Source organism: Microbacterium koreense, assembly GCF_042677105.1.
Classification (GTDB): Bacteria; Actinomycetota; Actinomycetes; order Actinomycetales; family Microbacteriaceae; genus Microbacterium; species Microbacterium koreense.
This window is the reverse complement of record NZ_JBHTIM010000001.1, coordinates 1,762,861-1,990,097: the sequence shown is the minus strand read 5'-3', so window position 1 is coordinate 1,990,097 and position 227,237 is coordinate 1,762,861. Positions and strand designations below refer to the sequence as shown.

General features: G+C 67.2%; 215 protein-coding genes, 10 tRNA genes and 2 pseudogenes (2 of these 227 only partly in view). 73 read left to right on the top strand and 154 right to left on the bottom strand.

The window, feature by feature from the left end; all coding sequences use genetic code 11:
• The 4 genes from ACFQZV_RS09330 to ACFQZV_RS09315 form a co-directional block, all read right to left on the bottom strand.
• A protein-coding gene (locus ACFQZV_RS09330) for a bifunctional 3'-5' exonuclease/DNA polymerase (RefSeq protein WP_378751897.1) crosses the window boundary here: on the bottom strand, nt 1-1,474 show its 5' portion. It extends 239 nt beyond the left edge of the window; 1,474 of the gene's 1,713 nt are visible here — the first part of the coding sequence; the start codon lies at nt 1,472-1,474; the stop codon falls past the left edge of the window.
• 3 nt (nt 1,475-1,477) lie between these two features.
• On the bottom strand, nt 1,478-2,209 hold the full coding sequence (locus ACFQZV_RS09325) for a zinc ribbon domain-containing protein (protein ID WP_378751895.1): 732 nt from the start codon (nt 2,207-2,209) through the stop codon (nt 1,478-1,480).
• A gap of 37 nt (nt 2,210-2,246) precedes the next feature.
• Nucleotides 2,247-3,593, bottom strand: a complete 1,347-nt coding sequence (mgtE, locus tag ACFQZV_RS09320; protein ID WP_378751893.1) for a magnesium transporter — start codon at nt 3,591-3,593, stop codon at nt 2,247-2,249.
• Between the two features lie 39 nt (nt 3,594-3,632).
• Nucleotides 3,633-3,705 (bottom strand) — tRNA-Val (locus ACFQZV_RS09315).
• 161 nt (nt 3,706-3,866) lie between these two features.
• On the opposite strand from ACFQZV_RS09315, the gene aceE reads away from it, so the two are divergent.
• The 6 genes from aceE (at nt 3,867) to ACFQZV_RS09285 (ending at nt 11,462) form a co-directional block, all read left to right on the top strand.
• Nucleotides 3,867-6,596 carry a pyruvate dehydrogenase (acetyl-transferring), homodimeric type gene (gene aceE, locus ACFQZV_RS09310; protein ID WP_378751891.1) on the top strand — a complete coding sequence of 910 codons (2,730 nt, stop codon included), beginning with the start codon at nt 3,867-3,869 and terminating at the stop codon, nt 6,594-6,596.
• Nucleotides 6,597-6,604: 8 nt separating this feature from the next.
• Nucleotides 6,605-7,816 carry a PucR family transcriptional regulator gene (locus ACFQZV_RS09305; RefSeq protein WP_378751889.1) on the top strand — a complete coding sequence of 404 codons (1,212 nt, stop codon included), beginning with the start codon at nt 6,605-6,607 and terminating at the stop codon, nt 7,814-7,816.
• A 104-nt stretch (nt 7,817-7,920) separates the two neighbouring features.
• Entirely contained in the window at nt 7,921-8,835 is a 915-nt protein-coding gene (locus tag ACFQZV_RS09300) for an ACP S-malonyltransferase (RefSeq protein ID WP_378751887.1), read from the top strand.
• On the top strand, nt 8,832-9,833 hold the full coding sequence (locus tag ACFQZV_RS09295) for a beta-ketoacyl-ACP synthase III (RefSeq protein WP_378751885.1): 1,002 nt from the start codon (nt 8,832-8,834) through the stop codon (nt 9,831-9,833). Before ACFQZV_RS09300 ends, ACFQZV_RS09295 begins: the two co-directional genes overlap by 4 nt.
• Before the next feature lie 75 nt (nt 9,834-9,908).
• Nucleotides 9,909-10,157, top strand: coding sequence for an acyl carrier protein (locus ACFQZV_RS09290; RefSeq protein WP_378751883.1), 249 nt, complete (start codon nt 9,909-9,911; stop codon nt 10,155-10,157).
• 66 nt (nt 10,158-10,223) lie between these two features.
• Complete coding sequence (locus ACFQZV_RS09285; protein ID WP_378751881.1) at nt 10,224-11,462, top strand: beta-ketoacyl-[acyl-carrier-protein] synthase family protein; 1,239 nt, start codon at nt 10,224-10,226, stop codon at nt 11,460-11,462.
• 138 nt (nt 11,463-11,600) lie between these two features.
• On the opposite strand, the gene ACFQZV_RS09280 is transcribed toward ACFQZV_RS09285, so the two are convergent.
• Together ACFQZV_RS09280 and ACFQZV_RS09275 are read right to left on the bottom strand one after the other, a co-directional pair.
• The gene (locus ACFQZV_RS09280; RefSeq protein ID WP_378751879.1) at nt 11,601-12,104 is read right to left on the bottom strand and encodes a DUF3145 domain-containing protein; all 504 of its coding nucleotides are present in this window, start codon (nt 12,102-12,104) and stop codon (nt 11,601-11,603) included.
• Nucleotides 12,105-12,295: 191 nt separating this feature from the next.
• Nucleotides 12,296-13,069, bottom strand: coding sequence for a hypothetical protein (locus tag ACFQZV_RS09275; protein ID WP_378751877.1), 774 nt, complete (start codon nt 13,067-13,069; stop codon nt 12,296-12,298).
• 197 nt (nt 13,070-13,266) lie between these two features.
• Here ACFQZV_RS09275 and ACFQZV_RS09270 point away from each other — a divergent pair, with 197 nt between their 5' ends.
• The 3 genes from ACFQZV_RS09270 (at nt 13,267) to ACFQZV_RS09260 (ending at nt 18,161) form a co-directional block, all read left to right on the top strand.
• Nucleotides 13,267-15,270 carry a DUF262 domain-containing protein gene (locus ACFQZV_RS09270; protein WP_378751875.1) on the top strand — a complete coding sequence of 668 codons (2,004 nt, stop codon included), beginning with the start codon at nt 13,267-13,269 and terminating at the stop codon, nt 15,268-15,270.
• Between the two features lie 106 nt (nt 15,271-15,376).
• Nucleotides 15,377-16,900: a DUF5979 domain-containing protein gene (locus ACFQZV_RS09265; RefSeq protein ID WP_378751873.1), complete on the top strand. Its 1,524-nt coding sequence runs from the start codon at nt 15,377-15,379 to the stop codon at nt 16,898-16,900.
• Between the two features lie 208 nt (nt 16,901-17,108).
• Nucleotides 17,109-18,161 carry a hypothetical protein gene (locus tag ACFQZV_RS09260; protein ID WP_378751872.1) on the top strand — a complete coding sequence of 351 codons (1,053 nt, stop codon included), beginning with the start codon at nt 17,109-17,111 and terminating at the stop codon, nt 18,159-18,161.
• Between the two features lie 251 nt (nt 18,162-18,412).
• Here ACFQZV_RS09260 and ACFQZV_RS09255 read toward each other — a convergent pair.
• A tRNA-Ile gene (locus ACFQZV_RS09255) sits at nt 18,413-18,486 on the bottom strand.
• 58 nt (nt 18,487-18,544) lie between these two features.
• Entirely contained in the window at nt 18,545-19,639 is a 1,095-nt protein-coding gene (locus ACFQZV_RS09250) for a DMT family transporter (RefSeq protein WP_378752037.1), read from the bottom strand.
• A 54-nt stretch (nt 19,640-19,693) separates the two neighbouring features.
• Between ACFQZV_RS09250 and def the strand changes: the two genes are divergently transcribed.
• Entirely contained in the window at nt 19,694-20,260 is a 567-nt protein-coding gene (def, locus tag ACFQZV_RS09245) for a peptide deformylase (protein WP_378751869.1), read from the top strand.
• A 73-nt stretch (nt 20,261-20,333) separates the two neighbouring features.
• Here def and ACFQZV_RS09240 read toward each other — a convergent pair.
• The 5 genes from ACFQZV_RS09240 to dusB all read right to left on the bottom strand — a co-directional run bounded on the left by ACFQZV_RS09240 (nt 20,334) and on the right by dusB (nt 25,647).
• A tRNA-Asn gene (locus tag ACFQZV_RS09240) sits at nt 20,334-20,406 on the bottom strand.
• Nucleotides 20,407-20,468: 62 nt separating this feature from the next.
• A complete protein-coding gene (locus ACFQZV_RS09235; RefSeq protein WP_378751867.1) occupies nt 20,469-21,254 on the bottom strand; it encodes an ATP-binding cassette domain-containing protein in 786 nt (261 codons plus the stop codon).
• 43 nt (nt 21,255-21,297) lie between these two features.
• Nucleotides 21,298-23,157: a DNA primase gene (gene dnaG / locus ACFQZV_RS09230; RefSeq protein ID WP_378751865.1), complete on the bottom strand. Its 1,860-nt coding sequence runs from the start codon at nt 23,155-23,157 to the stop codon at nt 21,298-21,300.
• Nucleotides 23,157-24,470, bottom strand: a complete 1,314-nt coding sequence (locus ACFQZV_RS09225; protein ID WP_378752035.1) for a deoxyguanosinetriphosphate triphosphohydrolase — start codon at nt 24,468-24,470, stop codon at nt 23,157-23,159. Before ACFQZV_RS09225 ends, dnaG begins: the two co-directional genes overlap by 1 nt.
• A gap of 10 nt (nt 24,471-24,480) precedes the next feature.
• Nucleotides 24,481-25,647 (bottom strand): tRNA dihydrouridine synthase DusB, encoded by a 1,167-nt coding sequence (dusB, locus tag ACFQZV_RS09220; protein WP_378751863.1) that lies wholly within the window; start codon nt 25,645-25,647, stop codon nt 24,481-24,483.
• 62 nt (nt 25,648-25,709) lie between these two features.
• Here dusB and ACFQZV_RS09215 point away from each other — a divergent pair, with 62 nt between their 5' ends.
• Nucleotides 25,710-26,216: a glutathione peroxidase gene (locus ACFQZV_RS09215; protein WP_378751861.1), complete on the top strand. Its 507-nt coding sequence runs from the start codon at nt 25,710-25,712 to the stop codon at nt 26,214-26,216.
• A gap of 4 nt (nt 26,217-26,220) precedes the next feature.
• On the opposite strand, the gene ACFQZV_RS09210 is transcribed toward ACFQZV_RS09215, so the two are convergent.
• Genes ACFQZV_RS09210 through recO form a run of 3 tightly spaced genes read right to left on the bottom strand, consistent with a single transcriptional unit; the run spans nt 26,221 to nt 28,477 of the window.
• Nucleotides 26,221-26,898 (bottom strand): DsbA family oxidoreductase, encoded by a 678-nt coding sequence (locus ACFQZV_RS09210; RefSeq protein ID WP_378751859.1) that lies wholly within the window; start codon nt 26,896-26,898, stop codon nt 26,221-26,223.
• Nucleotides 26,899-26,942: 44 nt separating this feature from the next.
• Nucleotides 26,943-27,746, bottom strand: a complete 804-nt coding sequence (locus ACFQZV_RS09205; RefSeq protein ID WP_378751857.1) for an isoprenyl transferase — start codon at nt 27,744-27,746, stop codon at nt 26,943-26,945.
• Nucleotides 27,743-28,477, bottom strand: a complete 735-nt coding sequence (gene recO, locus ACFQZV_RS09200; RefSeq protein WP_378751855.1) for a DNA repair protein RecO — start codon at nt 28,475-28,477, stop codon at nt 27,743-27,745. Before recO ends, ACFQZV_RS09205 begins: the two co-directional genes overlap by 4 nt.
• Before the next feature lie 183 nt (nt 28,478-28,660).
• Here recO and ACFQZV_RS09195 point away from each other — a divergent pair, with 183 nt between their 5' ends.
• The gene (locus ACFQZV_RS09195; protein ID WP_378751853.1) at nt 28,661-29,347 is read left to right on the top strand and encodes a trimeric intracellular cation channel family protein; all 687 of its coding nucleotides are present in this window, start codon (nt 28,661-28,663) and stop codon (nt 29,345-29,347) included.
• A 32-nt stretch (nt 29,348-29,379) separates the two neighbouring features.
• Here ACFQZV_RS09195 and leuA read toward each other — a convergent pair whose 3' ends face one another.
• The gene (gene leuA / locus ACFQZV_RS09190) at nt 29,380-31,140 is read right to left on the bottom strand and encodes a 2-isopropylmalate synthase (RefSeq protein WP_378751850.1); all 1,761 of its coding nucleotides are present in this window, start codon (nt 31,138-31,140) and stop codon (nt 29,380-29,382) included.
• Nucleotides 31,141-31,367: 227 nt separating this feature from the next.
• Here leuA and ACFQZV_RS09185 point away from each other — a divergent pair, with 227 nt between their 5' ends.
• Both ACFQZV_RS09185 and ACFQZV_RS09180 read left to right on the top strand, forming a co-directional pair.
• Nucleotides 31,368-31,991, top strand: coding sequence for a hypothetical protein (locus tag ACFQZV_RS09185; protein WP_378751848.1), 624 nt, complete (start codon nt 31,368-31,370; stop codon nt 31,989-31,991).
• 165 nt (nt 31,992-32,156) lie between these two features.
• Nucleotides 32,157-33,038, top strand: a complete 882-nt coding sequence (locus tag ACFQZV_RS09180) for an Ltp family lipoprotein (protein WP_378751846.1) — start codon at nt 32,157-32,159, stop codon at nt 33,036-33,038.
• A 96-nt stretch (nt 33,039-33,134) separates the two neighbouring features.
• On the opposite strand, the gene era is transcribed toward ACFQZV_RS09180, so the two are convergent.
• From era to lepA, 11 genes are all read right to left on the bottom strand, one after another.
• Nucleotides 33,135-34,022 carry a GTPase Era gene (gene era, locus ACFQZV_RS09175; protein WP_378751844.1) on the bottom strand — a complete coding sequence of 296 codons (888 nt, stop codon included), beginning with the start codon at nt 34,020-34,022 and terminating at the stop codon, nt 33,135-33,137.
• The gene (locus ACFQZV_RS09170; RefSeq protein ID WP_378751842.1) at nt 34,019-35,344 is read right to left on the bottom strand and encodes a hemolysin family protein; all 1,326 of its coding nucleotides are present in this window, start codon (nt 35,342-35,344) and stop codon (nt 34,019-34,021) included. Before ACFQZV_RS09170 ends, era begins: the two co-directional genes overlap by 4 nt.
• Nucleotides 35,341-35,808, bottom strand: coding sequence for an rRNA maturation RNase YbeY (ybeY, locus tag ACFQZV_RS09165; RefSeq protein ID WP_378751840.1), 468 nt, complete (start codon nt 35,806-35,808; stop codon nt 35,341-35,343). Before ybeY ends, ACFQZV_RS09170 begins: the two co-directional genes overlap by 4 nt.
• Entirely contained in the window at nt 35,805-36,833 is a 1,029-nt protein-coding gene (locus ACFQZV_RS09160) for a PhoH family protein (RefSeq protein WP_378752033.1), read from the bottom strand. Before ACFQZV_RS09160 ends, ybeY begins: the two co-directional genes overlap by 4 nt.
• 46 nt (nt 36,834-36,879) lie before the next feature.
• Complete coding sequence (locus ACFQZV_RS09155) at nt 36,880-37,227, bottom strand: HIT domain-containing protein (protein ID WP_378751838.1); 348 nt, start codon at nt 37,225-37,227, stop codon at nt 36,880-36,882.
• 48 nt (nt 37,228-37,275) lie between these two features.
• On the bottom strand, nt 37,276-38,007 hold the full coding sequence (locus ACFQZV_RS09150; RefSeq protein WP_378751836.1) for a 16S rRNA (uracil(1498)-N(3))-methyltransferase: 732 nt from the start codon (nt 38,005-38,007) through the stop codon (nt 37,276-37,278).
• Nucleotides 38,008-38,009: 2 nt separating this feature from the next.
• On the bottom strand, nt 38,010-39,119 hold the full coding sequence (gene dnaJ / locus ACFQZV_RS09145; protein ID WP_378751834.1) for a molecular chaperone DnaJ: 1,110 nt from the start codon (nt 39,117-39,119) through the stop codon (nt 38,010-38,012).
• A 57-nt stretch (nt 39,120-39,176) separates the two neighbouring features.
• Nucleotides 39,177-40,217 carry a heat-inducible transcriptional repressor HrcA gene (gene hrcA, locus ACFQZV_RS09140; RefSeq protein WP_378751832.1) on the bottom strand — a complete coding sequence of 347 codons (1,041 nt, stop codon included), beginning with the start codon at nt 40,215-40,217 and terminating at the stop codon, nt 39,177-39,179.
• 77 nt (nt 40,218-40,294) lie between these two features.
• The gene (hemW, locus tag ACFQZV_RS09135) at nt 40,295-41,512 is read right to left on the bottom strand and encodes a radical SAM family heme chaperone HemW (protein ID WP_378751830.1); all 1,218 of its coding nucleotides are present in this window, start codon (nt 41,510-41,512) and stop codon (nt 40,295-40,297) included.
• A gap of 1 nt (nt 41,513) precedes the next feature.
• On the bottom strand, nt 41,514-42,164 hold the full coding sequence (locus tag ACFQZV_RS09130) for a DUF1990 family protein (RefSeq protein ID WP_378751828.1): 651 nt from the start codon (nt 42,162-42,164) through the stop codon (nt 41,514-41,516).
• A 10-nt stretch (nt 42,165-42,174) separates the two neighbouring features.
• Complete coding sequence (gene lepA / locus ACFQZV_RS09125; protein ID WP_378751826.1) at nt 42,175-44,037, bottom strand: translation elongation factor 4; 1,863 nt, start codon at nt 44,035-44,037, stop codon at nt 42,175-42,177.
• Nucleotides 44,038-44,103: 66 nt separating this feature from the next.
• On the opposite strand from lepA, the gene ACFQZV_RS09120 reads away from it, so the two are divergent.
• Nucleotides 44,104-44,853 (top strand): alpha/beta fold hydrolase, encoded by a 750-nt coding sequence (locus ACFQZV_RS09120; RefSeq protein WP_378751824.1) that lies wholly within the window; start codon nt 44,104-44,106, stop codon nt 44,851-44,853.
• Between the two features lie 129 nt (nt 44,854-44,982).
• The gene (gene rpsT, locus ACFQZV_RS09115) at nt 44,983-45,243 is read left to right on the top strand and encodes a 30S ribosomal protein S20 (RefSeq protein WP_378751822.1); all 261 of its coding nucleotides are present in this window, start codon (nt 44,983-44,985) and stop codon (nt 45,241-45,243) included.
• 577 nt (nt 45,244-45,820) lie between these two features.
• Here rpsT and holA read toward each other — a convergent pair.
• The 6 genes and pseudogenes from holA to pabB form a co-directional block, all read right to left on the bottom strand.
• Nucleotides 45,821-46,858 carry a DNA polymerase III subunit delta gene (gene holA, locus ACFQZV_RS09110; protein WP_378752649.1) on the bottom strand — a complete coding sequence of 346 codons (1,038 nt, stop codon included), beginning with the start codon at nt 46,856-46,858 and terminating at the stop codon, nt 45,821-45,823.
• Nucleotides 46,859-47,111: 253 nt separating this feature from the next.
• Nucleotides 47,112-48,650 (bottom strand): annotated as a pseudogene (locus ACFQZV_RS09105) (ComEC/Rec2 family competence protein); the annotation flags it as partial.
• Between the two features lie 652 nt (nt 48,651-49,302).
• Nucleotides 49,303-49,842 (bottom strand): YaeQ family protein, encoded by a 540-nt coding sequence (locus ACFQZV_RS09100; protein WP_378752651.1) that lies wholly within the window; start codon nt 49,840-49,842, stop codon nt 49,303-49,305.
• Nucleotides 49,843-49,861: 19 nt separating this feature from the next.
• Nucleotides 49,862-50,461: a helix-hairpin-helix domain-containing protein gene (locus tag ACFQZV_RS09095; protein ID WP_378752653.1), complete on the bottom strand. Its 600-nt coding sequence runs from the start codon at nt 50,459-50,461 to the stop codon at nt 49,862-49,864.
• Nucleotides 50,462-50,552: 91 nt separating this feature from the next.
• Nucleotides 50,553-53,141: a leucine--tRNA ligase gene (leuS, locus tag ACFQZV_RS09090; RefSeq protein ID WP_378752655.1), complete on the bottom strand. Its 2,589-nt coding sequence runs from the start codon at nt 53,139-53,141 to the stop codon at nt 50,553-50,555.
• Nucleotides 53,142-53,193: 52 nt separating this feature from the next.
• The gene (gene pabB, locus ACFQZV_RS09085; RefSeq protein WP_378752657.1) at nt 53,194-54,474 is read right to left on the bottom strand and encodes an aminodeoxychorismate synthase component I; all 1,281 of its coding nucleotides are present in this window, start codon (nt 54,472-54,474) and stop codon (nt 53,194-53,196) included.
• A gap of 41 nt (nt 54,475-54,515) precedes the next feature.
• Between pabB and ACFQZV_RS09080 the strand changes: the two genes are divergently transcribed.
• The 3 genes from ACFQZV_RS09080 to ACFQZV_RS09070 are packed head-to-tail and all read left to right on the top strand — an operon-like array spanning nt 54,516 to nt 56,974.
• Nucleotides 54,516-55,184 (top strand): DedA family protein, encoded by a 669-nt coding sequence (locus ACFQZV_RS09080; protein WP_378752659.1) that lies wholly within the window; start codon nt 54,516-54,518, stop codon nt 55,182-55,184.
• A 4-nt stretch (nt 55,185-55,188) separates the two neighbouring features.
• Complete coding sequence (locus ACFQZV_RS09075) at nt 55,189-56,226, top strand: App1 family protein (protein ID WP_378752661.1); 1,038 nt, start codon at nt 55,189-55,191, stop codon at nt 56,224-56,226.
• Nucleotides 56,227-56,254: 28 nt separating this feature from the next.
• The gene (locus tag ACFQZV_RS09070) at nt 56,255-56,974 is read left to right on the top strand and encodes an SOS response-associated peptidase (RefSeq protein WP_378752663.1); all 720 of its coding nucleotides are present in this window, start codon (nt 56,255-56,257) and stop codon (nt 56,972-56,974) included.
• On the opposite strand, the gene ACFQZV_RS09065 is transcribed toward ACFQZV_RS09070, so the two are convergent.
• Nucleotides 56,975-58,189 (bottom strand): glycoside hydrolase family 3 N-terminal domain-containing protein, encoded by a 1,215-nt coding sequence (locus ACFQZV_RS09065; RefSeq protein WP_378752665.1) that lies wholly within the window; start codon nt 58,187-58,189, stop codon nt 56,975-56,977. It abuts the gene before it with no gap.
• A 43-nt stretch (nt 58,190-58,232) separates the two neighbouring features.
• Entirely contained in the window at nt 58,233-59,915 is a 1,683-nt protein-coding gene (locus ACFQZV_RS09060) for an acyl-CoA dehydrogenase family protein (protein WP_378752667.1), read from the bottom strand.
• 116 nt (nt 59,916-60,031) lie between these two features.
• Here ACFQZV_RS09060 and ACFQZV_RS09055 point away from each other — a divergent pair, with 116 nt between their 5' ends.
• Genes ACFQZV_RS09055 through ACFQZV_RS09035 form a run of 5 tightly spaced genes read left to right on the top strand, consistent with a single transcriptional unit; the run spans nt 60,032 to nt 63,178 of the window.
• A complete protein-coding gene (locus ACFQZV_RS09055) occupies nt 60,032-60,736 on the top strand; it encodes a WXG100-like domain-containing protein (protein ID WP_378752669.1) in 705 nt (234 codons plus the stop codon).
• Between the two features lie 2 nt (nt 60,737-60,738).
• On the top strand, nt 60,739-61,455 hold the full coding sequence (locus ACFQZV_RS09050) for a hypothetical protein (RefSeq protein WP_378752671.1): 717 nt from the start codon (nt 60,739-60,741) through the stop codon (nt 61,453-61,455).
• 6 nt (nt 61,456-61,461) lie between these two features.
• Nucleotides 61,462-62,049 carry a hypothetical protein gene (locus ACFQZV_RS09045; protein ID WP_378752673.1) on the top strand — a complete coding sequence of 196 codons (588 nt, stop codon included), beginning with the start codon at nt 61,462-61,464 and terminating at the stop codon, nt 62,047-62,049.
• Nucleotides 62,046-62,633, top strand: coding sequence for a GAD-like domain-containing protein (locus tag ACFQZV_RS09040; protein ID WP_378752675.1), 588 nt, complete (start codon nt 62,046-62,048; stop codon nt 62,631-62,633). Before ACFQZV_RS09045 ends, ACFQZV_RS09040 begins: the two co-directional genes overlap by 4 nt.
• A gap of 5 nt (nt 62,634-62,638) precedes the next feature.
• Nucleotides 62,639-63,178 carry an SMI1/KNR4 family protein gene (locus tag ACFQZV_RS09035; RefSeq protein WP_378752677.1) on the top strand — a complete coding sequence of 180 codons (540 nt, stop codon included), beginning with the start codon at nt 62,639-62,641 and terminating at the stop codon, nt 63,176-63,178.
• Nucleotides 63,179-63,282: 104 nt separating this feature from the next.
• On the opposite strand, the gene ACFQZV_RS09030 is transcribed toward ACFQZV_RS09035, so the two are convergent.
• The 10 genes from ACFQZV_RS09030 to rplU all read right to left on the bottom strand — a co-directional run bounded on the left by ACFQZV_RS09030 (nt 63,283) and on the right by rplU (nt 70,204).
• A tRNA-Ala gene (locus tag ACFQZV_RS09030) sits at nt 63,283-63,355 on the bottom strand.
• A gap of 69 nt (nt 63,356-63,424) precedes the next feature.
• Nucleotides 63,425-63,802, bottom strand: coding sequence for a ribosome silencing factor (gene rsfS / locus ACFQZV_RS09025; RefSeq protein WP_378752679.1), 378 nt, complete (start codon nt 63,800-63,802; stop codon nt 63,425-63,427).
• Nucleotides 63,802-65,007, bottom strand: coding sequence for a hypothetical protein (locus ACFQZV_RS09020; protein ID WP_378752681.1), 1,206 nt, complete (start codon nt 65,005-65,007; stop codon nt 63,802-63,804). Before ACFQZV_RS09020 ends, rsfS begins: the two co-directional genes overlap by 1 nt.
• The gene (nadD, locus tag ACFQZV_RS09015; protein ID WP_378752683.1) at nt 65,004-65,600 is read right to left on the bottom strand and encodes a nicotinate-nucleotide adenylyltransferase; all 597 of its coding nucleotides are present in this window, start codon (nt 65,598-65,600) and stop codon (nt 65,004-65,006) included. The genes ACFQZV_RS09020 and nadD overlap by 4 nt, the downstream gene beginning before the upstream one ends.
• 11 nt (nt 65,601-65,611) lie before the next feature.
• Nucleotides 65,612-65,833, bottom strand: coding sequence for a hypothetical protein (locus tag ACFQZV_RS09010; RefSeq protein ID WP_378752685.1), 222 nt, complete (start codon nt 65,831-65,833; stop codon nt 65,612-65,614).
• A gap of 54 nt (nt 65,834-65,887) precedes the next feature.
• Nucleotides 65,888-67,147 (bottom strand): glutamate-5-semialdehyde dehydrogenase, encoded by a 1,260-nt coding sequence (locus tag ACFQZV_RS09005; protein ID WP_378752687.1) that lies wholly within the window; start codon nt 67,145-67,147, stop codon nt 65,888-65,890.
• 2 nt (nt 67,148-67,149) lie between these two features.
• Nucleotides 67,150-68,001, bottom strand: a complete 852-nt coding sequence (proB, locus tag ACFQZV_RS09000; RefSeq protein ID WP_378752689.1) for a glutamate 5-kinase — start codon at nt 67,999-68,001, stop codon at nt 67,150-67,152.
• The gene (obgE, locus tag ACFQZV_RS08995) at nt 67,998-69,506 is read right to left on the bottom strand and encodes a GTPase ObgE (RefSeq protein WP_378752691.1); all 1,509 of its coding nucleotides are present in this window, start codon (nt 69,504-69,506) and stop codon (nt 67,998-68,000) included. The genes proB and obgE overlap by 4 nt, the downstream gene beginning before the upstream one ends.
• A gap of 113 nt (nt 69,507-69,619) precedes the next feature.
• The gene (gene rpmA / locus ACFQZV_RS08990; protein ID WP_378752693.1) at nt 69,620-69,877 is read right to left on the bottom strand and encodes a 50S ribosomal protein L27; all 258 of its coding nucleotides are present in this window, start codon (nt 69,875-69,877) and stop codon (nt 69,620-69,622) included.
• A gap of 18 nt (nt 69,878-69,895) precedes the next feature.
• Nucleotides 69,896-70,204, bottom strand: a complete 309-nt coding sequence (gene rplU / locus ACFQZV_RS08985; protein ID WP_378752695.1) for a 50S ribosomal protein L21 — start codon at nt 70,202-70,204, stop codon at nt 69,896-69,898.
• Between the two features lie 240 nt (nt 70,205-70,444).
• On the opposite strand from rplU, the gene ACFQZV_RS08980 reads away from it, so the two are divergent.
• On the top strand, nt 70,445-70,714 hold the full coding sequence (locus tag ACFQZV_RS08980) for a DUF4031 domain-containing protein (protein ID WP_378752697.1): 270 nt from the start codon (nt 70,445-70,447) through the stop codon (nt 70,712-70,714).
• A gap of 6 nt (nt 70,715-70,720) precedes the next feature.
• Here ACFQZV_RS08980 and ACFQZV_RS08975 read toward each other — a convergent pair whose 3' ends face one another.
• The gene (locus ACFQZV_RS08975) at nt 70,721-73,171 is read right to left on the bottom strand and encodes an Rne/Rng family ribonuclease (RefSeq protein ID WP_378752698.1); all 2,451 of its coding nucleotides are present in this window, start codon (nt 73,169-73,171) and stop codon (nt 70,721-70,723) included.
• Between the two features lie 285 nt (nt 73,172-73,456).
• Here ACFQZV_RS08975 and ACFQZV_RS08970 point away from each other — a divergent pair, with 285 nt between their 5' ends.
• Nucleotides 73,457-74,059, top strand: a complete 603-nt coding sequence (locus ACFQZV_RS08970; RefSeq protein ID WP_378752699.1) for a vitamin K epoxide reductase family protein — start codon at nt 73,457-73,459, stop codon at nt 74,057-74,059.
• 3 nt (nt 74,060-74,062) lie between these two features.
• Here the strand turns inward: ACFQZV_RS08970 and ndk are convergent, their stop codons facing one another.
• From ndk to ileS, 4 genes are read right to left on the bottom strand one after another with little or no spacing between them, the layout of a single operon-like run.
• A complete protein-coding gene (gene ndk / locus ACFQZV_RS08965) occupies nt 74,063-74,476 on the bottom strand; it encodes a nucleoside-diphosphate kinase (RefSeq protein ID WP_378752700.1) in 414 nt (137 codons plus the stop codon).
• Nucleotides 74,477-74,496: 20 nt separating this feature from the next.
• On the bottom strand, nt 74,497-74,889 hold the full coding sequence (locus tag ACFQZV_RS08960; RefSeq protein WP_378752701.1) for a DUF4233 domain-containing protein: 393 nt from the start codon (nt 74,887-74,889) through the stop codon (nt 74,497-74,499).
• Nucleotides 74,886-76,238: a bifunctional folylpolyglutamate synthase/dihydrofolate synthase gene (locus tag ACFQZV_RS08955; RefSeq protein ID WP_378752702.1), complete on the bottom strand. Its 1,353-nt coding sequence runs from the start codon at nt 76,236-76,238 to the stop codon at nt 74,886-74,888. Before ACFQZV_RS08955 ends, ACFQZV_RS08960 begins: the two co-directional genes overlap by 4 nt.
• On the bottom strand, nt 76,231-79,623 hold the full coding sequence (ileS, locus tag ACFQZV_RS08950; RefSeq protein ID WP_378752703.1) for an isoleucine--tRNA ligase: 3,393 nt from the start codon (nt 79,621-79,623) through the stop codon (nt 76,231-76,233). The genes ACFQZV_RS08955 and ileS overlap by 8 nt, the downstream gene beginning before the upstream one ends.
• 271 nt (nt 79,624-79,894) lie before the next feature.
• Between ileS and ACFQZV_RS08945 the strand changes: the two genes are divergently transcribed.
• From ACFQZV_RS08945 to ACFQZV_RS08935, 3 genes are all read left to right on the top strand, one after another.
• Nucleotides 79,895-80,560, top strand: a complete 666-nt coding sequence (locus ACFQZV_RS08945) for a pentapeptide repeat-containing protein (RefSeq protein ID WP_378752704.1) — start codon at nt 79,895-79,897, stop codon at nt 80,558-80,560.
• 67 nt (nt 80,561-80,627) lie between these two features.
• Nucleotides 80,628-83,207, top strand: coding sequence for a valine--tRNA ligase (gene valS / locus ACFQZV_RS08940; RefSeq protein ID WP_378752706.1), 2,580 nt, complete (start codon nt 80,628-80,630; stop codon nt 83,205-83,207).
• Nucleotides 83,207-83,455 (top strand): hypothetical protein, encoded by a 249-nt coding sequence (locus ACFQZV_RS08935; RefSeq protein WP_378752708.1) that lies wholly within the window; start codon nt 83,207-83,209, stop codon nt 83,453-83,455. The genes valS and ACFQZV_RS08935 overlap by 1 nt, the downstream gene beginning before the upstream one ends.
• 10 nt (nt 83,456-83,465) lie before the next feature.
• Here the strand turns inward: ACFQZV_RS08935 and ACFQZV_RS08930 are convergent, their stop codons facing one another.
• Genes ACFQZV_RS08930 through ACFQZV_RS08920 form a run of 3 tightly spaced genes read right to left on the bottom strand, consistent with a single transcriptional unit; the run spans nt 83,466 to nt 85,629 of the window.
• Nucleotides 83,466-84,815, bottom strand: coding sequence for an MFS transporter (locus ACFQZV_RS08930; RefSeq protein WP_378752710.1), 1,350 nt, complete (start codon nt 84,813-84,815; stop codon nt 83,466-83,468).
• Nucleotides 84,812-85,006, bottom strand: coding sequence for a hypothetical protein (locus tag ACFQZV_RS08925; protein WP_378752712.1), 195 nt, complete (start codon nt 85,004-85,006; stop codon nt 84,812-84,814). The genes ACFQZV_RS08930 and ACFQZV_RS08925 overlap by 4 nt, the downstream gene beginning before the upstream one ends.
• Entirely contained in the window at nt 85,003-85,629 is a 627-nt protein-coding gene (locus ACFQZV_RS08920) for an ArsR/SmtB family transcription factor (protein WP_378752714.1), read from the bottom strand. The genes ACFQZV_RS08925 and ACFQZV_RS08920 overlap by 4 nt, the downstream gene beginning before the upstream one ends.
• A gap of 92 nt (nt 85,630-85,721) precedes the next feature.
• Here ACFQZV_RS08920 and ACFQZV_RS08915 point away from each other — a divergent pair, with 92 nt between their 5' ends.
• The gene (locus ACFQZV_RS08915) at nt 85,722-87,773 is read left to right on the top strand and encodes a M3 family metallopeptidase (protein WP_378752716.1); all 2,052 of its coding nucleotides are present in this window, start codon (nt 85,722-85,724) and stop codon (nt 87,771-87,773) included.
• Between the two features lie 480 nt (nt 87,774-88,253).
• On the opposite strand, the gene clpX is transcribed toward ACFQZV_RS08915, so the two are convergent.
• The 5 genes from clpX to ACFQZV_RS08890 form a co-directional block, all read right to left on the bottom strand.
• The gene (gene clpX / locus ACFQZV_RS08910) at nt 88,254-89,522 is read right to left on the bottom strand and encodes an ATP-dependent Clp protease ATP-binding subunit ClpX (protein ID WP_378752718.1); all 1,269 of its coding nucleotides are present in this window, start codon (nt 89,520-89,522) and stop codon (nt 88,254-88,256) included.
• A gap of 157 nt (nt 89,523-89,679) precedes the next feature.
• Nucleotides 89,680-90,351, bottom strand: a complete 672-nt coding sequence (locus ACFQZV_RS08905) for an ATP-dependent Clp protease proteolytic subunit (RefSeq protein ID WP_378752720.1) — start codon at nt 90,349-90,351, stop codon at nt 89,680-89,682.
• Nucleotides 90,352-90,382: 31 nt separating this feature from the next.
• Nucleotides 90,383-90,967 (bottom strand): ATP-dependent Clp protease proteolytic subunit, encoded by a 585-nt coding sequence (locus ACFQZV_RS08900; protein ID WP_378752722.1) that lies wholly within the window; start codon nt 90,965-90,967, stop codon nt 90,383-90,385.
• 185 nt (nt 90,968-91,152) lie between these two features.
• Nucleotides 91,153-92,520 carry a trigger factor gene (gene tig / locus ACFQZV_RS08895; protein ID WP_378752724.1) on the bottom strand — a complete coding sequence of 456 codons (1,368 nt, stop codon included), beginning with the start codon at nt 92,518-92,520 and terminating at the stop codon, nt 91,153-91,155.
• A 71-nt stretch (nt 92,521-92,591) separates the two neighbouring features.
• Nucleotides 92,592-92,665 (bottom strand) — tRNA-Pro (locus ACFQZV_RS08890).
• Nucleotides 92,666-92,917: 252 nt separating this feature from the next.
• On the opposite strand from ACFQZV_RS08890, the gene ACFQZV_RS08885 reads away from it, so the two are divergent.
• Nucleotides 92,918-92,991, top strand: a tRNA-Gly gene (locus tag ACFQZV_RS08885).
• 140 nt (nt 92,992-93,131) lie between these two features.
• On the top strand, nt 93,132-94,418 hold the full coding sequence (locus tag ACFQZV_RS08880; RefSeq protein WP_378752726.1) for a hypothetical protein: 1,287 nt from the start codon (nt 93,132-93,134) through the stop codon (nt 94,416-94,418).
• Between the two features lie 52 nt (nt 94,419-94,470).
• Here ACFQZV_RS08880 and ACFQZV_RS08875 read toward each other — a convergent pair whose 3' ends face one another.
• The gene (locus ACFQZV_RS08875) at nt 94,471-95,007 is read right to left on the bottom strand and encodes a gamma carbonic anhydrase family protein (RefSeq protein WP_378752728.1); all 537 of its coding nucleotides are present in this window, start codon (nt 95,005-95,007) and stop codon (nt 94,471-94,473) included.
• Complete coding sequence (locus tag ACFQZV_RS08870) at nt 95,004-97,148, bottom strand: acyltransferase family protein (protein WP_378752730.1); 2,145 nt, start codon at nt 97,146-97,148, stop codon at nt 95,004-95,006. Before ACFQZV_RS08870 ends, ACFQZV_RS08875 begins: the two co-directional genes overlap by 4 nt.
• Nucleotides 97,149-97,310: 162 nt before the next feature.
• Between ACFQZV_RS08870 and ACFQZV_RS08865 the strand changes: the two genes are divergently transcribed.
• Both ACFQZV_RS08865 and ACFQZV_RS08860 read left to right on the top strand, forming a co-directional pair.
• Nucleotides 97,311-97,790 carry a Dps family protein gene (locus ACFQZV_RS08865; protein WP_378752732.1) on the top strand — a complete coding sequence of 160 codons (480 nt, stop codon included), beginning with the start codon at nt 97,311-97,313 and terminating at the stop codon, nt 97,788-97,790.
• A gap of 95 nt (nt 97,791-97,885) precedes the next feature.
• Nucleotides 97,886-99,175 (top strand): ion channel protein, encoded by a 1,290-nt coding sequence (locus ACFQZV_RS08860; RefSeq protein WP_378752734.1) that lies wholly within the window; start codon nt 97,886-97,888, stop codon nt 99,173-99,175.
• Between the two features lie 34 nt (nt 99,176-99,209).
• Here the strand turns inward: ACFQZV_RS08860 and ACFQZV_RS08855 are convergent, their stop codons facing one another.
• From ACFQZV_RS08855 to ACFQZV_RS08840, 4 genes are all read right to left on the bottom strand, one after another.
• Nucleotides 99,210-100,706, bottom strand: a complete 1,497-nt coding sequence (locus tag ACFQZV_RS08855) for an amidohydrolase (protein ID WP_378752736.1) — start codon at nt 100,704-100,706, stop codon at nt 99,210-99,212.
• An 81-nt stretch (nt 100,707-100,787) separates the two neighbouring features.
• A complete protein-coding gene (locus tag ACFQZV_RS08850) occupies nt 100,788-101,786 on the bottom strand; it encodes an Fpg/Nei family DNA glycosylase (protein ID WP_378752738.1) in 999 nt (332 codons plus the stop codon).
• On the bottom strand, nt 101,786-102,322 hold the full coding sequence (locus tag ACFQZV_RS08845; protein ID WP_378752740.1) for a ribose-5-phosphate isomerase: 537 nt from the start codon (nt 102,320-102,322) through the stop codon (nt 101,786-101,788). The genes ACFQZV_RS08850 and ACFQZV_RS08845 overlap by 1 nt, the downstream gene beginning before the upstream one ends.
• A gap of 21 nt (nt 102,323-102,343) precedes the next feature.
• Entirely contained in the window at nt 102,344-103,534 is a 1,191-nt protein-coding gene (locus ACFQZV_RS08840) for a ferrochelatase (RefSeq protein ID WP_378783306.1), read from the bottom strand.
• Between the two features lie 128 nt (nt 103,535-103,662).
• On the opposite strand from ACFQZV_RS08840, the gene pepN reads away from it, so the two are divergent.
• The 4 genes from pepN (at nt 103,663) to ACFQZV_RS08820 (ending at nt 109,563) form a co-directional block, all read left to right on the top strand.
• Complete coding sequence (gene pepN, locus ACFQZV_RS08835) at nt 103,663-106,230, top strand: aminopeptidase N (RefSeq protein ID WP_378752744.1); 2,568 nt, start codon at nt 103,663-103,665, stop codon at nt 106,228-106,230.
• Nucleotides 106,231-106,305: 75 nt separating this feature from the next.
• Nucleotides 106,306-107,400 (top strand): mechanosensitive ion channel family protein, encoded by a 1,095-nt coding sequence (locus ACFQZV_RS08830; protein ID WP_378752746.1) that lies wholly within the window; start codon nt 106,306-106,308, stop codon nt 107,398-107,400.
• A 26-nt stretch (nt 107,401-107,426) separates the two neighbouring features.
• Nucleotides 107,427-107,870 (top strand): globin, encoded by a 444-nt coding sequence (locus ACFQZV_RS08825; RefSeq protein ID WP_378752838.1) that lies wholly within the window; start codon nt 107,427-107,429, stop codon nt 107,868-107,870.
• 28 nt (nt 107,871-107,898) lie between these two features.
• Nucleotides 107,899-109,563, top strand: coding sequence for an FAD-binding dehydrogenase (locus tag ACFQZV_RS08820; protein WP_378752748.1), 1,665 nt, complete (start codon nt 107,899-107,901; stop codon nt 109,561-109,563).
• 7 nt (nt 109,564-109,570) lie between these two features.
• Here the strand turns inward: ACFQZV_RS08820 and ACFQZV_RS08815 are convergent, their stop codons facing one another.
• Nucleotides 109,571-110,242, bottom strand: a complete 672-nt coding sequence (locus tag ACFQZV_RS08815; protein WP_378752750.1) for a hypothetical protein — start codon at nt 110,240-110,242, stop codon at nt 109,571-109,573.
• Between the two features lie 128 nt (nt 110,243-110,370).
• Between ACFQZV_RS08815 and ACFQZV_RS08810 the strand changes: the two genes are divergently transcribed.
• Nucleotides 110,371-111,219 carry an acyl-CoA thioesterase gene (locus ACFQZV_RS08810; protein WP_378752840.1) on the top strand — a complete coding sequence of 283 codons (849 nt, stop codon included), beginning with the start codon at nt 110,371-110,373 and terminating at the stop codon, nt 111,217-111,219.
• A 14-nt stretch (nt 111,220-111,233) separates the two neighbouring features.
• On the opposite strand, the gene ACFQZV_RS08805 is transcribed toward ACFQZV_RS08810, so the two are convergent.
• The 4 genes from ACFQZV_RS08805 to ACFQZV_RS08790 all read right to left on the bottom strand — a co-directional run bounded on the left by ACFQZV_RS08805 (nt 111,234) and on the right by ACFQZV_RS08790 (nt 114,635).
• A complete protein-coding gene (locus ACFQZV_RS08805; RefSeq protein WP_378752752.1) occupies nt 111,234-111,728 on the bottom strand; it encodes an acyl-CoA thioesterase in 495 nt (164 codons plus the stop codon).
• Nucleotides 111,721-113,400, bottom strand: a complete 1,680-nt coding sequence (gene ettA / locus ACFQZV_RS08800; protein WP_378752754.1) for an energy-dependent translational throttle protein EttA — start codon at nt 113,398-113,400, stop codon at nt 111,721-111,723. The genes ACFQZV_RS08805 and ettA overlap by 8 nt, the downstream gene beginning before the upstream one ends.
• A 145-nt stretch (nt 113,401-113,545) precedes the next feature.
• Nucleotides 113,546-114,067, bottom strand: a complete 522-nt coding sequence (locus tag ACFQZV_RS08795) for a DUF6993 domain-containing protein (RefSeq protein ID WP_378752757.1) — start codon at nt 114,065-114,067, stop codon at nt 113,546-113,548.
• Between the two features lie 43 nt (nt 114,068-114,110).
• The gene (locus tag ACFQZV_RS08790) at nt 114,111-114,635 is read right to left on the bottom strand and encodes a single-stranded DNA-binding protein (RefSeq protein WP_378752759.1); all 525 of its coding nucleotides are present in this window, start codon (nt 114,633-114,635) and stop codon (nt 114,111-114,113) included.
• A 268-nt stretch (nt 114,636-114,903) separates the two neighbouring features.
• Here ACFQZV_RS08790 and ACFQZV_RS08785 point away from each other — a divergent pair, with 268 nt between their 5' ends.
• Entirely contained in the window at nt 114,904-115,161 is a 258-nt protein-coding gene (locus ACFQZV_RS08785) for a hypothetical protein (protein WP_378752761.1), read from the top strand.
• Nucleotides 115,162-115,163: 2 nt separating this feature from the next.
• Here the strand turns inward: ACFQZV_RS08785 and yczR are convergent, their stop codons facing one another.
• The gene (yczR, locus tag ACFQZV_RS08780; RefSeq protein ID WP_378752763.1) at nt 115,164-116,588 is read right to left on the bottom strand and encodes a MocR-like transcription factor YczR; all 1,425 of its coding nucleotides are present in this window, start codon (nt 116,586-116,588) and stop codon (nt 115,164-115,166) included.
• Nucleotides 116,589-116,650: 62 nt separating this feature from the next.
• On the opposite strand from yczR, the gene yczE reads away from it, so the two are divergent.
• Entirely contained in the window at nt 116,651-117,274 is a 624-nt protein-coding gene (gene yczE / locus ACFQZV_RS08775; protein WP_378752765.1) for a membrane protein YczE, read from the top strand.
• A 21-nt stretch (nt 117,275-117,295) separates the two neighbouring features.
• On the opposite strand, the gene ACFQZV_RS08770 is transcribed toward yczE, so the two are convergent.
• Nucleotides 117,296-117,499, bottom strand: coding sequence for a methyltransferase (locus tag ACFQZV_RS08770; protein ID WP_378752768.1), 204 nt, complete (start codon nt 117,497-117,499; stop codon nt 117,296-117,298).
• A gap of 124 nt (nt 117,500-117,623) precedes the next feature.
• On the opposite strand from ACFQZV_RS08770, the gene ACFQZV_RS08765 reads away from it, so the two are divergent.
• The 6 genes from ACFQZV_RS08765 to ACFQZV_RS08740 all read left to right on the top strand — a co-directional run bounded on the left by ACFQZV_RS08765 (nt 117,624) and on the right by ACFQZV_RS08740 (nt 119,680).
• Nucleotides 117,624-117,696, top strand: a tRNA-Arg gene (locus ACFQZV_RS08765).
• 40 nt (nt 117,697-117,736) lie between these two features.
• Nucleotides 117,737-118,363, top strand: a complete 627-nt coding sequence (gene orn, locus ACFQZV_RS08760; RefSeq protein ID WP_378752770.1) for an oligoribonuclease — start codon at nt 117,737-117,739, stop codon at nt 118,361-118,363.
• 37 nt (nt 118,364-118,400) lie between these two features.
• Nucleotides 118,401-118,473 (top strand) — tRNA-His (locus tag ACFQZV_RS08755).
• 93 nt (nt 118,474-118,566) lie between these two features.
• Nucleotides 118,567-118,914, top strand: a complete 348-nt coding sequence (locus tag ACFQZV_RS08750) for a metallopeptidase family protein (RefSeq protein WP_378752772.1) — start codon at nt 118,567-118,569, stop codon at nt 118,912-118,914.
• On the top strand, nt 118,911-119,198 hold the full coding sequence (gene clpS / locus ACFQZV_RS08745) for an ATP-dependent Clp protease adapter ClpS (protein WP_378752774.1): 288 nt from the start codon (nt 118,911-118,913) through the stop codon (nt 119,196-119,198). Before ACFQZV_RS08750 ends, clpS begins: the two co-directional genes overlap by 4 nt.
• Complete coding sequence (locus ACFQZV_RS08740; RefSeq protein ID WP_378752776.1) at nt 119,195-119,680, top strand: DUF2017 family protein; 486 nt, start codon at nt 119,195-119,197, stop codon at nt 119,678-119,680. Before clpS ends, ACFQZV_RS08740 begins: the two co-directional genes overlap by 4 nt.
• Nucleotides 119,681-119,682: 2 nt before the next feature.
• On the opposite strand, the gene ACFQZV_RS08735 is transcribed toward ACFQZV_RS08740, so the two are convergent.
• From ACFQZV_RS08735 to gatC, 6 genes are read right to left on the bottom strand one after another with little or no spacing between them, the layout of a single operon-like run.
• Nucleotides 119,683-120,195: a hypothetical protein gene (locus ACFQZV_RS08735; protein WP_378752778.1), complete on the bottom strand. Its 513-nt coding sequence runs from the start codon at nt 120,193-120,195 to the stop codon at nt 119,683-119,685.
• A 58-nt stretch (nt 120,196-120,253) separates the two neighbouring features.
• Nucleotides 120,254-120,574, bottom strand: a complete 321-nt coding sequence (locus tag ACFQZV_RS08730) for a hypothetical protein (RefSeq protein ID WP_378752780.1) — start codon at nt 120,572-120,574, stop codon at nt 120,254-120,256.
• 26 nt (nt 120,575-120,600) lie between these two features.
• Entirely contained in the window at nt 120,601-121,839 is a 1,239-nt protein-coding gene (locus tag ACFQZV_RS08725) for a DNA polymerase IV (RefSeq protein WP_378752782.1), read from the bottom strand.
• A gap of 40 nt (nt 121,840-121,879) precedes the next feature.
• The gene (gene gatB / locus ACFQZV_RS08720; RefSeq protein ID WP_378752784.1) at nt 121,880-123,418 is read right to left on the bottom strand and encodes an Asp-tRNA(Asn)/Glu-tRNA(Gln) amidotransferase subunit GatB; all 1,539 of its coding nucleotides are present in this window, start codon (nt 123,416-123,418) and stop codon (nt 121,880-121,882) included.
• The gene (gene gatA, locus ACFQZV_RS08715) at nt 123,418-124,941 is read right to left on the bottom strand and encodes an Asp-tRNA(Asn)/Glu-tRNA(Gln) amidotransferase subunit GatA (RefSeq protein WP_378752786.1); all 1,524 of its coding nucleotides are present in this window, start codon (nt 124,939-124,941) and stop codon (nt 123,418-123,420) included. The genes gatB and gatA overlap by 1 nt, the downstream gene beginning before the upstream one ends.
• Nucleotides 124,938-125,237, bottom strand: a complete 300-nt coding sequence (gatC, locus tag ACFQZV_RS08710; protein ID WP_378752788.1) for an Asp-tRNA(Asn)/Glu-tRNA(Gln) amidotransferase subunit GatC — start codon at nt 125,235-125,237, stop codon at nt 124,938-124,940. Before gatC ends, gatA begins: the two co-directional genes overlap by 4 nt.
• A gap of 56 nt (nt 125,238-125,293) precedes the next feature.
• On the opposite strand from gatC, the gene ACFQZV_RS08705 reads away from it, so the two are divergent.
• Nucleotides 125,294-126,994 (top strand): long-chain-fatty-acid--CoA ligase, encoded by a 1,701-nt coding sequence (locus ACFQZV_RS08705; protein WP_378752790.1) that lies wholly within the window; start codon nt 125,294-125,296, stop codon nt 126,992-126,994.
• Nucleotides 126,995-127,128: 134 nt separating this feature from the next.
• On the opposite strand, the gene ACFQZV_RS08700 is transcribed toward ACFQZV_RS08705, so the two are convergent.
• The 15 genes from ACFQZV_RS08700 to ACFQZV_RS08630 all read right to left on the bottom strand — a co-directional run bounded on the left by ACFQZV_RS08700 (nt 127,129) and on the right by ACFQZV_RS08630 (nt 142,529).
• Nucleotides 127,129-128,157 (bottom strand): MBL fold metallo-hydrolase, encoded by a 1,029-nt coding sequence (locus tag ACFQZV_RS08700; protein WP_378752792.1) that lies wholly within the window; start codon nt 128,155-128,157, stop codon nt 127,129-127,131.
• 142 nt (nt 128,158-128,299) lie between these two features.
• A complete protein-coding gene (locus ACFQZV_RS08695; protein WP_378752794.1) occupies nt 128,300-129,076 on the bottom strand; it encodes an enoyl-CoA hydratase-related protein in 777 nt (258 codons plus the stop codon).
• Nucleotides 129,073-129,996, bottom strand: coding sequence for a 3-hydroxyisobutyrate dehydrogenase (gene mmsB, locus ACFQZV_RS08690; RefSeq protein WP_378752797.1), 924 nt, complete (start codon nt 129,994-129,996; stop codon nt 129,073-129,075). Before mmsB ends, ACFQZV_RS08695 begins: the two co-directional genes overlap by 4 nt.
• Complete coding sequence (locus tag ACFQZV_RS08685) at nt 129,993-131,048, bottom strand: enoyl-CoA hydratase/isomerase family protein (RefSeq protein WP_378752799.1); 1,056 nt, start codon at nt 131,046-131,048, stop codon at nt 129,993-129,995. The genes mmsB and ACFQZV_RS08685 overlap by 4 nt, the downstream gene beginning before the upstream one ends.
• Nucleotides 131,045-132,178: an acyl-CoA dehydrogenase family protein gene (locus ACFQZV_RS08680; protein ID WP_378752801.1), complete on the bottom strand. Its 1,134-nt coding sequence runs from the start codon at nt 132,176-132,178 to the stop codon at nt 131,045-131,047. The genes ACFQZV_RS08685 and ACFQZV_RS08680 overlap by 4 nt, the downstream gene beginning before the upstream one ends.
• Before the next feature lie 19 nt (nt 132,179-132,197).
• Entirely contained in the window at nt 132,198-133,697 is a 1,500-nt protein-coding gene (locus ACFQZV_RS08675) for a CoA-acylating methylmalonate-semialdehyde dehydrogenase (RefSeq protein WP_378752803.1), read from the bottom strand.
• Nucleotides 133,698-133,745: 48 nt separating this feature from the next.
• On the bottom strand, nt 133,746-134,924 hold the full coding sequence (locus ACFQZV_RS08670; protein WP_378752806.1) for a thiolase family protein: 1,179 nt from the start codon (nt 134,922-134,924) through the stop codon (nt 133,746-133,748).
• 27 nt (nt 134,925-134,951) lie between these two features.
• Nucleotides 134,952-135,713 (bottom strand): 3-hydroxyacyl-CoA dehydrogenase, encoded by a 762-nt coding sequence (locus tag ACFQZV_RS08665; RefSeq protein WP_378752808.1) that lies wholly within the window; start codon nt 135,711-135,713, stop codon nt 134,952-134,954.
• Between the two features lie 32 nt (nt 135,714-135,745).
• Nucleotides 135,746-136,921 (bottom strand): acyl-CoA dehydrogenase family protein, encoded by a 1,176-nt coding sequence (locus ACFQZV_RS08660; RefSeq protein WP_378752810.1) that lies wholly within the window; start codon nt 136,919-136,921, stop codon nt 135,746-135,748.
• Complete coding sequence (locus tag ACFQZV_RS08655; RefSeq protein WP_378752812.1) at nt 136,918-138,087, bottom strand: thiolase family protein; 1,170 nt, start codon at nt 138,085-138,087, stop codon at nt 136,918-136,920. The genes ACFQZV_RS08660 and ACFQZV_RS08655 overlap by 4 nt, the downstream gene beginning before the upstream one ends.
• Nucleotides 138,084-138,479, bottom strand: coding sequence for a Zn-ribbon domain-containing OB-fold protein (locus ACFQZV_RS08650; protein ID WP_378752814.1), 396 nt, complete (start codon nt 138,477-138,479; stop codon nt 138,084-138,086). Before ACFQZV_RS08650 ends, ACFQZV_RS08655 begins: the two co-directional genes overlap by 4 nt.
• An 8-nt stretch (nt 138,480-138,487) precedes the next feature.
• The gene (locus ACFQZV_RS08645) at nt 138,488-139,282 is read right to left on the bottom strand and encodes an SDR family NAD(P)-dependent oxidoreductase (RefSeq protein ID WP_378752816.1); all 795 of its coding nucleotides are present in this window, start codon (nt 139,280-139,282) and stop codon (nt 138,488-138,490) included.
• Complete coding sequence (locus tag ACFQZV_RS08640) at nt 139,279-140,811, bottom strand: class I adenylate-forming enzyme family protein (protein WP_378752817.1); 1,533 nt, start codon at nt 140,809-140,811, stop codon at nt 139,279-139,281. Before ACFQZV_RS08640 ends, ACFQZV_RS08645 begins: the two co-directional genes overlap by 4 nt.
• A gap of 58 nt (nt 140,812-140,869) precedes the next feature.
• Nucleotides 140,870-141,748, bottom strand: a complete 879-nt coding sequence (locus ACFQZV_RS08635) for an SDR family NAD(P)-dependent oxidoreductase (RefSeq protein WP_378752819.1) — start codon at nt 141,746-141,748, stop codon at nt 140,870-140,872.
• A 1-nt stretch (nt 141,749) separates the two neighbouring features.
• Complete coding sequence (locus ACFQZV_RS08630; RefSeq protein WP_378752821.1) at nt 141,750-142,529, bottom strand: crotonase/enoyl-CoA hydratase family protein; 780 nt, start codon at nt 142,527-142,529, stop codon at nt 141,750-141,752.
• 104 nt (nt 142,530-142,633) lie between these two features.
• Between ACFQZV_RS08630 and ACFQZV_RS08625 the strand changes: the two genes are divergently transcribed.
• Together ACFQZV_RS08625 and ACFQZV_RS08620 are read left to right on the top strand one after the other, a co-directional pair.
• Nucleotides 142,634-143,530, top strand: coding sequence for an enoyl-CoA hydratase-related protein (locus ACFQZV_RS08625; RefSeq protein ID WP_378752823.1), 897 nt, complete (start codon nt 142,634-142,636; stop codon nt 143,528-143,530).
• A 23-nt stretch (nt 143,531-143,553) separates the two neighbouring features.
• Nucleotides 143,554-144,180: a TetR/AcrR family transcriptional regulator gene (locus tag ACFQZV_RS08620; RefSeq protein ID WP_378752825.1), complete on the top strand. Its 627-nt coding sequence runs from the start codon at nt 143,554-143,556 to the stop codon at nt 144,178-144,180.
• 158 nt (nt 144,181-144,338) lie between these two features.
• Here the strand turns inward: ACFQZV_RS08620 and ACFQZV_RS08615 are convergent, their stop codons facing one another.
• On the bottom strand, nt 144,339-144,791 hold the full coding sequence (locus ACFQZV_RS08615; RefSeq protein ID WP_378752827.1) for a VOC family protein: 453 nt from the start codon (nt 144,789-144,791) through the stop codon (nt 144,339-144,341).
• A gap of 101 nt (nt 144,792-144,892) precedes the next feature.
• On the opposite strand from ACFQZV_RS08615, the gene ACFQZV_RS08610 reads away from it, so the two are divergent.
• On the top strand, nt 144,893-145,870 hold the full coding sequence (locus tag ACFQZV_RS08610) for a helix-turn-helix transcriptional regulator (RefSeq protein ID WP_378752829.1): 978 nt from the start codon (nt 144,893-144,895) through the stop codon (nt 145,868-145,870).
• A gap of 130 nt (nt 145,871-146,000) precedes the next feature.
• Here the strand turns inward: ACFQZV_RS08610 and ACFQZV_RS08605 are convergent, their stop codons facing one another.
• The 4 genes from ACFQZV_RS08605 to ACFQZV_RS08590 all read right to left on the bottom strand — a co-directional run bounded on the left by ACFQZV_RS08605 (nt 146,001) and on the right by ACFQZV_RS08590 (nt 151,647).
• The gene (locus ACFQZV_RS08605; RefSeq protein ID WP_378752831.1) at nt 146,001-146,858 is read right to left on the bottom strand and encodes an aldo/keto reductase; all 858 of its coding nucleotides are present in this window, start codon (nt 146,856-146,858) and stop codon (nt 146,001-146,003) included.
• 113 nt (nt 146,859-146,971) lie between these two features.
• Nucleotides 146,972-149,158 carry an NAD-dependent DNA ligase LigA gene (gene ligA, locus ACFQZV_RS08600; protein ID WP_378752842.1) on the bottom strand — a complete coding sequence of 729 codons (2,187 nt, stop codon included), beginning with the start codon at nt 149,156-149,158 and terminating at the stop codon, nt 146,972-146,974.
• Nucleotides 149,159-149,342: 184 nt separating this feature from the next.
• Nucleotides 149,343-150,440: a tRNA 2-thiouridine(34) synthase MnmA gene (gene mnmA / locus ACFQZV_RS08595; RefSeq protein ID WP_378752833.1), complete on the bottom strand. Its 1,098-nt coding sequence runs from the start codon at nt 150,438-150,440 to the stop codon at nt 149,343-149,345.
• A 43-nt stretch (nt 150,441-150,483) separates the two neighbouring features.
• The gene (locus tag ACFQZV_RS08590) at nt 150,484-151,647 is read right to left on the bottom strand and encodes a cysteine desulfurase family protein (RefSeq protein ID WP_378783303.1); all 1,164 of its coding nucleotides are present in this window, start codon (nt 151,645-151,647) and stop codon (nt 150,484-150,486) included.
• A gap of 53 nt (nt 151,648-151,700) precedes the next feature.
• Here ACFQZV_RS08590 and glgX point away from each other — a divergent pair, with 53 nt between their 5' ends.
• Genes glgX through glgB form a run of 3 tightly spaced genes read left to right on the top strand, consistent with a single transcriptional unit; the run spans nt 151,701 to nt 158,091 of the window.
• Nucleotides 151,701-153,788 carry a glycogen debranching protein GlgX gene (glgX, locus tag ACFQZV_RS08585; RefSeq protein ID WP_378749748.1) on the top strand — a complete coding sequence of 696 codons (2,088 nt, stop codon included), beginning with the start codon at nt 151,701-151,703 and terminating at the stop codon, nt 153,786-153,788.
• Nucleotides 153,789-153,841: 53 nt separating this feature from the next.
• Complete coding sequence (locus ACFQZV_RS08580; protein WP_378749750.1) at nt 153,842-155,917, top strand: maltotransferase domain-containing protein; 2,076 nt, start codon at nt 153,842-153,844, stop codon at nt 155,915-155,917.
• Nucleotides 155,914-158,091 carry a 1,4-alpha-glucan branching protein GlgB gene (glgB, locus tag ACFQZV_RS08575; RefSeq protein WP_378749752.1) on the top strand — a complete coding sequence of 726 codons (2,178 nt, stop codon included), beginning with the start codon at nt 155,914-155,916 and terminating at the stop codon, nt 158,089-158,091. The genes ACFQZV_RS08580 and glgB overlap by 4 nt, the downstream gene beginning before the upstream one ends.
• Before the next feature lie 9 nt (nt 158,092-158,100).
• Here glgB and ACFQZV_RS08570 read toward each other — a convergent pair whose 3' ends face one another.
• Entirely contained in the window at nt 158,101-159,033 is a 933-nt protein-coding gene (locus ACFQZV_RS08570) for a tetratricopeptide repeat protein (protein ID WP_378749754.1), read from the bottom strand.
• Nucleotides 159,030-160,907, bottom strand: coding sequence for a glycosyl transferase (locus ACFQZV_RS08565; protein WP_378749756.1), 1,878 nt, complete (start codon nt 160,905-160,907; stop codon nt 159,030-159,032). The genes ACFQZV_RS08570 and ACFQZV_RS08565 overlap by 4 nt, the downstream gene beginning before the upstream one ends.
• A gap of 164 nt (nt 160,908-161,071) precedes the next feature.
• Between ACFQZV_RS08565 and ACFQZV_RS08560 the strand changes: the two genes are divergently transcribed.
• The gene (locus ACFQZV_RS08560) at nt 161,072-162,142 is read left to right on the top strand and encodes an AI-2E family transporter (protein WP_378749758.1); all 1,071 of its coding nucleotides are present in this window, start codon (nt 161,072-161,074) and stop codon (nt 162,140-162,142) included.
• A gap of 6 nt (nt 162,143-162,148) precedes the next feature.
• Here ACFQZV_RS08560 and ACFQZV_RS08555 read toward each other — a convergent pair whose 3' ends face one another.
• From ACFQZV_RS08555 to rpsB, 9 genes and pseudogenes are all read right to left on the bottom strand, one after another.
• On the bottom strand, nt 162,149-162,871 hold the full coding sequence (locus tag ACFQZV_RS08555) for an alpha/beta hydrolase (RefSeq protein WP_378749760.1): 723 nt from the start codon (nt 162,869-162,871) through the stop codon (nt 162,149-162,151).
• A 1-nt stretch (nt 162,872) separates the two neighbouring features.
• The gene (locus ACFQZV_RS08550; RefSeq protein WP_378749762.1) at nt 162,873-163,157 is read right to left on the bottom strand and encodes a hypothetical protein; all 285 of its coding nucleotides are present in this window, start codon (nt 163,155-163,157) and stop codon (nt 162,873-162,875) included.
• 11 nt (nt 163,158-163,168) lie between these two features.
• Complete coding sequence (locus ACFQZV_RS08545) at nt 163,169-163,774, bottom strand: aggregation-promoting factor C-terminal-like domain-containing protein (RefSeq protein WP_378749764.1); 606 nt, start codon at nt 163,772-163,774, stop codon at nt 163,169-163,171.
• 171 nt (nt 163,775-163,945) lie between these two features.
• Nucleotides 163,946-164,527, bottom strand: a complete 582-nt coding sequence (locus ACFQZV_RS08540) for a DivIVA domain-containing protein (RefSeq protein WP_378749766.1) — start codon at nt 164,525-164,527, stop codon at nt 163,946-163,948.
• Nucleotides 164,524-165,573 carry a phosphatidate cytidylyltransferase gene (locus tag ACFQZV_RS08535; protein ID WP_378749767.1) on the bottom strand — a complete coding sequence of 350 codons (1,050 nt, stop codon included), beginning with the start codon at nt 165,571-165,573 and terminating at the stop codon, nt 164,524-164,526. Before ACFQZV_RS08535 ends, ACFQZV_RS08540 begins: the two co-directional genes overlap by 4 nt.
• A 9-nt stretch (nt 165,574-165,582) precedes the next feature.
• Nucleotides 165,583-166,137, bottom strand: a complete 555-nt coding sequence (gene frr, locus ACFQZV_RS08530) for a ribosome recycling factor (protein WP_378749769.1) — start codon at nt 166,135-166,137, stop codon at nt 165,583-165,585.
• Nucleotides 166,138-166,205: 68 nt separating this feature from the next.
• Nucleotides 166,206-166,925: a UMP kinase gene (gene pyrH / locus ACFQZV_RS08525; protein ID WP_378749771.1), complete on the bottom strand. Its 720-nt coding sequence runs from the start codon at nt 166,923-166,925 to the stop codon at nt 166,206-166,208.
• Between the two features lie 92 nt (nt 166,926-167,017).
• Nucleotides 167,018-167,845 (bottom strand): translation elongation factor Ts, encoded by an 828-nt coding sequence (gene tsf / locus ACFQZV_RS08520; protein WP_378749773.1) that lies wholly within the window; start codon nt 167,843-167,845, stop codon nt 167,018-167,020.
• Nucleotides 167,846-168,148: 303 nt separating this feature from the next.
• Nucleotides 168,149-168,911, bottom strand: a pseudogene (gene rpsB, locus ACFQZV_RS08515) (30S ribosomal protein S2); the annotation flags it as partial.
• 296 nt (nt 168,912-169,207) lie between these two features.
• Between rpsB and ACFQZV_RS08510 the strand changes: the two are divergent.
• A complete protein-coding gene (locus tag ACFQZV_RS08510; RefSeq protein WP_378749775.1) occupies nt 169,208-169,741 on the top strand; it encodes a murein hydrolase activator EnvC family protein in 534 nt (177 codons plus the stop codon).
• Between the two features lie 23 nt (nt 169,742-169,764).
• Here ACFQZV_RS08510 and ACFQZV_RS08505 read toward each other — a convergent pair whose 3' ends face one another.
• The 9 genes from ACFQZV_RS08505 to ACFQZV_RS08465 form a co-directional block, all read right to left on the bottom strand.
• The gene (locus ACFQZV_RS08505; protein ID WP_378749777.1) at nt 169,765-170,667 is read right to left on the bottom strand and encodes a tyrosine recombinase XerC; all 903 of its coding nucleotides are present in this window, start codon (nt 170,665-170,667) and stop codon (nt 169,765-169,767) included.
• Between the two features lie 73 nt (nt 170,668-170,740).
• Nucleotides 170,741-171,922 (bottom strand): DNA-processing protein DprA, encoded by a 1,182-nt coding sequence (gene dprA, locus ACFQZV_RS08500; protein ID WP_378749779.1) that lies wholly within the window; start codon nt 171,920-171,922, stop codon nt 170,741-170,743.
• On the bottom strand, nt 171,919-173,448 hold the full coding sequence (locus ACFQZV_RS08495) for a YifB family Mg chelatase-like AAA ATPase (protein WP_378749781.1): 1,530 nt from the start codon (nt 173,446-173,448) through the stop codon (nt 171,919-171,921). The genes dprA and ACFQZV_RS08495 overlap by 4 nt, the downstream gene beginning before the upstream one ends.
• The gene (locus ACFQZV_RS08490; protein WP_378749783.1) at nt 173,445-173,813 is read right to left on the bottom strand and encodes a YraN family protein; all 369 of its coding nucleotides are present in this window, start codon (nt 173,811-173,813) and stop codon (nt 173,445-173,447) included. The genes ACFQZV_RS08495 and ACFQZV_RS08490 overlap by 4 nt, the downstream gene beginning before the upstream one ends.
• A gap of 98 nt (nt 173,814-173,911) precedes the next feature.
• Nucleotides 173,912-174,235 (bottom strand): DUF2469 family protein, encoded by a 324-nt coding sequence (locus tag ACFQZV_RS08485; RefSeq protein WP_378749785.1) that lies wholly within the window; start codon nt 174,233-174,235, stop codon nt 173,912-173,914.
• A 41-nt stretch (nt 174,236-174,276) separates the two neighbouring features.
• Nucleotides 174,277-174,936, bottom strand: coding sequence for a ribonuclease HII (locus ACFQZV_RS08480; protein ID WP_378749786.1), 660 nt, complete (start codon nt 174,934-174,936; stop codon nt 174,277-174,279).
• Nucleotides 174,933-175,688, bottom strand: coding sequence for a signal peptidase I (lepB, locus tag ACFQZV_RS08475; protein ID WP_378749788.1), 756 nt, complete (start codon nt 175,686-175,688; stop codon nt 174,933-174,935). The genes ACFQZV_RS08480 and lepB overlap by 4 nt, the downstream gene beginning before the upstream one ends.
• A 156-nt stretch (nt 175,689-175,844) precedes the next feature.
• Nucleotides 175,845-176,192, bottom strand: coding sequence for a 50S ribosomal protein L19 (gene rplS, locus ACFQZV_RS08470; protein ID WP_378749790.1), 348 nt, complete (start codon nt 176,190-176,192; stop codon nt 175,845-175,847).
• Nucleotides 176,193-176,369: 177 nt separating this feature from the next.
• A complete protein-coding gene (locus ACFQZV_RS08465; RefSeq protein WP_378749792.1) occupies nt 176,370-176,957 on the bottom strand; it encodes an MFS transporter permease in 588 nt (195 codons plus the stop codon).
• A 28-nt stretch (nt 176,958-176,985) separates the two neighbouring features.
• Here ACFQZV_RS08465 and map point away from each other — a divergent pair, with 28 nt between their 5' ends.
• Nucleotides 176,986-177,768 (top strand): type I methionyl aminopeptidase, encoded by a 783-nt coding sequence (gene map / locus ACFQZV_RS08460; protein WP_378749794.1) that lies wholly within the window; start codon nt 176,986-176,988, stop codon nt 177,766-177,768.
• 9 nt (nt 177,769-177,777) lie between these two features.
• Here map and trmD read toward each other — a convergent pair whose 3' ends face one another.
• Genes trmD through rpsP form a run of 4 tightly spaced genes read right to left on the bottom strand, consistent with a single transcriptional unit; the run spans nt 177,778 to nt 179,762 of the window.
• On the bottom strand, nt 177,778-178,470 hold the full coding sequence (gene trmD / locus ACFQZV_RS08455) for a tRNA (guanosine(37)-N1)-methyltransferase TrmD (RefSeq protein WP_378749796.1): 693 nt from the start codon (nt 178,468-178,470) through the stop codon (nt 177,778-177,780).
• 2 nt (nt 178,471-178,472) lie between these two features.
• Nucleotides 178,473-179,120, bottom strand: coding sequence for a ribosome maturation factor RimM (gene rimM / locus ACFQZV_RS08450; protein ID WP_378749798.1), 648 nt, complete (start codon nt 179,118-179,120; stop codon nt 178,473-178,475).
• A complete protein-coding gene (locus ACFQZV_RS08445; protein ID WP_378749800.1) occupies nt 179,120-179,350 on the bottom strand; it encodes an RNA-binding protein in 231 nt (76 codons plus the stop codon). Before ACFQZV_RS08445 ends, rimM begins: the two co-directional genes overlap by 1 nt.
• A gap of 4 nt (nt 179,351-179,354) precedes the next feature.
• The gene (gene rpsP, locus ACFQZV_RS08440; protein ID WP_378749802.1) at nt 179,355-179,762 is read right to left on the bottom strand and encodes a 30S ribosomal protein S16; all 408 of its coding nucleotides are present in this window, start codon (nt 179,760-179,762) and stop codon (nt 179,355-179,357) included.
• A gap of 201 nt (nt 179,763-179,963) precedes the next feature.
• On the opposite strand from rpsP, the gene ACFQZV_RS08435 reads away from it, so the two are divergent.
• Nucleotides 179,964-181,127, top strand: coding sequence for a glutamate--cysteine ligase (locus tag ACFQZV_RS08435; RefSeq protein ID WP_378749804.1), 1,164 nt, complete (start codon nt 179,964-179,966; stop codon nt 181,125-181,127).
• On the opposite strand, the gene ACFQZV_RS08430 is transcribed toward ACFQZV_RS08435, so the two are convergent.
• From ACFQZV_RS08430 to ACFQZV_RS08415, 4 genes are all read right to left on the bottom strand, one after another.
• Complete coding sequence (locus ACFQZV_RS08430) at nt 181,128-182,813, bottom strand: glycosyltransferase (RefSeq protein WP_378749806.1); 1,686 nt, start codon at nt 182,811-182,813, stop codon at nt 181,128-181,130.
• Nucleotides 182,810-183,976, bottom strand: a complete 1,167-nt coding sequence (locus ACFQZV_RS08425; RefSeq protein ID WP_378749808.1) for a hypothetical protein — start codon at nt 183,974-183,976, stop codon at nt 182,810-182,812. The genes ACFQZV_RS08430 and ACFQZV_RS08425 overlap by 4 nt, the downstream gene beginning before the upstream one ends.
• 112 nt (nt 183,977-184,088) lie before the next feature.
• Nucleotides 184,089-185,648: a signal recognition particle protein gene (ffh, locus tag ACFQZV_RS08420; protein ID WP_378749810.1), complete on the bottom strand. Its 1,560-nt coding sequence runs from the start codon at nt 185,646-185,648 to the stop codon at nt 184,089-184,091.
• A 119-nt stretch (nt 185,649-185,767) separates the two neighbouring features.
• Entirely contained in the window at nt 185,768-186,757 is a 990-nt protein-coding gene (locus ACFQZV_RS08415) for a TetR family transcriptional regulator (RefSeq protein WP_378749812.1), read from the bottom strand.
• An 84-nt stretch (nt 186,758-186,841) separates the two neighbouring features.
• On the opposite strand from ACFQZV_RS08415, the gene lipB reads away from it, so the two are divergent.
• Entirely contained in the window at nt 186,842-187,480 is a 639-nt protein-coding gene (gene lipB / locus ACFQZV_RS08410) for a lipoyl(octanoyl) transferase LipB (protein ID WP_378749814.1), read from the top strand.
• On the top strand, nt 187,477-188,496 hold the full coding sequence (lipA, locus tag ACFQZV_RS08405; protein WP_378749816.1) for a lipoyl synthase: 1,020 nt from the start codon (nt 187,477-187,479) through the stop codon (nt 188,494-188,496). The genes lipB and lipA overlap by 4 nt, the downstream gene beginning before the upstream one ends.
• 48 nt (nt 188,497-188,544) lie before the next feature.
• Here the strand turns inward: lipA and ACFQZV_RS08400 are convergent, their stop codons facing one another.
• The 3 genes from ACFQZV_RS08400 to smc are packed head-to-tail and all read right to left on the bottom strand — an operon-like array spanning nt 188,545 to nt 193,513.
• Nucleotides 188,545-189,045, bottom strand: a complete 501-nt coding sequence (locus tag ACFQZV_RS08400; protein ID WP_378749818.1) for a DUF2004 domain-containing protein — start codon at nt 189,043-189,045, stop codon at nt 188,545-188,547.
• Between the two features lie 49 nt (nt 189,046-189,094).
• A complete protein-coding gene (ftsY, locus tag ACFQZV_RS08395; protein ID WP_378749820.1) occupies nt 189,095-189,967 on the bottom strand; it encodes a signal recognition particle-docking protein FtsY in 873 nt (290 codons plus the stop codon).
• A 9-nt stretch (nt 189,968-189,976) separates the two neighbouring features.
• A complete protein-coding gene (gene smc, locus ACFQZV_RS08390) occupies nt 189,977-193,513 on the bottom strand; it encodes a chromosome segregation protein SMC (protein ID WP_378749822.1) in 3,537 nt (1,178 codons plus the stop codon).
• Between smc and ACFQZV_RS08385 the strand changes: the two genes are divergently transcribed.
• The 3 genes from ACFQZV_RS08385 (at nt 193,512) to ACFQZV_RS08375 (ending at nt 195,363) form a co-directional block, all read left to right on the top strand.
• Nucleotides 193,512-193,649, top strand: coding sequence for a hypothetical protein (locus tag ACFQZV_RS08385; protein ID WP_378749824.1), 138 nt, complete (start codon nt 193,512-193,514; stop codon nt 193,647-193,649). The genes smc and ACFQZV_RS08385 overlap by 2 nt on opposite strands.
• 306 nt (nt 193,650-193,955) lie before the next feature.
• Nucleotides 193,956-194,216, top strand: a complete 261-nt coding sequence (locus tag ACFQZV_RS08380; protein WP_378749826.1) for a hypothetical protein — start codon at nt 193,956-193,958, stop codon at nt 194,214-194,216.
• A gap of 58 nt (nt 194,217-194,274) precedes the next feature.
• Complete coding sequence (locus tag ACFQZV_RS08375; RefSeq protein ID WP_378749828.1) at nt 194,275-195,363, top strand: GNAT family N-acetyltransferase; 1,089 nt, start codon at nt 194,275-194,277, stop codon at nt 195,361-195,363.
• Here the strand turns inward: ACFQZV_RS08375 and mutM are convergent.
• The 6 genes from mutM to ACFQZV_RS08345 are packed head-to-tail and all read right to left on the bottom strand — an operon-like array spanning nt 195,353 to nt 200,465.
• Nucleotides 195,353-196,273 carry a bifunctional DNA-formamidopyrimidine glycosylase/DNA-(apurinic or apyrimidinic site) lyase gene (gene mutM, locus ACFQZV_RS08370; protein WP_378749829.1) on the bottom strand — a complete coding sequence of 307 codons (921 nt, stop codon included), beginning with the start codon at nt 196,271-196,273 and terminating at the stop codon, nt 195,353-195,355. The genes ACFQZV_RS08375 and mutM overlap by 11 nt on opposite strands.
• Nucleotides 196,266-196,958 (bottom strand): ribonuclease III, encoded by a 693-nt coding sequence (rnc, locus tag ACFQZV_RS08365; protein ID WP_378749831.1) that lies wholly within the window; start codon nt 196,956-196,958, stop codon nt 196,266-196,268. The genes mutM and rnc overlap by 8 nt, the downstream gene beginning before the upstream one ends.
• A gap of 16 nt (nt 196,959-196,974) precedes the next feature.
• A complete protein-coding gene (gene rpmF / locus ACFQZV_RS08360; RefSeq protein WP_050721097.1) occupies nt 196,975-197,184 on the bottom strand; it encodes a 50S ribosomal protein L32 in 210 nt (69 codons plus the stop codon).
• 2 nt (nt 197,185-197,186) lie between these two features.
• Entirely contained in the window at nt 197,187-197,759 is a 573-nt protein-coding gene (locus ACFQZV_RS08355; protein WP_378749833.1) for a YceD family protein, read from the bottom strand.
• A 29-nt stretch (nt 197,760-197,788) separates the two neighbouring features.
• A complete protein-coding gene (gene coaD, locus ACFQZV_RS08350; RefSeq protein ID WP_378749835.1) occupies nt 197,789-198,286 on the bottom strand; it encodes a pantetheine-phosphate adenylyltransferase in 498 nt (165 codons plus the stop codon).
• A 19-nt stretch (nt 198,287-198,305) separates the two neighbouring features.
• Entirely contained in the window at nt 198,306-200,465 is a 2,160-nt protein-coding gene (locus ACFQZV_RS08345; protein ID WP_378749837.1) for an ATP-dependent DNA helicase RecG, read from the bottom strand.
• A 51-nt stretch (nt 200,466-200,516) separates the two neighbouring features.
• Here ACFQZV_RS08345 and ACFQZV_RS08340 point away from each other — a divergent pair, with 51 nt between their 5' ends.
• Nucleotides 200,517-201,077 (top strand): RsmD family RNA methyltransferase, encoded by a 561-nt coding sequence (locus ACFQZV_RS08340; RefSeq protein ID WP_378749839.1) that lies wholly within the window; start codon nt 200,517-200,519, stop codon nt 201,075-201,077.
• 5 nt (nt 201,078-201,082) lie between these two features.
• Here ACFQZV_RS08340 and thiL read toward each other — a convergent pair whose 3' ends face one another.
• On the bottom strand, nt 201,083-202,069 hold the full coding sequence (gene thiL, locus ACFQZV_RS08335) for a thiamine-phosphate kinase (protein ID WP_378749841.1): 987 nt from the start codon (nt 202,067-202,069) through the stop codon (nt 201,083-201,085).
• A 57-nt stretch (nt 202,070-202,126) separates the two neighbouring features.
• On the opposite strand from thiL, the gene ACFQZV_RS08330 reads away from it, so the two are divergent.
• Nucleotides 202,127-202,624: a DUF3515 family protein gene (locus tag ACFQZV_RS08330; RefSeq protein WP_378749843.1), complete on the top strand. Its 498-nt coding sequence runs from the start codon at nt 202,127-202,129 to the stop codon at nt 202,622-202,624.
• Nucleotides 202,625-202,634: 10 nt separating this feature from the next.
• On the opposite strand, the gene ACFQZV_RS08325 is transcribed toward ACFQZV_RS08330, so the two are convergent.
• From ACFQZV_RS08325 to ACFQZV_RS08295, 7 genes are all read right to left on the bottom strand, one after another.
• Nucleotides 202,635-203,726, bottom strand: coding sequence for a D-alanine--D-alanine ligase family protein (locus ACFQZV_RS08325; RefSeq protein ID WP_378749845.1), 1,092 nt, complete (start codon nt 203,724-203,726; stop codon nt 202,635-202,637).
• The gene (locus ACFQZV_RS08320; RefSeq protein WP_378749847.1) at nt 203,632-204,762 is read right to left on the bottom strand and encodes an NAD(P)H-dependent glycerol-3-phosphate dehydrogenase; all 1,131 of its coding nucleotides are present in this window, start codon (nt 204,760-204,762) and stop codon (nt 203,632-203,634) included. The genes ACFQZV_RS08325 and ACFQZV_RS08320 overlap by 95 nt, the downstream gene beginning before the upstream one ends.
• A complete protein-coding gene (locus ACFQZV_RS08315) occupies nt 204,752-205,555 on the bottom strand; it encodes a lysophospholipid acyltransferase family protein (RefSeq protein WP_378749849.1) in 804 nt (267 codons plus the stop codon). Before ACFQZV_RS08315 ends, ACFQZV_RS08320 begins: the two co-directional genes overlap by 11 nt.
• The gene (gene murA / locus ACFQZV_RS08310) at nt 205,521-206,885 is read right to left on the bottom strand and encodes a UDP-N-acetylglucosamine 1-carboxyvinyltransferase (RefSeq protein ID WP_378749851.1); all 1,365 of its coding nucleotides are present in this window, start codon (nt 206,883-206,885) and stop codon (nt 205,521-205,523) included. The genes ACFQZV_RS08315 and murA overlap by 35 nt, the downstream gene beginning before the upstream one ends.
• Nucleotides 206,886-206,934: 49 nt before the next feature.
• Nucleotides 206,935-207,531, bottom strand: a complete 597-nt coding sequence (gene leuD, locus ACFQZV_RS08305) for a 3-isopropylmalate dehydratase small subunit (RefSeq protein WP_378749853.1) — start codon at nt 207,529-207,531, stop codon at nt 206,935-206,937.
• Between the two features lies 1 nt (nt 207,532).
• Nucleotides 207,533-208,987 (bottom strand): 3-isopropylmalate dehydratase large subunit, encoded by a 1,455-nt coding sequence (gene leuC, locus ACFQZV_RS08300; RefSeq protein ID WP_378749854.1) that lies wholly within the window; start codon nt 208,985-208,987, stop codon nt 207,533-207,535.
• Nucleotides 208,988-209,137: 150 nt separating this feature from the next.
• Entirely contained in the window at nt 209,138-210,244 is a 1,107-nt protein-coding gene (locus tag ACFQZV_RS08295) for a TerC family protein (protein WP_378749856.1), read from the bottom strand.
• A gap of 279 nt (nt 210,245-210,523) precedes the next feature.
• On the opposite strand from ACFQZV_RS08295, the gene ACFQZV_RS08290 reads away from it, so the two are divergent.
• Together ACFQZV_RS08290 and ACFQZV_RS08285 are read left to right on the top strand one after the other, a co-directional pair.
• Nucleotides 210,524-211,072: an RNA polymerase sigma factor gene (locus ACFQZV_RS08290; protein WP_378749858.1), complete on the top strand. Its 549-nt coding sequence runs from the start codon at nt 210,524-210,526 to the stop codon at nt 211,070-211,072.
• Nucleotides 211,069-212,145, top strand: a complete 1,077-nt coding sequence (locus ACFQZV_RS08285) for a DUF4349 domain-containing protein (protein WP_378749860.1) — start codon at nt 211,069-211,071, stop codon at nt 212,143-212,145. The genes ACFQZV_RS08290 and ACFQZV_RS08285 overlap by 4 nt, the downstream gene beginning before the upstream one ends.
• A 62-nt stretch (nt 212,146-212,207) precedes the next feature.
• Here the strand turns inward: ACFQZV_RS08285 and ACFQZV_RS08280 are convergent.
• Nucleotides 212,208-212,283: transfer RNA gene (locus ACFQZV_RS08280), tRNA-Glu, on the bottom strand.
• A gap of 96 nt (nt 212,284-212,379) precedes the next feature.
• Here ACFQZV_RS08280 and ACFQZV_RS08275 point away from each other — a divergent pair.
• Complete coding sequence (locus ACFQZV_RS08275; RefSeq protein WP_378749862.1) at nt 212,380-213,018, top strand: MBL fold metallo-hydrolase; 639 nt, start codon at nt 212,380-212,382, stop codon at nt 213,016-213,018.
• 78 nt (nt 213,019-213,096) lie between these two features.
• Here the strand turns inward: ACFQZV_RS08275 and ACFQZV_RS08270 are convergent, their stop codons facing one another.
• Genes ACFQZV_RS08270 through ACFQZV_RS08255 form a run of 4 tightly spaced genes read right to left on the bottom strand, consistent with a single transcriptional unit; the run spans nt 213,097 to nt 217,174 of the window.
• Nucleotides 213,097-213,366, bottom strand: coding sequence for an HPr family phosphocarrier protein (locus ACFQZV_RS08270; RefSeq protein WP_378749864.1), 270 nt, complete (start codon nt 213,364-213,366; stop codon nt 213,097-213,099).
• A gap of 18 nt (nt 213,367-213,384) precedes the next feature.
• Entirely contained in the window at nt 213,385-215,427 is a 2,043-nt protein-coding gene (locus tag ACFQZV_RS08265) for a PTS fructose transporter subunit IIABC (RefSeq protein WP_378749866.1), read from the bottom strand.
• A gap of 35 nt (nt 215,428-215,462) precedes the next feature.
• The gene (locus tag ACFQZV_RS08260) at nt 215,463-216,398 is read right to left on the bottom strand and encodes a 1-phosphofructokinase family hexose kinase (protein ID WP_378749868.1); all 936 of its coding nucleotides are present in this window, start codon (nt 216,396-216,398) and stop codon (nt 215,463-215,465) included.
• Entirely contained in the window at nt 216,395-217,174 is a 780-nt protein-coding gene (locus ACFQZV_RS08255) for a DeoR/GlpR family DNA-binding transcription regulator (RefSeq protein WP_378749870.1), read from the bottom strand. Before ACFQZV_RS08255 ends, ACFQZV_RS08260 begins: the two co-directional genes overlap by 4 nt.
• Nucleotides 217,175-217,435: 261 nt before the next feature.
• Here ACFQZV_RS08255 and ACFQZV_RS08250 point away from each other — a divergent pair, with 261 nt between their 5' ends.
• Entirely contained in the window at nt 217,436-217,798 is a 363-nt protein-coding gene (locus ACFQZV_RS08250; protein ID WP_378749872.1) for a hypothetical protein, read from the top strand.
• Between the two features lie 85 nt (nt 217,799-217,883).
• Here the strand turns inward: ACFQZV_RS08250 and ACFQZV_RS08245 are convergent, their stop codons facing one another.
• Nucleotides 217,884-218,561: a DUF2461 domain-containing protein gene (locus ACFQZV_RS08245; protein WP_378749874.1), complete on the bottom strand. Its 678-nt coding sequence runs from the start codon at nt 218,559-218,561 to the stop codon at nt 217,884-217,886.
• 55 nt (nt 218,562-218,616) lie between these two features.
• Entirely contained in the window at nt 218,617-219,327 is a 711-nt protein-coding gene (locus ACFQZV_RS08240; RefSeq protein WP_378749876.1) for a lysophospholipid acyltransferase family protein, read from the bottom strand.
• Nucleotides 219,328-219,376: 49 nt separating this feature from the next.
• Between ACFQZV_RS08240 and ACFQZV_RS08235 the strand changes: the two genes are divergently transcribed.
• Complete coding sequence (locus tag ACFQZV_RS08235; RefSeq protein WP_378749878.1) at nt 219,377-220,348, top strand: aminoglycoside phosphotransferase family protein; 972 nt, start codon at nt 219,377-219,379, stop codon at nt 220,346-220,348.
• Nucleotides 220,349-220,365: 17 nt separating this feature from the next.
• Here ACFQZV_RS08235 and ACFQZV_RS08230 read toward each other — a convergent pair whose 3' ends face one another.
• Nucleotides 220,366-221,001 carry a TetR/AcrR family transcriptional regulator gene (locus ACFQZV_RS08230; RefSeq protein WP_378749880.1) on the bottom strand — a complete coding sequence of 212 codons (636 nt, stop codon included), beginning with the start codon at nt 220,999-221,001 and terminating at the stop codon, nt 220,366-220,368.
• Between the two features lie 62 nt (nt 221,002-221,063).
• Between ACFQZV_RS08230 and ACFQZV_RS08225 the strand changes: the two genes are divergently transcribed.
• Together ACFQZV_RS08225 and ACFQZV_RS08220 are read left to right on the top strand one after the other, a co-directional pair.
• On the top strand, nt 221,064-222,164 hold the full coding sequence (locus ACFQZV_RS08225) for an ABC transporter permease (protein WP_378749882.1): 1,101 nt from the start codon (nt 221,064-221,066) through the stop codon (nt 222,162-222,164).
• Nucleotides 222,161-223,951: an ATP-binding cassette domain-containing protein gene (locus ACFQZV_RS08220; RefSeq protein ID WP_378749884.1), complete on the top strand. Its 1,791-nt coding sequence runs from the start codon at nt 222,161-222,163 to the stop codon at nt 223,949-223,951. The genes ACFQZV_RS08225 and ACFQZV_RS08220 overlap by 4 nt, the downstream gene beginning before the upstream one ends.
• A gap of 84 nt (nt 223,952-224,035) precedes the next feature.
• Here ACFQZV_RS08220 and ACFQZV_RS08215 read toward each other — a convergent pair.
• From ACFQZV_RS08215 to ACFQZV_RS08205, 3 genes are all read right to left on the bottom strand, one after another.
• Nucleotides 224,036-224,107, bottom strand: a tRNA-Gln gene (locus ACFQZV_RS08215).
• 69 nt (nt 224,108-224,176) lie between these two features.
• The gene (gene gltX / locus ACFQZV_RS08210) at nt 224,177-225,691 is read right to left on the bottom strand and encodes a glutamate--tRNA ligase (RefSeq protein WP_378749886.1); all 1,515 of its coding nucleotides are present in this window, start codon (nt 225,689-225,691) and stop codon (nt 224,177-224,179) included.
• A gap of 11 nt (nt 225,692-225,702) precedes the next feature.
• A complete protein-coding gene (locus ACFQZV_RS08205; RefSeq protein WP_378749888.1) occupies nt 225,703-226,662 on the bottom strand; it encodes a LysR family transcriptional regulator in 960 nt (319 codons plus the stop codon).
• Nucleotides 226,663-226,744: 82 nt separating this feature from the next.
• Between ACFQZV_RS08205 and ACFQZV_RS08200 the strand changes: the two genes are divergently transcribed.
• A protein-coding gene (locus ACFQZV_RS08200; protein ID WP_378749890.1) for an aminotransferase class V-fold PLP-dependent enzyme crosses the window boundary here: on the top strand, nt 226,745-227,237 show its 5' portion. It continues 596 nt past the right edge of the window; only the first 493 of its 1,089 coding nucleotides appear in the window; the start codon lies at nt 226,745-226,747; its stop codon lies off the right edge, out of view.

Genomic DNA, 227,237 nt, shown 5'->3' with positions numbered 1-227,237 from the left:
TCGCGTCCAACCGTCGCCTGATCTCGGCCAGCCAGACCGCCGCCCACTCCGCGGCCGTGCCCTGGACGATGAAATTACGCGTGAATCGACCCTGGTCGCGTGCCGCGCGACGCGCCCGCTCGACATCGGACGCCGAGGCGCCCTGTTCTGACGCGCGGGCTTGAAGGTGCCGCCATCGATCATCGGGGGGCGGCGAGCTACGGCCGAGCCAGGTCGTCACGACACCGCCGTCTTCGCCCACGCGGGCGGCATCGTCGACGAGCCTCATCGCCACCGGAAACGTGCGTCGCAGCGGAACGACGAGCCGACCAGCCTCCCCTGTCGTCGCCCCGTACATCGCCCCGAGCATCGCGACCTTCGCGTCCGCTCGCGTGGAGGCTGCTCCGCGGACGACGACTCCCGAGTACAGGTCGGTGCCACGCGCGGCGTCGGCCAGTGCCTCATCGCGCGACATCGCGGCCAACGCGCGGGGTTCGAGTTGTGCAACGTCGGCGAGGACGAAGGTCCAACCGGCATCGGCGCGCACGGCCGAACGCAGCTGTCGAGGGATCTGCAGTGCTCCCCCGCCCGATGATGCCCACCGACCCGTGACGACACCGGCCGGCACGTACAGCGGCCGGAAACGACCGTCTGATACCCAATGGTCGAGCCAGTTCCACCCGTTCGCGGTGAGCAGGCGCGACATGCGCTTGTACGCCAGCAGCGGTGCGATCACCGGATGATCGTGTTCGGCGAGTTCCCATCTGCTGGTCGTGTCGACGAACACGCCCGCCCGGTTCAGGGCGCGCACGAGCTTCGGCGCGGAATCGAGGCTGACCGCGCCATCTCCGAGCGCCTCTCGGACGCGATCTGCCGCGTCGCGCATGCGCGTCGGAAGCGCACCTGCGGTGGGGCGGGCGCCCAGCGTTTCCGACAGGATGCGATCGTGGTGCTCGGCGTCCCACGGCACCCCAGCCGCTGTCATCTCGACGGCGACCAGGGTTCCTGCCGACTCTGCGGCGGTGAGCAGTCGCAGCCGCCCCGGGTCCGTCGACCGGGCGATCGCGGCACGCTGCCGCGCGTACGCCGTCAGCGCCGACTGGATACCCGTCGGCGGACCCGAAGGATCATCGACCTCGAAGAGTGTGTCTCCCGCGTGAGTGGCGGGGAGCGCACGACCCCAGGACGCGTCACCGGGGTCGTATCCGCCGGAACGAGCGAGCATGCTGCCCTCCAAGACGATGTGCGTCGATCGCAACTCGTGGCAGCGCGCCACGCGCACGCCGGCGTCGAGGACCGTGCGGTACCAGCCGGGTGTGTCGCTCCACACCCACCGCGGGCTGTGGTCGGCCTCGTGCCGTGCCACCCAGTCGGCGATGTCGCCTGAGCCGAGCTCCGCGCGTCCCGTCTCTGTGCCCGAGGCGTCAAGATCGACGGCGACGATTCCCGCGGACGCTCTCCCGAGGACGGTCGAAGCGACGCCGTCACGCGGCATGGTTCAGAGTCCGGACTCCTCCGTGCGCACCAGGATGCAGCCGCATTCGGGGCACGTGACGACCGCGTCGTCCGACGCGGTACGCAACTTCTCGAGATCCGTGCCCGACAGCTCCATGCGGCACCCCTCGCACGTGCGGCGCCGAAGGAGCGCGGCCCCCGTGGTGCGCGCCGCGACCCGCTCGTACATCGCGAACAACGCCTCCGGTACCGACGCGCGGACGACGTCGCGATCTCTCGTCGCGGCATCGATGACCGCGTCGGCGTCGGCGACGAGACGCTTCGCCTCGGCCGAGAGTTCCGCACCCTCGGCGTTGGTCGCCGTGATCAGTTCTTCTTGTTCGGCGACCGCGGCCTCCGCCTGTTCGAGGCGGTCCATCGCCTCGAGTTCCGCGTCCTCGAGAGTGCTCTTGCGACGGGCCAGCGCCTGCAACTCGCTCTCGAGCCCCTGTGCTTCTTTCGGGCTGGTGCTCGCCGCGAGCCGAGATTCGTCACGTGTCCGGCGCGCATCGACGACGGCGACATCGGATTCGATCCGTGCGATCTCGGTCCGCAGATCATCGCGGATGCCGAGGCGCACCGTCAGCTCCTGCGACAACCGCTGTCGTTCGCCCAGGAGCTCCCTGACTCGAGCTGCCTGGGGCGGGTTCGCCCGAGCATGCTGCGCACGGCTGATTCGAGCATCGAGGTCGGCGAGGTCGAGGAGCCGAAGCTGATCCGCGGGACTGGCATTCACCCGACAAACCTACCGCGAGCAGCGACCGCGAACGGTGTCAGAGCTGAAGGATCCACGTGGCGACCGCGAAGTAGATGATGAGGCTCGTCGCATCGCAGAACGTCGAGATGAACGGGGTGCTGAACACCGCCGGGTCCGCGCGGACCACGCGAGCGAGCATCGGCATGACCCCACCGACCGTGGCTGCGAGGGTGCAGATGCCGAGAAGGGTGAGTCCGATGACAGCGCCCAGCGGTAGTCCGAAGACGATGCTTGCCAGCGCGAAGCCCAGCAGCCCCAGCAGACCGCCGAGGAGCGCGCCGACGCGCACTTCGCGCCAGGCGACGGCAAGCGCATCCCGGGCGCTCACGTCACCCACCGCGAGGGCGCGCGTCACCGTCGTCGCAGCCTGCGCGCCCGTATTGCCTGCGGTCCCCGTCAGGAGCGGAACGAAGAGCGCGAGGGTGACGACCTTCTCGAGCGACTCCTCGAAGAAGCCGAGAACGCCGACCGTGAACAGTGCCGAGACAGCCAGGACCAGCAGCCAGACCACGCGCGAGCGCACGATGCGCAGGACGGGAGTCGTCAGGTACGGACGTCGGAGCGGTTCCGACGCCCCCTGACGTGCGGCGTCCTCATCATCGGCTTCCTCGAGGATGCGGGCAGCATCGTCGACCGTCAGAAGCCCGAGCAGTCGGTCCTCGCTGTCGACGACGGGTGCGGCCAGCAGCTGCGCATTGACGACGGAACGCGCGGCGGGTTCCGCGTCCTCGTTTGCATGGACGTGACGCGCATCTGTCATCACGTCTTGGACGAGCCGATCACCCGCGCCCATGACGAGATCGCGCAAACCGACGACGCCGAGCACACGACGCTGCGCGTCGGTGACCGGAAGCGTGTAGATGGTCTCCGCACCTGCTCCTCGATACCGCACATGGGTCAGGGCATCACCGAGGGTGAGGTGGGGCTGTAGCCGGACGTACTCGGTGCTCATGAAGCGCCCGATGCTGCCGCGCGGATACCCCAGGATGGGCGCGGTGAGCTCGCGCTCACGCGCCGAGAGCCCCCGCATGAGCTTCTGCGCGACGCCCGCGGGAAGCTCATCGACGAGCTGTGCGCGGTCGTCGGGATCGATCGCTTCGAAGACGCGGGCGACGTCTTCTCCCTGAAGACTTGCGAAGAGCTCGGTACGCATGGTGCCGTCGAGGAGTTCGAAGACTTCCAGGGCCTGGTCGCGGGCAAGCAATCGATAGAGCACAGCTCGATCGGCATCGTCTTCACGCTCGAGCAGACGCACGATCTCCGGCGCGTCCTGCTCACGAACGATCTGCCGCAGAGCAGTCAGGTCATGGGAGCGCAGCGCTGGCGTGATGCGCTCGAGGAGCAGTTCGAACTCGTCGTCCATGGGCGCATCTTTGCAGACGATGTTGACGCGATGCTGTTGTGGGCCCTGCCGGGATCGAACCGACGACAACCTGGGTGTAAACCAGGTGCTCTACCAGCTGAGCTAAAGGCCCGTGCGACGAGTCTACGGCGTCGACGAACCGTTCCGGACTGCGCGCCGCACCGCGGCCGAGTGAGTAGGCTAGCCACCGGTGCTTTGTGCGTGAACGACAACGTGGCGCCGCATCTGTTGCGAATACCTGGCATGACCTGCCAGAACGACGAAAGGTCTCGCGTGACTGTCAACGACCAGGACCCGTACTCGCAGGAGCCGCTGGACAGCGACCCCGAAGAAACCTCGGAGTGGCGCGAGTCACTCCAGGATCTCGTGAAGGCTCGCGGTCACGAACGCGGCCGGGAGATCATGCTGAGCCTTCTGCAGACCTCGCGTGACCTGCAACTGAACGTCCCGCAGGTGCCGACCACCGACTACATCAACACGATCTCCCCCGATGCCGAGCCCGCCTTCCCCGGAGACGAAGAACTCGAGCGTCGCTACCGGCGCTGGATCCGCTGGAACGCCGCGATCACGGTCCACCGCGCGCAGCGACCCGGAATCGGGGTCGGTGGACATATCTCGACCTACGCATCGTCGGCTTCGCTCTATGAAGTCGGCTTCAACCACTTCTTCCGAGGCCTGGACCACCCCGGCGGCGGCGACCAGATCTTCATCCAGGGGCACGCCTCGCCCGGAATCTATGCACGGTCGTACCTCGAGGGCCGCCTCTCCGAGGCGCAGCTCGACGGGTTCCGTCAGGAGAAGTCGGCCGCTCCGAACGGCCTGCCCTCGTACCCGCACCCCCGCCTCATGCCCGACTACTGGCAGTTCCCGACCGTGTCGATGGGTCTGGGACCGATCAATGCCATCTATCAGGCGATGACCAACAAATATCTCACCAACCGGGGCATCAAGGATGCATCGGACTCGCACGTCTGGGCATTCCTCGGCGACGGCGAGATGGACGAGGTCGAGAGCCGCGGGCAGTTGCAGGTCGCGGCGAACGAGGGACTGGACAACCTGACCTTCGTCATCAACTGCAACCTGCAGCGCTTGGACGGCCCGGTGCGCGGCAACGGAAAGATCATCCAGGAGCTCGAGAGCTACTTCCGCGGCGCGGGGTGGAACGTGATCAAGGTCGTGTGGGGTTCGGGGTGGGATGACCTGCTCTCCCGCGACACCGACGGCGCGCTCGTTCGACTGATGAACACGACACCGGACGGCGACTTCCAGACCTACCGTGCGGAGGACGGCGGCTTCATCCGCGAGCACTTCTTCGGCCGCGACGAACGAACGGCTGCTCTGGTGAAGGACTGGAGCGACGACGAGATCTGGGGCAACCTGCGTCGCGGGGGTCTCGATTACCGCAAGGTGTACGCCGCCTACAAGGCTGCCGCCGAGCACAAGGGTCAACCCACGGTGATCCTCGCCAAGACGATCAAGGGATACGGCCTCGGGCACCACTTCGAGGGGCGCAACGCGACCCACCAGATGAAGAAGATGACGTTGGAAGACCTGAAGCACTTCCGCGACTCCATGCGCATCCCGATCTCGGACGCACAGTTGGAGGAGAACCCGTACCTGCCGCCGTACTACAACCCCGGTGACGCGGACGAGACGATCCAGTACATGAAGGAACGTCGCGAGGCGTTGGGTGGATACCTTCCCGAGCGCCGCACCCACCATGTGGGACTCGATCTGCCGGACGACTCCGCATACGCCTTGCCCAAGAAGGGGTCGGGCACGCAGGAGATTGCCACCACCATGGCGTTCGTCCGTCTGCTCAAGGACCTCCTGCGCGCGAAGGGCTTCGGCAACCGCATCGTGCCGATCATCCCGGACGAGGCACGCACATTCGGGATGGACGCCTACTTCCCGACCGCCAAGATCTACAACCCCCACGGTCAGAACTACACCTCGGTCGACCGCGAGCTGCTCCTGGCCTACAAGGAGAGCCCTCAGGGCCAGATCATGCACGTCGGTATCAACGAAGCGGGCGCGGTCGCCGCGTTCACCGCGACGGGTACGTCCTACGCCACCCACGGCGAGCCGCTGATCCCGGTCTACATCTTCTATTCGATGTTCGGTTTCCAGCGCACGGGCGACGCCCAGTGGGCAGCCGGCGACCAGATGGCGCGTGGCTTCATCATCGGTGCGACTGCAGGACGCACGACTCTCACCGGCGAAGGCCTCCAGCACGCCGACGGTCATTCGCACCTCCTCGCGGCGACCAATCCGGCGACCGTCTCGTACGACCCTGCATACGGATACGAGATCGCCCACATCGTCCGGTCGGGTATCGAGCGGATGTACGGCGGAGAACACCCCGATCCCAACGTCATGTACTACCTCACGGTGTACAACGAGCCGCTCGTGCAGCCCGCAGAGCCAGAGGGTGTCGACGTCGACGGCATCGTGCGTGGCATCCACCGCGTCTCGCAGTCGGAGGGGGACGGCCCGCGCGCCCAGCTGCTCGCATCGGGCGTGGGTCTGCCGTGGGCCATGGAAGCGCAGCAGCTGTTGCGCGACGACTGGGGAGTGCATGCGGATGTCTGGTCGGTCACCTCGTGGACCGAGCTGCGCCGCGACGGTCTCGACGTCGATCGTCACAACTTCCTGCACCCGCAGGAACCGCCACGCACGGCGTACATCACCGAGAAGCTGCGGGGCACCCCGGGACCGGTCGTCGCTGTCAGCGACTTCATGAACGCCGTCCAGGACCAGATTCGCCCGTGGGTCGAGCACAATTTCTGGACGCTCGGCGCGGATGGATTCGGGTTCTCGGACACGCGCGCGGCGGCGCGTCGGTTCTTCACCATCGACGGCCCGTCGCTCGTCGTCCGCACCTTGCAGGCCCTGGCTGCCGAAGGCACGGTCGACGGCGCGCTCGCGGCCCAGGCGATCGAGAAGTACCGCTTGCACGATGTCTCGGCCGGCACCAGCGGGAACGCCGGCGGCGAGAGCTGATCGGCGCCATGGCCGGCACCAGCGCGGCGGACAAGGCCGAGACCCTCGCCTGGTTGAGACGGATCTCGGGGGATATCGCGACCGTCACGATCAAGCGACTGGAGGACACGCTCCCCTGGTACGCGGACATGCCCCCGGCGCGGCGCTCAGCCGTGGGGCTCGTCGCCCAGGCGGGCATCACGTCCTTCATCCAGTGGTACGACGACCCGACATCCACACCGTGGATCGCCGCGGACATCTTCGCCGCGGCCCCGCGTGAGCTGCTGCGCAGCGTCAGCCTCCAGCAGACGCTGCAGTTGATCCGCGTCACGGTTGCGGTGACCGAGGAGCGGGTGGCGGGAAAGGGCGACGATCTCCGCGAGGCGATCCTGCTCTACTCCCGCGACGTCGCGTTCGCCGCGGCAGACGTCTACGCGCGGGCGGCCGAGGCCCGCGGGTTATGGGATGCACGCCTCGAGGCGCTGGTTGTGGATTCCATCCTCACCGGCGGAGCGGATGAAGAACTGCCGAGCAGGATCGCCGCACTGGGCTGGCACGGTCACGGCGAGGTCGCCGTCCTCGTCGGAACGACGCCACCCCAATTCGATGTCGACCAGTTGCGCCGCACCGCACGAAAGCTCGATGTCGATGTTCTGATCGGCGTGCAGGGTTCGCGGCTCGTCCTGGTGGTGGGACGCGCCGAAATGGCGAAAGGTGAGGATTCCCCGGCCGAGCTGCCCTTCGCCGAGATCGCCAAGCGCCTCGAGCCCGGATTCGGACCCGGACACCTCGTCTTGGGCCCGCCGGTACCGGCATTGGTCGACGCCGGCCAAAGCGCCCGCGCCGCGCTGGCAGGCTTTGCGGTCGCACGCGCCTGGCGCCACGCACCTCGCCCGGTCGAGGCAGACGATCTCCTTCCCGAGCGCGCGCTGGCGGGGGATCCTTTGGCGAAGCACACACTCGTCGAGCGCATCTATCGCCCTCTCCAGGCGCACAGCACCGATCTCGTCACGACGCTGTGGAGCTACCTCGACAACGGGCGCTCGCTCGAAGCGACTGCCCGCGAGCTCTTCGTCCACCCCAACACGGTGCGGTACCGCCTCAAGCGCGTCTCCGAGGTGATCGGTTGGGATGCGACCGGTCCGCGCGAAGCGTTGATCCTGCAGACGGCGCTGATCCTGGGATCGATCGGCACCGACACGACCCGTCGTCGGCCGAAGCCGCGGCGCCCCACAGGCTGAGGCATCCGACACACTCATGCCTTGTACGCCACGGACAAAGCTCACCGGCATTCTTTTGCGGATGACGCCAGAAATCGCGCACCTATGATTGGCAGGATGGACGAGTGATCATTGCCGTCTTCCCCGGACAGGGTTCCCAGTCCCCCGGTTTTCTCACCCCGTGGCTCGACGTCGACGGCGCCCGCGAGCGTCTCGCCCGCTACAGCGAGTGGAGCGGGATCGACCTTCTGGCAGCGGGAACCGAATGGGATGCGGACCGCATCCGGGATACGCACGTGGCTCAGCCCCTCATCGTCGCGGCGAGCCTGGTGTCGTGGAACGCGCTCCCCGGGCGCAACGCCGTCGCGGGCGTCGCCGGACACTCTGTCGGTGAGTTCGCCGCCGCCGCTGCAGCCGGCATCCTCTCCGAAGAAGACGCCATGCGCCTCGTCTCGCTCCGCGGTCGAGCGATGGCCGAGGCCGCCGCATCGGTCGAGACCGGGATGTCCGCTGTCATCGGCGGCGACGAAGCGGCCATCATGGCGAGGCTCGAAGCCCTCGATCTCGCGCCGGCGAACCACAACGGCGGCGGCCAGCTCGTCGTCGCCGGAGCCGCCCCGAATCTTGCGGCGCTGGCAGCAGACCCCGTACCGGGGACGCGCGTCATCCCGCTCCAGGTCGCCGGCGCCTTCCATACACAGTTCATGGCGCCTGCCGTCGAGGCACTCCGCGAAGCGCTCTCCGATGTGACGACGGCGGATCCGAACGTCACCGTCTGGACCAACAACGACGGGTCGCCTGTCGACACAGGTGAGGCCATGGCGCGACTGCTGGTCGAGCAGGTCGCATCTCCGGTGCGATGGGATCTGTGCATGACATCGTTCGCCGCGGCGGGCGTCACCGGCATCATCGAACTCGCACCCGCGGGCACCCTCGTGGGGCTTGCAAAGCGTGCGTTGCGCGGTGTCCCCACGGTCGCAGTGAAGACCCCGGGCGACGTCGCCGCCGCCGAAGCCCTCGTGACAGGAGAATCCGCATGATACCGACGCTCGTTCAGCCCGCAGGGCCCGCGCACACCCGGATCTATTCCTACGGTGCCTCACGCGGAGAGAACGCGGTCCCCAACGACGATCTCGTCGCCGCGATCGACTCGAGCGACGAGTGGATCAGGCAGCGAACGGGCATCGTGACGCGCGCGCGTGCGGTCGCCGAGACCACCGCGATCGATCTGGCCGCAGCCGCCGCCGCGGAGGCCGTCGAGCGCTCGGGCGTCGATCCGACCCAGATCGACGCAGTCATCGTGGCGACGATCTCCAACCCGAAGCAGACTCCGTCCGTCTCCGCGATCGTCGCCGACCGCATCGGGGCGAACCCGGCGGCGGCCTACGACCTCAACGCGGCATGTGCAGGCTTCGCGTACGGCGTGGCACAGGCCGATGCCCTCATCCGTGGGGGAATCTCGCGCTACGCCGTCGTCGTCGGAGCTGAGAAGTTGAGCGACGTTGTGGACCCCACCGACAGGAGCATCTCGTTTCTTCTCGGAGACGGGGCTGGGGCTGTCGTCGTGGGGCCGAGCGACACGCCGGGTATCGGACCGACTGTCTGGGGCTCGGACGGTTCGAAGGCGGACGCCGTCGGGATGAACGCCACACTCACCCAGTTCCGTGACGGAGAAGTCCCGTGGCCGACACTGCGCCAAGAGGGCCCCACAGTGTTCCGATGGGCCGTCTGGGAGATGGCGAAGGTCGCCCGCGAAGCACTTGATGCCGCCGGAGTCACCGCATCCGATCTCGCCGCGTTCGTGCCCCACCAGGCGAACATGCGCATCATCGACGAGTTCGCCAAACAGCTGGGACTGCCCGATACCGTCGTGATCGGGCGCGACATCGAGACGACGGGGAACACCTCGGCGGCATCGATTCCTCTCGCCACACACCGCCTTCTCGAAGAACACCCCGAGATCAGCGGCGGTCTCGCCCTGCAGATCGGCTTCGGCGCCGGCCTCGTGTTCGGCGCGCAGGTGGTCGTCCTTCCGTGAGGATGCCGCCGGCAACCCTAGACTGACAACCGGCCCGAACCGGGTCCGCGAACCCCGAAGAAACAGGAGATACCCATGGCATTCAGCAACGACGAGGTCCTCGCCGGACTCGCCGAGCTCATCACCGACGAGACGGGCATCGCGGCCGAAGAGGTCGCGCTGGAGAAGTCGTTCACGGACGACCTCGACATCGACTCCATCTCGATGATGACGATCGTCGTCAACGCCGAGGAGAAGTTCGAAGTGACCATCCCCGACGACGAGGTCAAGAACCTCAAGACGGTCGGCGACGCCGTCACCTTCATCACGTCGAACCAGGCGTAAGCGCATCACCTTCGGTGGGGGCCTGAGGGCCCCCACCGGCTTCATCCCACGAGGAACGCTAACCACATGACCACGTCACGCATCGTCGTCACCGGAATCGGGGCGTCATCCCCCATCGGTGGAACCGCATCCGAGAGCTGGTCCGCGCTGCTGGCCGGAGCCTCGGGCGCCCGCACGCTCGAGCACGAGTGGGTCGAGCAGTACCAGCTGCCGGTCACCTTCGCCGCCGAAGCGCAGGTGCGTCCCGAGACCGTTCTCGAGCGCCCCATGGCCAAGCGCCTCGACCCGTCGTCCCAGCTGGCGATGGTCGCCGCCCTCGAGGCGTGGGCCGACGCCGGCAGCCCCGACGTCGAGCCCGAGCGGCTCGGTGTGGACTTCGCCACCGGGATCGGCGGCGTGTGGACGCTGCTCGACGCCTGGGACACTCTGCGCGAGAAGGGTCCGCGGCGCGTCATGCCGATGACGGTTCCCATGCTCATGCCCAACGCGGCGTCCGGCAACCTCTCGCTTCACTTCGGCGCGAGGGCCTACGCGCGCACCGTAGCCAGCGCGTGCGCGTCGAGCACCGAATCGATCGTCAACGCCGTCGAACACATCCGCGCCGGCTACGCCGACGTCGTGATCGCCGGGGGGACCGAATCGGCGATCCACCCGATCACGATCGCTTCGTTCGCCTCGATGCAAGCCCTGTCACGGCGAAACGACTCCCCCGAGACTGCGTCACGCCCCGGCTCCATCGATCGTGACGGCTTCGTCATGGGCGAAGGCGCGGGCGTGCTCGTACTCGAGACCGAGGAGCACGCGAAGGCTCGTGGAGCCAAGATCTACGCCGCGGTCGTGGGCGGTGGCGTCACGGCCGACTCGTACCACATCACCGCCAACGATCCTGAAGGTGCCGGCGCGGCGCGCGCGGTACGCATGGCGCTCGAGATGGCCGATGCCGCACCCGACGACGTCACCCACGTCAACGCCCACGCCACGTCGACGCCCGTCGGCGACCCCAACGAGTACGTGGCACTGCACAGCGTGTTCGGCGATCGTGTGCGTGAGATCCCGGTGTCGGCGACGAAAGCGTCCACGGGGCACCTTCTCGGGGGCACGGGCGCGCTCGAGGCGATCTTCACGGTGCTCGCCCTGCGAGACCGCGTGGCGCCCCCGACCATCAACATCACGGAGCCGGACCCGGCCGTTCCGTTCCTGCTGTCCGGCGACCCGCAGCCTCTCGGGGCCGGCCCCCAGCTGGCGATCTCGAACTCGTTCGGGTTCGGCGGACACAATGCCGTTGCGGCGTTCGCTTCGGCCTGATCCCCCGCACACGACGATGCCCCCGGCTGGTACCGGGGGCATCGGTGGTTTCGGACGACGGGTATTCGCTTTCTCAGCTCCGGGAGTCCTCACCGGTCGCCGTTAATCACGCCTTCCCGTCGCCCAAGTTCTCTGCGGTCATCCGACCTTGTGGAGCCAGACGACAGGAGCCTCATCACTGGCGTGGCGGAAGGGCTCAAGTTCCTCGTCCCATGCGGCACCGAGAGCAACGTGCAGCTCACGCTGCAACTCCATCGCATCACCGGCGGCGACCTCCATCGCGTAACGGAGTCGCTCCTCACCGATGACCGTGTTGCCTGCAGCATCGGTCTGCGCGTAGTGGATGCCGAGGCTCGGCGTGTGCATCCACCGGCCGCCGTCGCTACGCGGCGTGGGGTCTTCGGTCACCTCGAAGCGGAGGTGTTCCCACCCGCGGATCGCGGTCGCCAGTGCGGCACCGGTACCGGCCGAGCCGTCCCAGTAGAACTCCGCACGCCTACTGCCCGCGAGGACCGGCTGATCGGCCCACTCGAAGTTGACGGCCCGTCCGAGGGCACGCCCGACAGCCCACTCAAGGTGTGGGCATAGTGCGCGTGGCGCAGAGTGGACGTAGACCACTCCCCGCGCTTGCGGTGTCGCCATGATCTCTCCGTTTCATCAGGTGCGTCTTCCCCTACGACCTGATAAGCGGGATCTGGCATGTTCGGTTGTCTGCGGCCATTATCACCCAGGCCGCCTCGTAATGACAAGCGTGTCATTCGCGCGTGTCGCTGTCTGCCTCGGACAACCAGACGGGCGCGGGAGCCGAAGCCCCCGCGCCCTCGAGGGTCACGTCAGGCTTCGCTCATGACGTTGACTGCGGCCTGACCCTTGGCGGCGTAGTAGGCCGCCCGGGCCGCGTCCTTGCGCGCCTGCTCGGCGTACCCCGCGTCGAGCACGTCTTGCGGCACGTGCACGTTCTCGACGTGCGGCACACCGTTGTACTTCTCGATGTACGCGTCGAGCTCCGGGCCCGAGGTCCAGGAGGTGATCAGGCAGTAGCGCGGCTCGTCACCGTTGTGGGTGGCCGCGTGCCACAGCCGCTGGGTGTCGACGATCAGCTGCGCTCCCGCGGGAAGCGCGATGCGCACCTCCCCCTCGGGGTCGGTGCGGTTCTCGCGCAGGACGAAGTAGCTGTCCTTGTCGTCGGTGAGGTTGAAGAACCCCCGCACGACCCAGCCGGTGCCGTCCGGATTCAGACGGTTGTTGTCATCCTGGTGGAGGTTGTAGAGGCAATCGCCGTACGGGGTCGGCTGGAGCTCGATGACACGGCAGCGACCCACGTTCGCACCGGGCTCCTGAGCGCGGCGCGTGAGGATCGGTGCCTTCTCGACCTGCGAATCGATCCACACACCGTCTTTGTCGGTGCGCGGCGGCTTGTGGTTCCAGAAGCCGTTGCACTCGATGTCACCGAAAGCACTCGCGAGGGGCGCGAATCGGGTGTCACCGGAGGACTTCCAGTCGTTGTACTCGATGTCGAGCCATTCTTTCGGATCGAGTTCCTGGTTGTAGCTGTCGAGGACGACATAGCCGGTCTCTTCGAGAGCGGCGGACTTGATGTAACCCATGAGGTGGATCGGCCTTTCTTTCGGGGCCAGCGCGTTTTTACAGGCCCAACTAAGGCAAGCCTATCTCGGCGCCCGCGGGGTGCCCAGGAGGCACCCCGCCCACGGCTGAGCTCTGACCCGGCGACTACACTCGACCCCGTGGCGTCGGGGCTGTCTTCCCGGCGCCTGCACACGTGACGAGAGGTGAGCGACGCGAAATGTCGACGGCGACCAACATCGATGCCACGGCGGTCAACACGATCGAATGGCTCTCGTCTCCCGACACGTCGATCGTGATTCCGGTCTATCAACGGCAATATCGCTGGGACATCGGGGGGTGCGAGCAGCTGCTGGCCGATGTGCGCTCCGTTGCGGGAGCGACCGGCAGCGAGATGCACTTCATCGGCTCGATCCTCGCTTCGCACGACGACACCGCCGGCGACGATCTGATCCTCATCGACGGACAGCAGCGCATCACGACGCTCATGCTTCTCGTCGCAGCCCTTCATCACACGATTCGCGAGACGGATTCGGAATTGGCGTCGGAACTTGCCGCCGTCCTCACGCGCGCCGGTGACCCCGGGCAGACAAAGCTTCGTCCACACGAGGCCTGGGCGGAGCTGTATCGGGACGTGGTGCTCGATCAGCAACGCGAGTCCTCCGATGCGCGTGAGTCGCGGTTCGCTGACAACTATGCCTTCTTCCGCAGCCAGGTCGGGCCCGACGAGGCTCCGGCGATCTGGCAGGGCCTTCGTCGGCTCGAACACGTGGCGATCACCCTCGGCGGCGGCGCAAACGCTCAACAGATCTTCGCGAGCCTGAACTCCACCGGCGAGCCGCTGCGCGACCACGAGCTCATCCACAACTACGTCCTCATGGGACTGTCGCACACCGAGCAGACCGAGATCGAGGAGGAGTTCTGGCTGCCGATCGAAGAGGCGACCGGGAACGCGATCGGAAGCTTCTGGCGCCACTACCTGGTGATGCTCACCGGTCGCGAGGTCGCCGTCGCGGGCGAGCACGGCGTGTACAGCGCGTTCCGGGAACGCTTTCCCCGCATCGACGTCGACACCCTCCGCGCCCACGCGCGCGAGTGGCGCTCGTTCGCCGAGGTGTACGGCATGCTCTTGGACCCGTCCACCGCCGAGACCGCCGTCGTATCCACGCACGTGCGCTACCTGAACACCTTCGGACGCGCCGCGTATCCGCTCGCACTGCGCGCCGTGCACGATCATCGCACCGGCATCATCGGCGACGATGACCTCGTTGAAACCCTCGAGCAACTGCAATCGCTCTTGCTCCGACGCACCATCGTCGGGGTGGGCAACGAACGACTCATCGCACGACTCTGCCGAGCGCGTGCGCAAGGGCGGGACAGTTTCGTCCACGCCATCTCTCGGATCACACCGTCGGATGAGCGCGTCCGCGTGTCGCTGAAGTTCCGCGATCTTCCGCACGCTGCCTACGTCCTCGGCCGCCTGGCCGGCGCCGAGACGCCGAGCGGGTTGGACGTCGAGCACATCTTTCCCCTCGCGCCGGGTGACGCGTGGACCGGTGGCGGGGAACGGACGTGGCGCGACTACACCGACGACGAGCAGAACAGCCACCGCGCTCTGGCGCAGACGCTCGGGAACCTCGCGCTCCTCGAGGAACCGCTTGCCGAAAGCGTCATCGACGTCTCGTTTCCGCAGAAACGCGGTGCCTACGCGCAGAGCGCGATCCCCGATACGCGCGACCTCGCCGCGCTCCCGGAGTGGGGAACGGCGGCGATCGCCGCGCGAACAGCCGCACTGACCGAGCGGATGCTCGAGATCTGGCGCCGTCCCGCACGCGTGGCCATCGACGACGACGGGTTGACGCCCATCCTCGACGCCGTTCGCCGACGAGGATGGCCGCGTGGCTGGGACCGTGAGTTCGACTACACGGAGTACCGCGGCGAACACTGGGAGGTGCACGACGTCAAGTACCTCTTCCATCGTGTCTTCTCGAGGCTGTGGGCTGACTCACGCGAAAGCGTCGAGCGGTTCAACGAGAAGCGCGGTGGCCCGATCTACCCCCGCCGTTCGTGGAACGGTCAATGGGATCAACTCGACGACGAGCACCACTTGTACATGGGTTGGGACTCGAGGTACATGCTCGCCGCGGTTCAGGGTGTTCTCGAAGAGGCGGGTATCGCCCACGAGGTCTTCGTCAAGTATTCCTACATCGCCGCCGCGATGTAGTCGAGTCACGAGTATCGGGGCACCGGAAGCGAGGTGATACGATTCGCTCGCGGACCGGCCATCTGGGGACTCGGACGAATCCGCACGTGTGGTCGGGGGGAACCGCATGCGAACTTCATTGCGTCGATTCTGCGCGCTCATCGGAGCATCCGCACTCGTCAGTGTCTTGGCCGTCGGCGCACCGATGCCAGCGCACGCCATCGTCATCGAACCGGTGCTCACCGGGGCCCACTTCGCACATGTCGAGGACGACGGCAGCCTACGCCCGGCAACCGCCGAGGATCCGATCCTCAAGGAGAGCACGTTCGGTCTCACCCTGGACTTCACCCTGCCGACGGGATTGCAGCCGGGTGACACCTTCGGATTCGAGTTCCCGCTGTACGTCATGGCCCCCGCAGTGGCGCCGTTCACCCTTGTCACCGATGCCGGGGTCGTCGTCGGGACGTGCACGACCTGGCGCGACGTCGGTGTGCCCGCACCGAGCGGTGTCGACTGCGAGCTGACGAATGCCGTGGTCGCGACCTGGGAGCGCATCGAACCGTTCCATATGTTCCTTCGCGCGAGTGCCACGCAGGAAACGACTGAAGAGACGATCAGTTTCACCACGACCTCGGGGACGGTGTATTCGATCCCGATGCCACCGGGTGGCATCGCGCCCGCGGCCGGAACCGCCTACCCGACGTCACCGTACAAGGCGGGGTGGACGAACCAAGGCCTTCCCGGATACATGACCTGGGTCGTTTACATGCCAGCCACGACCGCCCCTTCCATCACGATCACTGACACGCTCGATGATGGAGGGCTCACGCACGCGCCGGAGTTCCTCAGGGTGTATCGCACCGCCGAGTGGAACTCGGCGGACATCTACGCGCTTCCGACCATCACGTACACGAACGAAGAACTCGACCTCGCGGTCTCGGGTGACCTGAGTTCGTTCACGCTCACCTTCCCGACCTACCCCGACGAAATTCCCACAGGTGGCGCGTACTGGGTCATGTACGAGACAGCGGTTCCTGAGGGAACGCAACGCGGCACCGAGTTCGGCAACACGGTCACAGGGTTGCAAGAGGTGCTCACTTCCACGGCCGTCTACACATCAGACGCCGGCGGCACCGGTGGTGGATCCGCGCTCCCCGACCTCACCATCACCAAGAGATCCTTGAACGAACCTGAAGCGGTCACGTACCAGTTCGACGTCGCGTGCACCGATCCCGAAGACGGACGCTCTCTCGAGTTCACCGCAGAAGCGATGACCGGCGCGTCGGTGACGGTTCGCGATATCCCCCTCGGCTCGGCATGCACGGTCACGGAACGCGATTCCCACGGCGCGGACGTGACATACTCACCGGCCCAGACGGTCGTGTTGAGCTCACCGGAGGGCGCTTCGATGACTGTCACCAACTCGTTCGCTGCGGTAGACCCCGAGACTCCAGTGGAGCCCGAGATACCGGTCGAGCCGCAGACTCCCGCCGAGCCCGAAGGTGGGGGGCCTGCCGCTTCGGTGACACCAGCAACCTTGCCCGCAACCGGCGGAGCATCGAGCATCGCCTCGACCATCGGCGTGGCGCTGGCGTTGATCGCAGCCGGGTTCGTGGCGGTTGGATCGCGCAGACGCACGAGCAGGACGTGAGCGAACTTCACGAGCAGTAGGGCAGATGGCACTCGAGCCCACCCACGTTCACCGCCATCACGCCCGAGTCTTGACACTCCTGCGTGCCATCTTGGCACGCACCTGCGCCAAGACGGCATGAGACCCACATTGAACAACAACAATCGCTTGCAGGCAGCGCGTTGACGCGAGGCCGCAAGCTCACCACCGATGCGATGGAGGCATCACCGTGAAACTGACCAACCCCGTCGAGGACTGTCTCCTCGCTACCACCGGCAACGATATGGACGTCGCGCTCCTCGTCGCACTCGGCGTGCTCCTCGTCGGTGGCGGAATACTCGCCCTCGTGGCTCGAGGACGCAACAAGCGTCTCGGAACCGTCGTCGCCGTCGCCGCCGCGCTCATCGTTGCGCCGGCGTTCGTGAGCGCCCCCGCACACGCGGCCGCCGGCGACGACTGCCAGCCCACGGCCACCCAGCCAGCGCAACCGGCAACGGACATCACTCCGGCCCCTGTGCCCGAACCTGAGCCGGAGCCCGAACCGGAGCCGGAGCCTGAGCCGACGTGTGACGCTCTGACGTTCGACTTCGTCGCGGAGCGGAGCGACGACTATGGCCGCGCCATCATGTACAGCGGTAACCCATGGGATGAGTACTACTCCGCCGGCGGGATCGACCCGATGCTGTTGCAGAACACCTGGAACACCCGCGTGCTGTTCACCGCGATGAGCCCCACCAACGTTGAGCTTCAGACCGAGCGATTCAACGACGAGGGCATCGTGCTCGGGGGCATGGAGGTCCGCAGCTGGGGCCTCGACATCGACGGCGAGGGCGCTTTCACGGCGCTCGACGACTACATCGAGCGTGCCGAAGAGTTCGGTGAGTCCATTCCGGGTACGGAGTACGTCGGCATTTCCGTGCGATACGAGCGCGTCGCAACCGTGCAGTTCGGCTACGTCGACGACTGCGGCACGCACGAGTTCGTGGTGGACGCGAGCGTGAACACCCGCGACGACGAGTGGCGCACCGACGTTCCCATCGTCGGCAATGACGACAACGACGACCGTGGCGTCGGCCCTGGCAACGACGACGCCGGTCCCATCGAAGATGAGAACGACGACACCGTTCCCAGTAACGGTGACGACGGTCGCGGAAACGACGACGAGAACGACGACATCGTTACCGATGGCGGAAACGACGACGCCGGTCCGATCGAGGACGAAAGCGACGACGTTGCGCCCGGCAACGACGACGAGAACGACGACCACAACGACGACCGATAAGGTCGGCCGAACCGGTCGCTTCACACACGCGATCAGGGGCGGGGTTCCATGCGCGACGCATGAACCCCGCCTCTGTCGTGCCTCCCTCCGACCGCAATCGTCTGGAACGCGGCGAGCCATGACTTCCGGCACCGCTGGCGCGACGCACTCGGAGCTTCCGCCCGACATCGAACGAGGTAGTGGTATTCAGAGCCCGGAGCTGAATCTCAGCCTGAATCCGAGGAGCCCGTCGCGCCGAGCATTGATTGTTGTAGGGCGGGTGGGACTTGAACCCACGATCGTCGGGTTATGAGCCCGCTGCCTTGACCAGCTTGGCCACCGCCCCCTGTCGACAACGAGCCTACCGGGCGCGTCACGCACCGCGATCCCCTCGTCGGGGCGCGTCAGTGATGCGGCCCGTCCGAGCGGGGTGGGAGGTCATCGTCATCGTCGACCGGTGGGTTCGGCCACACCTTGGCGACCGCCTCGGTGACGCGGACCGAGCCGGTCGTGGGGTGCGCGATGTCTGCTCCGCTGCTCCCCCGCTGGATCGGAAGCTCCTGACTCTCGCTGACTACCTGCGGATGGTTGCGTGCGAGGTCGTAGACACCGATGACGGCGATGATGCCCGCGATCCCGAATCCGATGTACGCCCACAGCGGTGCGTTCGCCGCCTCACCGAGCACGAACAGTCCGATCATGATCGCCACGATCGGATCGATCACCGTGAGCCCGGCGATCACGAGGTCGGGCGGCCCGGACGAATAGGCGGACTGCACGAAGTAGGCGCCGACCGCGGTGACGATCAGCAGCGAAGCAAGGCACAGCAGCGTGAGCCATTCGAAATCACCGCTCTGGATGCGGCTGATGACGACCTTCGCGAGGGTCGCGACGAACCCGTACATCACGCCGGCGCCGACGATGTAGAACAGCGCCTTCATGCCATGGCGAAGCCACAGCCACAACCCGCCGAAGATCACCATCACGACGGCGAGGATGATCAGGATGGTGATCAGTTGGCCGTCGCTGACGGGCCGGTCGGTTGCCACCAGCGCGGCGATCGTGACGAAGATGAAGATACCGCCGGTGCATTCGATGATCGCGCGCACGGAACGTTTCGTCGGCCGGTGTCCGCTGATCCGCGCGTTCAGGAGCGTGGTGATCACGAGGGCGATCGCGCCGAGGGGCTGCACCACGATCAGTGGCGCGAATGACATCGCCGCCAGCTGGCAGACGATCGCCAACCCCAGCATGACCGACCCGGCAACCCAGGACGGGCGCGTCAGGAGCCTCCCGAGCTGAGCGAGCGTCAGACCTCCCGACGTTGCTCCCCCGTGCAGCTGCTCGACCTTCGTCACGCCGCGATGTTGATACTGGGCCCCGAAGGACATGAACACGGCACCGAGGAGCGCGAGAGGGATGCCGATCAGCAATGAGGGGTCAGCGAACACACCCGCCAGCGCGTTTCCGACATCGCTGAGGTTGTCGATCTCACCCATCACCCACGTCACCCTAAGAGGCTACTCGGACAGGTCGCGGACTAGGCTCAAGGCGTGGCTGTTCTCCCGATCCGCATCATGGGCGATCCCGTCTTGCACGCCCCCGCTTCACGCGTCGAAGTCGTCACCGATGAGATCCGTTCTCTCGTCGATGACATGTTCGAGACGATGGATGCCGCGCCCGGGGTCGGCCTTGCCGCCCCGCAGGTCGGCGTTCCCTTGCGGATCTTCACTTATGCGTACGAGGACGATGAGGGGGCGCCGTGGCGGGGTGTCATCATCAACCCGGAACTGTGGATGCGTCCTCTCGAGCCGGGCGCGCCTGACCCGGACGAGGAGTCCGAAGGGTGCCTGTCGTTTCCGGGCGAGCGCTTCCCTCTGCGCCGCTCGGATGCTGTGCTGGTGACAGGAACGGATGTCGACGGCGCGGATATGCGCCTCGAAGTCGACGGGTGGCGAGCGCGCATCCTGCAACACGAGTTCGATCACCTCGACGGCATCCTCTACATCGATCGCGTGGGCGACGGTGACTGGAAGACGGCGCAGAAGATCGCGCGAAAGCGCGGCTGGGGGCGGCCCGGAAACTCGTGGATGCCCGGGGTCGACGATCTGGACGCCTGACGGCACGAGAAAGGCCCGGGGTGGAAGCCCGGGCCTTCGGTGAGAGTCGCGGTAGATGAGCGCGGATCTCTCGCTCCCCGGCTTGGACTCGAACCAAGAACCTATCGGTTAACAGCCGATTGCTCTGCCAATTGAGCTACCGAGGAAGAGCCCCGCTCGCGCGAGGCAACCTGACCATCTTAGCAAAGGCCGAGGCGTGCTCGCGACGTCAGGTAGAGATCAGTCGACGATCTGCGCCGCTGCCGGGGGTCCACAGCAGATCGTCCACGCTCGGACCGTACGCGACGGCATGTCCCGCGCGCAGAACCAGCACGTGGGCGTCCAACTGTGTGGCCGTTTCGGCCTCGTTGGTGACCAGGAGGGTCGACATGCCGTAGTCGCGTCGCCGCCGCACGATGGCTTCGCGCACCGCTTCGCGCACCTCGATGTCGAGATTCGCGAACGGTTCGTCCGCGATGAGGACGCGCGGCTGAAGGACGAAGCTACGCGCGATCGCGACGCGCTGCCGCATGCCGGCGCTCAGTTCGTAGGGGTACTTGTTCGCCGCACCGAGTGGCAGCATGAGTTCGTCGAGCAGGGATGCGACCCGCACCGCGAGCGCCCGTTGATTGACGTTGCGATCGCGGCTGGTGATCGGATCACCGATGACCTCCGACACGGTCTGGCGTGCCGGCAGTGCCGCGCCCGCCGACTGCGGCAGATAGCCGGCCACATAGGTGAGCACGCGATGACGCCGACCGGGTCGGCGCACGGAGATCCCCTCGACCCATGCATCGCCACCGACGACGGCGAGACCTGCGTCGGTCACGCCGGCGAGCGTCTTGGCCAGGCTGGACTTGCCAGAGCCCGTTGGGCCCATCAACGCGAGGGTCCCGGCGGACTCAACCTCGAACGTCGCACCGTCGACCACTCGTTCGGAGCGCGGTCGACCCGCCCGAGCGATGGAGAGATCGACGACCCTGATCGGGCGGGGTGTCTCTGTCATGCCGCTCATCCCGCCATCCTGCCGGTTCCGGCCCCTGGTCGCCACCGAAGACTCACGACTCTTCAGAGAGTCGTCTGCGAGCAGCATCGATCTCGCGCAGTCGCACACGGATGTCGCGGCCCTCGGCCGACTCCGGGAGGACGCGCTGGATGGCGCCGAGCAATTCGGTCTTCTCCGACTCCAGCGCGCGACCGATCAAGCGTCGTGCGAGATCGGTGGTCGACGACAACGCGGCTTCGTCTGTGAGCGCGGGAAAGTCGGCGGCGAGCAGCTCGCCTCCCAGAGACCGATACGGCTCGCGAACCGCGGAGATGGCGGCCATCGCCCAACCCACCCGCTCACGATCGGGCGCCGCCGCGATCGCCTGGCGAACGGCATCCAGCGCCGGATGCCGGAACGGTGCCTCGATTGCGCGGTCCACCAGCTCGGTGTCGAGCCGGTGACCGAACTGTAGGAACCCCATGAGCGCATCGCGTTCGAGGGCGACATCACGCGACCGCGGCAGGGACGCCACGGTGACCCGCTCGAGCGGCGTTTCGGGGCCGGCAGACGACGAGTGTTCCCGACGCTGCGGGGTCTCAGCGCGTCGCCCCTGCTCACGCCCGACGCGTTCCACCTCACGACGCACGTCCTCGGTGTCCATCCCGAGGCGGCGTGCCAGAACGCGCACGTACTGTGGCTGGACGAGGCGGTCGCGCAGATCGGCGACCACCGGGGCCGCCGCACGCAGCGCGCCGACACGTCCTTCGACGCTCGACAGGTCGTATCCCGCGATCCGCTGGTCGAGCACGAACTCGACCATCGGCGACTTCGTCTCCAACAGTCCCCGCACGGCGCCGTCGCCGCGCTGCAATCGCAGATCACACGGATCCAGTCCCTGCGGGCCTGTCGCCACATATGTCTGAGCGTTGAACCGCTTGGCATCGGCGAACGCGCGCAGCGCGGCCTTTTGACCTGCGGCATCCGGATCGAAAGTGAAGACCACTTCGCCCGCCGTCGTGTCATCGCCCATCACCCGGCGCAGGACGGTGATGTGGTCGGCGCCGAACGCCGTGCCACATGTCGCCACGGCGGTCGTGACACCGGCCAGGTGGCACGCCATGACATCGGTGTAGCCCTCGACGACGACCACCTGGTGTCCGCGCGAGATGTCTCGCTTGGCGAGGTCGAGCCCGTACAGCACCTGAGCCTTCTTGTAGATGGTCGTCTCGGGCGTGTTGAGGTACTTGGGGCCGTTGTCGTCATCGAACAGTCGGCGCGCGCCGAACCCGATCGTCTGGCCCGTGACGTCGCGAATCGGCCAGACGAGACGGCCGCGGAACCGGTCGTACACGCCACGCTGCCCCTGCGAGACGAGACCCGCCGCGCTCAGCACTTCGTCGGTGAAGCCGGCACCACGCAGCACAGAGAGCATCCCCGACCAGCCACGAGGCGCGTACCCCACGCCGAAATGCGCGGCGGCACCGGCATCGAACCCCCGCTCGCCCAAGAAACGGCGCGCCGTCTCGGCCTCGGGAGTCATCAACTGGCTACGGAAGAACTCCGCTGCGGCGGCGTTGGCCGCGTACAGGCGCGTACGTCCTGTCGTGTCCGGTGCCGCACCGCCGTCCTCGTAGTGCAGTTCGTACCCGATCTTGGCGGCTAGCCGCTCGACGGCCTCCTGGAAACTGACGTGGTCCATGGCACGCAAGAACGAGTAGACATCACCAGACTCCCCGCATCCGAAGCAGTGGTAGAAGCCGTGTTGGGGACGCACATTGAAGCTGGGGCTTCGTTCATCGTGAAACGGGCACAACCCCTTGAGCGAACCGACACCGGCCGCTTTCAGCGCGACACGCTCACCGATCACATCGGCGATGTTGGTGCGCGCCTTGACCTCGTCGACGTCCGCCTGCCGGATGCGTCCGGCCATCAGTACGGCCCGACCGAGGGGTCCGGCACCCGAGACCCCGGGCTCCAGACTCCGATCGATGCGGCATCGACCTCGCCGACGAGCCTGCCGTGCCAAGCGATCGCGATCTGGTCCGTGAGGCTCGCCACCTGGTCGACGACGACGCGTCGGCGCTCGATGTCGGACTCCGCGTGTGCGAAATCGACCCGGTACATCGCATCGAGAGCGTCAGGCGACTCCCACAGCGCCGTCGCGAGGCGCTTCAAAACCCGTCGCTGCTCCTTGTAGAGCGACTTCCTGCCCTCGATGGAGACCACGGACGCGCCGATGATGCCCTTCAGCACCGCCATTTCGGCTTCGATCACACGCGGGACGACCACGTGAGCACGGTACCGCGTGAGGACCGGGACGGAGTAGGCCTCGCGCGTCGCCGTGGTCGCAGCCCGTGCGAAGCGCCCGATCAGATCCGAGGTGAGGTTCTTCAGGCGGGCATGCGCAGCACGGGTGCCGTCGAACGCGGTGATCCATTCCGGCATCCGCATGAGCCGGTACAGCGCGTCGGCGAGTTCGTCGCGGGCGAAGTCGTATCCGACCCACGACTGGATCGCGGTGAGCAGCATCTCGTGCTGCGGTGAGTCCACCAAGTCGGCCGGATCGAGATAACCGTTGACCACCGCGTCTTCGAAGTCGTGGACGGAGTAAGCGATGTCATCCGACAGGTCCATCACCTCGGCCTCGATGCACCGCACGCGCCCGGGGGCTTCCTCGCGCATCCAGTGGAAGATCGGCTCGTCGTCCGGGTAGACCCCGAACTTGAGGCGTCCGCCAGGGTCGGGCAGCGGATGATCAGCGGTCCACGGGTATTTGCACGTCGCGTCGAGACTCGCGCGGGTCAGGTTCAGCCCGAAGGTCTCGCCTCGGTCGCCGACGACCTTCGGTTCGAGTCTCGACAGGATCCGCAGGGTCTGGGCGTTGCCCTCGAATCCTCCGATGTCGTCGGCCCATTCGTTGAGGGCGCGTTCGCCGTTGTGGCCGAAGGGCGGATGTCCGAGATCATGACTCAGGCACGCGGTGTCGACGACGTCGGGCGAGAGGTGCAATGCGGTCGCGAGCTCGCGACCGACCTGAGCGACCTCAAGTGAGTGGGTGAGCCGATTGCGGGCGAAGTCCACCGGGCTGGCCGGGCTCAGCACCTGGGTCTTCGCTGCAAGCCGACGCAATGCCGCCGAATGCAGTACGCGCGCGCGATCGCGGGCGAAGTCGTCTCGCTGAGATCTGTGTCGCTCGGAGTGGAACCGCTCCGCATCCGCGTCGTCATACCCACCGGGACGCATCGTGACCGACTCACCCGCCACTGTGGTCGAGCTCCGCTTCAGAAAGATCACGGGATGCGGCATCGCCGAGGACGCGCGAGTCCAACCATCCGTCGGGCAGCGCGGTGCGCTTGGGGGAACCTGCACGCCCGCGCTGCCCCTCGGCCGCCTCGCCCGGGTAGGGCGCATCCAGATCGAGCGTCGACAGGATCTCGTCGATCTCAGCCAGGCTTCCGACCGTCGCGAGCCTGGCGCGCGTGTCGCCGCCCACGGGATAGCCCTTGAAGTACCACGACGCGTGCTTGCGGATGTCGCGGCATCCGCGATCTTCATCCTCGAAGAACTCGACGAGCAACTCGGCGTGCCGACGGAAGGCGTTCGCGACGAACCTGAGGTCAGCGTCCACGGGATCGCCGATCGCGGCATCCCGCCTCCCGAGCCTGCGGGCGAGGTCCCCGAACAGCCAGGGCCGCCCGAGGCAGCCACGACCGACCACGACGCCGTCGCAGCCGGTTTCGAGCATCATCCGTGCTGCGTCTTCGGCCGACCAGATGTCGCCGTTACCGAGCACCGGGACACTCGTGACGGCTTCCTTGAGACGCGCGATGGCCTCCCAGTCGGCAGTACCCGAATAGAACTCCGATGCCGTACGGGCATGCAGAGCGACCGCCGCGACGCCGGCGTCCTCCGCGATCCGCCCCGCGTCGAGATAGGTGAGGTGATCACGGTCGATGCCCTTGCGCATCTTGACGGTGAGTGGAATGTCGCCGGCGGCGCGAGCCGCACGCGTGACGATGTCGCGGAACAGACCGAGCTTCCACGGAAGTGCTGCTCCCCCGCCCTTGCGTGTGACCTTGGGCACCGGGCACCCGAAGTTGAGGTCGATGTGGTCGGCACGGTCTTCCTCCACGAGTACACGCACCGCGGATTCCACCGTGCTCGGGTCGACACCATAGAGCTGGATCGAGCGGGGTGTCTCGGACTCGTGGTGCGTGATGAGCCGCATCGTGACGGCATTGCGCTCCACCAACGCACGCGACGTGATCATCTCGCTCACGTAGAGGCCCGCCCCGTACTCGCGGCACAGCCTCCGAAACGCGGTGTTGGTGATGCCTGCCATCGGCGCGAGGACCACCGGCGCATCGAGCTGGATCGGCCCGATGCGCAGGGTGCGTGCAGGGGCAAGGGCGGTACTCACCCCGCCATTCTCCCATTACCGCCAGGCCCGCGGCCGCCCGCACACGGCTTACGCTGGAGACCATGACCGACCAGACCACGCCCGACCTGCGCAGCATCCCGTTTCAGACCGCCGAAGGCACCACGTCGACGCTGGCCGAGTACGGCGAGGACACCGTTCTGCTCGTCGTCAACGTTGCGTCCAAGTGCGGTCTGACCCCCCAGTACGAACAGCTCGAGCAGCTCCAGAAAACCTACGCCGAGCGGGGCTTCAGCGTCGTCGGATTCCCGTGCAATCAGTTCATGGGCCAGGAGCCCGGGTCGATGGAAGAGATCCTGGACTACTGCGCGACCACGTGGGGCGTCAGCTTTCCCGTCAACGACAAGGTGAAGGTCAACGGGCCCGGCTCTGCCCCCCTGTACCGGGCGCTGAAGAAGGCGCACGACGAAGAGGGCAAGAAAGGCCCGGTGCTGTGGAATTTCGAGAAGTTCGTGCTGACGCCTTCGGGCGACGTGCACCGCTTCCGGCCGAAGACCACGCCCGATGACCCCGAAATCGTCGCGGTCATCGAGCGCAACCTCCCGCGCTGAGTGGCTATTCGGCGTCGACGGGCGCCTGGTGCTCGGCCCAGACCTGCCTCACGATCTGGCTGAATGCTTCGGCCGGCTGGGCGCCGGACACGCCGTACTTGCCGTCGATGACGAAGAACGGCACGCCGTTGATGCCGTAGGCCGCAGCCTGCGCCTTGTCGGCCTGCACGGCGTCGAAGAACCGACCGGATTCGAGCGCCTCGCGCGCGGCGTCGGCGTCCAAGCCCGCGTCGGCGGCCAGCGCCACAAGCTCATCGCTCTGCCCGAGGTGGCGCCCCTCGGTGAAGTAGGCCGACATCAGCCGCTCGGCGAGTGCGTGTTGCGCGCCGTTCTCCTTCGCGAAGTGCAGCAGCTCGTGGGCCTTGACGGTATTCGTGTGCTTGAGAAGGTCGAAGCGATACTCCAGCCCCGCGTCGGCGGCGACACCGGTCACGCGCGTGAGCATCTCCTGAGCCTGCGCCTCGGACACACCCTTGTGCTGTGCGAGGTACTCGACCTCACCTCCGTCGAAGTCGACGGGGGTGTCCGGAGCGAGTTCGAACGAGTGGTACGTCACCTCCACGCGAGGGGCGTCCTCGTCGCCGTCGGTGGCGGCGACCCCGTTCTCGAGGTTGCGCTTGCCGATGTAGCACCATGGGCAGGCAATGTCGGACCAGACGTCGATCTTGATGGTTTCAGTCACGACAACCCGAAACGGTCAGGATCCCGCGGGTATTCCTCGGCCGTTCACCCGGCCGGAGTGTCGACGGCGCCCCCGAAACGTCGATCGCGGTCGAGATAGCGCGAGATCGCGTCCCACAGGTCGGTCCGCGAGAAGTCCGGCCACAGCCGGTCGAGAAAGACGAACTCCGCGTACGCGGATTCCCACAGAAGGAAGTTCGATGTCCTCTGCTCGCCGGACGATCGAACGAAGAGGTCGACGTCGGGCATGTCGGGAACGTACAGGCGTCGCCGGATGAGCTTTTCCGAGATCGCGCTCGGCGACAGGCGTCCTGCCTTGACGTCCTCCGCGATCGACCGCATGGCATCGACCAACTCGACCCGCCCGCCGTAGTTGACGCACATCGTGAGCGTCAGCACATCGTTGTCGCGGGTCAACTCTTCGGCGAAGCGAAGCTCCTTGATCACCGAGCGCCACAGTCGTGGTGTGCGTCCCGCCCATCGGACGCGCACGCCCCACTGGTTGAGCTGATCGCGTCGGCGATGCAGCACGTCGCGATTGAACCCCATGAGAAAACGCACCTCGTCGGGTGAACGCGCCCAGTTCTCGGTTGAGAAGGCATAGACGGAGATGTGCTTCACACCGGCTTGGATCCCCCCGGCAACCACGTCGAGCAGTGCGGCTTCTCCCGCCTTGTGCCCTTCGATCCGCGTGAGTCCTCGGCGGTTGGCCCAGCGTCCGTTGCCGTCCATCACGATGGCGACATGGTCGGGAACCGCGCCCTTCGGAAACTCCGGCGGGTAGATCCCGGTCCAATCGACGGGTCGATAGGGCACCGCGTCACGATGGGTGTAAGGCTTGGACGTCATCGAGCTCCTCCTGCGCCGACGTGACCGAGCGAGCGGATGCCGCGCTCGAGGTGCCATTGGGCGTACGCGGCGACCAGCCCCGATGCCGCGGCCGTCGCCGCGGGGCTCGCGGCATCCACGTCTTCCCACTCCCCCGCCATCAGAGCGCGCAACAGGGCCACCGCGGGCGCTGCAACGCGGGCGGATCCGGTCGGCGCGCACTCGGCGCACACGACGCCCCCCAACTGGGCGACGAACGCGTCATGCGGACCCGGGCGCCCGCAACGCGCGCATTCGCCCAGACCCGGCGCCCATCCCGACAGCGCCATGGCCCGAAGCAGGTAGGAGTCGAGGATGCTGCGCGCCGCATGGTCGCCGCGCGAGAGAGCCCGCAGTCCACCGACGAGCAGGAGGTACTGCTCCGGTGTGGCTTCGGCCTCATTGAGGCGATCGGCTGCCTCCACCATCGCGTGGGCTGCGGTGTAGCGCTCGTAGTGGGCGGCGATGTCGGCACCATATGAACCGAGTGACTCCGCCTGCTGCACGATGTCGAGCGAGCGTCCTCGGTAGAGCTGCACATCGGCGACCATGAACGGTTCGAGCCGGGCACCGAATCGCGAGGACGTCCGCCGGATCCCTTTGGCCACGGCGCGCACCTTGCCGTGGCGGCGGCTCAGCATCGTGACGATCCGGTCCGCCTCACCGAGTTTGTGGGTGCGAAGGACCACGACGTCATCGCGATACGTGGGCACCCGACCATTATCCCGCTGCCCGTCGTCACCGGCCCCGTCGACACACGTTGCCCGGTCGCCGTCGCCGCATCCGCCGCGCCTAACTGCGGACCTTTCAGACGACACGCCGGATGCGGCAGCCCGTGCACGGCGTGTCGCCTCCGCGCCCCGTCATTGTGCACGTCCGGGGCCACAATGGAGGGCGTGAACGAGCCGCTCTTCGTCATCCCGCTGTGGGCCGACCTCATCGCCGTCGGACTCGGCGGCGTCCAGGGCGCGCTGTTCGCCTCCGGCTTCCAGGGTGAGCGGCGTCTGGACCTGCTCGGTGTGGCCATCATCGGCATCATGATGGGCATGGGCGGGGGCCTCATCCGCGACCTTCTCCTGAACGTCGCCCCCGCGACCCTTCAGAGCAACTGGTACCTCGTCACCGCCACGCTCGCAGCCCTGGTCGGCATGCTCCTCGCGGGTATCTTCCACCGGCTCAACGCCGCGATCGTCGGGCTGGACGCGGTCGTGATCGGGCTGTTCGGAGCGTTCGGCACTGGCAAAGCGCTCGCCCTCGGACTCCCGGTGGTCCCGGCGGTGTTCGTCGGTGTCTGTTCAGCGGTGGGCGGCGGCATTCTCCGCGACATGATGATGGGCATCCCCGTCGCGATCATGCACGTCGGATCGCTCTACGCCGTAGCAGCCGGCGCCGGGTGCGCAGTTCTCGCCGGCGCACACGCTCTCGGTGCGCCGATCGTCATCGCCTCCATCGCCGGCATCGCGGTGACCACGGTGATCCGGCTGCTCGCGGTCGTGTTCGACATCTCGCTGCCCGAGCAGCGGGCGCTGCATCGACGCAAGGTGGCGATCGAAACCTCGACGATCCCGATCATCAAGCCCTGACCGGATGCCGGTGGGCACCCGGTCAGAGGTGGTCAGACGCCGGCGAGCTGGGGCGAGTGGGTGCGCATACGGATCGCGCGATTCACACCCGACACGATGGCCTTGAGGGATGCCGTCGAGATGTCGTTGTCGATGCCGACACCCCACAGGCGCACACCGTCGACCTGAAGCTCGACGTAGGCGGCGGCCTGCGCATCGCCGCCGGCGCTGAGGGTGTGCTCGACGTAGTCGTAGAGAACGATCTCGTAGCCGCGTGAACGGACGACCTCGAGGAATGCCGCGATCGGTCCGTTGCCGTGACCGGTCGCCTCGTGGACGTCATCGCCGTCACGCAGGCGCACCTCGAGCGCGACGTCGCCTGACATGTCGCTCTCGGTGCGGGTGCCGAACAGCTCGAAGCGGCCCCAGCGGTCGTCGGCTGCATCGGCCGGCAAGTATTCGTCCGAGAAGATCGACCAGATCTGCGTGCTGGTGACCTCGCCGCCTTCGGAGTCGGTCTTGGCCTGCACGACCCCCGAGAACTCGATCTGCAAACGCCGCGGCAGGTCGAGGGCGTGATCGGTCTTCAGCAGGTACGCCACACCGCCCTTGCCGGACTGCGAGTTGACGCGGATCACCGCTTCGTACGAGCGCCCGAGGTCCTTCGGGTCGATCGGCAGGTACGGCACCGCCCACTCGACCTCATCGACGGTGACACCGGCGGCCTCAGCACGCGCGTCGAGAGCCTCGAACCCCTTCTTGATGGCGTCCTGGTGAGATCCGCTGAACGCCGTGAAGACCAGGTCGCCGGCCCACGGGCTGCGTTCGTGGACGGGCAATTGATTGCAGTATTCGGCCGTGCGCTTGATGTCGTCGATGTCGCTGAAGTCGATCTGCGGGTCGATGCCCTGCGTCAGCAGATTGACGCCCAACGCCACCAGGTCGACGTTTCCGGTCCGCTCGCCGTTGCCGAAGAGGCACCCCTCGATGCGGTCGGCCCCCGCCATGTAACCCAGCTCGGCGGCGGCGATCGCCGTCCCGCGATCATTGTGCGGATGCAGTGAGAGGATGACGTTCTCGCGGTGGTTCAGGTGGCGCGACATCCACTCGATCGAGTCGGCGTAGACGTTCGGCGTGGCCATCTCGACGGTTGCGGGCAGGTTGATGATGACCTTGCGCTCCGGCGTCGGTTCAAGGATCTCGAGCACCTGGTTGCAGATGTCGGCGGCGAACTCGAGTTCGGTGCCGGTGTACGACTCGGGCGAGTACTCGTAGAAGACCTGCGTCTCGGGAATGCGCTTCTCGAACTCGCGACACAACCTCGCACCCTCGAGGGCGATGTCGACGATCCCCTGCTGGTCGGTGCGGAAGACGACCTCGCGCTGCAGCACGCTCGTGGAGTTGTAGAGGTGCACGATCGCCCGCTTGGCGCCGGCGATCGACTCGTAGGTGCGCTCGATGAGGTGTTCGCGCGCCTGCGTCAGCACCTGGATCGTCACATCGTCGGGGATGGCACCCTCGTCGATCAGCTGACGGACGAAATCGAAGTCGGTCTGGCTCGCGCTCGGGAACCCGACCTCGATCTCCTTGTACCCCATGCGCACGAGCAGGTCGAACATGATCCGCTTGCGTTCCGGACTCATCGGATCGATGAGCGCTTGGTTGCCGTCTCGGAGGTCGACCGCGCACCAGCGTGGGGCGGTGGTGATCCGCGCGTCCGGCCATGTGCGGTCGGGCAGATCGACGCGGATCTGCTCGTGGTACGGCCGATACTTGTGGATCGGCATGCCGGAGGTCTTTTGGGTGTTCTCCATGATTTCGTCGCTTCTTTTCTCTGCCGAATCGGATGCGGTGGCCCGATCGGGGCTTGGCTGAGTGCCGGATTGTTGCGGACCAACGACAACTGCCGCGACGAGGAAGGTCCTAGAACGAGGACTCGTCGCGGCGGCTAAGAAGGAGAAGCCCGCCGAAGCGCATGGGTCGATGGTAGCAGGCATGCCGAACCGGTGAGACGATCCGCCGGACTGGGACACTCGAGGGTATGACCTCTCGATCGCGCCTTCGCCTTTCCGTCGTCGCGGCCGGCATCCTCGCCCTCGGGGTTGCGGGCTGCGCCACGCCGTCACCGGATGCGCCCGGCGGACTCCCGTCGTCGACGGTTCCCGCCCCACCGATCGGCGAGGTCATCGGTCAGGGCACGGTGCTCGACGACGGTGAGGGCGCCGAGTTGTGCCTCGGCGCCGTGATGGCGTCGAACCCGCCCCAGTGCAGCGGCATCCCGCTCGTGGATTGGTCGTGGGATGCCGTCGACGGCGAAGAGACCGCGTCGGGGACCACGTGGGGCACATACGCGGTGCAGGGCACATACGACGGTCGCTCGTTCACGGTCACTCGCACGCCGATCATGCTGGCGCTCTACGACCCGATGGCTCCGGCCGATCCCACCGGAGGGCGCCCCGGCGCGGGTACCGAGGCGCAACTTCAGGAGATACAGGACGAGGTGCCGGCGCTCTTCGGAGACGCAGCCTTGTCTTCGTACGCCGACGACGGGTGGCTCTGGATCGACGTCGTCTGGGACGACGGCACATGGCAGGACGCGATGGATGCCGCCTACGGCGACGACGTCGTCATCGTCCGCTCGGCGCTCCAGCCGGCCGGCGGCTGAACTCCGAGTCGCCGCTCCTCTCGGCGCGCGACTGTGCGGTGCCGTCGCGCGATGCCGACGCCCGGTGTGCGACGGAATGTCCGAGGTCTGTGATGTCCTGTCCGACTGGCCATCGGCTGGTGGTGCTCGAGGAGAGAGCACCTGGTTCGACCAGAAGGTTCTGACATGTCAGACATCAACAGCAACGACGACACGACGACGACCGGCACTCTGCCGCCCGCAGGGTGGTATCCCGATCCGGCGAACGCGTCGGTGCAGCGATATTGGAGCGGAACCGCCTGGACCGAGGTCACGGGCGCGCCGGATGCGGTGACCACCCCGGCAACGAGCCGGGACACGGCGGCGAGGGTGTCTGCTACCGGAACACCCCGTCGCGGCCTGCGGTGGTGGCACTGGGTTCTCATCGCTGTCGGGGCGATCGTGTTGGCCGGCATTATCGGCGGTGTCCTCGGTGGTGGAAGCGAGAACGACGCGGATGCCGCAGACGGCGCCCAGCCAGCGGATGTTCAGGAGACGTCCGAGCCCCTCGCAGATGAGGTCGACACGACCGTGGACGTCCCTGACGTCATCGGGCTGACCGTCACGCAGGCACGCGTCGCGTTGGAATCCGCCGGGTTCGTCTTCAGGATCGATGACGGCGCGGGTGAGGACTGGATCGTCGTCACGCAGGGCCCCGACGGAGGCGCCGCTGAGCTGGGCACGAACGTTTCGGTGCTCGCCGAGGCCCCGCAACCTGAGTACACACTGGCGCAGGAAAACGCGCTGCGTGCCGCCGAGTCATACCTCGAATTCTCTTCGTTCTCTCGTCAGGGTCTGATCGATCAACTCTCAAGCGAGTATGGTTCGGGCTTCACCGTGGAGGACTCGACGTGGGCCGCCGACGCCGTCGGCGCCGACTGGAACGCCGAAGCCGTCGAGGCGGCCACCTCATACCTGGAGTTCTCGTCGTTCTCCCGCCAGGGTCTATACGACCAGCTCACGAGCCCGTACGGCAGTCACTTCACCCCCGAGCAGGCGAGCCACGCGCTCGCGGCAGTCGGGTACTGACGCCTCACAGACCGCGGGCGGTCGGCGCGGGCATTCTGGGGAGATGCCTCGCACCGAGGGGGCCGGAGCCGGCCGCCCGCACCGGAGTCGCACCGGTCAGAACCCGAGACGCCCGAGCTGTTTGGGATCGCGCTGCCATTCCTTCGCCACGCGCACGTGCAACTTCAGAAAGACCTTGGTCCCGACGAGAGGTTCGATCTGCGCACGGGCGCGGGCGCCGACGTCTCGCAGGCGCGATCCCTTGTGCCCGATGATGATCGCCTTCTGGCTGTCACGTTCGACCACGAGGTTCGCATAGATGTCGGTCATCGACCCCGTCTCGCGCTCGGCGATGTCATCGATCGTCACCGCGATCGAGTGCGGCAACTCGTCACGCACGCCCTCGAGGGCGGCCTCGCGGATGATCTCGGCGATACGGTCCTCGAGCGACTCGTCGGTGACGACATCCTCCGGATACAGCGCCGGCCCCTCGGGCATGAGCTCCAGCAGTTCGTCGGTGAGCACGTCGAGCTGTTCGCGGGTGAGCGCCGACAGCGGGATCACCGCGGCCCAGTCCTCGCGCAGCGCGTCGACCTCGATGAGCCGGTCAGTGATCTGCTCGCGTGTCGCGGCATCCGTCTTCGTCACGATCGCGACCTTCTTCGCACGCGGGTATCCCGAGAGCGACCGCGCGATCCGGCGATCGCCCGGGCCGACCTTCTCGGTCGCGGGAACGCAGAACCCGATCACGTCCACGTCTCCCAACACCGACTCGACGAGATCGTTGAGGCGCTGCCCGAGGAGCGTGCGTGGTTTGTGCAGGCCGGGCGTGTCCACGATCACGAGCTGACCCGCCGGCCGATTGAGGATGCCTCGGATTGCTCGGCGCGTCGTCTGCGGTTTGTCGCTGGTGATCGCGACCTTCTCACCCACCAGAGCATTCGTCAACGTGGACTTGCCGACGTTCGGACGACCGACGAACGTCACGAAACCTGAGCGGCTCACGAGCGTTTCTCCTTCTGTGTCGGCACCTGGATCTCGCCGGTGCGCGGATTCGCGGCGTCCTCGTCGTCCGGGTCGGCCCGCTCGACGAAGACCGTCGCAAGGCCCCGCCCACGCCCGCGCGACGCTCCTCCGGTCATAACGATGCCTTCATATCGCGCCGTTGCGCCGGGCTGCGGGATGCGTCCGAGCAACTTTCCAAGAAGGCCACCGATCGAATCCACGTCCTCGTCCTCGAGATCCAGGCCGAACATGTCACCGACCTCGTCGAGGCCCATGCGTGCGCTGACCCGGAACTTCCCCGGCTCCAGTTCGGTGACCTCGTCCGCAGGCGCGTCATACTCGTCGGCGATGTCGCCGACGAGCTCCTCCAGCAGGTCCTCGAGGGTGACCAGCCCCGAGACGCCCCCGTACTCATCGACGACCAGGCACAGGTGCACCGAGTCCCGCTTCATCTGCTGTAGCAGCGTCTCCGCCTTCATCGACTCGGGCACGAAGACCGCGGGCCGCGTGATGCGTGTCACCGGAGCATCCCCCCAGCCGGGTTCGGATCCGAACCCGAACTGCACGAGATCCTTCAGGTAAATGACCCCGGCGACGTCGTCGGCATCCTCGTCGACGATCGGCACGCGCGATACCCCCTTCTCGAGGAAGATCGCCATCGCTTCACGTGCCGTCGTCGTGGAATCCACCGTGACGATATCCGTCCGCGGGATCATCACCGCGCGGACGTACGTGTCGGTGAAATCGAACACCGAGTGGATGAGCTCCCGGTCGTCCTCTTCGATCACCGAGTTCTCTGTGGCTTCATCGATGATGCTGAGCAGCTGTTCCTCGGACGCGAAAGACGCGCTGCGCGCGACCCCCGGCGTCACTCGGTTGCCGATCACCACCAGCCCGTGCGCCAGCGGTCCCAGGACGATCCGCGCGCCGCGGATGACCGGCGCCGTCGCCCGCAGGAGTGCGGTCGCATGAAGCCTGCCCCACGAACGCGGGCTGGCACCGACGACCACGAACGAGATACCGGTCATCAGCACCGCCGCGGCGAGCATCGCCCACCAGATGTTCTCGAACAGCAACGTGAACGCGACGGTCACGAGCACCGCGGCGCTCGTCTCGACGAGCACGCGGATGAACACGACCGCGGTCGCATGCGCGACCGGGTCGTGGGCGACCTTGCCGAGGGCCCCCGCATTGCGCCCGGACTCACCCAACTCGGCCATGTCCGCGCGCGACGTCACCGAGAGTGCGGCGTCGATCGCTGTCATCAGACCACCGAACGCGACGAGCAACAGCGCCGCGACGAGCAGAAGTGCTTCGGTCATGCGCGTCGACGACGTTCGGCCGTGCTGAAGCTGAGGATCAGTTCACGTTGCAGACCGAACATCTCCCGCTCCTCCGCCGGCTCAGCATGGTCGAACCCGAGCAGATGAAGCAACCCGTGGGTGGTGAGCATGATGAGCTCATCCATCGTCGAGTGCTTCGCCGCGACTGCCTGCGTCTCGGCCACCTGGGGGCACAGCACGATGTCACCGAGCAGCCCCGGCGGAGTGGGTGACTCCTCCGTCCCGGGTCGGAGCTCGTCCATCGGAAAACTCAACACGTCGGTCGGTCCGGGCTCGTCCATCCACTGCAAATGCAGGGCCTCCATCGCACCCTCGTCGACCAGCAGCAACGCCACGTCGGCATCCGGGCTCACGTGCAGCTCGGCGAGGTTGTGGTCGACCAGGCGCAAGAGGACCGTCTCGTCGACCGGCACGCCGGATTCGTTGCCGATCTCGATCGTCATGAACGTCCTCGCTTCGGGAGTCGGTCGCGGGGCCCGGATGGGCGTGACCCGCCCCGGCGTTCGGCGCGGTTGGCCAGTTCGCTGGCTTCATCGCGCTCGCGCCGCGCGGCCATCCGCCGCTCGTCGTACTCGCTGTAGGCGTCGACGATCCGCCCGACGAGCGTGTGTCGGACGACGTCATCACTCGTCAGGGTCGCGAAGTGGATGTCGTCGATGTCCTTCAGCACTCGCGTGACCAGTCGCAAGCCCGACGCACCTTCCGGCAGATCGATCTGCGTGATGTCGCCGGTGACCACCATGCGGGTACCGAACCCCAGACGAGTGAGGAACATCTTCATCTGCTCGGGCGTGGTGTTCTGAGCCTCGTCGAGGACGACGAACGAGTCGTTGAGCGTCCTGCCACGCATATACGCGAGCGGCGCGACCTCGATCGTCCCGGTCGCCATGAGTTTCGGGACGAGGTCGGGGTCCATCATCTCGTTGAGTGCGTCGTACAGCGGCCGCAGGTAGGGGTCGATCTTGTCGGTGAGGGTTCCCGGCAAGAATCCCAGCCGCTCCCCCGCCTCGATCGCGGGACGGCTGAGGATGATGCGGCTGACTTCCTTGCGCTGCAGCGCCTGGACGGCCTTCGCCATCGCCAGGTAGGTCTTGCCGGTTCCGGCAGGACCGATGCCGAAGACGATGGTGTTCTCCTCCATCGCGTCGACATAGGCCTTCTGCCCCAGCGTCTTGGGGCGGATGACCTTGCCCCGCGATGACAGGATCGCCTCGCCGAGCACCTCGGAGGGGCGCAGGCCCGCATCCGTTCGAAGGATCCGACTCGACGACGTGACATCCGCCGGCTCCAGGCGCTGGCCCGCCGCGGTCATGGCGAGCAGCTCGTCGACCAATCCCCGCGCGGCGGTGACGGCATCCGGCTCGCCCGTCAAGGTGATCTCATTGCCTCGCACATGCACGTCCACCGCGGGGTGCTCACGTTCCACCACGCGCAGGAGACGATCCTGGGGGCCGAGAAGCTGCACCATTGCAACCCCGTCCGCGAAGACGCGCTCCGTCGTCGTCTCGGCCTCGTCAGCCACCGACACTCCCCTCGTCAAGGCCGCCGGCCAGCACGTGCGCGTGCACGTGGAAGACGGTCTGCCCGGCGCCGGCGCCGGTGTTGAACACCAGCCGGAAGTCACCGTCGGCATGCTCGGATGCGAGAGTCCGTGCCATGTCGACCATCTCGGTCAGAAGCGCCGGATCTGCCGCCGCGAGTTCGGTGACATCGCGGTATGCCTCTGTCTTCGGGATCACGAGCAGATGGACGGGCGCCCGCGGCGCGATGTCGCGGATCGCGAAGACATTGTCGGTCTGCGCGAGGATTTCCGAAGGGATCTCACCGCGCAGGATGCGGGTGAACACCGATGCGTCGCTCATCGTCCCAGTCTAGCCAGCGGTGTTCCCCACCAGCCCGGTGCCCGGCGGTCACCAGCGGCCGAGCCGCACATTCACGACCGACAGTGCGGCGGGCCCCGCGGTCGAGGTCCGCAGGACTGTCGACCCGAGGCGCACAGCCGCCGCACCGGCCTCGGTGAGCTCTGCAACCTCGGCGTCGGTGATCCCACCCTCCGGCCCCACCACCACCACGATCTCACGGGCATCGGCGACATCGATATCGGTCAGCGCCGTCTCTGCATCCGGGTCGAGCACGAGGACGACGGACGCCGCCGCCCGCGCGGCGAGGTCCTTCGTCTTCACCGGGTCGGCCACGGACGGCACCCACGCGCGATGCGCTTGCTTGGCCGCCTCCCGGACGATCGCCGACCAGCGAGCCACGCCCTTGGCGGCCTTGGCGGCATCCCACCTGCTGACGCTGCGCGCGGCCTGCCACGGCAGGATCTCGTCGACGCCGAGTTCAGTGGCTGCCTGCACCGCGAGTTCGTCGCGGTCGCCCTTGGCGAGTGCTTGCGCAAGCACAAGCCGCGGCGCAGCCGCCTTCTCCTCACGACGTCGCTGGATCTGGACGACCACTTCGCGCGGTGAGACGGATATGCACTCCCCGGTGACGACGACACCCCGACCGTCACCGACCGTCACCGTCTCTCCGACACGGACACGGCGCACGGCCGCAGCATGATGGGCTTCGGAGCCCGTCAAGTGCACGTCGTCGCCGGGCTGCGCCGTCACCGGCGCGTCGAGCAAGAAGTGCAGCGCCACGGTCAGCCGCGGAAGCGATCGCGGAGCTTCGCGAACAGCCCCTGGTGGAACTCGGCGAGCTTGGGCCCGGGCGCCTTCGTCCGCTTGGCGAAGTCTTCGATGAGGGCGCGTTCCTTACCGTCGAGTCGCGTCGGCGTCACGACGTGCACTCCGACCTTCAGATCACCCCGTTGGGTTCCGCGCAGCGGCGTGATGCCGCGCCCCTTGATCGTGAGCACGTCGCCGCCCTGCACCCCCGGGCGGATCTCCAGGTCGACCGGGCCGTCGAGGGATTCGATCGTCGTGGTGGCCCCGAGGATCGCGTCCGGCATCGACACGTCCAATGTCGCGAGGATGTCGTCGCCGTCGCGGCTGAAGACGGGGTCGGGCGAGACGGAGACCTCGACGTACAGGTCACCGTTCGGGCCGCCTGCGGGGCCGACCTCACCGGATCCGGGCAACTGCAGGCGCAGCCCGCTCTCCACACCGGCGGGGATGTCGAGCGAGACCGTGCGCCGCGAGCGGACACGCCCCTGACCCTGACACGTCGCGCAAGGGTAGGGAATGGTCGTGCCGTAGCCGTGGCACACATTGCAGGGCTGAGTCGTCACGACGTTGCCGAGGAGGCTGCGCACCTGGCGCTGCACGTGACCGGTGCCGTGACAGATGTCGCACGCGACCGGCGAGGTGCCGGGCTGACAGCACGAGCCCTCGCACGTCTCGCACACGACAGCAGTGTCGACGTCGATGTCGCGATGCACGCCGAAGACGACGTCCTTGAGATCGAGGGTCACCCGCACGAGGGCATCCTCACCCCGCTCGCGCCGCGAACGCGGGCGGGCGCCGCGACCGCCTCCTCCTCCACCGAAGAAGGTCTCGAAAATGTCACCGAAGCCACCGAAGCCGGCTCCGCCGAAGGGCGACTCGTCGCCGCCGCGGTCGTAGCGCGCACGCTGTTCCGGGTCGCTCAGCACGTCGTAGGCGTGAGTCACGAGCTTGAAGCGTTCAGAGGCGTCCTCACCCGGGTTCACGTCGGGGTGCAGTTCGCGTGCGAGGCGTCGATACGCCTTCTTGATCTCTTCGGGTGTCGCCTCTCGCGAGACACCGAGGACCTCATAGTGGTCAGCAGCCACAATCGCCTTCCCGTCCGCGCCGAGGCGCAGAGTCGTATCTTCGTCGCCGGTTCCGCCTCAGCGGCCGGCCTCGTCTTCTTCGAGCAGCCGCGTGAGGTAACGGGCGACAGCCCGCACCGCGGCGAGGTTCGTGGGGTAGTCCATGCGGGTCGGGCCGAGCACTCCGACGCGCGCCCGCGCGCCCGTCGCGTCGTAATCGCTGGCGACGACGGATGCCTCGGTGAGGCCGAACTGTTCGTTCTCGCGGCCGATGCTGGCGGCGAGGCCCTGATCGTCGGGCACCATCTCGCTCATCAGCTTGAGCAGTGTGACCTGCTCTTCGATCGCCTCGAGCAGCGGGTAGATGCTTCCGCGGAAATCCGACTCGCTGCGGGCGAGGTTGGCGGAGCCTGCCAGCACGAGTTTGTCCTGGCGGAACTCGTCGAGCTCTTCGACCACCACCTGCGCGAGCGTTGTGAGCGCTTCGGGCAGCGGGCCCGGATCGGGCGCGAGCGATGCGAGGTGACTCTCGGCGCGCTGCATGCCTTTGCGGACGGTCCGGCCGACGAAGAGGGATCCGAGTTCTGCGCGGATCCGCGCGAGGTCGGCGTCGTCGAACTCGTGGCGGACGATCGTGAGGCGCTGGGAGACCCGCCCTGTGTCGGTGACGACCACGACCAGCATCCGGCCGCCACCGAGCTGAACGAGTTCGACGTGGGTCACCGTGGCTCGCGCGAACGACGGATACTGCACGATCGCCACCTGACCGGTGAGCCGCGTGAGTCCACGCACGGTGCGCATGAGCAGGTCGTCGAGGTCACCGGAGCCATCGAGCAACGCCGCGATCGCGTTGCGTTGCGAACCGCTGAGCGGGCGCAGTTCAGCGAGGTGGTCGACGAAGACGCGATACCCCTTGTCGGTCGGCACCCGACCCGACGAGGTGTGCGGCGCGGCGATCAGGTCCTCATCTTCGAGTTGCGCCATGTCGTTGCGGATCGTCGCGGCCGACACCCCGAACGCGTGGCGTTCGACGATCGCTTTACTCCCGACCGGCTCGCGCGTGTCGACGTAGTCCTGCACGATCGCCTGGAGAACCTGGAGCCCTCGCTCGCTGACCATGTCGCCTCCCCACGCTGCTGGCACTCGACTGACCGGAGTGCCAATTCTAGCCGATCGTGCCGGCGGGCGCCGCGCGATCAGCCGGTGAGCCGTCGCACCACCGCATCCGCGAGGAGCCGTCCCCGCCGTGTCAGCACGATTCGTCCGCGAAACGCATCGCCGGGTTCCACGAGCCCGTCGGCGATGAGTCCGGCGACGGCATGACGACCGGCATCCGTCACTTCGGAGACCGCGAGCCCCTCGCGGACGCGGCTGCGCAGGAGCACGTTCTCGAGGTCGCGAGCGGTGGCATCGGGCCGCTCGCGGCCCGCGGCCGGCGACTCCCCCGCCGCCAGGCGCTGGGCGTAGGCCGCGGGGTGTTTGACGTTCCAGAAGCGCGTTCCGGCGATGTGGCTGTGCGCGCCGGGGCCGAAACCCCACCAGTCGGCGCCCGTCCAGTACGAGAGATTGTGACGCGAACGATGCTGCATGCCGCGCGCCCAGTTCGACACCTCGTACCAGTCGTACCCAGCGGCGGCCAGTTCGTCGTCGACGAGCTCGTACATGTCCGCCTGGAGATCATCGTCGGGTGCGGGCAGCTCGCCCCGGCGAATGCGACGCTCGAGCTTGGTCCCCTCTTCGATGATGAGCGCGTACGCCGACAGGTGGTCGGGCTCCAGCTCCACCGCCGACTTCACGGAGGTGGTCCAGTCTTCGAGACTTTCACCGGGTGCGCCGTAGATCAGGTCGAGACTGACAGACAGCCCGGCCGCCCGCGCGGACGCAACGGCCGTGGCGACGTTCGCGGGATCGTGGGTGCGATCGAGCGTGGCCAAGACCTGCGGGACGGCCGACTGCATCCCGATCGACAGCCGAGTGACACCGGATGCGGCGAGCTGCTGCGCGATCGCATCCGTCACCGTGTCGGGGTTCGCCTCGACAGTCACCTCGACGTCGTCTGTGACGCCGAACGCCTCCCGCACGCCTGCCAGCATCCGAATCAGGTCGTCTCCGGGAAGGAGAGTCGGCGTCCCACCCCCGAAGAACACCGTCGCCGCCTGTCGCACCGGCCCCGCCTCGCCGAGGACCGTCCGCGCGAGGGCGACCTCGTCGAGGAGCGTGTCGGCGTAGGTGTCGCGCCGTGCGCCCCGCAATTCCGACGCCGTGTAGGTGTTGAAGTCGCAGTATCCGCACCGCACGCTGCAGAACGGCACGTGCAGGTACACCCCGAAGGGGACGCGGTCATCGATCACCGTGGCCGTCGGCAGTCTTCCGTTGCGCGGTGCCGCCTCACCGATCGGCAGTGCGCCGGCCATATCAGGCGGGCGCCGTGTACAACGGCGAGATCGCGCGCAGGTACCGCACGAACAGCTCACGCCGACGACGTCGCACGAGGCCGGGGAACACGCGGTACGCGAGGGCGACCGGAGCGTCGAAAGCGCGCACGCTGAACCACACCTCGTCGTTGTCCAGCCAGTCGAGCATGAACGACTCTTCGCCGCTGACGACGGACCCGCCGACGGTGCCCAGGGCGAAGCCGATCCGGCGCGCCTCTTCGACCACGAAGATCACCCGCACCTCCGCGTCCGCGCTGGCGCCTCCGACCCGACCGGCGATGCGCGCGGTTGTTCCGCCGGCGACATAGGGCGTACCGTCGGCGTCGAACCGCTGCTCAGTCTCGGTCTTGCTGGGCGAGATGGGGTTGCCCTCGGCGTCGAATCCCACACCCGAGTACATCGGGCCGGGCGCGGGTCGCACATCCGACACGGTCAGTCCGCCGTCGCGCAACGCCGACCACGACAGCAGGGCGTCGGCGGACGTGCGGAAACGCTCTTCGCCGCTGCCGATGCGCCAGGACTGCTCGGCCGGGATGCTGCGCTCGGGCGGATACTGCAGGAGGTCGGCGGCTTGGGTCGCGCCGACCGCGGCATAGTCGACGGTTCCGTCTCGGAAGGTTCCGCGGCGCATGGCAGACAGCCTACTTCGCGGCCTTGCCGTCGGTGTCGCCCGAGAGCGCAGCGATGAACGCCTCCTGCGGCACCTCGACCCGGCCCACCATCTTCATGCGCTTCTTGCCTTCCTTCTGCTTCTCGAGCAGCTTGCGCTTTCGGGTGATGTCACCGCCGTAGCACTTGGCGAGCACGTCCTTGCGAATCGCACGGATGTTCTCGCGGGCGATGATGCGGGCACCGATCGCGGCTTGGATCGGCACTTCGAACTGCTGCCGAGGGATGAGCTTGCGCAGGCGCTCCGTCATGAGGGTTCCGTAGGCGTAGGCCTTGTCACGGTGGACGATCGAGCTGAACGCGTCGACCTTGTCACCCTGCAGCAGGATGTCGACCTTCACGAGGTCGGCCTCCTGCCGTCCTGACGGTTCGTAGTCGAGGCTCGCATAGCCCTGCGTGCGGGACTTCAGCTGATCGAAGAAGTCGAACACGATCTCACCGAGCGGCATGCTGTAGCGAAGCTCGACGCGGTCTTCGCTGAGATAGTCCATACCGAGCAGGCTTCCGCGACGCGACTGACACAGCTCCATGACGGTACCCACGTAGTCCTTCGGTGTCAGGATGGCCACCTTCACGACCGGCTCGCTGACCGAGGCCACGCGCCCGTCGGGATACTCCGAAGGGTTGGTCACCGTGACGCTCTCGCCGGTGTCGGTCGTCACCTCGTAGACCACCGAGGGCGCCGTGGTGATGAGGTCGAGACGGAACTCGCGTGAGAGCCGCTCGGTGATGATCTCGAGGTGGAGAAGCCCCAGGAAACCACAGCGGAATCCGAACCCGAGCGCTACCGACGTCTCAGGCTCGTACTGCAGGGACGCGTCTGACAGCTTCAGCTTGTCCAGCGCCTCACGCAGGTCCGCGTAATCGCTCCCGTCGATCGGGTAGATCCCCGAGAAGACCATCGGTTTCGGGTCGGTGTAGCCCGACAGCGCTTCGGCGGCAGGCTTGCGCGCGTTGGTGATCGTGTCGCCGACTTTCGATTGGCGGACGTCTTTCACACCGGTGATCAGATAGCCGACCTCGCCGACACCCAATCCCTTGGTGGCCGTGGGCTCGGGGCTGGAGACGCCGATCTCGAGCAACTCGTGCGTCGCCGTGGTCGACATCATCTGGATGCGTTCGCGCGGTTCGAGCTTTCCGTCCACCATGCGCACGTAGGTGACGACTCCGCGGTACGTGTCGTAGACGGAGTCGAAGATCATCGCGCGGGCCGGAGCATCCGCCTGCCCGGTGGGCGGCGGGATCTGCTCGACGATACGATCGAGGAGTTCCTCGACGCCCATCCCCGTCTTGCCACTCACCCGCAGCACGTCCTCGGGGCGCCCGCCGATGAGGTTGGCCAACTCGGCGGCGAATTTGTCGGGATCTGCCGCAGGCAGGTCGATCTTGTTCAGCACCGGAATGATGTGCAGGTCGTTCTCAAGCGCCAGATACAGATTCGCGAGGGTCTGCGCTTCGATCCCCTGCGCGGCGTCCACCAGGAGGATCGCGCCCTCACACGCGGCGAGTGACCGCGACACCTCGTAGGTGAAATCGACGTGTCCGGGCGTGTCGATCATGTTGAGCGCGTAGGTCTGCGCACCCGCGGGCGATTCCTGTGCCCACGGCATCCGCACCGCCTGGGACTTGATCGTGATGCCGCGCTCGCGCTCGATGTCCATGCGGTCGAGATACTGCGCGCGCATGTCGCGGTCGGCGACGACGCCGGTGACCTGCAGCATCCGATCTGCCAACGTCGACTTGCCGTGGTCGATGTGGGCGATGATGCAGAAGTTGCGAATGAGCTCGGGCGGCGTGGCGGCGGGCGCGAGCGGCGTGTGTGCGCGCGGTGACATATCCCGACGATTCTACGGGGCGGGATGCCGTGAGCCGATCGGATGCGGTCGCACTACCCTGATCCTGTGACGGTCCAGGTGGTGTTGGTGCACGGCATCCGTACTTCCGCGACCATGTGGCGCGCGCAGGCGGACCATCTGCGCAGCCGAGAAATCCCGGTCACGGCCATCGACCTTCCCGGGCACGGCTCACGCATGGACGAGGAGTTCACCCTCGAAGGCGCGCTGCAGACGATCGACCTCGCCGTACGGCGCGCCGCTGCGAACGGCCCGGTGGTGTTGGCGGGACACTCGATGGGCGGCCTCGTGTCGATCGAGTACGTGGGCGCCGAGGACCGTCCACCGGTGGATGCCTTCATCGCCGCGTCGTGCACGGCCATCCCCCGGGGTGTGGGCCTGTCGACGTACCGCATGCTCGCGCGGGGGTTCGATTCCCTTCCCGATCGCGGCATGTGGCTGACGAACCGCGTTCTCGATGCCACACTCCCCCTCGAAACGCGGGCGGACTTCGGCGCCGGCGGCTACGCCTTCGATGCGCAGGACACCGCGTTGAAGAGCCTCTCGGTGCTGGATCTGCTGGCAGCACTGCGCCGCATTGACGTGCCGACGTGGTTCGTCAACGGGCAGTACGACCAGCTCCGCCTCAACGAGCGTCTGTTCCGACGTATGAGCCCCGACGCCGAACTCATCGTCGTTCCCCGCACGTCGCACCTGGTCACCGCGATGCGTCCACGCGTGTTCAACGCCCTGCTCGACCTCGCGATCGCGACCGTGGAGCGCGGCGGCACGCAAGCGGGAGCCTCGCCAGATTCGTGACGCCCAGGCGCGCCTGCTAAGATCGTCTCTTGGCTTGCGTGTGGAGTCCCACCTCCTCACGACGCCGCGAGCGGCCCCTCTACCGTAACGCGGCACGTCCCGCATCCATCTACTGAAAGCAGCGTCCACGTGGCGAACATCAAGTCGCAGATCAAGCGCAACAAGACGAACGAGAAGGCGCACGAGCGCAACAAGGCCATCAAGTCGGCCCTGAAGACCGAGGTGCGTCGCACCCGCGAGGCCGTCGCCGCCGGCGACAAGGCTGCCGCGGAGAAGGCACTCGCCAAGGCCACGAAGAAGCTCGACAAGGCCGTGAGCAAGGGCGTCATCCACGAGAACCAGGCGGCGAACCGCAAGTCGGCCATCGCCAAGCAGGTTGCCGCTCTCTGAGCAGATAGCGCACATCGGCCCGTCCCGTCACCGGGGCGGGCCTTTTGCATGCCCGCACGTGGTGCCGCCGCTTCGCCGCCGTTCCTGGGGTCGGGGGCCGAGCACGACAGGTTACGGCGGTCACAACTGCGGGGCCGCGGAGGGAAACGCCGGTGTCGGATGCCGCTGGCCGGCGTGTCGTCTCCTCGGCCCGAAGTTGTGCACGCCGAACCTGCTGCACGCCGGGCACCCACGTCCGACGCTGCCCGCCACCGCGACCCGGCGTCGGGCGTCGACGACCTGGAGGGCGGTCCATACTTCGCCGCGCTGCTCCCCTGACCTCCCCCGCTTGCACCCGTCCTGACCCCGCGAGAATCAGACGTGAGCGCGAGAATCGCCCGTAGCAACTGGCTCTGGGCGCCGCAGCCAATTCTCGCCGGGGTGAGCGGGTCGGGGTAGCCGGGGTTGGGCGGGCTTGGCGCGGCTGCGCGGCGCAAGCAGGCGCGGCGCGGCCGCGCGCACCGCGGGCAGGTATGGGCGAGCGGGAGCGCGGCGGCGCGGCCGGAGGCCAGACGTCGGCCGAGCGGATGCGGGGAGCTCAGGCGCCGTACGGCGCGCGCGTCGCGATCACCGTCACGAGGCGTTCGAGCGCGAAGACGGGATCGCGCGAGCCGCCCTTGACGTCGACGTCGGCCTGCGCTGCCGTCTGGATCGCACGCCCGAGCGATTCTTCGTTCCACCCCGCCAGGTCGCGGCGGGCACGATCGACCTGCCAATCCTTGAGTCCGAGGCGTGCCGCGATCGCCGACGAGGACTCCCGGTGTCCGGCAACCCGGGCCATCGTCCGTAGCTTCGAAGCGATCGCGGCGACCAGCGGCACAGGATCAGCGCCGGAGGCGAGGGCATGCCGCAGTGCGACGAGTGCCTCACCGTAGCGTCCAGCGATCGCCGTGTCGGCGACGGTGAACGCCGAGGTCTCCACCCGTCCGCCGTAGTACCGCTCGACGACGGCATCGGTGATGTCTCCGTCGACATCGGACAAGAGCTGCTGGCAGGCGCCCGCCAATTCGGTGACGTCGTCGGCGAAGGCCGACACGAGCGTGCGAAGCGCCGTGGGCGCGATGCGGCGTTGCGCTTGCTGAAATTCACCGGAAGCGAAGTCGAAGCGGTCACTGTCGCGTTTGATGGCCGCACACGCGACCTCGGCTCCCCCGCCCTGTCCTGCGCGAATCGCGTCGAGAAGCTTCTTACCGCGCACCGAAGACCCGGTGTGGCGGAGGATCACCGTCGCCCCATCCTGCGGCCCAGCAAGGTAGGAGAGCGCTTCGGCGAGGAAGCTGTCGGAGCATTTCTCGACCCCGCTGACTCGCACGAGGCGTGGCTCGCCGAACAGCGAGGGCGAAGTGACCGAGAGGAGCGTGCCCGCCGCGTAGTCATCGGCGCGCACGTCCGAGACTTCGAGGCTCGGATCCTCGGCCCTGAGGTAGTCCCGAATCCCCGCGATGGCGCGCTCGGCGCAGACCTCTTCGGGGCCCGACACGAGAACGATCGGCGCCGGCTGCGGGTTGCGCCAAGACATCTGCGGGATGGCGCTCTTGGCAGCCGGCGATGCGCGTCGTCGGGGTGCCGGGGCCATGCCTCCAGCCTACCGACGGGCACCGACGTCGCCGACGCGGCGCGGAGCCGCGTTCCCGCCAGACTGCGAGCCGTCCCTCGTCGGGGGTGATGATCACGACGCCGTCGCGATCCGTGCGGGCGACGACACCGCTTCGCTGCACGACCTCGAGGATCTCGGCGCGTGGATGTCCGTAGTCATTCGTGCCGACGGTCACCACCCCGACTCGGGCTGCGGCCAGTTCGTACAGTGCCGAGTCCTGATCGGCGCTGCCGTGGTGGGCAACTTTGACCATCGCGTAGGGCGGACGCAGCTCTCCGGATGCGCGCAGCATCCGTTGTGGGGCCGCAGACAGGTCGCCGAGGAGAAGAACCGGCGGCACTCCCCCTCCGCGCACGTCGAGGACGACGCTCGAGTCGTTGCCGGGGGTGAACGCTCGACTGCCGTGGAGGGGCCAGAGGACTCGCCACCGCGCCTCGCCGAGGGCTCCCTCATCCCCGACGGACACGGGCCGCACGACCGCCCCCTGCGCGGCCAGATCTGCCAGCACGGCTGTTCGCTCCGTGTCTCCGGCGGGCCCGTGTATCACCGAGCTGACCCGCCCCACGACTGCCGCGGCGCCACCGACGTGGTCGTGGTCGAAGTGGGTGAGTACGAGGATGTCGATGTGTGAGACCCCCATCCTCCGAAGGCAACCGTCGAGGGCGTCGACGTCGGGGCCGGTGTCGATGAGCATGACGCGATCGGCAGAGCGGACGAGCACCGCATCCCCCTGGCCGACATCGCACGCGGCAAGGACCCATCCCGACGGCACCGACACGTGACCGAGCACGCTTGCCGATACGGCGGTGCCGATGACGATCCCCATGACCGTCGCCAGCGCGCCCCCGACGACGACACGGATGCCGCGCGCCCTGCGCGTCACCGAGGGGCGGAGCCCGATGACCAGTCCGATCATCAGTCCGAGCACCGTGAGTGCAGCCGCACCCCACCACCCTTCAGCCCACGTCAGCGCGTTGCCCGGGAGGGTCGTGAAGGTCTCGGCGGTCGCCGCGATCCAGGATGCAGGCACCCACGCCAGTGCGGTCAGCCCGTCCTGCACCCACGGCATCGGTGCGGCCAGGCACGCGGCCAGCCCGATGACCGTCGCCAACGGCGCGGCGGGGGCGGCGAGCAGATTCGCGATGACGCCATAGATCGGGACAGACGGCTCGATCAAGATGAGCAACGGCCCGCATGCGAGCTGCGCAGCCAAGGGCACCGACAGTGCGAGAGCGAGCGACCGCGGCAGCATCCATGCCATCCCCTCGGCCAGTGGACGCGCGAAGAGCAAGAGGGATGCGGTGGCCGTCGCAGAGAGCGCGAAGCCGAGCGATGTCGACAGCCACGGATCGAGGATGAGCAGGAAAGTGACGGCGAGCGACAGGATCGCCAGCCCGACGCCCCTTCGTCCGAGAAGGAGCGCGAGCATCGCGATCGCCGACATCGCTCCCGCCCGCACGACGCTGGGTTCAGGCGTGACGAGCAGGACGAATCCCGCCAGTGCCACGACTCCGACGAGCACGCGAGTCCGCCGCCCCATCCCGAGAGCGGCGGCGGCAAGGAACGCCAGACCGACGACGAGCGCGCAGTTGGCACCGGACACCGCGGTGAGGTGAGACAGCGACGATGCCTTCATGGCGAGGTCCAGGTCTCCGTCGACTGCCGAGGTGTCTCCGACCGAGAGTCCGGGAATGAGTCCCGCTCCCGGGCCCGGCAACGATGAAGACGCGCTGACCAGTCCGCGACGCAGCTGCGAGGCGACCGCGAGCATGCCGGAGGGTGGAGCACGCACGGTGACGTCGTCCGCGCGAATGCGCGAGACAGCGCGGTCGCCGGGAAACGGGTCGACCGCGGTGCCGCTCACATCGACGCGTGCGCCGACGTCGAGGTGCCCGGCGGTGTCATCGATGTCGGTGGGTGCCACCTCGACCTGGACGGGTGCGGAAACGGCCGAGCGGGACGCGCGGGCCGCCTCGGTGATCGCGTCGAACGCCCATGCGCCATCCGCGCGAAGCGCGGGCTTGCCGACGACCACGGCTGAGACCTGCGCCGCCCGGCCCCCGTCGGCGATGAGGTCGGCGGGGGCCTCCCGCGTGGATGCCGTGACGGCGACGTGACCGGCGACGGCGAACGCGGCGATCGCGGCAAAGGCAGCGATCGCCGCCGGTCGTTTGTATCGCGCGGCAGCGATCACCGCCGCTGCCGTCGCGGTGCCGGCGACGACCGCCACAGGTACCGCCGTCTCGGGAATGATCGTCACCAGTGCGGCGGCGCCCCACGCCAGCGCGACGACCGGCAGAAGGCGCAGACGCGCGCCGAGGGAGGACATACGCGCACGGTACGGGCCGGCGCCTCGTCGGTGCCCTGCCTACCCCGATCATGGGGAACGCATCATCGCGATGCCTGCCGGGGAGGAGCCGTGCTCAGACGATCGGTTCGCGATGCAGGGGGGACGAGAGGGAACGACCGTTGATCTCGAGGTAGGCCTGGCCCTCTGTCACCGAAAGCGTCGCGGTATTGCGGCGCTCAAGCGTCTCGACGGCCGAATCGATGAACCCCGGATCGAAGCTCGTGAGCACGATCTCCTCGGCACGGTGGATCTTCTTTCCGGCGAGGGCCGCGCGCACCTTCCGGGGGTCGCGGTGGGTGTAGACCGCGACCCGCTCGGCGCTCTTGCTGCCGGTGTGCAGGCGCGCGGCATCGGGTGCGCCGACCTCGATCCACGCCAGCGCGTGCCCTGTCGCATCCATGATGGATACCGCCGGCTTGTCGGTCGCGGCGATTCCGTCACTGAGCGCGATGCCCTCGTCGTACTCGAGGCAGTAGGCCAGCAGACGTGTGAGCAAGAATGCGTCTGTCTCGGACGGATGCCGCGCGAGCCGCACGGTCAGATCCTCATACACGCCGCGGTCGATGTCGGCGAGAGTGACGTCGAACACGTGGACGGTTGCACCGATGGCCATGGGGATCGAGCCTACGCGTTCACACGAAGACCAGCTCACGAAGGCTCTCGAACATCTTGTCGCCGATTCCCGAGACGGCCAGAAGGTCTTCCACCACCCGAAACCCCCCGTTCGCTTCACGCCATTCGACGATCCGTTGCGCGAGCGCCGGCCCGATGCGAGGGAGCGTCTCGAGCGCGGCGATGTCGGCGGTGTTCAGATTGACCCGCCCATCGGCGATGACTCCGCCCGCACCCCCGGCGTCGATGGTCTCCTCACCGACCCGCGGAACCACGAGCAGCTCGCCGTCGTTCACCGCGCGAGCGAGGTTGACCCCACCCTCTTGCGCGTCCGGCGCGAACCCCCCTGCCGCGGCGATCGCATCGACGACCCGCTGATCCCGTTCCAGTGCGTAGAGGCCCGGATTCACGACCGCCCCGGAAACATGGACGAACACCTCATTATCGCTCGCGGGAGGAGAGGACGCGGGCGTCGCCTCGTAGACCACGTGCTCCATCGGCGCGGTTGCCGAACGCACGACGCCGATCGCGACGGTGACGGCGAGCACACCGAGCACCAGCACGACGGCGGCACCGAAGCCGAGACGACGTCTCGGTGAGGTGGGGTCGCCGGGTGTCATGGCGTCAGGCTATGACCGCGCGGTGTCACGTCATAGGCGTCGCTCACCCGAGCGTAAACCCCGACGCCGGGCGGCCCTGGGGAGGGTGCGATCAGCGGGTGCTGAAGCTCACGATCTTCGGCGCGCGCACGATCACCTTCACGATCTCGCGATCGCCGAGCGCGCGCTGGACGCGCTCATCGGCCCGTGCCAGACGTTCGAGTTCGTCGGACTCGATCCGTGCAGCGACGTCGATCTTCGCCCGCAGCTTGCCGTCGATCTGCACGACCGCGGTGACCGATTCGTCGACGAGCAGCGTCGGGTCGGCGGCTCGCCATGTCGCCAGGCCGACGAAAGGCTCATAGCCGAGCATCTCCCACATCTCCTCGGCGGTGTGGGGCGCGAAGAGATCGAGGATCATCGCGGTGGCTTCTGCGGCTTCGCGCACCGCAGGGTCCTCGGGCCCGGCCCCCGTGTCGATCACCTTGCGGGTCGCGTTCACAAGCTCCATCAGGCGTGCCACGACGACGTTGAACTTGGTCTGCTCTACCAGCGTGGGCGCATCCGCGAGAAGCCGATGGGTCACGCGGCGCAGTGCCGGATCTCCGTCCTTCCACACCACGTCGGTCTCGCTGGTCACGTCCTTCGCGACACGCCACGCGCGGGCGAGGAACTTCTGTGCCCCGGTCGTCGAGACGTCGTTCCAGTCCTTGTCGTCCTCTACCGGACCGGCGAAGGCGAGCGCCACGCGGAGCGCATCAGCGCCGTGCGCGTCGAGCTCGTCCTGGAACACCACCAGGTTTCCCTTGCTCTTGGACATCTTCGCGCCACCGAGGATGATCATCCCCTGGTTGATGAGGCTCGAGAACGGCTCGGTGAAGTCGACCATTCCCATGTCGTAGAGCACCTTGGTGATGAAGCGCGCATACAGCAGGTGGAGGATCGCGTGTTCGACGCCGCCGATGTAGAAGTCGACCGGGGCCCACTTCCTGGCCTCGGCGGGCGAGAACGCCTCCGAGGGGTCCCCGGGTGAGAGGAAGCGCAGGAAGTACCACGAGCTGTCGACGAAGGTGTCCATCGTGTCAGGGTCCCGCCGTGCCGGCTGCCCAGTCTCAGGGTCCGTCGTCGTGATCCAGTCTGTGGCAGCGCCCAGCGGCGAGGTGCCCTTCGGCTTGAGGTCAAGCCCCTGAGCGTCTGGCAGCGTGAGCGGCAACTGGTCCTCCGGGACGGGCACGATCCGGCCGTCCTCGGTGTGGATCATCGGGATCGGCGTGCCCCAGAAGCGCTGCCGTGAGATCAGCCAGTCGCGCAGACGGTAGGACTTCGCCGCGCCACCGAGCCCCTTGGCTTTCAGTTCCTCGGTGATCCGCGCGATCGCGTGGCGCTTGGAGAGACCGTCGAGGGAGCCGGAGTTGATCATCCGCCCGTCGTCGGTGAGGGCGACACCCGTCTTCGCGGGATCAAGATCATCCAGGGCCGGATCGTCGCCACGCGGATCGATCGGTACCCCGTCTTCGTCGAGCTCGATCACGGGAATCGCGCCGGTGATCGGCGCGGTCGTGTCGACGACGACCTTGACGGGAAGGTCGAAGGCGCGCGCGAAGTCGAGGTCGCGCTGGTCGTGCGCGGGGACGGCCATGACCGCGCCATGTCCGTAGTCGGCGAGCACGTAATCCGCTGCCCACACCGGAAGGCGCTCGCCGTTGATCGGGTTGATGGCGTGGCGACCGAGGAAGACACCGGTCTTTGGCCGGTCGGTGCTCTGCCGCTCGATGTCGGTCTGCTTCTGCACCTTGTCGAGGTATGCGGCGAAGCGCGCCTGCACCTCTGCATCGGCTCCCGCGACGAGCTCGGCGGCCAGGTCGCTGTCGGGGGCGACGACGAAGAACGTCGCCCCGTGGAGCGTGTCCGGGCGGGTGGAGAACACCGTGACCCGCTCGTCGCGCCCCTCGATCTCGAACTCGATGTCGGCACCGACAGAGCGTCCGATCCAGTTGCGTTGCATGCGGATGACCTTCTGCGGCCAGAAACCTTCGAGTTGATTCAGGTCATCCAGCAGACGATCGGCGTAGTCGGTGATCTTGAAATACCACTGCTCGAGTTTCTTTTTCACCACCACGGCGCCGCTGCGCTCAGATGTCCCGTCAGGGAGCACCTGCTCGTTCGCAAGAACGGTCTGGTCGACCGGATCCCAGTTGACCGACGCGTCCTTACGATATGCGAGCCCCCGCTCGTGAAGCTTCTGGAAGAGCCATTGATTCCACTGGTAGTAGTCGGGGTCGCTGGTGTGCAGTACCCGATTCCAGTCGAAGGACACACCGTAAGACCGGAAGCCCGCCTTCTGCTGTGCGATGTTGTCGTACGTCCACTCGCGCGGGTCTGCGCCGCGCTTGATGGCGGCGTTCTCTGCCGGCAGACCGAAAGAATCCCAGCCGATGGGATTCAGCACGTTGTACCCGCGGTGACGCCAGAAACGCGCGACGATGTCGGAATACAGGTAGTTCTCCGCGTGACCCATGTGCAGGTCACCCGATGGATAAGGGAACATCGCCAGGACGTACTTGCGCGGACGTGTGTCGCCCTCGCCACCGGCGCGGAACGGATCCGCTGTCTCCCAACGCTTCTGCCACTTCTGCTCGATGGCGTGGGCGTCGAACCCGTCGCCGGGCGCGGTGGTGTCGGAGGGCGCAGTCTGACTCACGTGAAGGACCAATCGTGGGATGCCGGAGGGGCGCGGAGCGCCATCCTCCAGGTTAGCCGAACAGCCGCGACTGCCAGCCCGTCGGGAGTTCGGCGCCGAGCGCACGGAGGGGACCTGCCGCCTTCACGGCGACTTCGGCGACTTCGGATGCGGCATCCGATCTCCACGTGATGCCCCCACCCGCCCCGACGTACGCACCGCCGGGGTGGGTGACGATCGAGCGGATCACCATCGCGAGATCCAGCGCGCCGTCGTCGCCGACCCAGCCGAAGGCGCCCGCGAAGACCCCGCGGGGCGCCTTCTCGAGCCCATGGAGGATCGTCATCGCCGAGAGCTTGGGGGCACCGGTCATGCTGCCGGCGGGAAACGTCGCTGCGAGCAGATCCCCCACTGTCGTCTCGGGCCGCGCACGCCCCGAGACGGTAGAGACGAGCTGATGGACTGCCGGGTAGGACTCGATGTCGAGAAGGGACTCGACGGCGACCGAGGCAGGGGCGCAGATACGCGACAGGTCGTTGCGCATCAGATCGACGATCATGACGTTCTCGGCGCGCTCTTTCTCGCTCTCACGCAGTTCGTCCGCCAGCCGCGCATCCGCGTCCGCGTCGGCGCCCCGGGGACGCGTGCCCTTGATCGGACGGGTGCGCACCGTGCCGTCGGACACCTCGAGGAAGCGTTCCGGGCTCGCGCTGACCAGCGCCGTGTCGCCCGCGATGACGACCCCGCCGTGATGCGCAGGAGTGGCGCGACGCAGTCGAGAGTAGACCGCCACGGGATCGACGTCACCGTCCACGGTGAACCGCGTCGTCAGGCACAGCTGGTAGGCATCCCCCTCGCGGATCGCAGCGCGACACCGCCCGATCAGTGCTCCGTACTCATCAGGCGTGTGGCGCGCCGACGCCTGCCGGGATGCGCCGTCGACGTCATCGAAATCGAACGGGGCTTGAGGCAGCGGCCCCCCGAACGACCAGACCTTCCGCGCACGGTGGTCGAACGCGACGAAGCGCGTCACCCTCACCCAGGTCGCAGCCGTCGCCTCGTCACTGGGAAATGCCGGGGCACCCGCACGGGTCGCGGCATCCTCGTATCCGAGCCAGCCGACCCATCCACCACGGAACGGCCCTCCGCGGCGCGGCTCCTGCGTCCGATCGATCCGGACGGCACGGACCCGCTCCGGATCGTGCTCAGGTGTTCCGATCCCGACCCAGCTCCACCCCTGCATCGCCTCGGGTCCGGCGTCGAGCCAGAACACGTGCGCGCTGATGCGCGCGAAGGCGGCGAACACGCGCGCGGGATCCACCCACGCGCGCACGGGCACGACATCCAGCGGCACGCTCTCAGGCTAGGGCCAAGCGAGACCTTTAGGCTCATGGCGTGAACGATCTGCTGTCGACGCTCCTGGACGCGGTCCAGGGCGTGGATCCTGTCGTTCGCACGCTCATCGCCGGGCTGGCGATCATGCTCGAGACCAGCGTGCTGATCGGGCTCATCGTGCCCGGCGACACCGTCGTGATCGTCGCGGGCACCGCCGTCGGTTCGGTGTGGGAGGGCGTTGTCCTGGGCATCGTCGTAGTCGTCGGCGCTCTCGCCGGCGAGAGCATCGGATTCTGGCTCGGGCGCCTCCTCGGACCCCGCATCCGCGCGTCCCGAATCGGCGGATGGATCGGACGCGACAACTGGGATCGGTCCGAACGCTATGTGCAGCGTCGCGGTGGTCCCGCGATCTTCCTGTCGCGCTTCCTTCCCGTCCTCCACTCACTCGTTCCGCTCACGGTCGGCATGAGCGAGTACTCCTACCGCCGGTTCCTCGCGTGGACGACGCCGGCGTGCGTGCTGTGGGCGGGTCTGTACATTTCGGTCTCGTCGCTGGCGGCGGGGACGTATCGCGAACTGGCCGACCAGCTTCACTACGCCGCCTACATCTTCGTCGCGGTCATCGTGGTGTTCTTGATCGTCGTGCTCGTCGGCAAACGCATCATCCACCGCCTCGAGCGTCGACACCTCGAACACGCCGAGTCCGCACACGACGACGTGGAACACTAGAGGCGTGCCCGAGACGACACGAGAGAGCCCTCGCCCGAAGATCCTGTGGCTCGCCCGCCTCGAGTACCACCTCCATGCGTGGCGCGAGCGACGCGCACGCGCCCGCGGGTTGACCCCCAGCGTCACACCGTTCCCGAGCTACGGCGGGAGCGGATGGGTGCGGGTTCTGGGTCGCGTGCTGATCGTGCCGCCCATGCCACAGCGCAACCCCGGCGAGTACTCCAGCGTGCGCGGATGGCGCAGCTTCGCCTCCGTCCCGATCGGGTACGCGCAGGTCACCGTCACGATCGGCGACGTCACCCACGAGGTCGTTTCGGACCGGGGCGGGGTCATCGACGCCGTCCTTCCGGCCACGCTCGATGCCGGCTGGCAGACCTTCACCATGTCGGTGGAAGACAGCGACCCCGTCGAGTCGCGCACGTTCATCGTCGACGAGGACATCCGGTTCGGAGTCGTATCGGATGTCGACGACACCGTGATGGTGACCGCGCTCCCCCGACCCCTCCTCGCCGCCTGGAACTCGTTCATCGTCGACGAGCACGCGCGTCAGCCAGTGGCGGGCATGGCCGTGTTGCTCGAACGCGTCGTGCGAGACAACCCCGGTTCTCCCGTGGTCTACCTGTCGACCGGCGCCTGGAACATCGCACCGACGCTCGTGCGGTTCTTGCGTCGTCATCTCTTTCCGTCCGGTGCGATGTTGCTGACGGACTGGGGTCCGACGCACGATCGATGGTTCCGCAGCGGGCGCGAGCACAAAGCCGACAATCTGCGCCGACTCGCGCGAGAGTTCCCCGACGTCCGGTGGTTGTTGATCGGTGACGACGGTCAACACGACGACGAGCTGTACACACGGTTCACCAGCGAGCACCCCGAGAACGTCGTGGGCGTCGCGATCCGCAGACTCTCCCCCGCCGAGGCGGTTCTCGCCGGGGGTCGAACCGCCGTGAACGATCATTCCGCCGCCGGAATCCCCTGGGTCACCGACAACGACGGTGCGGGCCTGTTGGAACGGCTGGAAGAAGCGGGCGTGCTCGACGACTGATGTCGGATGCCGCGAATAGGCTGGCGGCATGTGCGGACGGTTCGTCGTGGCCAGCGCGGGGTCAGACCTGGTCGGAGTGCTCCGAATCGATATCGAGGGCGACGATCTCCCCGCCCCGTCGTTCAACATCGCGCCGACCTCACCCGTCGCGATCGTGCTCGACTCGGCGAAGTCGGATCCTCCGACCCGCCGCCTCGAGACGGCCCGCTGGGGGCTCATCCCGCCGTGGGCGAAAGACCCCAAGATTGGCGCGCGCGCGTTCAACGCCCGATCCGAAGAACTCGAAGACAAACCCATGTTCCGCACCGCGTTCCACAAGCGGCGCGCGGTGGTGCCGGCATCCGGGTACTACGAGTGGACGACCGTCGACGGCGTGAAGACCCCGCACTACATCCACCCGGGTGACGGCTCTGCGCTGTTCTTCGCCGGACTCTACGAGTGGTGGAAAGACGCCACCAAACCCGACGATGATCCCGAACGGTGGGTGTTGAGCTTCACGATCTTGACCCGTGCATCCATCGGGCATCTCGGATCGATCCACGACCGAATGCCGCTGTTCCTCGACGTCGACCATGCCGACGCGTGGCTAGATCCGGCTACCACTAACGTTCGCGACGTCCTCGACGCCGCTGTCGACGCAGCACCGCGCGTTGCCGAGACCCTGGACGAACATGTCGTCTCACGCGCGGTGGGCAACGTGCGCAACGACTCGCCCGAGCTCATCGAGCCGGCCGGCGTCGCGGACTGATCAGTCGACCGGTGCGCACGACGCGCACGGGATGAGAGCCCGACCCTCCGCCGCGAGGGCCAGCCGCTGGGCGACCACGCGCGTTGCGGCCTCGTCCAGGCGTTCCTGCGAGAGCGCGCCGCTCTCGGCAGCTGCCGCGATGCCGTCGGCCATCCGCGAGGCCGTACCGGCGTTCGACCCCACCACCGCCAACACCATGTCGTTTCCCGCGGCGATCGCCGTGACCGCGTTCGCGATCGGGTCGGAGTACTCGGGGACTCCCGACGACAGCAGCATCCCGAGATCGTCGGTGATCGCGATGCCGTCGAACCCAAGCTCCTCCCGCGCGATGCGATGCCACGGCGCCGACAGCGACGCGGGGACGGAGTCCACCGAGCTGTAGGTGAGGTGTCCGTACATCAGCAGTTCGGCCCCTGCATCGATCCCCGCCGCGAACGGCACGCCGTCCGCGGCGCGCCAGGCATCCTTCGACATCCCCGTCGAGGGGATCCCCGTGTGGGAATCCCCCGGAGCCGCTCCGTGCCCGGGAAAGTGCTTCAAGGTCGACAACGCACTTCCTGCCTCGCCCTCGACGGCGGCGGCGACGTGCGACGCTCCCGAATCCGGCGTCGTTCCCAGCGCCCGCCGATAGATGAACATACCGGGGTCGGAGGTGACGTCGGCCACCACCCCGAAATTCACGCCGATCCCGGCCCGCTCGAGAAGCGCGGCGCGTCCCGCGAAGGCGAGCTCGGTGGCCGCGGGCGCATCCGTCTTGAGCGTCACAGAAGAGGGGAAGCCGTCCCACGGCAGGCGCGAGACGTCACCGCCTTCTTGATCGATCGCGATGAGCGGCGGCAGCGCGGGATCCACGGTGAGCGCGGTGGTGATCGCACGCAGCTGGTCTTCGCTCGCGGGGATGTTGGCGCCCATCAGGATGAATCCCCCGATGCCGCTGTCGGCCATGTAGTCATGCAACGCCGACGCGTCCGTGGCCGGAAGGTGACCCATCACGACGGTGGCCGCCTTCTCGCGCGTCGACATCCCCGAGACCAGCTGCCCCGCCTGCGCGACCCGCTCATCGCCCACGGCCGGTGCGATCGTCACCGTGCCCGCGGCATCGGCCGTCGGCACGTCATCGACGCTGGCCGAGACGGGTCCCGCGACACCGACTCCGCCCGCGACCGCGAGGACGACGGTGGCGGTGAAGGCTCGGCGCATCGTCGACGACGTCATGCGTGCCAGGGTACGCGGCGCACCTCGACGGCCACCGACCACGTCAGTGGCGAGCGACGATCGACGCTGCGTCCGTGCCCCGCGGCAACACCCCGTACTCTGCACCGCGATCCTCGCCCAGACGGGCGGCGATGAACGTCTCGGCATCGAGACTCGGTGCGTGCTGCAGCATCAACGACGCCTGCAGAGCGAGTGCGAGGCCTTCCGTGACCCGGCGCGCCTGGGTCTGAGCTTCCTCGGGGGCATCCGCGAGCGATGCCAGAAGGGACATTGTGCGCTGGACGTGCGAGTCCAGCAGGGTCGACGCGCCGCGGGTGTGCTGAAGTTCCCCGGCGAAAGCCTCGGCAGAATCGGGGTCCCGTGTGAGGGCACGCAGGACATCCAGCGCGATGACGTTGCCCGATCCCTCCCAGATCGCCATGACCGGCTGCTCCCGGTACCTCCGCGCGAGGGGGAACTGTTCCGTGTACCCGTTGCCACCCAGGCACTCCAAAGCCTCATAGGCGTGATGCGGGCCGCGCTTGGTCACCCAGTACTTGGCGACGGGCGTGGCGAGGCGCCGCAGGGCGATCTCCGACTCCGTCGCGGATGCCTCGAAGAGCTGGGCAAGCCGCATCCCCGTCAACATCGCGGCCTCGGACTCCAGTGCCAGATCGGCGAGGACCGCGGTCATGGCGGGCTGGTCCACCAACGGTGCCCCGAACGCCTCGCGGCCCCGCGCGTGCCACGTCGCCTCGGCGACGGCCTGCCGCATCCCCGCCGCCGAGCCCAACACACAATCCAGACGCGTGCGCTGCACCATCTCGATGATCGCCCGCACCCCGCGGCCGGGCTCTCCGATCACGACCCCCACCGTGCCGTCGAGTTCGATCTCGGCGGACGCGTTCGACCGGTTGCCGAGCTTGTCCTTGAGCCGTTGGATGCGGAAGACGTTGCGCGAACCATGCGCAAGCAGGCGCGGGACGAAGAGACACGTCAGACCCTCCTCCTTGCCGCTGCGGGTCGTCTGCGCCAACACGAGGAATCCGTCGGACATGGGTGCTGAGCAGAACCACTTGTGGCCACTCAGCTGATAGGTGCTGCCGCCCATGTACACGCCTCGCGTCGTGCCGGCGCGGACATCGGACCCACCCTGTTTCTCCGTCATGGCCATGCCGATGAGCGCACTCGTCTTCTCGGGGGGAGGCCGCAGGCGCGGGTCGTACTGGCGAGAGTACAGACGCGGCAGCCACTCGTCGGCCAGGCGAGGTGAAGCCTCGATGCTCGCTACGGCAGCGTGTGTCATCGATACCGGGCACGCATGCCCCGGCTCTCCCTGCGCGAACAACATGAACATCGCCGCTCGTGCGACGGACGCTCCCGGGCGCGGATCGGCCCACGCCGAGGTGTGGGCACCTCGCGCGATCGCCGCTGAGATGATGCGGTGGTACGAGGGGTCGTACTCGACCTCGTCGAGGCGGAAACCCCAGCGATCGTGGGCGTGCGCAACCGGCGTGTGGGTGTTGGCCAGAACCGCGTCGCGCTGAAAATCGAGCGAACCGACGTGACTGCCTGCCTCGTCGAGCTCGTCCCGCGCCCACCCGGCACCGAAGGCGTCGACCGCCTGGACGAGCGGGGTGTTCACGGCGAACTCGTTCACGTCGACGCGCCACGGAGGCTGGTTGTCGACATAGTGGGTGGCCGCTCCGATGATCCGCTGTCCGCGCGAGAACGAGGTCGACGTCATGGACTTCACGCTATCGCGCGGCTCCGCCGGTCGCGACGCCCTACGCCGATGGGGAGCCCTACCCATGGCGGTCCGAGCACACGCGTGGGTAGCGTCGACCGCGGAGGGGGTCCGCGATGGGGATGATGTTGCCCAACGAGCTCATCTGGGTGATGGAGAAGCTCGGATTCGAGTGGCCGGACGTGGACGAGGACGAGCTTCGCCGCGGAGCACACATCATCGCTCACTTCCGCGACGACCTCGAAGAATCGATCCAAGCGGTCGATCGCAAGGTCAACGGCGACCTCGCCGCGGCCATGCGCGGGCAGGCCGGTCCCGCTTTCGTCTCGGCCTGGAACACGAACCGTTCGCAGAACCTGCAGCGCCTTCTCGATCTGATGGCGCCGGTCCCCACGGGCATGGATGTCGCCGCCGGCGTCGTGCTCGGCCTCAAAGTGAAAGTCATCGCCGACGTCACGGCGACCATGATCACGCTCGTCGCGATGCTCACCAACCCGATCAGCGCGCTGGGAGCCGGCCCCATGCTGATCCTGAAGAAAAAGCTGCTCAATGCCGCCGTCGACATCGCCATCGAACAGGCATTGAACCAGGTGCTGCCGATGGTCATCGAGCCGCTCGCCGACGAGCTTCCCGGGGTGATCATGGCCGCCCTGAATGCCCCGGTCGTCGAAGCCGTCGCCGGGGATCCCGACGAGTTCTACGCAGACCTTGAAGCGCTCGAGCAAGCGGAAGAGGAGCTGGATCTTCGGGCATCCGACATCGAATCCCTGATGGATCGGCTGTCGACCGATCTGGCGGGCCTGAACATCACAGGGGACTGACCATGGCACGGGTGGGCGACGAACTGATCAGACCGATGCTGCGCGCGTTGGACGATGTACCCGTTCACGGGCGTCAACTCGGCGACATGCTCCGGGGTCTTCGCACCACGCAACGCCGCAACCGCGACGGCGTGAACGAGGTCGACACGTACGACGGCCCAGCGACATCGTCAGGGCGGAACGACACGCATAACCGACCCGCGACATCGCAGGGGCGCAACGACACCGATGACGGCCCGGCGACATCGTCAGGGCACAAAGACGCGTCCGCGACGAACCCCCCGATCGACCGCTCTCGCAACCCCGATTGGCTCAACGACCTCCTCGACCGCACCGACCTGCCGGCATGGCGGCGCAGGCTTGCCGAGGGTCAACAGTTCAACTACCAGAACCACCACCGGTACCCGCAGAACGAAGTGGTACTCGAAAGCGGCAAGCGTCTGGATTCGTACATATCCGGCGCCGAGATCGTCTCACGCAAGCACTCTGACCTCAGTAGCGTGCGTCCAGAGACGGCGATGTCGTACATCGACGAGATCAGTCAGAAGTACCCAGCGGGCGCGGCGATCGCCGGCGGCGAGGTCCTTCGCGGCGATCCGATCCTTGAGATTCCCGTGCCTCACCCAGACTCCCCCATTCCACCGGCGATCATCGCGCACGCCAACGGTGCGGAGCCGCCCGTGACGATCCGCGATGTCCTCGGCAACGTGTATAACTGAGGCACCATGACGCATCGCTACATCTATACGGACAAAGTCGGGGCAGGTCCGGAGCATCCGAAGAAGCGCTGGGGATTGTTCAGCACCGAGCTGACGGAAGCCGAGGCGAGAGCTCGGTATGAACTCGACGCCGCACGACGTGAGGACTGGTTCGGCATCGTGCGCCTGGATGCCGACCAAGACCGTCCCGTGAGTTACCTCCAGATGTGTCCCCGGGCAAACGGAGTGTCTCTGCAGAAGCTCACACCGCAGGGATCCATCGAAGCCGACTACGTCTGGGGCGCGTATTACGACCCTTCGAACCTCGAGCCGTACACCGGCGACGAGCACCGAGTGTTCCTCGGCGGAGTGACCTGGTACGCATACCCCGACGATGACCGCTTCTACCGAAGAGGCCAGGCCGCCGGCCAGGTCTCGATGGACTTCCGAACCGACGGATACGCGAAAGAAGAGCAGGTCACCAACCGCGGATTCGGGCAGCCAGCCGACGTCGAGACCCGCGAGTTCCAAGACGTCGACGTATCCGCCAACTGGTTCGATATCCCCGCCTTCGGCGAGTGGGATGCGTTCTTCCACCCCGACACACACGCATGACCGCACCGCGCCTCGGCACGGGCGGCGCGGATATCGCCGATTTCGTGGGGCACTCAGCGGTCGAGGCGGAGATGATTGAGGCATATCGGGGACGCGTGCCGGATGAGATCATCGAGATCTGGGAGAACTACGGATATGGCACTTTCGGAGAGGGATTCCTCCGGGTGATCAACCCCGCCGAGTACGAGGCCGCTATCGGCGACTGCATTGGCAAGACCCAAGGTGACGGCGTCTCCATCCCCCTCATGGTGACCGGCCTGGGCGACCTCATCACGTGGGAACCGAGTCTTGGCGGCTTGGTCTGCCTTCTCTTCCGCGAAGGACGCGGGGTCGGGTTGGGCGCGGCCCGAACCTTCTTGGCACTCACCCGCATGGATGGTGCCGAGCATCTGTCAGAAACTCTGAACTGGGACATCTTCCCCGACGCCGTCACCGCCCATGGACCATTGCCCTTCGACGAGTCCTTCATCTTCGTCCCCCTGCTCTCGCTCGGCGGCCCTGCGCACGTCGAGAACCTTCACAAACGCCAAACCCTCACGGCCATCCAGCTGATGGTCGACCTTCAAGGCACCATCGGACACTGAGTGGCGTGACCGAGCACAAGTGGCACCGCCGGATCACGGCGTTGGTGCGCCAGAAGGAGCAGATCGCGCGCCTGGACAAGGACCGTCTCTTTCCCTACACACTGCCCGCGGTGGGCGCGACCGAGGATCAACTGGATGCACTCGAGTCCGTGATCGGGATGGGACTCGGCGAGGAACACCGGTCGTTTCTGGCCACGGCCAACGGATGGCGAGCGTTCTTCGAAACGCAAGATCTGCTGAGCACAGATCAACTCGCGGGAGGTCCGCACAGGAGTGCATTCACCACGTGGATCGATTCCGCTCCGCCACAGGCGAGAGATGCCGGCTTCACATCGGCAAATGTTCTCCCGATCGCCGTGGACCTTGAGATGCCGCTGTTCTCGGCGATGCCGATCACGGAAGGTCGCGTCCTCGGACGTGTGATCGTGCTCGACCCTTCTGGCGTCATCGACGATTTCGAGTCCTTCGCCTCCTACATCGACTCAACGATCACCTACACACAGCGCAACCTCGAAGACTTCGAAGCCGGACGCTACCAGGCGTGAACATGGAGTAGCCCGAGTGGATACGCCGTGACACAGCACCACGGGCGGGACGACGAATCCCCGGCGGCGACGGAGTGAAACCGCCCCCGACCGGGGATTTTCGGTGGACCTGAGGGGACTCGAACCCCTGACCCCCTGCATGCCATGCAGGTGCGCTACCAGCTGCGCCACAGGCCCAGATGCTCCCCCGATCGCTCGAGGCAACTCCACAATCCTACTACATGTGGTGAGGCGTGCCGAACCGGCTCAGGCCTGTGTCGACGGCTGGGCCACGTCCACGGTGATCACAGGACAGTCCTTCCAAAGGCGCTCGAGGCCGTAGAACACGCGCTCCTGCTCGTGGAAGACGTGGACGACCAGGTCACCGAAGTCCAGCAGGACCCAGCGCGACTCCTGGCGCCCCTCACGGCGCAGGCGCTTGTGCCCCGCGGCCAGCAGGCGCTCCTCGACCTCGTCGGCGATCGCGGCGACGTTGCGCTCGTTGCGGCCGGTCACGACGAGAAAGGCATCGACGAGCGGCAGCGGCTCCGAAACGTCGAGCGCGACGAGGTCTTCGCCACCCTTCGCGTCCGCGGCCTCCGCGGCGATCCGCACCATTTCGTGGGTCGTTTCGGCGGCAGTCATCAGAACACCCCGTTCACGAAGGCGAGAATGAGCACACCGACCAGCGCCAGCGCCAGAACCCCGGCGGTGATCGCGAGCCACATCATCAGACGTCCACCCTTCTCGGGCGGCGGGGGCTTTATGACGTCGCTGGTGCCCTTGACGGTGCTGACAGCGGCGCTCGCCGCGATCGGCGTCGGCGAGGAATGCGCCGGGAGCTCACCGTCGACCAGAACGGCGTCCGCCTCGTGTCCGTCGGCGGTTCCAGGCGCATGCCCGGTCGAGCCGAGGCCCTCGGGCAGCCCGAAGGTTCCGGTGACGAGGACTTCGCCTGTCGACGAGATGGGACTCACGATCGGCAGGTCGCCGGTGGTCTGCGAGAGGATGAGCGCGTTGGGAGCGCTGATCGACCCGGTCGTTCCTTGAGCGAGCAGGTCGTCGAACGACGGCGGCAGGTCGACGCGGACGGGTTCTTTCGTCGCGAGATCTGCACCGAGCTGCGGGTTGACGGTCGGGCGCACGGTTGCGTCGGCATCCGGAGACTCGTCGTCGCCCGCGACGGTATCGGACGCAGGTGCGTCGCCGGTCGCTTCCGACTCGTCGTCGGAGTCTGTGGATGCCGCATCAGGCTCGACGGTGTCGATGACGGTCACCTCGTCGGCGACGAGCTCGTCATGATCCAGCTCGTCGGCGACGGCTCCGCCGTCGGCCATATCGTCGACGACCGTGATGCCCTCGACGACCTCTTCGGCCTCATCGTCGGATGCGGGGGCGAAAAGTTCGCGGATCGCGCTGGTCGCGGTCTGTTCGTCGGCTGGCGTCTCGACGGATGCGGGAACCTCTTCGACGATGTCCGGCTCACCCGGCGCCGACGCGGCGTCGGAATCCGTGGCATCCGAGGATTCCTGCGGGGCGATGACCGGCACCGAGGCGGTGCGGATGCGCTCCTGTTGACGGGCCTGACGGCGCGTCAAGGGCGACGCGGCCAAGTCGACAGAGGCGTCGGCCTCAGGTGCGGGCGCAACCGCAGCGGGCTCGGCCGCATGTGGCAGGGGCGTGGGTTCGGGACGGGCATCCTGGGCCTGCGAGGTATCGTCAGCGGGATGCTCGGCCGATGGCGTCGGCGTGGGCTCCGGCGAGACGATGGGCGCGGCGCCCGTGTTGCGGAGTTCCCGCAACTGCTTTCTGGTGAGCGGAGGCGTGTCCGGCTGCTCGGGTGTTGTCATTCCTTGCTCCGGTAGAGGTGGTGCTTCGCAATGTATTGCACAACGCCGTCGGGGACGAGATACCACACCGGGTGGCCGTCACCCACTCGTTCGCGGCAATCCGTCGACGAGATCGCGAGGGCGGGGATCTCGAGCTGACTCACGTTGTCGCTGGGCAGTCCTGCGGTGTTGAGCACATGGCCAGGGCGTGACACGGCGACGAAGTGGGCGAGGTCCCACAGCTCATCATGGTCCCTCCAGCTGAGAATCTGCGCTATGGCGTCAGCGCCGGTGATGAAGAACAGCTCGGCATCCGGTCGCTCCTGGCGCAGTTCTCGCAATGTGTCGATCGTATAGGTCGGTCCGGTGCGTTCCAGATCGACCCGGCTCACGGTGAACATCGGATTGGACGCCGTGGCGATCACAGTCATGAGGTAGCGATGCTCCCCTGCCGTGACTTCGGCTTTCTGCCAGGGCTGCCCCGTCGGCACGAACACGACCTCGTCGAGATCGAACGATTCGGCGACCTCGCTGGCCGCGACGAGGTGACCATGATGGATGGGATCGAACGTCCCGCCCATCACCCCGATCCTCGGGGTACGTGTCACCGCCATGCAGTCGCGCCCTAGTGGCCGTGCCCCGTGTGCTGAACGTCATTCGCATGCGCCTTCGCGTACGCCTCGGCCTTGCCCGAGTGACGATTGGCGACGTTGCGGTACGACAGCGTCACCAGGGCCAACGCCGCGAACACGATGACCGCCACGATGCCGTACCACAGGGTCTCCAGCTGCACATTGCCGTGGTGTTCAGCTTCGGCTGCAAGGGCGATAAGCGTGGCGTGGCTCATTCGGGCTCCGTTTCGGGTTCACTCGCGCACTCGGCGCGCGTCCAGTTTAGGCGGTCAGGTGCGAACTTGTCCCGAGCCGCGCGCGAGCCATTTGGAGCTCGTCAGTTCAGGGAGCCCCATGGGGCCGCGGGCATGCAGCTTCTGCGTGGAGATTCCGACTTCGGCACCGAAGCCGAACTCGCCTCCGTCGGTGAAGCGCGTCGAGGCGTTGGTCATCACCACGGCCGAATCGACCTCGGCCAAGAACCGTTCGGCGGCGGCGTCATCGTCGGTGACGATGGACTCCGTGTGGTGGGTCGAGTACTCGCGGATATGAGCCAGTGCCGCATCCAGATCGTCGACGACGCGCATCGCGATCTCGAGACCGAGGTATTCGGCCGCCCAGTCCGCTTCGGTTGCCGAGACGACATCGGATGCCAGGGCCCCGACCTCATCGTCGCCGTGCACGACGACACCTTCTGCCTGCAGCGCACTCACGATCGCGGGGACGAGCGTCGCCGCCGCCTCACGGTGGACCAGGACGGTCTCAGCCGAGTTGCACACACTGGGGCGCTGCACCTTCGCGTTGACCACGATCGCACGGGCACGCTCCAGCGGGGCACTCGCGTCCAGAAAGACGTGGACGACGCCGGCGCCGGTCTCGATGACCGGGACGGATGACTCCGTCACGACGGTCTCGATCAGCTGGGCGCTGCCACGCGGCACCAGGACGTCGACGATCCCGCGGGCCTGCATGAGTTCACGCGCGCCCGGGCGACCGAAGTCGTCGACCGTCTGGATCGCCTCGGGGTCGATGCCCTGCGCGCGCAACGCTCCGCGCATCGCGCGGACGAGCTGCGCGTTGGTGAGTTCGGCTGCCGTTCCGCCCCGGAGGACGACGGCGTTCCCGGACCGCAGCGCGAGCGCGGCGATGTCCACCGTCACGTTCGGGCGCGCTTCGTAGATCGACCCCACGACGCCGAAGGGGACGGCCACCTTGGTCAGTCGAATGCCGTTGGCCATGGTCCGCTCGTCGAGCACGCGCCCGACGGGGTCGGGGAGGTCGGCGACCGCACGCACCGCATCTGCCAGCGCCGCGATGCGCGGCGCGTCCAGACGCAGGCGGTCCTGCATCGCCGGAGAGAGGCCGGAAGCGACCGCTCGGGACAGGTCGTCGCCGTTCGCCGCGACGATGTCACCGGTGGCCGACTCGAGAGCGTCGGCGATCGCCCGGAGAGCGCGCTGCTTCGCCGCGTCGTCGAGCAGGCCGACACGGAGCGACGCGTCCTTCGCCAGCAGCATCCGTTCGCGTGCCGTGGTGGCGGTGATGGTCATCGTCACAGCCTATCGGCGGGGAGCGCGGCATTCGCCGCCCGAATGGGACCGGTGGCGGAGCCCGTTGCGGGCGCGGGGTTCGGCGCGAACCACGTGCCGACGTCGTCACCGGCGAGGGCCGAGGAGATCAGGTCGGCGCTCGTGACGAGCACACCGATTCCTGCCGCCGACGCGAGGCGGGCCGCCGAGACCTTGGTCGCCGCGCCGCCGGTTCCGACGCTGTTGACGACGACAGAGCCGAACTCGAAACCCTGGAGATCGTCCCCGAACGCCACACGACGAATAGGTTGCGCACCCGGCTCGTCGGGTGGCCGCGTATAGAGACACTCGATGTCGCTGAGGAGCACGAGCGCGTCGGCGTCGATCAACTGTGCCACCAGCGCGCCGAGGCGATCGTTGTCGCCGAACCGGATCTCGTGTGTCGCGACAGTGTCGTTCTCATTGACGATGGGGAGGATGCGCAGGCCCAGGAGCCGTTCCATCGCGCGGCGCGCGTTGGACCGGTGGGTCGGATTCTCGAGGTCACCGGCGGTGAGGAGCACTTGACCAGCCAAGACCTCGAAACGGTCGAGGGACGTCTGATAGCGCCACATGAGCACGTTCTGCCCGACAGCGGCGGCTGCCTGCTGGGTCGCGAGGTCGTTGGGGCGTCCACCCAGATCGAGGAACGGGATCGCCGTGGCAATCGCACCGGATGAGACCAGGACGATCTCCACGCCACCGCCGTGGGCGGCTGCGATCGCATCGACGATCGTGTCGATGCGATGCGCGGCATCCCCACTGATCGACGAAGACCCGACCTTCACCACCACGCGGCGTGCGTGCGCGATGTCGGCGCGCTCCCGAGCCTTCACCGATCGTCCTCGTCGGTCCGCCCCTGCTGGGCCAGACGTTCGGCTTCGAGCTCCGCCCGCGCTTCGGCCTTGGCATCCATCCGTTCGTGATACTGCTCACGGCGCTGCGACGACGTCCGACGATTGCTGGGCGCGAAACGGGGGTCGGTGCCCCGAGGCGCGACCATGACTTCGGCCGCCGACGACAGCGAGGGCTCCCAATCGAAGACGATGCCGTCACCTTCGCCGATCACGACGGCCGCGCCCGGCGTGGCCCCGGCGCGGAAGAGTGCGTCGTCGACTCCGAGCTTGTCCAACCTGTCGGCAAGGAATCCGACGGCTTCCTCGTTCTGGAAATCGGTCTGCTGCACCCAGCGCACCGGCTTGTCGCCGAGGATGCGGTAGTACGTGCCGTACGAACCACCTTCGACCCGCACGGTGAACTCGCGCTCCGCACCCTTGGGCCGAATCACGACACGCGGTGCCGCGGGGGCGTCGGCGAGTTCGGCACGATGCGTCGCCACGACGTCGCCGAGCGCGAAGGTCAGTTGCCGCAGACCCTCACGACTGACTGTCGAGATCTCGAACACCCGGAATCCCCGGGCTTCGAGATCGGGCCGCACGAGATCGGCGAGATCTTTCGCTTCGGGAACGTCCACCTTGTTCAGGGCGACCAGCTGGGGACGGTCGAGAAGCGGCGTCTGACCTTCGGGGACGGGATAGGCCGCCAGCTCGGCGAGTATCACGTCGAGATCGCTGAGCGGGTCCCGTCCGGGGTCGAGTGTGGCGCAGTCGAGCACATGGACCAAAGCGGTGCAACGCTCGACGTGGCGGAGGAACTCGAGACCGAGCCCTTTGCCGTCGCTGGCACCCTCGATGAGCCCGGGGACGTCGGCCACCGTGAAACGCACGTCGCCCGCCTGGACCACGCCGAGGTTCGGATGCAGGGTCGTGAACGGATAGTCGGCGATCTTCGGACGCGCCGCCGACACCGCCGCGATCAGGCTCGACTTGCCCGCCGACGGAAAACCCACGAGTGCGACATCGGCCACGGTCTTGAGCTCGAGGTAGACGTCGCCTTCCCACCCGGGAGTACCCAGAAGGGCGAAACCGGGAGCCTTGCGCTTGGGGTTGGCGAGGGCTGCGTTGCCGAGGCCGCCCTGGCCGCCGGGCGCAGCCACGAAACGCATTCCCGGTTCGATGAGGTCGACGAGGACTTCGCCGGCGGCATCCTTCACGACGGTGCCGACGGGCACGGGCAGCTCGATCGGCTCGCCCGCGGCACCCGAACGATTGTCACCCATCCCGAAGCCGCCGTTGCCGGCCGCACGGTGCGGCGAATGGTGATAGGACAGCAGCGTCGTCACCTGCGGATCGGCGACCAGCACCACGTCACCGCCGTGCCCGCCATTGCCGCCGTCCGGCCCGGCGAGGGGCTTGAATTTCTCGCGACGCACGGAGACGCAGCCGTTGCCACCCTTGCCCGCGCGAAGATGCAACGTCACGCGGTCGACGAATGTGACCATGGGTGTTCTCCTCAACCTGTCGTACGAACGCGAAAAGGGGTGAGCTCCTGGCCCACCCCTTCGCTGACCCTCACCGCGACGACCGAAGCCGTCGACGGCGGGGCCTGATCATGTCATTCCGCTGCGGCGACGATGTTGACGACCTTACGGCCGCCCTTGTTGCCGAACTCGACCGCGCCCGCGGCGAGGGCGAACAGCGTGTCGTCGCCTCCGCGACCCACGTTCGCGCCCGGGTGGAAGTGCGTCCCGCGCTGGCGGACGATGATCTCGCCGGCGTTGACGACCTGGCCGCCGAAGCGCTTCACGCCCAGTCGCTGAGCGTTGGAGTCGCGACCGTTACGGGTGGAGCTTGCGCCCTTCTTATGTGCCATCTCTGCGTCTCCCTGGACTTACTTGATGCCGGTGATCTTGACGCGCGTGAGGTCTTGGCGGTGCCCCTGGCGCTTCTTGTAGCCGGTCTTGTTCTTGAACTTCTGGATGACGATCTTCGGTCCGCGAAGCTCGCCGAGAACCTCGGCGGTGACCTTGACCTTCGAAAGCTTGTCGGCGTCGGTCGTCACGGCGTCGCCGTCGACGAGGAGGACGGCCGGGAGCTCGATCTTGTCGCCGATCGACGCAGCCTGACGGTCGAGGACGACGATCGTGCCGACCTCGACCTTTTCCTGCCGGCCACCGGCTCGCACAACTGCGTAAACCACTTCACACCTGATTTCGTCTGGGGAGCGGGCGCTCCGGATTGTCTAATGAGACGAGGAAAGTCCTGGTGCGGACGCTCACCACGTGCGGCGGATGTCTTCCGACGCTCGGGGCGTGCTCTGCGTCGTCGCTCTTGGCCAGCGAGACGTGACGCACCAAAGGACTACTTTACCGGATGCCGGGACCTCCCGCAAAAGCACGCCTCGACCCGCGTGCCGCACGGCCATGAATAGGATGCGGGGATGACGATCCTCATCGACGACCCGCGCTGGCCTGCGCACGGGCGCCTGTGGTCGCATCTGATCAGCGACAGCGACCTGGAGGAACTTCACGCCTTCGCCGCATCACAGGGAATCCCCCGACGCGGTTTCGACAGAGACCACTACGACGTGCCGGGCGAGATGCACGCGCAGCTCGTCGCGGCCGGCGCCCAGCACGTAGACGGTCATGAACTCGTCCGCCGACTCATCGCCTCGGGGCTGCGCGTGACCGCACGCGAGCGGCGAGCGTGACGGGGGCTACTCCCCCGTCTGAGGCGCCACCGGCGTTCCGGTGAGCGCCGCCGTCGTGACCCGCCGCCGCGCGCGGCCCTGACCCGGCGCCTTCGGCTCCGGGAGAGCCTCGAGCACCGAGTCCAGAAGCAGGTCCTTCTCCGTCTTCGAAGACGTCGGCGGGGCGTCCTTGCGCTTCTTGCGCTGCTTCTTGGGCCGCTCGTTCCCGGTGTCCTTCCGCTCCTTCACCTCAGGCGCCTCGACGGGCTCGGCAGCCTGCGCATCCGGCGCCTGCTCCTCGTGGTGGATCGTCGATGCGGCGATCTGCGCGAGAGCGGACTTGGCGCCTTCGGTGATCACGTGCGTGCCCGAACCGTTCGACGTCGACGACGAGCCGGCGCCACCACCGTTTCCGCCGCGTTGCCGACGTCCGCCGGAGGATGACGACGCATTGCGGTGTTTCACGATCGGGTCGTGGTGCACGATGATGCCGCGGCCGGCGCAGACCTCACAACCTTCGCTGAAGGTCTCGAGGAGCCCGAGACCGAGCTTCTTGCGGGTCATCTGGACGAGGCCCAGCGAGGTCACCTCGGCGACCTGGTGCTTCGTGCGGTCACGGCTCAGACATTCGACAAGTCTGCGCAGAACCAGGTCACGGTTGGATTCGAGCACCATGTCGATGAAGTCGACGACGATGATGCCGCCGATGTCGCGCAGACGCAACTGGCGGACGATCTCTTCGGCGGCCTCGAGATTGTTCTTCGTGACCGTCTCTTCGAGATTTCCTCCCGAGCCGACGAACTTTCCCGTGTTGACGTCGACGACCGTCATCGCTTCGGTCCGGTCGATGACGAGCGAACCGCCCGAGGGCAACCAGACCTTGCGATCGAGGGCCTTCTCGATCTGCTCGGTGATCCGGTGGGCGTCGAACGGGTCGGTGTCGCCTTCGTAGACCTCGACGCGCTCGAGCAGGTCGGGTGCAACGCTTGCGAGGTACGACGTGATCGTCGAGTGCGCGTCTTCACCCTGAATGAGCATGCGGGTGAAGTCTTCGTTGAAGACGTCGCGCACGATCTTGACCAGCAGGTCGGGCTCCGAGTGAAGAAGAGCCGGAGCCTGCAGCGAATCGACCTGGGATGAGATGTGCTCCCACTGGTTCGTGAGGCGCTGCACGTCACGGGTGAGCTGTTCTTCCGTGGCCCCCTCGGCGGCGGTGCGCACGATGACGCCCGACGACTCGGGCAGCACCTCCTTGAGGATCTTCTTCAGACGCGCGCGCTCGGTATCGGGAAGCTTGCGGGAGATGCCGTTCATGGCACCGCCTGGCACATAGACCAGGTACCGGCCTGGAAGCGAGATCTGGCTGGTCAGGCGGGCGCCCTTGTGTCCGACCGGATCTTTGGTGACCTGCACGAGCACCTTGTCGCCGCTCTTGAGTGCCAACTCGATCCGACGAGGCTGATTACCCGTTTCAACGGCGTCCCAGTCGACTTCGCCGGAGTAGAGCACCGCGTTGCGACCACGTCCGATGTCGACGAAGGCGGCTTCCATGCTCGGCAGCACGTTCTGAACGCGACCGAGGTAGACGTTGCCGATGAGCGACGCGTCCTGATTGCGCGCGACGTAGTGCTCGACCAGGACGTCGTCTTCGAGCACGGCGATCTGTACGCGGCCGTTCTTCGATCGCACGATCATGACGCGGTCGACCGCTTCGCGGCGCGCGAGGAACTCCGCCTCGGTGACGACGGCACGCCGGCGACCGGCCTCACGACCGTCACGGCGCCGCTGCTTCTTGGCCTCGAGTCGGGTGGACCCCTTGATGCGCTGCGGCTCGGTGATGACCTCGACCGCACGCTGCCGGTGCGAACCCGGCTGCTCGTTCGCTCCGTCACCCCGCCCGTCGCCCTTGCGGCGGCCGCGGCGGCGCGAAGACCCGGAGGATTGCTGCGGCTGCTGCGCGTCCTCGTCGGAGGAGGGCCTGCCGGGCCGTGCCGGAAGAGGCGTCACTTCGGGCGCATAGAAGTGGAGCGCCGTCGACACACTGGAGACGAAGACCTCGGGAATCAACCCGAGGGAGACCGCGGTCGGCGCCTGCGGCTCTTCGGGAGCGGTCTCGACCTTCTCAGTCGTCGCGCCAGGTTCCGAACCGTTCTTCGCGGGCGTTTCCGGTCCGTCAACCCGGGACGACGTCTCACCGTGTTCGGGCGTGGCGGCCTCCGCTGCGGCCTCCGCCGCCGGCGGTTCCCCGGCCTCCGCGGCGGGTTCTTCGGCGGTCGGTTCGGCGCGTTCGGCGGAAACCGACGCAGCCTCTGCGGCGCCTGCCGGGGGCGGGGTGTCGGTGGCGACCTCCACGTCGGGGCCCTCGAGGGGCTCTGGCGCCACGTCTTCGGACCTCAGGGGCGCGACGACCGCTTCGGCGGCACCGGCCGCATCCGTCGTCGTGGTCTCATTCTCATCTGCGTGGGTATCATCGGCCATCACTGGCGTACTCCTAGCGGGCGCACCGCGCGTCGCCCGGCGAAATCTCTTGCGGCGACGCACTGGCGGTGCCGCGAACTCACTCGGTCTGCAACCGGCCCAAGGCTCAGGCTGCGAGGGCGGTCATCGCCCTGAAGTCTTGTCGTGATGCGTCCACGGCGCGGCCGCGACGCATCCCGGATCATTATCGCACTATCCCCCGCAGAATGTGGTTCATCGACGATCCACAGGTTCTCGCGGCCCGTTTCGGGCTCTGAGACGCATCGCCGTTGGAATAATCGGTGCATGCCGCAACGCCAGACGCATACCCGCCCGACCGCACTCGCCGTGTGGCTGATCATCGCCGGTGTCATCGGGTGGTGGGCGGCGTTCTCGCTCACGATGGAGCGCTTCCGTCTCCTGATGGACCCGAACGCGACCGCGGGTTGCGATTTCAGCATCCTCGTGCAGTGCACGGCGAACCTCGAGTCGTTCCAGGGCAGCGTCTTCGGTTTTCCGAATCCGATCCTCGGACTCACCGGGTGGGTCGCGCCGATCGTCGTGGGCTTCGCGATCCTCGCGCGCGCACGGTTCGCACCGTGGTTCTGGTGGTTCTTCCTCGGTGGAATGACCTTCGCGTTCGGTTTCGTCGTGTGGTTGATCTCACAGAGCATCTTCGAACTGTTCACCCTGTGCCCCTGGTGCATGGTCACATGGGTCGTGACGATCCCGTCGTTCTATGCGGTGCTCCTTCACACCCTGCGATCGGGGATCATCCCGGTGCCGGTGGCCGTGCGTACCGGGGCGGAGCGCCTCATGGGCTGGGTGCCGCTTCTCGCCGTGGCGAGCTACGCGATCATCGCGATCATCGCGCAGCTCCGTCTCGACGTACTGAGCAACCTCTTCTGAGCGTCAGAACCAGATCGCGAGCTCACGCGCGGCGGATTCGGTGCTGTCCGAGCCGTGCACGAGGTTCTGCTGCACCTTCAGGCCCCAGTCTCGGCCCAGGTCGCCGCGGATCGTTCCGGGCGCCGCCGTCGTCGGGTCGGTGGTTCCCGCGAGCGAGCGGAAGCCCTCGATCACACGATTGCCTGCGACGCGGATGGCGACCGACGGGCCGGACATCATGAACTCGAGGAGCGGTTCGTAGAACGGCTTACCCTCGTGCTCGGCGTAGTGCTCCTCCAGGCGGGAACGATCCGGCTCGACGAGGCGGATGTCGACGAGGGCATATCCCTTCGCCTCGATACGGGCGAGGATCGCGCCGGTGAGGCCGCGCGCGACCCCGTCGGGCTTGACGAGAACGAGGGTCTCTTCGGTGGCCATGCGTTGTTCCGTTCCGTTGTTCACGAGTCTTCGGATGCGGCGAGTCGGGCGTTGCGCCGATCCAGCGCCGCTCCCTTGATCGTCGCATATGCGTACATGCCGCCGAAAACGAGCGCGACGACGGCAAGAGCCGGCACGAGGAATGCCCCGAGCGCGACCACCAGTTGGAGCACCCACCCCAACACGATGCCCCAGCGGTAGCGGACGAATCGCCCCGCGGCGATCATCAGCACCGCGACGATCGTGCCTGCCACGATGCCCCACCACGGCTCGACTCCGTCCGGCAGCGCACGCAGACCGTAGATGACCAGCCCGCCGAGGAACGCGACCACCGACTCGAAGGCGAGGACGATGGATGCCAGAGACTCCGCGGCACCCCGGCGACGGCGCGGGCGGGCTGCCTCAGCGGTCACGCCTCCCACCCCGATTTCCAGTCCTCGATCTCCGCGAGCGCGAGGGCCTCTCCGGCGAGCACGACAGAACCCGCGATCACCACCGCACGGCGTGCCGAACCGGCCGCCCACTCCCGAGCGGCCTCTGCCGCTGCGGCGACGTCCGGATGCACCGTGACGCGCGTGCCGGCAGTCTCAGCGAGATCGGCGACCTCTTCTGCGTCGCTGGCGCGATCGGATTGGGGCGCCGTGGCGAACACATGCGTGGCCGCCGGGGCGAGCTCCGCGACGATACCCGCCGCGTCCTTGTCGTCGAGCACGCCGAGCACGACACCCCATTCGTCGAAGTCGAACGACTCCCCCAGCGCCGCGGCGAGGGCGCGTGCCCCGTGCGGATTGTGTGCGGCATCGACGAGCACCGTCGGTTCGATGCCGACCAGCTGGAGGCGCCCGGGCGAGGTGACCTCGCCGAGCCCCTCCGAGACGATGTCCGACGCGATCGGTTGTGTGCCGCCACCCACGAGCGCCTCGACGGCAGCGACCGCCAGGGCGGCGTTCTGCCCTTGATGCGCGCCGTACAACGGCAGATAGACGTCGTCGTACTGTCCCGCGAGTCCGCGCACCGAGATGAGTTGGCCGCCAACAGCGAGGCGTTGCGCCGTGAGCGCGAAGTCTCCACCCTCGAAAGCGAGTGAAGCCTCCTTGGCCGCGGCCGCAGCCTGCAACACGACACCGGCCGCCGGTTGCTGCCGCGCCGAGACGACCGCCGCATCCTTCTTGATGATTCCCGCCTTCACCGCCGCGATGTCGGCGACTGTCTGGCCCAGGCGATCGACGTGATCCACATCGATGGGAGCGAACACCGCGACATCGCCGTCGGCGGTGTTGGTGGAGTCCCAGGCGCCGCCCATCCCCACCTCGAGGACGAGGACGTCGACGGGAGCATCCGCCGCCGCGACGAAGGCGAGGACCGTCAGCAGCTCGAAGAACGTCAGCGGCGCATCGCCCTTGCTCTCCAACTCGGCATCCACGATCCCGACGAAGGGCTCGATCTCGTCCCACGCGTCGGCGATCGCGGCATCGCCGATCGGCTCGCCGTCGATCATGATCCGCTCGGTGAACCGCACCAGATGCGGACTCGTGAACAGCCCCGTGCGCAAGCCGTAGGCACGCAGCAGGCTCTCGATGATGCGGGCCGTCGAGGTCTTGCCGTTCGTCCCCGTCAGGTGCACGACGCGATACGTCCTCTGAGGGTCGTCCAAGAGCTCGAGCAACCGAGCGGTCCGATCCACCCGGGGCTCGACCCAGCGCTCACCCTGACGCGTGAGAAGGTGCGCGTAGACGGCTTCGGCACGACTGCGATCACTCATCGGAGGCTCCCCTCATGCGGCCGACGAGGATACGGACGTCGCCCCTGTTCGCGTAGGTTCCGGCCGGCACGACGGCAGTGTGCTCGATCGCGGCGCCCGGCCTCCATTCGATCAGAAGTTCCTCGAGCTCATCATCCTCGCCCGCGACGAACACGGCATGGGCCAGGGCGAGGGTCTCGCCCGCGACGTCGGCGGTCTCGAACGCCTGCGCGAAGGCTTCGCCGTCCGCGCGGTCCGCGAAGATGACCTCGAGACGGATGCGGTCGCTCACCTCGAACCCTGCCGCCTTGCGCGTGTCTTGGACGGCGCGAATGATGTCACGCGCAAGTCCTTCTGCTTCGAGCGCGGGTGTCGTCGTCGTGTCCAGCAGCACGAAACCGCCGTCTGCGAGCAACGCGAGCGCTTCGCCGTCGGGTCGCCCGGTGGTCTCGAGAACGAGCTCGTACTCCCCCGCCTGCAGCGCGAGGCCGCCCGCGGTCACGACGCCGTCCGACTCGCTCCAGTCGCCGGACTTGGCTGCCTGGATCGCGCGCTGCACCTCGCGTCCGAGCCGCGGGCCGGCTGCGCGTGCATTCACCGAGAGACGGTGGGTGACGCCGAAGTCGGCTGCGGCGCCCTCTTCGAGCTCGACGAGCTCGATCGCCTTGACGTTGAGCTCGTCGCGCAGGATGTCGTCGAATTGCGCGAGGCCCGCGGCATCCGGAACAACCACCGTGAGCAGCGGCAGGGGCAGCCGCACGCGCTTGCCTTCCTTCTTGCGCAGCGCGTTCGCGACGCTCGACACCTCGCGCACCGCGTCCATCGCCCGACGGATGTCGGTCGCGGGAGCGAACGCATCGGCGTCCGGCCAGTCCTGCAGGTGCACGCTACGACCACCGGTGAGTCCCTGCCACACACGTTCGGCGACGAGCGGGATCAACGGGGCAGCGACGCGGGTCAAGGTCTCGAGCACCGTATACAGCGTGTCGAACGCCTCGCGACTGGTCTGATCGTCTGAGACACCGACCCAGAACCTGTCGCGCGACCGACGGATGTACCAGTTGGTGAGGGCCTCACCGAACTCGCGCAGCTTCGCTGCGGCACTCGTCGAGTCGAGCCCTTCGAGGTCGTCGGCGACGCCGCGCACGAGATCAGCCGTGAGCGCGAGGATGTACCGGTCGAGCACGTTGGTCGAGTCGGTGCGCCAGACGGCCTCATACCCGGTACCCCCCGGGCCTCCCGCGGCGTTGGCGTACGTCGCGAAGAAGTACCACGCGTTCCAGAGCGGAAGCAGGAACTCCCGCACGCCGGCGCGGATCCCCTCTTCGGTGACGATGAGGTTGCCGCCTCTGAGGACCGAGGATCCCATCAGGAACCAACGCATCGCATCCGACCCGTCACGATCGAACACTTCGGACACGGCGGGGTAGTTGCCCAGGGATTTCGACATCTTGTACCCGTCGTTGCCGAGCACGATGCCGTGACACGAGACCCCTGTGAAGGCGGGGCGGTCGAAGAGCGCCGTGGAGAGCACGTGCATGACGTAGAACCAGCCCCGCGTCTGACCGATGTACTCCACGATGAAGTCGGCCGGCGCGTGCGTGTCGAACCACTCGCGGTTCTCGAACGGATAATGCACCTGCGCGTACGGCATCGAGCCGGAATCGAACCAGACGTCGAAGACGTCCTCGATCCGCCGCATCGTGCTGCGGCCGGTCGGGTCGTCCGGATTCGGGCGGGTCAGCTCGTCGATGAACGGACGGTGGAGGTCGACTTCGCCGTCGGCGTTTCGCGGCAGGCGCCCGAAATCGCGCTCGATGTCGGCGAGCGAACCGTAGACGTCCACCCGCGGGTACTCGGGGTCGTCGCTCTTCCAGACCGGGATCGGAGATCCCCAATACCGGTTGCGGCTCACCGACCAGTCGCGCGCGCCCTCGAGCCATTTGCCGAACTGCCCGTGCTTGACGTTCTCGGGCACCCAGGTGATCTGCTCGTTGTTCGCGAGCAGGCGGTCCTTGATGTCGGTGACGCGGATGAACCAGCTCGACACCGCTCGATAGATCAGGGGGTTGCGGCAGCGCCAGCAGTGCGGATAGGAGTGCTCGTAACTGGCCTCACGCAACAGACGTCCGTCGGCGCGGAGGAGGCGGATGAGCGGCCGGTTGGCATCCATCCACAGTTCACCCGCCACCTCGGTGACCGCAGGAAGGAAGCGGCCACCGTCGTCAAGGCTCATGATGAGCGGGATGCCGGCGGCTTCGGTGACACGCTGGTCGTCCTCGCCGTAGGCCGGCGCCTGGTGCACGATGCCGGTGCCGTCTCCGGTCGACACGTAGTCGTCGACGAGGATCCGCCATGCCCGTTCGGTGCCATACCTCTCGGCGTCGGCGTAGTGGTCGAACAGGCGGTCGTAGTGCACGTCGGCGAGCTCCGCGCCCATAACCGTGGATTCGATGGCGGCAAGTGCCTCCTCGGCGCCGTCGTAACCGAGGTCCTTGGCGTATCCACCGATGAGTTCGCGCGCCAGCAGGTAGCGGTGGGCGGTCGCCGAGGCGGTGTCATCGCCGTCGGGCACGTCTGCCGCGCCGTTCGGACCGCCCGGCACGACGGCATAGACGATCTCGGGACCGACCGCGAGAGCGAGGTTGGTCGGCAGTGTCCAGGGTGTCGTCGTCCACGCGAGGGCACGGACGCCGGTCAGACCCAGCACCTCGGCCTTCTCCCCGACGAGGGGGAACGTCACGGTGACCGACGGATCCTGGCGCATCTGGTAGACGTCGTCATCCATGCGCAGCTCGTGCGTCGACAGCGGTGTCTCGTCGCGCCAGCAGTAGGGCAACACCCGGTATCCCTCATAGGCCAGCCCCTTGTCATACAGGGTCTGGAATGCCCACAGGACCGACTCCATGTACCCGGTGTCGAGGGTCTTGTACCCGTTCTCGAAGTCCACCCAGCGCGCTTGGCGAGTGACATAGTCCTGCCATTCGCGGGTGTAGGCCAGCACCGACTCGCGCGCCTTCGCGTTGAAGACGTCGATGCCCATGGCCTCGATCTCGCTCTTCTCCGTCAGGCCGAGCTGCTTCATCGCCTCGAGTTCTGCGGGAAGCCCGTGCGTGTCCCATCCGAACACGCGGTCGACCTTCTTGCCCCGCATCGTCTGGAACCGCGGGAAGAGGTCCTTTGCGTAGCCCGTCAAGAGGTGTCCGTAGTGCGGAAGTCCGTTGGCGAACGGCGGACCGTCGTAGAACACCCACTCCGGCGCACCGTCCCGGTTCTCGATCGACGCGCGGAAAGTGTCGTCCTCGCGCCACTGGTCGAGCGTCTCGCGCTCGATCTCCGGAAAGCGCGGGCTCGGCACGACGGGTCCGAACGAGGCACCCGTGTGAGAAGGGCGAGGGTAAGTCATGTCACTCCTGCAGGTATCGATGCATCCTGCAGGGACGACTCCTCTCGAAGCCGCGGTACCACCCCGCGTTGCCGTTGTCGGCCTCTCTCACTGCGGCTGTGACGGGCCTGCCCCGCCCGGGTCTAGTGGGGGCCGAGGCCCTGTTCTTCCGGGAGCTCCCCGGTGATGTCCGGATCGATGCTGCTGCCGCCCAGTGTACCCCCGTGTCGGCCGGGCTGTACCCCGTGTCGGCCGGGCTGCCCGTACGCGGGCGCGGGGTAGCGTCGGTGGCATGATTCGTCGAACCGAGCACCCGGCGCCGCCCCGCCTCTCGGAGCCAGACCTGCCCGACATCCTCTCGGGCGGCGGACGAATCCGTGCCAGAACCGAGCACTTTCAGCGCCGCTTCGATGCGCTCGAGAGCGAGACGGATGCCGACCACGCCGTCATCACCGAGTGCCGCATCGCCGGTGCGGCCACCGACGCGTGGTCCCTCACCGGCGCGACGCTCATCGACGTCGACATCGAGCACCTGCGCGCGACCACGATCACCGCGCGTGAATCGCGATGGCGTCGCGTCCGGATCACCGGTGGCCGCATCGGCACCCTCGACCTCTCGGCGGCGGAACTCGATGAAGTGGAGCTCCGCGGCATCCGCATCGACTACCTCGCGCTCGGCAGGTCACGCGTCGAAGACCTCCTGATCACAGACTGCACCTTCACGACCCTCGATGTCCCCGGTGCCACACTGCGCCGTGCGGCGTTCTCCGACTCCCGCGCCGACGAGCTGGATACGCGGGGGCTGTCCGCCGAAAACGTCGACCTCCGCGGCCTGGAGGTGTTGTCCATCACCGACCCGACGGCGGTTCGCGGTGTCACGATGAGCGAGCGCCAAGTGGACTTCCACGCGCGCGCGTTCGCGACCAGCCTGGGCGTGCACGTCGCGGGCGAACGGTAGAATCGGCCCGCACCCCACACTCAGGCACGCTCACACAGTGCCGCACATACGCACGAGGAGACCCGCCATGGCCGACGCCCGAATCCCCGAGAAGCCCGCCCTCGAAGGTCTCGAAGAAAGGTGGGATGCCGCGTGGCACGACCAGGGCACGTACCTGTTCGACCGCCTGCGTGCCGCCGCGGTCGGCCGCGCCGGGGTCTATTCAGTGGACACGCCCCCGCCGACGGCGTCGGGGTCGCTGCACATCGGTCACGTGTTCAGCTACACGCACACCGACGTCCGCGTGCGGTTCGAGCGCATGCGCGGCAAGACGGTGTTCTACCCGATGGGGTGGGACGACAACGGCTTGCCGACCGAACGGCGCGTGCAGAACTACTACGGCGTGCGGTGCGATCCGTCGCTTCCGTACGACGCCGAATTCGTACCTCCGTTCCAGGGCGACGCCAAGAGCCTCAAGCCCGCCGACCAGGTCGCGATCAGTCGTCGCAACTTCATCGAGCTGTGCGAGAGTCTGACGCTCGAAGATGAGAAGCACTTCGAGTCACTCTTCCGTCAGCTCGGACTCAGCGTCGATTGGACGCAGACCTACCGCACCATCTCCGACGACACCATGCGCACGAGCCAGTCGGCGTTCCTGCGCAACCTCGAACGCGGTGAGGCCTACCAGGCACTCGCGCCGACCCTGTGGGACATCGACTTCCGTTCGGCGATCGCTCAGGCCGAACTCGAAGACCGGGACCAGCCGGCGGCGTACCACCGCGTGGCGTTCCACAAGACCGATGGCACCGGCGACGTGCACATCGAGACGACGCGTCCCGAGCTGCTGCCGGCCTGCGTCGCCCTCGTCGCCCACCCCGGCGACGAGCGTTACCAGCCCCTGTTCGGCACGACGGTGCGCACGCCCCTGTTCGACGTCGAGGTCCCCGTTCTCGCACATCCACTCGCTCAGCCTGACAAGGGGTCCGGCATCGCGATGATCTGCACCTTCGGCGATGTCACCGACGTCGTGTGGTGGCGGGAACTCGACCTCCCCAACCGCACGATTCTCGGTCAGGACGGCCGAGTCATCGCCGAAGCACCGGACGTGATCGTCACGGAATCCGCGAAATCGGCGTATGCCGAGCTCGCCGGCAAGACGGTGTTCAGCGCGAAGAAGGCCGTCGTCGAGCTGCTCCGTGCCTCCGGCGAGCTCGAGGGCGATCCCAAGCCCTTCACGCACGCCGTGAAGTTCTTCGAGAAGGGCGATCGCCCGCTCGAGATCGTGTCGACCCGCCAGTGGTACGTGCGAAACGGCGCGCGCGACGAAGTACTGCGCGAGCGCCTCATCGCGCTCGGCCAGGAGATGAACTGGCACCCCGACTTCATGCGGGTGCGGTACGAGAACTGGGTCGGCGGGCTCACGGGCGACTGGCTCGTCTCGCGACAGCGCTTCTTCGGCGTTCCGATCCCGGTGTGGTACCCACTCGACGAGAACGGTGAGCGGATCTACGATCGCGTCATCACGCCGGATCTCTCCGCCCTCCCCGTCGATCCGACGACGGACGTCCCGCCGGGGTACACGGCCGACCAGCGCGGCGTGCCCGGCGGTTTCGAGGGTGAGCGCGACATCTTCGACACGTGGGCGACGTCGTCGCTGACCCCGCAGCTCGCCGGCGGCTGGCAGCGTGACGACGAGCTGTGGAATCTGGTCGCCCCGTTCGATCTGCGACCGCAAGGCCAGGACATCATCCGTACCTGGCTCTTCTCGACGATGCTGCGCAGCGCTCTCGAGGACGATCGCGCGCCGTGGACCGACGCCGCGATTTCGGGCTTCATCGTCGATCCCGATCGCAAGAAGATGTCGAAGTCGAAGGGGAACGTCGTCACCCCCGCCGACATCCTCGACGCTCACGGCACCGATGCGGTGCGCTACTGGTCCGCATCGAGCCGACTCGGAGCGGATGCCGCGTTCGATCCGCAGAACCCGACCCAGGTGAAGATCGGACGCCGGCTCGCCATCAAGCTTCTCAATGCTTCGAAGTTCGTGCTGTCGTTCCCCGTTCCCGAGGGCGCGACCATCACGCACGCGCTCGACGCATCGATGCTGACCACGCTCGACGGCGTGGTGCGCGACGCGACCGCCGCGTTCGAGCGCTACGACCACGCACGCGCCCTCGAGCTCACCGAGTCGTTCTTCTGGGCGTTCTGCGACGACTATCTCGAGCTCGTGAAGGAACGCGCGTACAACCGCGCCGACGTCGGACAGGCCTCGGCCGCACTCGCGCTTCGCACCGCGCTGTCGACGATGCTGCGTCTGTTCGCACCGGTGCTGTCGTTCGCCTCCGAAGAGGCATGGTCCTGGTTCAACGACGGTTCCGTGCATACCGCCGAATGGCCGACGCCTCTCGGAATCGAAGGCGATGCCGCGGTCCTGTCGACTGTGAGTGCCGCGCTCATCGGCATCCGCCGCGCGAAGACCGAGGCGAAGGCTTCGCAGAAGACGCCCGTGCAGCGGCTGACGATCGCGGCGGATGCCGCATCCGTCGCCGCCATCCGACTCGCCGAGGGTGACCTCAAGGCAGTCGGACGCATCGCGGAGATCACCTTCGCGGATGCGGCAGAGCTCTCGGTGACCGGTGTCGAACTCGCGCCGGCTGAGGAGGCATGATGCAACTCGGAACACGATGGACCTCGGGAGACGAGCCGCCGCGGGCCGTGCCGGAGGCGTTGGCCCGTGGCATCCGATCAGTGGATCAGGCGATCCCGACGGATGATCTCGGTCAACCACGCCCGCGATGGACACTCACGTGGTTGGAGGGACGCCCGATCGCCGAACTCGACACCGGTGTGGTCGTCACTCTCGGCGCGGACGGCGAACCGCAGGTCGGCCGCGCGCCCGACGACGAGTTCGCCTGAGCGGTCCCCCTCACTCCTGCGGTTCGGTGTGCTGTGAGGCCTGCAGCATGAGGCGCGCCGCGATCGCGGTGGCGACCAGAGTCACGACCGCCGCGATCGCATAGGGCAGCCGCAGATCGGCGCGCGCCACGAACCCACCCAACAGCGTCGCGAAGGGGAACAGACCCCACGTCACGGTCCGGATGATCCCGAGCACGCGTCCGAAGAGCGCGCCGGGGACGATCGCCTGGCGAAGCGCACCCCAGGGCACGTTCCACATCGATATGGCACACGCCATCAGCGCGTAGGCCAACATGCCGGTGATGAGTTCGGGCGCGAGCCAGACACCGATGAGCGACACCCCGGCAAGAACCGTGCCGGTCAGCATGATCGCGCCCCTTCCGAACCGTGCCACCAGTGGTGCGGCGATGAGCGATCCGGTGAGCGCCCCAAGGCCGATCACCGCGGTCACCACGCCGATGGCGGCGGGGACGACCCCCAGCTCGTCGAGGAAGTACAGAAACGTCGGGGCTTGAGCGAACGCGAACGCGCTGCCCAGCACCGATGTGTACAGGACCATCGCGCGCAGAAAGCGGTGCCGCCACAGGTAGGCGGCCGCTTCACGAGCGGACGAGCCTCCAGGCGGCCGCGGCGCTCCGGCGACGGTTGCCGCGACCAACGGTTCTCCGGATGCCGCCGCGGTCGCCGCATCCGGTGCGGTCGGCCGCGCACCGACCGCCGGGTGAGCGCGTGCGGGGGCAGGCTCACGCAGGGGTCGGGCAGCGACCACGGGCAGGAGCAGAGCAAGAGCGATGGGGATGACATACCCCCCTGCACCCACCCACAGCGGCAACGCGAGCGAGACGGCGAACAGGACTCCCGCGATGGGCGTCGCGATGAAGCTGTCGATCGTGATCTGCGCGGCCTGCATGAATCCGTTGGCGCGATCGAGCGAGCGACGTTCGACCAGCGTCGGGATGATGGCATTCGTGGCGTTGTCGAACAACGTCTCGCCGACCCCGAACACGAGCACCGCACCCAGCAACCACCAGATATCGAGGGAACCGGCGACGGTGAGAACGGCGAGCAGCAGCGCGGTCCCTCCCCGCAGCGTGTTGGCGAGCGCCATGATCCACCGTCGGTCGAAGCGGTCGACGATGATGCCCGCAGGAATCCCGAAGACCAGCCACGGCACGAACGCAAGTGCACCGATCGCGGCGATCGCCAATGGGTCACGCGTGAGCGTCGTGGCAATGAGCGGCACCGCGGTGCGCCCCAGACCGTCAGCGAGGTTGCTGAAGGCTGCCGCGGTCCACAACTTGCCGAAGTCGCGCGACAGGGGCGTGTCGGCCCGCATCCGCGAAGCGGCGACGTTCGTCATCGCGGGAGGAGCCCGAGGCCACCGGATGCGGTGGCGAAAGCCCGATCATCGGCGTGCGCGGTCAACGTCGACGGGACCAGCCGACGTTCGACGCGTCGCCGCGCGGAGCGCGACACGGTGCGTTCCAACGCCGAGGCAACACGGAGAAGGCTCCGTTCGAACGGTGTGATCGTGATGCTGACGCCGGTCATGACGGATCTCCGAGGTCGGGTAGCGGGAAGACATCGGCGCGAATGCTGACACGCCGCACATCATCGCCCTGCTGATGGCGGTAGGTATCGACGGTCTCGTCCACAAGGGCCTGGATCTTGAGCGTGAGATCACGTGCCTGCTCCGGCGTGAGAGATGTCGTTGCCGTGGAGATGAGTGACGAGTCGCGCCACGACTCTTCGATTCGATCGAGACCGTGTCCGACGAACGCGAGCAACTGGTCGTTGCGATTGCGGAGGAACTCGCTCATGACCACTTGCGAGGCCGCGCGCCCCGCCGGGGAGGTGATCGTCTCGGGGCTACCGAACGACACACCTCCGTCCGGCCGCTCCCACCACCGCTCCCGTCCGGTGCCTTTGTCGGGAACCTCGCGGATCAGGTCGTGTTTCGCCAGCGCCCTGAGGTGGTAGCTGGTCGAGCCGCTCGACTCCCCCAATCGCTCCGCCAGAGAGCTCGCGGTCTGGGGGCCGTACGTGCTGAGGATGTCGTACATCCGCACCCGGAGAGGATGCGCCAGCGCTCGCAGCGCACCGCTGTCGAGCACCCGATCGCGGCTGTGGCGCGCCTCGACGCGGGCGGCGAGATCGTTCTGTTCGTCATCCATGCCACGACCGTAGCAATGCAAATGTTTCTTTGCAAGCGTACCTTTGCAAATGCTTCTTTGCGCCTCGGGTGGTGTCCGCTTAGGGTGAGGAGATGGCATCCGAGAACCCACTCCTCACTACGTCGACGCCGCCCTTCGGCATCCCGGATTACGCGGCGATCCGCGCCGAGCACTACCTGCCCGCGTTCGACCAGGCGTTCGACGAGCATCTGGCCGAGATCGCGGCCATCACCCGCGTACCCTCGGCAGCGACCTTCGAGAACACGATGATCCCCCTCGAAAAGAGCGGCAAGCTGCTCGGCGATGTCGCGCGTGCGTTCTTCACCGTTGCCGGGGCGGACTCGACGGACGAGATCCAGGAGCTCGAACAGGTGCTTGCGCCCCGGCTCTCCGCACACCAGGACGCGATCCAGCTCGACAGCGACCTCTACGCGCGGATCAAGCACGTCTACGACGAGCTCGATGCGCTCGACCTCGATCCGGAGCAGCGCTACCTCGTCGAACGCCACTACTTCGAGATGACCCGCGCCGGAGCGGGTCTCGACGACGCTCAGAAGGCCGAGCTGACGGCGATCAACCAGCGGATCTCCACCCTCATGGCGGCGTTCGAGAAGAACCTCCTGAACGACACCAACGACCACGCCGTCGTATTCGATGCCGCGGAGGAACTGAGCGGACTCTCCGCCGGCGAACTCTCCGCGGCAGCGCAAGCAGCGACCGACCGCGGGCTCGACGGCAAGTGGATCGTCACACTCACCCTTTTCACCGGGCATCCGTACCTCTCCTCGCTCACCGACCGCGAATCGCGTCGTCGCATCTTGGAAGCGTCCCGCTCGCGCGGCCGGCGCGGCAACGAGCACGACAACGCCATGACCCTGCGCGAGCTCGTGCGACTGCGTGCCCGGCGTGCGGCGTTGCTCGGCTTCGCCTCACACGCCGCATACACGACGGCGGATGAGACCGCCCGGTCGGCAGAAGCCGTCGAATCCCGACTGCGCAAACTCGCGCCTGCCGCCGCCCGCAACGCGCGACGCGAGCAGGCTGCCCTCCAGCGGATCATCGACGACGGCGACGCCCCGTTCACCCTTGAGGCCCACGACTGGGCCTTCTACACCGAGAAGCTGCGACAGGCCGAGTACGACATCGACACCGCGGCCCTTCGCCCGTGGTTCGAAGCCGAACGCGTGCTTCAGGACGGCGTGTTCCGCGCCGCGACCGATCTGTACGGCATCACGTTCGAGGAGCGGCCCGACATCCGGGGATACCACCCCGACGTCCGCGCATTCGAAGTGCGCAACGCCGACCGTTCGGTGCTGGGCGTGTACCTGCTCGACCTGTACACCCGCGACACCAAACGCGGCGGCGCCTGGATGAACTCCCTCGTCGAACAATCGCGGCTTCGCGGCACCCAGCCCGTCGTCGTCAACAATCTGAACGTCTCCAAGCCCGCCACAGGAACCCCCACCCTCCTCACCCTCGACGAGGTCACCACCCTCTTCCACGAGTTCGGGCACGCCCTGCACGGCCTGTTCGCGACCGTCTCCTACCCGCACTTCGCGGGGACGAACGTCTGCCGAGACTTCGTCGAGTTCCCCAGCCAGGTGAACGAGATGTGGATCTATTGGCCCGAGATCCTGGCGTCGTACGCGCGGCACATCGATACCGACGAACCGCTGCCCGGCGATCTTGTCGAGCGCCTGCGTGCGTCCGGGACGTTCAACGAGGGCTTCAGCACGAGCGAGTACCTCGCTGCGGCCTGGATCGATCAGGCCTGGCACGTGCTCTCGCCGACCGAAGCTGCCGAAGAGATGGACATCGACGAGTTCGAGGCGCGAGCCCTGGCCGACATCGGGCTCGACAACCCCGTCGTCCCGCCCCGCTACTCGTCGCCGTACTTCGCTCACATCTTCGCCGGTGGGTACAGCGCGGGCTACTACTCGTACATCTGGAGCGAGGTCCTCGACGCCGACACGGTCGAGTGGTTCCGCGAGAACGGTGGACTCACGCGAGCCAACGGGGATCGGTTCCGCGAGAAGCTGCTCGGCGTCGGCGGATCGAAGGACCCGCTTGAGGCGTACCGCGACTTCCGTGGACGGGATGCCGACATCCGCCCGCTGCTCGAGCGCCGCGGCCTCACGGACTGACCCGCGTCCCGCGCCGCACCGCTCGGCTCATCTGCTGAGCGTCGGCTCATCTGCCGGACCGACAGGCGGCAGATGAGCCGACGGGATGTGCGGCTCCCGCGAAGTGCGCAGAGCGACACTAGTGCGACGTCGAGACGCCCGGGCGCCCGCGACCACGGATGCCGGTTTCGCGGCTGCCGGATCCCGGATGCCGGGTTCCGGGCTGCGGGATGCCGGGTTGTCGGGTTGTCGGCTGCCGGATGCCGCACTCTTTGGGTCGGCCGAGCTCTCGGATGCCGGATTCCCTGGGGTCGGCCGGACTCGTCAAGCCGCGGAACCGTGCTGGCCCAACCGCTGTGGGGACTGCCCCGGCGAATCCAACCGTGGCGCGCCTGGGAGGGAGTCATCCAGCGGCAGTGGAGTCGGGCCCGGCTCCTAGAGCCGAAACGGCACCCGGTTGGGACTCACCCCGTCGCGGCGGCTTCGGACTTGGGCCGAGCGTCAGGCGCTCTTGCGCTTCTCGCGCAGGACCAGTGTCGGTGCGGCACCGTCCACGACGGCGCCCCGGGTCACGATCACCTTGTCGACGTCATCGGTCGACGGGATCTCGAACATGATCGGGCCCAGCACCTCCTCGAGAATCGCTCGCAACCCGCGCGCACCCGTCTTTCGGGCGACCGCCATGTCGGCGATCGCCTCGAGCGCCTCTGTATCGAACTCAAGGTGCACATCGTCGATCTCGAACATGCGCTGGTACTGCTTGACCAACGCGTTCTTCGGCTCGGTCAGAATCTCCATGAGCGCGGGGCGGTCCAGCGGGGACACCGATGCCACGACCGGGAGCCGGCCGATGAACTCGGGGATCAGGCCGAACTTGTGGAGGTCTTCAGGCCGGACTTCGCTGAACAGCGTGTGGTCGTCATCTTTGTCATGTAGGGGCGCACCGAACCCGACGCCGTGCTTGCCGACACGCGACGAGATGATCTCCTCAAGCCCCGCGAACGCGCCGGCGACGATGAACAGGACGTTCGTCGTGTCGATCTGGATGAACTCCTGGTGGGGGTGCTTGCGCCCACCCTGCGGCGGCACCGAGGCAACGGTACCCTCGAGGATCTTCAGCAACGCTTGCTGCACACCCTCTCCCGATACGTCGCGGGTGATCGACGGATTCTCGGCCTTGCGCGCGATCTTGTCGACTTCATCGATGTAGATGATGCCGGTCTCGGCACGCTTCGTGTCGAAATCCGCGGCCTGCAGGAGCTTCAGCAGGATGTTCTCGACGTCCTCGCCGACGTAGCCGGCTTCGGTGAGAGCCGTGGCATCCGCGACAGCGAACGGGACGTTCAGACGCTTGGCGAGCGTCTGAGCCAGATAGGTCTTTCCACATCCGGTCGGTCCGAGAAGCAGGATGTTGCTCTTGGCGATCTCGACCTCGTCGGCGCGCTGTTCGGCCGACTGAATCGTGCCGCGGGCGCGCACACGCTTGTAGTGGTTGTACACCGCGACCGAAAGGGCCCGCTTGGCGTCTTCTTGCCCGACGACGTACTCCTCGAGGAATCCGAAGATCTCACGCGGTTTCGGCAGATCGAACTCGGTGACGGCCTCGGACGAGGACTCGGCCATGCGCTCTTCGATGATCTCGTTGCACAGTTCGACGCACTCGTCGCAGATGTAGACGCCGGGTCCCGCGATCAACTGCTGGACCTGCTTCTGACTCTTTCCGCAGAAGGAGCACTTGAACAAGTCGGCGCTCTCACCGATACGTGCCATCGGGCTCCTCCTCGCTGGATCGGGTCTCCGGCTCTGAACCGAGCCTAACCGCTGGCGCCGACATGAGGTCGCATTGCGACACGCCCTCTGCGCGAAAGGCGGATGCCCCGCTGATCGGTGGTGTCGATCGGCGGGGCATCCGGCATCCGTCGCGCGTTCAGGAAGTGATCGCGGCCTGTCCACGCTTGCGCGTCGTCAACACCTGGTCGACGATGCCGTACTCAAGCGATTCCTGCGCCGAGAGGATCTTGTCGCGATCGATGTCCTTGTTGACCTTGGCGACGTCCTGACCGGTGTGCCGGGCCATGGTCTCCTCGAGCCACGTGCGCATGCGCATGATCTCGGCCGCCTGGATCTCGATGTCGGAGGCCTGTCCGTGACCGGCCTCGCCCATGGCGGGCTGGTGCATCAGAATGCGGGCGTTGGGCAACGCGAGGCGCTTGCCGGGAGCACCGGCGGCGAGCAGCACCGAGGCCGCCGATGCCGCCTGCCCGAGAACGACGGTCTGGATCTGCGGCGACACGTACTGCATCGTGTCGTAGATCGCCGTCATGGCCGTGAAGGATCCACCGGGCGAGTTGATGTACATGATGATGTCGCGGTCGGGATCCTGCGACTCAAGCACGAGAAGCTGCGCCATGACGTCGTCGGCGGAGGCGTCGTCGACCTGCACGCCGAGGAAGATCACGCGATCCTCGAACAGCTTGTTGTACGGGTCCTGGCGCTTGTAGCCGTAGGCGGTGCGCTCCTCGAACTGCGGGAGGATGTAGCGGCTGCCGGGCATCTGCAGGCCCTGCGGGGCGGATGCGCCGAAGGTCGGAGTGTGCATTCGGATTCTCTCTCTTTCGCCGTCAGCCTGGTCAGTTCGCGGTTCCGCCGCCACCGACGACGTCTGCGGCGGATTCGCGGATGTGGTCGACGAAGCCGTATTCGAGGGCCTCCTCGGCCGAGAACCAGCGGTCGCGGTCGCCGTCGGCGTTGATCTGCTCGACCGACTTTCCGGTCTGCGATGCGGTGATCTCAGCGAGACGCTTCTTCATGTCGAGGATCAGCTGAGCCTGGGTCTGGATGTCGCTCGCAGTGCCACCGAAGCCACCGTGGGGCTGGTGGAGCAGGACGCGGGCGTTCGGGGTGATGTAGCGCTTGCCCTTCGTGCCGGCGGTGAGCAGGAGCTGACCCATCGACGCGGCCATCCCGATCCCGACCGTGACGATGTCGTTCGGCACGAACTGCATGGTGTCGTAGATCGCCATACCTGCGGTGATGGAACCACCGGGCGAGTTGATGTAGAGGTAGATGTCTTTCTGCGAATCTTCCGCAGCCAGCAGCAGGATCTTCGCGCAGATCTCGTTGGCGTTCTCGTCACGCACCTCCGACCCCAGCCAGATGATGCGGTCCTTCAGCAGCCTGTCGAAGACGCTTGTCGCGACAAGTGGTTCGGCCATGTGACTCTCCTGTTTCCGTCGTCGTCGCACTCGAATCTACCGGCGCAGCAGCGGCGACCCGCCCGTGTTCGCCCTGGGCAGATCACGGGGCGGATCATCCGATCACGAGCCCACGGTGTCGGGGCGGAAGACGACGAAGGGGCGGATGCCGACGGCACCCGCCCCTTCGTGTTGCGCTGTCGCGATCAGGCCTTGTCAGCCTCGGCTTCGTCGGCCGCGGCGTCCACGATCTCCTCAGCTTCTTCGACGACCTCTTCTTCGGCAGCGGCCTCTTCCTCAGCGGTGATGAAGCCGGTGAGGTCGACGGGCTTGCCGTCGGTGTCGACGACCGTGACCTTGCCGAGCGCAACACCGAGTGCCTTGTTGCGTGCGACTTCGCCGACCATCGCGGGCAACTGGTTGCCCTGCTGCAGCGCCTCGACGAACTCCTGCGGAGCCATGCCGTACTGCGCTGCCGACTGGATGAGGTACTGGGTCAGTTCGTCTTGCGACACCTGGACCTCGAAGGTCTCGGCGATCTTGTCGAGCACCATCTGCGTCTTGAACTGCTTCTCGCTGGCCTCGGCGACCTCGGCGCGGTGCGTGTCGTCCTCGAGGCGACCCTCACCCTCGAGGTGGTTGTGCACCTCGTCTTCGATGAGCTGAGCGGGAACCGGGATGTCCAGCGTCTCGATCAACGTCTCGATCAGCTTGTCACGCGCTGCAGAGGCCTGCGTGAAGGCGCCCTGCTGTCCGACGCGCTCCGAGAGGCTGTCGCGCAGTTCGGCGATGGTGTCGAACTCGCTCGCCATCTGTGCGAAGTCGTCGTCTGCCTCGGGGAGCTCGCGCTCCTTGACGGCTTTCACGGTCACGGCGACCTCAGCCTCTTCGCCGGCGTGGTCGCCGCCGACGAGCTTCGAGCGGAACGTCGTGTCCTCACCGGCGGTGAGCGAGTCGACGGCCTCGTCGATGCCTTCGAGGAGTTCGCCCGACCCAACCTCATAAGACACGCCCTCGGCGCGGTCGATCTCGTTGCCGTCGATCGTCGCGACGAGGTCGAGCTCGACGAAGTCACCCTTCGCCGCGGGACGGTCGACCGTGATGAGCGTGCCGAAGCGGGCTCGCAGACCGTTGAGCTCTTCGTCGATGGCGTTCTCGTCGAGCTCGACGCTCTCGACCTCGAGGGTGATGCCGTCGAGCTCGGGCAGGTCGAAGTCCGGGCGGACGTCGACCTCGACGGTCACCTGGAGGTCGCCCGAGAAGTCCTTCTCGTTGGGCCACTCGACGACCTCTGCGCTCGGGCGGCCGAGAACACGGATCTCGTTGGCCTCGACGGCCTGGCGGTAGAACCCGTCGAGCCCTTCGCTGACGGCGTGCTCGAGCACCGCGAGACGGCCGATGCGCTGGTCGATGATCGGCGCGGGCACCTTGCCCTTGCGGAAGCCGGGGATCTGCACGTCCTGTGCGATGTGCTCGTACGCGTGCGTGATGCTCGGCTTGAGGTCATCGGGCGTGACCGTGATGTTGAGCTTGACCCGTGTCGGGCTGAGCTTCTCGACGGTGCTGTTCACCATGCCTGTTCGTTCTCCTTCGTCGGCCCGCGCGCGAACGCGGGGTGAAGTTCTGGGGTTCGTGGGGCCGTTCGTCGGGGCGACAGGATTTGAACCTGCGACCTCCCGCTCCCAAAGCGGGCGCTCTACCAAGCTGAGCTACGCCCCGGGCAGGTCGCACGCGGACGCGCGGACACGAAACGGCCCCCAGAAGTCTAGCCGACGTGGATGCGCGATACCCGCCCCCCGTTCAGGCAGGCCGTTTCCGCTGGCTGCGCCTTCGAGGGGCCGGTCCCTCCGAAGCAGACATCCGCCCCTCCTCATCACGCGAGTTGCCCGGTGAGGCGGGGTCACGAGTGCCGCGTGTCACGAGTGCGACGGTCGGTGGCATAGACTGTCGGATGCCGCGGCTCGCCGCTGCGGGGATGTAGCTCAATGGTAGAGCCTCAGTCTTCCAAACTGATGGTGCGGGTTCGATTCCCGTCATCCCCTCCACATACGCCTTCCACGGGGCTGGTTCCGCGCACTACTTGCCCAACCCTGAGGGTCTGCGAAGGCTTCCCTCGCTCGCCGCTGAGCTGCCGTACGTAGCCTCATGTCCACCGCAGCAATGCGGTACGAACTTGGGGGCAATGATGGGAACGAAGACAATCATCACGGCGGTCATCGCCGGAGGAATGGCGTTCGGAGTCGCTTCGCCGGCGTCGGCAGCAGAAGCGTGCACCGTTGAACGCGTGCTCGTCAGTCCGGCCATCGAAGCGGTCGAACCCCGGTTCGGGGACGCGCCACTGCTGTTCCCGGCGACAGAGGCGTGGACCGAACGCGTGCTGGTCTCGCCCGCAGCAGAGGAGGTGCGCCGCATCGTGCACCACGAGGCGGTGTACGACGAGCGACTCGTCATCGATCGCCCGTACGTGCCGGCGACTCCAGCGGTAGATGAGGTGACCCGGATCGTTCGCCACCCCGCGACGACGCAGACGATCAGTCATGCAGCGGTGACGCAGGTCGTGCACCACCCCGCAACCACACGCACGATTCACCACCCGGCGACGACACGCACGATTCACCACGAAGCCGTGACCACCACCGAGCACACCCGCTTCGCCTGGGTCGGCGGACCCTCCGGACCCGCGGCGGGCAACACGCCCACCACCAGCCCCTCGGACTGGAACGCGAACGGAAAGAAATACGACGGCTCCGCCGTAGGCGTCGTGCACAAGGGCAACGGTCGTGCGTCGTACTTCTTCTGGACCGCTCAGGATCTCGTCGTCACGCCCGCGTGGGATGAAACGGTCGTCGTGACCGAAGCATGGGATGAAACCGTCGTCGTGACCGAAGCATGGGATGAGACCGTCGTCGTGACCGAAGCATGGGATGAAACGGTCGTCGTGACCGAAGCATGGGATGAAACGGTCGTCGTGACCGAAGCATGGGATGAGACGATCGTGGTCGTCGAAGGCCGACCGGCTCTGCCGGCGCAGCCCGAGATCTCACATGTCGAACGCGTCCTCGTCACACCGGCGTGGGAAGAAATCATCGTCGTGGCACCGGCACAAGAGGCCGAGTTCGCAGAGACGATCCATCCGAGTCAGCCGGCTGTGTACGGCGATCCGGTGCTCCTGTCGGAGGCTGTTCCCGCCTCACCCGCCGTCTATGCGGACGTCGAGACGTGCACGGAGGTTGTCGTTCCACTCGAGCTGCCGCTGACCGACGGGTCCGAGAGCGTCACTTCCTCGGGGACGACGACAGCTGCCTCGACCCTCCCCACTGCGACGTCAGCCTCCGCACCGACCGAGGCCCCACAAGAGCTAGCCCTGACGGGCGGTGGGGTGCCCGTGGCTGTGCCGATCGCTGCCGGCACTCTGATCGTCGGCGGTGCGGCGGCAATGCTGCTGCGCCGCCGTGAGCGCACGGGTTCCTGACGACGTCATCTCCCCGACGGCGCGGCGTGCCTCGCCGTGCTGATCGCGGCGGTCAGGCTTCGTCGGCGGCGAGGTGTTCCTCGGTGTGCACCAAGTACGCCTCTGCATTGCGGCGGATGCCGTCGCGTTCTTCGGCGGTCAGTTCGCGTCGCACCTTGGCCGGCACGCCCGCGACGAGGGAACCGGGCGGCACGATGGTCCCGCTCAGCACGACGGCTCCCGCGGCGACGAGGGAGCCCGCGCCGATCACGGCGCCCGACATGACGGTGGCTCCCATGCCGATGAGTGCGTCATCCTCGACGGTGCATCCGTGGACGACGGCGTTATGGCCGACCGAGACGTTGCGTCCGAGGATCACCGGCGACCCGGCATCGACGTGGACCGAAACGTTGTCCTGCAGGTTGCTGGCCGCACCGATGGTGATCGTGTCGCCATCGGCACGCAGAACGGCGTTGTACCAGACGCTCGATCGTTCCTCGAGAACGACCGCGCCGATCACCCGGGCACCGGCCGCGACGAAAGCGGACGGATCGATGACGGGGGCGTGACCTCCCACGGACAGAACGGATGCGGCATCGCTGACGGTCATGGATCGACCCTACCGAGTGCCGATTCGATGGCGTTGGCGTACCAGGGCGCCAACGTGTCGGCAAAGGTGACGGTCAGGTGGTCCTGGTCGCGATAGATGTTCGCTCCCCCGACGACCGCCCGGCATTCCTCCGGGCCGCAGAACACATCGGTGAAGTCGAGCAGGGTGACTCCTTCGAGACCGGATGCGGCCGCGCGCAACGGATCGTCCTCCACCAGGACCGCCGATCGCGGCTCGTCGCAGGATGCGGCATCCCGTGTGCGCAGACACTTGTTCGGATCGGTCTCCCACACGGGGTTGTCGACAACGGTGATGACCGGGACCCCCTGGTCGAGCATCTCGCCCCATGCCGCGCGGTAGCCGGCGACGGCGGCATCGTAGGAGGAGTCGTAGCCCTGCGCCGAGTACGGCGTCGTGGCGATCGCGGCGGTGAAGACGGCATCGAGATCGGCCTCACCCATCGCTTCGCGCACGCCGTCCCGCCATTCGGTACACGCGGCGCCGAACGCGCCGGGCGTCGACAGCGGCGTCGTGTTCCACGCGCACGCTCCCTTGAACCACGTCGTGAGGTGCCATCCCCGTTCGAGGGCGAGGCGCTGGAACGTCGGCAGGAGCTGATACGCGTGGCTGTCGCCGACGAGCGCGACGCGCGGCGCATCGGCGGCATCCGATCCGAACTCGCACGAGACCGGCCGTGCGTCGTTGAGCTGGACGAAGCACTCGGCGTCGTCCGGCCGGTCGACACCGGCGAAGCCCGGAGTGGGAAGGATGGTGTCCCCGAAATCGGACGCGGTGCAGGCCTCGTCGAGAACCGTCGCCGCGCCGAAGCACTCGGGCGGATCTTCCCGGAGCTGTTCGATCGCCTGCACTCCGGCGTTGTAGGCCGGCGCGTTGGCCGCCCACCCGGCGCCGGCGACACCGCCGACGACCAGCATCGCAGCCAGCGACGACCACAGCGTGACGCGTGCGGGCCGGGAGGTGAGCACCTTCCATCCTCGCGCCGGGTCCTCCACGAACCGCTTCGTGAGCCATGCGAGCACGAAGCAGAGCGCGAGCAGCGCGACGCGGTGATAGATCGTGAGGCCCCAGAAGGGCACCGACGGCGCGATGACGATGAGCGGCCAATGCCACAGGTACAGCGAGTAAGAGATGTCGCCGATGAAGCGTGCGGGGCGAATGGCGAGTAGGCGTGTCGGGTACCACCAGCGCTCGGTGCTGGATGCCGCGATGACCGCCGCGGCGCCGAGCGTCGGCAGTGCAGCCATGTAGCCGGGGAACGGGGTCTGCCCGTCGAACGTGAACGCAACGTACAGCAACACGGCGATACCCGCCCAGCCGACGACGAAGCTCGCCGCGGCATGGCGGATGCGCAGCAGGGGGATCAGCGCGAGCATCGCTCCGACGCCGAACTGCCACATTCTGCCGAAGGTGACGAAGTAAGCCGGTGCGGGTTCGGTGATGGTGAAGACGACGCAGAACACGAACGATGCGGCGCTGACGATCGCGAGGGTCCAGATGATCGCCCGGCGACGACCGCCACGGAACCGGGTCGCCCCGATCCATGCCGCCAGGAGCATGAGCAGCGGCCACACCACGTAGAACTGCTCTTCCAGAGACAGTGACCAGTAGTGCTGGACCGTCGTCGGGTCGCCGGCGTGGTTGAGGTAGTCGGCGGAGGTGAATGCCAGGAACCAGTTCTCGACATAGAACGTCGAGGCGAGGATCTCCTGCATCTCACCCGGTAGAGCGGATGTCGGTGTCAGGTAGGGCGTGGCGGCGACGATCGCGCAGAACAACAGCACCAGGAGGGATGCCGGGAGCAGCCGGCGGGCACGTCGCGCCCAGAACTGGCCGAGCTTGACGGTGCCGGTCGCCGTCATCTCCCGCATGAGGTGTGCGGTGATCAAGAACCCTGAGATGACGAAGAACACGTCGACGCCGACGTATCCCCCCGGAAGCCGCGCCGGCCAGAAGTGGTACAGCACGACGAACAACACGGCGATCGCCCGCAGACCTTGGACGTGGGGAAGGAAACGTGACGGTTCGGCGTGCTCGGGCGAGCGGTCCGGGGGTTCGCGGGTCACCGTGTGTGCGGGTGCACCGAGGTTCTGGGGACCGAGATCGTGGTCTGCGGAGGGCACCCCTGAACGTTAGCCGCAACCGTGCCGCAGTCCGTGCCGACCGGCCGCGATTAGTGGAGCCTTTGCTTGCTTGCGGAATGCGTGCAGCTGAGTAGCGTTACATCCATCGGGGCGCAGCGTGTGATCCACGCAGAGGGCGCCCGAGACACGGAGGGACAGAAAATGACCAAGACCACCACCCCCGCCACCATCGCCGACCCGACCGTCGCCGCAGGCACCGCGCAGTTCCTCACGCCCGTCGTTCTGGGCCTTCAGGCCCTCGCCGTCAACGGCAAGCAGGCCCACTGGAACGTGCGGGGATCCAACTTCATCGCGATCCACGAGTTGCTCGACACGCTTGTGACGAACGCGCAGAACGGCGCAGATGAGGCCGCCGAGCGGATCGTCGCCCTCGGTCTGCCGATCGACGCCCGAGTCTCGACGATCGCCGCGAAGACGTCGACGGCGGTCCCTGCCGGATTCACCCCCTGGGAGACGCTGATCCGCGACGTGATCGCCGACATGGACGCCGTGATCGCCGACACGCAGGCCGCGATCGACGGTCTCGACGAGGTCGACCTCACCAGCCAGGACATCGCCATCGCCATCAAGGCCGCGCTCGAGAAGGACCGCTGGTTTCTGTTCGCACACCTCGCTGAGTGATCGCATAGCTCACGAAGACGCCTGAAGGGGGCCGGGAACATCGCGTTCCCGGGCCCCTTCGCTGTTCCCCTAGGGTGTATCGCGGGAGGACTCGGATGCCGCAGGAACAGCCACTGCCCTCGCCGGGAGTACGCACGCTTGCCGTGTTGGCCGTTCCTGCAATCGCCATCGGCATCCTGTCGGCCCTCGTGCTGTGGGCGATGGATCGCACGGCAGAAGCGCTACAGCACGTCTTGTGGGATGCGATGCCGACTGCCCTCGGCATCCCCACCGACAGCCCCTGGCTCACGATCGCGATCCTCACCGCGACCGGCACAGCGGTAGGACTGGTCGTCCGATACGTGCCCGGCCACGCGGGAAGCGACTCGGCCACGACCGAACTCGACGCACCGCCTGCCCCGCTCAAGGCCGTACCGAGCATCGTGCTCGCTGTGGTCTTGAGCCTTGCCGGGGGCGTCAGCCTCGGTCCCGAGAATCCCATCATCGCGATCAACTGCGCACTCGTCGTCGCCCTGTGCGCACGATTCATCCGCGCGATTCCGCCGCGGATCTCGATCTTGCTGGCGACGTCCGCGACGATCGGGGCCCTTTTCGGCACGCCCGTCGCGGCCGCCCTCGTCCTCACCGGAACACTCGCCGCGGTGCGCGGAGGCGGCTCGCTCTGGGACAAGCTCTTTCTCCCGATCGCCGCAGCTTCCGCCGGTGCTCTCACGATGCATGTCTTGGGCGCCCCCAGCTTCACATTCGACGTCCCCGCGTATGACGGACCGACACCCATCGACCTGCTGACCGGCACTCTGATCGCAGCCGTCTCGGCGGGCCTCGGCATTCTCGCGGCGTTCGTCTTTCCGCTTCTTCACCGCGCGTTCCACTCCCTGCGCAGCCCCGTTCTCTACACTGCGCTCGGCGGGTTGGTGCTCGGCATCCTCGGCGCCATCGGAGGCCCGCTGACGCTGTTCAAGGGACTCGAGCAGACCCGTGAGATCGTCGAGAATCCCGGCGATTACACCGCTTCACAACTACTGTTCTTCTCGCTCGTGAAGGTCGTCGCCCTGCTCGTCGCTGCCAGTGCGGGCTTTCGCGGTGGCCGGATCTTCCCCGCCGTCTTCGTGGGAGTCGCTCTCGGCCTGAGCGCGCACGCTCTCTTTCCGGAGATTCCCCTCGGGCTGGCGATCGCGTGCGGCGGTATGGGCATCGTGCTCGTGGCCACACGCGACGGATGGATCGCGCTGTTCCTCGGGATCGCGCTCACGGGCGACCTCGGACTCCTGCCCATCTTGTGCGTCATCATTCTGCCGACATGGCTGATCGTCACGAAGGCGCCGCCGCTTGAAGTGGTCGAGAAGACGAAACCGAAGCCCACGCCGAGCGAACCCGCCACCTGACCGCGGCGCGCTCAGCCTCGCCGGGCCGGCAGGCTCACTGAAGGTGCGTCACGCGCCCCGCCAACATGGTTGCGGCAATTTCCATGCCGCGAAGCTGTTCCTCGCTCGAAGAAAGCGGGTCGTGCGCGCACAGAGCAAGGTCTGCAACCGAACCGACCTCGATGCGGGCGCCCGCCGTCGAGCCGCCATGGGTGGACGCCGCCAACGCCGTCTCCGCATCGATGCTTTCTTCGGGCCGCCAGGGCTCGCGTCCGTCACGCGTGCGGTAGACCGCCGCGGCCATCGCGGCCCAGGGGTCGAGATTCGACACCGGCGCGTCCGAGCCGAGGCGCAGGTTCGCGCCGCTGTCCCGCAACGAACGCAACGGATAGGGGATGGCCGTCTGTTCTGCCCACAGCCTGTCGGTCATGTCGCGATCATCGACAGCATGTTCCGGCTGAACGCTCGCAGCCACCCCCAGGCGCGAGAACCTCGGGATGTCCGCATGCGCGAGCAACTGTGCATGCTCGATACTCCCCCACGCACCGGTCGCGGCGAACGCGTCGAGCGCATGCGAAACGGCCATGTCACCGATCGCGTGGATCGCGCTGGCGAGGCCACCCGCCGTCGCGCGCGTCATCAGGTCGGTCAGCACGACCGGCGGAATCGTGAGCACGCCGTAATCATGCGGATCACCGGGATACGGATGCGAGCAGGCGGCCGTGCGGGTGCCGAGCGACCCATCGGAGATCACCTTGAGCGGTCCGACCCGCACGAGGTCGGTGTCTGCGCCTCGGACAAGATCTCCCGTGCGCAGCCCCTCCGCAAGCGCCCGGTCCAGGAACGCCGGATAGATACCGAACTCGACGCGAACGGCGTCGATTCCCCGAGCCAGCCGACGCGCCCACTCCCCCTCGTTCCACGCCATGTCCAGATCGACGAGTCCGACGACCCCACGCGTGGCGGCCTGCCGCACCATCGTGTCGACGAACGTGTCCGAGACCGTGGGATCGAGGAGGTTCAGTCGACGCGAGATCTCGAACGCCGGCTCTTCTCGCAGAACGCCGATGCCGTCGGGGATGTGACCTTCGCGCCGCATCGCAGCCGAGTTGAGCCACACGCTGTGCACGTCGGAGTTGATCATGTACGTCGGCACGTCGCCGGTGACCCCGTCGAGGACGTCGAGGGACGGCGTGTCGGGCCAGAGCGCATCACGGTAACCGGTTCCCACGCGGCGGCCGTCGGCGAGAATGGGCGCCTCGGCCATGATCCGGGCCGCATGGGTGGCCGAAACGGCGTGCCCCAAAGGCTCCCGCATCGCCACCAGAGCCCATTGGACGACGTGCACGTGGTGGTCCCACAGCCCGGGAATCAGCCAACCACCGTCGGCGCGGAGCACTTCACCCCGGGACGGCAACGCACCCGTGGGGGCGATGTCGGTGATCACGCCGCCGGAGAGGAAGACGTCGTAGGCGCCGTCGTCGGGCAACATCTCTCGACCGTCGCCGCCGATCCGGGCGCCGACGATCGTGCCGATACGACCGCCGATCATCGGCGAAACCACTGGTCGTGAGCAGGCTCGGAACGAGAACAGTGACGCATGGAGATCAGCCTAAGAGAGCGAGCCGCCGGGTCACGCCTGACAGCGCGGGCACCAGTAGAGCTTGCGACCGGCGGCCTCTTCGACAACGACCGTCGTACCGCAAACCCGACACGGCAGACCCGCGCGGTGGTAGACCCAGTGGCGGTCGTCGCGGTGCGCCATGGCAGCGCGCCATTGTTCAGGCGACAGATCGTCCATCGTCATCATCTGGCCGGTCTCGACGCCGATGGCGAGCAGGCGGACCCAGTCCTGCCACAGCTCACGAACGACGTCCTCGGGAACGTCGCGACCCGGCGTGTGCGGGTTCTGGCGCGCCCGGAACAGCATCTCGGCACGGTACACGTTGCCGATCCCGCTCACGACGGACTGGTCCATGAGGAGCAGACCGATCGCCGTGGGCTTTCGCCGCACAACCGATACGAACCGTTCTTCGGCCTCGGCCGGGTCATCGACCAGCGGATCCGGGCCGAGCTTCGCGATCGTCGCTGCGACCTCGTCCGGAGTCTGCAGCTGACAGGCCGTCGGTCCCCTGAGATCGGCGCACACCTCGTCCGTCAACAAGCGCAAACGCACCTGCCCCACGACCGGTGGCGGCCAGGCGTCGTCGTCGCCACCCAGCCCGGTCGTCTGCTCCGACATCCGCACGTGCACACGCGCGCGCCGCGGCGCACCGATCGAGGACAGCGAGTTCTCACCCGCGGCATCCATCACCCGATCGTCGACGACCGTTCCCCGCTGGTTCGTCTGCCCCATACGGCCGTTCGCCGAGGCGATCGTCGCGTCGACGAGCACGTCACCGGCGAAGTCCCAGGCTCCGTACATCCCCAGGTGCACGCGCAACCACAGGTCGTCGTCGAACTCGACGAACATCTGCTTGCCGACGGCACGGACCGAGGTCACCGTCCGTCCGTCCAGGAGCGCGGCCCCGTCGGCGAACCGCCCCTGGGGACTTGATGCGCCGACTCGCTTTCGGACGAAGTTGCGATCGAACTGCCGAGCGATGCGGTGGACGGAGTGCCCTTCGGGCATCAGCCTGCCTCGACGTCGAGCGCGTCGGCCGACTCACCGCCCCGCACCACCGAGGCCCGCGGGTCGGGCTCGAGCGCGCCGTCGATCTCGAACGCCGCGATCTGGCCGATCCGGCGCACGTGCCTCTCATCGTTCGAGAACGGGGTGGCGATGAACCGGTCGATGAACGATGCGGCCTCGACGAACGTGTGCTGGCGCGCACCGATGGCGATCACGTTCGCGTCGTTGTGCTCGCGTGCGAGTTCTGCCGTCGCGATGCTCCACACGAGGGCCGCTCGGATGCCGCGGACCTTGTTCGCCGCAATCTGCTCGCCGTTGCCGGACCCTCCGAAGACGACCCCGAGCGCCTCGACGCCATCGGCCTGATCGCGGGCCACTGCCTGTGCCGCACGGATGCAGAACGACGGGTAGTCGTCGACGGGGTCGTAGTCGAGCGGCCCATGGTCGACCACGTCGTGACCGCGCGCGGCGAGGTGATGTTGCAGTTGGGTGGAGAACTCGAGACCGGCGTGGTCTGTGGCGATGTGGATGCGCATGGCACCAATCCTAGGGACGACTCAGGGCACGATTCCCGCGGCCGCGGGCTTGAATCCGGCGCGCACGTTCTCACAGCACGCGGGACGACACACATCGAACCAGGGCCCCAGCGCAGTGCGGTGCGGTCGCTCGGATGCCGGTGTGCCCGACAGCCGCTCCTCGACGAGGTCGACGAGCCCTCGCACGAACATCGGGTCGACGCCTGGCGTCGGTGTGCGCACCGCCCGGATCCCCACCTCTTCGGCGCTCTCCATTGCCTCGGTGTCGAGATCCCACATCACTTCCATATGGTCGCTCATGAATCCGAGCGGAACGATCGCGACCGCGCGGACTCCCGCATCCGGCAACTCGGCGATGACGTCGTTGACGTCGGGTTCGAGCCAGGGCTGCGTGGGCGGGCCCGAACGCGACTGGTAGACGAGATTCCACCCGACGCCGCCCGCCTGCTCGATCTCGGCGGTGACCGCGTCCATCACGACCTCGGCGACGGCGAGGTGCTGTGCTTCGTATGCCCCACCCTCACCGAAGTCGATGTCGCGGGGGCCGGAGCGTTGTGCGTCGGCGGTCGGGACGCTGTGGGTCGAGAACAGTACGCGGATCTCATTCGGGGCGAAACCGGCCTCCAAGAACCCGGCGACGGCATCGCGCACTCCGTCGATGAACGGCTGGACGAAGCCGGGGTGGTCGAAGTACTGCCGGATCTTGTCGATCGTGACAGTGCCCGCGAGGCCGGTTTCTTCCAACGCACGGGCGAAGTCCTCGCGGTACTGGCGGCAGCTGGAGAACGACGAGTAGGCGCTGGTCGCCAATCCCAGGAGCTTCGTGTGGCCGGCGGCCGCGGCATCCTGCACGGCGTCTGCGAGGTAAGGGGCCCAGTTGCGGTTGCCCCAATAGACGGGGAGGTCGATCCCGCGCGCGGCGAGTTCGGCCTCGAGGGCCTTCTTCAGCGCGCGGTTCTGCGCATTGATCGGGCTGACACCCCCGAAGTGGCGATAGTGATGCGCCACCTCTTCGAGCCGCTCATCCGGGATCCCTCGGCCTCGGGTCACATTGCGCAGGAAGGGGATGACGTCGTCCTGCCCCTCGGGGCCGCCGAACCCGGCGAGCAGTAGCCCGTCGTACGCGACGGGCACCTCCACGTGCGGCGCCCCGCGCGAGGCTTCCGCAGAGGCGTAGGGAACGGGCTCGGGGCGATCGGTGACACTCACCATTTCATCTTCGCACTCCCGATCGGCCCACAGCCTTCCTCAGCACACTGGGCCGCACCGCGTATGCTGGGCCGGCGCCGCCAACCACGCGTGCGCCATGTCCCTGATTCCGAACAACGGGAGCTACATCCGTGCCTGGAGAGAACCTCACCCGCGTCGAGGCGCAGGAGCGCCGCGCCATCATCGCCCCCGCGAGCGGGGCCGACCCCGAGATCTCGTACGACATCTCGCTCGACCTCACACAGGGAGCGGAGATCTTCGGGTCGCGCACCGTCGTGCGCTTCCCCGCCACCGCGGGCGCATCGACCTTCATCGACCTCATCGCGCGCGACGTGCGCGAGATCACCCTCAACGGCCGGCCGCTGGACGTCTCCACGGTCTTCGCCGATTCCCGCATCACCCTCGACGCGCTCGAGACCGACAACGAACTCGTCATCGATGCCGACTGCCTGTACACCAACACCGGTGAAGGCCTGCACCGTTTCGTCGACCCGGTCGACGGCGAGGTGTACCTCTACTCGCAGTTCGAGGTGCCCGACTCACGCCGGATGTACGCCGTCTTCGAACAGCCCGACCTCAAGGCGACCTTCCGGTTCACCGTCACCGCACCCGAGCAGTGGCACGTGGTCTCGAACTCCCCGACGCCGACACCCGAGAGCCACGGCAACGGCTCAGCGACGTGGGCGTTCGAGCCGACTCCTCGCATCTCGTCGTACATCACGGCGCTCGTCGCGGGCCCCTACGAGGTGACCACGTCCGAACTCACCAGCTCGTCGGGTCGCGTCATCCCCCTCGGGGTGTACGGCCGCAAGAGCCTGTGGAAGTACCTCGACGCCGACTACATCTTCGACAAGACACGCGAAGGATTCGCGTATTTCGAGGAGAAGTTCGACCACCCCTACCCATTCTCCAAGTACGACCAGCTCTTCGTTCCCGAGTTCAACGCGGGCGCGATGGAGAACGCCGGGGCGGTGACCTTCACCGAGACCTATGTGTTCCGCTCGAAGGTCACCGATGCGGTCAAGGAACGCCGTGTCGTGACGATCCTGCACGAACTTGCGCACATGTGGTTCGGCGATCTGGTCACGATGCGATGGTGGAACGACCTGTGGCTCAATGAGTCCTTCGCCGAGTGGGCGTCGACGATCGCCACGGCGGAGGCGACGGAGTGGACCGAGGCGTGGACCACGTTCAACGCCATGGAGAAGACCTGGGCCTACCGCCAGGACCAGCTCCCCTCCACCCACCCCGTCGTCGCGACGATCAACGACCTCGAGGACGTCCAAGCGAATTTCGACGGCATCACCTATGCCAAGGGTGGTTCGGTGCTCAAGCAGCTGGCCGCGTGGGTCGGAATCGACGAGTTCTTCGCGGGGGTCTCGGCCTACTTCGCAAAGCACGCGTGGTCGAACACCGAACTGCCCGACCTCCTCACCGAACTCGAGGCCACGAGTGGGCGCGAGCTCGGCACATGGTCGAAGAAGTGGCTCGAGACAGCGGGGGTGAACACCCTCTCCCCCGAGATCACCACCGACGTCGACGGTCTCATCTCACGGTTCGCGATCATCCAGACCGCGCCCGCGGACTATCCCACGATCCGTCCGCACCGTCTGGGCGTCGGCTTCTACAGCCTGCGCGGCGATGCCCTCGAGCGTGTGCACCACGTCGAGCTCGACGTCGACGGTGACATCACCGACGTTCCCGAACTGCGCGGCGTCGCCCGACCTGATCTCGTCCTGCTCAATGACGAAGACCTCGCGTACGCCAAGATCCGCCTCGATGACCGCTCGCTCGAGACGGCGATCGCCCACCTCGGCAAGATCAGCGATCCGCTCGCGCGTTCGCTCGTGTGGGGTGCGGCATGGGATCAGACACGGGATGCGGAGGCCTCTGCATCCGACTACGTCGATCTCGTTCTGCGCAACATCGCCACAGAGACCGAATCGACGACCGTCCGCACCACGCTCGCACAGCTGCAGCTGGCGGCGAACTCGTACGTCGTGCCCGAGGCCCGCGAAGCGACCCGTGAACGCGTGGCCGACGCCCTGTGGGAGCTGGCTCGCGCGGCACAGCCGGGCAGCGACAGCCAACTGCAGTTCGTGACCGCGTTCGCCTCGGCGGCAACCACGCCCGCGCAGTGGGCGATCGTCAAGCAGGTACGAGACGGTGACGTCGCGCTCGACGGGCTCGAGGTCGACACCGACCTGGCGTGGCAGCTGCTCGTCTCCCTCGCCGCCGGCGGAGTGGTCTCGGCTGACGAGATCGACCAGGCGCTCGCCGCCGACAACACCGCGAAGGGCGGGGAGTTCGCAGCCCAGGCGAAAGCGGCGATCCCGACGGTTGCGGCGAAGGCGGCCGCGTGGAGTGCTCTCGTCGAGCACGATGACCTCCCGAACACGCTCGTACGTTCGGCCTCGCTCGGCTTCGTCCACCCAGCGGGACGTGATCTGTTGAGCGCGTTCGTGGACGCGTACTTCGACATGTTGGTGCCGATTTGGGAGTCGCGCACGTACAAGATCGCCGAGTACCTGGTGTTCGGCCTCTACCCGGCCCCCCTCGCGAACGCGGAACTGCGCGACGCGACCCGCGCGTGGTTGTCGGACAACCGTGATGCCGCGCCCGCACTGCGACGTCTCGTCACCGAGAACCTCGCGGGCGTCGAGCGCGCGCTCTCGGTGCAGGACCGCGACGCGTCCTGACACGCACACACGGATGCCTCGGCTCACACACAGGTGTGGCCGAGGCATCCGTCGTTAGGATCATGCGAGATGCACATGTCCGCTGATCCGAGCGCCCCCGCGCCGACCTTCGGCGACCCCGCGTTCTGGAGCGGAGTGGCCGACTTCTTCGTCGCCTCGGGGTGGAACATCCTCCGCGTGGCGGGGGTGATCATCGGCGCGTTCCTGTTCGGGTGGATCCTGCGGCTCGTGATCCGCCGTGTCGTGCGTCGCATCGTCAACGGGGCGAAGTCGAAGGCGGAAGTCACCGACACGCTCGCCCTCGAGCGCTCCCCCCTCGCATCCGTTCGCGTGGTCCAGCGCACCCGCACCCTCGGATCGATCCTGCAGAATATCGTCAACGTCGCGATCGTCATCGTCTCACTCCTGCTGATCGTGAACATCCTCGCTCCGAACGCGCTGGCGTCATTGACGCTGCTGACAGCGGCGATCGGGGCGGGGCTCGGATTCGGAGCGCAGAACATCGTCAAGGACGTGCTCAACGGCATCTTCATCGTCGCCGAGGACCAGGTCGGCATCGGCGATGTCGTGGACCTCGGTCTGGCGACGGGAATCGTCGAGTACGTGAGCGTGCGGATCACCCATGTCCGCGACGTCAACGGAACCCTCTGGTACGTCCGCAACGGCGAGATCACCCGGATCGGCAACATGTCGCAGGGGTGGTCGCGCGTCATCATCGATCTCGCGGTTCCCGTCGACGCCGACATCGAGGCCGTCGAAGACGCCATGCTCGAGGCTGCGCGCGACCTCGCGAAGGATGAGAAGTGGCGCACACGCATCATCGAAGACCCCGAAGTGTGGGGGTTGGAGTCCGTCTCGGGTGATGCGCTGGTGATCCGACTCGTCATGAAGACACGCGCGAACGCGAAGGACGACGTCGCACGTGAATTGCGGATGCGGCTCAAGCGCTCCATCGATTCGATGGGACTGACGTTGCCACAACTGAACTCGATCATGTTGTCTGGTCTGGAGGGAGCCGGCCGCATCCGCGGCGCAAACCCGCCCAAGACCAAACCACAGCCCATCCCACGCGCATCCCAGGCCGACCGCCCCACGTGGCGCCCCAAGCGCACCGGACGGCGGGGCACACCGACCGGAAGCACGCCGGTCGTCGAGGAGAACGAGCAGTGACAGACCCGCGCGAGCACACGACACCCGTGACCTTCTACGAGGATGTGGGCGGGCGTCCGGTGTTCGAACGCCTCGTGCGCGTCTTCTACGAGGGTGTCGCCGGCGACGACGTGCTGCGGCCGATGTACCCCGAGGAGGATCTCGGTCCGGCCGAACGCCGCCTCCTGATGTTCCTCGAGCAGTACTGGGGTGGGCCGACGACCTACGGCCGAGAGCGCGGACATCCCCGCTTGCGGATGCGGCACGCGCCCTTCCACATCAACCCGGAGGCACGCGACCGCTGGCTGCTGCACATGCGCACCGCCGTCGACGATCTGGATCTCTCTCCCCTGCACGAGGCGACCCTCTGGGACTACCTGGAGCGGGCCGCGCAGGCGATGGTGAACACCTTCGAGCCCTCCGGCATCGGCCCGGCAGCAGACGGCCGAGCACGCACGGCTCTGCCCGTACACCCCGCGAACGACGACTGATCCGCACCACCACCGACGAAGGAGTCGCATGCCCACCACGACACACACCGCCGATGTACTCGTGATCGGTTGGGGGCTGGCCGGCCTCGTCGCCGCCGGCGAAGCCGCCGCGGCGGGAAAACGCGTGATCATCGTCGACCAAGAGCCTCGCTCGAACCTCGGCGGCCAGGCGTGGTGGTCGTTCGGCGGTTTGTTCTTCATCGACTCCCCCGAACAGCGGCGCCTCGGGGTCAAAGACTCCCTGGACCTGGCACGCCAGGACTGGTACGGCACCGCCGGGTTCGACCGCGACGACGACGCGTGGCCCCGGCAATGGGCCGAGGCCTACCTGCAGTTCGCTGCCGGCGAGAAGCGGGCGTGGCTGCGGGAGAAGGGCGTCGGGTTCTTCCCGATCGTCGGGTGGGCCGAGCGCGGCGGCTACACGGCGACCGGTCCGGGCAACTCCGTCCCGCGCTTCCACATCACGTGGGGTACTGGGCCTGGACTCGTCGCCCCCTTCCAGGCGGCCGTCGAAGCCGCAGAGGCATCGGGGCGACTGACCATCCTCCCCCGGCACCGCGTGACCGCACTGACGACAGCGGACGGCACCGTGACAGGTGTGGCGGGTGACGTGCTCGCCCCCTCCGGCGCCGGGCGCGGCTACCCTTCCTCGCGCGACGTCGTCGGGGAGTTCGAGATCACTGCCGGCGCGACAGTGATCTCCTCCGGTGGGATCGGCGGCAACCACGAGCTCGTCCGACGCTTCTGGCCCGAGCGCCTGGGCACACCGCCCACCACGATGGTGACGGGGGTCCCCGCCTACGTCGACGGGTCGATGATGGATCCCGCCCGGCACGCGGGGGCCCGCCTCATCAACACCGACCGCATGTGGCACTACGTGGAGGGGATCCAGAACTGGGATCCGGTTTGGCCGGGGCATGGCATCCGAATCCTCCCCGGCCCGTCGTCGATGTGGTTCGATGCCACGGGCCGGCGTCTGCCCGTGCCGCTGTACCCCGGATACGACACCCTGGGCACGCTCGCACACCTGCGCCAGACGGGACACGACCATTCGTGGTTCGTGCTCTCACAGAAGATCATCGAGAAGGAGTTCACCCTCTCGGGAAGCGAACAGAACCCCGACCTGACGGGCAAGGACCTGCGTCTGCTCGCCTCGACGCGGCTCGGGAAAGGTGCCTCGGGGCCGGTGCAGGCGTTCATGGACCACGGCGCGGACTTCGTGGTCCGCGACAACCTCGACGATCTGCTCGCCGGAATGAGCGCGCTCCCGGGAGGTGACCTGCTGGACACCGACCGTGTGCGCACCGAACTGGAGGCGCGCGATCGCGAGGTCGACAACGACTTCACGAAGGACTCCCAGATCGCGATGCTGCGTTCGGCTCGGGCGTTTCGGGGTGACCGCCTCATCCGTACCGCGAGCCCCCACCGCATCCTCGATCCCGCCGCCGGCCCGCTCATCGCCGTAAAACTGCACGTCCTCACGCGAAAGTCTCTGGGCGGGATCGAAACCGATCTCGCCGGTCGCGCGCTCGGCGCCGACGGCGCACCGATTCGCGGGCTCTACGCGGCCGGCGAGGCGAGCGGATTCGGCGGCGGCGGTATCCACGGCTATCGGGCGCTCGAGGGCACGTTCGTCGGCGGGTGCCTGTTCTCGGGTCGGATCGCCGGCCGCTCGATGGCCGACGCCGTCTGACGATCCGTCACGACCCACCGGTGGCTCGCACACCGGTGAGACCGGACCGCACGGGTCCTCGGGCGAGCACGTGTCCGCGAGCGAGGGAGACCCGCGTCCAGGGCCCCGCCGTACGCACCTGTGCGCTCTCCTCGCCGCCGATGAATCCGAGCGCGAACGCCGCGAACGCGACACCGAGTGGCATGTCCTGCAGGCTTTCGTCGGGGCGACCCCAGACAGAGGCCCGGACGGCGCGGACGGCATCCTCACCCGCGTCCACAGGTACACCTTCGGCCACCGCCGCGATCCCCCACTGTGCCCTGTTCGCCAGCGTCGACGCCGCGACCGTCCCCGCCACCGCCCAGCCGCCTCGCGGAGGCGACACCCCCGCCCAGGCGGCGGAACGGGCCGTGTCGGGAAGTGAGAGCGCACGCGGGTCGCCGTCGACCGCACCCAAAGCCGCCCCGTCTACGAGGAGGTCGCACGCCAACTCCGGATCGACCGCGAGGACACGCAGGCCGAGCACGGTCGGGGTGGCATCGAGCAGTCCCCGCGGCGCCAAGGGTGCGCACGACATCACCAGGACGCCCCCGTCGGCGCGCAGACGCACGATCCCGTCTCCGAGCGCGGCTGCGCGACCGGCGAACGTGAGCGCATCGGCCGCACCGAGGGCGTCGGTGAAAAGGAGCGGATGCGGCATCCGCCCTAAACTACCAAGCGGCGGCTCGCCTGCCGCACCAGATCGACGCACTCGAACGGAGACCCGTGACCGACGCCCGCAGTCCCGAGCCCGATGCCGCCTCTGCGGAGTTCGATCCGGTCGCCTCGATGCTCGCGGTGATGGATCTCTCGTCGTCGGATGCACGCACGACGGAGGACATCTTCACCGGTGTGTCGCAGTCGATGCCCCTGGGTCGGGTCTACGGCGGTCAGGTGCTCGCCCAATCGATCGTCGCCGCAACGCGCACCATCGCCGACGATCGCAGCGCACACTCGATGCACGGGTACTTTCTGCGCCCCGGGGACGCTTCCAAGGGCATCACTTTCGCGGTCGATCGCATTCACGACGGACGTTCCTTCTCGACCCGCCGGACACAGGCCTACCAGGAGGGTGTACCGATCTTTTCGATGATCGCGTCATTCCAGCACGAGGGTCCCGGTCTCGAGCACGAGACGCCGATGCCCGAGGGAATCCCTGCACCGGACGCGATCCCTGACGTCGAATCGCATCTGGACGGCCTGCACCCCGTGTCGAAGCGCTTGTTCACCGACCGCCCCGTCGACCTTCGCCATGTCTCGTCGCCGATCTACACGCGGGTGGACGGCGAGCGCAAGCCGGCGCAGGCGGTGTGGATGAAGGTACGTCGGGAACTGCCGGACGACCTCACGATCCATCGTGCGGCCCTGGCCTATCTGAGTGATCTGACGATCCAGGAGTCGATTCTGCGCGCGCACGGGGTTTCCTGGAGCACACCGGGCCTGAAAGTCGCGAGCCTCGACCACGCGATGTGGTGGCACCGGCCCGGACGTGTCGACGAATGGATGCTCTACGTGCAGGAGTCTCCGAGCGCCCGCGCAGGCAGGGGACTTGCGACAGGTCGGGTCTACACGCAGGGCGGGACGCTCCTGGCGAGTATCGCCCAAGAGATCATGGTGCGGGTGCCGTCGGGCGCGTGACGCTCGCTGAACGCTCAGCGCCGGTAGCGGATCGGTTCACCGACGTAGGGAGCCCAGGTCTCACGCAGTTCTGCGCTCAGCCGTGTCGGACGCCCGGATGCGGTGTCCACGAGCACAACGACGGCGGTGGACCGCGCGTAGAGAACGCGCGGCTCGATCCCCTGTGGGCTGTAGACCTCGAAGCAGATGTCCGCGCTGGATCCCCCGACGCGTCCGATCCACATCTCCACGTCGAGAGGGAGGTGCCCGTAGGGCACCGGTGTGCGGTACTCGATCTCCTGATGCGCGACGAGGGTGGTCTGCCGTCCCACACCGTCGAGGACACTCGCATCGAAGACTGCCGTCGGTGCCGGCTCTCCGCCTTCGGGGGGCGTCCAGAACGCGCGCAGGCGCGCTTCTTCGAGAAGCTTCAGCATCGAGACGTTGTTCACGTGCCCGAGGGCGTCGAGGTCGCCCCACCGCAGATGTACCGCGACATGGATGCGCTGCGGAGCGACCTCGTCAGTCACGGGTGAGCTTTCGGTGCACGGAGCGGTGCGGCTTCGCCGCGTCGGGGCCGAGACGCGCGACCTTGTTCTGCTCGTACGCCTCGAAGTTGCCCTCGAACCAGTGCCACCGGTCCGGCTGCTCGTCGGTGCCTTCGTACGCGAGGATGTGGGTGGCGATGCGGTCGAGGAACCACCGGTCGTGGGTGATGACCACCGCGCACCCGGGGAACTCGAGCAACGCGTTCTCGAGCGACTGCAGGGTCTCGACATCGAGGTCGTTGGTCGGCTCGTCGAGGAGCAGCAGGTTGCCGCCCTCCTTGAGCGTCAGAGCGAGATTGAGTCGGTTGCGCTCTCCACCCGAGAGCACCCCGGCCTTCTTCTGCTGGTCCGGACCCTTGAACCCGAATTTCGACACGTACGCACGTGACGGGATTTCGGTCTTTCCGACGGTCAGGATGTCGAGGCCGTCCGAAACGACTTCCCAGAGGGTCTTCTCGGGATCGATGTTGCCGCGCGTCTGGTCGACATAGCTGATCTTGACGGTCTCGCCGATCTTCAGGTCGCCGCCGTCGAGCGGTTCGAGACCGACGATGGTCTTGAAGAGCGTCGTCTTTCCGACACCGTTGGGACCGATGATGCCGACGATGCCGTTGGGCGGCAGGCTGAAGCTGAGTCCGTCGATGAGCGATCGTCCGTCGAACCCCTTCTTGAGGTTCTTCGCCTCGATCACGACGCTGCCCAGGCGCGGCCCGGGCGGGATCGTGATCTCCTCGAAGTCGAGCTTGCGCGTCCGGTCCGCCTCGGCCGCCATCTCTTCGTAGCGCGCGAGGCGTGCCTTCGACTTGGCCTGGCGGCCCTTCGCGTTCGAGCGCACCCAGTCAAGCTCATCGGCCAGTCGCTTGGCGAGCTTCGCGTCCTTCTTACCCTGGATCGCGAGGCGCTCGGCTTTCTTCTCGAGGTAGGTCGAGTAGTTGCCTTCGTACCCGATGAGCCGGCCGCGGTCGACTTCGGCGATCCACTCCGCGACGTTGTCGAGGAAGTACCGGTCGTGGGTGATCGCGATGACGGCGCCCGCGTACTTCTGCAGGTGTTGCTCAAGCCAGAGCACGCTCTCCGCGTCGAGGTGGTTGGTCGGCTCGTCGAGCAGCAGCAGGTCGGGCTTCTGGAGAAGGAGCTTCGCCAACGCCACCCGGCGCTTCTCACCGCCGGAGAGGTTGGCGACAGAGGCGTCACCGGGCGGCGTGCGCAGCGCGTCCATCGCCTGTTCGAGCTGCGAGTCGAGGTCCCACGCGTCGGCCGCGTCGATCTCTTCCTGCAACGTGCCCATCTCGGCCAGCAGCGCGTCGAAGTCGGCGTCGGGATCGGCCATGAGTGCAGAGATCTCGTTGAAGCGATCGAGCTTGGCCTTGATCGCGATGCCGTCCTGGATGTTCTCGAGCACGGTCTTGGCCTCGTCCAGCTCGGGCTCCTGCATGAGGATGCCGACCGAGAACCCGGGGCTGAGCTTCGCCTCGCCGTTGGAGGGAGTGTCGAGCCCGGCCATGATCTTGAGGATCGTCGACTTTCCGGCACCGTTCGGGCCCACCATGCCGATTTTCGCTCCTGGGAGGAACGCCATCGTCACGTCGTCGAGGATCAGTTTGTCGCCGACGGCCTTGCGGGCGCGGACCATCGAGTAGATGTACTCAGCCATGCGGTTCTGCTCTCTGTGGAGTGCGGACGTCAGCGCCCCAGCCTACCGGCGATGTGGGATGCGGTTCGCCCTGGGGTGCGACGAACGGCCCGGTGAGGCGTCAAGGGTCTTGCTCCCGTCGATGCCTCGAGTGTGCCCGATCGGGTCACCAGTCGATCGTGCGCGTGGTCCCGACGAGGCACCCTCCTTCGGGCAGCGCGTCGACGACCACGGCGACAGGCTCGCCTGTCGCCGGTCCGACCTGGCCGATCAGGCACTCCTCACCCCAGAGCACCGAGAACTGGAGGCTTTCCGCGGCGTTGCCGACCGTGGATACATCTTGCGTGACCTGCATCGCCGCTTTGTCGAACCCGACCTCGACGAGGCCGTCGATGTACGCGCGGCCCGACGCTCGCTGTTCGCTCGCCCACACCGTTTCGACGACGTCGCGGAAGATCGCGAGATTGTCGCCCGCATCGCCGGCGGCCACGACGCCACCCGGTTCGGCGGAGGGATCGGGCGAGGGCGCGGATGACGTCGCCGTCGGAGAGGGCTGGGCGGTCGTCGGAGCAGGCGCGGCATCCGATGCCGCACACCCCGCTACGACGAGGGCAGAAGCGCCGATCGCGCTCGCCACGGCGAACGCTCGGAAACCGCGGGAAGAGGCACGCTCGAGACGTCGGAACACGGGTGCGATTGTAGGGCCGACGCCCCGAGCGCACGCTGGGAACTCAGAACGGCGTGTCGACCGGTTCTGCCTCGACCGGCGCGGAATCGGGCACCGTGCGCGTCGCCCACGCTTCGACCGGTGGTTCGTCCCCCGCCCGACCCACGCGCGCCTCGCCGCCTGCATCGGATCGCTCCCGCGCCGACTCTGCCGCCGCACCGCCGGACGGAGCACCGTCGCGCGTGAAGACGGTCGTCCCCCACAGCAGGTCGTGACCGATCGCCTCTGCGTCGACCTCCGCAGCGGTCCCGCTCTTGTCGCCGCTCTCCCACTCGCGGATGCGCAGCCTACCGGCCACGACGATCCGATCGCCCTTGCGCAGTGACGCGTACGCATGCTCGCCCAGTGCGCGCCACACCGAAACCGTGTACCAACTGGTGGCGCCGTCTGTCCACGTTCCCTGCGACTTCTCGAACCGACGCTCCGTCGACGCGACGCGCAACCGCGTATACGCAGTCCCGCTCGGCGTCCGCCGGTGCTCCGGCGGCGCCGCGACGTTTCCCGTGATCGTCACCTGTGTGTCGTTCATTGCCTCTCCTCCTCGTCACCTCGCCCACCTCCCCGACGGAGGTGGGTGGTGGCGGTCGGACCGTCGTGTGCCCGACCTGAGCCGACCGCCGCTGTCCAGTGCACGCCGTTGCGACCGTCGTCGCCGATCCGCTCCCGCTGTCTGTGGACATCGCGCCCTCGGCACAGACGTGTGGAGGAGCCGCGAGGGCGGCGGTGCGCAATGAGGTGAGCGCACCCGATCGAATGTCGGGGGTCGCACATATGTTCGATGCACGAAAGGAGTCAGCATGTCTTCCACCGCCCTTGTGCACCCCCCGCAGTCGATGATCACGACCTCGGGCTACCGGCTCGTCAGCGCAGGTCCGCAGCTGTGGCGTGTCATCGACCGCGCCGGCACGATCATCGGGCACCTCGCTGCGTACAGGCTCGGTGATGCCGTGCGATATCGGGCGCGCCGCTACCATGCGGCCACCCGCATCCTCCGCGACCTCGGGGAGTTCTGGTCGCCCGAAGACGCGCTGGACTGCCTGCGGTACAGCCGGTGACTTCAGACCACGGCGTCCACCGCAACGGGAGTCATGGGCGGCGCAGCCGCCTTCACGCGGGGCCATGCCTCCTGAAGGGTGTCGACGGCGCGAAGGAGGTCATCCGTCGCTGCCGTGAACGGCACCCTCAAGTGTCGGTCGTGGCCGCCGGCGACCGAGAACCGCGGCCCGGCCGATAACAGCAACCCGCGGGAGCGCACGTCCATGACGAGCGCCGAACTCAGCGGTGCGTCCAATTCGACCCAGAGCGACACACCACCATTCGGTTGCGGAACTCTCCATTCGGGCAACGCCGCGCGAAGTGCGCGCACGGATGCCTCCCGCCCGGCCCGGAGGAATGCCGATCGTTGCGCGATGATGTCGTCGAGGTGAGGCAGCAACTGAACTGCGACTGCCTGTTCGAGGTCCGGCGTCCCGAGGTCGTGAGAGGGGCGCGCCGCCAAGACGCGCCGGATCACCCCCGGGTCGGCGCGGATCCACCCGACCCGAAGCCCGCCCCACACGGTCTTGCCGAGAGAGCCGACCCGAATCACGCCCGCGGGGTCTCCCCCCTCGAACCCCGGCGGCAGCGCTCCGCGGTCCACGTCAAGGTCGGCGGTGGTCTCGTCGATGACGATGATCGTTCCCGCTCGATCCGCAGCCGCGTGGAGCGTACTCCGCTCGAGAGACGACATCGATCTTCCGGTGGGATTGTGGAAGTCCGGCATCAGGTACGCCATCACAGGCAGCGTGCGCGAGAACGCCTGCTCGGCGCGATCCAGATCCCAGCCGGAGTCGACGCCCACCGGAATTCCCACGAGTCGGGCACCCGCTCGCCGCAGCGCGTCCGCAGCGTGGGGATAGGTCGGGGTCTCAATGGCCACGCGGTCCCCGCGACCGAGCAGCACCGAAGCGAGCAGATGTATCGCATGCTGCGCACCCGTCGTGACCAGCACCTCATCCGGCGCGGTGGGCACTCCGCGCACGGAGTAGCGCCGCGCAATCGCTTCGCGCAGCGCCGCATGACCGAGGACGTCGTACCCGGATCGGCCGACCAAAGCTGCAGCGCCGGCCCCCACTTCGGCGATCACGCCCGCGAGGCCGGGCCATGCGGGCGGGCTGGCCTGTTGCAGATCGATCATGGCGTCCGTGGCGTTCAGCCGACCGGGGTCCCGCCTGGGCAGCGGCAGCGTCACGCTCCCCGAGCCGCGTGTGCTGACGATGTGCGCGGTATCGCGGAGACTTCGATACGCCGCGGCGACGGTACTGCGGCTCACCCCGAGCGCGATCGCCAACTCCCGCTCTGCGGGCAACGCCGTGCGCGGAGCGAGGCGGTTGTCGAGGCAGAGCAGGCGCACACCGTCCGCCAGTGCCTCGTAGGCCGGTTCGCGGGTACGCCACCCGCCAAGGGCCACAGCGAGTGCTCGCGCCGAGATGCGGGAATCCATGCAGGCCAGATTAGCGCAATTGGACTGCAGGCCTCAGGCCAATTCTGCGGTTGAATGGCGGCATGACACGGCGCGTGATCCAACTCGTCGTCGGCCTCTTCTTGTACGGGGCGGGAGCGGCGTTGACCGTCGAGGCAGGACTCGGCGTCGATCCCTGGACCGTGCTCGCCGAAGGTCTCTCGTTGCATACGGGGATCGGCGTGGGCTGGACGACGAACATCCTCGGATTCTTCGTCCTCCTGCTCTGGATTCCGCTTCGCCAGCGGCCGGGAGCCGGCACGGTGGCCAACATCCTGCTCGTGGGGACGAGCATGCAGGTGGTGCTCACGATCGTGCCGCCGATCAGCGGCCTTCTCGCGCAGTTCGCCGTGCTCCTGACGGGAATCGTCCTCGTGGCGCTTGCCTCTGGCTTATACATCGGGGCGCACTTCGGGCCGGGACCGCGCGACGGGCTGATGACTGGAATGCACGCGCGCCTCGGCTGGCCGATCTGGGTGTGTCGCGCGACGGTCGAACTCTCCGTGCTCTTCGTCGGCTGGCTCCTGGGCGGAACGGTCGGGCTCGGCACGCTGCTGTTCGCCGTCATGATCGGCCCACTCGTGCACCTCGCGCTCCCTTTGCTGGACACACGCCGCCCCGGTCGGCGGTCGCGACGCCCGGAGATCGCATCCGTGGGTGGTGCGTGAACGGCTTCCCAGCGAACGACGTCAGTGCTGGGTGAACGAGGGCCAGTCGCTTCCGGGCGTCATTCGCGAATGCAACGCACTCTTCGCAATCTCCATCGTCGGAAAGGTGCCGAGCGGCTCTGGCGCGCCGGCCATCGTGACCGCGTAACCGTGCTCGTCGTGTCGGATGCTGCCGACCACGCCGCCGGCCCCGTATGCCACCCACACAGAGTGGGGCTTCTGCATCGTATCCATGGTCTTTCTCCCTTCACTGACGCTGACGGTACGCCTCCACCGGCCGCTCCGCCAGGCCCTCGCCCGCACCATCTCAGGGCACTCTCGCACGGTCTCCGGTACCCTGGAACAGCGACCCCCAGTAGCTCAGTGGATAGAGCAGCGGCCTTCTAATCCGCCGGTCGCACGTTCGAATCGTGTCTGGGGGACGGAATCGATGCAGACATCGGCGTCGCTAGGATGGTCGTCATGGTGGGCGCGTCCGAGAACGATCGATTGGTGTGGATCGACTGCGAGATGACCGGACTCGACCTCGACGTCGATGAACTGGTCGAGATCGCCGTGATCGTCACGGACTATGAGCTTCGCCCACTCGACCCGGGCTTTCAGATCGTGATCAAGCCCGATGCCTCGGCACTGGAGAATATGGGCGACTTCGTGCGGGACATGCACCGCAGGTCGGGCCTGCTCGACGAGATCCCCTCAGGTGTGTCCGTCGCCGACGCCGAGTTCCAGGCGCTTGAGTACATCCAGAGATTCGTGCCCGTGGAGGGCAAATCGCCTCTTGCCGGAAACACCATCGGCACAGACCGCATGTTCCTCGCGAAGTACATGCCGCGCATCGACCGCTGGTTGCACTATCGCAATGTCGACGTATCGAGCGTGAAAGAACTCGCACGGCGCTGGTACCCGCGGGCGTACTTCAACGCGCCGGCCAAGGACGGCGGACATCGAGCGCTCGCCGACATCCGTGAATCGATCCGCGAACTCGCGTACTACCGTCAAGCGGTGTTCGTGCCCGAGCCAGGCCCGACGAGTGAAGACGCGCGGGCTGCGGCTGCCGACGCGGTGTCCGCGTTCACTCCCGAGGTGTGAGAGAATCGTTTGGTTGCCCGCGCAAGCGGGGCACATGGTGGGTATAGCTCAGTCGGTAGAGCACCTGGTTGTGGTCCAGGGGGTCGCGGGTTCAAGTCCCGTTACTCACCCGCAGTCGGCGCGTGTGGGCGCGAAAGCGCCCACACGACCCGCCCCACGCGGGCCGAACGCCCGCCCCGCCCGACCCCGAGGTGAGTCGCCGCATGGAGATGGATCCCGCGACCTTCGAGGGCCTCGTCGTGGATGAGCTCGACCGCCTTCCGGACGATATGGTCGACGGCCTGGACAACGTCATCTTCGTCGTCGAAGACCGCCCGGAGGACGGAAGCCTCGACCTCTTGGGTCTGTATGACGGGTGGGCATTGACCGAGCGGGAGAGATACGGAATGGGCGAGCTCCCCGACCGCATCATCGTCTACCGCGAATCACACCTGGCGACGGCCGATGACGAGGAAGCGTTGCGCGACGAGGTCCACACGACCCTCGTCCATGAGATCGCTCATTTCTACGGTATCGACGACGAGCGCCTGCACGAGTTGGGCTGGGCATGAGCGTTCCGCTCGCTGAGCCTGATGTCGACCTCGATCGTCTCGCTGCACCTCAGCGCCCTTGGCAGACCGTCGTGTGGGACGATCCGGTCAACTTGATGAGCTACGTGACTCATGTGTTCCGCACCTACTTCGGCTACTCGCGAGAGATCGCAGAACGACTCATGCTGACCGTGCACCACGAAGGCAAGGCGGTCGTGGCCGAGGGTGCACGCGAACAGATGGAACTGCACGCCCGCGCCATGCACGACTACGGCCTGTGGGCGACGGTGAGGGAGGCCCCATGACCAGAGTGATCGTCGAACTCGCTCGCGTCGAAGGCGCGCATCTTGCGGGTCTCGTGGGGCAGTTCGCCGATGTTCTCGACGCGTCCGACGAGCGGAGTAACGCCGATCCGGCGGTGATGCGGCTCGTTCCCGATGCTTATGCCGACCGCGATGCCGCCGAAGAGTTTCGGCGTCTGACCGAGAGCGATCTGCTCGGGCGCCGACGCTCGGATGCCGCGGTCGTGCTGGAATCGCTCGGTTCTGTCGGCGAGCTCCCCGATGACCCGGGTGATCCCGCGCTCGTCGAGATGATCCGCGTCCGGTTGGATGAGGAGCAGGCGCAGGCGTGGTTGCGCACCCTCGCGGCGATCAGACTCGTCCTCGCCACGCGACTCGGCATCGACAAGGACGACGATCACGACGACGGCGATCCCCGCTTCGGGATCTACGACTGGCTCGGCTATCGGCTCGACGGCCTCGTCCAGGCGCTCGACGGCGCCTGACGTTACGGCACGTCGACGATGTGGGTGGCCAGACTTCGCGGTCCATCGCGCTGAATGTGCAGGTCTTCCTGGAGGGCCCAGCGCTCCCAGTGCGGTCGGAACGTCTCGCCGTCCCGCCCCAAGGCGCGCGCTTTCCGTGCGGCATCCGGGGCCTCCACCCACACACGCACGTCGCCCAATCGCGCAGTCTGCGCGGTCAGCAAACCCGCGCCCTCGACGATCAGCGGCAATGAAGGGTCGACGGCGTGGGCTTCCGCCGGTAGATCATCCTCCCAGTCCCACCGCTGCCACACTCCGATGATCCCGCGCGCGTGCGGGCGCAGGATCAGCTCCCGCGCCGCGCGCACGCCGTCGTCGAGCCCGTCCCAGCCCGGGTAGAGCGAATCCAAGGCGACGAGCTGTACCCGCCCCGCCAGGGGCCAACGGCTGACGAGTCGTCGGGCGAGCGTGGACTTTCCGGCTCCGCTTCGCCCATCGATGAGGACCACCGGATTGCCCGCACCGACGTCGACCACCGCGCGCGAAATCCTCTCGACGGCCCCATCGATCGCCGTCGACAGCGGATCGGGCGCGCTACTTCTTGAGTGCCCGGATGACACGACTGAGCGCGCGACCGGCGGTCCAGACGAACGGGATGCCGACAGCCAGAAGCGAGACGATGTTCGGCTCGAACCGGACGTCGTCGCCCTTTCGGACATACGCTCCGACCGGAACGGTGTAGCCACCGCCCCCGCCTCCCCCGTTGCCGGAGTCGTCTTCACCTCCGCCGAATCCCATCCACGTCAGTGCGACAGGAATCAGGGTGATCCCACCGACGTCCTGGGGCTCGCCGTAGGCGCTCTTGACGCCGAGCGAGGTGGACTGCTTGGAAAGCTCGAGTGCGATGTTGGGCATAAGTCCACGCTACTCCGCCCGACCCGTCAGGGGCCAGGCTGCGCCGGCGGCCGACGCGCGGGACCGAGCAGGGTCGCGCGAGTCACCGCTCCACGCCCGAACTTCGCCGTCGCTCCGTCGAGCGCATCCTCGACACGCCGCCACTCCCCGTCGTCGTCCCACAGCGCTTGAGGCGCAGCCCCACCGGGGACGAGGCGCTCGGCGCGTACACCCACGAGCCGGACGGGCGCTCGGTCGTCGAGTGCGGTGAACAATTCCCGCGCGGCGTCGCCGATGCGTTGGCCGACCGCCGACGGTTCTCCCAACGTCGCTGACCGTGTCACCGTGGTGAAGTCCGCATACCGGACTTTGATCGCGACAGTTCGCGCTTCCCAGCCTCCGGTCCGCAGCCGTGCAGCGACCCGGTCGGCGAGTCTGCGGATCTCGGCGCGAAGCACGGCGGCGTCGGCGATGTCGTGTTCGAAGGTCTCTTCGTGCCCGATGCTCTTCTCCGCGCGCACGGTGTCGACCTCGCGGGCGTCGATTCCGCGAGCCAGGTGCCACAGCCTGTCACCCATCGCGGGTCCCAGCGCGCGGTCGAGTACGGCGCGGGGTGTGTCGAGGACATCGGACACGGTGTGGATCCCGCGACTCTCGAGCGCCGCAGTGGCCTTCGGGCCGACGCCCCATAGCGCCCCCACCGGGCGAGGTGCGAGAAATCGCGCGGTGTCGGCTTCTGCCACCACCAGGAAGCCGTCGGGCTTCGACATCGTCGACGCCATCTTTGCGACGTGTTTCGTCGCCGCGACTCCGACGGAGCAGGTCAGGCCCGTCTCCTCCTGCACACGACGGCGGATGTCCTGTGCGATTCGGGCGGGACTCCCCCAGAGTCGTCGTGCACCGCGCACGTCCAGAAAGGCCTCGTCGATCGACAACGGCTCGACCAGCGGTGTGAAGTCATGGAGGATCTCCATGACCTGGGCGGAGATCTCGCGATATCTCGCGAAGTGCGGCATCACCACGGTCGCCTGGGGGCACAGGCGCAGCGCTTGCGAGACGGGCATCGCGGAGCGCACACCGAATCTGCGTGCTTCGTAGGACGCACTGGAGACGACCGAGCGTCCCTCAGGCGCACCGACGATGATCGGCCGTCCGCGCAGGGAGGGGTCGTCGAGCATCTCGACGGCGGCGTAGAACGCATCCATGTCGACATGCAGGATGCCGGTACCCGTGTCGTCCGCACCGTCGCCCGATACGAGGCGATCACGTCCGTCGCCGCGACCCATGGACTGATCCTCTCAGAGGCCTCCGACATCCGTCCGGGTGTCAGGCGTCAGAGGCGCTCGCACGCTCCAGGACCAGTTCACGCACGCGCGCCGCATCGGCCTGCCCTCGCATCGCCTTCATCACCGCGCCGATGACGGCGCCTGCGGCCTGCACCTTTCCGTCGCGGATCTTGGCGAGGATGTCGGGCTGCGCGGCGAGGGCTTCGTCGATCGCGGCGATCAGCGCACCGTCATCGGAGACGACCGCGAGGCCACGGGCATCGACGATCTGCTGCGGCGTCCCCTCCCCCGCGATCATCCCCTCGAGAACCTGACGGGCCAGCTTGTCCGTCAGCGTTCCCGCATCGACGAGCCCCTGGAGTTCGGCGACGGCGGTCGGTTCCACCAGTTCGGCCGGCTCCGCTCCGGACGCGTTGGCAATGCGTGTGATCTCACCTGTCCACCATTTGCGCGCGGACGCGGGCGCCGTTCCGGCTGCGACCGTCGCCTCGACCTCGGCGAGGAGCCCCCCGTTGACGACATCCTGGAATTCGAGGTCGGTGAATCCCCAGTCGGTCTTGAGCCTGCGTCGACGCGCCGCCGGAGGCTCCGGCAGCGCTGCGCGCAGCTGTTCGATGAGCTCGGAAGACGGCGCGACGGGAAGGAGGTCGGGCTCGGGGAAGTAGCGGTAGTCATCGGCATCGGACTTCGGGCGCCCGGGAGAGGTCGTTCCCGTGTCCTCGTGCCAGTGTCGGGTTTCCTGGGTGATCGTGCCTCCGTCGGCGAGGATCGCCGCCTGGCGCTGGATCTCGTAGCGGACGGCACGTTCGACCGAGCGCATGGAGTTCACGTTCTTGGTCTCGGTGCGCGTCCCGAGCGGCGCGGGGGCTTCGCCTGCGCCGACGCGGGGACGTAGAGACACGTTGGCGTCACAGCGCAGGTTGCCGCGCTCAAGACGGGCATCCGAGATGCCCAGCGCGAGCACGACGTCCCGGATCGTGGCGACGTACGCCTTGGCGATCTCGGGAGCGCGGTGCTCCGCGCCGAAGATCGGCTTCGTGACGATCTCGACCAGCGGCACACCGGCACGGTTGTAGTCGACAAGAGAGTACTCGGCACCCTGAATGCGACCGGTCGCGCCACCGACATGGGTCAGCTTGCCGGCATCCTCTTCCATGTGGGCCCGCTCGATGGGAACCTCGACGATCGTGCCGTCGGAGAGTTCCACCTCGATGCGCCCCTCGAAGGCGATGGGCTCGTCGTACTGCGAGATCTGATAGTTCTTACCCAGGTCCGGATAGAAATAGTTCTTGCGTGCGAAACGGCTCGACGGCGCGATCTCGCACCCCAGCGCCAGGCCGAGGCTGATCGAGTAGTGCACCGCGGTCTCATTCACCACGGGCAATGACCCCGGCAACCCCATATCGACCGCCGCGACCAGCGTGTTCGGGGCGGCACCGTGGTTCCTCGAGTTCGCGGGATTCGCCGCCGCCGAGAACATCTTCGTCTCGGTGTTGAGTTCGACGTGCACCTCGAACCCGAGCACGGGCTCGAACAGTTCGAGAGCCTTGTCGAAGTCCATCAGCTTGGCCTTCGCCATCAGAGGGCACCTCCGTTCGCGCCGAGTTCCGGTGCTCTGTCGAGAAGCGCGCCGCCCCACGAATCGATGAGCGCTGCCTCGAGCGCCGCGCCGACGCGATACAGACGCACGTCTTCTCTCGCCGGCGCCAGGAACTGGATCCCCACCGGCAGTCCGTCTTCGTCGGCGAGCCCCGACGGAATCGAGATTCCGGGCACTCCGGCGAGGTTCGCGGGAATCGTCGTGACGTCGTTCAGGTACATCTTCATCGGGTCATCGAGCTTCTCGCCGAGGCGGAACGCGGTCGTGGGCGCGGAAGGTGTCGCAATCACGTCGACGGCCGCGAACGCCGCGTCGAAGTCTTGCTGGATGAGCGTGCGCACCTTCTGGGCCGAGCCGTAGTAGGCGTCGTAGTAGCCCGCTGACAGGGCGTAGGTGCCGAGAATGATGCGACGCTTCACTTCGTCTCCGAAGCCCGCTTCGCGGGTCGCCGCCATCACCTCCTCGACGGTTGCCGACGCGTGCGGGGTGACGCGCATGCCGAACCGCACCGAGTCGAATTTCGCGAGGTTGCTCGACGCCTCCGCAGGGAGGATCAAGTAGTAGGCGGCCACTCCGTACTCGAAGTGCGGCGCGCTCACATCGACGATCTCGGCGCCGTGGGCCTGCATCATCTCCAACGCCGTGTGGAAGGACGAAGCGACACCGGGCTGGAATTCGCCGTCGACCAACTCGCGGATCACGCCGACCCGCAATCCCTTGAGCACGTCGCCACGCGCGCCTTCTCGGGCGGCATCGGCGAAGGACGGCCATGCTTCCTTCAGTGACGTCGAGTCGTGTCGGTCGTGCCCGGCGATCACATCGTGCAGCAGTCCGGCATCGAGCACCGTCCGGGTGACCGGACCGACCTGGTCCAGCGACGATGCGAGGGCGATCGCTCCGTAGCGGCTCACGCCGCCGTACGTGGGCTTGACGCCGACCGTCCCGGTCACGTGTGCGGGCTGACGGATCGAGCCGCCGGTGTCCGACCCCAACGCCAGTGGCGCTTCGAACGCAGCCACGGCCGCGGCAGACCCGCCGCCGGAGCCGCCCGGGATCCGGTCGAGATCCCACGGGTTCCGCGTCGGCCCGTAGGCCGAGTGCTCGGTGGAAGACCCCATGGCGAACTCGTCCATGTTCGTCTTTCCGAGCGGCACGAGCCCGGCGGCGCGCGAACGCGCGACCACGGTCGCATCGTAGGGCGACATGTACCCCTCGAGGATGCGGGATCCGCTCGTCGACGGCATGTCGGTCGTCACGAGCACGTCCTTGATCGCCAGCGGAACCCCAGCGACTGGGCCCAGCGCTTCTCCCGCGGCACGACGACGATCGATGTCGGCGGCGACGTCCAGGGCGTGGTCTGAGACGTGGAGGAAAGCGTGGACATCACCATCGACAGCGGTGATCCGGTCAAGGTGCGCCTTCGTCGCTTCGACGCTCGACACCTCGCGTGAGGCGAGCCGGGCGGCCAGGTCGGCGGCCGACAGTCGTGTGAGGTCGCTCACTGTTCCTCCCCCAAGATCGCGGTGACACGGAACCGAGAGTCTGCGGCATCCGGGGCATTCTGAAGCACCTCATCGACCGTGAGGAGGTCGTCGGGCACATCTTCGCGCAAGACGTTTTGCATCGCGATCGGGTGACTCGTCGCGACGACGTCGGGGGTGGCGACCTCGGATACCTTGGCGATGTTGTCGACGATGACGTCGAGCTGGCCCGTAAGCCGCTCCACCTCGTCGTCGGTCAGCTGAATCCGGGCGAGGACGCCGAGGTGGCGTACGAGATCTGGGGTGATTTCCGACACGAACCCATCCTACGAGCGCCGACGCGTGCTCTCCGACCGTCGTTAGGCTGATCCCCGTGACGACCTACGACCCGCCGCGCCCATGGATCGCCAGCTATGCCGAAGGAGTGCCCGCCGACCTCGCTCCGGTCTCAGGTTCGCTCGTCGACATCGTCGCCGAGTCGGCCCGTGACCATCCGACCGCGCCGGCACTGCAGTTCTTCGGACGCGAGACGACCTACATCGAGCTCCAGGACCAGATCGACCGCGCCGCGGCGGGGCTACGCGCCCTGGGGGTCGGTGCAGGCGATCGTGTCGCGATCGTCTTGCCCAATTGCCCCCAACACATCGTCGCGTTCTATGCGATCCTGCGCCTGGGCGCGATCGTGATCGAGCACAACCCGCTCTACACGGCGCGAGAGTTGCGCAAGCAGTTCGAGGATCATGGCGCGAAGGTCGCGATCGTCTGGTCGAAGGTCGTCGGGACGGTGCAGGCGTTCCCCGCCGACCTCGCCATCTCGTCGCTGATCTCGGTGGATCTGACGCGCGCGATGCCGTGGAAGATGCGCGCAGCGCTGCGCCTGCCGATCTCCCGCGCACGAGACGCGCGGGAGGCGCTACACGCGTCCGTATCGGGCACGATCACGTGGGAGCGCATCGTGTCTGGGGAGCCGCTCCCGGCGACGCACACGAAGCCCGCGACCGACGATGTCGCGCTGATCCAGTACACCAGCGGCACGACCGGAAGTCCGAAGGGCGCGGTGTTGACCCACCGCAACCTGCTTTCGAACGCGGCACAGGCGCGCTCCTGGGTTCCGTCGATCACACGCGGACCCGGATGCGTCGTGTACGCAGTGCTGCCGATGTTCCACGCCTATGGGCTCACACTCTGCCTGACGTTCGCGATGTCGATGGGTGCACGCTTGGTGCTGTTCCCCCGGTTCGATCCGGACATGGTTCTCGAGGTGACCCAGAAGAACCCGGCGACGTTCCTGCCGCTGGTGCCGCCGATCGCTGATCGCCTGCTCTCGCGTGCGCTCGAGAAGGGCATCTCGCTCGCGGGGACCGACGTGGCGATATCGGGCGCCATGGCGCTCCCCCACGAGCTCGTCGTGCCGTTCGAAGAGGAGACCGGCGGCTATCTCGTCGAGGGCTACGGATTGAGTGAGACCTCCCCCGTTCTGATGGCGAACCCCGTGGCCGCCAATCGCGTCCCCGGCACGGTCGGTCTCCCCCTGCCTGGAACCGAGTGCCGAGTGGTGAACCCCGACGACCCGACCGTGGACGTCGCCGAGGGCGAGCCAGGTGAGCTCATCGTCCGGGGCCCGCAGGTGTTCCGTGGATACTACGGAAAGCCAGAGGAAACCGAAGCCGTCTTCGTCGATGGCTGGTTCCGCACAGGCGACATCGTGCAGATCGACGACGCTGGATTCGTCCGTATCGTCGACCGCATCAAGGAGTTGATCATCACGGGCGGGTTCAATGTTGCGCCCACCGAGGTGGAACAGGCGCTACGCCAACATGCCGCCGTGGTGGACGCGGCCGTCGTCGGACTGCCCAGCGAGCATTCGGGAGAAGAGGTCGTCGCCGCGGTCGTCGTCGACGGCGATGAGGACGTGGATGTGGAAGGGATCCGGGAATTCGCCCGGGGCATCCTGACGCCGTACAAGGTGCCACGGCGGGTTTTCGTCATCGACGAATTGCCCACCTCGCTCATCGGCAAGGTGCTGCGACGTCAGGTGCGGGACCGCCTGCTCGCGCTGACGTCGGGAGACTGATCCCCCATCCGCGAGTGTGGGCCTCGTCACGGTCGGCCGGGTGGGCGACACCGTGCGTCGCCGCATCCTGTCTGTCTAGGACGCGAGCGGTCTCGCCGAGGCGCCTTTCGGTCAGTCGTTGACGCAAACGCGGGCTACCCGATTGACGAGACAACCGCCTCGGCGAGATCGAGGCCGCCGGAATCAATGAACTCGCGGTGCATCACCGTCTGAGAAAGCGCGGAGTAGAGGTAGAAGCTGTCAAGACGCTCCCAGCCCGCGGTCCACGTCAGTCGTTCCGCGAGCTCCCACGTCGAGCATTCCGGGAACTCGGCGACGACAGCGGCAACCTCACGTGAGCGATCGAGATGATGCGCGCCGGATTGCCTGGCCCGCTCGGCCAGTCCTTTGAAGCGATACCCGTGTCCGGGAAGAACTTCGTAGTGGGGATACCGACTGATTTCCTTCAGCGAGTTCAGGTAGTCGGTCAGCGGGTTCGAATCGGGGTCACCACCGAGCCCTACACCGGCGTGCATCGTCGGGAGCAGGTGGTCACCTGTGAGGAGGATCTGCCTGCTATCGCTACGGAGGCTGATGTGGCCGGATGTATGGCCAGGCGTGTGCATCACGACGATATCGAATCCGGGCACATCCAAAACGTCGCCGTCGGCGAGGACCCGGTCAACCTTCACGGGCGGAAGCGCCGGGGCACCTTCGAGCGAGCTGATGAGCTGAGCACGGCGCTCCGGGGGAACGCCCCACTCGTCACAAGCGCGCCATGTCTCATCCTTACGCTCCTGCTCCGTCGGAGAGGAAGCAAGAGCTGCGTTCTCGCATGCGTGGATCTGCAATGGCGCCCCGCTCGCCTCCTGAAGACGTCCCGCCATTCCGACATGGTCAGGGTGCGAGTGCGTGGCAGTGATCGAGCGAACACTGCTGAGGTTGGGCGCGAGAGTCTCGATCGCTGCAACCAACGTGGTCCAGTTCTGATCCGAATCCCAACCGGGATCGATCACGTGAACTCCGCCTTCGACGTCTCGAAGGAAGTACACAAGCGAATGCCGAATATGTGAACTCGGCATCGCGAGCCCCAACGACCACACATCAGGCCGAACGCTCTCGAGTCCGGGTACTTCACCCTGAGTCGCGGCGTTGAACTCTGAGACACTTGTCGGCTCGATCATCTCAACTGCTCCAGGATCGTGGTGGTCACCGCGGATCTACCTCGCCCACGGCGAGTACGGACAGATCCGTCAAATCTACGCGAGAGCGGTCCTCCAGCGGCCGTACGCTCGCCTGACGTGCGAACGCCTCGGCGATACCTGATCATCGATTCTGAAAGCGCGGCGCGCGCTTCTCGCGGAACGCCGACATTCCTTCCTTCTGGTCGAGGGTGGAGAACAGCGGAGCAAACGCGAGCCTTTCGACTCGCAGCCCCTCGGAGAGCGTCGTTTCCAGTGCAGCATCCATGGCGGTCTTGGCAGCGAACAACGATGGGAGAGATTTGGAGGCGATGAGTTCCGCTACCCGTTGCGCCTCGCCGAGCAGTTCGTCCTGCGGCACGACTCTTGAGGCAAGTCCAGAGCGTTCGGCTTCCTCCGCATCCATGGTCCGTCCTGTCAGAACGAGATCTGCTGCCTTGTAGTACCCCACTGCACGTGTCAACCGTTGCGTGCCCCCCATCCCCGGAATCACGCCCAGGTTCAGTTCTGGCTGACCGAACTTCGCAGAATCGGCCGCGAGGATGATGTCGCACATCATCGCCAGCTCGCAGCCGCCACCCAACGCGAAACCCGACACCGCTGCGATCACGGGAGTGCGCACGGATGCAAACAAGGACCAATCACCAAACTGATCATCCATGATCATGTCCAGCGTGCTCTTGGGCTCCATCTCCTTGACGTCGGCACCCGCGGCGAATGCCCGCTCGGAACCGGTGACGACAATGGCGCCGATTTCCTCATCTTCATCAAATGCGGTGGCCGCACCTACCACGTCGGCCATCAGCTGCGAGTTCAACGCGTTGAGTGCTTCCGGGCGGTTGAGGGTGATCCACCCCACACGGCCGCGCCGTTCGACCAGAATCGTCTTGTACTCGGTCATCCGTTTCTTTCCTGTCCATTGGGTGTGCTCTGAGACCGGATCATGTTGATCACGCCGGAGAAGTCTTGCGACGCGCCGCCGGTTTCGACGAAGGCGTCGTAAATCTCCCGCGACATCAGCCCGAGCGGCGCGCGCGCTCCCGTGAGCTCAATGGCGTGAGCTGCCAGCCCAAGATCCTTCGCCATGAGAGTGCCGGCGAATCCCGGGCGGTAATCACGGTTGGCAGGGCTGTCCGGAACCGGTCCCGGAACAGGGCAGTTCGTCGTGAGTGCCCAACACTGGCCGGTCGCATGTGACGCCACATCGAACAGCGCCTCGTGACTCAACCCCAGCCGCTCTCCGAGCACGAAAGCTTCAGAAACCGCGATCTGGGAGATTGCCAGAATCATGTTGTTGCATACCTTCGCGGCCTGGCCGAGACCCGCTGCACCACAGTGCACGATCCGCCGACCCATCTGTTCGAGCAGAGGGACGGCCGCCTCGTAGTCCGGCGTCGCTCCTCCCACCATGAACGCGAGCGTGCCGTTCTCGGCACCCACGACGCCCCCCGAGACCGGCGCGTCCAGGCTGCGGTGTCCCGCTGATGTAGCAAGCGCGTGCGCGGCCCGCGCTTCATCGACAGCGATCGTCGATGAGTCGATGAAGAGTGTCCCCGGCGCAGCCGCGTCCAACAGGCCGGTCGTATTTTTACCTTGATACGTCTCCAGCACGTGGCGGCCCGTGGGGAGCATCGTCACGACGACGTCGGCGTGCCGGACTGCGTCGTGGGCAGAGGACACGATGTCGATCCCCGCGGACGCTGCCGCGTCCCGCGCGGCGGGAAAAAGGTCGTATCCGAGCACACGGTTGCCGTGCTTGACGAGATTCGCGGCCATGGGGTTTCCCATATGGCCGAGTCCGATGAATGCGATGGTGGTCATGCGAAATCCTTCGGGGGCTGCGGGAGTACAAGAGGTGTCGTGTTCGCGGGTACAACGTCGAAGAATGCCGACACCGTCGCGGGGGTGACGTCGTGATGCGAAGGTGGGGACCATCGTGGCGCTTTGTCTTTGTCAACCAGCTGCGCACGCACGCCCTCCGCGAAGTCGTGCGCCCTCAACGCGTGAACGGAGACGCGGAACTCTGTCTCCAGCGCTTCTTCCAAGGTTCGGTGATTCACGGCGCGTGCCAGCGACTCCCTCGCGACCGCCACCGCAAGCGGAGACTTCGTGTCGATCACATCGGCCAGGTGACCGGCTCCGACCTCGTGAAGAGCGCTCACGATCTCCCTCACGCTGGTTGCGGTGAAAGCAGCATTGGCCTCGGACTCCGCACCGAGCACGCCCCGAGGAGGGATCGTCTCGATGCGCGCGAGCGCGGCCGCCGGGTCCTCGTCCTCTAACGCACGAAGGAGCCCCGCGACATCGGCGCTGTCAATGAGATGATCGGCAAGCCCGAGCTCGATGGCGTCCGCAGGTCCGACACTCTCGCCCGTGAGCGCAAGCCGGGTCCCGGTGCTTCCCGCGCGCGAAAGCAACCAACTGGCTCCGACGTCCGGAACGAATCCGATCGCAACCTCGGGAAATCCCAATCGGGAGCGCTCCGTGACGACCCGGTGGGATGCATGGGCGCTGATACCCATCCCGCCGCCGAGGACGATCCCATCCTGAATCGCCACGATTGGTTTGGGATATCGCGCGATCATCGAATTCATGCGGTACTCGTCGCGCCAGAAGGCTGCAGCGTTGCGGCCATCACCGTCTGTGACATCCCGATAGAGGCTGAGTACGTCTCCACCTGCACAAAGGCCCCGTTCTCCCGCGCCGTCGATCGTGACCACGGCGACGGCATCGTCAGCGCGCCACTCGTCGAGTGCAGTGACGACGGCGCGCACCATCTCGTGCGTCAACGCGTTGAGGGAGCGAGGTCGGTTGAGGGTGATACTTCCGAGCTGTCCGCGGCGGGCGGTCAACACCGGGGGTTCGTCGATCATCGTGAAGCCTCCAGAAGGTCGCGCCCGACGATTACCTTCATGATCTCGTTGGTGCCCTCGAGGATCTGGTGCACGCGCAGATCGCGCACGACTCGTTCGATGCCGTACTCCTGGAGGTATCCATATCCCCCGTGAAGCTGCAACGCAGCGTTCGCGACGTCGAACGAGACGTCGGTTGCAAACCGCTTCGCGAGGGCGCACGCGACCGCGACGTCTCGGTCGCCGGCGTCCATCTTCGCTGCGGCGCGCTGGAGAAGAGCACGTGCCGCCTGAAGGTTCGTCTCCGCATCGGCGAGGGTGAACACCACGTTCTGATTCGCCGATAGCGCCGAACCGAACGCATGACGCTCCTGCACGTATCGCACGCTACGATCGAGCGCCCATTGCGCGCCTCCCAGAGAGCACGCGCCCATGTTGACTCGACCGCCATTGAGACCCTTCATGGCAATGCCGAATCCGTCTCCCTCTGCGCCAAGCCGGTGAGAGACGGGAACCCGCACGTCCTCAAGGATCACCTGGCGGGTCGGCTGCGCGTTCCAACCCATCTTCATCTCGTTGGGCCCGAAGCTGAGACCAGGGGTGTCGGCTGGAACGACGATCGCGCTGATGCCGCGCGATCCCGGAGCACCGGTTCGTGCCATGACGACGTAGACCGCGGAACTCCCCGCCCCGGAGATGAACTGTTTTACGCCGTTGAGGACGTAGTGATCACCATCTCGACGAGCGGATGTTGTGATGGCCGCAGCATCCGACCCCGCCCCCGGCTCCGTGAGGCAGTAGCTACCGAGGTCTGCCATCGTGACGAGAGACGGCACCCACCTCTCCCGTTGGGCATCATCACCGAAGGTGTCGATCATCCACGCGACCATGTTGTGGATGGATATGTACGCCGCGATCGTCGTGTCACCTTTGGCCAGTTCTTCGAAGATGGCAACCGCGTCAAGCCGAGACAGGCCAGATCCGCCGACATCTTCCCGAACGTAGATCCCTCCCAGGCCCAGCTCTCCGGCCGCGCGCAGAGTGTCCACCGGGAAGTACTTCTTCGCGTCCCACGACGCGGCGTTCGGCGCCAACTCGGACTCCGCGAACTCGCGGACCAGCGCGGCCAGCGCCTCACGCTCTTCGGTCATGAACATGGTTCGCGCTCCCTCAGTGCATCGTCGGCATGACGAAGCTCGCGCCTTCTTTGAGGCCCGACGGCCAACGGCTGGTGACCGTTTTCGTCTTCGTGTAGAACCGGAACGAATCGGGCCCGTGTTGGTTCAGGTCACCGAAACCCGACCGCTTCCACCCACCGAATGTGTGATACGCGATCGGCACCGGGATGGGCACATTCACACCGATCATCCCCACTTCAACCCGCGTGGAGAAGTCCCGCGCCGTGTCCCCGTCCCGCGTGAAGATCGCGGCCCCGTTGCCGAACTCGTGATCGGTCGCCATCGCGAGTGCCTGTTCGTAGTCGTCGGCCCGCGCGATGATGAGAACCGGACCGAACACTTCCTCCCGGTAGATCGTCATGTCGGTCGAGATGTCGTCGAACAGGGTCGGACCGAGATAGAAGCCCTCCTCATGTCCGTCGACCACAAGCCCCCGACCGTCGGCGAGCAGAGTGCCGCCCTCATCGATCGCCGTCTGGATGTATCCCTTCACGCGTTCGACAGCATCGGCACTGACAAGCGGACCGTAGTCCACGCCATCCGCGAGAGCGGGTCCCACTCTCAGGTGCGTCACCCTCTCTGCGAGTTTGGCTGCCAACGCGTCGCCCGTCTCTTTCCCGACCGGAACAGCAACCGAGATCGCCATGCAACGCTCCCCCGCTGAGCCGTAGCCCGCTCCGATCAGGGCGTCGGCGACCTGATCCAAATCTGCGTCAGGCATGACGATCATGTGATTCTTGGCACCGCCGAAGCACTGCGCACGCTTACCATTCGCCGCAGCGGTTGCATAGATGTACTGGGCGATGGGGGTCGAGCCGACGAATCCGACGGCCTTTATACGATCATCGGTAAGGAGCGCGTCGACCGCCTCTTTGTCACCGTTCACGACGTTGAAGACGCCCTTCGGCAGCCCCGCCTCGAGGAAGAGTTCCGCGATGCGCAGCGGAACGGAGGGGTCGCGCTCCGAAGGCTTCAGAATGAAGGCATTCCCTGCCGCGAGCGCGGGCCCTGCCTTCCACAGCGGGATCATGGCCGGGAAATTGAACGGGGTGATGCCCGCAACCACGCCGAGCGGCTGTCGCATGGAGTAGACGTCGATACCGGTACCCGCGCCCGTCGTGTACTCGCCCTTGAGGAGGTGAGGCGCGCCTGCCGCGAACTCGATGACCTCGACCCCGCGTTGGATGTCTCCCTTCGCGTCATCGACGGTCTTTCCGTGCTCGGTCGACAGCAGTCGCGCGAGCGCAGGGGTGTCCTTCGCGATGAGGTCGAGAAACCTGAGCAGAACGCGAGCGCGTCGTTGCGGGTTCCATGCCCCCCATTCGCGCTGCGCCGCTTCGGCGACGGCGATCGCGTCGGTCACTTCGACCGTGCTTGCTAGCGGCACACGCGCCTGCACTGCGCCGGTACTTGGGTCATAGACGTCGCCGAAGCGTCCCGACGCGCCGGCGACGTGCTGTCCATTGATGAAGTGTGTGAGTTCTCGTGTCATGCCAACACATCCGTTTCTCAGTAGGGCTCGGGGTGGTGGTTCGTGGAGCTAAAGTCGCTCGATGATGGTGGCGTTGGCCATGCCACCGCCCTCGCACATCGTCTGGAGCCCGTAGCGGCCACCCGTTGCTTCAAGGTGATTGAGCATGGTGGAGAGCAGACGTCCGCCAGACGCTCCCAACGGGTGCCCCAGTGCAATCGCACCACCGCGGGGGTTGAGTTTCGCCGGGTCAGCACCCGTTTCCGCCAACCACGCGAGCGGCACCGAGGCGAACGCTTCGTTCACCTCTAAAACATCCATATCGTCGAGGGACAGCCCCGATTTGGCGAGGATCTTCTTCGTCACGGGAATGATGCCTGTCAGCATCATGATCGGATCACTTCCTGTGACTGCGAACGAGTGGAACCGGGCGCGAGGTGTGAGCCCCAGCATCTTCGCCCTCTCCTCGCTCATGACGAGCACGGCTGACGCGCCGTCGGTCAGCGGAGATGAGTTACCGGGGGTAATGACCCAGTTGATCTCGGGATACCGCTCGGCAAGCGCCTCGCTGTGGAAAGACGGCTGCAACGCACCCAGTCCGGATGCCGATGTTGCAGGACGAATCGTCTGATCCTCGGCGATGAGCTCACTACCGTTACTCACGGGGATGAGCTCGCGCGCGAATCCACCCTGTCGGGCCGTTTCGGTAGCTCGCGTATGAGAAAGGGCCGCAAAGTCGTCGAGTTGCGCGCGCGACAGGCCCCATCGGCTCGCGATCAGCTCCGCTGAGATCCCTTGTGAGACGAGACCCTGAGGGTAACGTGACGCGATTCCTTCACCGTAGGGATCCGCCCCGGCCGCGTTGGACCCGATCGGGTTGCGACTCATCTCCTCAACGCCGCACGCGATCGCGATGTCGTAACCGCCCGAGATCACACCCTGGGCTGCGAACGCGGCCGCCTGTTGGCTCGAGCCACACTGGCGATCGATCGTCGTTCCCGGCACATGGTCGGGAAATCCGGCTGCGAGCACAGCGTTACGAGTGATGTTGAAGGACTGCGTTCCCACTTGGCTGACGCAGCCACCGATCACATCGTCAATGAGCGCGGGGTCCAGCCCGGTCCGCTCCACAAGCGCCGACAGGGTAGTCGCGAGCAGATCCACGGGGTGGATCTGCTCCAGCGCTCCGCCGGGCTTGCCTCTTCCTGACGGGGTTCGAACGGCATCGACGATAACTGCAGAATTCATGCTTGTCCTTGGTTTTGGGAGGGGCGGTCAGCGCGGTGCCATCCGGATGGCACCGTCGAGCCGGATCGTCTCGCCGTTCAGGTAAGAGTTAGTGACGATATGGGCGACGAGGGATGCGTATTCCTCCGGACGACCGAGTCGGGACGGATGAGGAACCTGTTCCCCCAGGGAATCCTGCGCCTGCTGGGGCAGGGCCGCGAGCATCGGCGTTTCCATGATTCCCGGAGCAATGGTCACAACCCGAATGAGGGAGCTCGCGAACTCACGTGCCATAGGCAGGGTCATACCCACGACACCGCTCTTCGACGCCGAGTACGCCGCTTGCCCGATTTGGCCATCGAAAGCGGCGACCGATGCCGTATTGATGATGACTCCGCGCTCCCCATCAATCGGAGTGGTCGACGACATCGGGCCGAAGGCGAGTCGGGCCATGTTGAACGTCCCCCCGAGATTCACCGCCAATGTGCGGGTGAAGGTGTCGAGAGGATGTACACCCGCGCGGCCGACCACTCGCATGGACGGCGCGACCCCGGCGCAGTTGACCAGCACCCGCACGGGTCCGAGGGCTTCCGCGGTCGCGAGCGCCGCGCGAACCTGTTCTTCATCTGTCACATCGGCGGCGCAGAACACGGCGTCGGGACTGATGGCGGCGACCGCGTCGCGGGTGCCCTCGCGTTCTATGTCCAGAACGACAACCCGCGCGCCTTGTGCAGTCAATCGATGGGCGGTTGCCCAGCCGAGCCCAGACGCTCCGCCCGTCACGATTGCCACGCTGTCTGAAATGTCCATGTGAGTTCTCTCTTCCCGCGACGCGCTAGGAGTCAGTTGCGCTCGAAAGAGGACTGGATCCCGGCGAGGAGTTGTCGTGCGACAACCACCCGTTGGACCTGGTTGGTGCCCTCATAGATCTGAGTGATCTTTGCGTCGCGCATCATGCGTTCGACGGGATAGTCCGTCGTGAATCCGTACCCACCCAGCACCTGAACGGCATCGGTTGTGACCTGCATCGCGGTGTCGGAGGCGAAAGTCTTCGCCGCGGAGCCGAAGAACGTCAGGTCGCCGTCGTCTCGTTCCGACCGCCCAGCGGCGGCGTACGTCAGCTGACGGGCCGCTTCAACTCGTATACCCATGTCGGCGAGCAGAAACTGGAGGCCTTGGAAGCTGGCGATCGGCTTGCCGAACTGCTCTCGCTGGGCCGCGTAGGCGAGCGCGTAGTCCAATGCTCCCTGCGCGATTCCGACTGCTTGCGCAGCGATCGTGATGCGCGTGTGATCGAGAGTTCGCATCGCGGTGAGCCAACCTGTTCCTTCTGCTCCGATCATCCGGTTGGCGGGAATGCGCACGTCGTCAAAGTAAACTTCCGCGGTCGGAGACGCGCGAATGCCGAGCTTGCGTTCCTTCGCGCCGAACGACACCCCGGGGTCCGCCTTTTCCACGACGAAGGCAGAGATGCCGGCAGGCCCGCGGCCCGGATCCGTGACGGCGAAGACGGTGTAGAAGTCTGACACGCCTGCGTTCGTTATCCAGCGTTTCGTTCCCCTGAGCACGTAGTGATCCCCATCGCGTGTGGCCGTCGTCTTCATGGAGGCGACGTCTGACCCAGCGTCCGGCTCAGAGAGGCAGTACGAGAACATCGCCTCACCGGAAGCCACCGGAGGCAAGTACCGCTGCTTCAGCTCTTCTGACCCCGAGAGGAGAATCGGAGTCGTGCCGAGCTTGTTCACCCCGGGAATCAGAGCCGCGGAGGCGTCGGCGCGCGCGATCTCCTCGATGAGGATCACCGTTGCGAGGGCATCTGCCCCTACTCCGCCGTACTCCTCCGGAATGTGAGGGGCATGGAAATCGGCCTCGCGCAGCGCGTCGAACGCCGCTTGCGGAAACTCTCCCGCCTCATCGGCAGCAGCCGCTGCGGGCGCGATCTCCGCAGCACTGAGGTCGCGAATCGCCTTTCGCAGTTCGATGTGCTCGTCCGTCATGGCGAACATGGGGAATGTCATGCCGTTGTGCTCGATTCTTCTTCGGGAGTTTGGAGGATGTGCACAACGCACACCGCGCCGAGCCCCACCATGTGCGTCAGACCGGTGCGCGCGCCGGGATGCTGCCGGGCACCGGCTTCACCGCGCAACTGCTGAGTGACCTCGACGATCTGGCCGATACCGGTGGGACCGATCGGATGCCCGGCGCCGATCAAGCCGCCGGACGCACTGACCGCGACGCGGCCGCCGATGGCGAAATCACCCGCCTCCAGGTCGAACGCCGCGCGACCTGGCTCCGATAGCCCCATCGATTCCACGTACTGCAACTCTTCGATGGTGAACGCGTCATGGAGTTCGACGAGGTCCAGCTCGTCCGCCGTGATGCCCGCGTGCTCGAGTGCGAGTGCGGTGGTCGTGCGCGTCAGCTCTGCATCGAAGCTCTTGTCGCCGTAGAGCTCTTCGCTACGCTGAGCGGAGGCGAGCACACGGATACAGCGCGATCGATCCAGGCCGAGCGTCTCGATCGCCTCGTCCGAGACAACGACGACAGCTGCTGCTCCTTCTCCCACAGGGCAGCATTGCAATCGAGTGAGCACGCCCGAGATGGCAGGGGCACCCATGACCTCGTCGAGCGTACGAGGAGTGCGCTGCTGGGCGTTGGGGTTAAGCGCCGCATTTCCCAAGTTCTTGACGGCAACGGCCGCGATCTGCTCGGCAGTGACACCGTACTGGTTCATGTATTCATCGGCGAGGAGGGCAAAATGCGTGAACGGCTCGACCATGGATGCCGACAGTGATGGAACACCGGACTTGTCCGCCCCCGTCGCCACACGCGCGGGCTTGTCAACTCCGATGGCCAGCGACACATCGCTGATCCCGCTGGCGACGTCGATGCATGCCAAGCGAAACGCCGACGAGCCGGACGCGGAGGCATTCTCCACCTGCGTCATCGGTGCACCGTTGACACCGAGGTGCCTCAGCATGGGGCGCGATGCCGCCATTCCGATCATCGCCGTGCCGGTGAACGTGCTCTCGACCTTTCCCCAGGTGATTCCGGCGTCATCCAAGGCCCCGCGAACTGCGGTCAATCCCAATTGCACGTATGGGGTAGCTCCGGGCCGCTGATACGGATGCATTCCGACGCCGGCGACGTAGACGGGGCGGAGATCTCCCAGCCGCGCGGTCATCGGATCTCCTCGAATCGCAGCTGACGGACATCATCCCCGGCGTCCGGCATTGGGATGGTGATGGCTCTCACTGGCGTGCCATGCGTCGGCGTGGCCAGGTCCGCCATCACCCCCCTGATCAGCGGTCCCTCATCAAGACTGATCGAGGCGACGGTGTAGGGCACCTCCACGGTGGGATCGTTGTGTCGCCAGACGGTCGCGCTCGCGCGCACCGTGCCGTGTCCGCTCAGCGGCACCCGTGTGAGGTCACTCCCATGATCACCCGACTCCAACGAACCGAGTTCCTGAAAAGGGAAAGAAATGTACCCCGCGCGATCGCGAGCTCCGAACAGGATGGCTGCACCGTCGTCCGCGACGTCGTACAGGGCAGGTTCTGCAGATTTGTTGGTCATGGTCCTTCTCACAGGGTCATCGAGTAACCGCCATTGACTGGAATCGTTTGACCGGTGATCCAGCTTGAGGCGTCGGAAGCAAGAAAAAGAGCGAGGTTGGCGGCGTCCGAGGGCTCTCCGATCCGCCGGATGATGTAGTTGCCGAGCATCCGCTTCACGAGCTCTTCGTTCGCGAGTGCCTCTTCGATCGCGGGTGTGCGCGTCGCGCCGAGAGCGATGCAGTTCGCGGTTATGCCGTAGCGTCCCCCCAGACGCGCGATAGATCGGGTGAATCCGGCTGCCCCGGCTTTCACGCCGGAGTACGCCTCCAGCCCGTTGATTTCGCCGACCCTCCCCGCGTCCGAGATGATTGTGATCACCCGACCGTGGTCGGAGTGCACCATATCCGCAAGGGCGAATCGTGTGGAATTGAGCACGCCGTCGAAGTTCACATGCGCATACGGTCGCCAATCGGCGGGGGTCTGTTCCCAGAAGGGAACGTGCGAAGCCTGCGACGCGTCAGCGCCGCGGTTTCCGGCGTTGTTCACGAGGATGTCCACCGGACCAAGTACGCTCCTGGTCCTCTCGAAAGCGGCACCGACACCTTCGAAGTCGCCGACGTCCGCGTGCACGGCGCACGCTTCCCCTCCACCCTCGCGGATCTCGTCGGCCACAGACTCTGCGCGCTCGAGAACGAAGTCATTCACCGCGACCTTCGCGCCCGAGCCGGCGAGCGTCAACGCAATTTGCCGTCCGACTCCTTGACCTGCTCCGGTCACGACAGCGACCCGGCCGCGGATATCGAGCAGCGTGTCGTTGTTCATCTAATCTCCTCGCGCAAGACTCGCTTGAGGATCTTTCCCATCGGGCTCGTTGGTATGACATCGACGAACTCGAAGCGACGAGGCCACTTGTACTTCGCCAGCTTTCCCTCGCAGAAGGCGAGAAGGTCGTCAGCTGTCGCTGTCGCGCCGGGCCGGAGCTGGACAGCGGCGACCGCCTGCTCACCCGCTTCCTCGTGCTTCACCCCGAAAACGGCGCTAACCGCGACCGCCGGATGGGTGTTCAACACAGCCTCGATCTCGGCCGGGTAAATGTTGACGCCGCCGGAAATCACGACGTCGGTGATGCGGTCGTAGATGAAGAGGTAGCCGTCGGCATCGAGGTGGCCGATGTCACCCGTCCGATAGAAGCCGTCCGGCAGGAGCTTGTCGGGACCGAGCGGGCCCCGACCGATGTAGCCGGTGATGACCGTCGGGGTGCGGACCGCAATCTCACCCGTTGCGCCGGCCCGGAGCTCGACCCCGGCCTCGTCGATGATCTTGATTTCAACGTGGCGGAAAGGTCGACCGCTCGTTCCGGGGCGCTGTTCAAGGTCGTCTGGCGTGGCCCCGGTCAGCATCCCCGCTTCCGTGCACCCGTAGTTCTCGTGAATGATCCGACCCAACAGCGCGGTCGCGCGGTCCTTGAGCTCTCGATCGAAGGGCGCCGCCCCACCGAGGAGAAAACGCAGAGACGAGAGATCGTACTTCGCAGTTGTCTCCGCGGGGAGATTGACGAGGCGTTGCAGCATCGTCGGCACGGCAATCCAGTGCGTGATGCCACTTCTCTCGATGAGTGCCAGCGTCGCCTCGGGTTCGAATTTGCGATCGAACACCACCTTTCCGCCGGACATGAGCGATGCTCTCGTGAAGCCCGGTCCCGCACCGTGATGCATGGGCAGGTTGATGAGTGTGCGGTTTCCTGGACCTGCTGCGGCGCCATCGAAGGCGACCGACATGTTGTACTCGGCGTGGATCTTAGGATCCGGCGGGTTCTGCCAGCCATTGATGGGCGCGCCTTTCGGAGCCCCCGTGGTCCCCGATGAATAGATGATCAGGGGTGCCAGATCGAGCGCGTCCCGGTGGGTGGGGTCGCCTTCCGCGATGAGCGCCTCGTAGGACAGGGTCCCGTCCGCAACTCGATCCAGCGAGATGATTCCGAGCAAGCCCAGTTCAGCCCAGCCCTTCACTGTCTCCGCGGGGTCGTCATCGTCGATGATCGCGACACGCACGTTGCAGTCACGCAGAATATAGGCCGACTCGGGCGCTGTGAGCCGGTAGTTGACCGCGACTCCGATGGCGTTCAGCTTTGAGATCGCCAGCGAGATCACAAGCCATTCGATCCGCGTCCTCACACGGATCGCGACGACGTCACCGGGTTTGACACCCATCGAATCCATCGCCGACGCGAGCCGGTTGGCGCGGTCATTCCAGTCAGCCCACGTCAGTTCGACGTCGCCCTGATATGCGCACGCCTCCGATGTGTCCTCCGGTGCAAACGGAGCAGTTCCAACTACGCTGTCGGTGCTCATCTCATCTCCTTTGAATGATTGCTTTCGTTGTGAGCGGGCGCGAGCCCAATGGATGTGGTTACGCGAATCCGCCGCGAGCCCCGCCGCTGACAGGGACGACCTGTCCGGTGACGAAATCGGAGAGGGGTGACGCAAGCCAGAGGATCGCGTCCGCAGCTTCTTGGATCGTCCCCGTCCGGCCGAGCGCTGCTGCCGCCATCGGGCGAGCAGCAAACGGATCCTCAGGGGCGCCATCGAGACCCATGGCCTTGAGGGTCTTGTCTGGGACGCCGATGGGAAGCTCACGACCCCCGACGGTGATGGTCTCGTGTGCCGATTGGGGAAGGCCGAAACGCGTCTGGATGATGCCGAAGGCGACAGCGTTCACCGTCACGTTGAACGGCCCCCACTCACTCGCGAGGGTCTTCGTGAGTCCTTCGAGGCCCGCCTTGGCTGCAGCGTAGTTGGCCGCGCCGGGGTTGCCGAAGCTCGCCGCAAGCGATGACACGTTGACGACCTTGCGAGCGGAGCCTCCGCCCTCGGCTGGCATCACCCGGAAGTGCGGTGCAGCTGCGCGAAGAAGCCTGAAAGGCGCGAGGAGATGTATGTCGAGCATCGCCTGGAACTGCTCATCCGTCATACGATGCACCGGCGCATCCCAGAAGTACCCGGCCGCGTTGACGATGATGTCGAGCTGTCCGTGGGTGGAGATCACATGATCGATCAACGCGTTCGGCACGTCCGGGGCGGTGAGGTCTCCGATGAACATCGATGCACCTCGACCAAGGCCGTCGCGGGCCTCGGTCGCGCGGTCCTCGTCGACATCCGCGATGCACACCGTGGCGCCATTCGCGGCGAGCGATTCGGCTGTCGCACGGCCGATCCCCTGGCCACCGCCGGTGACCAGCGCAACTTTCCCGGCAAGCAACTCCGATGTGAGAGTCGGTGTGGTTTGCATGTCAGCGTCCTTTCCAGACCGGTTCGCGCTTCTCGATGAATGCGCGGATGCCTTCTTGCGTGTCCTCCGATGCCATAACAGGGTCGGCGTACTCCATCTGACGCGACCAGGCATCCGTCTCTGCCCAGTCGTAGGCGCGACGCACGATCTCGACGCTCGCACTGACGGCGAGCGGGCCAGAGGCGGCGATCTTGCGTGCGAGCTCTCGCGCGGCGCCCACAACCTCGCCCGGCTCGACGACCTTGTTGACGAGACCCCACTGCGCGAAGTACTCGGCGGACCGAGACTCGCCCGTCAACGCGAGCTCCATCGCGATGTGGTACGGAATGCGCTTGGGCAGCCGGAACAGTCCACCACCTACGGCGACAAGCGCCCGGGCTGCCTCTGGGATCCCCATCTGTGTTGCGGACGAGGCCACAACCAGATCACAGGCGAGACACAGTTCCAGCCCGCCGGCCAACGCGTGCCCTTCGACTGCGGCGATCAACGGCTTGTGCGGACGCACCCCCATGACACCGAATCCTCCGCGGCGTTCTGTGCCACCGAAGTCACCTACCGCTGCTGCAGCGAGGTCCTGTCCCGCGGAAAAAGTGGGGCCGGCACCGGTGATGATCGCGACCCGAAGGTCGTCGTCGGACTCGTACGCGTCGATCACCTTCTCAAACGCACGAGCGGTTGCACCGTCGAAAGCGTTGCGCTTCTCCGGGCGATTGATGGTGATCAGCAATACGTGTGGGTCGACGATTTCGCTCGTAACGACATCCATCGCGCTCTCGGTCAAACTCCGGCCTCCTTTGGCTCGGCCCACCTGTTCGGAGGGGCCACTGCTTCGTGGTAGCCCAACCGTACTATCTTGTTGGCCGGCTGACAAGTATCATTCAGGACATGAATGTGAGATTCGCGACGCTGCGGTATTCCGTGGACGAGAACATCGCCACCCTCGAGCTGTCACGACCAGACAGTGGGAACTCGTTCTCCTCAGTCATGAGCGCCGACATTGTGGCCGCACTCGACCTCTCGGACGAGGACGATGACGTCCGTGCCGTTGTAATCACCGCCGAAGGACGCAACTTCTGTGTGGGACAGGATCTAGATGAGGGCTTCATCGCGCGAGGTCGACCAACCTCGCCCGCGCTGGAGACGTACCTCGAGCAAGTGGGAACCATCGGCGGTGTTCCCCGAGATTCGGGCGGCTATACATCGCTGAGAATCGCTGCTTCGCGAAAGCCCGTTATCGCAGCGATCAACGGGGCCGCAGTAGGGATCGGCATCACGATGCTGTTGCCCGCGGACATTCGTGTCGCAGGAGAAAGCACGCGCCTGGGTTTCGTATTCACCCGTCGCGGTCTCGTGCCGGAGGCTGCCTCAAGTTGGTTTCTTCCGCGGATCGTGGGGATATCAAAGGCGCTCGAATGGGTCGAAACCGGGCGTCTCATCGGTTCGGCGGAGGCGTTGGAGACCGGTTTGGTCTCGTACGTTGTCGACGACGGCCTGATCCGGGACAAGGCCTACGAGATCGCGCGGGAAATCGCTCAGCACACCTCCCCCGTGGCTGTGTCGGCGGCTCGGGCGACGCTGTGGGCGATGCTGACAGCGTCGACCCCATGGGACGCGCACGCGATCGAGTCGAAGGCGATCTACGACCTCGGAGGCGGAGAAGACGTGGACGAGGGCGTCGCGGCCTTCATGGCGAAGCGCCCGCCACACTTCACTTCACGTGTGTCCACGGGTCTCCCCGACTTCGTGCCGGAATGGCCCGGAGACGCCTCGACCGACGGATAGAGGTCCTCGCTAAACTGGAGTGCATGCCGGCGAGACGCACCCAGCAGCAACGCTCCAGTGAGTCCCGACGCAAGCTCATCGACGCGGCGATCGAGCTCCTCGCGGTGAGGGGATACGCCGGAACGAGCTTCGCCGCGATGGGCGAGAAAGCCGGACTCAGCCGCGGGCTGGTCACTCACTACTTCGGCACCAAAGAGCAGTGCATCGCGGAAGTCGTCGCCCATATTCGAGACCAGGTGCTGGACCGCCTCGCCGAGGCGCGCGCTCCTCGCGGAATAGCAGCCATTGATCTGCTCTTCGAGGCCTACCTCGGCGAAGGTACGAGTGGAGAACATCAGCCCCGCGCGATGTACACCGTCTTTATCGAGGCCCTCACCTCCTCCCCCGGCCTGCTCCCCGCTGTCGCGGAAAACAACAGACAGATTCGCGTGCTCATCGAGCGATGGCTCGCGCAAGCAGTCGCTGATGGCGACGCGACCACGGCAGACCCTGCGAGCGATGCCACGATGATCGAAGGGATATTGCGGGGCGTACTGCTTCAGGTCCTCGTTGACGCAGACAGCTTCGATCGGGATGCGATCATCCGCTCCTCCCAGCGCGCAGCGCGGGCCATCGTCGGGGCGGCAGCACCCACTCCTCGGGACCATTAGGGCGCTGGATTTCCGAACCACTCACCGCTTCGGCTCCGACGCCTCGCCAACCGTTCCCGGGGTTGAGTGGGGTCAACTTCCAGGACGGCGTCGACACATCCCGCGTCGCACGGCCTGGTGGGAGCCGCAGCACGACGGCGTTCGCACCGCGGCCCCCGCTAGCTGTTGACGCTGATGCTCCAGGTGACGCCGAATCGGTCGGTGAGCATGCCGAACCCCGCGCTCCACGCGGACGCTGCGAGCGGTTCGACGATCACAGCACCAACTGAGAGGCCCTCCCAGTACGTCTGCAGGTCCGCGAGATCGGCGGCGGTGATCGAAATGAACAGGGCCTGCTCGGTGACGGTGGTGTGGTTCTCGCGGCGGGTGACGCCGCCGCCAACGAGACCGCCGTCGGTCGCTCCTGGGACGTCGTACCCCATGAGACGGAAGCCGTTCTCGGCTGCGACGAGGCCGAACACGACCTTGTCGGCACCAGGGAGCTCAGCCGGCATGCCGAACTCGGCGTAGGTGTTGGCGATGAGGTGGCCCCCGAAGATCGACTGGTAGAACTCGAGCGCCGCGCGCGCGTCTCCGCGGAAGTTCAGGTGGGTGGTCGTCTGGATGGTCATGGATGCTCCTGTTCGTGGGCACGGGTCCGAGCGGTGCCGTTGGTCAAGTGTTTCGGGTGAGTAGGTCTGTTCTCGTCCTAGACTGGACGTAGGCTTCGATCGTGCCGACGACCATCCGCCTCCTGAATCTGCTTTCCCTGCTGCAGGCGCGGCGCGACTGGCCGGGATCGCTGCTCGCCGAGCGGCTTCGGATCAGCGACCGCACCGTGCGCCGCGACATCGAGCGCCTCCGCGAAATGGGGTACGCGATCGAGACCACCATGGGCCCAGACGGTGGGTATAGCCTCGCCGCCGGCACGGAACTGCCCCCATTACTGTTCGACGACGATCAAGTCGTTGCGGTCGCGATCGCGCTGCACACGGCCACGATCGTCGGAGCCGATATCGACGAGCCGGCGGCCCGCGCGCTGACGACCATCCGGCAGGTCCTGCCCTCGCCGCTTCGGCACCGACTGGACGCTCTCCAGATCATCGCCATCGCGCAGCGGCCTGGCGGCTCCGCCCCGACTGCGGTACCTCTGGAGTCGCTCGTCGAGATCGCCAGGGCAATCCGCGACCATGTGATTCTGCGCATCGACTACGCGTCCCGCGGCCAGTCCGCAACCGACGGGGGCATCCCCCCGCGCCGTGTCGAGCCGCACCACCTCATCAACGCGCAGGGCCACTGGTATCTCTTGGCGTGGGATCTTGACCGCGACGATTGGCGGCTCTTCCGCGTCGAGCGGATCAAGCCCCGTACCCCCGCCGGACCTCGGTTCGAACACCGGGAAGTACCTGGGGGCGGCGTCGCAGAGTTCGTGTCGGCGCGTTTCAAGGGCTCCGGTTCGAATGACTGGTCCTGCCGAGGCTCGGTGATCCTCGATCTCCCCATCGGCGAGGTGCTACCCTTCATCGGCGATGGAACGGCGCACGAGGCAGAGCCGGACCGAACGATTGTGGAATCAGGCTCATGGTCGTGGGGCTCCCTCGCCGCCTCCTTCGGCCGATTCGACGTCCCGATGGAGGTCGTCGGCCCTCCCGAGCTCCGCGCGGCCTTCGCGACCCTCGCGGAGCGGTACGCGAAGGCCGCCACGCGATGACCCCACGCGTTCCTCATCCGGACAGTTCCCGAGAGCGGCGCCACCGCGAGCGGAACAGCTGAGCAGGCTCGGCCGGTGACAGGGCGACGATCCGACGGCTGCGGCGGGAGCGGCGAGTCGTTCCCGAGTATCAGTCCAGGGCGCGGGGTCGCATGAGCGGCATGACGGCGGCCTTCGCCCACCGTGGCATGCGGAACATCGGGTGCGACTTGCCGAGCGCGCCGATGCCGTCCATCTCGGCGTCGCTGAGCTCGAAATCGAAGACCTCGAGGTTCGCTTTGATGTGAGCCGGGTTCGTCGACTTGGGGATCGCGACGAATCCTCGCTGTACGTGCCACCGCAGGATCACCTGCACGGCGGATTTTCCGTGCGCGGCGGCCGCGGCAATGATCGCGGGCTCGGCGAGGAGCGATTTCGACCCGTGACCGAGGGGATACCACGCCTCCGCCGCGATCCCGTGCTTCTCGAGAGTCGGGAGCAGATCCGGCTGCTGCCAGTACGGATGCAGCTCTACCTGATTCACAACCGGGGCGATACGCGCATAGCCGAGGAGCTTCTCAAGATCCTCCGCGGTGAAGTTGCTGACGCCGATGGCGCGGATCGTTCCCTCATCCACGGCTTCCTCAAGGGCCTTCCAGGCTCCGCGCACGTCACCCACGGGCTGATGCAGGAGCATCAGGTCGATGGAACCCGCGTCGAGGCGTTCCAGGCAACCCGCGATCGCCGCGCGAGCCTTGTCGTATCGATAGTCGTTCGGCCAGATCTTCGTCGTGAGAAGGATCTCGTCTCGGGGCACGCCGGACGCGCGGATGGCGCGGCCGACAGCGCGTTCGTTGCGATACAGGATCGCCGTGTCGATCAGCCGGTATCCCTCCTGGAGCGCCGCCTTCACGCTCGCCTCGCAGACCGCGACATCGGACATGAGATACACGCCGAAACCGATCTGAGGCATCAGTCGGCCATTCGATAGCTGGACGCTCGTCGTCATCAACCGCTCCTTTCGCCCTGCCCCGGCTCGGGCGCCGGCACGGACTCGAAGCCAACGATAGCCCCGCCTCGCCGGACCTGCCCGGCGGGGTCGATGCGGGTGCGACCTTGCGATCAGCCGGCGTCAGGCGCCAGGGCGTCGAGCGCATCGGGCCCCTGCTCGACGAGGATGCGGAACTGTGCGGCATCGATGATCCGTACACCGAGTTGCTCAGCCTTGGCGAGTTTCGATCCTGCACCGGGTCCTGCCGCGACGAAGTCGGTCTTCTTCGAGACACTCGACGCCGCCTTGCCACCTGCCGCCATGATCGCCTCCTGAGCGCCCTCGCGCGAGTAGCCCTCCAGAGATCCAGTCGCCACGACCGTCAGACCGTCCAAGACGCCACCGCCCGCGGCCGCCGCCCCCGGACCCGGATGGCCCGGCGTCGCCAACTGCGCACCCGCAGCCCGCCATCGTTCGACGATTTCGCGATGCCAGTCGAGCGCGAACCAATCGCGCAGGGAGTCCGCGATCGTGCCGCCGACGCCTTCGACCGCAGCCAACTCATCGCGCGACGCCGATGCGATCGCATCGATCGACCCGAACCACTGAGCGAGCTCCCTTGCTGCGACAGGCCCGACGTGACGGATGTTCAGGGCGACGAGGAAGCGCCACAGCTCCTTCGTCTTCGCCTTCTCGAGTTCGTCGACGAGTCGCATCGCCTGCACAGAGGGCTGCGGACCCGTCATTCCGTCTCGTTTCTCGGCCGCCGTGGGGTTGCGGCGAAACGGCGCGCGCGAGATCGGCTCGCCGGTCGCTTCATCCACCCTCGGCTCACCGGTCTCGGCATCGCGCACGACGACCTCGATCGGCACGAGCTGCTCGATGGTCAGATCGAACAGCCCCGCCTCGGTCTCCAGCGGCGGGCTCTGCGGCACCGACGGCTGCGTCAGCGCTGCGGCAGTCACCTCGCCGAGCGCTTCGATGTCGAGCGCACCGCGCGAGCCGATGTGCTCGACCCGCCCACGCACCTGGGCGGGGCAGGCACGGGTGTTCGGGCAGCGGAGGTCGATGTCACCTTCTTTGGCGGGCGCGAGTGTCCAGCCACACTCGGGGCAGTCAGTCGGCATAACGAACTCACGCTCGGTTCCGTCGCGCAGCTCGACAACCGGCCCGAGAACTTCGGGGATCACATCCCCCGCCTTCCGCAACACGACGGTGTCGCCGATGAGCACGCCCTTCGCGCGGACGACCTGCTGGTTGTGCAGCGTCGCCTGACGCACCACCGAACCGGCGACCCGCGCCGGTGCCATCACGGCGAACGGCGTCGCTCTTCCGGTGCGACCGACCGACACCACGATGTCGAGCAGGCGTGTGTTGACCTGCTCGGGCGGGTACTTGTAGGCGATCGCCCAGCGCGGCGCCCGACTGGTCGCGCCGAGTTCGTCGTGCAGGGCGAGTTCGTCGATCTTGACCACGACGCCGTCGATCTCGTGCTCGACCTCGCCCCGGTGAGCACCGTAGTGCTCGACGTATCCGACGACGCCGTCGAGCGAGTCGAACGTCCGGAAGTACGGACTGGCCGGCAATCCCCATTCGGAGAGCAGCTCGTAGACCTCGCTCTGCGAGGCGACCGGCGGTGCGGGCCACGCACCGACACCGTGCACGAACAGACGCAACGAATCCAACCGCGCTTGCCCGGCCTCCCGCTCGAGTCCGTCCTTCTTATCGAGCTGCTGCCGCAAACCGCCGCTGGCGGCGTTGCGCGGATTGGCGAACGACGGAAAGCGGCGCTCCGCACTGGCCCGCGCCCGCTCGGCATCGAACGCCCGCGAACGCGCACGCGTCTCGTCGACGGCACGGTCGCGCATGTCGGCCTGGAGCTCGTTGAGCGCCTCGAACGCCGCCACCGGGATGAACACCTCTCCGCGCACTTCGACGATGGGCGGGTGCCCACTCCCCGACAAGCGTTCGGGGATGCCGCGCACCTGCACCGCGTTGGTCGTCACGTCCTCGCCGACGCGCCCGTCGCCGCGGGTCGCCGCCGAGGTGAGCACGCCGTCCTCGTAACGCAGGTTGATCGCGAGACCGTCGATCTTCAGTTCGGTGAGCCAGCGCACCTCGCGCCCGGCGGCCGCCTGCGCTTTCGCGCCCCACTCACGCAGCTCGTCGATCGAGAACACGTTGTCGAGACTCAGCATCCGCTCTGCGTGTTCGATCGGGGCGAACATCGAGGCGCGCGCCGCGCCGACCGTCCGCGTGGGAGAGTCCTGACCCTGCAGTTCGGGAAACTGCCGCTCGATCGCCTCGAGTCGCTGCATCCACTCGTCGTAGGTCGCGTCGTCGACGAGCTCGGCATCGGCGCCGTAATAGGCATCGCGGGCGGACAGGATCTGCTCGGTGAGAGCGACCGCCTCATCTCGCGCCTCGTCGAGAGTGAGGTCTGGCAGATCGGATGCGGTGGACTCGGTCACCGCATCAGTCTACGAAGGGCCTCCGACGTGGTCAGGCGTCGACCGGCACGGCCGACACCGTGTGATCGATCGTGAACTGCCCGAGGACACGGGTGCCGTCGTAGACGACCGCCGTCTGACCCGGCGCGACGCCGTCGAACGGCTCCTGCGGTCGCACCGTGAGCACACCGTCGACGAGCGTGGCGCGAGCAGGCACCGGGTCCGCGTGCGCGCGGATCTGCACCTCGCACGCGAAGGCCGACTCCTCAGGAGCCCTGCCCGCCCATGTGAAGCGCTCCCCCGAAATCTCCGCTGTCGCGAGCGCCTCCTTCGGGCCGACGACCACGGTGTTCGACACCGGGCGCACCTCGAGCACGAAACGCGGCTTGCCGTCCGGGGCCGGAACACCCAACTTCAGCCCGCGACGCTGACCCACGGTATAGGCGTGTGCGCCCTCGTGCGAGCCCACCACAGCGCCCGTGCGATCGAGGATCTCCCCGGTCTCGGCGCCCACGCGCTCGGCGAGCCATCCGCGCGTGTCACCGTCGGGGATGAAGCAGATGTCGTGGCTGTCGGGTTTCTGCGCAACAGAGAACTCCCGCTCGGCCGCTTCGGCACGGACCACCGCCTTCGACGGTGTCGATCCCAGCGGAAAGTAGGTGTGCGCCAACTGCTCGGCGGTGAGAACGCCCAGCACGTACGACTGGTCCTTCGCCGCATCCGACGCGCGGTGCAACTCGCGACCGTCGGGACCGTCGACCAACGTCGCGTAGTGGCCCGTGCACACCGCATCGAAACCGAGTTCGAGTGCCCGCTCGAGCAGCGCGGCGAATTTGATGCGCTCGTTGCACCGCATGCACGGGTTCGGCGTGCGTCCGGCCTGATACTCGGCGACGAAATCATCGATGACGTCGTCGCGGAAGCGCTCGGAGAAGTCCCACACGTAGAAGGGGATGCCGAGCATGTCCGCTGCGCGGCGTGCATCCATCGCATCCTCGATCGTGCAACACCCGCGGCTGCCCGTTCGGAGCGTCCCTCCCGCCCGCGAAAGCGCGAGGTGAACGCCGACGACATCGTGGCCTTCGTCGACGGCGCGAGCGGCCGCCACCGCTGAATCGACACCACCGCTCATCGCCGCAAGAATCCGCATGGGTTCCAGTCTACGAGCGCACACCTGAGCCGGGGCCGTGACCTCAGCGGGCGGCGCGGGCCCGCGCCACGGCCGCGGGGAACGCCGCAGCGAACGCCTCGACGTCCGCGGGCGTCGATGTACGACCCAGGGAGACGCGGATGACTTCACGCGCCTCGAGTTCGGGTCGGCCCAGCGCCTGCACGACGTGTGAGGGTTCGGCGACCCCGGCCTGGCACGCCGACCCCGTCGACACCGACACACCGGCGACATCCAGGAGGAACAGCAGCGTCTCCCCCGATGCGCCGGGCACGTGCAGGTGGGCGTTGCCCGGAAGTCGATCCACCGGGTCCCCGAGCAATTCGACGTCGGGGAGTTCTCTGCGCACACGCGCGACGAGGTCGTCGCGCAGCGCGCCGACACGGGCGGCCTCGCCCGCCATCTCGGCCCGTGCGCACTCGGCGGCGGCGGCGAGCGCCGCAGCTCCTGCGACATCTTGCGTGCCCGCGCGCAGTCGCCGTTGCTGGCCGCCGCCGTGCAGCAGCGGCGTGAGTGACGCCGTGCGTGCCACGACGAGCGCCCCGGTTCCCACCGGCGCTCCGATCTTGTGTCCCGACACCGAGAGGGCGACGAGGCCGGCGGCGGCCGGCGCCTCCGATCGCCACGCGCGGAACGAGACGGGAACGTGTCCGAAGGCGGCGACCGCGTCAAGGTGCAACGGCGTCTGCACCGTGGCCGCCGCTGCTGCCAGCGCGGCGGCGTCGTTGATCGTCCCGACCTCGTTGTTCGCGACGAGCGCCGTCGCCCAGGCCGCACCGTCGAGTGCGGCGGCGAACGCGTCACCGTCGATCCGTCCGACGTCGTCGAGTGGGACTGCGCGTATCCGCGCACCCTCGTTCTTCTCGAGCCATTCGACCGCGTCAAGGGTGGCGTGGTGCTCCCCGTCCGGCAGCACGACGACCTCGGTGTCCTGCCGGCGGGACCACCACAGCCCCTTCAGCGCCAGGTTGGTCGCCTCGGTGCCTCCCGAGGTGAACACGACTTCGATCGGATCGCACTCGACGACGGCGGCGAGTCGCTCGCGCGACTCCTCCAGCAGACGCCGCGCAGCCTGCCCGTCACCGTGGATCGACGAGGCGTTGCCGATGAGCGCGGACGCTGCAAGCCACGCGTCTCGCGCTTCGTCGCGCAACGGAGTCGTCGCGGCGTGATCGAGGTAGACGGCCATTCGCTCCCGTCCCTGTAACGAGCCGGACCCACGGGGTTACTACTCTAGAGCGCATGCTCAGCCCGGAAGCCGCCCCCGCGATCGCCCCCGCTCCCGGGCTCCACTCCCCCGCTCTCGACGACCTCGGCGTGCGCCTGGGCCCGGACGGTGGCACGCTCCGTGTCTGGTCGGCCAACGCCGACGCGATCGAGTTGGTGTTCTTCGACCAGTCGGATCTCGACTGGATCACCGACACCGTGCCGCTCCTGCGCACCGCGGACGAGGTGTGGACGGCGACGACCCCCCTGTTGCGACCCGGCGCACGATACGCACTCCGCGTCGACGGCCCGCACGGCCCCGGCAACACGTTCAACCGCGGAACCCTGCTCGTCGACCCGTACTCGCGTGGCCTGGTCAGCGGCGGGTACGAAGACTGGCGCTCGGTCGTCGTCGATGGCGGATTCGATTGGGGTGGCGTGCAGAAGCCGCGCATTCCCCTCGACCGCACCGTGATCTACGAAGGACATCTCAAGGGGCTGACCAAGCGCCACCCCGGCGTCCCCCCGAAGCTCCATGGCACGTACGCGGGACTGGGGCATCCGGCCATGATCGAACACCTCGTCTCGCTCGGGATCACCAGCGTCGAGCTGCTCCCGATCCACGCGTTCGCCACCGAGCCTCGCCTCCTGCAGCACGGGCTCTCGAACTACTGGGGATACAACACCGTCAACTTCTTCACCCCGCACGCGGCGTACGCGACAGAGGATGCCCGGCGCGAAGGACCCGAAGCGATCCTGCGTGAGTTCAAGGGCATGGTCAGGCTCCTCCACGAGGCCGGACTCGAAGTCATCCTCGACGTCGTCTTCAACCACACGTCCGAAGAGGGCATCGGGGGGCCGCGTACGAGTTTCCGAGGCATCGACAACCGTCACTATTACCGCCAGCAGGAGGACGGTGCCTACATCGACGTGACCGGATGCGGCAACTCGGTGAACACGTCGACGGATGCGGCCGCGCGACTCGTGTTGGATTCGCTCCGCTACTGGGCGAACGACGTGCAGATCGACGGATTCCGCTTCGACCTCGCGGTCACCTTGGGTCGAGATGCCGCTCATACCTTCACCCCGCAGCATCCGCTTCTCCAGGCGATCCTCGACGACCCCGCCCTGGCCGACGTCAAGAAGATCGCCGAACCCTGGGATGTCGGCATGGGCGGGTGGCAGACCGGCACCTTCGGCGCCGGGTGGCACGAGTGGAACGACCGGTACCGCGACCGCGTGCGCAACTTCTGGTTGAGCGACGTGGACTACGCCCGCCGCGCCTCAACGGCTCCCGTCGGCATCGGGGGATTCGCCACACGCCTGGCCGGATCATCGAACACGTTCGCAGATGAGCGCGGCCCGCTGGCGAGCATCAACTTCGTCACCGCACACGACGGTTTCACGTTGCGAGATCTCGTGTCGTACGACGTCAAGCACAACCTCGGCAACGGCGAGCAGAACCGTGACGGAGCCGACACGAACCGGTCGTTCAACCACGGCGCCGAGGGGCCGACCGACGATCCCGGCGTCCTGGCGACGCGGCGCAAGGCGATGCGAAACCTGCTCGGCACCCTGCTTCTGTCCGCGGGCATTCCCATGCTGACCGCCGGCGACGAGTTCGGCCGCACACAGCGCGGCAACAACAACGCCTACTGCCATGACTCCGCACTCACCTGGCTGTCGTGGGACCACGCGCCGTGGCAACGCGACCTGCAGGCGCACGTGACCGCCCTGCTCCGGCTGCGACGCGAGAACCCCGCACTCAGGCCCGGACGCTTCGCGCGCCTGGGCGAGCACACCCCGTCGGCGTCGCTGATGGAGTGGTACGACGAGCACGGCGAGACGATGTCGAGCGAGCGGTGGACCAACCCCGCACACCGCACCCTGCAGTACGTCGCCACGTCAACACCGGAATTCGAAGATGCGAACCGCATCCTTCTGATCGTGCACGGCAACGAGCAGCCGATCGACGTCACATTGCCGCTCATCGACGGTGTCTCGCGGTACGTATCGCTGTGGTCCAGCGCCGACGAACGCCCCACCGTCGACGAAAGCATGTTCGCGGCGGGTGACGTGCTCGGCGTGACTTCCACGTCCATGCGCCTCTTCCGCGCAGAGTGAGGTGATCCGCGGGGCTCCTGTCCCGCGCGCCACTCGTTGGGTAGGTTCGAGACGTGGTCACGACGTCACGCAACCGCCTCTGGCGGAGCACCAGCCCGATCCCCGTCCGAGACGCTGTCGATGCGCAGGGAGCCCGCGACACCAAGACACCACGCATTCCCCTGCAGTCGGGCACGCCCGACACTCCCGGAGGCGTGTTCACCCCGAAGGCCTTCGTGACCGAAGCCGTTCCGTTCCGGGTCACCGCGTTTCGCGAAGGTCACGACCGCATCGGCGTCCACCTCCGCCTGACCTCGCCTTCCGGTGACGTGTCGCTGCACCGGATGCGGCCCTTGGGCGACGGATTCGACCGGTGGGAGGTCGTCGTCGCTCCGCTCGAGCAAGGAGTCTGGACATTCCGCTTCGAAGCGTTCGGCGACGACTTCGCGACGTGGCAGCACGCCGCCGACCTCAAGATCGCCGCCGGCGTGGACACGAAACTCATGCGTGAGATGGGTGCGTTGCTGTTCGACCGCGCCGCATCCGAGAAATCCCGCCCCGTCGCTCAGCGACGGGGACTCGACGCGTCGGCGACGACGCTGCGGGATGCGACCGTGTCGGACGACGACGCGTTGCAGATCGTGCGCGACACCAAGATCGCGGAGTGGTTCGCCGCCCGCCCGCTGCGCTCGCTGGTCACGGTCGGCGCCGAGCGCTCTCTGCTCGTCGAACGCGAACGTGCCGGCGTCGGCGCCTGGTACGAGTTCTTCCCACGATCGGAAGGTGCCCGGCGTGAGGCCGATGGCACGGTCACCTCGGGGACATTCCGAACCGCGACGCGACGACTGGCCGGCGTGCAGGCGATGGGGTTCGACGTGCTGTACCTGCCACCCGTGCATCCGATCGGTCGCGTGAACCGCAAGGGCCCGAACAACACCCTCGACCCGAAACCGAGCGACCCGGGGTCGCCCTGGGCCATCGGATCGGCCGAGGGTGGCCACGACACGATCCATCCCGATCTGGGAACCCTCGACGATTTCCGCGCGTTCGTGGCCTCCGCCCGAGATGCCGGCATCGAGGTCGCGATGGACCTTGCCCTGCAGGCGGCTCCCGACCACCCGTGGGTGAGCGAGCATCCCGAGTGGTTCACCACCCTCCCCGACGGCACCATCGCGTACGCAGAGAATCCTCCCAAGAAGTACCAGGACATCTACCCGATCAACTTCGACAACGATCCGGAAGGCATCCGCGCCGAAGTCCTGCGCATCGTGCGCCTGTGGATCGCACAGGGCATCCGCATCTTCCGCGTCGACAACCCGCACACCAAGCCGCTGCAATTCTGGGAGTGGCTGATCGGTACCGTGTGCGCCGAACATCCCGATGTGATCTTCCTTGCCGAAGCCTTCACTCGGCCGCGTGTGATGCAGGGACTCGCGGCGGCCGGATTCCAGCAGAGCTACACGTACTTCACCTGGCGCAACACGAAGGCCGAGCTCGAGGAGTTCCTCACCGCCCTCGCGCGTGACACGGCCGACTTCATGCGTCCGAACCTCTTCGTCAACACCCCCGACATCCTCACGGAGTACCTGCAGTACGGCGGTCGTGCGGCGTACCGGATCCGTGCCGCGATCGCGGCCACGGCAGCGCCGACCTACGGCGTGTACGCGGGGTACGAACTGTACGAGAACGTCGCCCGCCCGGGTGCGGAAGAGAACATCGACAACGAGAAGTACGAGTACAAGACGCGCGACTGGGCATCCGCCGAGGAAGCGGGCGACTCGCTCGCGCCGTTCCTGACACAGCTGAACGACATCCGCCGTGCCCACCCGGCGCTCAGACAGCTGCGCAACCTCACGGTGCACTGGAGTGACGACGACGCGATCCTCGTGTACGCCAAGCACCTCGATGCGGCGCTGTCGCCCGAAGGTGACTCCGACACGATCATCGTCGTGGCAAACGTCGACCCGCACTCCGCACGCGAAACAATGGTGCACCTCGACACCCGGGTCTGGGGTGTCGATCCCGGCGAACCGTTCGACGTCGAGGACCTCGTGACCGGCGCACGCTGGACCTGGTCAGATCACAACTTCGTACGCCTCGACGCGTTCTCCGAACCCGTCCACATCCTCCACGTGAAGGGGCGATCATGACTCTCGACGAACGCACGACCAACATGGTGGCCACCGGCTCGTTCCACGACCCCCACAGCGTACTGGGGCTCCACGAGGGTACGGATGCCGAAGGCAACGCGGAGTGGACCGTGCGCGCGCGTCGGCCTCTCGCCGAATCGGTGACCGCTGTGTTCACCGACGGTACGCGAGTACCGCTCGAACACGTGCGTTACGGAGTGTGGGAAGGAACCCGCGCCGGCCGCCCCGGCTCGTACGAACTCGTCACGACGTACGCCGACGGCTCGGACTTCACCGCCGACGATCCCTACCGGCACGCGCCATCGATCGGCGAGCTGGATCTCCATCTCATCACCGAAGGACGCCACGAGGAGCTCTGGCGAGTGCTCGGCGCACACGTGCGCACCCTCGACGGGTCGGACGGCGTCGCTTTCACCGTCTGGGCACCCGACGCACAGGCCGTGCGGATCGTCGGCGATTTCAACGGTTGGGACGGCCAGGGCCATGCGATGCGGTCGATGGGATCCAGCGGTGTCTGGGAGCTGTTCATCCCCGGCGCCACCGTCGGCACCGTCTACAAGTTCGAACTCCTCACGAGGGGCGGCGAGTGGATCCTCAAAGCCGACCCGATGGCGCGCCTGGCGGAGATCCCCCCGGCGACCGCATCCGTCGTGACGGCGTCGTCGTACCGCTGGCAAGACCGCGAGTGGATGGCGCAACGCGCGCGGACGGCGCCGGTATCGAAGCCCATGTCGGTGTACGAAGTGCACCTGGGGTCGTGGCGGCCCGGACTCGGGTATCGCGACGCCGCTGACGAGCTCATCGACTACGTCACCGAGTGCGGCTTCACCCACGTCGAGTTCCTGCCGCTGGCCGAGCATCCTTTCGGCGGATCGTGGGGCTATCAGGTCACCGGCTACTACGCACCGACGAGCCGCTTCGGCGGCCCCGACGACCTGCGCTATCTGATCGACCGCCTCCACCAGGCAGGCATCGGCGTGATCATGGACTGGGTTCCCGGTCACTTTCCGCGCGACAGCTTCGCCCTCGCCAGGTTCGACGGCGAAGCCCTCTACGAGCACCCCGACCCACGCCGCGGCGAGCACAAGGACTGGGGCACCCTCATCTTCGACTATGGGCGGCGCGAGGTGCGCAACTTCCTCGTCGCGAACGCCCTGTACTGGTTCGAGGAGTTCCACGTCGACGGGCTGCGCGTCGACGCGGTGGCCTCGATGCTCTACCTCGACTATTCGCGCGAAGCCGGAGAGTGGGAGCCGAACGTCCACGGCGGGCGCGAGAACCTCGAGGCGATCGCCTTTCTGCAGGAGGTCAACGCCACCGCGTACAAGCGCTACCCCGGGATCGCGATGATCGCCGAGGAGTCGACGAGCTTCCCGGGCGTGACGGCGCCCACGAGCCAGGCCGGGCTCGGGTTCGGGTTCAAATGGAACATGGGCTGGATGAACGACTCACTCCAGTACATTTCGCGGGATCCCATGTATCGCTCGCACCACGAGGGCGAGATGTCGTTCTCGTTCGTCTACGCCTTCAGTGAGAACTTCGTGCTCCCGATCAGTCACGACGAGGTGGTGCACGGAAAGGGCAGCCTGTTCGCGCGGATGCCGGGTGACCACTGGCAGAAGCTGGCGAACATGCGCGCCTTCCTCGCCTATATGTGGGGGCACCCCGGTAAGCAACTGCTCTTCATGGGCCAGGAATTCGGCCAGCTGTCCGAATGGTCCGAGTCACGGGGTCTGGATTGGTGGATGCTCGACCAACCGTCCCACCGCCAGCTTCTGGAGTTCGTCGGCGCACTCAACCGCACCTACCGTGATCAGTCGGCGCTATGGTCCCGCGACTCCGACGCGGCCGCGTTCTCGCGCATCGGCGCGCCGTCTTGGAACCCGAACGTGGTCGCCTTCGTGCGCCGCGACAACCACGGCAACGCCGTCGCGGTGCTCGCAAACTTCTCGGGCGTGCCCATCCACGGGTTCGAGATCGACCTGCCCGAGACGGGGGTGTGGCACGAGATCCTCAACTCCGACGCCGCCGAATTCGGTGGGTCGGGCGTCGGCAACCGTGGTGTGGTGCGCTCCGACGAGAACGGACGCGCATCCATGGTTCTGCCTCCGCTCGGGGTGTTGTGGCTGCGCCACGAGACGCCGGCGCACATCCCCTCCCCGACCCGGGGGTGAGGCGAGGCGTCAGAACAGGAGGCTGGCGAGGCGCGAGCGCGCCGCTCCTACCCGAGGGTCCTCGTCGCCGACGACGCCGAAGAGTTCGAGAAGGCGTTCCCTGACGGGACCACGCTCGTCGCTGGGAAGAGCGGCGAACAGATCCAGCAGGCGACCGAATGCATCGTCGATGTGGCCGCCTGACACGTCCAGGTCGGCGACGAGCAGCTGTGCTGCGATGTCGCGGGGTGCGTCTGCTGCCGCAGCACGTGCCTGCTGCAGGTCGGCGCCCTGGATTCGGTCGAGCAGCTTGACCTGGCCGAGGCCCGCGCGCGCATCGACATCACGCGGGTTCTCGGCCAACGCCTTCTCATAGGCGACGACGGCGCGCGCGTAGTCGCCGGCTTCGATAGCGGCGAATGCTTCCGCGTGCAGCGGCGGCAACGGCGGCTCCTCGGCTTCTTCCTCGGGTGCCTCTTCAGCCTGGGACGGCACCGTCCCCGTCACGCCTTGCTGGGCCGCGAGCTGAAGCAACTGACCGAAGACCTCGCGCACCTGCTGCTCGGGCACGGCGCCGTTGAACAGCGGCACAGGCTGGCCGCCGACGAGGGCGACGACCATCGGGATCGACTGGGCGCGGAACGCCTGCGCGAGCTGCGGATTGGCGTCGACGTCGACCTTCGCCAAGACCAGCCGGCCCGCCATCTCGGCGACGACCTTCTCAAGCACCGGGCTCAGCTGCTTGCACGGTCCGCACCACTCCGCCCACAGGTCGATCACGACGGGCACGGTGCGCGAGAGCTCCAGCACCTGCGGGAACGACTCGTCCGTCGCGTCGAAAACGAGCGACGGCGGCGCGGTGCCGCCCGCTGGCGCCGAGACGGGGGCCTCGGCCGGACGGTTACGCAGGGAGGACAGGTCGACGGCGCCGCGCAGCGTGGCGCCCGGGTTCGGGTCGGTCACTTGATCACCTTCGCATCGAGGATGGCGGAGCCGTAGCCGAGAAGACGGATCTTCTCGGTGGAGCCCTGCCCGGGGACATAGAAGAAGAGCTGGTCGCTGTAGGTCGTCGTGAACCCGGTTGCCGACTGCTCCGCGCCGGTCAGTGTCTGTACCGCCGGGTTGTTGTCGAGTTTGATCACGGCGTCCTCATTCGTCGGCTTCACCGTCTCGATCTCGTCGACCTCCACGGCGACGATCGCACCGCTCTCGAGGGTCGCGATCGCGAACGGCTCCTGTGCGCCGGCGGCGGCAGCGAACGTGAGTTCACCGGTGTTCGTGGCCGTCTCGTTGAACTCGTCCAAGCGACTCTTCCGGTCTGCGGCGATCGTCGCGCGGAACTGGTCGCCCTCCGGGTCGAAGAGCGCGGCGTACTCGCTGTCGTCGCCGTTGTCGATGAGGTCGGCGTAGGCGGCAGCGAGCTGGTCGGGTGGCAAGATCAGGAACGACGAGTCCGGGGCGACGCGGGGAGCGCCGACATACTGCGCCGCGAGGTCGGGCATCGTGGTCGCCGCTTCGAGGCTCGCCTCGTACGTCAGCTTGTAGGGGGCCCAGGGGTCCTCCTGCGTGAGGACCATGATGCTGGAGGTGCGCGACTCGGTGTCGTCGACGACGGCCATGAAGGAGCGGGGCCACTCGTCATAGGCCTGCGGCAGGATGATCTCCAACGGGCGCGCAAGCACCGCGGCAGGCGCGGCGTAGTCCGAGATGTCTTCGCGCAGTGTGTAGTTCGTCTCGCGCGCCGCAAGCACCGCGCCGGTCAAGCGGGTCGCGGCGAGGTCGGCGTCCAGAGCCTCATCGGCCTCCGCCGCGGTCTGCGCGACACGAGCCAGGATCCGCTCAGCCTGCGCCCGGGTCACCGCCGGGGTCTGCTGCCCCTCGGGAACGATCACGGTGGCTGTCGGAGTGGGGGTGGGGCTGGCGCCGAACTCGGGCCACGCTTCGGCGGTGCATCCGGTGAACAGGATCGCTGAGACGGCGACGACAGGCAGGGCGATGAAGCCGCGCTTGCCGCGGCCGAGCGAACGCCGCGTGGGCGGGCTCGAGGAGATGACGCCCTTGTCTGGAGCATCCAAAGGTTTGTCGGGGTCGTCGATCGACACATCTATCGGCTCGGTGACCGGCAGCGGCAGGCCCTTGCGCCGGGGGCCCCGCGAGCGGCGGACGTGACGGATGCCGAGAATGTACAACCACACGCCGATCGCCATCAGCACGCCTCCGGCCACGATGAGCGGTCCGGCCCAGGGCGTGCTGTTGTTGATCGGCCACGATATCGCGACGCGGGATGCCGCGGGTTCCGTGCCGTCGACGGCAACCAGCACGCTCATGTCCGACGGCAGTTGCAGTGGCGCAATGAGGACGTCGTCCTGGTCGAATTCGTCGAGCCAGAGGTCCGATCCGTGAGGATCGCGCCCGGGTGTCTCCTCGTCGGAGGTGTCCGGCGCCACGGCCTCGCTCGTGGGTCCGACGCTCGCATCAGACGGATCCTCGTCGGCGGCCTCCGCGGTGGCCGTCGCAGGCTGCACCGTCGTCGTCACCGGGACACCGGCCGGGCTCAGTGCGACTCGGTTGTACTCGGTATCGGCGAGCCACGCGGTGACATCATCGGATCGACCGTACGCCGCGAAGATGGGCCCTTCGCCCTGGGCGCGGAGTGTCTGCGTCCCGGGCATCGCGTTGAGGACTGCTCCGTCGATCACCAGATACGGCAGCTCCCGACTGACGCTGATATCCATCACCTCGGTGCGCGGACCTTGGAAAACGGTGCGCTGAGCGATGCCGGCACCGATCATGACGGCTGCCAGCACGAATGCCGCCACGGCCCAGACGAAACGCACGAATCTCCCTCTCCGGGCCCGTGTGACTCTCCGGCGGACCTCGGTACGACGTTTCAGACTAGCGAAACACGCCTGGACGTCGCCCGAAAACATCCAATCCCCGGGCTGAACGTCGACAGTGCGTATCCTGACGGAGCAGGCGGTGAAAGGTAGGCACTCGGCGCATGAAGGTGCACAATCCGTTCCGGACGGCGTTCGTCGCCACGCTGGGGGTCGGGCTCGGACTCCTGCTCATCTCGAGTTTCGAGAACCTCTCGACGATCCTGCTCTACGTCGGCACAGCGCTGTTCCTCTCGCTGGGCCTCGACCCGATCGTCGGCTGGCTCGAACGTCGGGGGCTACCGCGCTGGGCCGCCGTCCTGGCGACGATCCTCGGGGTGCTCGCCGCCTTCACCGGGATCATCCTCATGATCGTCCCGATCATCGTCGGTCAGATCACGCAACTCGTCGGAACCGTGCAGCGATTGATCGAAAGCGGCCTGTGGACACCGGTAGAAGATCTGCGCAATTGGATGAAGGAGACATTCCCGCTCCTCCTCGTCGACGATGTGTTCGCCTATGTCCAAGAGTGGTTCCAGTCGCTCGACCTCGGCGCGATCGGCAGTTCGATCGGCGAGAGCATCATCATCATCGGCGCGGGCGTGGCGGCGGGGCTCGCCGGCGCGTTCATCGTGCTGATCCTCACGATCTACTTCACGGCGTCGACACCGAATCTCAAGAAGGCCGTATACCAGATCGTCCCGGCTTCACGGCGTGAGCGGTTCATAGACCTCAGCGAGCAGATCACCGACTCCGTCGGCTACTACGTCATCGGGCAGGTCAGCCTCGGTGTCATCAACGGTGTGCTCAGTGCCGTCTTCCTCAACATCATCCAGGCCCCGTTCGCGGCCGTCCTCGCCGTCATCGCATTCTTCTTCTCACTCATCCCGCTCGTCGGAACGTTGACGGGGTCGACGATCATCGTCTTGACGTGCTTGGTTCCCGGGCTTGGCGGCCCTCAGACCGCGTTGATCGCCGCGATCTACTATCTGATCTACATGCAGATCGAGGCATACGTGATCGCGCCCCGCATCATGGGCCGCGCCGTATCGGTCCCCGGCGCCGTCGTCGTGATCGCAGCTCTGGCAGGCGGTGCGCTCCTCGGTTTGCTGGGAGCACTCGTCGCGATCCCCGTCGCAGCCAGCATCCTGATCATCTACCGCCAGGTGCTCATTCCTCGGATGAACGAACGCTGAGCGAGGTCAACCGGCGAACGGACCGTCCCATTCGATCGGCAACGGCAACGCGTCGGGGTTGACCGCCGCGACGATCTCGGTCAGCACGCGGCGCGTCTGGTTCTCACCGACCCAAAGGTGCTTTCCTCCTTCGACGGGGATCAGCACCATGTTCGGCACGGACGCGAAGCGCTCGGCAGCCGCGTCCGGTCGCAGGTAGTCGTCGAACTCGGGGATGAGGGCGACGAGTCGGCGAGGGTCCCCCGCCCAGGCTGCGACCTCGTCGTCGGTGGCCCGGTGAAGCGGCGGCGAGAGGAGCACGGCTCCCTCGATGGCGTGGTCACGGCCGTACTTCAACGCCAACTCGGTGCCGAAGGACCACCCGACGAGCCAGGGGTTCGGCAAGGCACGGTCACGGACGAACTCCATCGCCGCGGCCACGTCGAACGCCTCCGCGCGTCCTCCGTCGAACGATCCCTCACTGGTGCCGCGCGGCGAGGTCGTGCCGCGTGTGTTGAACCGCAAGACGGCGAGGTCCGCCAACGCCGGCAGCCGACCGGCGGCCTTGCGCAAGATGTGAGAATCCATGAAACCACCGGCCGTCGGCAGCGGGTGCAGTGTCACGAGGGTGGCGACCGGATCAGTGTCCGCAGGCAGTGCGAGCTCGCCGACGAGAGTCAGACCGTCCAACGTCTCCAGCTCGATGTCCTCACGCCGCGCGGGCAGCATCATCGGTCCGCGAATCTCCATGTCAGCTGATCCTCCAACAGTGTTCATGCCAGTGTCGACGTGCGGCGAGATCTGCCGAATCTCCCAGAACACCGTCCGCTCGCCAGGCGACGATGTGTGCGGTGCCGGTCGCGACGACCCGACCGCACCCGGGGCAGGTGTAGTCCTTGACTGCTTGGGCGGCGGACACGGGTTGCACCGTCCAGTCCGCACCTCGGCGCGACTCGGTGCGCTTCCATCCCGCCAGTAGGCGGTCGAAGGAATCGTCGCCCGGCCGTTGCGGACGACGCTTGTGAGAACGTGGCATGGCCGGCCGCGTCACCACCAGTGATTATTGACCCAGAAGGTCACTGCGTTGGCCCAGCTACCGTACCGACCGTTGGCGTAGCCATTGGCCCACTGCAGATTCACCACCGGGTCGTAGGCGTTGGCGAGTTTGCCGCACGGGTAAACCTGGACGAGGCCGCACGCGCCCGACGACCTGTTCGTGGCGTTCGGGTTCCATCCGCTCTCGCGCGACACGATGAAGTCGACGTAGCCCCAGTCCGACTGTGCGATACCCGCCGCCCCCATCCACTGCGCGGGCGACCCGCCCCCGGTGTACGGAGGCGGTGCGAATGCCACCGTGGGCGCGCTCGCCCCCTGCGACGACGTTTGAGGTTCGGGCGTCGGGGTGGGCTTCGGCTTCACGTACACGGTATAGCCGTCACGGTCGAGATCGATCTCGGCGGGCTCGGCCGTGGCGTCACCGTCTCGTGCCTGAACGTGCTCGAGTGAACTCGCGAACAGCGACGTGTTCTCATCGGCGTTGGCCTGGGAAATGGCCAGACCCGTCGGACCGGCGTAGGCCGCGACGAAACCCACAGCGGCGAAGGCGGCGAACACGCCGAGCACACCACGACGACGAGACCACCGCGTCGGCATCGCGACTGCCGGGCGAGCGGGCGGCGGCACAGAGGCAGTCGCGAGGGCATCACGACGGGCGCGCCGCGTCGACACCACTTCTTCACCCCGAGTCACAATGATGCCGAGTCTACCGAGCGCATCCTGACGATGCCATGCGTGGGATGCGACGAGTCGGCGGCGGCGATGCACTCACTCGACGGCGAGCATGACCTCGACGACAGCGTCGAGAAGGCTGTCGACCTGCACCTCGCGATACCCGCCGCGCTGCATGCGAAACGCGACCTGGCGCACCTGCTCGATGCTCAGCGATTGACCGCTCTCGAGATACTGCGCGATCCGATCACCGACGATGTCCACCTCGTCCACGCGGTATCCGTACCGCACCGCGCTCACGCGGGTGAAGCGTCGGCCTCTCGGGCGCGAGAGCCGGTCGAGCACGACCTGCGCGGTCTCTCGTGCGGCCTCGACCCAGGCATCAGCCCCACGCCTGCTCAGAGCGTCTTCGCGCTCGCGCGCAGCGAAGGCGTCCTCGATGCGTCCGAGTGCCGCGTCGACCGCGGCGATGGCGTAGCCGTGCCGTACGAGCGGAAACGCCGCCTGACGCACGGTCGCCGCCGACATCCGTTCGGCATCTGCGTCGGTCTCGAAAGAGGCGCGCGCGCGTGCCAGGAACGCATCCACGGCACGTTTCTCGTATCCCTTGGCGCGGCCGCGGGCATCGGGAAATGTCGCAGTGGGGGGCGCGGACTGCGGAGCGTCAGTCGTCGTCATGCGGCCACCAGTGGTGTGAAGAGCGCGTACAGGGCGAGTGCACCTACGGTCGAGGGCAAGATCGAATCGAGACGGTCGAGCACACCGCCGTGGCCGGGGAGCCACGAACTCATGTCCTTGATGCCGAGGTCGCGCTTGATCATCGACTCACCCAGGTCACCGACCGTCGCCGTCGCCAAGATCACGACACCGAACACGATGCCGGCCCACCACGGGATCCCCAGCATGAACAGGGCGAGTAGCACGCCCGCTGCGGCGGCTGCGACGACGGCGCCCGCGAATCCCTCCCACGTCTTGTTGGGGCTGATCCGCGGAGCCATCGGTGTGCGCCCGATGCTGATCCCCGCCACGTAGGCCCCTGTGTCGGAGGCGACCGCGACGATGATGAAGGCGAGCACCCACCATTCCCCTCCCTCACGCGAGAGGAGGATCAGGGCGAGGCTCGCGAAGAACGGCACGTACAGCTGGACAAGCCCACTGATGAGAACGTCGGACAGGACGTCGCGATACTCGCGTCCATCGTGCGATGACATCTGCGCGACCAAGCGCCACACGACGATGACCGCGATCGCGACGAAGAGGACGACCCACAGCATCCAGGCATCGAGGAAGAATCCCGACAGCGCTACCGCTGCGCCCACGACGAGCTGCGGAACGACGTCAACCCGGTAACCGGCGGCAGTCAATGCTCGGGTGAATTCGAACACTCCCAGCAGCGCCGCTCCCAGGGCGAAGACGACGAACCCCTGCTTGAAGAAGAGCAACGACGCCAGCAGGACAGCACCGATTGCGACGGCGATGAGGATCGCGAGGATGAGGTCTCGGCCCGTGCGTTGCTTGATGCGTTCGTTGACCTCCTCGAACTCCGTGCGCGCATGCGCGACCTGCTGCTCGAACTCGCTCCGTGCCGCGCGCACGTGGTCTTGGAACGCGGTCGCGTGGTCGGCTGAGTCGTGACGGTGCGGCTGGTCTGCGGCATCCTCCCGCGCATGCGGTTCACCCGGAGCGCGGTCGGCGCCGCCTTCCGGTGCGGATGCGTCCGACATGGTGTCTCCTCAGACTTCGAGAAGCTCGGCTTCTTTGCGCTTGAGTGCTTCGTCGATGGCATCGACGTGCACACGCGTCAGGGCGTCGAGTTCTTTCTCACCGCGAGCGATCTCGTCCTCGCCGATTTCGCTCTTGAACGCGTCGAGGTCATCTTTCGCCTTGCGACGGATGCCGCGCACATGCACCTTGGCATCCTCGCCCTTGCTACGCACGAGCTTGACGTACTCCTTGCGACGCTCTTCGGTGAGCTCCGGCATCGTCACCCGCACGATGTTGCCGTCGTTGGTCGGGTTCACCCCGATGTTCGGCTGGTCGCGGATCGCCTGCTCGATGTCTTTGAGTGCCGACTTGTCGTACGGCGTGATGATGACCGTTCGCGCCTCAGGACTGTTCACCGACGCCAACTGCGCCAGCGGAGTCGGTGACCCGTAGTAGTCCACAAGGATCTTCTGAAACAGCTGCGGGTTCGCGCGACCGGTGCGCACCGTCGCGAAGTCCTCCTTCGCGGCTTCGACGGCACGGTCCATTCGGGTTCCGGTTTCAGCCAGGACGTCCGCGATCACAGTGTCTCCTTCGCGTTTATTGGGGGCGTGGCCAGTCTAGATGAGCGACGGTCACCCGCCGGGCAGGCTCACGAGGTGACGAGCGTGCCGATCGGGTCGCCGAGCAGCGCCCGGGTCACGTTGCCCGCGGGCTCCATGCCGAACACCCGCATGTCCATGCGATTGTCCATGCACAGGCTGAAGGCCGTCGAATCGACCACCTTGAGACCACGCTGCAGGGCGTCGAGATAGGTGATGCGATCGATCTTGGTCGCCGACGCGTCCGTGCGCGGATCCGCGGTGTACACCCCATCGACTCCGTTCTTGGCCACGAGGACCTCGCTCGCATCGATCTCCAGCGCACGCTGGGCCGCGACGGTGTCTGTGGAGAAGTACGGCAATCCCGCGCCCGCACCGAAGATCACCACGCGCCCCTTCTCGAGGTGGCGCTCCGCACGACGGGGAATGTAGGACTCGGCGACCTGCGTCATCGATATGGCGGACTGCACGCGGGTGGCGGCACCGGCCTGCTCCAGGAAGTCCTGCAGCGCCAGGGCATTCATGACGGTGCCCAGCATGCCCATGTAGTCCGCACGCCCGCGATCCATGCCGCGCTGGCTGAGTTCGGCGCCGCGGAAGAAGTTGCCTCCGCCGACGACGACGGCGATCTCGACCCGATCCACCGCTTCGGCGATCTCACGCGCGATCTGGCTGACGACGTCCGGGTTGACCCCGAGTTGTCCCCCACCGAACGCTTCACCCGACAGCTTCAGAAGGACGCGGCGGCGTCCCGTGGCTTCATCGATCACTGTGTTCCTCTCGCCGAGTACAAACTACCCCCGTCTCATGCGGGCATGGAAAGGGGGCCGCATCAGTGAACGATGCGGCCCCCTCGACGGTGTTACGCGCCGACCTTGAAACGAGCGAAGCCCGTCAGGGTGAGACCCGCGTCCTTCGCCACCTGGGCGACGGACTGCTTGTTGTCCTTGGCGTAGTCCTGGTCCAGCAGAGCAACCTGCTTGAAGAAGGCGTTGACGCGACCGTCGACGATCTTCGGAAGCGCGGCCTCGGGCTTGCCTTCGTTGCGGGAGATCTCGGTGACGATCTCGCGCTCCTTCTCGACGTCGGCCTCGGGAACCTCGACGCGCGAGAGGTAGCTCGGGTTGGCGAACGAGATGTGCTGGGCGATGCTGCGCGCGGTCTCGGCGTCGTCACCCGAGTAGGCCAGCACGACACCGACCTGCGGCGGCAGGTCCTTGCTGGTCTTGTGCAGGTAGACCTCGAAGTTGTCGCCCGAGAGCGTGCGCACGCGGCGCAGTTCGACCTTCTCGCCGATGATGGCAGCCTCGTCGGCGATGAGCTCGGCGACGGTCTGCGAACCGACCGTGACAGCCAGAGCGTCCTCGGCCGAGTCTGCGCCGGCCGCACCTGCTGCGGCGAGGACCTTGTCCGCGAGAGCGATGAACTTCTCGTTCTTCGCCACGAAGTCGGTCTCGGTGTTCAGCTCGAGGATCGTGACCGTGTCACCGAACTGCTGCGCAGTGACGAGGCCCTCGCTGGTCGAGCGGTCTGCACGCTTCGCGTTGCCCTTGGCACCCTTGAGGCGCAGGATCTCCACGGCCTTCTCGAGGTCGCCGTCGGCTTCCTCGAGCGCCTTCTTCGTGTCGACCATTCCCGTACCGAGCTGCTCGCGCAGCGCCTTGATGTCGGCGATCGTGAAGTTTGCCATTTGTCGGCGTCTCCTTGGTTGTGGTGAGTTCTCGGGATGCCCCGGTCGGTGCGGGTGTGCTCCGACCGGGACCGAAATGATGACGGGAGTCTTACTCCGCGGCTTCCTTGACGACCTCGGCCTCGTCAGCGGCGACCTTCTCGGCGGCTTCGTCCTTGACGGGCTCCTCGACGGCCTGCGATGCGTCGTCTGCAGCTTCGGCTGCAGCGGCACCGGCCACGGCGTCGTGTGCCGCGGCGCCGGCGCGATCGGCGTCGGACTCCGTCGCGATCTTCTCGACGGTCGCGACGTCGGTCTCCACGGGCGCACCCTGCTCGAGCAGCTCGCGCTCCCAGTCGGCGAGGGGCTCGGCGTCCGCCGACTCGTCGCTCGGGTTGTGGCGCTGGATGAGACCCTCGGCCGCGGCATCCGCGATCACCTTGGTGAGCAGGCTCACCGAACGGATGGCGTCGTCGTTGCCGGGGATCGGGTACTGGAACTCGTCGGGGTCGGCGTTCGTGTCAAGGATGCCGATGACCGGGATACCGAGCTTCGACGCCTCGTTGACCGCGAGGTGCTCGCGCTTGGCGTCGACGACCCAGATGGCCGAGGGGGTCTTCTGGAGGTTGCGGATACCCCCGAGCGACTTGTGGAGCTTGTCCAGCTCGCGCTTCTTCAGGAGGAGTTCCTTCTTGGTGAAGCCGCTCGCCGCCGGGTCGTCGAAGTTGAGCTCCTCGAGCTCCTTCATGCGCGCGAGGCGCTTGGAGACGGTGGAGAAGTTGGTGAGAAGACCACCGAGCCAGCGCTGGTTCACGTAGGGCTGACCGACGCGCGTCGCCTGCTCTGCGATGATCTCCTGCGCCTGCTTCTTGGTGCCGACGAAGAGCACGGTGCCGCCGCGGGCGACCGTCTCCTTGACGAACTCGTACGCCTTGTCGATGTACGCCAACGACTGCTGCAGGTCGATGATGTGAATACCCGAGCGCTCGGTGAGGATGAAGCGCTTGACTTTCGGGTTCCACCGGCGGGTCTGGTGTCCGAAGTGGACGCCGCTGTCGAGCAGCTGGCGAATCGTGACGACGGCCATGGCCGTTCTCCTGTTCTGACGCACACGCGTCTCTTGCGGTTGATCGCCGACGGCTGCCGGCTGGCCTGGTGCCCGACACACTCCCACCCGTCGAAACGGGACCGTGGGGAGTTGGCTGCCGCGCCATTCGGATCCGAGGATCGTGGGCGCTGTGGGCACGCGGAGTCACCTCGACATGCGAGGTGCCCGACAAGTGTACCAGTGCACGGCTCCTCCCCGCCCGCAGCGCGACAGCGGTCATCCCCCTCCGAAGCCGGGCCGATCAGCGCAGTGATCACAGCCCCCATGATGTGCGGATGACGATTCTCTACCGCGTGCTGACCGGCGGGGTCGCAGCCGCGCTCGCTGTGACCATGGCCGTCGCCGGGCCAGTGCCGCCGCAGGAGCTGAGGCTCAGCGGCGCAAGAGACGTCATCGACCACGCGACGCAATGGGAATGGCCTCTGCGTGGTTTCCGGTTGACTCAGCCGTACATCGCCCCCGCACACGACTATGCCACCGGTCACCGCGGCATCGATCTCGAGCCGCTCTCCGCCCCGGACGTGCGTGCTCCCGCAGCGGGGACGGTGGCGTTCGTCGGAACCGTCGTCGATCGCGGCATCCTCACGATCGACCACGGTGACGGCTACGTGACGACGTTCGAACCGGTGAACACCGAGCTCGAACCGGGCGACGCCGTCACGGAGGGCGCTGTGGTCGCACGCATCAGCGTGGGCGGCCACACGATCTCCGGATCATTGCACTTCGGGGTCCGCCATGACGGCGAGTACATCAACCCGCTGCTCCTTTTGGGCGGGGTTCCTCGCGCGATCCTGCTGCCGTGCTGCTGACGCCCGTCGCTCGCGCGCGACGGTCAGGCCCGAGGGTGGGCGAGCCGGTAGCTGGCGGCGAGCCGTTCGCTGGACACATGCGTGTAGATCTGCGTCGTGCCCAGGCTCGCGTGGCCGAGCAGTTCCTGCACCGCACGCAGATCCGCGCCCCCGTCCAAGAGGTGCGTCGCGGCGGAGTGACGGAGGGCATGCGGCCCCACCGATCCCCCGACGATGGTGCCGAGCGTGCGCGCGACGACGTCGTAGGCGGCTCGTGGTCCGAGGCGTCCACCCCGCGCGCCGAGGAACACGCCGGGGCCGGAGCCGTTCGCACTCCGCGCCGACAGCACGGGGCGGCCGCGGACGAGGTAGGCATCGAGTGCGGCAGCCGCGGGCGCGCCGAAGGGAACGACACGTTCCTTGGACCCCTTGCCGAGAACTCGCATCGTGCGGCGCGTGTCGTCGATGTCGTCGAGGTCGAGCCCACACAGTTCGGAGACCCGGATGCCCGCGCCGTAGAGAACCTCGAGCAAAGCGTGGTCGCGGAGCGCGATCGGCTCACCCGTCGCGCCCTCCGCAGCCAGCTCATCGAGCACGCCCGCCAGCGCGTCGGCCGTTGCGACCCTCGGAAGCGTGCGCCCGCGCTTGGGCGAGACCAGGCGCAGGGCCGGGTCGACGTCGATGAGCCCTTCGCTCGCAGCCCACGCGAAAAACCCCCGCACGGACGCCGTGCGACGAGCGATGGTCGCGGTGGCATCTCCCCGCTTGTTCGCCACCCAGAGCCATTCTCGCAGGTGTTCGAGATCGACGTCGGTCACGGCGAGGTCGCCGACCGACGCCGCGAGGTCCGCGAGATCGGATCGATACGCCTTCACGGTAGCCGGCGCGAGGCGCCGCACGTCCGCCAGATGGCGGGCGTACGCGTCGATCGCTGCGCGCAGTTCCACGGCACCAGCATGCCGCGACCTGCGCATCCGGGGCCGGCGGCGCTCCGACGCTGCCGGTTCCGGTTGCGCCCGCTCACCGACCGCGCGGCGTCAGCCGCCATCCGGCCACATCGCGTTCGGCGCTCCCTTCGAGATGCATGAGAGCAAGAATCGCCGCCACCCGCGCGGGATCCATGCCGCATGCGGTAGCGATGGTCGTCGTATCCCGCCATGCGCGGGCGCTCAGCGCGTCCCTCACACGCGTCGTGTCGTCGGTCCGGCCCGTCAGCGCCTGCGTCGGCATCGGAGCCGCGCCGATCAGTTCGCGCACATCATCGGCGCTCGTGATGCAGGTCGCATCGAACTCGCGAAGCAGCCGGTGACACCCTGCCGAGGCCGCCGACGTGATGGGTCCCGGCACGGCGCCCACGCCGCGGCCCAGCGCCGCGGCGTGACCGGCAGTGTTCAGCGAGCCGCTCCGCCATCCGGCTTGGACCACGACCGTGGCATCGGTGAGGGCGGCGATGAGTCGGTTTCGCTGGAGGAAGCGCCACTTCGTCGGTGTCGTGCCACACGGCGATTCGGCCACGATGGCGCCGCTCTCGGCGATGCGGTCGAGAAGGTCGGCGTGCCCCGCGGGGTAGGGACGGTCGGCTCCTCCGGCAACGACGGCAATGGTCCCGCCCCCGGCATGCAGCGCCGCGCGGTGGGCCGCACCGTCGATGCCGTAGGCGGCGCCCGACACGATCGGCAGTCCGCCGGAGGCCAACTCTCCCGCGAGGTCGACCGCGACGCGCTCACCGTACGAGGTCGCCGCGCGTGCTCCGACCATCGCCACCGCCGCGCCCGCGTGCGCGAGCACGTCCCGCCGGCCCCGCACCCACAGAGCGATCGGTGCGTGTGCACCGAGGTCGTCGATCCGTCGCGGCCACGCCGCGTCATCCGGGACGACGAGCGACACGCCGGCGCGTGCTGCGCACGTGATCGCGTCGTCGATGGAGCGCGGCTCGAGGCGCGGCATCCAGCGTCTGACACCCGACGCGACGTCGCTCGATACGGGTGCCGTACGGGATGTCGCTGACATGACGGCGTGGTGCAGTGCCACCGACGCACCGAGAGCTGCCACGAGCGCACCGGCGACACCGTCGCCGGGCTCGGTGAGACAGCTCCACACGGTCCGGGCGAACGCCTCGGTTACGGCGGCGTCATCGCCCCCGACGCCCAGCGGCGCAAGGCGCTCACGGGCTTCGTCTGCCGAGGGGTTCCACCACGTCATGCGACGAGTCCTCTCTTGAGGTAGAGGGCGCGCCCCACGTCGTCGACGGAGAGACGCTCGCGTCCATCGAGATCCGCCAAGGACCACGCGACGCGCAGGACGCGGTCGTACCCGCGAAGGGTGAGCGCACCGCGGTGCAATGCGGCATCGAGCGGACGACGGACGATGGGCTCGGGTGCGACGGGGCCACCACGCAGCCATGTGCCGGGCACGTCGGCGTTCCGCCGCCACGGCGTGTCCCGTAGCCGTCTGGCGGCACGCTCGCGCGCCTGTTCGACTCGGATGCGTGCTGCCTTCGAGGTGAGAGCCGACGTCGATGCGCTCCGGTGCGCGTGGGACACCCGCGTCAGGTGCAACTCGATGTCGACACGGTCCAGCAGCGGGCCGGACAGCTTGCCGAGATACCGCCGGATTGCCATCGGCGCGCACCGGCAGTCGCCGCCACGCACTCCGTAGTCGCCGCACGGACACGGGTTGGTTGCGAGGATCATCTGGAACCGCGCCGGGAAGGATGCGGAAACACCGGCGCGATGGATGTCGATGCGACCGCTCTCGAGCGGCTGTCGGAGCGCATCGAGGGCGCTGGCCGGAAACTCCCCCGCCTCGTCGAGGAACAGCACACCCTCACTCGCCCGCACGATCGCGCCGGGCCGAACCACCCGCGACCCGCCTCCGACGAGAGCAGCGACGCTCGCGCTGTGGTGCGGCGCGACGAACGGGGGCGTATGGCTGAGGCGCGTCACCCGCGCGCCGGCCAGCGAGGCGATGGAGGCCACAGCCAGCGCGGCATCGTCGTCGAGGTCGGGGAGGATCGTCGGCAGGCGGCGGGCGAGCATCGTCTTACCCGCCCCGGGTGGACCGCTCATGAGGAGGTGGTGCCCTCCGACGGCGGCGACGACCAACGCCTCGACGGCTTCGCTCTGTCCGACGACGTCACCCAGGTCGATGTCCTCGCCGGAGTCGATCACCGGCGACGGCGGCGCGCGAACGGGTTCGATGTCGGGCACCGCGACGTCGGCCCCGTGGAGGGCAAGCACCTCGGCGAGACTTCCCGCGGCGTGGATCTCCGCGTCGGTCACGAGGCGGGCCTCTTCGCCGTTCGCGTGGGGCACGACGACGCGACGCAAGCCGGCCCGGACGGCCGCCCTCACGGCGGGAAGCACCCCGGGAGTCGGTCGCAGTCGACCATCGAGCCCGAGCTCCCCCAGATGAACGGTCCGAGCCACCGCCGCCCCATCCAGCGCCCCCTCCGTCGCCAGTGCGGCAACGGCGATCGCCACGTCGAATCCCGATCCGTGCTTGGGCAGCGCCGCCGGCGAGAGGTTCACCGTGAGCCGGCGGCGCGGCAGAGGGGATCCGCTGTTGGCGCACGCGTTGTTCACCCGCTGAACGGCTTCACCGAGTGCTTTGTCGGCCAAACCGATGATGCGGAAATCCGGTGTCTGATCCGACTGGTCCGCTTCGACGTCGACCAGGTGTCCTTCGGCGCCGTTGAGTGCGACCGCCCACGTGCGTGCGAGGGTCATCGCACGTCCAGGTCCGCGATCATCTCCAGCGAGGCTGTCGCGGGGTCGGTCCCGGTCAGACCCACGGCGGCGAATCGCAGCTTTCGCCCGCGCATCTCATGGCGATGCGCCGCGATCCATGCCATCGCGACGCGCCACATGCGGGTGCGTTTGCGTGCGTCGATCGCCTCGAACGGGTGACCGAAGCCGAACCCGCGTCGGGTCTTGACCTCGACGAAGACGATATCCGCCTCGTGGGCGGCCACGATGTCGACTTCGCCGTCCTGACACCGCCAATTACGGTCGAGAACCGTGTAGCCGCGTGCGTGTAAGTATTCGGCGGCGCGCTCTTCGCCGGCGCGTCCGAGGTCGTCCTTCGCTGCCATGTGCCGAGCCTGCGCGATGCCGCGCCGGGGCAGACCGTCCGACGCCGCGTCGGTGGAGGACCGCGCGCACCGTCAGCCTGGGGAGGAGCCGCGCGGGTTCAGCTGTCGAGCGAGAGTTCCTCGGGGATGTGGAAGTCGCGGTGCGAGAGTTCTTCGACATTGACGTCTTTGAACGTCAACACGCGCACGCTCTTCACGAAGCGGTCGGCACGGTAGATGTCCCACACCCAGACATCCGACATCGACAGTTCGAAGTAGAAGTCGTGCTCGGTGTCGCGACGCACGACGTTCACTTCGTTGGCGAGATAGAACCGGCGCTCGGTCTCGATCACGAACTGAAATTGACGTACGACGTCGCGGTACTCCTTGTAGAGGGCCAGCTCAAGCTCGCGGTCGTAATCCTCGAAGACCTCGTCATCCATGGTGGTTACATCCTAGGCGCCGAAGCGCGCACATCCGACGTTCAGAACAAGGTCGGCGCATCGGCGATGGACCACGATGCGCGATGATGGCGACTCAGCCCGTGTGAGCGGATCGCATCGCGATGCGACGGGCTCGCGTACCCCTTGTTTCGAGCCCAGTCGTACACCGGCTCCTCGGCATCCAGGTCGGTCATGAGCGCGTCCCGCGCCACTTTGGCGATGACGGATGCGGCAGCCGCACTCGCGCAGTCGCGGTCGGCCTTGATGACCGGTCGGACCCGCAGCCCGCTTCCGCCCGCCGGGGTGATGTAGTCGTAGTTGCCGTCGAGGAGGACGATCGCCTCTTCCGGGAAGAATCCGGATGCCCGAAGCCCCGCCAGCGCGCGCAGCGAGGCCATGCCCAAGGCCCGCATGATCCCGATCTCGTCGATCTCCGACGCGCTGGCCCAGCCCACCGCCGTGGCGGATGCCCACGCCGCCGCGCGCTCGGAAAGGTCCGCGCGCCGCCGCTCGGGCACGAGCTTCGAATCGCGAAGCCCCTCGGGAATTCGCTTGCGCACGCGCGCGGCGTCGAGCACCGCCGCGCCGACCGCCACGGGTCCGGCCAGCGCACCACGCCCGACCTCGTCGCAGGCGATCACGAGCGCGTGCTCTTTGAGGAGCCGTCGCTCCAGCGTCAGGCGTGGCGTTGTCACCGTCACCCGCCCGTGCCCTCCGGAACACCCGCGAAGACTTCGTGGTGCGAATCGAGCAGGCCGAAGCGATCGAACGGCCACGAGATGATGAACGCACGCCCGACGAGATTGTCGACGGGGACGAAGCCGTTGCCGGGCTGATCGGTGTTGTACCTGGAGTCCTTGGAGAGGTTCCGGTTGTCGCCGAGCACCCAGAGGCTGCCGTCGGGCACGACCACATCGAACTCGTCTGCCGAGGCGGGGCTGCCGTCCGGCAACTTGGTGTACGACGTCTCGTCGATCGGAACCCCGTTGACCGTCACCTGGCCGAGTGCGTTGCAACACACGACATGGTCACCCGGCAACCCGATGATCCTCTTGACGAGATGATCGTCACTGTCTGGAGCTGTCAGCCCGACGAGTGAGAGCACCCACTCGACCCCTTCGACGAACGGTGACCGATCCGGCTGGGCCCGCGGCGGCAGCCATCCCCCCGGGTCACGGAAGACGACCACGTCGCCGCGCTCATAGCCCGAGAAGCGCGGGGTCAACTCGTCGACGAAGATCCGGTCGTTGATCTGAAGGGTGTCCTCCATCGATGCCGACGGGATGTAGAACGAGCGGACGACGAAGGTCTTCACGAGGAACGACACGAGCACCGCGATCAACACGATGATGACGACGTCGCGCAGGAAGACGAGCCATCCGCGGCGACGCGAACTCTGCCCGGCGCGCGTCTGGGCGGCACCGTCGGCGGCTGCGGCGTGCTCGGTGGTCATGGTCATCCTTCGCGGAACGGCACCCGCGGCGCGGAAGCGTTGTTCCAGGTTCGCACATTCTCGCCCGTCGCCCGTCGCACGTGCGCGGCTTTGCGCGCGTTTGCGCCGCGAACGACGAATGCCCCGGTGCAGGACCGGGGCATTCGTGGGAGCGCGTCAGTTCTCGCGCTTCTCCTTGATCTTGGCTTTCTTGCCACGGAGGTTGCGCAGGTAGTAGAGCTTGGCGCGACGCACGTCGCCACGGCTGACGATCTCGATGTGATCGATGATCGGGCTGTGGACCGGGAACGTGCGCTCGACGCCGACCTGGAAGCTGATCTTGCGGACCGTGAAGGTCTCGCGCACACCGTCGCCCGAGCGGCCGATGACGACGCCCTGGAAAACCTGGATACGTGAGCGGTTGCCCTCGATGATGTTGACGTGCACCTTCACGGTGTCGCCGGGTGCGAAGGCGGGAATGTCCGAACGCAGCGATGCCGCGTCGACCGAGTCGAGGATCTGCATGATCGATTTCTCTCTGCGACCGCCACAGGTCGGCCGCGGGATGGAAGGTTGAGGATGAGGTGTGCCCGTGTCGCGGATCGATGATCGCACGACATGTTCCCCTGAGGCAGAACCGGTCAGGGCACAAACGCCCATTCTGCCACGGATCCGCGTCGCGACAAAACACGTGTGACCACGTCAGGACGAGGTCGAGCCCGGCCGTTCCGTGACGATGAACACGTCGTGGGCGTCGGGCTCCGCGCGCGGCGACTCGGACGGCGGGATGTACCCCAACCCGTCACTCGTGCGCAGCAGAACCGCCGAAGGCCGCGCCTCTCGCCACAACTGCCACAGCTCCAGCCAGAACAGCGCGAGCCCCGCGACGATCGCGACGACCAACGCCGGTGCCCACCACGCCGGGTCGAAGAACCCGAGCGAGATGACGAGCGCATGCCAGACCGTGAAGCCCAGCACGTCCCACCACGACACCGCCCGGCCGGCGCGAACCGTTCCCCGGGCACGCACGAGCAGTGACAGCACCAGTTGCCAGACGAACAGCCCCGGCATCGCCAGGAGCAGCACCCATAAGAGCGCCCAACCGCCCGCATCGAACGCGATCCAGCCGACGAACATCCACAGCGGCAACACGAAGGCAGCGGGAATCAACCAGCCGAAGAACGCCCGACGCAGCCACATGCCCTCGATGGTACGCCCGTCGACGACGTCCCAGGCCTGCCGGCGACCATCTGCGGCATCCTCCCAGCCGAATCCGCGTCTCTCCGTCACAATGGAGGAAGCCCCCGAAAGGATCCCCATGATCGAGTTGCGCACCCCCGCCGAGATCGAGGCCATGCGCCCCGCCGGCCGCTTCGTCGCCGAGACTCTCGCGACCCTGCGCGACGAGACCAAAGTCGGAACGAATCTTCTCGACATCGATCGACGTGCCCACGACATGATCCGTCGCGCGGGAGCGACGTCGTGTTATATCGACTATCACCCGTCCTTCGGCGCGAGCCCCTTCGGAAAGGTCATCTGCACGTCGATCAACGACGCCGTCCTGCATGGCCTGCCGCACGACTACAACCTGCGCGACGGAGACCTCGTCACCCTCGATTTCGCGGTCGCCGTGGACGGCTGGGTCGCCGACTCGGCGATCTCTTTCGTGGTCGGAACTCCCCGCGACGAGGACCTCGCCCTCATCCAGACAACCCGTCTCGCGCTGGACGCGGCGATCGCGGCATCCGTCGTCGGCAACCGTATCGGCGACGTCTCCTACGCGGTGTCGCAGATCGCCCATGCCGACGGGTACTCGATCAACACCGACTTCGGTGGCCACGGCGTCGGTCGCGAAATGCACGGCGACCCGCACGTCCCGAACGACGGCAAGCCCGGCCGGGGCTATCCGTTGCGCGCCGGCCTCGTCGTCGCGCTGGAGCCGTGGTTTCTGCAGACGACCGACAAGCTCGTCACCGACCCGGACGGGTGGACCCTGCGGTCGGTCGATGGATCGCGCGGTGCACACTCCGAGCACACGATCGCGATCACCGACGACGGACCGATCATCCTGACCGATCGCTCCTTCCTCGGCGTGGACTGACCGAGGCGTTCACTCCGGCGGCAGCAGGTCGGGTCGTCGCTCCCGCGTTCGCTGCACCTGTTGGTCGCGGCGCCATTGCGCGACACGTCCGTGGTGACCGCTGAGAAGCACGTCGGGCACCGCGCGACCGCGCCACTGCGCGGGCTTCGTGTACGAGGGGTACTCCAAGAGCCCGTCTTCGTGCGACTCCTCGATCAGGCTCGCGGGGTTTCCCACGACACCGGGTACGAGCCGGACGACCGCCTCGATCATCGCCATCGCGGCGACTTCGCCGCCATTGAGGACGTAGTCACCCAGGCTGATCAATCGCACGTCGCCGAGTTCGGCGGCATAGTCGAACACCCGCTCATCGATGCCTTCGTACCGACCGCAGCCGAACACGATGTGCGAACGGGTGGAGAGTTCGCGCGCGGTGGCCTGGGTGAATCGTTCCCCAGCCGGAGAGGGAAAGACGATCACCGGTCGGTCGTCACGCCCGGCGACGGCCGCGTCGAGGGCTTCGCCCCACGGCTCGGGTTTCATCACCATTCCTGCACCGCCACCGTACGGCGTGTCGTCGACGGTGCGATGACGATCGTGCGTGTGATCGCGCAGGTCGTGGACACCGATGTCGAGCAACCCGCTCCCCCGAGCCCTGCCGAGCAAGGAGACTTCGAGGACGTCGAAGAACGACGGGAAGATCGAGACGACGTCGATGCGCACGATCACGCCTCCGTGTCGTCGGACTCCGGTGCGGTGTCGTCCACGTCGTCCGCGGGAAGATCCTCGAAGAGCCCCGCCGGGGGCGTCACGACCACCCGACCGCGCGCGACGTCGACTTCGGGCACGATCGCCGTCACGAACGGGACGAGCACTTCGCGATCGTCGGGCATCGTGACCGCGAGAAGATCCTGCGCGGGCAGGTGGTCCACGCGGGCGACGCGCCCGATGACGGCGTCGTCGCGGATCACGTCGAGGCCGACCAACTGGTGGTCGTACCACGCGTCGTCCTCGTCCGGTGATGCCTGCGGGTCTTCATCGATCCAGAGGATCGCGCGCACGAGCTCTTCTGCGGCGGTGCGGTCGTCGACGCCTTCGAAGAACGCGACGGGGTGACTGTTCATCCATCGGAACTCGCGCACCGTGAGCGGCTTGCCGTGCCACGGCGACGAATCGGGCACCTGCAGGGTGAAGGTCGCACCGGGAGCGAAACGCCCGTCGGGGTCATCGGTGTACAGCTCGAGCTTGAGTGCGCCCTTGAGCCCGTGAGCCTTCACGAGCCGACCGACCCGCAGCTGGGTGCGGCCGGCCGGGGCAACGGCGCGAGGCGAACGGGCGGTCTCTGCCCCGTTCGCCGGTTCTTCGGCGACCATCAGTCGTCCGCGACGTCGACGCGGACCCGGCCGCCGTCGGCGAGCGCCGACACGACGGTGCGCAGTGCTTTTGCGGTGCGGCCGCCGCGCCCGATCACGCGGCCCCGGTCATCGGGATGCACGTGCACCTCGAGCACGTCGCCGCGGGGCGACGTGGATGACTGGATGCGGACATCGTCGGGGTGATCGACGATCCCCTGAACGACGTGTTCGAGCGCGGCGGCGAGCAACGGATTACTCTGCGTCTGCGGCTTCGGCAGCCGGCTCTTCAGCGGGCGCGTCGACCTTCTTCTCGGCCTTCGGCTTGATGACCGACTTCTTGGACGAGTCGACCTCGAACGCGGCCTTCTCCTCCGCGACGCGGACGGTCGACACGGCGTTCTCGTCGCCCTGGTGGCGACCCCAGTCACCGGTCAGCTTGAGGATGGCGCGCACCTGCTCGGTCGGCTGGGCGCCGACACCGAGCCAGTACTGGGCGCGCTCGGAGTCGACCTCGATGAACGAGGGCTCCTCGGTCGGGTGGTACTTTCCGATCTCCTCGATGACACGACCATCGCGCTTGGTGCGCGAGTCGGCCACGACGATGCGGTAGTACGGTGCACGGATCTTGCCGAGACGCTTGAGACGGATCTTGACAGCCACGATTCTCCTGAACGTGTGGAAGCGGACGAACTGGTCGCCTGGAGCGTGGGGTGCACACCCGGCGGAAGCTCTGGGATGGACCGTCACGCTGGATAGAGGGTCGAGCGGGTGGTCCGACCCTCTATTCTGCCAGATGACGGAGGATGCCGCGAAACCGTGTGCGCGCGTCGCCTCGGGCACCGCCCATGCCAGACTGAGCGGATGACGGAGCCCTTCGCCGCATCCGCACGATCGTCGGTCGGTCTCGAGTGGGAGATCATGCTCGTCGACGGGGCCAGTGGCGAACTCGTTCCCCGTGCTCCGGAGCTGCTCGAGGCGCTCGGCGACAGCACGGACCTGGAGCGCTACACCGTCACCGGCGAGCTGCTCACCAACACGCTCGAAGTCACCAGCGGGGTCGGCACCACCGTCGCCGAGGCTGTCGATGACATCGCCGACGCCGTCGCCGCGGTGCGTGCCGTGGCCGACCCGCGCGGGATCGAACTCATGTCGGCGGGGAGCCACCCGTTCGCGAAGTGGTACGACCAGTCGGTCACCGACAAGACCCGCTATCACACCCTCATCGAGCGCACCCAGTGGTGGGGCCGCAACATGATGATCTGGGGCATCCACGTCCACATCGGGGTCGAAGACGTCGACAAGGTGTTCCCGCTCATCGGCGCCCTGACGACCTATCTCCCGCACCTTCAGGCCCTCGCCACCTCCAGCCCCTTCTGGGCGGGCGAGCGTACCGGCTACGCGTCGAACCGCACCCTGGTGTTCCAGCAGCTCCCGACCGCGGGGCTTCCCTGGCCGCTCGATGACTGGTCCCAGTTCGAGGGGTACCTCGATGACATGCGTCGCACCGGCGTGATCGAGAGTTCCCCAGAGGTGCGGTGGGACATCCGCCCCGCCGCCCGCTGGGGAACCATCGAGGTGCGTGCGTGCGACGGTATGTCGACCTTGCCCGAGCTGGCGGCAGTCGCGTCCCTGGTCCAGGTTCTCGTCGAACACTTCTCGCGGGAACTCGACGCCGGGCGTGACCTCGTGCGGCTGCCGCCGTGGTTCACGCGCGAGAACAAGTGGCGCTCGGCACGCTATGGCCTCGACGCCGAGGTGATCATCTCTCCCGACGGCACACAGCGCCCCCTCGTGGACCATCTCCGCGAGACCACCGCCGCGCTGAGCGACGTCGCCGATCAGCTCAAGTGTGCACGCGAGTTCCGAGGCGTCGAATCCATCCTCGGAAACGGTTCATCTTCCACCCGCCAGACCGCCGTCTCCGACGCGACCGGCGGGGACCTCCGCGAGGTCGTGCATCACTTGGTGCGTGAGTTCCGCGACGGACCCACGCTCCGCGAGCACCTCGCATCCTTCGGCCGCTGATCACGGCGCGGATGCCGGGGCCACCTCAGGCTGACCGATGCCCTCTTCACCGTCTTCGAGCACGAAGTCCGACATTCCGTGTTCGGTCTTCTCCCAATAGTGGGGGCGCGTGATGAGCTGCCACAGCGCCTTGTACGACGCAACCGAGTGGAGGATCCAGTAGAGGGGATTGAGCAGCGCCCACCCCACGAGCCAGAACGTGCCGCGCTTGTAGGGCCCCATCATGTTGAGGTAGACCATCAGCCCGTTGCCGATGAGGAAGTTCAACAAGCACAGCCACAACACCAGTGGCGGGAAGAACACCGAGAAGTCGGTCCAGGGCACGACGATCGACACGATGAGCAGCGCCGTGAACGGAATGACGCCCAGGAAGGTCAGCGGGGTTCCTGCGATGAGCAACGCGAACGATGCGAAGCGGCGCAGGCCGATTCGGGGCACGAGGCGGTCCGGTCGCCGAGCGTGCACGAGGGCGGTCTGCATGTATCCCTTGATCCAACGGCTGCGCTGACCGATGAAGATCCGTACGCGTGACGTCGCCTCCTCCATCGTCGTCGAGTCGACGACCCCGACGCGATAGCCGAGCGCGCTGGCGCGGATGCCCAGGTCGGCGTCTTCGGTCACGTTGTACGGGTCCCAGCCGCCCAACTCCCGAAGCGCCGAGGTGCGGAAGTGGTTCGACGTGCCTCCGAGGGGAATCGGCAGGTCCCGCACGTCAAGGCCGGCGAGCATGTAGTCGAACCAGTACGAATACTCGAGGCCGAACATCCGGGTAAGGAGGTTCTCCCGCGCGTTGAAATAGTTCAATGACGCCTGCATGACGACTGTCGATGGTTCCGCACGCGAGAACGCCACGACGGTCTTCTTGAGTTGGTCGGGCTCGGGCGCATCCTCAGCGTCGTAGATGACGAGGAAGTCCCCTCGTGCCACCTCGAGACCGACGTTGCAGGCGCGCGGCTTGGTCTGCGGGGCGCCACGGGGGACGGTCACGACGATGAAGTGCTCGGGCGGGTCGGAGAGAGCGATGGCATCCCTCGTCTCGTCGTCGTCTTCTTCGACGAGGATGATCACCTCCAGCTTCTCGGTGGGATAGTCGATCCGTCCGAGGTTCTCGACGAGGCGCCCGACGACCCGCGCCTCTCGGAAGACCGGCACCAGCACGGTGTACATGGGGAGGTCGTCGTCGTCGAGGGCCTTGATCGCCTCCGCGTCGACGTGCGCGACAAGGTCGTATCGGGACCCCCGGATCGCGACGGCGAACTTGAACACCGTGCTCGCGAGGAAGACGAAGCTCGCGATCCCGATCGCCCAGACGAGCGTCGGCACGGGCCAGAGGATGGCGAGGATCACCACGATCACGACGGCAACGATGATCGTGATCTTCTGCGCGCGTGACAGGACGTGCCGCGCCGAGAGTTCGGGATCACGCGCGTAGAGCGAGTTCGCGGCGTCCTCGGCGACATCGGCAGCGAACCGATCGACGACGACGGGAGCGATCTCGCGTTGCGACATCGCCCGTGCGATCACCGGCGCCCCGAGAGCGGCCTCGATGTGCGCTTGTCGGGTGCGGGTCATCGGCATCGACGTGCCGATCTCGACCGCTTCGCCGAGTCGCCGGAGCGGCATCCACCCCTCGCGCGCGTACGTCGCGCGCAGGTCATCGCGCCAGAGCGTGTCGTCCGTCGTCATGATGCCATCCCTCCGAGCGTCTCCATCCACGTGCGCAGAACAGGCCAGGTGAAGGCCGTAGCCCAGCCGATCCCCCACAGCAGGATCGCAGCCACGCCGATGAGTCCCTGGTGGAGCCTGGACTTCGTCGACGGGATGATGGCGATCGCGAGGAAGACCAGCATGATGTACGTCGTTCCGGCGGTTCCCGGCGGGGTGAGTCCGAGGATGAAGGCCACCGCGGTGGCGGCGTTGAGGAGAACCGCGAACAGACCCGCCCACGGCGAACCCAGCGCGATCGCCGCGAGGGCGATCAGTGCGACGGGCGCGAGGTACAGCACGCCCGAGGGTGTCGCGAGGAACTCGACCCAGGCGGTCGCGCGCTCGGTGCTCCACGACAGGTCACCGCGGAACATCATGAGCGGCCCCGCACCGAACGCAGCTCCGAGGAGCGCGAGCGAGCCGAAGACGGCCACGGTCGGGAAAGCCACGACGATCGCATTGGCCAAGCGCGCGCCCGTACGGGACTGTCGCAGCAATGCACCGCCCAGCGCCGCGACGAGCGCGCTGAAGACGAGGTAGACGTCCGAGAGAGCGCTGCACGCGAAGAGCAGTCCCGCGCGGAACCCGGCCTGGGTGTTCGCTCGCGTCACGAACCGGACGAGGTCCAGCATGCCCAACGCGAAGAACATCAGCCCGAGCGTCGCTTCGAAGTTCGTGGTGACGGTGTACGTGTACACCGGTGTCGTCGCCAACGCGAGCGTCACGATGATCGTGACGCTCGCGGGGAAGCCCTTGCGGATCTGCGCCTGCATCACCTGCTGCACCACGATCCCTCCGAGGAAGGCACCGGCGAAGGCGAGTCCGAGTGCGCCGCCCGGGATCACCAGCGCGATGAGGCTCGTGATCGGCGGGTAGAGGTCACCGATCACCGCGATCCCGGAATCGAACCGCAGCGCGTCCACACGCGTCGCGAGGTCCGCATTCGCGGTTCCCGTCCAATCACCGCCGTAGCCGGCGTTCAACCAGACCGCAAGAGCGGCGTAGACGGCGGCGATGACGAGCCGCAATCCCCAGCGCTGCCAGCGCCCGGCGGGAATCTTCGCCAATCGCCCCGTCGGGCTTTCCACGCGGCGAGGGATGTCTCGAGAAAAGGCGTCGGCGGCCGAGACGGTGCTGTTCACTGCCCGTTGTCACTTCCGTCTGTGAGCGCCCCACGCGCCCGAATCGAACCCCCAGGTTCGGTCACCGGCTACGTTAGCGGGTTCACCGCTCTCGCGCGGCGACGACGCGACCTCAGTTTCGTCCGAGCATCTTCTGGAGTTCGGCCAGGTCCGCCTCGCTGGGCGCCCCCGCACCCGCGCCACCGCCCAGTCCGAAGCCCGATCCTGTGGGAGTCGTCGGACTCTGCGCCGCGATTCCGGCGTTCTCGGCGGCGCGCTTCGCCGGGTTCCCCGACCGCGAACCCTTCTTCTTCTGCTGCTTCCCCCGCTTGGATGACGCGCCCGGCTTTCCACCGACCGATCCCATCCCCGGAATGCTCGGCACGCCGCCCTTGGCGACGGTCTTCATCATCTTCGCGGCCTGATCGAAGCGCTGCACCAACTGGTTGACGTCTGTGACCGTCATGCCGGAGCCGCGCGCGATCCGCAGACGCCGCGAACCGTTGAGCACCTTGGGGTTTCGCCGTTCACCCGGCGTCATCGACCGGATGATCGCCTCGGTGCGGTCGATCTCGCGCTCGTCGAAGTCGTCGAGTTGCTGTTTCATCTGGCCCATGCCCGGCAGCATCCCGAGCATTTTCTTCATCGAGCCCATTTTCTTGAGCTGCTGCATCTGCTCGAGGAAGTCCTCGAGGGTGAAGGCTTCGTTCGCGAGCTTCTCGGCGACCTTCATCGCCTCGGTCTCGTCGAACGCCTGCTGGGCTTGCTCGATCAGCGTGAGGATGTCGCCGAGATCGAGGATGCGCGACGCCATGCGATCGGGGTGAAACGCTTCGAGGTCGTCCAGGCCCTCACCGGTCGACGCATAGATGATCGGTCGCCCGGTCACGCTCGCGACCGACAGCGCCGCACCACCCCGGGCATCGCCGTCGAGCTTCGACAACACGACACCTGTGAAGTCGACGCCGTCCTGGAATGCCTTGGCGGTGTTGACCGCATCCTGACCGATCATCGAGTCGATGACGAAGAGCACCTCATCGGGGTCGGTCGCCGTGCGGATGTCCGCTGCCTGCTTCATGAGCTCGGCATCGACGCCGAGCCGGCCGGCCGTATCGATGATGACGACGTCGTGCTGTTGGCGCCGCGCGACCTCGACACCGTCGCGGGCGACCTGGACGGGGTCACCGACGCCGTTTCCCGGCTCAGGCGCGTAGATCGCCGCGCCCGCGCGGTCGGCGACGACCTGCAATTGGTTGACGGCGTTCGGCCGTTGAAGGTCGCACGCCACGAGAAGAGGTGTGTGGCCGTCCTTCTCGAGCTGCTTGGCGAGTTTGCCGGCGAACGTGGTCTTTCCCGATCCCTGGAGCCCGGCGAGCATGATGACCGTCGGCGGGTTCTTCGCGAACTGGAGGCGACGCTGCTCGCCACCCAGGATGCCGACGAGTTCCTCATTGACGATCTGGACCACCTGCTGGGCGGGGTTCAGCGCACGGTTGACCTCGTCGCCGAGGGCGCGCTCGCGCACCTTCGCGGCGAAGTCCTTGACCACCGGCAGCGCGACGTCCGCGTCGAGCAGCGCGCGACGGATCTCACGGACGGTGCCGTCGACGTCCGCGGGGGTGAGCTTCCCCTTGGTCCGCAGATTGCGGAAGGTCTCAGTGAGCCGGTCGGAGAGGGTGCCGAAAGTCGCCATGGTTCCCCGATTCTACGCGTCCGCCGATCTGTGCAACTCCACGGGAGCCTGTCGCTCGGCCCGTGAGAGAGGTCCTGCGGGGCCTCATGGCGCCGGGGTTGTGCCGGGGCGAGCCGGGGTCACTCGGGGCCGAGTTCCTGAAACAGGGTGAGCTGCACGCCGCCGGGGCCGCGCAGTCGTGCGTTGCGGGACCGCCACGGCGTGACCCGCGCATCAGCCTCGATCTGCGCGCCGGCCTCGTCCAGGCGCGCGGCGGCGGCCTCGGTGTCTCCCACTTCGAAGGCGATCCGAATCGGTTCACTGGGCGAATCGCCGTCGGTTTCGACGGCATCGATGAAGGCGACCTGCTCGGGGTTGGCGATCTCGAGCGTCGCCCGCCCCGCTTCGAGAATCGCCACGCGTGCCCCGCCGTCGGCTTCATATGCCGCAACCTGAGGCATTCCGGCGCCGTCACGATAGAAGGAGAGGACCTGCTCGAACGCGTGCGCTTGAACGACGACACGCATCTGACGCACGTCTCCGACGGGCGTCGTCGGCGACGTGCGGGCCGCGATCGCGGCCGCGCGCTCGAGGAACCCTGCCAGGGACGTGCGTCCCGCGCCGTCGCGCGCCCACGCTTCGACGCCCGAGAGCACGGCGCCTCCCCACGCGGCACCGGCGACCTCGGCCGCGATCCGGTCGGCGCCTGCACGCTGATAGCAGGCCTCGACTGCGCGACCGATGCGTGCGCGCCGGACCGCGGCGTCACGGGCCAGTTCGTCCTCAAGTCGCATCGCGACCGCATTCACGATGGCAAGCGCGAGCGGATCGGGGATGAAGTCGTGCGCAAGATCCTGCACCGCCCCGGCAACCTGGATGTCGGGTGCATCCCGGGTCGACGCGAGGCTCGATTCGAGCGCCTCGATGCGGTGATCCAATCCCGCCCACAGCACGTCGGACTTCGACGTGAAGTAATTGAAGAAGCTCGAGCGGCTCACGCCTGCACGTCGGGTGATGTCAGCGATCGACGTCGCGTCGAACCCCTGCTCGAGGAAGAGTTCGCAGGCGGCGTCCGCGAGGGTTTCCTGCGACGACGCTCGTGGGCGTCCGGCGCGCGAGTCCGTGTTCACGCCCTCCACGGTATTGCGAAGCGCGTGCGAGGTCGATCGATGTATTGTTGGACGCAGGGCAAGAATTAGGTGCGGAGGTTCGTCATGCTCGACGTCCGAGTCGAGGGTCTCTCTCCCGACCTCATCCCCTACGCCGAGGGTTGGCTGCTGCAGCGCCGCATCCACGCCGACGTCGTGGCGAACCGGCGGGAAGACACCCTCTTGCTCCTCGAACACGAAGCCGTCTACACGGCCGGCAAGCGCACAGAGCCGCACGAGCGCCCGCGTGACGGTACGCCGGTGGTCGATGTCGACCGAGGCGGCAAGATCACGTGGCACGGGCCCGGTCAACTCGTGGGCTACCCGATCCTGCGCCTCACCGAGCCCGTCGACGTGGTCGCACACGTGCGACGCCTCGAGCGACTGCTCATCGAAGCGCTGCGCGTGCACGGCGTCGACGGGTACCGTGTCGACGGCCGCAGCGGCGTCTGGGTGCGCCGACCGCTCTCCGAAGACAAAATCGCGGCGATCGGAGTGCGCGTCGAGTCGGGAGTGACGATGCACGGGTTCGCGGTGAACTGCACGAACAGCCTCGCTCCGTTCCGCGACATCATCCCCTGCGGGATCTCGGATGCCGGGGTCACGACCGTGAGCGAGGTGATCGGCGCGGTGGTGTCGCCGGCCGACCTCGTTCCCACGATCGCTCACGTCTTCGCCGCCGACGACGCGCTGGTGGCCGCATGAGCGCCTGCGGGGCCGCGGCATCCGACTCGCCGGCCGCCCCCGGCGGACGCAGACTCCTGCGCCTGGAGGTGCGCAACGCGCAGACGCCGATCGAGCGCAAGCCCGAATGGATCAAGACTCGCGCCAGGCTGGGGCCCGAGTACCAGGCGCTGCACTCCCTCGTGAAGGAGGAGGGTCTGCACACAGTCTGTCAGGAAGCGGGATGCCCGAACATCTTCGAGTGCTGGGAGGATCGCGAGGCGACCTTCCTCATCGGTGGCGCGCAATGCACAAGGCGATGCGACTTCTGTCAGATCGATACGGGGAAACCCGCTGACTACGACGTCGACGAACCCCGCCGGGTCGCCGAGAGCGTCGAGCGGATGGAGCTGCGCTACGCGACGGTCACAGGTGTCGCGCGCGACGACCTGCCCGACGGTGGCGCGTGGCTGCACGCCGAAACGGTTCGGCAGATTCACACGAGGAATCCTCGGACGGGCGTCGAGATCCTCGCGACCGATTTCAACGGCGATCCTGCGCTCCTGGGTGAGGTGTTCGACAGCCGCCCGGAGGTCTTCGCGCACAACGTCGAGACCGTGCCCCGGCTCTTCACCCGCATCCGTCCGGCATTCCGCTACGAGCGGTCGCTGGGCGTCTTGTCGCAGGCACGCGCCGCCGGGCTGATCACGAAGTCGAACCTCATCCTCGGGATGGGCGAGGAACCGTCGGAGGTCATCGCCGCGCTGGAGGATCTGCACGACGCCGGCACCGACATCATCACCATCACGCAGTACTTGCGTCCGACGCCGCGACACCTGCCCGTCGCCCGCTGGGTCAAACCCCAGGAGTTCGTCGAGTTCAAGGCCGAAGCCGAGCGCATCGGGTTCCTCGGTGTGCTCGCGGGGCCCCTGGTGCGGTCGTCCTACCGCGCGGGGCGACTCTGGGCGCAGTCGATGCTCGCGCGCGGACTGCCGATCCCGGAGCATCTCGCGCACATCTCCGAGAACGCGGACGCCGGGTTCGCCCAGGCCGTCTGACGCCTCGGCCTCGACCGCAGCGCGGGGGGCAGGGAGGGATGCGGCGGGTCAGTCCGCGCTGGTGACCGAGAGCACGTCGCCGTCGCTGCTGACGTTCACGAGCAGCACATCGTCGGCCGAGTCCGGTTCGAGCGCGTACTCGAGCACGGCGAAGGGGTCGGAGCCCCCGTGCTCGTCGGCGAGGATCGTCATGCTCATGAGCTGGAGGGAGCGGATGACGTCGATCTGCACATCGCCCGAGATGTCGACCAGGACGTCCTCGAGCTCTTCGCCGAGTTCTTCCTGCTGCTGAAGGATGTACTCGGTCACCTCGCTCGTGCGCTCCCCCAGCTCGGCGACCATCGCGTTGCGGGCGCTGCGGTCGAGCAGTTCCAGCGACGAGATGAGTCCGGCGGCGACGTCGAGTGCGGCTTCGGACACATCATCCTGATCGGGGGCGGTGAGATCGACGGTGACGACCTGGTCTCCGAGCTCGACGGACTCCGACCAGAAAATGGACCCGTCGGGGCCGGTCTCCAGAAGCCCGAAGTAGTCGTGCTCGATCGCCATAGCTCCATGAAACCAGCACTTCGCCGCGCGGCGGTAGTGCGCGGACGGGTCAATCCACGAGGGATGAGACGAAGACGTGGGGCGTGAAGCCGGTCAGATCTGCAATGCCCTCCCCCTGACCCAGCAGTTTTACCGGGATGCCGGTGCGTTCCTGCACAGCGAGGACGAACCCACCTTTGGCCGAACCGTCGAGTTTGGTCAGGACGAGCCCGGTGACGCCGGCGTGCTCGAGGAAGGCCTGCGCCTGCATGACCCCGTTCTGCCCCGTCGTCGCATCCAGAACGAGCAGGACCTCGCTGATCGGCGCCTGCTTCTCGACGACGCGGCGGATCTTCGACAGCTCGTCCATCAGGCCACCCTTGGTGTGCAGACGTCCCGCGGTATCGATCAGCACGATCTCGGTTCCGGTCTGCTTCGCGTGCTCGACTGTCTGGAAGGCCACGGATGCCGGATCCTGGCCTTCTTGCTGCGGGCGCACGATCGATGCTCCTCCGCGCTGCGCCCACGTGGCGAGCTGGTCCACGGCCGCGGCCCGGAAGGTGTCGGCGGCACCGACGACGACGGAGCGGTCGTAGCGGCGCAGGAAGTTCGCGAACTTGCCGATGGTCGTGGTCTTGCCGACGCCGTTGACCCCGACGACGAGCACGACAGCCGGGCGTTCGGTCAACTTCAGCGTCGTGTCGAACTTTGCGAAGTGCTCCTCGAGCGTCTCTTTGAGCATCCGCTGCAGATCGCGCGGGTCCGTGGTGCGGTAGCGGTCGACCTTCTCACGGAGCTCGTCGATGATCCGCTCGGAGATGTCGGGGCCGAAGTCGGCGGTCAGCAGGGCCGTTTCGAGGTCATCCCACGTCGTCTCGTCGATCGTGGGTTTGACGAACATGCCGCGCAGCGCGCGACCGAGCGACCAGGAACTGTCTGCCATGTGCCCAGCCTACGAGGCCGCGCGCTCTTGGATACGCTGCCCGACCACCGCCGACACGCCGTCTTGCCGCATCGACACCCCGTAGAGCGCATCGGCGATCTCCATCGTGCGCTTCTGGTGGGTGATCACGATGAGTTGGCTCGACTCTCGCAACTGCTCGAACACGCCCAGGAGGCGACCGAGGTTCGCGTCGTCCAGGGCTGCTTCGACCTCGTCGAGGATGTAGAAGGGACTCGGTCGCGCTTTGAAGATCGCGGTGAGCAACGCCACTGCGGCCAGCGATCGTTCGCCGCCGGAGAGGAGCGACAGCCGCTCGATCTTCTTTCCGACAGGGCGCACCGCCACCTCGATCCCCGTGGTGAGGGGGCTGTCGGGGTCGGTGAGCGAGATGCTCCCCGTTCCACCGGGAAAAAGGATCGGAAAGACCTCACCGAAGGCCGTCTTGGTGTCTTCGAATGCCGCCAGGAAGATCGTCTGCATGCGCTCGTCGAGCTCTTCGATGATCGTGATGAGGTCCTTGCGGGTCTCCGTCAGGTCGGTGAGCTGTTCGGTGAGGAACTTGTGTCGCTGCTCCAGCGCGGCGAATTCTTCGAGCGCGAGCGGATTCACCCGTCCGAGCTGGGTCAGCTTGCGCTCGGCCTCCTGGAGGCGACGACGTTGCTGCGCACGGTCGTATGGGACGGCTTCGGCATGATCATCGTCATCAGCGCTGCCATCGACGGGAACAGGCTGGTCGGGGCCGTATTCCGATAGCAGAATGTCTTCTTCGAGGCCGAGCTCCGACGCGACTCGTTCGACGAGACCCGTCACGTGGAGTCGCTTCTCGTGAATCTGGAGCTCGAGCGAATGGACGCTCTCGGTGAGGACGGCGAGACGTTCGCGCACGGCGGTCTCCTGTCCGCGCAGCTCCGCCAATTCAGCGGTGAGTGCCGTCCGAGCGGATTCGGCGGAGGCCAGCGCGACCCGCGCCTCGGATACGGATCGGTCGACCGAATCCAGGACCGCCGGCAGGGCCGCGGAGACTCCCGCGGCGATGTCGCGTTGAGCGCGGCGCACGACCGCGCGCCGGGCCGCTTCGGCGGCGGCTTCGCGCTCGCGCTCGCGTTGGCGTTCCATCTGGACGACGCGGGCTTCGCCGGCCCGAATGCGTTCGCGGAGCGTTTCGACCTCGAGTCGCGCACGCATCTCACCGTCGCGCGCCGACTCGAGTTCTGCGAGCAGTCCGTCGCGCGCGGACGCGTCCAGGATCGGACGCGGCGCCTCGCGCGCCGAAGCGAGGCGTTCGTCGGCGACGCGCGCAGCGTCTTCGGCTTCAGCCACGGCGGCCTGAGCCTGCGCGAGACCCGTCTCGAGCCGGTCACACTCGGCGACGGCGGCCTCGTGACGAACGGTCGCGCGGTTGACCTTCTCGGCGTGTGCGGCGAGCGCGGCGTCCTGTTCTCGGAGCGTCGTCAGCGCGGCCTTCGTGTGTGCACGAGCGTGTTCGAGGGTTCGCGAAGCATCGGCGAGCGCTTCACGTAGCGAGTCCGCCACGACGGCCATCTCGTCGCGTCGTTCGCGGGCCGCGTCCCGTTCGGCGGCCAGTTCGAGACGTGAGCGGCCCTGTCCCGAGCCCGCGCGCACGGTGTGCGCGGTCACGACTTCTCCGGCACGGGTGACGACGGTCACGCGGCCGGCGAGGCCTGCCGCCGCGAGGGCCGGGCCGGCGGCGACGGCAGCATCGAGGTCGGCGGCGATCATGACATGCGAGAGGATGCCGAGGACACCCGCCGGAGCCGTCACCACATCGCGGGCCGCGACCGTGCCGTCGGTGACGGGCAATTCCGTCACGTCGTCGCCGAGCTCGTCCGAGGCGATCGCGATGTCGATCATGCCGAGGTCGCGGTCGGAGACACGGCGGACGGTCGAGACCGCGTCCGCGCGCGAGTCGACGAGGACGCCTTCGACGAGGGGGCCGAGGGCCGCCGCGATCGCGGCCTCGTATCCCGCGGTGATCTTGACCGCGTCGCCGAGCAGACCGCGCACACCGGGCACCCCGAGAGCGACGATCTCCGCGGCGGCGTTCTTGATGTCGAGGGCGCGGCCGAGCGCGGCGGTCTGCGCGGTGAGGGCCTCGCCCTCGCGTTCGGCGGCGTGAAGCCGCTCCCGAAGCGAAGAGACCTCGGCTTCGGCGTCGTTCGCCTCGCGCTGGGCCTTCTCGTAGTCCGCGGTGAGGTCGGCAGCGGAGTTCTCGGGCGCGAGGTCCGGGTCGAGCCCTGCCAGCACCTCCTCGGCCTCGGCGCGTCGCGCGAGCGCCGCATCGAGGGCACGTTGCTGGCGCTCCACGGCCGATCGCACCGCAGCGAGGGCGGAAGCTGCGGCTTCGGCGGTTCCGCGCAACGCGGTCAGCTTCATGTCATGCTCGGACACGAGTGCGCTTTGCGCGGCGATGTCGGTGTCGAGGGCGTCGAGCTCTGCTCGTGCGCGCACGACCTCTCGGGCGGCGGCGGCCGCGGCATCCTGCGCATCACCCAGTCCGTCGCCGATCGCGTCGATCTCGGCGCGGGCCTCGTCGATCATCGGCTGCGAGATCGTGGTCAGTTCGAGACGGTCGTCCTCGTCGGGGTCGCCGAGCAGCGAGAGCCGCTGCCCCGCGAGGGTGAAGAGCGACCGCAGCCGCTCTTGCACGCGTTCCAGCCCATGGGCGACGCGGCGGGCTTCATCGACCGCTTCGGAGCGCTGATCGGACTCGAGCTGCTCGATCCGCGTGCGAAGGTTGTCGAGTTTGTCCTGCAGGACGACGCGTTCTGCGTGCCGCTCATGCTCATTGCGGGTATGGTCCTCGAGTTGTGCGCGCAATGTGGCGAGATCATCGGCGAGGATGCGCGCCTTCGCGTCGCGGACCACGGCGGCGATCGTCGCCGCTTCGCGCGCGATCTCGGCCTGGCGCCCGAGCGGCTTCAGCTGGCGCCGGAGTTCGCCGGCCAGATCGCTCAGGCGGGTGAGGTTCGCCTCCATCGCCTCGAGCTTGCGCAGCGTCTTCTCTTTGCGCCGTCGATGCTTGAGGATTCCGGCGGCCTCCTCGATGAACCCGCGACGATCTTCGGGCGTCGCCTGCAGCACGCTGTCCAGCCGGCCCTGACCGACGATGACGTGCATCTCACGCCCGAGGCCCGAATCGCTCAAGAGCTCTTGCACGTCGAGGAGGCGGCAGGTCTCGCCGTTGATCGCGTACTCGCTCGCGCCGTTGCGGAATAGCGTCCGGCTGATGCTGACCTCGGCGTACTCGATCGGCAACGCGCCGTCGCCGTTGTCGATCGTGAGTTGCACTTCCGCCCGGCCGAGCGGGCCTTTGGTCGCGGTGCCGGCGAAGATGACGTCTTCCATCTTGCCGCCGCGCAAGGTCTTGGCCCCTTGCTCCCCCATCACCCAGGCGAGGGCGTCGACGACGTTGGACTTTCCCGACCCGTTGGGGCCGACGATGCAGGTGACGCCGGGTTCGAGGGCGAAGGTGGTGGGCTGGGCGAACGACTTGAAGCCCTTGAGCGTGACGCTCTTCAAGTGCATGCGCGTTCCTCCGGCCGGGGCGATCGGCTCAACGGTAGCCGACGGCGTGTCGGATGCCGCGACGGCGGGCCGTCCGGGCGACGGAATCGACCGCGACACGCCCGGGGTGTTGACGTGGTGGCGATTCGTGCGCTAGCGTCATCGATCGCGTCGAAGTCGAAAGGAGGTCGCCATGATGATGCACATGTCTGCTACGGGCAAGATTCCCGCGGGCACCCGTCTTTCCACCGGGTTCCCCACCATCTCGGCGACCGGGTCCTTCCGCGCGCTCGTGCCCACCACCGCCTGATCAGGCCACGGGACGAGTCTGCCTTCGGGCAGCACCCTGCGGCATCCCCGCCCGGTCCGCCTCGCTGCGGCCACTGCCGCCGCGCGCCGCGTGCGCGCCGGACCCTTCCGTCCGACCGGACTCTTCATCCTTCGACTCGAATCGAGACTCCTCATGTCCACCTCGCTCGATCTGCGCACGTCGCCGCCGGATGCGGTCGCGTTCGATCCCGCAGACCTGCGCTCGTCACACCTGACTTTCGTCGACCGCCTCTCGTTGCGCGTCGGCTTCTGGTTACTTCTGCGCGGCGCCCGCCGCGCCCGGCAGCGCCGAACCGACCACACCACGCAGGCTGAGCGGGTCAGCACCGCCCGCACCCTCGCCACGCGCGAGTATGCGACCGTGCGCCTGCACCAGCTGGGCCCGCGCCCCTGAGTCGGCGCGGTTCGCCAGAGCCGCGCCGACTCCCTCATCACTCCCACGAAAGACCGACATGCCTCTCCAGACCCCGGCGGACATCGAGTTCCGCCCTCTCACCATCCCGTCCTCGGTCCATGACTCCGCCGCCGCGGATTTCATCGCCATGGTCGACGTCCGCAACCGCGTCCACGAACAGATCAACGGCAACACCGACGAATCCATCACTCCGGCGGAGCTCCTCCCCCACTACCTCCCGGCGCCGCACGAGATCCGCGTCTCGTGGCTGATCCTCGCCGACGGCGCGGTCGTCGGGCGGGCGGGAGTGGATATTCCGCTTGAGGGCGAATCCCGCACCGCGTTCTGGCTGATCGAACTCGTCGCGTCGGCTCAGGGTCGCGGAATCGGCACGGCTGCGTACGAGCTCATCGAGAAAGCGGCACGGGCCCACGGACGCACGGTGTTGCAATCCTGGGCAACCCACCCTGCCGCCGATGGTCCCCGTATCGAGGCCCCGACCGGCTACGGTTCGATCCCCGACGACCACATCGCTCGGTTCTACCGTCGCCATGGCTATCGCCTCGAGCAGATCGAGCGCCAGAGCGTGTTCGATCTGCACGCACCGTTCGACGGGGTCGAACGGCTCCTCGCCACTGCCCAGGCCGCCGCAATCGGCTACGAGGTGGTGCAGTGGGTTCTTCCGACTCCGCACGAGCACATCGCCGGCTACGCGTGGATGAAGTCGCGCATGTCGACCGACGTGCCCTCCGCCGCGATGGAGTTCGACGAAGAGGTGTGGGACGCCGAGCGCCTCTGGCACCATGACCGCATGTACACCGATGCCGACCGGCTTCTGCTCGTCACTGCGGCGCGACATGTCGCCTCAGGCGACCTGTGCGCGTTCAACGAGCTCGTCGTCGGCACCGACCGCACGCAGGCATCGGCGCAGGAGGACACGCTCGTCTTGAAGGAGCACCGCGGCCACAGACTCGGCACGTTGGTGAAGTGTGCGGGCCTGATGAAGTGGCGGGAACTCGCCCCCGATTCGCCGCGCATCATCACCTACAACGCCGAAGAGAACCGACCCATGCTCGACATCAACGAGGCGCTCGGGTTCGTCCCCGTGGCCTACAGCGGCGCCTGGAAGAAGGTCCTCACCGGCTGAGGCGCGGGCGAGGGAGTCGTTGACAGCGCGGGCAGTAGTGACTCGAACGATTCGTGAACGACACGCGCACGAGGGGCGCAGCGCACCGGTCGCAGGGCTGGGCGGTGCGCCCGTAGGCGTGCAGAGAGTGCGCGAAGTACCCCGCCTGCCCGTTCACGTTGACGTACTGCGCGTCGAAACTCGTGCCGCCCTCCGCGAGGGCCTTCTGGAGCACCGCGCGCGCTTCTGCGAGGATGCGGCCCGCGGCGCGGGTCGACAGAGCGGATGCGGGTGCATCGGGGTGGATGCGCGCTGCCCAGAGGATCTCATCGGCATAGATGTTGCCGATGCCGCTGACGACCGTCTGGTCCAGGAGCACTCGCTTGATGCCGGATCGCTTGACGGCGAGCGACGCCCGGAACGCGCGTTCGTCGAAGGCGGGGTCGAGGGGATCGCGGGCGATGTGCGCGACCTGGCACGGCACCCGCGGGAGCGCCGTCCCGAAGCCCCCGGGGGCACCGTCGTCAGTCGGAACGAGCGTGTCCACCGCGAGGGAACCGAAAGTCCGCTGATCGGCGAAGACGACGGCGAGATCGCCGTGGATCGGGTGGACGATGTCGAGGCGCACGCGCTCGTGGCGTTCAGGCCCGGCGCCGGACTCGCGCAACAGCATCTGTCCGCTCATGCCGAGGTGCCCCACGATCGCCTCGGAGGCTGTTGCCTCGTCGTCCAGCGGCATCCAGAGGAACTTTCCCCTCCGTGCCGCCGCGCCGATCCGACGCCCCGTCAGTGCGCGTTCGAAGGCGCCACCGTCACCGTCGTGACGGGTGAGAGCGCGCTCGTCGCTGACGCTCACCCCGCTGATCATGGCGCCGACCACGGCGGGAGCGAGGCCCGCACGAACGACCTCGACCTCGGGCAGTTCAGGCACGCCCGCTGAGATCCTTCCATGCGGTCAACGCCGCAGCCATCTCCGCATGCTTCTTGCTGGTTCCCGTCCCCTCACGGGCGACGTCGCCGACGCGCACGGTTGCGGTGAACCGACGATCGTGGTCAGGACCGGAGGATGCGATCTCGTACGCCGGCGGTTGCAGGCCGCCCCGGGCGGCGAACTCCTGCAGTGCGGTCTTCGGATCCATCGCCGCGCCGTAGCGTTCCGGGTCGTCGAGAAGCGGGTCGATCAGGCGCAGCACGAGTGCGCTCGCCGCATCCGCCCCCGCTGAGAGGTACGACGCGCCGATGACGGCCTCTGTCGTGTCGGCGAGGATGGAGTCCTTATCGCGCCCGCCGGTGAGCTCTTCTCCCCGGCCGAGCTTGATGTGCTCGCCCAGTCCGATGCGGCGCGCCACCTCGGCGAGGGCCACCGTCGAGACGACGGCGGCGCGTCGCTTGGCGAGTGCGCCCTCTTCGAGATCGGGGTGCCGTGTGTACAGGCGCACGGTGACGGCCTGGCCGAGCACGGAATCGCCCAGGAACTCGAGTCGCTCGTTGTGCGGCACCTGCCCGTTCTCGTACGCCCACGATCGGTGTGTCAGTGCAAGCGACAGAAGCTCGGGGTCGATATCGACCCCGAGCTTGTCGGTGAGGGACCTGAGCCCCGTTGTGACGTCGGTCACGGCGCGTGCCGCGAGATCAGACGTCGGCGACCTTGCGGCCCTTGTACTCGAGGAACAACTCCGTGCCCTGCGAGTCGGTGACGACCTTCGCCTGGTGCGGGCGGCTGTAGACGACCTTGCCGTTCTCGACGGTCTTGACGAGCGCGGGGGCCTCGGCCTTCCACTGCGCGCGACGCGAACGAGTGTTGGAGCGGGAGACCTTCCGCTTCGGGGGGTTACCTGCCATGGCTAGCTCTCTTCCGTGTTCTCGGCACCGGCACGTGTGGTGTCGGTGTCGGGGTCTGTGGTGTAGTCCTGGAGCGCGGCCCAGCGAGGATCGAGGGGCTCGCGCTGCTCTTCGCCGGCGCTTTCGGTCATCCGCTCGCCCGTGACCGGATCAAGGCCGGGGCAATCCGGCTGACACACCGGTTGAAACGGAAGCGACAGGACGATCGCATCCCTGATGAGAGTTTCAAGATCCACGTGGTCGTCTTGAAGCTCGAAATCAGACGTTTCGTCCCCAGGATACGCGAAAAGCTCCTGAAACTCGACTTGGACCGGGGCCGAGATCGCGGTGAGGCACCGACCACACTCCCCCGTGTATGTCGCGTCGGCGTCGCCCGAGACGAGAATGCCCTCATGGACGGACTCGAGGCGCGCCGCGATCTCGATCGGGGTTGCTTCGTCGATCGCGACCAGTCCCTCGCCCCATCTTTCGGGCGCGGGGACCTCGAGGTCGACCTCGCGCATCTCGCCGGGCTTGCGGACGAGGTCGCGCACTGGGAGGTCGAAGGGGCCGATCCGGTGCTTGCTCACGGTCATCCATCGTACCGGCGCGACGGCCGGTCGGTTCAGATGCCGCGCGCGCCCGTGTCGAGGAAGCGCGCGACAGCAGCGGGCACGAAAGGTGAGACGTCTCCACCGAGCGCGGCGACTTGACGCACGAGCGAACTCGACACCATGGCGTGGGCGGGGTCGGGCAAGAGGAAGACGGTCTCGACGTGCGCGAGGTGCCGGTTGACGATCGCCATCGGGGTCTCATACGTCACATCGACCTGTGACCGGATGCCTTTGACGAGAACTCCCGCGCCGACGTCTGCGGCGTAGTCGACGAGCAGTCCCACACTCCAGGAGGCGACGACGACGTCGGTCTCGATGTCGCTCTCGGCGATCGACTGCTCAAGCAGCGACAGTCGCTGAGCGATGGGCAACATCGCCTCCTTGCCGGGATTGTGTACGACCAACACGTGGAGCTGGTCGTACAGCCCCGCAGCGCGGCGGATGACATCGAGGTGCCCGAGGGTGGGCGGGTCGAACGATCCGGGGACGACGGCGATCCTGGGGTTCACGCCTCCCAGCGTAGCGTCGTCAACTCCGGGCAAAGGCCGCACGCTCCTCCGCGCCCACGCGTCGCGAGATGGCGGCCTCGAGACCGGGATGCCGCAGGAGTGCGGGATCCTCGGCGAGAATGCGCTCAGCGGCGACCCGTGCCTCGGCGATGAGGTCGGCGTCCGCGACGACGCGCAGCAGCCGCAACGACGATCGTGCGCCCGCCTGCGCATCCCCGAGCACGTCGCCTTCTCCGCGTAGCTCGAGGTCGACCTCGGCGAGCTCGAACCCGTCGAGTGTGGCTGCGACGGCATCGACCCGCTCGCGCGCCGTCGACCCTGCAGGCGCCTCGGTGACGAGAAGACAGAGCCCGGGCACGCCGCCACGACCGACACGACCTCGAAGCTGATGAAGCTGCGACACGCCGAAGCGATCGGCTTCGAGGATCACCATCGTCGACGCGTTGGCGACGTCGACACCGACCTCGACGACGGTGGTCGCGACCAGCACGTCGATCTCGCCGCGCGCGAAGGCCTGCATCACGGCGTCCTTCTCGTCCGACGGCATCCGCCCGTGCAGCACGGTGACGCGGATGTCCGCGAACGCGGGATGCCGCGAGAGAAGATCGGCGACCTGGACCACCCCCCAGCGCGTGCGTTCGGCCTCTCCGTCGACCGGCGGGGGCTCTTCGCCGTCGGCGGATGTCGCGGGCTTCTCGGCATCGATGGCCGCGCAGACCACGAACGCCTGCCGCCCCTGCGCCACCTCCTCGGCGACGCGGTCCCACACGCGTGCGAACCACGCCGGACGCTCCGCCAGCGGGGCGACGAAGGTCTGAATCCCGGCGCGGCCCGCCGGCATCGTGCGGATGGTCGAGACGTCCAGATCACCGAAGACGGTCATCGCCACCGTACGTGGGATGGGTGTCGCCGTGAGCACGAGGGCGTGCGGCGAGGTGCCCTTGGCACGCAGCGCCTCGCGCTGCTCCACACCGAAGCGGTGCTGTTCGTCGACCACGACGAGTCCGAGGTCGGCGAAGGTCGTCGATTCGCTGAGAAGCGCGTGGGTGCCGACGACGATCAGGGCCTGCCCCGAGGCGACGCGCAGAGCCGCCTTGCGGCGCGCGGCTGCAGGCATCTGCCCCGTGAGCAAGGTCGGCATGAGTTCGGGAGCGAGCTCGGGGCCCAGCATCCGGGCGATCGATCGCACGTGCTGAGCGGCGAGGACCTCGGTCGGCGCGATGAGTGCCGACTGGCCTCCGCTCTGGGCGACCTGCAGCATCGCCCGCAGCGCGACGAGCGTCTTGCCCGAGCCGACCTCGCCCTGCACGAGCCGGTTCATCGGCCAGTCGCCGACGAGGTCTTCGGCGATGCGGTCGCCGACGGTGATCTGGTCGTCGGTGCGTGCGAGAGGAAGTGCGGCATCGAAGCGCTCCAGCAACGCCCCCGGAGGTCGCGCGGTCGCCGACAGCGCCCGCACGAGGCCCCGCTGCTGCAACAGCGCCGCCTGAAGGACGAACGCTTCATGCATGCGCAGGGTGCGCCGGGCGAGGGCGTACTGTTCGTCGTCGGTCGGTCTGTGGATCCACTCGATCGCATCGCGGGCCGAAGCGAGCCCGTGCCGGGCGCGGATGTCGTCCGGAAGGGGGTCGGGCACGTCGCCGAGTCCGTCGAGCACGAGCGCGACGATCTTGGCGAGTTGCCAGCTGGCGACGGTGCTGGTCGCCGGATAGATCGGCAACGGCACCGTCGCGTAGGCGACCGCGTTCTGGCGGGCTTCGCCCTCATCGTCGAAGAGTTCGTAGTCGGGATGCGTGAGTTGCGTGGCGCCGCGATACTCGCCCACCTTTCCGGCGAAGATCCCCCGCCTTCCCGGTTGAAGCTCCTTCGCGCGCCACCCCTGATTGAAGAACGTCAGAGAGAGACTGCCGTTGCCGTCGCTGATGACGGCCTCGAGGATGGACCCGCGGCGGTTCTGCATGCGCCGCTCGCCGACACGCAACACCTCGGCGACGATCGTGACCGGTTCTCCGATCGGCAGCGAAGAGATGGGGGTCAACTCCCCGCGCTTGGCATAGCGTCGCGGATAGTGCGACAGCAGATCACCGACCGTGCGCATGCCGAAGGCCTTCTCCAGTGCCGTCGCCGTCTTGCCGCCGACGACACCGTCCAGGCGTGTCTCGAGGCGCAGCGACGTCATGCCCCGAGTCTAGAGATCCTCCCCGACGCGCTCGCCGATATCGTGGAACGCGTGACGAGGATCATCGCGGGTCGCGCGGGCTCTCTGCCCCTCGATGTGCCGGATGCCGGAACCCGGCCGACGAGCGATCGCGTACGCGAGGCGCTGTTCAGCGCGTTGGAGTCCACCGATGCGGTACGTGACGCCCGTGTGCTCGACCTCTACGCGGGTACGGGAGCGCTCGGGCTCGAGGCGATCAGTCGGGGTGCGGCATCCGCCGATCTCGTCGAGAAGGCACCGCGCGCCGCCGCGGTGGCGCGCAAGAACGCCGATCGCGTGACGCGCGCGCTCGGCGGTGCGGCAGCGGTGCGCGTACATCGCGCGAGTGTCGATGCGTTCCTGCGCACGGCGACCGGCCCCTTCGATCTGGTGTTCATCGATCCGCCGTACGACCTCACCGATGACGCATTGGCGACCACGCTCGCCCTCGTCGCCCCCTTGGTCGGCGAGGACGCCGACGTCATCGTCGAGCGGGCGAAGCGTTCGACCGCACCGGTGTTGCCGGACCGGCTCGCGCCGACCCGTTCACGCACATACGGGGATACGACCCTGTGGTGGTCGTCGACCACGTGAAAGCGTCAGCCGCGCGCGGCATCCCAATCGCTGTAGGGGTCCCAGCCGCCACGTCCCTCGTGCGTGTGCCCGTCGACGAGCACGGCCTCCGCCATCCGTTCGACGACGGCGCCGATCGCGCGGAATCCGTCGGGCAACGCGCGCGATGACGGAAAGGTGGCGAGCAGAGCATGGTCCTCGCCGCCGGACAGCGCCGAGGCAGGGTCGCCGCCGAGCGACGACGAGTCGATCGCGAGGGTGACCCCGGAGGCATCGGCGAGGCGCGTCGCATCGAGGACGAGACCATCGGAGACGTCCATGAGGGCGGTCGCTCCTCCCGATGCCGCTCGCTCGCCGGCCCTGACGGGCGGCTCGGGTCGCAGTTGCGCGTCGAGATCGCGGCGCTCTCCCCGGTCCAGACCGTCGGCGTCGACCGGCACCGGCGTGCCGTCATCGCTCCGGAACCGCGCGAACAGGAGCGCCAGGCCACGCCCGGCCGCCCCGAGGTCTCCCGCGACGGCGACCACGTCGCCGGGCCTCGCCCCCGACCGCAGCACCGCAGGGCGACCACCGAGCACGCCGAGGGCCGTGACGGCGATCGTGAGCGTGTCCGACACCGTGAGGTCCCCGCCCTCGACGACACAGCCCGGCGCCAGCGAGTCACACGCGTCCCGAAGCCCGTCGGCCAGTCCGGTCACGAACGACAGTCGCGTGTCGTCGGGCATCGCGAGAGCGACGAGCAGCGCCGTCGGTCGCGCGCCCATCGCCGCGATGTCGGCCAAGTTGACCGCGGCGGACTTCCATCCGAGGTCGTACGCGCTCGACCACGCCAGTCGGAAGTCGGGACCGTGCACGAGCGTGTCGACCGTCGCCACGACCGCACCGTCTGGGGTTGCGAGGACGGCCGCGTCATCGCCCGGCCCCACCTCGGCCCGTGATTCACCGAGGCGCGCGAGAATCGCCTGCAGGATTTGCCCTTCTCCGAGGTCGCCGACGCGCGGATCGTCCGTCATGTCGTCAACGGTATCGGCGTGGCGGCGGCACCGGTGTTCGCGGGATAGCCTGGAGACGTGCGTGCCCGTCGCGTCTTCGCTCCCCTCCTCCCCCTCGTCGCCACCACTGCGGCGCTCGCGGCGTGTTCGACGACCGTGGCACTCGAACCTGCGGAAGATGCCAACAACCCGCTGTGTGCCGACGTGATCGTCCGCTTGCCGGGCGCGCTCGACGATCAGGACCGCCGCTGGACGGACGCGCAGGCGACCGGCGCATGGGGCAACGAGGCGACCGCGGTCATCCTCGCGTGCGGAGTGACCCCTCCCGGCCCGACCGAGGCACGGTGCATCACGCTCGGCGGTATCGACTGGGTCGTCGACGAATCTCAGGCACCGGACTACCTCGTCACGACGTACGGGCGCACGCCGGCCGTCGAAGTCTTCATCGACAACGAGGTGGTGTCGTCGAACACGGTGCTCGATCGACTGGGCCCGATCGTCTCGGGAGCGATTCCCGCTGAGCGCAGCTGTGTCGAAACGAGCGAGGTCCTCCCCGACTCCCCCGCGGACGACTGAACCGCGGCGATCAAGCCGCTCGCGCGAGCCCAGCGTCGATGAGGTCGGTGATCAGCTGGGGATAGGTCATCCCCGACGCGATCCAGCACGTCGGGAACATCGAGATCGGCGTGAACCCGGGCATCGTGTTGACTTCGTTGACGAAGAACTCGGCTCCGGTGAAGAAGAAGTCCACCCGAGCGAGCCCCTCGCCCCCGAGCGCCTCGAAGGCCTGCACGGCGATGCGCTGCATTTCGGCGAGTTCACCGTCGCGAAGATCGGCAGGGCAGACGAGTTCGACGCCGGGCGCGTCGAGGTACTTCGCCTCGAAGTCGTAGAACTCGCGCCCGGTCACGACGATCTCACCGGCGACGCTGACGCGCGGCATCCCCCCGTCGCGCGCCGGCAACACACCGCATTCGATTTCGCGTCCCGAAACGGCTTGTTCCACCAGCACCGTGTCGTCTTCGGCGAAAGCGGTCTCCAGTGCCGCGTCGAGCTCGTCCCACTCCGACACCTTCGACACGCCGACACTCGAGCCCGCGCGGTTCGGTTTGACGAACACGGGCAGTCCCAGCGAGCGGATGCGGCGCGCCCACAGCTCACGATCGCGTGCGAGATCGGCGGGGGTCACGCTCACCCAGGGCACGACGGGCACGCCGGACGCAGCGAGGATGCGCTTGGTGGCGTTCTTGTCCATGCCGATCGCCGACATGAGGACGCCGGCTCCGACGTACGGCAGCCCGAGCAGTTCGAGCATGCCCTGGACCGTTCCGTCTTCGCCGAACCGACCGTGGAGGATCGGGAAGACGACGTCGACGTCGCCGAGTGAGCGCACAGCTCCGTCCGCGTCCACGACACGCAGCTCACGCGAGAGAGCGGAGTCCGGCCACAGAATCCGGGTGCCGTTGTCGATCACCTCGGGAAGCCGATGCGCATCGAGCGCGAACTTCTCGGGATCGTCGTCCTCGAGCACGAAGGCGCCGTCACGGGTGATGCCGACGGGGATCACCCGGAACCGTTCACGGTCAACGGCCCGAAGGACCCCGCCCGCCGTCGCGGAACTGATCGAATGCTCGCTGGAGCGACCGCCAAAGAGCACCGCCACCGCCGGCTTGTCCATTCTGCGTCCTCTCGCCCTTCGGGGTGTCGTCGTCGGTCGTGAGATGCGGGGCGATGTCGCGCGGATCCATGGTGCCGTCCAGCACCATCTTCACCTGTTCGACGATCGGCATCTCGACCCCCACCTCACGCGCGAGCTGGAGGATGGGCGCGACGGATGCCAGGCCCTCCGCGGTCTGGTTCATCTGCTTCACGACGTCGTCGAAGCGGTATCCCTGCCCGAGCAGACGCCCGGCGGTGTTGTTGCGGCTCAGCGGCGACTGGCAGGTCGCGATGAGGTCCCCGAGCCCCGCGAGCCCCTGGAGCGTTTCGGGATGCGCGCCGAACGCGACGGCGAAATCGGTCATCTCGACAAGACCGCGCGTGATGATCGAGGCCTTGGTGTTCTCTCCGTACCCGACGCCGTCGACGATGCCGATCGCGACGGCGATGAGGTTCTTGAGCACGCCGCCGAACTCGGTGCCGATCACGTCGGTGTTGACGAAGGTGCGGAAGTACCCGTTGCGCGCGAGACGGGCGACCGCGTCGGCGGTGTCCTTGCTCGTCGAGGAGATGACGGCGGCCGTCGGCTGCTCCCGCGCGATCTCCAACGCCAGGTTCGGGCCCGACGCGACGGCGATCCGGTCAGGATCGATGTGCAATTCCTGCTCGATGACCTGGCTCATCCGCATGCCGGATCGCCGTTCCACGCCTTTCATGAGCGACACGATGGGGACATCCGACGTCGCCACCAGCGGCCGCACAGCCTTGAGGTTCTGGCGGACGGCTTGACTCGGGATCGACAGATACACCTGCTGCGCGCCCTCGAGCGCCTCGGACAGATGGTGCGTGGCGTGCATCGACCGCGGCAGGTTCACGCCCGGAAGATACTCGCTGTTGCGCTTGGCTTCGTCGATCTCGTGGGCAAGCTCGGCTCGCCGGGCCCACATCGTCACGTGGGCACCACCGTCGGCGAGGATCTTGCCGAAGGTCGTGCCCCAGCTTCCCGCGCCGATGACGGCGACGCGGGGGCGCGCGGCGTCCTGTCTACGACTCAAGGCGACCCGTCTCGTTCTGTCCGTGTTGCGCGGGATTCCATCGCTCTGCCGGTGCCGGCGTTCCGCGCACGTCCGACAGTAGTCCCGCGATGTCGGCCATGACCACGTCGGTCGCCGCGACGAGTTCCGCGGGGCTCACCCGACGGCCGCGGAAGGAATCGATGTCGACCGGGTCTCCGAACCGCACCGTGACGCGACGGCGCAACGGCCACAGCCGGAGCTTGCCGTATCGCGGCATCACTTGCTGGACGCCCCACTGGGCGACCGGGATGAGGGGGATGTCGCCCTCGAGCGCCAGACGCACCGCACCGGTTTTTCCACGCATGGGCCACATCTCGGGGTCGCGCGTCAGTGTGCCCTCGGGATACACGATCACGCCGCGGCCGTGCTCGACGAGCGTCTCGGATGCGGCGAGCGTCTGCTTCGCCGCGGCAGCCGAGGTGTGGCGGGCGACGGGCACCATTCCGGTGGCGCGCAGCGCCCATCCGAGGACCGGAACGCGGAAGAGGCTCTCTTTGGCCATGAACCGCGGTGCACGTCCGGCACGCCAGACCGCGACCGCAACGGCGACGGGGTCGAGCTCCGAGTAATGGTTCGGGGCGACGACATACGCGCCCTCGCGCGGGAGCTTGTGCGCGTCCTGTACGTCGATCTTCAGCATGATCCCCGCGAGGGGGACGACGATGGCCGCGAGCGGCCAGAAGACACTCGGGCGGGACTTCTCCGTCGAAGCCGGGGGTCGTGTGCGGGCCACGTCGCTATCCGATGACGTCGAAGTCGGCGCCGAGCGCATCGAGCTTGGCGAAGAACTTCTCGTAGCCACGCCGGATGATGCCGACGTTGCGGACGGTGGACTCTCCTTCGGCCGCCAAAGCGGCGATCACGTAGCTGTAGCCACCGCGGAGGTCGGGGACCTCGACATCTGCGGCGCGAAGCGGTGTCGCGCCACGGATCACCGCAGCCTGTTCCAGCGCCCGGCGCGGCACACGACGGTCGGGGGCGTCGAGGCCCTGCGGGTGCACGACGATGTCGGCGCCCATCTGGTTGAGCGCGCTGGTGAAGCCCAGCCGGTTCTCGTACACCGTCTCGTGCACGACCGACTCCCCCTCCGCCTGCGTGAGCGCGACGATGAGGGGCTGCTGCCAGTCCGTCATGAACCCGGGGTGCACGTCCGTCTCGACCGTGACGGGACGCAGTGCGCCGCCCCGACGGAACTGGATACCGTCTTCGCGCACATCGAACCATCCGCCGGCTTTGCGGAAGACGTTGAGGAACATCAGCATCTCTTGCTGCTTGGCTCCTCCGACGAAGATGTCACCATCGGTCGCCAGCGCCGCACATGCCCAGGAGGCGGCTTCGTTCCGGTCGAAGATCGCCCGGTGGTCGTAGCCCTGCAGCGAATCCACGCCCTCGATGAGGATGACGCGGTTCGGCTCATAGGAGATGATGGCGCCCATCTTCTGCAGGACGGCGATGAGATCCATGATCTCCGGCTCGATCGCCGCGTTGCGCAGCTCGGTGGTGCCTTTCGCGCGCACCGCCGTCAACAGCACCTGTTCGGTCGCCCCGACGCTCGGGTAGGGCAGCTCGATGTTCGCCCCATGGAGTCCGTCGGGCGCCGTGATCCGGATGCCTTCGTAGCTCTTGTCGACGACGGCGCCGAACGCGCGGAGCGCGTCCATATGGAAGTTGATCGGCCTGTCTCCGATCCGACATCCTCCCAGGTCGGGGATCAGCGCTTCGCCGAGCAGGTGCAGCAACGGGCCGCAGAAAAGGATCGGGATGCGCGAAGCCCCGGCGTGCGCGTCGATCTCCTCGAAGTGAGCGGTGACCGCACCGGACGGGTCCAGCCGGATCGATCCCGCCTCGACACCGTCCTTCACGGTGACACCGTGGACTTCGAGCAGCGAGCGCACGACGTGCACGTCACTGATGTCGGGAACATCGCGCAGCGTGCTGACCGACTCACCCAGGAGCGCAGCGACCATTGCCTTCGTGACGAGGTTCTTCGCCCCCTTCACGTCCACGCGCCCGGTGAGCGGACGCCCGCCTCGGATCGCGAGGACTTCGCCGCGTGCTTCCTGTCCGCCTGCGGACGCAGAGTCGTCGAGAAGGGTCTTCACTCAGGGAACCTCACTTGTTTCTTCGAGGAATGGTGCGGGGAGACCCCCTTCACGGAACGGGAAGTGTCCGCGGGCGCCACGCCTCGCGGCGAGCCTCGAATCGCGCGATCGCATCTTCTTCACGCAGCGTGAGCCCGATGTCGTCGAGCCCCTCGAGAAGCCGCCACCTAGTGTAATCGTCGATCTGGAAGTCGACGCGGAGTTCGCCGATCGACGCGGTGCGCGCCTCGAGGTCGACGGTCATCTTCGCACCGGGGCTCGCCTCGAGCGCAGCCCAGATCGCCTCGAGGTCGGCCTCCGAGATCACTCCGGTGACCAATCCCTGCTTTCCCGCGTTACCCCGGAAGATGTCGGCGAACCGTGGGGAGAGCACCACAGCGAAGCCATAGTCGCGCAAGGCCCACACGGCGTGCTCGCGGCTGGAACCCGTTCCGAAGTCGGGACCCGCGATGAGGATCGAGGCATCGCGGTACGCGTCCTGGTTCAGGACGAAGTCGGGGTCCTGCCGCCAACTGGCGAAGAGGGCATCGTCGAAGCCGGTCTTGGTGACGCGCTTGAGGTATACCGCAGGGATGATCTGGTCGGTGTCCACCGCCGAACGCTTCAGCGGTGCGGCCACGCCGGTGTGGGTCGTGAACTTCTCCATGTCAGGCCCCGACCTTCTCGTGCGCCGGCAGGTCACTGGGGCTCGCCAGTCGCCCGGTGACGGCAGTGGCTGCCGCGACGAGTGGAGAAACCAGGTGCGTTCGACCGCCCTTGCCCTGGCGGCCCTCGAAGTTGCGGTTCGACGTCGACGCGCAGCGCTCACCGGGAGCGAGCTGATCGGGGTTCATGCCGAGACACATCGAGCACCCGGCGAAACGCCACTCGGCGCCGAAATCGGTGATGATCTTGTCAAGACCCTCGGCCTCGGCTTCGAGCCGGACGCGTGCCGAGCCCGGCACCACCATCACCCGCACGCCGTCGGCCTTCGTTCGGCCCTCGACGATCGAGGCGAACGCCCGGAGATCCTCGATGCGACTGTTGGTGCACGAACCCATGAACACCGCATCGACGGGGACGTCCTTGAGCGGCGTGCCCGGCACGAGGTCCATGTACTCGATCGCGCGTTCCGCGGCGGCGCGCTCGTTCGGGTCGTCGAACGACTCCGGGGCCGGGACGACACCCGACAGAGACACGCCCTGACCCGGGTTCGTGCCCCAGGTGACGAACGGTTCGAGCTCGCTCGCATCGAGGAACACCTCAGCGTCGTAGACGGCACCCTCATCTGACGGCAGTGTTCGCCAGTAGGCGACGGCGTCGTCCCAGTCCTGTCCCGACGGAGCGTGCGGGCGCCCCTGCAGGTAGGCGAAGGTCGTCTCATCCGGAGCGACCATGCCGGCGCGGGCACCGGCTTCGATCGACATGTTGCACATCGTCATGCGACCCTCCATCGAGAGGGAGCGGATGGCACTTCCGCGGTACTCGAGCACGTAGCCCTGGCCCCCGTTGGCACCGATCTTCGCGATGATCGCGAGGATGATGTCCTTCGCAGTGACGCCGGGCTTCAGCTCGCCTTCGACGGTGATCGCCATCGTCTTGAACGGGGTGAGCGGGAGCGTCTGCGTCGCCAGGACGTGCTCGACCTCGCTGGTTCCGATTCCGAACGCCATCGCGCCGAAGGCGCCGTGGGTCGAGGTGTGCGAGTCACCGCAGACCACGGTGATTCCGGGCATTGTGAGGCCCAATTGGGGACCGACGACGTGGACGATTCCCTGCTCCTTGTCGCCGAGAGGGTGAAGGCGAACCCCGAACTCGTCGGCGTTGCGCCGGAGGGTCTCGATCTGCGTACGGCTGGTCGGATCGGCGATCGGCTTGTCGATGTCGATCGTCGGCGTGTTGTGGTCTTCCGTGGCGATGGTGTGCTCGAGGCGGCGGACCGGACGACCCTCGGCGCGAAGGCCGTCGAAAGCCTGCGGGCTCGTGACCTCGTGGACGAGGTGCAGGTCGATGTAGATCAGATCGGGGCGTCCGTCTTCGCCCTTGACGACGACGTGGTCGTCCCACACCTTCTCGGCCAGCGTGCGCGGACGCTCGGGAATGCCGGAATCGGTCGTGTTCATGCTGTGCGTTCTCCTCGGTGGGATGCGGCCGCGTGCGGACTCCGCGACGAGGACGGCCTTCGGATTACGAGGTCTCGTCGCGGCCGCTAAGGAGCAGGCGAGCGAAGCGCATCGGCCCAGATTACCACCGGGGCGGGCGCCACTGGCCCGTCAGTGCTCGTCCGGGGAGGGCGGTGTGTCGACCGTCGGCGGGGTGCCCTTCTCGTCGGCGACCGTCTCGGCGGCGGACTCGACCTGAGGAGCCGGGCCGACGCCATCGTCGCTCGTGCCCGGCGCTGCGCGCCGTTCGCGCGCCGACGCGATCAGGCTCGCCACGGTCGCCACCGACATGGCGACCACGATGACCGCCAGCGACATCATCGTCGAGATGTCGGGGATCCACTCGATGTGCTCGCCTCCGTTGATGAAGGGCAGCTCGTTCTCGTGGGCGGCATGGAGGATCAGCTTCACCCCGATGAAGGCAAGGATGAACGCGATGCCGTAGTGCAGGTACCGCAGCCGATCCAGGAGTCCCCCGAGCAAGAAGTACAGCTGCCGCAGCCCCATCAGCGCGAAGATGTTCGCGGTGAAAACGATGAACGCACTCTGCGTGATGCCGAAGATCGCCGGGATCGAATCGAGCGCGAACAGCAGATCGGTCGCACCGATCGCCACGAAGACGATGATCATCGGTGTCCACATCTTCTTGCCGTCGTAGACGGTGCGCAGCTTCGCCCCGTCGTACTCGGGCGCGATGTCGACCGTGCGGCGCAGCATCCGTACGATCAGGTTCTCTTTTTGGACGTCGGCGTGATCATCCTTGGGGAACGCCTGCCGCCACGCCGTCCAGATGAGGAAAACGCCGAAGAGATAGAAGATCGGCAAGAAGTTCTCGATGATCGCGGCACCGGCGAGGATGAAAAGTCCGCGCAGCACGAGCGCGATGATGATCCCGACCATGAGCACTTCTTGCTGATACCGCCGCGGCACCGCGAACTGGCTCATGATGAGCACGAAAACGAAGAGGTTGTCGATGGACAAGCTGTACTCGGTGAGCCACCCCGCGATGAATTGCCCGGCATACTCCCCTCCCGCGAACACCCACATCAGGCCCGCGAAGATGAGCGCCAGCGTCACATAGAACACGACCCACAGTGTCGACTCGCGTGTCGACGGGATGTGCGGGCGCTTGAGGATGATCAGCAGGTCGGCGATGAGGATCAGGGTCAGCGTGACGAGCGATCCGATCTCGAACCACAACGGCAGAGCGAGGTCCATGGAGGCCTTTCAAAAGATCGCGGGAGTGTACGGCAGTCGCCGAGAGTCTCTCCCCGCGGCATCGGCGGCTCGCGGTAGGTCCCCGGGGCTGCTCTCGGCGAAGCCCGTGATGACGAGGACGAACTGTCGGGATACTCCCTCTCGCTCGTAAAAGGGTACAGGCCCGGATGCGGCAACCCGGTCGTCGTGAGACGATCCCGCCCGGTCCGACACCTGGGGAGTGAGAGACAATGAACCACCGCGAGGGGCGTTTCGCGTCGCGCGGGATGAGAGGAACGCATGCGGGATCCGCGCAGCGACGCGACGCTCGTGGCCGAGGCCGCGAACGGGAGCGAGCATGCGTTCGCCGCGCTGTACCGCGCGTATGTACGACCGGTGTACTGGATCGCCCACGGGTTGGTCGGCAGCACCGACGCGGAGGACGTCACGCAGGAGACCTTCGTGGTGGCCTGGCGAAAACTACCCGGAATGCAGTTGGCGGGCGAATCGCTCCTGCCCTGGCTCGCGACGATCTGTCGTTTCCAGTGCGCCAACCGTGTCCGCGCGCAGCGCCGAGATCGAGAGCACACCGCCGCGGCCGCCGACGAGAGCCTGCCCTCCACCGTCGACGTCGAACAGCAGGTCATCGGCGATGCGCTGGCCGACCGCATCCTGCACGAAATCGGTGAGCTCAGCGAGATCGACCGTTCGATCTTCCGCCTCTGCACGGTAGAGGGCTACGCGTACGAAGCCGCCGCTTCCGAACTGGGCGTCACCCACGCGGTCGTCCGCAACCGTCTCTCCCGCATCCGCACGCGCCTGCGGAACGCCGTCGAGGAGACCTCATGAACCGCACGCACGACGACATCCAGCTTCCCGACCTCGACGACGAGCGCGTCGACGTGATCGAACGACGGGTGTTCGCGCAGATCGCCGACGAGCGCACACGCGCCCGCTCCCGCCAGCGGCGACGCAGCCGCGGATGGATGATCGGCGGGGTCGCCGCCGCCGTCATCGCCGTGGCCGCCCTCATCGCGCCGAGCATCGGGGGCCTCGTCGGCACGACATCGTCGGGCGATACGGCTGTCATGCCCGCCGTCGATGGCGGCGTCGATGTCGGGGAGATCGTCATCGGCGGTACGTCCGAAGGCGCCGACGCGGCCGAGGAGTCCGCGGTCGCTCCGGAGGGTGAGATCGCTGAGCGGGACATCATCGCGAATGCCTCGGCGCATCTGGTCGCCGACGATGTGATCCGCGCCACGGACGCGATCGCCGATGCCGCGCGCGACCGCGGCGGCTACGTCGAATCGCTTCAGGTGGGAACGATGTACGTCACAGACATCGTGGATTCCACTTCGGGTTCCGCGATCACATCGCCGACCGAGCCGGCAGACACCGCCTGGGTGAGCGTTCGTGTGCCCGCCGCCGACCTGGAGGACATGCTCCGAGAGCTTCCCGCCATCGGCGAGGTCACCACCTCGTCGATCGACCGCACAGACGTGACCGCGCAGACCGTGGACCTCGAAGCGCGTCTGGCGGCAGCCCGCGCCTCTGTCGAGCGCCTCAGCGAACTGATGGGCGAGGCCGGCGACCTGTCGGATCTCATCGCCGCCGAAGCGGCCCTCGCCGAACGTCAGGCGATCGTCGAGTCATACGAGCGCGAGGTGGAGATGCTCGCAGACCAGGTGGCGATGTCGACACTGTCGGTGTCGATCACCTCCCCCGCCGACACCGTCGAGGCCGACCCGGCAGGGTTCGTCGACGGTCTGGCCGCGGGGTGGAACGGCCTCATTGCAACCGTGAACGGCCTGGTGATCGCGTTCGGTTTCATGATCCCGTGGCTGGGCGTGCTCGCGGTGGCGGGCGCCGCGGTGTGGGTCATCCTGCGACTCGTGCGCCGACGCCGCGCGTCACGCACCTGATCGGAGGGATGAAGAAGCCCCCGGCGCCTGTTTGTTCCAAGCAACCGGGGGCTTCTTCGTGTTGGTGACCCCAGCGGGATTCGAACCCGCGTTACCGCCGTGAGAGGGCGGCGTACTAGGCCGCTATACGATGGGGCCTCAGCACAACCGTTCAAGTATGACATGTGCACGCACGCGCGCCAAATCGGGGCGGGTGTGCTTGCCGAGCCTGCGCGGGGACGATTGACTCGAGTCATGCGAGTCACGAAACACGAACATGCCGCGTTGCGCATCGACCACGAAGGCCGCACGCTCCTCATCGATCCGGGCTCGTTCACGCTCCCGCTCGACGACCTCTCCACGGTGGTCGCCGTCGTCCTGACGCACGAGCATCCGGACCATTGGACCGCCGATCATCTGAACCGCATCCGCCGCGCCGCGCCGGATGTCCCGATCTACGGGCCCGACGGCGTCGCCCGCAGCGCGGTGGAGTTCGACGTCACTGTCGTCGCGCCGGGCGACACGGTCGAGATCGCACCGTTCACGCTCGAGTTCTTCGGCGGGCGCCATGCCGTCATCCACGAGACGCTCCCGGCCATCGACAACGTGGGGGTGCTGGTCAACGGTCGCTTCTACTACCCGGGCGACTCTTACGCGGTACCCAAGGGCGTCGATGTCGACCTCCTCGCGGCACCACTGGGCGCCCCCTGGCTGAAGATCGGCGAAGCGATGGATTTCGTGCTCGCCGTCTCTCCGCGCCGCGCCTTCGGCACCCACGACATGACACTGTCCACGATCGGGCGTGACATGCATCGGGCGCGCCTGACCTGGGCGACCGAGCAGGGCGGTGGTGAATTCCTCGCCCTCGACCCGGGCGACTCGGCCGACGTCTGAACCGGCGGGCGCGTACACAGAACGACGGATGCCGCGGCGGCTTCGGCCCGCGGCATCCGTCGTCTGTCGGAAGGCGTGTTACTCGGCGTCGAGGTCGGTCTCGAGCAGGGTGACCAGCTCGTCGAGCGCCTGCTCGGCACCCTCGCCCTCAGCCTTGAGCGTCACCACCGTGCCCTGACCGGCACCCAATCCCATGAGGGTGAGGATGCTGCCGGCGTTGAGGTCCTTGCCACCCTCGACGGCGATCGTCACCGGCACGGGCTTGGACTGCACGGCCTGCACGAAGAGCTTCGCGGGTCGCGCGTGCAGGCCTGAGCTGCTCGCAACCGTCGCTTGACGTTCTGCCATGGTGTTCCCCCTCGGGTCTCAGACGGCTACGGCCGTCGCGGCTGAGGCTTCTGCCTCATCGAGTTCCTTGCGGCCCACCCACTTCTTGAGCGCGACGACCGCGAGTGCACTCACGACCGTACCGGCAACGAGGGCAAGCAGGAATCCCCACAAGGGGTTGATCGCGAACGCGACCCAGATGCCACCATGCGGAGCGAGCGACTGGACACCGAAGAGCATGCTGAGCGCACCGGTCACCGCGCCACCGACCATCGACGCCGGGATGACGCGCAACGGGTCGGCCGCAGCGAACGGGATCGCACCCTCACTGATGAACGAGGCCCCCAACAGCCACGCTGCGACACCGTTCTCGCGCTCGACGGGGGTGAACAGGGGCCGAGCGAGGATCGTCGATGCCAAGGCCAAGGCAAGGGGCGGCACCATTCCCGCGGTCATGACAGCCGCCATGATGAGGTACGGCGTCGGGTTCTCCGGCGAACCGGCCGAGAGTCCGGCGACGGCGAACGCGTAGGCGACCTTGTTGACGGGACCGCCCAGGTCGAAGCACATCATCAGACCGAGGATGACGCCGACGATCACGATGCCCGCTCCGCCGGCGAGGTTGTTGAGTCCGTCGTTCATGAGTTCCATGAGCGAGGCGATCGGACGACCGAGCAGGAGGATCATCAGGCCCGATGCGACGATCGAGGCCACGAGCGGGATGATCACGACCGGCATGAGTCCCCGCAACCACCGTGGTGCGTCGAACCGGCCGAGCCACCACGCCACGACACCGGCCAGCAGACCACCGATGATGCCGCCGATGAATCCGGCGTTCATGAGCACCGCCACAGCACCGGCCACGAACCCGGGGGCGATTCCCGGTCGATCGGCGATCGCGAAGGCGATGTACCCGGCCAGTGCGGAGACGAGGAAGCCCATCGATGTCGCACCGATCATGAAAGCGACGGCACCGAGGTACTGCCCGAGGGCACCGAACGGCGACGTGCCGTCGACGGGAGGCAGGTCCCACAGCGAGTACTGGGTGATGACCGTGCCGGCGTTCGCCGTGACCTCGAACCCCCCGATCGCGAAGCCGATCGCGATCAGCAGTCCACCGCCGGCGACGAACGGGATCATGTAGCTCACACCGGTGAGCAGGATCCGCTGGATGTTCGCACCCCATGACAGCTTCGAGGTCGACGTCGAGGCTGTCGCCGTCGCGCCGCCCGAGGGGACGCGCGCAGCAGCCGGATCGTCGACCGCAGCGAGAGCCTCGGCCACGAGCGCATCGGCACGCTCGATTCCGGCCTTGACGCCGACACGCACGACGGGCTTGCCCGCGAAGCGATGCTGCTCGCGCACGTCGACATCGTTGGCGAAGATCACGGCGTCGGCGTCGTCGATCACCGACTGCGGCAACGCCTTGTAGCCGCTCGAACCCTGCGGTTCGACGATGAGGTCGACCCTCGCCTTCTTGCCGGCGGCGGTGAGCGCATCCGCCGCCATGAAGGTGTGGGCGATGCCGGTCGCACAAGAGGTGACGGCCACGATACGGGCCGGACGCCCGTCGATCTGCGGACCCGAAGGGGTCGCCTCCGGCGCGGACTGGGCTGGCGCTGCCGCAGGTGCGTCGCCGATCGCGCCGCGCACGATCTGGACGACCTCGTCGGCCGACTGCGCCGCACGCAAGCCGGCGAGGAAGTCTTCCTGCATGAGGCTGCGGGCAAGCTTCGACAGCACGGCGAGGTGCGCTTCGGCTGCTGTGTCGGGCGCGGCGATGAGGAACACGAGATCGGCGGGGCCGTCCGTCGCCCCGAACTCGACGCCGGGGTTCAGTCGCGCGAAGGCGAGCGACGGCTCGGTGACGGCGGCACTCTTGGCGTGCGGGATGGCGATGCCGCCGGGAAGCCCGGTTTCGTCCTTCTCTTCGCGGGCCCACGCGTCGGCGAAGAGCGCGTCGGCATCCGTCGCCCGCCCCTCGGCGACGACCCGCGCCGCAAGGGCGCGGATGACCGCCTGTTTGTCTGCGCCGAGCGAGACGTCGAGACTGACGAGCTCGGGGGTGATGATCTCGGACACGAGGACCTCCTTGGTCGTGGTGAGATGTGTGGGTGTCAGGCCTGGATGACGGAGATGTCGCCGTCGGGCAGGTCGGCGGGAGTGGGTGGTTGGGTGCCGGGCATCGAAGCGGCGGCAGCGCCGTAGCGGACGGAGAGTTCGAGCGCGGATGCGGCACCGCGCGACTCGCCGAGCAGATACCCGGCGAGCGAACTGTCACCGGCGCCGACGGTGCTGGCGACCGAGATCCGCGGCGGACGGGCGTGCCAGGCGCCGTCGGCGTTGACGAGCACGGCTCCGGCTGCCCCGAGGGTGATGAGGGCCGTGCCGACCTGCGCGGGCACGAGGGCGCGTGCGACGTCGACGATTTCGGCGATCGGTGCATCATCGTCGAGGTCACCGCCGACGAGGTCGGCGAGTTCCTCGGCGTTCGGCTTGATCAGATCGGGGCGCGCCTCGGCGACGACGGCGCTGAGCGGCGTGCCCGACGTGTCGACGGCGATCCGCGGCGCGCGATCTCCGAGGGACTCACGCACGCGCGAGATCACACGGACGTAGAAAGCGTCGCCCAGCCCCGGTGGCAACGACCCGGCAAGAACCAGCCAGCGCGCGTCCGCGCTCACCTCGGCGATGGCCGACATCAGAGCCTCGCCCTCGGCATCGGTGAGCGTGGCGCCGGGCAAGTTGAGCTTCGTCGTCACGCCGCGCGGGTCCGTGATGGCGAGGTTCGCGCGCGCGGCTCCGGCCACGGGGACGGCGTGCGTGGGCACGCCGGCGGCGCGGAGTGGAGTCGCGAACGGGTCGTCATCGGCGAGCGGCAGCACCGCAAGCGCTCCGGTGCCGGCGGCGGCTATGACGCGCGCGACGTTGACGCCCTTTCCCCCGGCGTCTTCGCGCTGCGAGAGCGCGGGCTGAACCTCGCCGGGACGCAGACCGTCCGCGAGCGCGACGGTGCGATCCAGTGATGGGTTGGCGGTGAATGTCACGATCATGCGGTCCACACCTCCACGTGGGCTTCGGCGAGCGCACCCTGCAGGCGGGCATCAGGCACGGCATCCGTGACGAGAACATCGATCTCATCGAGTCGCGCGAACGACACGAGCAGCTCACGACCGAGCTTCTCGGCGTCGGCGACGACGATCACTCGACGCGCCGCGCGGACGATGGCCGACTTCACTGCGGCTTCCTCGGGGTCGGGAGTGCTGATTCCGAAGTCTGCCGAGACACCGTTGGCACCGATGAACGCGATGTCGGGGCGAAGACGCCCGATCGCCCGCACGGTGTCGGCGCCCACGGCGGCGGCGGTGAGCCCGCGAACCCGCCCCCCGATCAGGGTGAGCGAGGTCTGGGGCGTCAGCGCGAGCGTGTTCGCGATGGGGAGCGAGTGTGTGACCACGTCGATCGGCGTGGCGCTCAGCCGCGGTGCGAGGGATGCAGCGACCGCTGCCGTCGTGGTTCCTGCGTCGAGGAACACCGATCCGTGGAAGCCATCGTCGAACGCGGCAAGCGCGCGGCGTGCGATCGCGGCTTTCTCGGGCGCATGGCGGTGTATGCGCTCGCTCAGCGCCGTCTCGGTCGTGCTCGGGCGTTCCGCGGCAACCGCTCCCCCGTGCACCCGGCGCAGGGCACCGGTCGTCTCGAGCTGGTCGAGGTCTCGCCGGATGGTCTCGGTGGTGACATCGAAACGGCGGGCGAGGTCGACGACGCTGACGCGGCCTTCTTCGGCGAGGATTCGCTCGATCGCCTCGTGGCGCTCCGTTGCGTACATATCGGGCCCTTCACTGGGAATTCCCACACGTTACAACACAGTCCCACACAAAACAAGACCCGAAAGCCTGTGTGCAATGGTCGCGGAGACTCGCGTTCCCTCGGGCGACGCAACCCCAGCCGCGCAACTCCACGAATTCTTGGCGCCCGGCGACCCCTGGGCCCGCCCTGCGCCGATACGCAGCGAATCCGTGGAGTCACGACGGCCTCTCGGGCACGATCTCGCCGCGCGGCCGATCCGACGCCGACTAAGCTGTGCCGCGTGGGCGCACCGGCCGATTGGTATCCGCACCGACGAGACGATGGTGAGCACGTCGGGTGGATCGTCCACGACGTCGGCACGTTCCGCGCCGTCGACCTCCTCGGCCGCACGGTCGGGACGCCTTCGGTGGACTGGGTCGACGCCGAAGATCTCCTCACCGAGCGCGGGATCGGATATCTCGCCGATCGGTACCACCTCCGTTTACCCGACGGAACGGAGCAGCCAATGCGCATCGCAGAAGTGAGCAGCGACGGCATCGTCGTCATCGCGGATGACTTCGGAGCGGCGTCGGCTGTGGGCGCGGCACACGAACGCTTCTCGCTGCCGTTCCCTGCACCAGAGAGTCTCCGGGCCGACCCGTAAGTCATCGCAGGGTGACCATGGCGAGCGACGACGTCGCCGCGACACAGGAGTCGTGAAATTCCGACGTACTCGTTCGCTCGGATGCCTAGCCGCCGGCGCGCCCGCGCCGCGAGGGATGCGCAGCCTCGAGCAGCTCGTCACCGAGGGTCTCGGTCAGCCATGCACACCAGGTCGATACGGTGCGCCAGTCGTCGGCGATGATGTCGTACGCGTCGGGCGTCCACATCCAGTCGGCCGGAGCCTCTCGTCGCCCCACCGCCAGTCGCCTCAGCTGGAGGAGAGGCAGGCGCGGGTGGTCGGTGCGGTAGCCGCGCGGCGCGGTCTTGAGGCTGCCGTCGCGCATCAGCTCGAAGCCCGACCCCCGCAGATCGGCAAGAAGAGCCTCGAGGTCCTCCGCCGTACGCGGGTCATCGACGGCCTCGCGGAAGCGTGCGAGAACGGCGGGTGCAACGTCGTACATCCCCCCGCCCACCATCAGTCCGTCCACGCCCAACTGCACGTAGTGCGCCACCGTCGCACGCGTGACCATGCCGATGTGTAGCTTGTACGGGGCCTTGTCGGCGCTGAAACGCACGTCACGATAGGGGCGGAAGATCTTCACCGCGCCGAACTCGGGTTCCAGTTCTGCGCCCAACGCCTCGAACGGACCGCGCACCGCCGCCTCGTACCGGTGCTTGTTGGCGGCCCACCAGGCCTTCGTGTTGTTCTTCCGCAGCTCGCCGTAGAACGCGACCGCGTCGCGATCGAGTCCGCCGAATCCCATGCGTCGATCGTAGCGAGCGAATGCCGCCAGGACACAGGGCCCGCGCCCACCCGGCTCAGTCGCGCGACGAGGCGTTGACGCTCCCGGACCGCTCCTGCCCGCTCAACTCGGCGATGGCCGCCATCATGCGTTCGGTGATTTCGCGGCGCGCTTTGCCGTCGGGGACCCCGTCGAGGTCGGAGAGGTCCAACGGCTCACCGAACCTCACTTCGAGTCGAGGATGCCCACGCAACAGGTGGCGAAGGGGCTTGGCCGTGCCGGTCCCGATCAGGCCGACCGGCACGACGGCCGCGCCGGTCTCGCGGGCCATCCACGCTGCACCCCCGTGCCCGTCGTGGAGTTTGCCATCACGCGACCGGGTGCCTTCGGGGAACACCGCGAAGACGCTTCCCGCCCGCAGGATGCTGCTTCCCGCATCCAAGGCCGCCCGCGCGTCCCGGCCTGTCGCGCGATACACCGGGACCCCACCGATCGAGGTGAAGAACCAACGCTTGAAACGACCGATCAACCCGGACCCGGTGAAGTAGGACGATTTGATGAGGAACTGCACGGGACGCGACGCCGCTGTCGGGATGATGACGGTATCCAGCGACGCCAGGTGGTTGCTGGCGAGAAGCACCGGTCCGCTGTCGGGGACGTACGCCCGGCCGGTGATCCGGGGGCGGTACATCACCCAGAACAGCGGCCTGAGCACCACCCGCCCGATGAAGTAGACGGCCCCCGGTGTGGGCGCGGGGCTGGGGCTCGACGGGGCGGGCGCAATCACCACGCCACACTACCCGTCGACCGGGCGCGCCCACGCCTAGAGTCGAGGAGTGCCAAACAAGCCCGCCGCGCAGGTCCGAATCGACGCGCAACTCGTGCGACGCTTGCTCTCGGGCATACCGGGCACCGACGAACTGCCTCTCGTCCATGCGGATGACGGCTGGGACTGTTCGATGTGGCGCCTCGGCCACGGCCTCGCGGTGAGACTCCCCCGACGCCCCGAGGCGGTGCCGTTGCTCGCTCACGAAGCACAGGCGCTGGCCGAGGTGGGCGGGATGATCGAGGCGACCGGCATCCGCGTTCCGACACCGATCCATAGCGGCGCACCCGCGGCGGGGTTCCCGTGGCCATGGATGATCGTCCGCTGGATCGACGGATGCCGCGGGCTCGACATCGCCCGTACCGAGCGCACACTGTGGGCGGGATCTCTGGCGCAGGCGCTGCGGGCGCTCCACCGACCCGCGCGCTCGGGTTACCCCGTCAATCCGGTCCGCGGCGGCCCGTTGACAGACCGGGCGGAGGTCGTCGCGCGGCGTTTCTCGCGTGCACGAGACGCGGATGCCGTCGACCCGGCGACGCTCGATGTCGCCGAGCACGCGTGGCGCGAGGCCCTGTCTTCGCCGGCGTGGAGGGGGGCCGCTGTCTGGATCCACGGCGACCTTCATCCCGGGAACGTCATCGCGCAAGGCGGGTCACTGCGCGGCATCATCGACTTCGGCGATGCCACGGCCGGTGATCCGGCCTATGACCTCGCGATCGCATGGCTCGCGTTCGATGCCGCCGGTCGTGCTGCCTTCACGGAGGCGATGCCCCACGTCGACCGCGACACCTGGCTCCGCTCTCGGGGGTGGGCTGCCGCCATCGCCGTCCTTCTCCTGGACAACAGTGATGACGCGCCCGCGTACGCACGGCTTGCGCACGAAGCCCTCGCAGAGATCGCGACCCCGGAGACCCGACGTCTGCAAACGAGATCGGCTGCACACAGCGCAGAATCGCCCGTCGAGGACGGTGACCCTCGGTAAGCGCGGCGAGCGCGGCGTCAGGCGCGCGGCGCTTCGTCGGCCGAGTCGAGCGGTCCGGTGAGGTATCGCTGCAACGTCGCGCCGACGGCCGTGACGAGCTGGTCGAGCGGGATGTCGCGCGCGGCCCCGAACTCCAGCACGTGACGGGTGAGGAACACCCCGAGCACTTGGCTGACGACCAGCCCGGCGCGACGTGACGCCTGCGGGTCGGGCGCCAGCACACCCTCGATCTGGGTGACCATCTCGCGCGAGAAGTAGCTGGCGGCGAGCTTCGACATCCGCTTGCTCCCCACCGCGGCGCGCATGACCGCGACACCCCGGGAACGGAAAGACGGGCTCTCCCACGGGGTGAACGCGGCTCGGGCGATGCGCTCACCTGCGCCGTGGACATCACCCTCGAGCGCGGCGGCGAGCAGGCGACCCGGCTGCGCGGGAGCGCCGACCACGTCCGCGAAGAGGTCGGCTTTCGATCCGAAGTGGTGATGGATCAGCGCGGGGTCGACGCCGGCCCTGTCGGCGATCCCCCGCACGGTCGCGCCGTCGTAACCGTGTGCCCCGAACTCGGTGATCGCCGCCTTGCGGATGCGCGATTTGCCGTCGGGTGTCCCGCCTCGCGGACGTCCACGTCGCCGCGGCACCCCTTCGTCGTCCATGCGACCACGATACGGGGCGTACATGGTTGCAACAATTCATCACACGATGAATAATCTCTGCCATGAGGGCCGTCTTCATCAAGGAATTCCAAGAGCTCGGGCGCGATCGACGCACCCTCGGCATGTTGATCGTCATGCCGCTCTTGCTGCTGATCATCTTCGGCTACGCGGCGAACTTCACCGTCGACTCCTTCGAGGTGACGATCGTCGGTGCCGATGCCGAGAACGTCGAAGCGATGATCGACGAGAACGATGACCTCTCCGATCACCTGGTCATCACCGACGTGGATACCGAGGGGGCGACGAAGGATGCCGTCGACGCACTCCGAGATGGTCGGAGCGATCTCGCGTTCGTCGCCGACGACGCCACCGAGATCACCGTCCTGATCGACGGGTCGAACCTCTTCGCCGCCCAGTCAGCGGAGGTGATGTTCGCTCAGCTCTCCTCGCAGTCTGCGGAGAACCCCCAGGCCCCGAAGATCGATACCGAGATTCTCTTCAACCCCGACCTCAAGACGTCGTGGGTGATGATTCCGGCGATCATCGGCCTGATCCTCACCTTCATCGGCACGATCATCACTTCGATCGGTCTCGTACGCGAGCGGGAGTCGGGCACCCTCGAACAACTCGCCGTCATGCCACTGAGCGCACCCGGCGTGATCCTCGGCAAGGTGTTGCCGTACTTCCTCCTCGCCGCGTTCGACCTCGTGCTCATCGCCGTGCTCGGCATCCTTCTTTTCGATGTGCCGTTTGCGGGCAGCGTCTGGGTCTTCGCTCTCGGGGCGGTCCTGTTCCTCTTCGCCGTCCTCGGGATCGGCGTGCTCATCTCGAGTGTGTCCCAGACATCCGGGCAGGCGATCCAGCTGGCGATGATGACCCTGCTGCCGCAGATCCTGCTCTCGGGCATGATCTTCCCGCTGGAGGCGATGGCGGCGGGCGTGCGGTGGATCGGCTACCTGCTCCCCCTCACCTACTTCACGATGATCTCGCAAGGGGTGATGCTGCGCGCCGCTCCCCTCGATTCGCTGTGGTTGCCGCTGACCGTGCTGGCGATCATGGCCGTGGTGATCTTCGGACTGGCCATCATGCGACTTCATGCGAGCATCTCCCCTGCGAAACCGCGGCGTAGCCTCCGCCGGCACCCGCACGGAGCGGCGTCATGACCGGCGACCTGGGGCTGGAGGACGTCAGCGTCGCGTTCGGCCGATCCACGGCACTCGATGACATCACCCTCGCCGTTCCGCGCGGCGAAGTCACCGCGGTGGTCGGTGGTGACGGCGCCGGCAAGTCCACCCTCCTTCGGGTGCTGGCCTCTCGAATCCGCCCGACATCCGGCCACGTGCGCACCCTGCCCGACAGCTGTCTCGGCTACCAGCCCTCGACGTCCGGCGTGTGGCCCAATCTGACCGTCACTGAGAACCTGCACTTCGTGGGGCGCAGTTTCGGGATGCCCTCTCGCGCCATCCGCGCGCGCGGCGACGAGTTCCTCGAGCGGGCTGGTCTCACCCAGGCTCGTGACCGCCTCGGCTCACAACTGTCGGGTGGCATGCGGCAGAAGCTCGGATTCCTCATGGCGATCCTTCACGAGCCCGATCTCGTGCTCCTCGACGAACCGAGCACGGGGGTCGACCCGGTCAGCCGAGTGGAACTGTGGCGTCTCATCTCACGGACGGCCGTCGGCGACACGGCGGTGCTGATGGCGACGACCTATCTCGACGAGGCGCAGCGCGCGGCATCCGTCACGGCTCTCGAAAGTGGGCATCTCCTCGCCAGCGGCACCCCGGCAGAGATCATCGACGGTGTCCCGGGCATCATCGGGCGCATCGACGACGCTGCGCTGTCATCGAGCGGTCCGACCGATGCAGCGCGGTCCTGGCGGCGCGGCACGACCCGCCACATCTGGGTGCCGGCCGATCTCACCTCGTCCCTCACGCGCGGAACCGTGTCGGCGATCTCCACCGACCTCGAGGACGCGCTCATCGCACTCACGCTGCGCGACTCCCCCGTGAACGGCACGAGCCCTGCCCAGGTCGCCGAGCGCGCACCTGCCGCGCCGGCCGACTCACCGGCCGAGCGCGGTGCCGTGCAGGCTTCCGGCGTCGATGTGACCCGTCGGTTCGGCCGTCACGTCGCGGTCGATGAGGTGTCCTTGGAGGTCCGCGCGGGCGAGATCATCGGGCTGATCGGTGCGAACGGCGCGGGAAAGACGACGTTCCTCCGCACGCTGATCGGCCTCGATCGCCCCGACGGGGGTTCGGTCGAACTCTTCGGCGCGACACCCGATGAGGCCTCGCGCCGTCGGCTGGGCTACGTCCCGCAGGGCCTGGGGCTGTTCCAGACGCTGAGCGTCGAGCAGAACGTGGAGTTCTTCCAGCGCGTCTACGCGTCCGAGTCCGCCGTCGACACGCTTCCGCCATCCCTCCTCCCCGTGAAAGGTCGACCCGTCAAGGAGATCGGCCTCGGACGTCAACGTCAGTTGGCATTCGCCCTCGCTCTCGCCCATCACCCGGAACTGCTCGTGCTCGACGAGCCGACATCGGGGGTGGATCCTCTCGCGCGCGCGCGGCTGTGGGACATCATTCACGCGCAGGCGGATGCCGGGCGTGCCGTGCTCGTGACGACGCACTATCTGCAAGAAGCTGAGCAGTGCACCCGGCTGGCGCTGATGTCGCAGGGGCGTCTGATCGGCTCCGGTACGGTGTCCGATCTCACGGCGGGCGTCCGCGCGGTGCGGGTCGAGTCGGCCGAGTGGCAGAGGGTCTTCACGACGCTGAGCGATGCGGGGTTGCCCACGATGCTTTCGGGCCGCGATGTGCGGGTCGCCGGCGCAGATCCCGACGAGGTACGTCACGCACTGGGCGGCGTCCCGGCGACCGTCAGCGCGGTCGCCCCCACCCTCGAAGAGGTCATGGTGCTGCGCGAGAGCACCCCGGTCACCGCCGCGGCGTAGCCGCATCGCCCCCGCGGGGCGGGACGGGGCACAGGAGCGGCCGCATATGAGAAAACCCCCGCGTGAGCGGGGGTTTCTTCGAAGCTGGGGTACCTGGACTCGAACCAAGAACAACTGAACCAGAATCAGCCGTGTTGCCAATTACACCATACCCCACCGGTTTCGACCGGGGTCGTGCCAAGGGTCGAGTCTAGACGACTCTGCGGCTCTCACCAAACCGAGCCGTCACTCGAGATGGTCGACGAGAGCCCCCAGTCGGCGCAGGGTCGCACTCTTTCCGAGCAGCTCCATCGACTCGAACAACGGCGGCGAAACCCGGCGTCCGCTGACGGCGACGCGTGGCGGACCGTAGGCGACACGAGGCTTGAGACCGAGCCCGTCGATGAGCGCCGTGGACAGCGCCTCCTGCACGGCCGCGGCGGTGAACTCGGTCTCGGGAACCATCTCGAGGGCGCCGACGGATGCGACGAGCACCTCCCCCGCGTTCGCGGGAAGCCCCTTGAGGGCGTCGGCCTGATAGTCGACCTCGTCGACGAAGAGGAAGCCCAGCATGCCGGGCACATCCCCGAGGATCTGGACGCGTTCCTGCACGAGAGGCGCCGCCTCGGCGATCATCTCGTGCTCCTCGGTCGTCGGCACCTCACCGACCACACCGGCATCGACGAGGTAGGGCACGATGCGCTCGGCGAAGTCGCCGGGCTCGAGCATACGGATGTGGTCGCCGTTGATCGACTCGGCCTTCTTCTGGTCGAATCGCGCCGGGTTGGGGTTGACGTCGACGATGTCGAACGCTGCGATGAACTCGTCGAGCGAGAAGACGTCGCGATCGGCGGAGATCGACCATCCCAGCAACGCCAGGTAGTTCAGCAGACCCTCGTGGATGAAGCCGCGTTCGCGGTGCAGGAAGAGGTCGGCTTGCGGATCACGCTTGGAGAGTTTCTTGTTTCCCGTCTCGCCGAGCACGAGCGGCATGTGCCCGAAGCGGGGAACGAACGTCGTGACTCCGGCGTCGATGAGTGCGCTGTAGAGGGCGAGCTGTCGCGCCGTCGAGGGCATGAGGTCCTCGCCTCGGATCACGTGGGTGATGCCCATGAGCGCGTCGTCGACGGGGTTGGTGAAGGTGTAGAGCGGTTGTCCCCCGGCGCGCACGACGACGAAGTCGGGGAACGATCCCGCCGGGAAGGTGACGTCACCGCGAATGAGGTCGACGTAGGTTAGATCTTCGTCGGGCACGCGCAGTCGCCAGGCCGGCTCACGACCTTCGGCCCGGAAGGCGGCCTTCTGCTCATCTGTCAGAGTGCGGTCATGGTTGTCGTAGCCGAGCTGCCTGGCACGTCCCGCCGCTTCGTTTCGCGCGTCGATCTCTTCGGCCGTCGAGTAGCTTTCGTAGACGGCGCCGACGTCGATGAGACGCTGCAGCACGTCGGCGTAGATCTCGCCGCGCTCGGACTGCCGGTAGGGCGCGTGAGGGCCGCCGATGCCGACGCCTTCGTCCCAGTCGATCTTCAGCCAGGTGAGGGCATCGACGAGTTGGCGATAGCTCTCCTCGCTGTCGCGCGCGGCATCGGTGTCTTCGATCCGGAAGATCAGCTTGCCGCCGGTGTGACGTGCGTACGCCCAGTTGTAGAGCGCCGTGCGAACCATGCCGACATGCGGAAGGCCGGTCGGTGACGGACAGAAGCGTACGCGCACGTCGGCTCCCGAAGCAGTCGTGGTGCGGGGATCGGGTGAAGAAGGCATCGCCCTCCAGTCTAGTTGCGTGCCGCCGCCAGATCGGGATGAGCGAGCACGCGATCGATCGCACGCAACGCGACCCCGACCGCAGGTACGCCGTCGGCGCCGCGCGCGGTGACGACATGCAGGGTGCGTCGCTGCTCGGCCGGTAACGGAACGAAGACCACACCAGGCACCTGAGGAAAGGATGCGGTGGCCAATTGCGGCAGCGTTGCGACACCGATCCCTTGTGCGACGAGACTCTCCACGGCGACGACGTTGTCGGTCTCGAAGGCGATGCGCGGCGCGAATCCGGCGCGTTCGCAGACTTCGAGGAGGTGTCCCCGACACTGCGGGCATCCTGCGATCCAGGGTTCGTCGGCGAGGTCGGCCACATCGAGTCGATCTGCTGCGGCTGCAGAATGGCCACTCGGGAGCACCGCCACGAGATCGTCGACGCCGACGTCGCGCACGGTGAGTCCGTGCGCGGCGGTGCGGTGCGGGTCGTCGCGGTGGCCTGGATAGCTGAACGTGAGGGCGATGTCGGCTCGGTGCTCGCGCACAGCAGCGATCGCGTCGGCAGGTTCCGCCTCGACGTACGTGAGCGTGACACCGGGGTGCCGCGCGCCGAGGTCGGCGATCACGCGCGGAACGACGGTGGGTGATGCCGAGGGAAACCCGACGAGACGCACGCGACCGGTCCGTAGTCCGCGCAACTCCGACAGTTCACCGGCGGCGGCATCGAGCGCGGTCGTCACAGCGGGGGCGTGTCGCGCCAGGATGTGCCCCGCCTCGGTGAGCCGTACGCCGCGGCCGATCCGTTCGACGACCGGCAGACCGATGCGCTGCTCGAGTCGCCGCAGCATCTGGCTGATCGCGGGTTGGCTGTACCCGACGGATGCCGCAGCCGCCGTGATCGACCCTTGGTCGCCGATCGCCCGCACGACTCGAAGCTCGTGCGCGTCAAGGTCGGAAGGGGCGAGCGCCGGGTCGGTCATGTCGAACAGTTTATTTCATGGCATGTTTTCCATCCGATACCTGCCGTAGACGAATAGAACGATTCGACGGATGCTGGATGCCATGCCCACAACCCTGAGTGCTTCCGCCGCCAGATCCGTCTTCGACGGCGGCCGAGGGTACCTCGCCGCCTGCACCGCGGGCATCCCCCCGCGCTCGGCTCGCGATGCCGTGGTGGAGGATGTGCGACGCGCCGCGGGGGGCGACATCGACGTCTCCCGCTACTGCGAGGCCGTCGAGCGCTCACGCGGACTGTTCGCGCAGCTCGTCGGGATCGGAGCCGAGCGTGTGGCCGTCGGCTCGCAGGTGTCGGTCTTGACCTCGCTCGTCGCAACGGCGATTCCCGCCGGCGGGGAGGTCCTCGTCCCGGAGGGCGAGTTCTCGTCGCTTGTGCGCCCCTTCCTCCACACCGGCCGTGACCTGCGGGTGCGCGAAGTGCCCCTCGAGGCCCTCGCCGACGCCATCGGACCCGACACCGGGCTCGTCGCGTTCTCACTCGTGCAGTCCGCCACCGGTGAGGTCGCCGACGTGGCGGCGATCGCTGCCGCGGCCCGCA

Coding starts and splice junctions, on each gene's coding strand:
- mgtE (WP_378751893.1), bottom strand. CDS start 3,593: ATGGACGACGAGTTCGAACTGCTCCTCGAGCGCATCACGCCAGCGCTG.
- ACFQZV_RS09305 (WP_378751889.1), top strand. CDS start 6,605: ATGGCCGGCACCAGCGCGGCGGACAAGGCCGAGACCCTCGCCTGGTTG.
- ACFQZV_RS09295 (WP_378751885.1), top strand. CDS start 8,832: ATGATACCGACGCTCGTTCAGCCCGCAGGGCCCGCGCACACCCGGATC.
- ACFQZV_RS09290 (WP_378751883.1), top strand. CDS start 9,909: ATGGCATTCAGCAACGACGAGGTCCTCGCCGGACTCGCCGAGCTCATC.
- ACFQZV_RS09285 (WP_378751881.1), top strand. CDS start 10,224: ATGACCACGTCACGCATCGTCGTCACCGGAATCGGGGCGTCATCCCCC.
- ACFQZV_RS09280 (WP_378751879.1), bottom strand. CDS start 12,104: ATGGCGACACCGCAAGCGCGGGGAGTGGTCTACGTCCACTCTGCGCCA.
- ACFQZV_RS09275 (WP_378751877.1), bottom strand. CDS start 13,069: ATGGGTTACATCAAGTCCGCCGCTCTCGAAGAGACCGGCTATGTCGTC.
- ACFQZV_RS09270 (WP_378751875.1), top strand. CDS start 13,267: ATGTCGACGGCGACCAACATCGATGCCACGGCGGTCAACACGATCGAA.
- ACFQZV_RS09265 (WP_378751873.1), top strand. CDS start 15,377: ATGCGAACTTCATTGCGTCGATTCTGCGCGCTCATCGGAGCATCCGCA.
- ACFQZV_RS09250 (WP_378752037.1), bottom strand. CDS start 19,639: ATGGGTGAGATCGACAACCTCAGCGATGTCGGAAACGCGCTGGCGGGT.
- ACFQZV_RS09235 (WP_378751867.1), bottom strand. CDS start 21,254: ATGAGCGGCATGACAGAGACACCCCGCCCGATCAGGGTCGTCGATCTC.
- dnaG (WP_378751865.1), bottom strand. CDS start 23,157: ATGGCCGGACGCATCCGGCAGGCGGACGTCGACGAGGTCAAGGCGCGC.
- ACFQZV_RS09225 (WP_378752035.1), bottom strand. CDS start 24,470: ATGCGTCCCGGTGGGTATGACGACGCGGATGCGGAGCGGTTCCACTCC.
- ACFQZV_RS09215 (WP_378751861.1), top strand. CDS start 25,710: ATGACCGACCAGACCACGCCCGACCTGCGCAGCATCCCGTTTCAGACC.
- ACFQZV_RS09205 (WP_378751857.1), bottom strand. CDS start 27,746: ATGACGTCCAAGCCTTACACCCATCGTGACGCGGTGCCCTATCGACCC.
- leuA (WP_378751850.1), bottom strand. CDS start 31,140: ATGGAGAACACCCAAAAGACCTCCGGCATGCCGATCCACAAGTATCGG.
- ACFQZV_RS09185 (WP_378751848.1), top strand. CDS start 31,368: ATGACCTCTCGATCGCGCCTTCGCCTTTCCGTCGTCGCGGCCGGCATC.
- ACFQZV_RS09180 (WP_378751846.1), top strand. CDS start 32,157: ATGTCAGACATCAACAGCAACGACGACACGACGACGACCGGCACTCTG.
- ACFQZV_RS09170 (WP_378751842.1), bottom strand. CDS start 35,344: ATGACCGAAGCACTTCTGCTCGTCGCGGCGCTGTTGCTCGTCGCGTTC.
- ybeY (WP_378751840.1), bottom strand. CDS start 35,808: ATGACGATCGAGATCGGCAACGAATCCGGCGTGCCGGTCGACGAGACG.
- ACFQZV_RS09160 (WP_378752033.1), bottom strand. CDS start 36,833: ATGGTGCAGCTTCTCGGCCCCCAGGATCGTCTCCTGCGCGTGGTGGAA.
- ACFQZV_RS09155 (WP_378751838.1), bottom strand. CDS start 37,227: ATGAGCGACGCATCGGTGTTCACCCGCATCCTGCGCGGTGAGATCCCT.
- hrcA (WP_378751832.1), bottom strand. CDS start 40,217: ATGGTCAGCGAGCGAGGGCTCCAGGTTCTCCAGGCGATCGTGCAGGAC.
- hemW (WP_378751830.1), bottom strand. CDS start 41,512: ATGGCCGGCGCACTGCCGATCGGTGAGGCGGCACCGCGCAACGGAAGA.
- ACFQZV_RS09130 (WP_378751828.1), bottom strand. CDS start 42,164: ATGCGCCGCGGAACCTTCCGAGACGGAACCGTCGACTATGCCGCGGTC.
- lepA (WP_378751826.1), bottom strand. CDS start 44,037: ATGTCACCGCGCGCACACACGCCGCTCGCGCCCGCCGCCACGCCGCCC.
- holA (WP_378752649.1), bottom strand. CDS start 46,858: ATGGCCCCGGCACCCCGACGACGCGCATCGCCGGCTGCCAAGAGCGCC.
- ACFQZV_RS09100 (WP_378752651.1), bottom strand. CDS start 49,842: ATGGCCATCGGTGCAACCGTCCACGTGTTCGACGTCACTCTCGCCGAC.
- ACFQZV_RS09095 (WP_378752653.1), bottom strand. CDS start 50,461: ATGACACCCGGCGACCCCACCTCACCGAGACGTCGTCTCGGCTTCGGT.
- ACFQZV_RS09070 (WP_378752663.1), top strand. CDS start 56,255: ATGTGCGGACGGTTCGTCGTGGCCAGCGCGGGGTCAGACCTGGTCGGA.
- ACFQZV_RS09065 (WP_378752665.1), bottom strand. CDS start 58,189: ATGACGTCGTCGACGATGCGCCGAGCCTTCACCGCCACCGTCGTCCTC.
- ACFQZV_RS09060 (WP_378752667.1), bottom strand. CDS start 59,915: ATGACGTCGACCTCGTTCTCGCGCGGACAGCGGATCATCGGAGCGGCC.
- ACFQZV_RS09055 (WP_378752669.1), top strand. CDS start 60,032: ATGGGGATGATGTTGCCCAACGAGCTCATCTGGGTGATGGAGAAGCTC.
- ACFQZV_RS09050 (WP_378752671.1), top strand. CDS start 60,739: ATGGCACGGGTGGGCGACGAACTGATCAGACCGATGCTGCGCGCGTTG.
- ACFQZV_RS09045 (WP_378752673.1), top strand. CDS start 61,462: ATGACGCATCGCTACATCTATACGGACAAAGTCGGGGCAGGTCCGGAG.
- ACFQZV_RS09040 (WP_378752675.1), top strand. CDS start 62,046: ATGACCGCACCGCGCCTCGGCACGGGCGGCGCGGATATCGCCGATTTC.
- rsfS (WP_378752679.1), bottom strand. CDS start 63,802: ATGACTGCCGCCGAAACGACCCACGAAATGGTGCGGATCGCCGCGGAG.
- ACFQZV_RS09020 (WP_378752681.1), bottom strand. CDS start 65,007: ATGACAACACCCGAGCAGCCGGACACGCCTCCGCTCACCAGAAAGCAG.
- nadD (WP_378752683.1), bottom strand. CDS start 65,600: ATGGCGGTGACACGTACCCCGAGGATCGGGGTGATGGGCGGGACGTTC.
- ACFQZV_RS09010 (WP_378752685.1), bottom strand. CDS start 65,833: ATGAGCCACGCCACGCTTATCGCCCTTGCAGCCGAAGCTGAACACCAC.
- ACFQZV_RS09005 (WP_378752687.1), bottom strand. CDS start 67,147: ATGACCATCACCGCCACCACGGCACGCGAACGGATGCTGCTGGCGAAG.
- obgE (WP_378752691.1), bottom strand. CDS start 69,506: ATGGTCACATTCGTCGACCGCGTGACGTTGCATCTTCGCGCGGGCAAG.
- rpmA (WP_378752693.1), bottom strand. CDS start 69,877: ATGGCACATAAGAAGGGCGCAAGCTCCACCCGTAACGGTCGCGACTCC.
- ACFQZV_RS08980 (WP_378752697.1), top strand. CDS start 70,445: ATGACGATCCTCATCGACGACCCGCGCTGGCCTGCGCACGGGCGCCTG.
- ACFQZV_RS08975 (WP_378752698.1), bottom strand. CDS start 73,171: ATGGCCGATGATACCCACGCAGATGAGAATGAGACCACGACGACGGAT.
- ACFQZV_RS08970 (WP_378752699.1), top strand. CDS start 73,457: ATGCCGCAACGCCAGACGCATACCCGCCCGACCGCACTCGCCGTGTGG.
- ndk (WP_378752700.1), bottom strand. CDS start 74,476: ATGGCCACCGAAGAGACCCTCGTTCTCGTCAAGCCCGACGGGGTCGCG.
- ACFQZV_RS08955 (WP_378752702.1), bottom strand. CDS start 76,238: ATGAGTGATCGCAGTCGTGCCGAAGCCGTCTACGCGCACCTTCTCACG.
- ileS (WP_378752703.1), bottom strand. CDS start 79,623: ATGACTTACCCTCGCCCTTCTCACACGGGTGCCTCGTTCGGACCCGTC.
- ACFQZV_RS08945 (WP_378752704.1), top strand. CDS start 79,895: ATGATTCGTCGAACCGAGCACCCGGCGCCGCCCCGCCTCTCGGAGCCA.
- valS (WP_378752706.1), top strand. CDS start 80,628: ATGGCCGACGCCCGAATCCCCGAGAAGCCCGCCCTCGAAGGTCTCGAA.
- ACFQZV_RS08935 (WP_378752708.1), top strand. CDS start 83,207: ATGCAACTCGGAACACGATGGACCTCGGGAGACGAGCCGCCGCGGGCC.
- ACFQZV_RS08930 (WP_378752710.1), bottom strand. CDS start 84,815: ATGACGAACGTCGCCGCTTCGCGGATGCGGGCCGACACGCCCCTGTCG.
- ACFQZV_RS08925 (WP_378752712.1), bottom strand. CDS start 85,006: ATGACCGGCGTCAGCATCACGATCACACCGTTCGAACGGAGCCTTCTC.
- ACFQZV_RS08920 (WP_378752714.1), bottom strand. CDS start 85,629: ATGGATGACGAACAGAACGATCTCGCCGCCCGCGTCGAGGCGCGCCAC.
- ACFQZV_RS08915 (WP_378752716.1), top strand. CDS start 85,722: ATGGCATCCGAGAACCCACTCCTCACTACGTCGACGCCGCCCTTCGGC.
- clpX (WP_378752718.1), bottom strand. CDS start 89,522: ATGGCACGTATCGGTGAGAGCGCCGACTTGTTCAAGTGCTCCTTCTGC.
- ACFQZV_RS08905 (WP_378752720.1), bottom strand. CDS start 90,351: ATGCACACTCCGACCTTCGGCGCATCCGCCCCGCAGGGCCTGCAGATG.
- ACFQZV_RS08900 (WP_378752722.1), bottom strand. CDS start 90,967: ATGGCCGAACCACTTGTCGCGACAAGCGTCTTCGACAGGCTGCTGAAG.
- tig (WP_378752724.1), bottom strand. CDS start 92,520: ATGGTGAACAGCACCGTCGAGAAGCTCAGCCCGACACGGGTCAAGCTC.
- ACFQZV_RS08880 (WP_378752726.1), top strand. CDS start 93,132: ATGGGAACGAAGACAATCATCACGGCGGTCATCGCCGGAGGAATGGCG.
- ACFQZV_RS08875 (WP_378752728.1), bottom strand. CDS start 95,007: ATGACCGTCAGCGATGCCGCATCCGTTCTGTCCGTGGGAGGTCACGCC.
- ACFQZV_RS08865 (WP_378752732.1), top strand. CDS start 97,311: ATGACCAAGACCACCACCCCCGCCACCATCGCCGACCCGACCGTCGCC.
- ACFQZV_RS08860 (WP_378752734.1), top strand. CDS start 97,886: ATGCCGCAGGAACAGCCACTGCCCTCGCCGGGAGTACGCACGCTTGCC.
- ACFQZV_RS08855 (WP_378752736.1), bottom strand. CDS start 100,706: ATGATCGGCGGTCGTATCGGCACGATCGTCGGCGCCCGGATCGGCGGC.
- ACFQZV_RS08850 (WP_378752738.1), bottom strand. CDS start 101,786: ATGCCCGAAGGGCACTCCGTCCACCGCATCGCTCGGCAGTTCGATCGC.
- ACFQZV_RS08845 (WP_378752740.1), bottom strand. CDS start 102,322: ATGCGCATCCACATCGCCACAGACCACGCCGGTCTCGAGTTCTCCACC.
- ACFQZV_RS08840 (WP_378783306.1), bottom strand. CDS start 103,534: ATGGTGAGTGTCACCGATCGCCCCGAGCCCGTTCCCTACGCCTCTGCG.
- ACFQZV_RS08830 (WP_378752746.1), top strand. CDS start 106,306: ATGTCCGCTGATCCGAGCGCCCCCGCGCCGACCTTCGGCGACCCCGCG.
- ACFQZV_RS08820 (WP_378752748.1), top strand. CDS start 107,899: ATGCCCACCACGACACACACCGCCGATGTACTCGTGATCGGTTGGGGG.
- ACFQZV_RS08815 (WP_378752750.1), bottom strand. CDS start 110,242: ATGCCGCATCCGCTCCTTTTCACCGACGCCCTCGGTGCGGCCGATGCG.
- ACFQZV_RS08810 (WP_378752840.1), top strand. CDS start 110,371: ATGCTCGCGGTGATGGATCTCTCGTCGTCGGATGCACGCACGACGGAG.
- ettA (WP_378752754.1), bottom strand. CDS start 113,400: ATGGCTGAGTACATCTACTCGATGGTCCGCGCCCGCAAGGCCGTCGGC.
- ACFQZV_RS08790 (WP_378752759.1), bottom strand. CDS start 114,635: ATGAACGACACACAGGTGACGATCACGGGAAACGTCGCGGCGCCGCCG.
- ACFQZV_RS08785 (WP_378752761.1), top strand. CDS start 114,904: ATGTCTTCCACCGCCCTTGTGCACCCCCCGCAGTCGATGATCACGACC.
- yczR (WP_378752763.1), bottom strand. CDS start 116,588: ATGGATTCCCGCATCTCGGCGCGAGCACTCGCTGTGGCCCTTGGCGGG.
- yczE (WP_378752765.1), top strand. CDS start 116,651: ATGACACGGCGCGTGATCCAACTCGTCGTCGGCCTCTTCTTGTACGGG.
- ACFQZV_RS08770 (WP_378752768.1), bottom strand. CDS start 117,499: ATGCAGAAGCCCCACTCTGTGTGGGTGGCATACGGGGCCGGCGGCGTG.
- orn (WP_378752770.1), top strand. CDS start 117,737: ATGGTGGGCGCGTCCGAGAACGATCGATTGGTGTGGATCGACTGCGAG.
- ACFQZV_RS08750 (WP_378752772.1), top strand. CDS start 118,567: ATGGAGATGGATCCCGCGACCTTCGAGGGCCTCGTCGTGGATGAGCTC.
- clpS (WP_378752774.1), top strand. CDS start 118,911: ATGAGCGTTCCGCTCGCTGAGCCTGATGTCGACCTCGATCGTCTCGCT.
- ACFQZV_RS08740 (WP_378752776.1), top strand. CDS start 119,195: ATGACCAGAGTGATCGTCGAACTCGCTCGCGTCGAAGGCGCGCATCTT.
- ACFQZV_RS08730 (WP_378752780.1), bottom strand. CDS start 120,574: ATGCCCAACATCGCACTCGAGCTTTCCAAGCAGTCCACCTCGCTCGGC.
- ACFQZV_RS08725 (WP_378752782.1), bottom strand. CDS start 121,839: ATGGGTCGCGGCGACGGACGTGATCGCCTCGTATCGGGCGACGGTGCG.
- gatB (WP_378752784.1), bottom strand. CDS start 123,418: ATGGCGAAGGCCAAGCTGATGGACTTCGACAAGGCTCTCGAACTGTTC.
- ACFQZV_RS08700 (WP_378752792.1), bottom strand. CDS start 128,157: ATGATCGAGCCGACAAGTGTCTCAGAGTTCAACGCCGCGACTCAGGGT.
- ACFQZV_RS08695 (WP_378752794.1), bottom strand. CDS start 129,076: ATGACCGAGTACAAGACGATTCTGGTCGAACGGCGCGGCCGTGTGGGG.
- mmsB (WP_378752797.1), bottom strand. CDS start 129,996: ATGACCACCATCGCATTCATCGGACTCGGCCATATGGGAAACCCCATG.
- ACFQZV_RS08685 (WP_378752799.1), bottom strand. CDS start 131,048: ATGATCGACGAACCCCCGGTGTTGACCGCCCGCCGCGGACAGCTCGGA.
- ACFQZV_RS08680 (WP_378752801.1), bottom strand. CDS start 132,178: ATGACCGAAGAGCGTGAGGCGCTGGCCGCGCTGGTCCGCGAGTTCGCG.
- ACFQZV_RS08675 (WP_378752803.1), bottom strand. CDS start 133,697: ATGACACGAGAACTCACACACTTCATCAATGGACAGCACGTCGCCGGC.
- ACFQZV_RS08670 (WP_378752806.1), bottom strand. CDS start 134,924: ATGAATTCTGCAGTTATCGTCGATGCCGTTCGAACCCCGTCAGGAAGA.
- ACFQZV_RS08665 (WP_378752808.1), bottom strand. CDS start 135,713: ATGGACATTTCAGACAGCGTGGCAATCGTGACGGGCGGAGCGTCTGGG.
- ACFQZV_RS08660 (WP_378752810.1), bottom strand. CDS start 136,921: ATGACATTCCCCATGTTCGCCATGACGGACGAGCACATCGAACTGCGA.
- ACFQZV_RS08655 (WP_378752812.1), bottom strand. CDS start 138,087: ATGACCGCGCGGCTGGGAGATCTCCGCCCCGTCTACGTCGCCGGCGTC.
- ACFQZV_RS08650 (WP_378752814.1), bottom strand. CDS start 138,479: ATGACCAACAAATCTGCAGAACCTGCCCTGTACGACGTCGCGGACGAC.
- ACFQZV_RS08645 (WP_378752816.1), bottom strand. CDS start 139,282: ATGAACAACGACACGCTGCTCGATATCCGCGGCCGGGTCGCTGTCGTG.
- ACFQZV_RS08640 (WP_378752817.1), bottom strand. CDS start 140,811: ATGAGCACCGACAGCGTAGTTGGAACTGCTCCGTTTGCACCGGAGGAC.
- ACFQZV_RS08635 (WP_378752819.1), bottom strand. CDS start 141,748: ATGCAAACCACACCGACTCTCACATCGGAGTTGCTTGCCGGGAAAGTT.
- ACFQZV_RS08625 (WP_378752823.1), top strand. CDS start 142,634: ATGAATGTGAGATTCGCGACGCTGCGGTATTCCGTGGACGAGAACATC.
- ACFQZV_RS08620 (WP_378752825.1), top strand. CDS start 143,554: ATGCCGGCGAGACGCACCCAGCAGCAACGCTCCAGTGAGTCCCGACGC.
- ACFQZV_RS08615 (WP_378752827.1), bottom strand. CDS start 144,791: ATGACCATCCAGACGACCACCCACCTGAACTTCCGCGGAGACGCGCGC.
- ACFQZV_RS08605 (WP_378752831.1), bottom strand. CDS start 146,858: ATGACGACGAGCGTCCAGCTATCGAATGGCCGACTGATGCCTCAGATC.
- ligA (WP_378752842.1), bottom strand. CDS start 149,158: ATGCAGCGACTCGAGGCGATCGAGCGGCAGTTTCCCGAACTGCAGGGT.
- mnmA (WP_378752833.1), bottom strand. CDS start 150,440: ATGCGGATTCTTGCGGCGATGAGCGGTGGTGTCGATTCAGCGGTGGCG.
- ACFQZV_RS08590 (WP_378783303.1), bottom strand. CDS start 151,647: ATGGCCGTCTACCTCGATCACGCCGCGACGACTCCGTTGCGCGACGAA.
- glgX (WP_378749748.1), top strand. CDS start 151,701: ATGCTCAGCCCGGAAGCCGCCCCCGCGATCGCCCCCGCTCCCGGGCTC.
- glgB (WP_378749752.1), top strand. CDS start 155,914: ATGACTCTCGACGAACGCACGACCAACATGGTGGCCACCGGCTCGTTC.
- ACFQZV_RS08560 (WP_378749758.1), top strand. CDS start 161,072: ATGAAGGTGCACAATCCGTTCCGGACGGCGTTCGTCGCCACGCTGGGG.
- ACFQZV_RS08555 (WP_378749760.1), bottom strand. CDS start 162,871: ATGGAGATTCGCGGACCGATGATGCTGCCCGCGCGGCGTGAGGACATC.
- ACFQZV_RS08550 (WP_378749762.1), bottom strand. CDS start 163,157: ATGCCACGTTCTCACAAGCGTCGTCCGCAACGGCCGGGCGACGATTCC.
- ACFQZV_RS08545 (WP_378749764.1), bottom strand. CDS start 163,774: ATGCCGACGCGGTGGTCTCGTCGTCGTGGTGTGCTCGGCGTGTTCGCC.
- ACFQZV_RS08540 (WP_378749766.1), bottom strand. CDS start 164,527: ATGACGACGACTGACGCTCCGCAGTCCGCGCCCCCCACTGCGACATTT.
- ACFQZV_RS08535 (WP_378749767.1), bottom strand. CDS start 165,573: ATGTCGGACGCATCCGCACCGGAAGGCGGCGCCGACCGCGCTCCGGGT.
- tsf (WP_378749773.1), bottom strand. CDS start 167,845: ATGGCAAACTTCACGATCGCCGACATCAAGGCGCTGCGCGAGCAGCTC.
- ACFQZV_RS08510 (WP_378749775.1), top strand. CDS start 169,208: ATGACGATTCTCTACCGCGTGCTGACCGGCGGGGTCGCAGCCGCGCTC.
- dprA (WP_378749779.1), bottom strand. CDS start 171,922: ATGACGTGGTGGAACCCCTCGGCAGACGAAGCCCGTGAGCGCCTTGCG.
- ACFQZV_RS08495 (WP_378749781.1), bottom strand. CDS start 173,448: ATGACCCTCGCACGCACGTGGGCGGTCGCACTCAACGGCGCCGAAGGA.
- ACFQZV_RS08490 (WP_378749783.1), bottom strand. CDS start 173,813: ATGGCAGCGAAGGACGACCTCGGACGCGCCGGCGAAGAGCGCGCCGCC.
- ACFQZV_RS08485 (WP_378749785.1), bottom strand. CDS start 174,235: ATGGATGACGAGGTCTTCGAGGATTACGACCGCGAGCTTGAGCTGGCC.
- lepB (WP_378749788.1), bottom strand. CDS start 175,688: ATGACCACCGAGCACGCCGCAGCCGCCGACGGTGCCGCCCAGACGCGC.
- rplS (WP_378749790.1), bottom strand. CDS start 176,192: ATGCAGATCCTCGACTCGGTCGACGCGGCATCGCTGCGTTCGGACATT.
- map (WP_378749794.1), top strand. CDS start 176,986: ATGATCGAGTTGCGCACCCCCGCCGAGATCGAGGCCATGCGCCCCGCC.
- rimM (WP_378749798.1), bottom strand. CDS start 179,120: ATGGTCGCCGAAGAACCGGCGAACGGGGCAGAGACCGCCCGTTCGCCT.
- ACFQZV_RS08435 (WP_378749804.1), top strand. CDS start 179,964: ATGACGGAGCCCTTCGCCGCATCCGCACGATCGTCGGTCGGTCTCGAG.
- ACFQZV_RS08430 (WP_378749806.1), bottom strand. CDS start 182,813: ATGACGACGGACGACACGCTCTGGCGCGATGACCTGCGCGCGACGTAC.
- ffh (WP_378749810.1), bottom strand. CDS start 185,648: ATGGCGACTTTCGGCACCCTCTCCGACCGGCTCACTGAGACCTTCCGC.
- lipB (WP_378749814.1), top strand. CDS start 186,842: ATGCTCGACGTCCGAGTCGAGGGTCTCTCTCCCGACCTCATCCCCTAC.
- lipA (WP_378749816.1), top strand. CDS start 187,477: ATGAGCGCCTGCGGGGCCGCGGCATCCGACTCGCCGGCCGCCCCCGGC.
- ACFQZV_RS08400 (WP_378749818.1), bottom strand. CDS start 189,045: ATGGCGATCGAGCACGACTACTTCGGGCTTCTGGAGACCGGCCCCGAC.
- ftsY (WP_378749820.1), bottom strand. CDS start 189,967: ATGGCAGACAGTTCCTGGTCGCTCGGTCGCGCGCTGCGCGGCATGTTC.
- ACFQZV_RS08385 (WP_378749824.1), top strand. CDS start 193,512: ATGCGCGTTCCTCCGGCCGGGGCGATCGGCTCAACGGTAGCCGACGGC.
- smc (WP_378749822.1), bottom strand. CDS start 193,513: ATGCACTTGAAGAGCGTCACGCTCAAGGGCTTCAAGTCGTTCGCCCAG.
- ACFQZV_RS08380 (WP_378749826.1), top strand. CDS start 193,956: ATGTCCACCTCGCTCGATCTGCGCACGTCGCCGCCGGATGCGGTCGCG.
- ACFQZV_RS08375 (WP_378749828.1), top strand. CDS start 194,275: ATGCCTCTCCAGACCCCGGCGGACATCGAGTTCCGCCCTCTCACCATC.
- rpmF (WP_050721097.1), bottom strand. CDS start 197,184: ATGGCAGGTAACCCCCCGAAGCGGAAGGTCTCCCGCTCCAACACTCGT.
- ACFQZV_RS08355 (WP_378749833.1), bottom strand. CDS start 197,759: ATGACCGTGAGCAAGCACCGGATCGGCCCCTTCGACCTCCCAGTGCGC.
- ACFQZV_RS08345 (WP_378749837.1), bottom strand. CDS start 200,465: ATGACGTCGCTGCGCCTCGAGACACGCCTGGACGGTGTCGTCGGCGGC.
- thiL (WP_378749841.1), bottom strand. CDS start 202,069: ATGACGGACGATCCGCGCGTCGGCGACCTCGGAGAAGGGCAAATCCTG.
- ACFQZV_RS08325 (WP_378749845.1), bottom strand. CDS start 203,726: ATGGACAAGCCGGCGGTGGCGGTGCTCTTTGGCGGTCGCTCCAGCGAG.
- ACFQZV_RS08315 (WP_378749849.1), bottom strand. CDS start 205,555: ATGCGCTCGGCGCCGACTTCGACGTCATCGGATAGCGACGTGGCCCGC.
- leuD (WP_378749853.1), bottom strand. CDS start 207,531: ATGGAGAAGTTCACGACCCACACCGGCGTGGCCGCACCGCTGAAGCGT.
- leuC (WP_378749854.1), bottom strand. CDS start 208,987: ATGAACACGACCGATTCCGGCATTCCCGAGCGTCCGCGCACGCTGGCC.
- ACFQZV_RS08295 (WP_378749856.1), bottom strand. CDS start 210,244: ATGGACCTCGCTCTGCCGTTGTGGTTCGAGATCGGATCGCTCGTCACG.
- ACFQZV_RS08290 (WP_378749858.1), top strand. CDS start 210,524: ATGCGGGATCCGCGCAGCGACGCGACGCTCGTGGCCGAGGCCGCGAAC.
- ACFQZV_RS08285 (WP_378749860.1), top strand. CDS start 211,069: ATGAACCGCACGCACGACGACATCCAGCTTCCCGACCTCGACGACGAG.
- ACFQZV_RS08275 (WP_378749862.1), top strand. CDS start 212,380: ATGCGAGTCACGAAACACGAACATGCCGCGTTGCGCATCGACCACGAA.
- ACFQZV_RS08270 (WP_378749864.1), bottom strand. CDS start 213,366: ATGGCAGAACGTCAAGCGACGGTTGCGAGCAGCTCAGGCCTGCACGCG.
- ACFQZV_RS08260 (WP_378749868.1), bottom strand. CDS start 216,398: ATGATCGTGACATTCACCGCCAACCCATCACTGGATCGCACCGTCGCG.
- ACFQZV_RS08255 (WP_378749870.1), bottom strand. CDS start 217,174: ATGTACGCAACGGAGCGCCACGAGGCGATCGAGCGAATCCTCGCCGAA.
- ACFQZV_RS08245 (WP_378749874.1), bottom strand. CDS start 218,561: ATGGGATTCGGCGGACTCGATCGCGACGCGGTCGCGTTCTACGGCGAG.
- ACFQZV_RS08230 (WP_378749880.1), bottom strand. CDS start 221,001: ATGGACGACGAAGGGGTGCCGCGGCGACGTGGACGTCCGCGAGGCGGG.
- ACFQZV_RS08225 (WP_378749882.1), top strand. CDS start 221,064: ATGAGGGCCGTCTTCATCAAGGAATTCCAAGAGCTCGGGCGCGATCGA.
- ACFQZV_RS08220 (WP_378749884.1), top strand. CDS start 222,161: ATGACCGGCGACCTGGGGCTGGAGGACGTCAGCGTCGCGTTCGGCCGA.
- gltX (WP_378749886.1), bottom strand. CDS start 225,691: ATGCCTTCTTCACCCGATCCCCGCACCACGACTGCTTCGGGAGCCGAC.
- ACFQZV_RS08205 (WP_378749888.1), bottom strand. CDS start 226,662: ATGACCGACCCGGCGCTCGCCCCTTCCGACCTTGACGCGCACGAGCTT.